Origin of the sequence: Mesorhizobium sp. B2-4-13, assembly GCF_006658535.1 — a bacterium.
Taxonomy (GTDB): Bacteria; Pseudomonadota; Alphaproteobacteria; order Rhizobiales; family Rhizobiaceae; genus Mesorhizobium; species Mesorhizobium australicum.
This window is the reverse complement of sequence record NZ_VFVB01000012.1, coordinates 1-202057: the sequence shown is the minus strand read 5'-3', so window position 1 is coordinate 202057 and position 202057 is coordinate 1. Positions and strand designations below refer to the sequence as shown.

General features: G+C 61.8%; 211 protein-coding genes, 2 tRNA genes and 4 pseudogenes. 69 read left to right on the top strand and 148 right to left on the bottom strand.

Features of this window, described 5'->3' with window-relative positions; translation table 11 throughout:
• Positions 1–772 precede the first annotated feature (772 nt).
• Complete coding sequence (locus tag FJ936_RS27090; protein WP_140793947.1) at positions 773–1492, top strand: Crp/Fnr family transcriptional regulator; 720 nt, start codon at positions 773–775, stop codon at positions 1490–1492.
• A gap of 26 nt (positions 1493–1518) precedes the next feature.
• On the opposite strand, the gene FJ936_RS27085 is transcribed toward FJ936_RS27090, so the two are convergent.
• A complete protein-coding gene (locus FJ936_RS27085; protein ID WP_141907179.1) occupies positions 1519–1887 on the bottom strand; it encodes a hypothetical protein in 369 nt (122 codons plus the stop codon).
• 512 nt (positions 1888–2399) lie between these two features.
• On the opposite strand from FJ936_RS27085, the gene FJ936_RS31210 reads away from it, so the two are divergent.
• The 3 genes from FJ936_RS31210 to FJ936_RS27070 all read left to right on the top strand — a co-directional run bounded on the left by FJ936_RS31210 (position 2400) and on the right by FJ936_RS27070 (position 3507).
• Positions 2400–2534, top strand: a complete 135-nt coding sequence (locus tag FJ936_RS31210) for a hypothetical protein (protein ID WP_281405758.1) — start codon at positions 2400–2402, stop codon at positions 2532–2534.
• 191 nt (positions 2535–2725) lie between these two features.
• The gene (locus FJ936_RS27075) at positions 2726–3142 is read left to right on the top strand and encodes a hypothetical protein (protein ID WP_140793941.1); all 417 of its coding nucleotides are present in this window, start codon (positions 2726–2728) and stop codon (positions 3140–3142) included.
• A complete protein-coding gene (locus FJ936_RS27070) occupies positions 3133–3507 on the top strand; it encodes a hypothetical protein (RefSeq protein WP_141907178.1) in 375 nt (124 codons plus the stop codon). The genes FJ936_RS27075 and FJ936_RS27070 overlap by 10 nt, the downstream gene beginning before the upstream one ends.
• A 218-nt stretch (positions 3508–3725) precedes the next feature.
• On the opposite strand, the gene FJ936_RS27065 is transcribed toward FJ936_RS27070, so the two are convergent.
• The 7 genes from FJ936_RS27065 to FJ936_RS27035 form a co-directional block, all read right to left on the bottom strand.
• Entirely contained in the window at positions 3726–5042 is a 1317-nt protein-coding gene (locus FJ936_RS27065; protein ID WP_141907177.1) for an ArgE/DapE family deacylase, read from the bottom strand.
• Positions 5042–6001, bottom strand: coding sequence for an ABC transporter permease (locus FJ936_RS27060; RefSeq protein ID WP_140793935.1), 960 nt, complete (start codon positions 5999–6001; stop codon positions 5042–5044). The genes FJ936_RS27065 and FJ936_RS27060 overlap by 1 nt, the downstream gene beginning before the upstream one ends.
• Positions 5998–6945: an ABC transporter permease gene (locus FJ936_RS27055; RefSeq protein WP_141907176.1), complete on the bottom strand. Its 948-nt coding sequence runs from the start codon at positions 6943–6945 to the stop codon at positions 5998–6000. Before FJ936_RS27055 ends, FJ936_RS27060 begins: the two co-directional genes overlap by 4 nt.
• Positions 6946–6990: 45 nt before the next feature.
• Entirely contained in the window at positions 6991–7977 is a 987-nt protein-coding gene (locus FJ936_RS27050) for an autoinducer 2 ABC transporter substrate-binding protein (RefSeq protein ID WP_140793931.1), read from the bottom strand.
• Between the two features lie 31 nt (positions 7978–8008).
• Complete coding sequence (locus FJ936_RS27045) at positions 8009–8779, bottom strand: ATP-binding cassette domain-containing protein (protein WP_140793929.1); 771 nt, start codon at positions 8777–8779, stop codon at positions 8009–8011.
• A gap of 28 nt (positions 8780–8807) precedes the next feature.
• Positions 8808–9584 (bottom strand): glutamine amidotransferase, encoded by a 777-nt coding sequence (locus tag FJ936_RS27040; protein ID WP_140793927.1) that lies wholly within the window; start codon positions 9582–9584, stop codon positions 8808–8810.
• A 68-nt stretch (positions 9585–9652) separates the two neighbouring features.
• A complete protein-coding gene (locus FJ936_RS27035) occupies positions 9653–10831 on the bottom strand; it encodes a PfkB family carbohydrate kinase (RefSeq protein ID WP_141907175.1) in 1179 nt (392 codons plus the stop codon).
• 27 nt (positions 10832–10858) lie between these two features.
• Here FJ936_RS27035 and FJ936_RS30615 point away from each other — a divergent pair, with 27 nt between their 5' ends.
• The 9 genes and pseudogenes from FJ936_RS30615 (at position 10859) to FJ936_RS27000 (ending at position 19197) form a co-directional block, all read left to right on the top strand.
• Positions 10859–11155, top strand: coding sequence for a hypothetical protein (locus FJ936_RS30615; protein ID WP_181763172.1), 297 nt, complete (start codon positions 10859–10861; stop codon positions 11153–11155).
• Positions 11152–12039, top strand: coding sequence for an SDR family oxidoreductase (locus tag FJ936_RS27030; RefSeq protein WP_348643174.1), 888 nt, complete (start codon positions 11152–11154; stop codon positions 12037–12039). Before FJ936_RS30615 ends, FJ936_RS27030 begins: the two co-directional genes overlap by 4 nt.
• Positions 12039–12833, top strand: a complete 795-nt coding sequence (locus FJ936_RS27025; protein WP_141907173.1) for a FadR/GntR family transcriptional regulator — start codon at positions 12039–12041, stop codon at positions 12831–12833. Before FJ936_RS27030 ends, FJ936_RS27025 begins: the two co-directional genes overlap by 1 nt.
• 80 nt (positions 12834–12913) lie before the next feature.
• Complete coding sequence (locus tag FJ936_RS27020; protein WP_246680547.1) at positions 12914–13918, top strand: substrate-binding domain-containing protein; 1005 nt, start codon at positions 12914–12916, stop codon at positions 13916–13918.
• 207 nt (positions 13919–14125) lie between these two features.
• Complete coding sequence (locus FJ936_RS27015) at positions 14126–15556, top strand: sugar ABC transporter ATP-binding protein (protein ID WP_348643173.1); 1431 nt, start codon at positions 14126–14128, stop codon at positions 15554–15556.
• Positions 15549–16547 carry an ABC transporter permease gene (locus FJ936_RS27010; RefSeq protein ID WP_141907171.1) on the top strand — a complete coding sequence of 333 codons (999 nt, stop codon included), beginning with the start codon at positions 15549–15551 and terminating at the stop codon, positions 16545–16547. The genes FJ936_RS27015 and FJ936_RS27010 overlap by 8 nt, the downstream gene beginning before the upstream one ends.
• 24 nt (positions 16548–16571) lie before the next feature.
• Positions 16572–17576: an ABC transporter permease gene (locus FJ936_RS27005; RefSeq protein WP_141907170.1), complete on the top strand. Its 1005-nt coding sequence runs from the start codon at positions 16572–16574 to the stop codon at positions 17574–17576.
• A gap of 69 nt (positions 17577–17645) precedes the next feature.
• A pseudogene (locus tag FJ936_RS30610) lies at positions 17646–18303 on the top strand (ParB/RepB/Spo0J family partition protein); the annotation flags it as partial.
• A complete protein-coding gene (locus tag FJ936_RS27000) occupies positions 18292–19197 on the top strand; it encodes a LysR family transcriptional regulator (RefSeq protein WP_141907187.1) in 906 nt (301 codons plus the stop codon). The pseudogene FJ936_RS30610 and the gene FJ936_RS27000, both read left to right, overlap by 12 nt.
• Before the next feature lie 693 nt (positions 19198–19890).
• Here FJ936_RS27000 and FJ936_RS26995 read toward each other — a convergent pair.
• From FJ936_RS26995 to FJ936_RS26985, 3 genes are all read right to left on the bottom strand, one after another.
• Complete coding sequence (locus tag FJ936_RS26995; protein WP_141907169.1) at positions 19891–20838, bottom strand: ATP-binding cassette domain-containing protein; 948 nt, start codon at positions 20836–20838, stop codon at positions 19891–19893.
• Positions 20835–21761: an ABC transporter ATP-binding protein gene (locus FJ936_RS26990; protein ID WP_246680546.1), complete on the bottom strand. Its 927-nt coding sequence runs from the start codon at positions 21759–21761 to the stop codon at positions 20835–20837. The genes FJ936_RS26995 and FJ936_RS26990 overlap by 4 nt, the downstream gene beginning before the upstream one ends.
• A gap of 238 nt (positions 21762–21999) precedes the next feature.
• Positions 22000–22965 (bottom strand): LysR family transcriptional regulator, encoded by a 966-nt coding sequence (locus FJ936_RS26985; protein WP_246680545.1) that lies wholly within the window; start codon positions 22963–22965, stop codon positions 22000–22002.
• A 130-nt stretch (positions 22966–23095) separates the two neighbouring features.
• Between FJ936_RS26985 and FJ936_RS26980 the strand changes: the two genes are divergently transcribed.
• From FJ936_RS26980 to FJ936_RS26960, 5 genes are all read left to right on the top strand, one after another.
• Positions 23096–25030 (top strand): ABC transporter substrate-binding protein, encoded by a 1935-nt coding sequence (locus tag FJ936_RS26980; protein ID WP_246680544.1) that lies wholly within the window; start codon positions 23096–23098, stop codon positions 25028–25030.
• A gap of 68 nt (positions 25031–25098) precedes the next feature.
• Positions 25099–26136 (top strand): ABC transporter permease, encoded by a 1038-nt coding sequence (locus tag FJ936_RS26975; protein WP_246680543.1) that lies wholly within the window; start codon positions 25099–25101, stop codon positions 26134–26136.
• A complete protein-coding gene (locus FJ936_RS26970) occupies positions 26133–27005 on the top strand; it encodes an ABC transporter permease (protein WP_141907167.1) in 873 nt (290 codons plus the stop codon). The genes FJ936_RS26975 and FJ936_RS26970 overlap by 4 nt, the downstream gene beginning before the upstream one ends.
• 20 nt (positions 27006–27025) lie before the next feature.
• Positions 27026–28696 carry a serine hydrolase domain-containing protein gene (locus tag FJ936_RS26965; protein ID WP_141907166.1) on the top strand — a complete coding sequence of 557 codons (1671 nt, stop codon included), beginning with the start codon at positions 27026–27028 and terminating at the stop codon, positions 28694–28696.
• Between the two features lie 144 nt (positions 28697–28840).
• The gene (locus tag FJ936_RS26960; protein ID WP_141907183.1) at positions 28841–29638 is read left to right on the top strand and encodes a M55 family metallopeptidase; all 798 of its coding nucleotides are present in this window, start codon (positions 28841–28843) and stop codon (positions 29636–29638) included.
• 29 nt (positions 29639–29667) lie between these two features.
• Here FJ936_RS26960 and FJ936_RS26955 read toward each other — a convergent pair whose 3' ends face one another.
• Positions 29668–30927 (bottom strand): amino acid deaminase, encoded by a 1260-nt coding sequence (locus FJ936_RS26955; protein WP_181763170.1) that lies wholly within the window; start codon positions 30925–30927, stop codon positions 29668–29670.
• Between the two features lie 161 nt (positions 30928–31088).
• Here FJ936_RS26955 and FJ936_RS26950 point away from each other — a divergent pair, with 161 nt between their 5' ends.
• The gene (locus FJ936_RS26950) at positions 31089–32558 is read left to right on the top strand and encodes a M81 family metallopeptidase (RefSeq protein ID WP_141907164.1); all 1470 of its coding nucleotides are present in this window, start codon (positions 31089–31091) and stop codon (positions 32556–32558) included.
• Here FJ936_RS26950 and FJ936_RS26945 read toward each other — a convergent pair.
• The 6 genes from FJ936_RS26945 to FJ936_RS26920 form a co-directional block, all read right to left on the bottom strand.
• A complete protein-coding gene (locus FJ936_RS26945) occupies positions 32555–33559 on the bottom strand; it encodes an ABC transporter ATP-binding protein (protein ID WP_141907163.1) in 1005 nt (334 codons plus the stop codon). The two genes, FJ936_RS26950 and FJ936_RS26945, sit on opposite strands and share 4 nt — an antisense overlap.
• Positions 33556–34551, bottom strand: a complete 996-nt coding sequence (locus tag FJ936_RS26940; RefSeq protein WP_141907162.1) for an ABC transporter ATP-binding protein — start codon at positions 34549–34551, stop codon at positions 33556–33558. Before FJ936_RS26940 ends, FJ936_RS26945 begins: the two co-directional genes overlap by 4 nt.
• The gene (ddpC, locus tag FJ936_RS26935; RefSeq protein WP_141907161.1) at positions 34548–35432 is read right to left on the bottom strand and encodes a D,D-dipeptide ABC transporter permease; all 885 of its coding nucleotides are present in this window, start codon (positions 35430–35432) and stop codon (positions 34548–34550) included. Before ddpC ends, FJ936_RS26940 begins: the two co-directional genes overlap by 4 nt.
• Complete coding sequence (locus tag FJ936_RS26930; protein ID WP_141907160.1) at positions 35432–36448, bottom strand: ABC transporter permease; 1017 nt, start codon at positions 36446–36448, stop codon at positions 35432–35434. Before FJ936_RS26930 ends, ddpC begins: the two co-directional genes overlap by 1 nt.
• 17 nt (positions 36449–36465) lie before the next feature.
• On the bottom strand, positions 36466–38013 hold the full coding sequence (locus tag FJ936_RS26925; protein WP_246680542.1) for an ABC transporter substrate-binding protein: 1548 nt from the start codon (positions 38011–38013) through the stop codon (positions 36466–36468).
• 127 nt (positions 38014–38140) lie between these two features.
• Positions 38141–38809 (bottom strand): XRE family transcriptional regulator, encoded by a 669-nt coding sequence (locus FJ936_RS26920; RefSeq protein ID WP_141907159.1) that lies wholly within the window; start codon positions 38807–38809, stop codon positions 38141–38143.
• A 145-nt stretch (positions 38810–38954) separates the two neighbouring features.
• Between FJ936_RS26920 and FJ936_RS26915 the strand changes: the two genes are divergently transcribed.
• Together FJ936_RS26915 and FJ936_RS26910 are read left to right on the top strand one after the other, a co-directional pair.
• Positions 38955–40091: an FAD-binding oxidoreductase gene (locus FJ936_RS26915; protein ID WP_141907158.1), complete on the top strand. Its 1137-nt coding sequence runs from the start codon at positions 38955–38957 to the stop codon at positions 40089–40091.
• 246 nt (positions 40092–40337) lie between these two features.
• Positions 40338–41096, top strand: a complete 759-nt coding sequence (locus FJ936_RS26910; protein WP_141907157.1) for an NUDIX domain-containing protein — start codon at positions 40338–40340, stop codon at positions 41094–41096.
• Positions 41097–41392: 296 nt separating this feature from the next.
• On the opposite strand, the gene FJ936_RS26905 is transcribed toward FJ936_RS26910, so the two are convergent.
• Positions 41393–42454 (bottom strand): site-specific integrase, encoded by a 1062-nt coding sequence (locus FJ936_RS26905; protein ID WP_141907156.1) that lies wholly within the window; start codon positions 42452–42454, stop codon positions 41393–41395.
• A 432-nt stretch (positions 42455–42886) separates the two neighbouring features.
• Here FJ936_RS26905 and FJ936_RS26900 point away from each other — a divergent pair, with 432 nt between their 5' ends.
• The gene (locus tag FJ936_RS26900) at positions 42887–43150 is read left to right on the top strand and encodes a hypothetical protein (RefSeq protein ID WP_246680541.1); all 264 of its coding nucleotides are present in this window, start codon (positions 42887–42889) and stop codon (positions 43148–43150) included.
• Between the two features lie 184 nt (positions 43151–43334).
• On the opposite strand, the gene FJ936_RS26890 is transcribed toward FJ936_RS26900, so the two are convergent.
• From FJ936_RS26890 to FJ936_RS26845, 10 genes are read right to left on the bottom strand one after another with little or no spacing between them, the layout of a single operon-like run.
• Positions 43335–43751 (bottom strand): c-type cytochrome, encoded by a 417-nt coding sequence (locus tag FJ936_RS26890; RefSeq protein WP_140793819.1) that lies wholly within the window; start codon positions 43749–43751, stop codon positions 43335–43337.
• Positions 43732–44610 (bottom strand): cytochrome c oxidase assembly protein, encoded by an 879-nt coding sequence (locus FJ936_RS26885; RefSeq protein WP_140793821.1) that lies wholly within the window; start codon positions 44608–44610, stop codon positions 43732–43734. Before FJ936_RS26885 ends, FJ936_RS26890 begins: the two co-directional genes overlap by 20 nt.
• A complete protein-coding gene (locus tag FJ936_RS26880; RefSeq protein WP_140793823.1) occupies positions 44607–44948 on the bottom strand; it encodes a hypothetical protein in 342 nt (113 codons plus the stop codon). Before FJ936_RS26880 ends, FJ936_RS26885 begins: the two co-directional genes overlap by 4 nt.
• Entirely contained in the window at positions 44948–45553 is a 606-nt protein-coding gene (locus FJ936_RS26875; protein WP_140720411.1) for a cytochrome C oxidase subunit III, read from the bottom strand. Before FJ936_RS26875 ends, FJ936_RS26880 begins: the two co-directional genes overlap by 1 nt.
• Entirely contained in the window at positions 45550–47526 is a 1977-nt protein-coding gene (gene ctaD / locus FJ936_RS26870) for a cytochrome c oxidase subunit I (RefSeq protein WP_140793825.1), read from the bottom strand. Before ctaD ends, FJ936_RS26875 begins: the two co-directional genes overlap by 4 nt.
• The gene (gene coxB / locus FJ936_RS26865) at positions 47523–48536 is read right to left on the bottom strand and encodes a cytochrome c oxidase subunit II (protein ID WP_140793827.1); all 1014 of its coding nucleotides are present in this window, start codon (positions 48534–48536) and stop codon (positions 47523–47525) included. The genes ctaD and coxB overlap by 4 nt, the downstream gene beginning before the upstream one ends.
• A complete protein-coding gene (locus FJ936_RS26860; protein WP_140793829.1) occupies positions 48533–49066 on the bottom strand; it encodes a c-type cytochrome in 534 nt (177 codons plus the stop codon). Before FJ936_RS26860 ends, coxB begins: the two co-directional genes overlap by 4 nt.
• Positions 49063–49854: a substrate-binding domain-containing protein gene (locus FJ936_RS26855; RefSeq protein ID WP_246680540.1), complete on the bottom strand. Its 792-nt coding sequence runs from the start codon at positions 49852–49854 to the stop codon at positions 49063–49065. Before FJ936_RS26855 ends, FJ936_RS26860 begins: the two co-directional genes overlap by 4 nt.
• A gap of 58 nt (positions 49855–49912) precedes the next feature.
• Positions 49913–51790, bottom strand: coding sequence for a methanol/ethanol family PQQ-dependent dehydrogenase (locus FJ936_RS26850; RefSeq protein ID WP_140793833.1), 1878 nt, complete (start codon positions 51788–51790; stop codon positions 49913–49915).
• A complete protein-coding gene (locus tag FJ936_RS26845; protein WP_246680538.1) occupies positions 51787–52521 on the bottom strand; it encodes a heme-binding protein in 735 nt (244 codons plus the stop codon). The genes FJ936_RS26850 and FJ936_RS26845 overlap by 4 nt, the downstream gene beginning before the upstream one ends.
• Before the next feature lie 457 nt (positions 52522–52978).
• Here FJ936_RS26845 and dusA point away from each other — a divergent pair, with 457 nt between their 5' ends.
• Positions 52979–53977: a tRNA dihydrouridine(20/20a) synthase DusA gene (gene dusA / locus FJ936_RS26840; RefSeq protein WP_140720420.1), complete on the top strand. Its 999-nt coding sequence runs from the start codon at positions 52979–52981 to the stop codon at positions 53975–53977.
• 2 nt (positions 53978–53979) lie between these two features.
• Here the strand turns inward: dusA and FJ936_RS26835 are convergent, their stop codons facing one another.
• Entirely contained in the window at positions 53980–54657 is a 678-nt protein-coding gene (locus tag FJ936_RS26835) for a TIGR02281 family clan AA aspartic protease (protein ID WP_041163451.1), read from the bottom strand.
• Positions 54658–54694: 37 nt separating this feature from the next.
• Entirely contained in the window at positions 54695–54925 is a 231-nt protein-coding gene (locus FJ936_RS26830) for a DUF1289 domain-containing protein (RefSeq protein WP_140720422.1), read from the bottom strand.
• A gap of 197 nt (positions 54926–55122) precedes the next feature.
• Between FJ936_RS26830 and FJ936_RS26825 the strand changes: the two genes are divergently transcribed.
• On the top strand, positions 55123–56115 hold the full coding sequence (locus FJ936_RS26825) for a nicotinate-nucleotide--dimethylbenzimidazole phosphoribosyltransferase (protein ID WP_140790827.1): 993 nt from the start codon (positions 55123–55125) through the stop codon (positions 56113–56115).
• A gap of 28 nt (positions 56116–56143) precedes the next feature.
• On the opposite strand, the gene FJ936_RS26820 is transcribed toward FJ936_RS26825, so the two are convergent.
• The gene (locus tag FJ936_RS26820) at positions 56144–57664 is read right to left on the bottom strand and encodes a HAMP domain-containing sensor histidine kinase (protein WP_015317845.1); all 1521 of its coding nucleotides are present in this window, start codon (positions 57662–57664) and stop codon (positions 56144–56146) included.
• A gap of 76 nt (positions 57665–57740) precedes the next feature.
• Here FJ936_RS26820 and FJ936_RS26815 point away from each other — a divergent pair, with 76 nt between their 5' ends.
• From FJ936_RS26815 to FJ936_RS26800, 4 genes are all read left to right on the top strand, one after another.
• On the top strand, positions 57741–58364 hold the full coding sequence (locus tag FJ936_RS26815; RefSeq protein ID WP_015317846.1) for a thermonuclease family protein: 624 nt from the start codon (positions 57741–57743) through the stop codon (positions 58362–58364).
• 33 nt (positions 58365–58397) lie between these two features.
• Positions 58398–59009, top strand: coding sequence for a glutathione S-transferase (locus tag FJ936_RS26810; protein ID WP_140664545.1), 612 nt, complete (start codon positions 58398–58400; stop codon positions 59007–59009).
• On the top strand, positions 58949–59623 hold the full coding sequence (locus tag FJ936_RS26805; protein WP_140720426.1) for a uracil-DNA glycosylase family protein: 675 nt from the start codon (positions 58949–58951) through the stop codon (positions 59621–59623). Before FJ936_RS26810 ends, FJ936_RS26805 begins: the two co-directional genes overlap by 61 nt.
• Positions 59624–59731: 108 nt before the next feature.
• Positions 59732–60223 (top strand): Lrp/AsnC family transcriptional regulator, encoded by a 492-nt coding sequence (locus tag FJ936_RS26800; protein WP_015317849.1) that lies wholly within the window; start codon positions 59732–59734, stop codon positions 60221–60223.
• 9 nt (positions 60224–60232) lie between these two features.
• On the opposite strand, the gene FJ936_RS26795 is transcribed toward FJ936_RS26800, so the two are convergent.
• From FJ936_RS26795 to moaA, 12 genes and pseudogenes are all read right to left on the bottom strand, one after another.
• A complete protein-coding gene (locus FJ936_RS26795; RefSeq protein ID WP_140790825.1) occupies positions 60233–60796 on the bottom strand; it encodes a DUF3299 domain-containing protein in 564 nt (187 codons plus the stop codon).
• A gap of 103 nt (positions 60797–60899) precedes the next feature.
• Positions 60900–61602, bottom strand: a pseudogene (locus FJ936_RS26790) (DNA alkylation repair protein).
• Positions 61603–61607: 5 nt separating this feature from the next.
• On the bottom strand, positions 61608–62477 hold the full coding sequence (locus FJ936_RS26785; RefSeq protein ID WP_140664534.1) for an NAD(P)-dependent oxidoreductase: 870 nt from the start codon (positions 62475–62477) through the stop codon (positions 61608–61610).
• Between the two features lie 113 nt (positions 62478–62590).
• The gene (locus tag FJ936_RS26780) at positions 62591–63415 is read right to left on the bottom strand and encodes an ABC transporter permease (protein ID WP_140790823.1); all 825 of its coding nucleotides are present in this window, start codon (positions 63413–63415) and stop codon (positions 62591–62593) included.
• Positions 63412–64128 carry an ABC transporter permease gene (locus FJ936_RS26775; protein ID WP_015317854.1) on the bottom strand — a complete coding sequence of 239 codons (717 nt, stop codon included), beginning with the start codon at positions 64126–64128 and terminating at the stop codon, positions 63412–63414. Before FJ936_RS26775 ends, FJ936_RS26780 begins: the two co-directional genes overlap by 4 nt.
• Before the next feature lie 72 nt (positions 64129–64200).
• Positions 64201–64986 carry an ABC transporter substrate-binding protein gene (locus FJ936_RS26770; RefSeq protein ID WP_015317855.1) on the bottom strand — a complete coding sequence of 262 codons (786 nt, stop codon included), beginning with the start codon at positions 64984–64986 and terminating at the stop codon, positions 64201–64203.
• 159 nt (positions 64987–65145) lie between these two features.
• Positions 65146–65655: a molybdopterin-guanine dinucleotide biosynthesis protein B gene (gene mobB, locus FJ936_RS26765; protein WP_140619683.1), complete on the bottom strand. Its 510-nt coding sequence runs from the start codon at positions 65653–65655 to the stop codon at positions 65146–65148.
• Entirely contained in the window at positions 65652–66278 is a 627-nt protein-coding gene (mobA, locus tag FJ936_RS26760) for a molybdenum cofactor guanylyltransferase MobA (RefSeq protein ID WP_140790821.1), read from the bottom strand. Before mobA ends, mobB begins: the two co-directional genes overlap by 4 nt.
• A gap of 53 nt (positions 66279–66331) precedes the next feature.
• Positions 66332–67252: a DMT family transporter gene (locus FJ936_RS26755; RefSeq protein WP_140790900.1), complete on the bottom strand. Its 921-nt coding sequence runs from the start codon at positions 67250–67252 to the stop codon at positions 66332–66334.
• A 178-nt stretch (positions 67253–67430) separates the two neighbouring features.
• Positions 67431–67790: a hypothetical protein gene (locus FJ936_RS26750; protein WP_140790819.1), complete on the bottom strand. Its 360-nt coding sequence runs from the start codon at positions 67788–67790 to the stop codon at positions 67431–67433.
• Positions 67791–67926: 136 nt separating this feature from the next.
• The gene (locus FJ936_RS26745) at positions 67927–68439 is read right to left on the bottom strand and encodes a hypothetical protein (RefSeq protein ID WP_246680537.1); all 513 of its coding nucleotides are present in this window, start codon (positions 68437–68439) and stop codon (positions 67927–67929) included.
• A 28-nt stretch (positions 68440–68467) separates the two neighbouring features.
• The gene (moaA, locus tag FJ936_RS26740) at positions 68468–69463 is read right to left on the bottom strand and encodes a GTP 3',8-cyclase MoaA (RefSeq protein ID WP_140790817.1); all 996 of its coding nucleotides are present in this window, start codon (positions 69461–69463) and stop codon (positions 68468–68470) included.
• A gap of 193 nt (positions 69464–69656) precedes the next feature.
• On the opposite strand from moaA, the gene FJ936_RS26735 reads away from it, so the two are divergent.
• Entirely contained in the window at positions 69657–70010 is a 354-nt protein-coding gene (locus FJ936_RS26735; protein WP_140790815.1) for a DUF971 domain-containing protein, read from the top strand.
• Positions 70011–70075: 65 nt separating this feature from the next.
• A complete protein-coding gene (locus FJ936_RS26730) occupies positions 70076–70687 on the top strand; it encodes a pyridoxamine 5'-phosphate oxidase family protein (RefSeq protein WP_140790813.1) in 612 nt (203 codons plus the stop codon).
• 16 nt (positions 70688–70703) lie between these two features.
• On the opposite strand, the gene FJ936_RS26725 is transcribed toward FJ936_RS26730, so the two are convergent.
• Entirely contained in the window at positions 70704–71156 is a 453-nt protein-coding gene (locus FJ936_RS26725) for a MarR family transcriptional regulator (RefSeq protein ID WP_023773737.1), read from the bottom strand.
• A 47-nt stretch (positions 71157–71203) separates the two neighbouring features.
• Between FJ936_RS26725 and FJ936_RS26720 the strand changes: the two genes are divergently transcribed.
• The gene (locus FJ936_RS26720) at positions 71204–72115 is read left to right on the top strand and encodes an alpha/beta fold hydrolase (RefSeq protein WP_140664520.1); all 912 of its coding nucleotides are present in this window, start codon (positions 71204–71206) and stop codon (positions 72113–72115) included.
• Between the two features lie 12 nt (positions 72116–72127).
• Here the strand turns inward: FJ936_RS26720 and FJ936_RS26715 are convergent, their stop codons facing one another.
• Both FJ936_RS26715 and FJ936_RS26710 read right to left on the bottom strand, forming a co-directional pair.
• The gene (locus tag FJ936_RS26715) at positions 72128–72523 is read right to left on the bottom strand and encodes a rhodanese-like domain-containing protein (RefSeq protein ID WP_015317866.1); all 396 of its coding nucleotides are present in this window, start codon (positions 72521–72523) and stop codon (positions 72128–72130) included.
• 63 nt (positions 72524–72586) lie between these two features.
• Complete coding sequence (locus FJ936_RS26710) at positions 72587–73201, bottom strand: TetR/AcrR family transcriptional regulator (protein ID WP_140790811.1); 615 nt, start codon at positions 73199–73201, stop codon at positions 72587–72589.
• 100 nt (positions 73202–73301) lie between these two features.
• Between FJ936_RS26710 and FJ936_RS26705 the strand changes: the two genes are divergently transcribed.
• Together FJ936_RS26705 and FJ936_RS26700 are read left to right on the top strand one after the other, a co-directional pair.
• Positions 73302–74048 (top strand): 3-oxoacyl-ACP reductase family protein, encoded by a 747-nt coding sequence (locus FJ936_RS26705; protein WP_140619669.1) that lies wholly within the window; start codon positions 73302–73304, stop codon positions 74046–74048.
• A 209-nt stretch (positions 74049–74257) separates the two neighbouring features.
• The gene (locus tag FJ936_RS26700) at positions 74258–76141 is read left to right on the top strand and encodes a murein L,D-transpeptidase (protein ID WP_140790809.1); all 1884 of its coding nucleotides are present in this window, start codon (positions 74258–74260) and stop codon (positions 76139–76141) included.
• A 3-nt stretch (positions 76142–76144) separates the two neighbouring features.
• Here FJ936_RS26700 and FJ936_RS26695 read toward each other — a convergent pair whose 3' ends face one another.
• The 5 genes from FJ936_RS26695 to FJ936_RS26675 all read right to left on the bottom strand — a co-directional run bounded on the left by FJ936_RS26695 (position 76145) and on the right by FJ936_RS26675 (position 78912).
• Positions 76145–76621 carry a hypothetical protein gene (locus tag FJ936_RS26695; RefSeq protein ID WP_140664511.1) on the bottom strand — a complete coding sequence of 159 codons (477 nt, stop codon included), beginning with the start codon at positions 76619–76621 and terminating at the stop codon, positions 76145–76147.
• Positions 76622–76724: 103 nt separating this feature from the next.
• Complete coding sequence (locus tag FJ936_RS26690; RefSeq protein WP_224682624.1) at positions 76725–77465, bottom strand: lysozyme inhibitor LprI family protein; 741 nt, start codon at positions 77463–77465, stop codon at positions 76725–76727.
• Between the two features lie 141 nt (positions 77466–77606).
• Positions 77607–77864, bottom strand: coding sequence for a PepSY domain-containing protein (locus FJ936_RS26685; RefSeq protein WP_015317872.1), 258 nt, complete (start codon positions 77862–77864; stop codon positions 77607–77609).
• Positions 77865–78015: 151 nt separating this feature from the next.
• Positions 78016–78090: transfer RNA gene (locus FJ936_RS26680), tRNA-Val, on the bottom strand.
• A 138-nt stretch (positions 78091–78228) separates the two neighbouring features.
• Positions 78229–78912 carry a phosphoglycolate phosphatase gene (locus FJ936_RS26675; RefSeq protein WP_023773727.1) on the bottom strand — a complete coding sequence of 228 codons (684 nt, stop codon included), beginning with the start codon at positions 78910–78912 and terminating at the stop codon, positions 78229–78231.
• A gap of 252 nt (positions 78913–79164) precedes the next feature.
• On the opposite strand from FJ936_RS26675, the gene rpiA reads away from it, so the two are divergent.
• From rpiA to gor, 3 genes are all read left to right on the top strand, one after another.
• Positions 79165–79896, top strand: a complete 732-nt coding sequence (gene rpiA / locus FJ936_RS26670) for a ribose-5-phosphate isomerase RpiA (protein WP_015317874.1) — start codon at positions 79165–79167, stop codon at positions 79894–79896.
• Positions 79883–80497, top strand: coding sequence for a DUF2059 domain-containing protein (locus FJ936_RS26665; protein ID WP_015317875.1), 615 nt, complete (start codon positions 79883–79885; stop codon positions 80495–80497). Before rpiA ends, FJ936_RS26665 begins: the two co-directional genes overlap by 14 nt.
• 116 nt (positions 80498–80613) lie before the next feature.
• Positions 80614–82005 (top strand): glutathione-disulfide reductase, encoded by a 1392-nt coding sequence (gor, locus tag FJ936_RS26660; protein ID WP_140790807.1) that lies wholly within the window; start codon positions 80614–80616, stop codon positions 82003–82005.
• Positions 82006–82062: 57 nt separating this feature from the next.
• On the opposite strand, the gene mgtE is transcribed toward gor, so the two are convergent.
• The 4 genes from mgtE to FJ936_RS26640 all read right to left on the bottom strand — a co-directional run bounded on the left by mgtE (position 82063) and on the right by FJ936_RS26640 (position 88687).
• A complete protein-coding gene (gene mgtE / locus FJ936_RS26655; protein ID WP_141907154.1) occupies positions 82063–83427 on the bottom strand; it encodes a magnesium transporter in 1365 nt (454 codons plus the stop codon).
• Positions 83428–83697: 270 nt separating this feature from the next.
• On the bottom strand, positions 83698–85590 hold the full coding sequence (locus FJ936_RS26650) for an ABC transporter ATP-binding protein/permease (protein ID WP_181166502.1): 1893 nt from the start codon (positions 85588–85590) through the stop codon (positions 83698–83700).
• Between the two features lie 580 nt (positions 85591–86170).
• On the bottom strand, positions 86171–86851 hold the full coding sequence (locus tag FJ936_RS26645) for a DsbA family protein (RefSeq protein WP_141907153.1): 681 nt from the start codon (positions 86849–86851) through the stop codon (positions 86171–86173).
• 15 nt (positions 86852–86866) lie between these two features.
• Positions 86867–88687, bottom strand: coding sequence for an extracellular solute-binding protein (locus tag FJ936_RS26640; RefSeq protein ID WP_141907152.1), 1821 nt, complete (start codon positions 88685–88687; stop codon positions 86867–86869).
• A 232-nt stretch (positions 88688–88919) separates the two neighbouring features.
• Here FJ936_RS26640 and FJ936_RS26635 point away from each other — a divergent pair, with 232 nt between their 5' ends.
• The gene (locus FJ936_RS26635; RefSeq protein WP_015317881.1) at positions 88920–89549 is read left to right on the top strand and encodes an invasion associated locus B family protein; all 630 of its coding nucleotides are present in this window, start codon (positions 88920–88922) and stop codon (positions 89547–89549) included.
• 82 nt (positions 89550–89631) lie between these two features.
• Here the strand turns inward: FJ936_RS26635 and hspQ are convergent, their stop codons facing one another.
• Positions 89632–89955 carry a heat shock protein HspQ gene (gene hspQ / locus FJ936_RS26630; protein WP_027142695.1) on the bottom strand — a complete coding sequence of 108 codons (324 nt, stop codon included), beginning with the start codon at positions 89953–89955 and terminating at the stop codon, positions 89632–89634.
• Positions 89956–90100: 145 nt separating this feature from the next.
• A complete protein-coding gene (locus FJ936_RS26625) occupies positions 90101–91315 on the bottom strand; it encodes a UbiH/UbiF family hydroxylase (protein WP_141907151.1) in 1215 nt (404 codons plus the stop codon).
• A gap of 72 nt (positions 91316–91387) precedes the next feature.
• On the opposite strand from FJ936_RS26625, the gene FJ936_RS26620 reads away from it, so the two are divergent.
• The 8 genes from FJ936_RS26620 to FJ936_RS26585 all read left to right on the top strand — a co-directional run bounded on the left by FJ936_RS26620 (position 91388) and on the right by FJ936_RS26585 (position 99727).
• A complete protein-coding gene (locus FJ936_RS26620; RefSeq protein WP_141907150.1) occupies positions 91388–92317 on the top strand; it encodes a DUF2182 domain-containing protein in 930 nt (309 codons plus the stop codon).
• Between the two features lie 14 nt (positions 92318–92331).
• Complete coding sequence (locus tag FJ936_RS26615; RefSeq protein WP_023795157.1) at positions 92332–92946, top strand: DUF1326 domain-containing protein; 615 nt, start codon at positions 92332–92334, stop codon at positions 92944–92946.
• Positions 92943–93761, top strand: coding sequence for a phosphatidylcholine synthase (gene pcsA, locus FJ936_RS26610; RefSeq protein ID WP_015317886.1), 819 nt, complete (start codon positions 92943–92945; stop codon positions 93759–93761). Before FJ936_RS26615 ends, pcsA begins: the two co-directional genes overlap by 4 nt.
• 27 nt (positions 93762–93788) lie before the next feature.
• Positions 93789–94766 (top strand): quinone oxidoreductase, encoded by a 978-nt coding sequence (locus FJ936_RS26605; protein ID WP_141907149.1) that lies wholly within the window; start codon positions 93789–93791, stop codon positions 94764–94766.
• A gap of 229 nt (positions 94767–94995) precedes the next feature.
• On the top strand, positions 94996–96561 hold the full coding sequence (locus FJ936_RS26600) for an ABC transporter ATP-binding protein (RefSeq protein WP_140790793.1): 1566 nt from the start codon (positions 94996–94998) through the stop codon (positions 96559–96561).
• The gene (locus tag FJ936_RS26595; protein WP_141907148.1) at positions 96558–97688 is read left to right on the top strand and encodes an ABC transporter permease; all 1131 of its coding nucleotides are present in this window, start codon (positions 96558–96560) and stop codon (positions 97686–97688) included. The genes FJ936_RS26600 and FJ936_RS26595 overlap by 4 nt, the downstream gene beginning before the upstream one ends.
• On the top strand, positions 97688–98608 hold the full coding sequence (locus FJ936_RS26590) for an ABC transporter permease (RefSeq protein WP_015317890.1): 921 nt from the start codon (positions 97688–97690) through the stop codon (positions 98606–98608). The genes FJ936_RS26595 and FJ936_RS26590 overlap by 1 nt, the downstream gene beginning before the upstream one ends.
• 51 nt (positions 98609–98659) lie before the next feature.
• Entirely contained in the window at positions 98660–99727 is a 1068-nt protein-coding gene (locus FJ936_RS26585; RefSeq protein WP_015317891.1) for a BMP family ABC transporter substrate-binding protein, read from the top strand.
• Between the two features lie 76 nt (positions 99728–99803).
• On the opposite strand, the gene rimO is transcribed toward FJ936_RS26585, so the two are convergent.
• The 5 genes from rimO to FJ936_RS26560 all read right to left on the bottom strand — a co-directional run bounded on the left by rimO (position 99804) and on the right by FJ936_RS26560 (position 104201).
• Positions 99804–101117 (bottom strand): 30S ribosomal protein S12 methylthiotransferase RimO, encoded by a 1314-nt coding sequence (gene rimO, locus FJ936_RS26580; protein ID WP_015317892.1) that lies wholly within the window; start codon positions 101115–101117, stop codon positions 99804–99806.
• A 158-nt stretch (positions 101118–101275) separates the two neighbouring features.
• Positions 101276–101962, bottom strand: a complete 687-nt coding sequence (locus FJ936_RS26575) for a TerC family protein (protein WP_023773709.1) — start codon at positions 101960–101962, stop codon at positions 101276–101278.
• Positions 101963–102144: 182 nt separating this feature from the next.
• Entirely contained in the window at positions 102145–102552 is a 408-nt protein-coding gene (locus tag FJ936_RS26570) for a DUF930 domain-containing protein (protein ID WP_041163455.1), read from the bottom strand.
• A gap of 56 nt (positions 102553–102608) precedes the next feature.
• Entirely contained in the window at positions 102609–103307 is a 699-nt protein-coding gene (locus FJ936_RS26565) for a DUF2161 family putative PD-(D/E)XK-type phosphodiesterase (protein ID WP_015317895.1), read from the bottom strand.
• Between the two features lie 54 nt (positions 103308–103361).
• Positions 103362–104201, bottom strand: a complete 840-nt coding sequence (locus FJ936_RS26560; protein ID WP_015317896.1) for a sterol desaturase family protein — start codon at positions 104199–104201, stop codon at positions 103362–103364.
• Positions 104202–104582: 381 nt separating this feature from the next.
• Between FJ936_RS26560 and FJ936_RS26555 the strand changes: the two genes are divergently transcribed.
• On the top strand, positions 104583–104816 hold the full coding sequence (locus tag FJ936_RS26555) for a hypothetical protein (protein WP_141907147.1): 234 nt from the start codon (positions 104583–104585) through the stop codon (positions 104814–104816).
• A 2258-nt stretch (positions 104817–107074) separates the two neighbouring features.
• Here the strand turns inward: FJ936_RS26555 and FJ936_RS26545 are convergent.
• A tRNA-Ser gene (locus FJ936_RS26545) sits at positions 107075–107164 on the bottom strand.
• Between the two features lie 265 nt (positions 107165–107429).
• Between FJ936_RS26545 and FJ936_RS26540 the strand changes: the two genes are divergently transcribed.
• The 7 genes from FJ936_RS26540 to FJ936_RS26510 all read left to right on the top strand — a co-directional run bounded on the left by FJ936_RS26540 (position 107430) and on the right by FJ936_RS26510 (position 115021).
• A complete protein-coding gene (locus FJ936_RS26540; protein ID WP_140792872.1) occupies positions 107430–108650 on the top strand; it encodes a septal ring lytic transglycosylase RlpA family protein in 1221 nt (406 codons plus the stop codon).
• Positions 108651–108742: 92 nt separating this feature from the next.
• Entirely contained in the window at positions 108743–109906 is a 1164-nt protein-coding gene (locus FJ936_RS26535; RefSeq protein ID WP_015317899.1) for a D-alanyl-D-alanine carboxypeptidase family protein, read from the top strand.
• Between the two features lie 80 nt (positions 109907–109986).
• Positions 109987–110661, top strand: coding sequence for a dTMP kinase (gene tmk, locus FJ936_RS26530; RefSeq protein WP_140792874.1), 675 nt, complete (start codon positions 109987–109989; stop codon positions 110659–110661).
• A complete protein-coding gene (locus tag FJ936_RS26525; RefSeq protein ID WP_140792876.1) occupies positions 110658–111713 on the top strand; it encodes a DNA polymerase III subunit delta' in 1056 nt (351 codons plus the stop codon). The genes tmk and FJ936_RS26525 overlap by 4 nt, the downstream gene beginning before the upstream one ends.
• Positions 111714–111855: 142 nt before the next feature.
• Entirely contained in the window at positions 111856–113409 is a 1554-nt protein-coding gene (gene metG / locus FJ936_RS26520) for a methionine--tRNA ligase (protein ID WP_015317902.1), read from the top strand.
• A complete protein-coding gene (locus FJ936_RS26515; RefSeq protein ID WP_015317903.1) occupies positions 113409–114203 on the top strand; it encodes a TatD family hydrolase in 795 nt (264 codons plus the stop codon). The genes metG and FJ936_RS26515 overlap by 1 nt, the downstream gene beginning before the upstream one ends.
• Complete coding sequence (locus FJ936_RS26510) at positions 114200–115021, top strand: MBL fold metallo-hydrolase (RefSeq protein WP_140792878.1); 822 nt, start codon at positions 114200–114202, stop codon at positions 115019–115021. Before FJ936_RS26515 ends, FJ936_RS26510 begins: the two co-directional genes overlap by 4 nt.
• A 218-nt stretch (positions 115022–115239) precedes the next feature.
• Here FJ936_RS26510 and FJ936_RS26505 read toward each other — a convergent pair whose 3' ends face one another.
• The 4 genes and pseudogenes from FJ936_RS26505 to FJ936_RS26490 form a co-directional block, all read right to left on the bottom strand.
• Positions 115240–115899, bottom strand: coding sequence for a DUF1629 domain-containing protein (locus FJ936_RS26505; RefSeq protein ID WP_140792880.1), 660 nt, complete (start codon positions 115897–115899; stop codon positions 115240–115242).
• Between the two features lie 151 nt (positions 115900–116050).
• On the bottom strand, positions 116051–116377 hold the full coding sequence (locus FJ936_RS26500; protein WP_140717220.1) for a hypothetical protein: 327 nt from the start codon (positions 116375–116377) through the stop codon (positions 116051–116053).
• A pseudogene (locus tag FJ936_RS26495) lies at positions 116374–116574 on the bottom strand (hypothetical protein); the annotation flags it as partial. The pseudogene FJ936_RS26495 and the gene FJ936_RS26500, both read right to left, overlap by 4 nt.
• 76 nt (positions 116575–116650) lie before the next feature.
• On the bottom strand, positions 116651–116974 hold the full coding sequence (locus tag FJ936_RS26490) for a hypothetical protein (RefSeq protein WP_140720482.1): 324 nt from the start codon (positions 116972–116974) through the stop codon (positions 116651–116653).
• A 297-nt stretch (positions 116975–117271) separates the two neighbouring features.
• Here FJ936_RS26490 and FJ936_RS26485 point away from each other — a divergent pair, with 297 nt between their 5' ends.
• The gene (locus FJ936_RS26485; protein ID WP_140792882.1) at positions 117272–118183 is read left to right on the top strand and encodes an agmatinase; all 912 of its coding nucleotides are present in this window, start codon (positions 117272–117274) and stop codon (positions 118181–118183) included.
• A 69-nt stretch (positions 118184–118252) separates the two neighbouring features.
• Here FJ936_RS26485 and FJ936_RS26480 read toward each other — a convergent pair whose 3' ends face one another.
• The 5 genes from FJ936_RS26480 to FJ936_RS26460 form a co-directional block, all read right to left on the bottom strand.
• Entirely contained in the window at positions 118253–119137 is an 885-nt protein-coding gene (locus tag FJ936_RS26480; protein WP_141907146.1) for an aldose 1-epimerase family protein, read from the bottom strand.
• 198 nt (positions 119138–119335) lie between these two features.
• Positions 119336–120052 (bottom strand): Bax inhibitor-1/YccA family protein, encoded by a 717-nt coding sequence (locus FJ936_RS26475; RefSeq protein ID WP_015317911.1) that lies wholly within the window; start codon positions 120050–120052, stop codon positions 119336–119338.
• A 23-nt stretch (positions 120053–120075) separates the two neighbouring features.
• Positions 120076–120849, bottom strand: a complete 774-nt coding sequence (locus FJ936_RS26470) for an anti-sigma factor (RefSeq protein WP_141907145.1) — start codon at positions 120847–120849, stop codon at positions 120076–120078.
• Positions 120846–121364: a sigma-70 family RNA polymerase sigma factor gene (locus FJ936_RS26465; protein WP_246674008.1), complete on the bottom strand. Its 519-nt coding sequence runs from the start codon at positions 121362–121364 to the stop codon at positions 120846–120848. Before FJ936_RS26465 ends, FJ936_RS26470 begins: the two co-directional genes overlap by 4 nt.
• A 101-nt stretch (positions 121365–121465) precedes the next feature.
• A complete protein-coding gene (locus FJ936_RS26460) occupies positions 121466–122077 on the bottom strand; it encodes a histidine phosphatase family protein (RefSeq protein WP_140792901.1) in 612 nt (203 codons plus the stop codon).
• 130 nt (positions 122078–122207) lie between these two features.
• On the opposite strand from FJ936_RS26460, the gene FJ936_RS26455 reads away from it, so the two are divergent.
• Both FJ936_RS26455 and mazG read left to right on the top strand, forming a co-directional pair.
• Positions 122208–123392: an amino acid aminotransferase gene (locus tag FJ936_RS26455; protein WP_140619612.1), complete on the top strand. Its 1185-nt coding sequence runs from the start codon at positions 122208–122210 to the stop codon at positions 123390–123392.
• Positions 123393–123481: 89 nt separating this feature from the next.
• Positions 123482–124306 carry a nucleoside triphosphate pyrophosphohydrolase gene (gene mazG / locus FJ936_RS26450; RefSeq protein WP_015317916.1) on the top strand — a complete coding sequence of 275 codons (825 nt, stop codon included), beginning with the start codon at positions 123482–123484 and terminating at the stop codon, positions 124304–124306.
• 62 nt (positions 124307–124368) lie between these two features.
• Here the strand turns inward: mazG and hflX are convergent, their stop codons facing one another.
• The 8 genes from hflX to dusB all read right to left on the bottom strand — a co-directional run bounded on the left by hflX (position 124369) and on the right by dusB (position 134491).
• Entirely contained in the window at positions 124369–125760 is a 1392-nt protein-coding gene (hflX, locus tag FJ936_RS26445; RefSeq protein WP_015317917.1) for a GTPase HflX, read from the bottom strand.
• Entirely contained in the window at positions 125761–126006 is a 246-nt protein-coding gene (gene hfq / locus FJ936_RS26440) for an RNA chaperone Hfq (protein WP_006202172.1), read from the bottom strand.
• Positions 126007–126150: 144 nt separating this feature from the next.
• Positions 126151–127014, bottom strand: coding sequence for a D-amino-acid transaminase (locus tag FJ936_RS26435; protein WP_140664418.1), 864 nt, complete (start codon positions 127012–127014; stop codon positions 126151–126153).
• Between the two features lie 86 nt (positions 127015–127100).
• Positions 127101–128462: a sigma-54 dependent transcriptional regulator gene (locus tag FJ936_RS26430; RefSeq protein WP_140792888.1), complete on the bottom strand. Its 1362-nt coding sequence runs from the start codon at positions 128460–128462 to the stop codon at positions 127101–127103.
• A complete protein-coding gene (locus tag FJ936_RS26425; protein ID WP_181763169.1) occupies positions 128452–130737 on the bottom strand; it encodes a PAS domain-containing sensor histidine kinase in 2286 nt (761 codons plus the stop codon). Before FJ936_RS26425 ends, FJ936_RS26430 begins: the two co-directional genes overlap by 11 nt.
• Before the next feature lie 129 nt (positions 130738–130866).
• Positions 130867–132327, bottom strand: a complete 1461-nt coding sequence (gene ntrC / locus FJ936_RS26420) for a nitrogen regulation protein NR(I) (protein ID WP_023783973.1) — start codon at positions 132325–132327, stop codon at positions 130867–130869.
• Positions 132324–133466, bottom strand: coding sequence for a nitrogen regulation protein NR(II) (locus FJ936_RS26415; protein ID WP_140619608.1), 1143 nt, complete (start codon positions 133464–133466; stop codon positions 132324–132326). Before FJ936_RS26415 ends, ntrC begins: the two co-directional genes overlap by 4 nt.
• A complete protein-coding gene (gene dusB / locus FJ936_RS26410; protein WP_140792890.1) occupies positions 133463–134491 on the bottom strand; it encodes a tRNA dihydrouridine synthase DusB in 1029 nt (342 codons plus the stop codon). Before dusB ends, FJ936_RS26415 begins: the two co-directional genes overlap by 4 nt.
• 140 nt (positions 134492–134631) lie before the next feature.
• Here dusB and FJ936_RS26405 point away from each other — a divergent pair, with 140 nt between their 5' ends.
• Together FJ936_RS26405 and FJ936_RS26400 are read left to right on the top strand one after the other, a co-directional pair.
• Positions 134632–135861: a bifunctional 2-C-methyl-D-erythritol 4-phosphate cytidylyltransferase/2-C-methyl-D-erythritol 2,4-cyclodiphosphate synthase gene (locus tag FJ936_RS26405; protein WP_140792891.1), complete on the top strand. Its 1230-nt coding sequence runs from the start codon at positions 134632–134634 to the stop codon at positions 135859–135861.
• On the top strand, positions 135858–136367 hold the full coding sequence (locus FJ936_RS26400) for a CinA family protein (protein ID WP_140792893.1): 510 nt from the start codon (positions 135858–135860) through the stop codon (positions 136365–136367). The genes FJ936_RS26405 and FJ936_RS26400 overlap by 4 nt, the downstream gene beginning before the upstream one ends.
• Here the strand turns inward: FJ936_RS26400 and FJ936_RS26395 are convergent.
• The 11 genes from FJ936_RS26395 to eno form a co-directional block, all read right to left on the bottom strand.
• Complete coding sequence (locus FJ936_RS26395; RefSeq protein WP_015317926.1) at positions 136343–136801, bottom strand: type II toxin-antitoxin system RatA family toxin; 459 nt, start codon at positions 136799–136801, stop codon at positions 136343–136345. The genes FJ936_RS26400 and FJ936_RS26395 overlap by 25 nt on opposite strands.
• Before the next feature lie 10 nt (positions 136802–136811).
• Entirely contained in the window at positions 136812–137777 is a 966-nt protein-coding gene (gene lipA / locus FJ936_RS26390; protein WP_140792895.1) for a lipoyl synthase, read from the bottom strand.
• Between the two features lie 137 nt (positions 137778–137914).
• Positions 137915–138172, bottom strand: a complete 258-nt coding sequence (locus FJ936_RS26385) for a GlsB/YeaQ/YmgE family stress response membrane protein (protein ID WP_140619600.1) — start codon at positions 138170–138172, stop codon at positions 137915–137917.
• Positions 138173–138271: 99 nt separating this feature from the next.
• Positions 138272–139720: a dihydrolipoyl dehydrogenase gene (lpdA, locus tag FJ936_RS26380; RefSeq protein ID WP_140792897.1), complete on the bottom strand. Its 1449-nt coding sequence runs from the start codon at positions 139718–139720 to the stop codon at positions 138272–138274.
• Between the two features lie 16 nt (positions 139721–139736).
• Positions 139737–140372, bottom strand: a complete 636-nt coding sequence (locus FJ936_RS26375) for an SGNH/GDSL hydrolase family protein (RefSeq protein WP_140619598.1) — start codon at positions 140370–140372, stop codon at positions 139737–139739.
• A 4-nt stretch (positions 140373–140376) separates the two neighbouring features.
• Complete coding sequence (locus tag FJ936_RS26370) at positions 140377–140790, bottom strand: hypothetical protein (RefSeq protein WP_140792899.1); 414 nt, start codon at positions 140788–140790, stop codon at positions 140377–140379.
• A gap of 14 nt (positions 140791–140804) precedes the next feature.
• The gene (locus FJ936_RS26365) at positions 140805–142160 is read right to left on the bottom strand and encodes a pyruvate dehydrogenase complex dihydrolipoamide acetyltransferase (protein ID WP_141907144.1); all 1356 of its coding nucleotides are present in this window, start codon (positions 142158–142160) and stop codon (positions 140805–140807) included.
• Between the two features lie 18 nt (positions 142161–142178).
• Complete coding sequence (locus FJ936_RS26360) at positions 142179–143609, bottom strand: pyruvate dehydrogenase complex E1 component subunit beta (RefSeq protein ID WP_015317933.1); 1431 nt, start codon at positions 143607–143609, stop codon at positions 142179–142181.
• Between the two features lie 14 nt (positions 143610–143623).
• A complete protein-coding gene (gene pdhA / locus FJ936_RS26355) occupies positions 143624–144661 on the bottom strand; it encodes a pyruvate dehydrogenase (acetyl-transferring) E1 component subunit alpha (protein WP_015317934.1) in 1038 nt (345 codons plus the stop codon).
• A 191-nt stretch (positions 144662–144852) separates the two neighbouring features.
• Positions 144853–145176: a septum formation initiator family protein gene (locus tag FJ936_RS26350; RefSeq protein ID WP_140619588.1), complete on the bottom strand. Its 324-nt coding sequence runs from the start codon at positions 145174–145176 to the stop codon at positions 144853–144855.
• Between the two features lie 150 nt (positions 145177–145326).
• Positions 145327–146601 carry a phosphopyruvate hydratase gene (gene eno / locus FJ936_RS26345; RefSeq protein WP_015317936.1) on the bottom strand — a complete coding sequence of 425 codons (1275 nt, stop codon included), beginning with the start codon at positions 146599–146601 and terminating at the stop codon, positions 145327–145329.
• Between the two features lie 197 nt (positions 146602–146798).
• Between eno and FJ936_RS31205 the strand changes: the two genes are divergently transcribed.
• On the top strand, positions 146799–146924 hold the full coding sequence (locus tag FJ936_RS31205; protein ID WP_140619584.1) for a hypothetical protein: 126 nt from the start codon (positions 146799–146801) through the stop codon (positions 146922–146924).
• 59 nt (positions 146925–146983) lie between these two features.
• Here the strand turns inward: FJ936_RS31205 and FJ936_RS26335 are convergent, their stop codons facing one another.
• The 6 genes from FJ936_RS26335 to FJ936_RS31200 all read right to left on the bottom strand — a co-directional run bounded on the left by FJ936_RS26335 (position 146984) and on the right by FJ936_RS31200 (position 150177).
• The gene (locus tag FJ936_RS26335) at positions 146984–147349 is read right to left on the bottom strand and encodes a PRC-barrel domain-containing protein (protein WP_015317938.1); all 366 of its coding nucleotides are present in this window, start codon (positions 147347–147349) and stop codon (positions 146984–146986) included.
• 84 nt (positions 147350–147433) lie between these two features.
• On the bottom strand, positions 147434–147637 hold the full coding sequence (locus tag FJ936_RS26330; RefSeq protein WP_015317939.1) for a dodecin family protein: 204 nt from the start codon (positions 147635–147637) through the stop codon (positions 147434–147436).
• A gap of 77 nt (positions 147638–147714) precedes the next feature.
• Positions 147715–148557: a 3-deoxy-8-phosphooctulonate synthase gene (gene kdsA, locus FJ936_RS26325; RefSeq protein WP_140793721.1), complete on the bottom strand. Its 843-nt coding sequence runs from the start codon at positions 148555–148557 to the stop codon at positions 147715–147717.
• A complete protein-coding gene (locus tag FJ936_RS26320; RefSeq protein ID WP_140793723.1) occupies positions 148554–149435 on the bottom strand; it encodes a VOC family protein in 882 nt (293 codons plus the stop codon). Before FJ936_RS26320 ends, kdsA begins: the two co-directional genes overlap by 4 nt.
• Before the next feature lie 147 nt (positions 149436–149582).
• Positions 149583–149873, bottom strand: coding sequence for a Dabb family protein (locus FJ936_RS26315; RefSeq protein WP_015317942.1), 291 nt, complete (start codon positions 149871–149873; stop codon positions 149583–149585).
• A 169-nt stretch (positions 149874–150042) separates the two neighbouring features.
• Positions 150043–150177: a hypothetical protein gene (locus FJ936_RS31200; RefSeq protein ID WP_023773660.1), complete on the bottom strand. Its 135-nt coding sequence runs from the start codon at positions 150175–150177 to the stop codon at positions 150043–150045.
• A 309-nt stretch (positions 150178–150486) separates the two neighbouring features.
• On the opposite strand from FJ936_RS31200, the gene FJ936_RS26310 reads away from it, so the two are divergent.
• Entirely contained in the window at positions 150487–151743 is a 1257-nt protein-coding gene (locus tag FJ936_RS26310) for a cyclopropane-fatty-acyl-phospholipid synthase family protein (RefSeq protein WP_140793725.1), read from the top strand.
• Positions 151744–151866: 123 nt separating this feature from the next.
• Here the strand turns inward: FJ936_RS26310 and FJ936_RS26305 are convergent, their stop codons facing one another.
• Both FJ936_RS26305 and FJ936_RS26300 read right to left on the bottom strand, forming a co-directional pair.
• Positions 151867–153846 (bottom strand): bifunctional 2',3'-cyclic-nucleotide 2'-phosphodiesterase/3'-nucleotidase, encoded by a 1980-nt coding sequence (locus FJ936_RS26305; RefSeq protein WP_140793727.1) that lies wholly within the window; start codon positions 153844–153846, stop codon positions 151867–151869.
• Between the two features lie 150 nt (positions 153847–153996).
• Entirely contained in the window at positions 153997–155262 is a 1266-nt protein-coding gene (locus tag FJ936_RS26300) for an NAD(P)/FAD-dependent oxidoreductase (protein ID WP_140793729.1), read from the bottom strand.
• A gap of 164 nt (positions 155263–155426) precedes the next feature.
• On the opposite strand from FJ936_RS26300, the gene FJ936_RS26295 reads away from it, so the two are divergent.
• Entirely contained in the window at positions 155427–156086 is a 660-nt protein-coding gene (locus FJ936_RS26295) for a 5-formyltetrahydrofolate cyclo-ligase (protein ID WP_140619572.1), read from the top strand.
• 4 nt (positions 156087–156090) lie between these two features.
• Here FJ936_RS26295 and FJ936_RS26290 read toward each other — a convergent pair whose 3' ends face one another.
• The gene (locus FJ936_RS26290) at positions 156091–156564 is read right to left on the bottom strand and encodes an Lrp/AsnC family transcriptional regulator (protein WP_015317948.1); all 474 of its coding nucleotides are present in this window, start codon (positions 156562–156564) and stop codon (positions 156091–156093) included.
• 157 nt (positions 156565–156721) lie between these two features.
• On the opposite strand from FJ936_RS26290, the gene ald reads away from it, so the two are divergent.
• Together ald and FJ936_RS26280 are read left to right on the top strand one after the other, a co-directional pair.
• The gene (ald, locus tag FJ936_RS26285) at positions 156722–157837 is read left to right on the top strand and encodes an alanine dehydrogenase (protein ID WP_140793731.1); all 1116 of its coding nucleotides are present in this window, start codon (positions 156722–156724) and stop codon (positions 157835–157837) included.
• 215 nt (positions 157838–158052) lie between these two features.
• Positions 158053–159342, top strand: a complete 1290-nt coding sequence (locus FJ936_RS26280) for an outer membrane beta-barrel protein (RefSeq protein WP_141907143.1) — start codon at positions 158053–158055, stop codon at positions 159340–159342.
• Between the two features lie 230 nt (positions 159343–159572).
• On the opposite strand, the gene FJ936_RS26275 is transcribed toward FJ936_RS26280, so the two are convergent.
• From FJ936_RS26275 to FJ936_RS26255, 5 genes are all read right to left on the bottom strand, one after another.
• Positions 159573–160040, bottom strand: a complete 468-nt coding sequence (locus tag FJ936_RS26275) for a DUF1203 domain-containing protein (protein ID WP_140664374.1) — start codon at positions 160038–160040, stop codon at positions 159573–159575.
• 201 nt (positions 160041–160241) lie between these two features.
• Entirely contained in the window at positions 160242–160805 is a 564-nt protein-coding gene (locus FJ936_RS26270; RefSeq protein ID WP_140720514.1) for a GNAT family N-acetyltransferase, read from the bottom strand.
• Positions 160806–160809: 4 nt separating this feature from the next.
• Positions 160810–161721 (bottom strand): 3-mercaptopyruvate sulfurtransferase, encoded by a 912-nt coding sequence (sseA, locus tag FJ936_RS26265; protein WP_141907142.1) that lies wholly within the window; start codon positions 161719–161721, stop codon positions 160810–160812.
• A gap of 37 nt (positions 161722–161758) precedes the next feature.
• Entirely contained in the window at positions 161759–162502 is a 744-nt protein-coding gene (locus FJ936_RS26260) for an alanyl-tRNA editing protein (protein ID WP_140792825.1), read from the bottom strand.
• Positions 162502–163536, bottom strand: a complete 1035-nt coding sequence (locus FJ936_RS26255; RefSeq protein ID WP_140792827.1) for a cysteine synthase A — start codon at positions 163534–163536, stop codon at positions 162502–162504. Before FJ936_RS26255 ends, FJ936_RS26260 begins: the two co-directional genes overlap by 1 nt.
• Before the next feature lie 224 nt (positions 163537–163760).
• On the opposite strand from FJ936_RS26255, the gene FJ936_RS26250 reads away from it, so the two are divergent.
• Positions 163761–164582 (top strand): SDR family oxidoreductase, encoded by an 822-nt coding sequence (locus FJ936_RS26250; protein ID WP_140792829.1) that lies wholly within the window; start codon positions 163761–163763, stop codon positions 164580–164582.
• A gap of 91 nt (positions 164583–164673) precedes the next feature.
• The gene (locus FJ936_RS26245) at positions 164674–165648 is read left to right on the top strand and encodes an alpha/beta fold hydrolase (protein WP_141907141.1); all 975 of its coding nucleotides are present in this window, start codon (positions 164674–164676) and stop codon (positions 165646–165648) included.
• Between the two features lie 103 nt (positions 165649–165751).
• Here the strand turns inward: FJ936_RS26245 and FJ936_RS26240 are convergent, their stop codons facing one another.
• Positions 165752–167173 (bottom strand): DEAD/DEAH box helicase, encoded by a 1422-nt coding sequence (locus FJ936_RS26240; protein ID WP_015317958.1) that lies wholly within the window; start codon positions 167171–167173, stop codon positions 165752–165754.
• Positions 167174–167581: 408 nt separating this feature from the next.
• Between FJ936_RS26240 and FJ936_RS26235 the strand changes: the two genes are divergently transcribed.
• Positions 167582–169114, top strand: a complete 1533-nt coding sequence (locus FJ936_RS26235) for an acyl-CoA carboxylase subunit beta (protein WP_015317959.1) — start codon at positions 167582–167584, stop codon at positions 169112–169114.
• Between the two features lie 11 nt (positions 169115–169125).
• Here FJ936_RS26235 and FJ936_RS26230 read toward each other — a convergent pair whose 3' ends face one another.
• Positions 169126–170676, bottom strand: a complete 1551-nt coding sequence (locus FJ936_RS26230) for an NAD(P)H-hydrate dehydratase (RefSeq protein WP_141907140.1) — start codon at positions 170674–170676, stop codon at positions 169126–169128.
• Positions 170677–171033: 357 nt separating this feature from the next.
• Here FJ936_RS26230 and FJ936_RS26225 point away from each other — a divergent pair, with 357 nt between their 5' ends.
• Positions 171034–171372, top strand: coding sequence for a P-II family nitrogen regulator (locus tag FJ936_RS26225; protein WP_006205430.1), 339 nt, complete (start codon positions 171034–171036; stop codon positions 171370–171372).
• A gap of 67 nt (positions 171373–171439) precedes the next feature.
• Entirely contained in the window at positions 171440–172849 is a 1410-nt protein-coding gene (gene glnA / locus FJ936_RS26220) for a type I glutamate--ammonia ligase (RefSeq protein ID WP_015317961.1), read from the top strand.
• Positions 172850–173514: 665 nt separating this feature from the next.
• On the opposite strand, the gene FJ936_RS26215 is transcribed toward glnA, so the two are convergent.
• Positions 173515–174555, bottom strand: coding sequence for a glutamine synthetase beta-grasp domain-containing protein (locus FJ936_RS26215; protein WP_015317962.1), 1041 nt, complete (start codon positions 174553–174555; stop codon positions 173515–173517).
• 313 nt (positions 174556–174868) lie between these two features.
• Between FJ936_RS26215 and FJ936_RS26210 the strand changes: the two genes are divergently transcribed.
• Entirely contained in the window at positions 174869–175063 is a 195-nt protein-coding gene (locus FJ936_RS26210) for a DUF2735 domain-containing protein (RefSeq protein WP_140619551.1), read from the top strand.
• Positions 175064–175138: 75 nt separating this feature from the next.
• Here the strand turns inward: FJ936_RS26210 and FJ936_RS26205 are convergent, their stop codons facing one another.
• The 39 genes and pseudogenes from FJ936_RS26205 to FJ936_RS26020 all read right to left on the bottom strand — a co-directional run.
• Entirely contained in the window at positions 175139–177028 is a 1890-nt protein-coding gene (locus FJ936_RS26205) for an MFS transporter (RefSeq protein WP_140619549.1), read from the bottom strand.
• Between the two features lie 177 nt (positions 177029–177205).
• Entirely contained in the window at positions 177206–177997 is a 792-nt protein-coding gene (locus tag FJ936_RS26200; protein WP_140717271.1) for an ATP12 family chaperone protein, read from the bottom strand.
• Between the two features lie 12 nt (positions 177998–178009).
• Positions 178010–178882 (bottom strand): DMT family transporter, encoded by an 873-nt coding sequence (locus FJ936_RS26195; protein ID WP_051041371.1) that lies wholly within the window; start codon positions 178880–178882, stop codon positions 178010–178012.
• Between the two features lie 47 nt (positions 178883–178929).
• On the bottom strand, positions 178930–179910 hold the full coding sequence (locus FJ936_RS26190; protein ID WP_015317967.1) for an RluA family pseudouridine synthase: 981 nt from the start codon (positions 179908–179910) through the stop codon (positions 178930–178932).
• Between the two features lie 63 nt (positions 179911–179973).
• The gene (crcB, locus tag FJ936_RS26185; protein ID WP_141907139.1) at positions 179974–180348 is read right to left on the bottom strand and encodes a fluoride efflux transporter CrcB; all 375 of its coding nucleotides are present in this window, start codon (positions 180346–180348) and stop codon (positions 179974–179976) included.
• A gap of 121 nt (positions 180349–180469) precedes the next feature.
• A complete protein-coding gene (locus FJ936_RS30995) occupies positions 180470–180850 on the bottom strand; it encodes a hypothetical protein (protein WP_246680535.1) in 381 nt (126 codons plus the stop codon).
• 58 nt (positions 180851–180908) lie between these two features.
• On the bottom strand, positions 180909–182141 hold the full coding sequence (locus tag FJ936_RS26180; protein WP_246680534.1) for a hypothetical protein: 1233 nt from the start codon (positions 182139–182141) through the stop codon (positions 180909–180911).
• A gap of 337 nt (positions 182142–182478) precedes the next feature.
• On the bottom strand, positions 182479–183309 hold the full coding sequence (locus tag FJ936_RS26175) for an aspartyl/asparaginyl beta-hydroxylase domain-containing protein (RefSeq protein ID WP_140619545.1): 831 nt from the start codon (positions 183307–183309) through the stop codon (positions 182479–182481).
• A gap of 156 nt (positions 183310–183465) precedes the next feature.
• Positions 183466–183993, bottom strand: a complete 528-nt coding sequence (locus FJ936_RS26170; protein WP_246680533.1) for a DUF930 domain-containing protein — start codon at positions 183991–183993, stop codon at positions 183466–183468.
• Between the two features lie 149 nt (positions 183994–184142).
• On the bottom strand, positions 184143–185450 hold the full coding sequence (locus FJ936_RS26165) for a replication-associated recombination protein A (RefSeq protein WP_140619543.1): 1308 nt from the start codon (positions 185448–185450) through the stop codon (positions 184143–184145).
• Between the two features lie 143 nt (positions 185451–185593).
• The gene (locus tag FJ936_RS26160) at positions 185594–187087 is read right to left on the bottom strand and encodes a DegQ family serine endoprotease (protein ID WP_140792842.1); all 1494 of its coding nucleotides are present in this window, start codon (positions 187085–187087) and stop codon (positions 185594–185596) included.
• 178 nt (positions 187088–187265) lie between these two features.
• Positions 187266–187694 carry a 50S ribosomal protein L17 gene (gene rplQ / locus FJ936_RS26155; protein ID WP_140792844.1) on the bottom strand — a complete coding sequence of 143 codons (429 nt, stop codon included), beginning with the start codon at positions 187692–187694 and terminating at the stop codon, positions 187266–187268.
• A 104-nt stretch (positions 187695–187798) separates the two neighbouring features.
• Entirely contained in the window at positions 187799–188809 is a 1011-nt protein-coding gene (locus FJ936_RS26150) for a DNA-directed RNA polymerase subunit alpha (RefSeq protein WP_006205443.1), read from the bottom strand.
• A 103-nt stretch (positions 188810–188912) separates the two neighbouring features.
• A complete protein-coding gene (rpsK, locus tag FJ936_RS26145) occupies positions 188913–189302 on the bottom strand; it encodes a 30S ribosomal protein S11 (RefSeq protein WP_006205444.1) in 390 nt (129 codons plus the stop codon).
• Positions 189303–189423: 121 nt separating this feature from the next.
• Positions 189424–189792, bottom strand: coding sequence for a 30S ribosomal protein S13 (rpsM, locus tag FJ936_RS26140; RefSeq protein WP_006205445.1), 369 nt, complete (start codon positions 189790–189792; stop codon positions 189424–189426).
• 199 nt (positions 189793–189991) lie between these two features.
• Complete coding sequence (locus FJ936_RS26135; protein WP_015317975.1) at positions 189992–190588, bottom strand: adenylate kinase; 597 nt, start codon at positions 190586–190588, stop codon at positions 189992–189994.
• The gene (secY, locus tag FJ936_RS26130; RefSeq protein ID WP_015317976.1) at positions 190585–191925 is read right to left on the bottom strand and encodes a preprotein translocase subunit SecY; all 1341 of its coding nucleotides are present in this window, start codon (positions 191923–191925) and stop codon (positions 190585–190587) included. The genes FJ936_RS26135 and secY overlap by 4 nt, the downstream gene beginning before the upstream one ends.
• A gap of 193 nt (positions 191926–192118) precedes the next feature.
• On the bottom strand, positions 192119–192592 hold the full coding sequence (gene rplO / locus FJ936_RS26125) for a 50S ribosomal protein L15 (protein WP_015317977.1): 474 nt from the start codon (positions 192590–192592) through the stop codon (positions 192119–192121).
• Between the two features lie 22 nt (positions 192593–192614).
• Entirely contained in the window at positions 192615–192812 is a 198-nt protein-coding gene (gene rpmD / locus FJ936_RS26120; protein ID WP_140792846.1) for a 50S ribosomal protein L30, read from the bottom strand.
• Between the two features lie 24 nt (positions 192813–192836).
• A complete protein-coding gene (gene rpsE, locus FJ936_RS26115; protein ID WP_006333394.1) occupies positions 192837–193400 on the bottom strand; it encodes a 30S ribosomal protein S5 in 564 nt (187 codons plus the stop codon).
• A gap of 132 nt (positions 193401–193532) precedes the next feature.
• Positions 193533–193892: a 50S ribosomal protein L18 gene (gene rplR, locus FJ936_RS26110; RefSeq protein ID WP_015317978.1), complete on the bottom strand. Its 360-nt coding sequence runs from the start codon at positions 193890–193892 to the stop codon at positions 193533–193535.
• A gap of 137 nt (positions 193893–194029) precedes the next feature.
• Positions 194030–194563: a 50S ribosomal protein L6 gene (gene rplF / locus FJ936_RS26105; RefSeq protein WP_013895694.1), complete on the bottom strand. Its 534-nt coding sequence runs from the start codon at positions 194561–194563 to the stop codon at positions 194030–194032.
• Between the two features lie 88 nt (positions 194564–194651).
• On the bottom strand, positions 194652–195050 hold the full coding sequence (gene rpsH / locus FJ936_RS26100) for a 30S ribosomal protein S8 (RefSeq protein ID WP_006205453.1): 399 nt from the start codon (positions 195048–195050) through the stop codon (positions 194652–194654).
• Between the two features lie 12 nt (positions 195051–195062).
• Complete coding sequence (rpsN, locus tag FJ936_RS26095; protein ID WP_013895695.1) at positions 195063–195368, bottom strand: 30S ribosomal protein S14; 306 nt, start codon at positions 195366–195368, stop codon at positions 195063–195065.
• A 27-nt stretch (positions 195369–195395) separates the two neighbouring features.
• Positions 195396–195974, bottom strand: a complete 579-nt coding sequence (gene rplE, locus FJ936_RS26090; RefSeq protein ID WP_023773630.1) for a 50S ribosomal protein L5 — start codon at positions 195972–195974, stop codon at positions 195396–195398.
• Positions 195967–196281, bottom strand: coding sequence for a 50S ribosomal protein L24 (rplX, locus tag FJ936_RS26085; protein ID WP_015317981.1), 315 nt, complete (start codon positions 196279–196281; stop codon positions 195967–195969). The genes rplE and rplX overlap by 8 nt, the downstream gene beginning before the upstream one ends.
• Positions 196282–196293: 12 nt before the next feature.
• Positions 196294–196662 carry a 50S ribosomal protein L14 gene (rplN, locus tag FJ936_RS26080; protein WP_006205457.1) on the bottom strand — a complete coding sequence of 123 codons (369 nt, stop codon included), beginning with the start codon at positions 196660–196662 and terminating at the stop codon, positions 196294–196296.
• Between the two features lie 72 nt (positions 196663–196734).
• Positions 196735–196974, bottom strand: coding sequence for a 30S ribosomal protein S17 (gene rpsQ / locus FJ936_RS26075; RefSeq protein ID WP_010909280.1), 240 nt, complete (start codon positions 196972–196974; stop codon positions 196735–196737).
• Between the two features lie 11 nt (positions 196975–196985).
• Positions 196986–197186, bottom strand: a complete 201-nt coding sequence (gene rpmC / locus FJ936_RS26070; protein ID WP_006205459.1) for a 50S ribosomal protein L29 — start codon at positions 197184–197186, stop codon at positions 196986–196988.
• Positions 197187–197199: 13 nt separating this feature from the next.
• A complete protein-coding gene (rplP, locus tag FJ936_RS26065) occupies positions 197200–197613 on the bottom strand; it encodes a 50S ribosomal protein L16 (RefSeq protein WP_006205460.1) in 414 nt (137 codons plus the stop codon).
• A gap of 27 nt (positions 197614–197640) precedes the next feature.
• Positions 197641–198366: a 30S ribosomal protein S3 gene (rpsC, locus tag FJ936_RS26060; protein ID WP_013895697.1), complete on the bottom strand. Its 726-nt coding sequence runs from the start codon at positions 198364–198366 to the stop codon at positions 197641–197643.
• Positions 198366–198755 (bottom strand): 50S ribosomal protein L22, encoded by a 390-nt coding sequence (gene rplV / locus FJ936_RS26055; RefSeq protein WP_010909277.1) that lies wholly within the window; start codon positions 198753–198755, stop codon positions 198366–198368. The genes rpsC and rplV overlap by 1 nt, the downstream gene beginning before the upstream one ends.
• A gap of 2 nt (positions 198756–198757) precedes the next feature.
• Positions 198758–199036, bottom strand: coding sequence for a 30S ribosomal protein S19 (gene rpsS / locus FJ936_RS26050; protein WP_015317982.1), 279 nt, complete (start codon positions 199034–199036; stop codon positions 198758–198760).
• 16 nt (positions 199037–199052) lie between these two features.
• Positions 199053–199886, bottom strand: a complete 834-nt coding sequence (gene rplB / locus FJ936_RS26045; protein WP_015317983.1) for a 50S ribosomal protein L2 — start codon at positions 199884–199886, stop codon at positions 199053–199055.
• Positions 199887–199909: 23 nt separating this feature from the next.
• Positions 199910–200203, bottom strand: a complete 294-nt coding sequence (locus FJ936_RS26040) for a 50S ribosomal protein L23 (protein WP_010909275.1) — start codon at positions 200201–200203, stop codon at positions 199910–199912.
• Positions 200200–200820 (bottom strand): 50S ribosomal protein L4, encoded by a 621-nt coding sequence (gene rplD, locus FJ936_RS26035; protein ID WP_015317984.1) that lies wholly within the window; start codon positions 200818–200820, stop codon positions 200200–200202. Before rplD ends, FJ936_RS26040 begins: the two co-directional genes overlap by 4 nt.
• On the bottom strand, positions 200820–201542 hold the full coding sequence (rplC, locus tag FJ936_RS26030) for a 50S ribosomal protein L3 (protein ID WP_015317985.1): 723 nt from the start codon (positions 201540–201542) through the stop codon (positions 200820–200822). Before rplC ends, rplD begins: the two co-directional genes overlap by 1 nt.
• Before the next feature lie 61 nt (positions 201543–201603).
• A complete protein-coding gene (gene rpsJ, locus FJ936_RS26025; protein ID WP_010909272.1) occupies positions 201604–201912 on the bottom strand; it encodes a 30S ribosomal protein S10 in 309 nt (102 codons plus the stop codon).
• A 69-nt stretch (positions 201913–201981) separates the two neighbouring features.
• Positions 201982–202057, bottom strand: a pseudogene (locus FJ936_RS26020) (elongation factor Tu); the annotation flags it as partial.

The window sequence follows — 202057 nt, the reverse complement described above, 5'->3', positions numbered from 1 at the left end:
AAACGGTCCAGAAGTTCCTTCTCAATAGCCATGCGATGATTCTCCTTTCCATCATCATGGCCTCACGCACAAGATTCTTGACAGTCCCGTGTCCCGCCGATCAAAGAGACCAGCTCCGATACCGATCTCTCACCATCCATCAGATGAACCAGGATCAGCAACCGCTTGCGGAAGCCCAGCGTTGCGAGTAGCCGCGAGGCAGCGGAGAGCTGCCTTAGGGAAGGCCGGCCCTTAGCTCGCGGGCGCCTGCGAAGGTTGGAATCATCTTTGATTTCAGCCATACGCTGTCTCACGTAGGTACTCAAATCCACCTCGCCGCGGCTAAACACGCTAAAGCCCGCCACTGAGGGAACGGTGGCGGGCTTCGTTTGAAAGCTGTCCGAACAACTCTCGGGCGCCTCTGTCCGGGGGGCGCTGGGAAGTCAACTAGAGCCGCTACAATCGGTTCCCGCCGCAAGGAAAAATCAGTAGCGGGGCAAGTGCAGGAGTGCGCTGGAATCAACCAGCATGGGTCAACGGGTGAACGCCTGGGTGGGTTGCGCGCAGGCCTGGTCAGCGAACTTAGGGGGCGGCGCTGTAACGCTGCGCCAGGCTCGATAACGCCACAGCTATATGACTCCAACCGTAAGTTCCGCACACGACGGGCTGGAATGTCTCAATCGTACACGAGCGGATTTCTGATTTCGTAGCGCGTATACAGCAGTATCGTTTGATACGTTTTGGGCGCGGACGACTGGGAGAACGCGTGCTCTTGCCCCCTTGGAGCAGAGCGATGCACGAGCAGGTCGAGCGAAGCAGAAGTTGGCTTCTGCAACGGATAAATCAGGCTGACTTCGAGCTAATAGAGCCGCATCTCGAAAGCGTTCGCCTGGATCTGCGCGCGTCTTTGGAAAAAGCCGGCGAAAAGATCCAATTTGTCTACTTTGTTGAAAGTGGGCTAGCCTCGGTCGTCGCGAGCACCGGGGAAGGCTACGACGCCGAAGTTGGAGTGATCGGCTTCGAAGGCATGACCGGGTCGGCTTTGATCATGGGTGATCATCAGGCCACGCACGACTGCTTTGTGCAAATGACGTGCGAGGGGCTGAGGATGGATGCGGCGGCGTTCGTGACCGTATTGAGCCAAAGCAACACGCTTCGGACATTCCTCCTGCGATATGTTCTCGCCCTTCATGTCCAGACGACTTACACCGCCCTAATCAATGTGCGCTGCACGATTGACGAAAGACTGGCAAGATGGCTGCTGATGTGTGCGGACCGCGTCATTGGCAACCGGCTGGCGATCACGCATGCTTTCCTTTCGATCATGCTTGGGGTGAGGCGCCCGGGCGTGACGCTGGCGCTCCAGGTGCTAGAGGGGCAGGGGCTGATTCAAGCCCGACGAGGAGAGGTCACAATACGGGATCGAGCGGGGCTAGTGGCTTTGGCGGGCCGCAGCTACGGTCTGCCAGAGGCCGAGTACCGCCGACTGGTCACAGAGTTAGCTCCCGCCTGAGATTTCCGGTGCGGACCAACAGCGCCTTACTTCCTGACGATCCAGTCCAACAAGCCGGCATCAACACGCTCGCACCAGGTAAACTCGTAAACGATGCTCCTGGCTACGTTGCGCCATTCACGCTCCGGTGTCTTCGTCTCCATAACGAAATCCTGAAAGACCTTGCGGAGAATGTCTGCATCGAACGCGGACACGCGATGCTCCTCGACCTCTCTGGTCCCCTCGTCAATCTTCCGCTGGCGCAACCGCTTTAGAAGATCGCGTGACGCAGCAACTGCCCGCCGGGACTGGTCCAGATCACGACGAAGCGAAGCGATGTCACTTATAGAGCGGTGGCGCGAGACAAAGGTGGCGTCGATCATCGCCCGCGCAATGTCTGTATGACTTTCAATCATAGCTACCTCCCAATAGCTAAGACTTTAAGTACCTCTATTTGAAGCGGGTCCCCAAGCAATTCAATGTCGATTTCATACCAAGGAAGCGCCTGGCGTTCAGCCTGATCGGGCTGAAATTGGCGCCAAAGGCTCTATATCCGGGTGATTGTACGCAATCCTAGCCGTATCCGCTGGCCTTCCGCAAAGGACAGCGCGAATGATTCCAGTTCAAATGATCGGGTAAGCTCTTGGGCGTTTTCGGTGACGCGAACGAGCCATTCGCCAGAGACTTCCGCCAACTCTACACGAGCCGACACATTGCGGAACGGAACCACGTTATCCATCGCATGCCTCGCTAGAAAGCAATGGGGAACGTTGATTTTTATAAGACCACCTAAATAGTTAGATCAAGTGCTATTTTGCGTTCGATTCCTACCAAGGAAGCGCGCCATGACCCGGTAGTTCTAAGCCGCCTGGCTTTGCCCAACCACCGGACGCGGCTCGCCAGTATCCCCAGCGTGAAACGTGCCGGTATGATGGCATCGGCGATCAGCCTGATCGGGCTGAAATTGCCGGCAAAGACCAAGCGCACCCGGCGGCCGGTCTTATCCTCCATCTTGATCCCCCAGGCCGCCGATCTGCACCGCCTGGCCGATCCGAACCGATAACGTCAGCATCGAAACCCCCGTTCGTGCCTATTGCGCCAAATAGCGTTCCTGATCGTCGGCCGACAGCTTGCCCGAAGCTGTCTGGAACGCCAGCGATGGCGGGATCTTGCGCTCGCGGCAGGTTTGGGCGTCGGCTTTGGCGTTGGCTCCTTCACGCCGAGCGCCTCACGCATCGTCTTGCTGAGCGCTGCATGGGCGCTGCCACCGTCGAGGCGGCAAACGCCGCCGCCGCTGCAGCGGCCGCGCCGAAACCAGGTGACGCCCCGGCGCCGAAGTCAGCGCCCGCAGCTGCTCAGCCGGCGGCCGCTGCTGCGCCGGCGTTCCCGGTCTACAAGGCTCCGGCGGACGCGCAGGCCAAGATCGCCGATTTCGACACCAAGCTCGATGATCTGGCGAAGAAGTTCGACGACGGCGAGCTCCCAGCCTCGGAATATCGTGCGCAGTCCAAGCCCCTCGAGACCGGCAAACAGCATCTGCGCGAGCAGGTGATGAAGGCCTCGATGTCGGCCGACTCCGTGGTGACGAGGATGAGGACGAGCCCTTGTACTCGCGCTACGAAAGCTGGCGCAACCTTCTGTGGGATAGCTCTGCCACGGAAATGGATCTGAAGGACGCGCGTTACGTGTTCCGCTCGAAGTGGGTCGATCTCGACATCGCCTGCTCCATCTTCAAGAACCGGAAGGCCATCCTCGAGCGGTCCGCGTCCGAATCCGTCGACTACCAGTCGATTGACCAATATGGCGACCAGGCCATGGATCAGCAGGAGCTCTCGCTCGAGCTCAACGGTGCGTCAACCACGAGCGATCGATTGACGGTTATCATCGCCGGCGCGTTCGGATCACCAAGGCATGGATCACCATCCCGACGAATTGCGACAAGACGTCGGGCGGCACCTTCACCGGCGAGATCTACGACGGGGTCGCCGACTTCTTCGGTCTACTTCCACGCGCCCTCGAGCGAGAGTCGCTTATAGATAGAGTAAAGATTTTCTTAGGTAATGTCTTCGAAGGCAGACGCTCAGCTGAGGCTTCGTGTTACCGAATGACATGGGGATTAACGCTGCGCATTTCACTTTGAGTTGCGCCGGCAGTATCAAGAAACAAACGCTTCAAGACAATCCACCCGAGATGGCGGGCCAAAAAGGTGAGCCTTAATCTTAGGTGACCATAGCCACAGGTCCGCATAGTTTCGCTAGCGGCACCATTCCTCAACAGCGATAGCGATCGCCTTTGTGCAGTCGATGAGGTCGCGCACCGCTACGCGCTCATTTGGTTGATGCGCTTGCGCGGGATCGCCGGGACCGAAGTTGACGGTCGGCGTATTACCGAGGCTGGTGGGCAGCCCAATATCGCTGTGTGCGCCAAAGCCACTGAGCGCTGGCGACAGATTGGCGACCTTCACGGCCTGCTGGAATACGCCGACGAACAGACTGTCCGAAGGGACTTCGGCGCAGTCGGCGTCAAGGATCCATTCGACGCGGGCAGGGTGTAGACGCAAGTATGGGTCCGCCTGGCAGACATTGGCAATATGCTCTTCGATCTCGCGCTTGACCTTGCCGCCCAGCCTGAACTCGTCGTGCTCGCTCGGCAGATATTGCGCATCGATGATGATCTCGCCGCGACCAGCTATCGACGAAGGGTGCTCGCCGGCGTTGATCTGGGTGACGATGATCTGGTTGGGCAGGTCCATCAGTGGATGGTTCTTCTTCGGATCGAACATCCAGCGCCGGTTGAGGATGTCGATGCCGTCGAGGATCTGCCGGCAAAGCTGCACGGCATCGACCGGGCCGCTCGAATACCACGCGTTGGGCGTGAGTTCCGCATGGCCGCCTATACCGTCGATGATGATCTTGCCCCACAAAATGCCGTGGCAGAGCGGCGCGATCCTGTTCGCCGTCGGTTCGGTCATAATGCCGGCATCGGCGCGAAAGCCGCGATCGACCATCGCGAGCGATCCCATACCGCCGATTTCTTCATCGACGACAGTGGTGAAGACGATATCCCCGGAAAGGCCGACATTCAGCTCCTTGAGGATCTCGAGCGCCATCAGCATGCAGGCGACGCCGCCCTTCATGTCGACCGTGCCGCGGCCGTGCAGGAAGCCGTCCTGCAGCACAGGCTGGAACGGGTCGGTCGTCCAGTGTCCAGCCGCACCAGGCGGGACGACGTCGATATGGCCGGTAAGCATGATGGAGCGCCCCCCGCCTGTGCCCTTCAGCACGCCGCCGAGATTGGGCCGGCCATCAAAGGTTCTGCCCTTGTTGGCGCCGGCGCGTCCCTCGTATTTTTCGTAGAGCGCCGGGCCATCCGGTTCCCAAAGATCGGTCGTAAAGCCGAGCGCCTCGATGCGCTTTTGCAGGTAGAGCTGGCAATCCCGTTCGCCCGGGCCGGCCTCCTTCGGTTCCGACTTAACGATCGAGGGGAAGGCGACGAGATTACTCAGCGTCTCGACGATGCGATCGGCCGCTGCCTCGACACGCGCGGCGATGGTCTCTTGCATGGAAGGCATTATGATCTCCAACGTTGGGAAAGCCGGTCGGCTAGCAGGACCAGCACCAGAAGGGCGCCGACAATTCCCACCTGCCAAACCGTGTTGATGTTCAATTGCAGAAGGCCAGTCTTCAGCGTGACCAGCAACAGCACGGCCGCGAACACGCCGCCAACGCCGCCCCGTCCGCCGGTGATGGCGATGCCTCCCAGCATGGCGGCCGTGAGCGATTCGAGTTCCAGGTTCTGACCGATATTGGGTCTACCGCTGCCGAGCCAGGCGAGTGAAACAAGACCGGCGGCACCAGCCAGCGCGCCGCTCAACACATAGAGGATGAAGCGCACGCGCTCTACAGGAATGCCGACCAGCCTGGCCGAGCGTTCATTGAAGCCCATCGCGTAGATCCAGCGCCCCCAGGCCGTCACCATCAGTACGAGGCCCGCCAGCGCGAAGCATGGAATGGCAAGGGTGAGGAAGGGCACGGGAATGCCCGCCACGACACCGCGCCCCCACAGGAGCAGCCAGGCGGGCACGCCAGACTGGGCTGCGCCGCCGCTGACGGCAAGCGCCACGCCAGAATACACGAAGAATGTTCCGAGCGTGCCGATGAAGGGCAACAGCGCCAAGCTGTTCACCAGCAATCCGTTGAGGGCGCCGAGTAGCGCACCGGCCAGGATGCAGACGGCTGGCAGCAAGACCGGTGGCAACCCCAGTTTGAGCGACAGCATGGCGATGATGGCTGACAGCGAAACTGCGCCGCCGACCGACAGGTCTATGCCGGTTCCGCCAGCGAGGATGACCAGACCCTGGCCGAGGCCGACCAGGGCCAGGATGGTCGAGAACTGGAGGACGTTGGTAACTGTACTGAGATTGAAGACGGAAGGCTTCAGCGCCAGCAGGCCGACAATCACGATCAGCCAGAGCGTGCACAGAAGCGCGAGGGTAAGGGCCGGGCCTTGCAGGTTCCGGAGCGTTTTCATGTGCGGGCCCGCTGGAACCGGGCCAGAGGAAGTTGGTTGGACACAGCTTCGAAGCCAAGCACGCCAATGATGAGAGCGCCGGTGACGACGGGCTGCCAGAGCGAAGGAACCCCGACCAGGAGTAGGCCGTTCTGGAGGATTCTGAGCAACAGCACGCCAAGCACGGTGCCGATGAGGCTGCACCGGCCGCCTAATATGCTCGTGCCGCCGAGAATGACCGCGGCAATAGAATCCAGCGCCAATGTGCTGCCGATCGACATTTCCACGTTGCGGTAGGTCGCGACATAGAACGTCGCTGCGATGCCGGTCAGCACGCCGCTGATGACAAAGGTCACGAAGCAGACCTTGGTCACTGGGATTCCCGAAAGCCGTGCCTTTTCCTCCGAATTGCCGATCGCCAGCAGGTGCAACCCATAGGGCGTTCGCCGCAGCGCCAGCCAGACCACGAGATAGGCAACGGCGATCACCAGGGCAGGGACGGGAACCCCAAGCACTGTCGCCGCGAGCAGATCGGTGAGGCTGGAGGGCAGGCCGGAAAGCCATTGTCCGCCAAGCAGGGCGAACACGGCCGTGCGGTAGACGCCGAGCAGGCCAAGCGTTCCGACGATCGCCGGAACGCGGCCGACGACGACAACGGCAGCCGTCACACATCCCAGCAACGCGCCGACCGAGGGCCCGGCAATTAGCGCCAGGAATGGCGTGCCTCCAGCGCCGAGGATGCGGCCGATGGCGATGGCCGCGAGACCCATGACAATGCCGATGGACACATCGATGCCGCCCATCGCGAGCAGCAAAGTCATGCCGAGGCCGATCAGCAGAAGCTCAACGGCGTTGCGCAGGACAGTGACTGCGTTGCCTAAGGTGGCGTAGTGCGGCGATGCGACAGAGAAGATGACGATCGCCAGCAAACAGGCAACAAGCAGAGACCACTCCCGCCCGTTCATGGAGAAGACACCAATTCCATCTGCCGCACCGCGTTCACGTTGGGCTCAGAAGTTGAACTTGTCGACATTGTCCTTGGTGAAGATAGCCGGCGGCCCGAGTAGCAGGATGCCTTTCGTCGCGTCATAGGTGGCGGGCTTCTCCAGGCCGGCAATCTTGTTTTCGGCCTCGAAACTCTTGCCGTCGATCAGCTGCTTGCCGGCCCAGACGGTCAGATAGCCGAGCTGTTCGGGGTCCCACAGCACGGTGAAGCCGAAGGCGCCGCTCTTCAGATAGGAGCGGGCGGTGTTAGGGCTGCAGTAACCCGTGCCGATCACAGAGCCGATCTTGCCGGCGGTTTCAATGGCCTGGGCAACACCCGGGCAGGTCGAGGACGCAACGGCGATGATGGCCTTGATATCGGGGTTGGCGGCCATGAGATCGCCTGAGATCTGCGCGGCGCGCTCAGCCGTGCCTCCGGCATACTGCGGTTCGAGCAACTTCAGCTTCGGATATTTGGCGGTAGCTTCCTTCTGCATGAAGCCGATCCAGGCGTTGAGGTTGGACGCCGTTGCCTCGCCGGAGACGATGCCGATTGTGGCGTCCTCCCCGACGCGCTTGACGAGTTCGTCGATGATTGTGGTGCCAAGCCCCTCGTCGGTCGCCTGCGCCACATAGACTGCGCGCCCGCTGTCGGGCGCATCGCTGTCACTGGTGAATAGCTTGATGCCCTTCGCCTTGGCGCTCTCGACTACGGGCGCGATGCTCGAGGCATCAAGCACACTGACTGAGATCGCTTCGACGCCCTGGTCGATCATATTCTGCACGATCTGCAACTGGTCGACCGGATTGGTGTCGACCGGGCCTGAGTAGACGAAATCAACGCCCAGATCTTTGGCGGCGCGATTGCCGCCGGCTTCCATGGCGTTGAAATAGGGAATGCCGATTAGTTGCGGGACGAAGGCGATCCTTTTCTTGTCCGCCGCATGCGCTCCCGTGACAACGGCGAGTGACAGCACGGAGACAGCTAGCGCCTTTTTGAATGGTGAAAGCATTGTCTTGATCCTCTCTGGAATGACGTGCGTTTCAGTTTGTTTTTTCGAGCGCCCGCACGTCGGGATGGGCGCCTGTTATGAGCGAAACGACTTCTTCGTGGTTGGTTTCGGTGGCCATCCGTTCGGCCACTTTTCGGCCGCGCCGGAACACCACGATCCGGTCGGCAACCTCGAAGACTTCGGAAATGTTGTGGCTTATGAGGACAACGGCGCAGCCGCGCGCGGCAAGCCGCCGTGTCAGCGCCAGCACCTTGCGGGTCTCTGCGACGGCAAGGGCGGCCGTCGGCTCATCCATTATGACCAGTTTGGCGTTGAGATTAAGAGCCCGGCAGATGGCAACGGCCTGGCGCTGACCGCCTGACAGGCTGCCGACAGGGGCTTCAGGGTCCGTGATATGGGCGTCGAGTTCCTGCAGAAGACCGTCGACGCGCTGGCGCATTTCCCTTCGCCTCAGAAAGGGAATGCCCAAAATGGAGCGTTTCAATTCTCGTCCGAGAAAGACGTTTTCTGCGATCGACAGGTTCTCCGAAAGCGCAAGTTCCTGGAAGATCGTTGCGATGCCGGATGAGGCTGCATCCTTGGGCGAAAAGAACGCGACGGCGTTGCCCTCGATGAGAAGCTCGCCGTCGCTCGGCGGATGGGCGCCCGCCAGAATCTTGATGAAGGTCGATTTGCCCGCGCCATTGTCGCCAAGCAGCGCAAGCACCTCGCCGGGCCGAATTTCCAGGTCGACATTGGCAAGCGCTGTCAGAGCGCCGAATCGCTTGGCGATGTTCCGGGCGACAAGAAAGGGTGGTGTCATGGCGGTTCCTCCCGCGGTTGCGGATTGGCTACACGGCCTTGCTGATCCAGCGCAGCACGTTGGTCCAAAGGCTGGTGTAGCCGGGCCACTCTACGAAGCTGTTCGGCAGCCAGTGCGGCCCGATGTCTGATGTCCAGACCAGCGTGCGGCCTTGGCCATGACGCCCGGTGACAAGCAGTGGATGGCCGCCTTGGTCCTGCGGAAGCCGCGCCAGGACCTCGACATCCGCGCGATCACGAGCGACAACTTCGTTGGCGCCGAGCAGGATCGGCCACTCGCCCTCAATGCCGGCAAAGATTGGATGATCCCTGGGGCCGGTAATCTCAGGCCGGAAGCCCTCCGGGATTTCGAGCCGGTCGTCATTGGGGAGGCAGGTCACCGGCAGTGCATGTTCAACAGCGGTGCGATGCCAGCGGGCCTTGCCGTCGATGCCCTGGAAGCTAAAATAGCCGCCGATCATGATTAGACCGCCGCCGCCTTGCGTCCAGTCGCGCAAGAGCTTGAGCCGATTGGGTACTGTCTTGCCGTGCAGCCAGACATCGGGATGCAGCAGCAGCGAGTTGGCGCCGATATCGGAGAGCACGATCGCCTTGTAGTGCGACAGGCCGTCCATGGTGAAAGGCAATTGTTCTACGGCTTCGTGCGCCGGCATGTATTCAAGATCGAACTCAGTTTCCTTCAGGGCGTTGACCAGCGGCGTCGCGCCGAGATGGAAGGTAACGCTGCCGAATTGGTCGAAGCCCTTGTAGTGGGTGGCCGAACTCATCCAGCTCTCGCCGACCAAAAGGACTTTCGTTTTCGCCATGACCATGTTCTCCCGATATTGCCTTGTTGGTCGCCTGCCGGATGCTTTGGACCCGGTAAGGCATTGAGCTAACTTGCCATCACGACATTTGCCGAAGCGGTGGCCTTCAATGTCGCGAAGTCGGCGATGTAGCCTTGCGCACCCTCGACGGTTGTCGTCAGGCTCGCGCCGATCGCTGCGTAGCGGGCTGCTGTTTCCAGCGATGCGCCATGCAGCCACAGACTGAGGAAGATGCCTGCGAAGCTGTCGCCTGCACCGGTCGCATCCACCCGGTTGACGGTTAGTGCCGGCACTTCGATTTGCGGCCCGCCGGTTGCCGGGAAGACGACCGCGCCGAATTCGCCGAGGGTAAGCACGACCGTGCCACGCGGCTTGATGCGTGACAGCATCTGCCGCACTTCGTCGATCATGGTCGCCATGCGCGTGCCAAATGCGTAGATCTCGCGGATCATCACATCGTTGATGAAGGTCAGGTCGATCTGTTTGACCATCTGGGCAAAGACTTCCGGTTTGCGCGCGCTTCTCGGCAGGCCGGCCGAATGCAGGCTCACCTTCCAGCCGGCCTGATGAAAACGGGCGATGGAGGCAGTCATCGTCTCATAATGGAAGCCTTCGATATGCAGGCAGGCCGGGCGCTGCTCGGGTTGGACATCGAGGTTGGCTGTCAGGTCGACCTCGCCGAGTTCGAATGGTTCGCTGATAATGGTCCGGCTGCCGTTGCGCTCGATGATGACGATCGCCTGCGAGAGACGGTTGTTGGGCGTGCTGCGGATTGGCAGGGCGTGGACACCCAGTTTGGAAAGCTCGACCATCGCCCAGTCGCTCTCCGCGTCCTGGCCGACCGCTGTCGCCAGTTCCACGTCAAGTTCATAGGGTGAGCCGACGCCGGCTGCGGCAACCGCAAGATTGGCCGCGGGACCGCCCAATGCTTTTTCGATGTGGCTTGCCGTGATCCGGTCGTCGCGATGCGGGAGCACCTCGATTCGGCATAGGAAGTCGATGCTCACTCGTCCCGCAACCAGAAGCCTGGGCAAATGGTCGACATTCTTCACTCGTTGCGCCGCTCGGCCGGGCAGGGAACGCGCAAAGGAACTAGGCCTGTACATCAAGGCGGCAACAGCCTTTTCGATACGATCTCGTGTGCCGTCCTTGAGGGCTGCGGTCCCGTTGATGAAATTCGAAACCGTGCCGATGGAAACGCCGGCGGTTCGTGCGACATCCGCTATGGTGGGGCGCTTGCGTAGCATAGCCTAGCTCCTATTGAAGCGTTTCAAATGCTAGCAACGGAATCGCGCCACCTCAACGAAATCATTTTCCAAAGAATCAAGGCATGCCGTCGCAGATTGGAATCCATATTCGAAAACGGTGCGAATCCTGATGGCGCCATTCCAACATTGAATGATTTTCAATTCAGGAAGAAGAAGCGAGCCATGCTGGTCGGAATGGTCCAGAAGAACCAACGCAACCCTTCGATGATTTGCATTCGAACGGTCGATTGTTTACCGCAGCATCGCAACTTCCGCCCACCAGACCGAACTCGTTTTGCCGGAGGAGCAAGGAATGCGAAATGAAAAAGTGGACAGACCACTTCGATCTCGCTATTTCTTACCTGGCGATAGCTGGAGGAAATATGGAAGGCTTGGCGGGTAGAGTCGCGTTGATCACCGGCGCCGGCAGGGGTATCGGCAAATTGGCTGCAATGCGGCTTGCCGGAGGCGGCGCAAGGGTTGCGTTGGTCTCGCGAAGCATGGACCAGCTCAACGATACACTGGAGCACATTGAAGCTAGGGGCGGATCCGGCATTGCCATCCCCGGCGATGTGGCATCCGCCGAGTCCGTCGCCTCGATCAAAAGTGAGGTCGAAGGCCGCCTCGGACCGCCATCGATCCTGATCAACGCGGCCGGCATCTTTGGCCCTATCCAGTTGGTCTGGAAAACCGATCCGGCGGCCTGGATCAACACGGTGATGATCAACACGGTCGGCCCTTACCTGACCAGCCGCGCCTTCGTCGAAGCAATGGTTCGCCAGCGCTGGGGGCGCATCGTCAATATCACCTCCGCCGCAGCGCTGCATGAGCCGGGGCCGATCAACAGCGCCTATGGCACCAGCAAGGCCGCGCTCAATCAGTTCACCCGCCATCTCGCCGCCGAGCTCGAAGGCACTGGGGTAACGGCGAATGTGATCCATCCGGGCGACGTCAAGACGGAGATGTGGGCCGATATCCGCGACGGCGTATCGGATCTCGGACCTGTCGCCGAACGCTATCGCGAGTGGGCGGCGTGGGTTGAGCGGACCGGTGGCGACGATCCCGAAAAGGCGAGCGAGCTCATCGAAAGACTGATGGGTGAAAACGCCGCCCACATAAACGGGCGATTTCTCTGGATCAAAAACGGGCTACAACTGCCCATACCGAGCTGGGGCGAATTCAAGCCCGCAGAGGCGTGGGAAAGCTGATGACACAAGGTCCCAACAGGCCGTCGAAGCGGGGAGAAGCGAAGCTCCATCCGATTGCCGAGACCTTTCAGTCGGGCAATACGGGCGTTGCCCAATCTGTCGTCAACCGCATCCTTGACCTGGTCCGGACCGGAATGTTGCGCTCCGGAGACCGGCTGCCGTCGGAGCGCGAGTTGATCGAAATCCTTCGCATCAGCAGGCCAAGCCTGCGTGAGGCGATCCGGGCGCTGTCGACGCTAGGCGTGGTGGACACCCGGCATGGCGGCGGCGCCTATATCACCAGCCTCGATGCGCGAACCCTGCTTGCGCCGCTCGATTTCTTCCTGTCGTTGACGCCGTCGAACCTGGCGGATGTCTTCGAAAGCCGCCGCATCATCGAAATCGAGATCGCGCGCAAGGCGGCAGTCAATCCTAGCGATACCGATGTCGAGGCGCTCAACGGCATGCTGGTCGCGCATGAGAACGTATTGGCTGACCCTGTTGGTTTCAGAATTCTCGACGCGCAGTTTCATGGCAGGCTTTGGCAGATGTCCGGCAACACGGTTCTCGATCGCATAGCCTACGGGCTCTACAACATGGGGCTCGATGTGCGCCGCCGCGCCACCGAGGACATTGCCCTCATCCGCCGCAGCCTTGGCGAACATAGAAGGATCGTTCGCGCCATTGCCGATCACGACGCCATAGGCGCGGCTGAGGCCATGTCGGCGCATCTCGACCATATCGAGGAAAGCACTCGCGCGATGATCGAGTCCGACGTCGCCGCACTCTCACGAATATCTGCGCTGCGACGCTGACTCGAACACGCGGCGCTTGCGTTTGAAGGTGACTCAAGTTAAAAGTGGTCTGTCCACTTTGGAATGGGAGGAAACTTTCCATGCGCGACATTTCCCGCCGCACGTTCATGAAGAGCGCGACGGCTTTAGGCGTGATAACAGCTCTGGCACCTGCCGCGGCCCGGGCAGCCAGCGAACCAGCCAAGATAGGCATCGTAGGCAAGGTAAAGATCCCGTGGTTCGACAACGTCGAAAAAGGCGTGCTCAAGGCTGGCAAGGATCTTGGCGTCGACGCGTCGATCATCAATCCGACGACTGATGATCCCGCCGAGCAGGTGCGGGCCATTGAGGATCTGATCGCCAAGAAGGTAGACGTGATCGGCGTTGTGCCGAATGACGGAAAGGCGCTCGAGCCCGTCCTCAAGCGGGCGCAGGATGCTGGCATCAAGGTCATCATGAATGAATCGCCCGGCCAGAAGCACGCCGACTGGGATATTGAACTCATCCAGGACAAGGCTTTTGGCGAGGCGCACCTCGAAGCCTTTGCCGAGGCGATCGGCGGCGAGGGCAAGTATGTCGTCTTCGTCGGCGGTCTGACTGTGGTGCAGCACAATCTGTGGGCTGATTTCGCGCTCAAGCTTCAGAAGCAGAAATATCCCAAGATGCAGCAGGTAGGCGACCGCTTCGGTGTCTCGAACAGCGTCGACGACAGTTACAAGACCGCCATGGACCAGATGCAGGCAAATCCCGATTTGAAGGGGTTCCTGATCTTCGGTGCAAACGGGCCGATCGGCGCGGGCAATGCCGTCAGCGACCGCGACCAGATAGGCAAGGTCATCGTCGTCGGGCCATTCATCCCGAGCCAGGGCCAGAAGCTGATGAAGTCCGGCGCCATCACCCGCGGCTTCCTTTGGAACCCAGTCGATTCAGGCTATGCAATGGTCGCGCTCGGCAACACGGTCGCGGCCGGCACGGAGATCAAGAACGGCGTCGACATCCCGGGCATGGGCCCCTGTGAGGTCGACGCCTTGAGCCATGTCATCCGGGCCAACAAGCAGATCGACCTTAACCCGAAGACCATCGATGAATGGGCCAAGGTGATCTGACCAGACAGATGTCGGAGCGGACCCACGGTATCCGATGGGCAGTCGGCAAGATCCCAGTCCAGTCGGGGATGGGACGTTGTGTTCGCTTGCCTTTCGAGAATCCGGCGGCGGATAAAAGCAGGTCAGCTGATGAATAGCCCTTCCGCCGGCGACGCAAGCCTCCTCACATTGTCCAGGATCAGCAAGCAATTTGGCGGGACGCGGGCATTGGACGCGATCGATTGGTCGATCGCGGCCGGCGAAGTGCACTGCCTGGTCGGCGAGAATGGCTCCGGCAAGTCCACCTTGATCAAGATCCTCTCTGGCGTCCACGCGCCTGATGCCGGCGGCTCGATCACCGTCGACGGGACAGCCCATGCCCGGCTGACGCCGCAGCAAGCGAGAGCGCTCGGCATCCAGGTGATCTTCCAGGACCTGTCACTGTTTCCGAACCTCACGGTCGAGGAGAACATCGGCATCGGGTTGGAATTGTCAGCCCCCCTGAAGCTGCCGCCCCGGGCCGAAATGCACAAAGTCGCCAAGGCAGCGCTGGAGCGCCTGGATACTCAACTTCCCCTCGATCTGCGGGTCGGCAGGCTGTCGGTCGCGCAGCGGCAGATCGTGGCGATATGCCGGGGCATCGCTTCCAACGCGCGCGTCTTGTTCATGGATGAGCCGACCGCCTCGCTGACGCGCCACGAGGTCGACCTGCTGCTGGCCACCGTCCGCAGGCTGAAGGCGCAGGGCATCAGCATCGTTTTCGTCAGCCACCGGCTGGAAGAGGTCACCGAAATCGCCGAGCGTGTCACCGTGCTGCGCGATGGGAAGAAGGTCGGCACCTTTCCCGCCCGCGAGATCGACGACAACCGCATCGCCGAGCTGATGACCGGCGAAAGCCTGGAGAACAAGGTTTCGGCGCGCCCCGTCAACGAAAGAAAGCCGGTGCTCGAAGTAAGGGGCGCGACCCGTGTCGGGGAATTTGAGGACGTGTCCTTCACTATCCGCGAAGGTGAGATCCTCGGCCTGATCGGCCTTCTTGGCGCCGGCCGGACCGAACTGGCGCTCTCGCTTTTCGGCATGACCAAACTCGATCGCGGCGAGATCCTGGTCGGTGGACATCCCGTTCGCGTGCGCTCCAATAAGGCGGCGATATCGGCAGGCATTGCTTATGCCTCGGAAGACCGGCTCGCACTGGGGGTGAACCTGCGCCAATCGATAGCCGACAACATCGCGATCACCGTGCTGAAATCGCTCAGTGACCGGTTCGGCATGGTGCCGTTCGGTCGCCGGGCAGCCTTGGCGAAGTCATGGGTCGAGCAATTGAAGATTCGCGCCGCAAGCGTGGAGGCCGCCAGCCAGACGCTGTCGGGTGGCAACCAGCAGCGCGTCGTTCTTGCCAAATGGCTGGCAACCAACCCGAAGGTGCTCATTCTCGACGGCCCGACAATCGGCGTGGACATTCGCAACAAGGCCGGCATCCACTCGCTGATCAGGTCGCTTGCGCGGGAAGGAATGAGCATCCTGCTGATCTCGGACGAGGTGCCGGAAGTGTATTTCAATAGTGACCGCGTACTTCACATGCGACAGGGCCGCATCGTCGGCGAGTTCTTGCCCGGCTCGGTCGCCGAAGCCCGGCTCTCGGAGGCGGTGCATGCCTAGACTGCTTTCGACCATTTTCGGGCAGCCCGAATGCGCCCTTGGCTCAGCCATCATCGTGACGGCCATTATTCTCACAGCGTCGTCTTCCCACTTCCTGACGGCGTCGAACCTTGTGAACCTCGTCGAGGCTTATTCGGTGATAGCGATCCTGGCCGCCGGCGTGTTCGTCGTCCTGGTCTGCGGCGGCATTGACATTTCGTTCACGGCCACGGCGGCGGCCGCCCAATATCTGGCAGCGACGCTCGCCACCGCCTACGAAATGCCGGTCATTCCGACGCTGGTGATCGCGGCAGCCTTTGGTACCGCACTTGGCGCGCTGAACGCGGTTCTCGCGCATTTTCTGCGCGTCGGCTCGATCATCATCACTATCGCGACATCGAGCATCTACTACGCGCTCCTGATCTACATCACCGATGCGCATGAGATCTACAATCTGCCCGACTGGTGGGCCGAACCCATCGTTGTCTTCCGGACAGTCCTTGCCTCGGGCGACGTGGTCAAGATCGGCCTACCCACCCTCGTCATGCTGGCGGTGGTGCTGCTCACGCACTTTCTGATGAAGCACACACGGCTCGGCCGGCAGGTTTACGCCTTTGGCGGCAACCCGGAAGCGGCAAGCCGCATTGGAATCAACGTGCTCGGCGTCCAGCTCTTTGCCTATGGCTACCTTGGCTTTCTCGCGGCGGTCGGCGGGTTCATCCAGGCCTATCGCGTTCACCAGGCTGTTCCGACCGCAATGGCCGGGCAGGAGCTCAATGTGCTTGCCGTAGCCATCCTCGGCGGCGCCAGCCTCGTCGGCGGAAAGGGATCGATGGCCGGTGTCCTGCTTGGCGTGCTCTTCCTGGCCATGTTGCAGAACGGGCTCAATCTTCTCGGTATTTCCTCTTATTTCTTCGGCGTCGTCACCGGCCTGGCGATCCTGGTCTCAATCGTGATGACCGGATACGCTGAAAAGCGTTCCACTCGACGGCAACGTGTCCAGGTAGGTTGAGGGAATCCGGTGTCGGAGCAAAGGGTGCGCCAGCTCAACAGCCAGTTCGACAGTGTGATGGCGCTCTTGCGCCAGCCGGTCATGGGCAAGAGCGGCCTGCTTGCACTCCTCGTGGCATTGATGGCTGTCTTTTCGATCCTGGAACCGGGCACCTTCCTGCGCGGCGCGACGCTGCAGGCGATGATGTTCCAACTGCCCGAACTCGGCCTTCTGTCGCTGGCGATGGCAATTCCGCTGATTTCGGGCGGCATCAATCTTGCAATCATCGCCACCGCCAATCTGGCGGGCCTGCTGATGGCCTGGATCTTAACCTCGCTGATGCCGCCGGACGCCGCGGGCCTTGACCTCGCTCTATGGATGACGGCTGCCTTGCTGGCAGGGCTGGCGCTTTGCGCACTGATCGGGCTGATCACCGGCTTCCTCGTCGCGTACGCCGGCGTTCATCCCATCCTGGTCACGCTTGGCACGATGACGCTCCTTCATGGAATCAGCATTTACTGCACGCGCGGACGCACGGTGTCAGGCTTTCCCGAGGCTTTGATCGCGGTGTCCAACGAAACCGTGCTGGGCGTACCCACCTCGTTCCTGCTGTTCACGGTCGTGGCGATAATCATTCATGTGCTGCTTACCCGCACGGCGCTTGGCATCCGCATGCACATGATCGGATCCAACCCCGAGGCGACCAGGTATTCGGGTGTTGACACGGGCCGAGTGCTAATTTGGGTCTATGTCCTGTCTTCCCTGCTGTGCTGGCTTGCGGCTATTGTCATGATGGCCCGGTTCAATTCAGCCGGGGCCGAGATCGCACAATCCTATCTTTTGATAACGGTTCTCGCTGCCATCTTGGGCGGGATCGATCCGTATGGTGGTTTTGGAAAGATCGCAGGCCTGTTCGTCGCGCTCATCATTCTTCAAGTCATCGCCAGCGGCTTCAACATCATCGGGCTAAGCCCTCACCTGGCGCTCACAGCCTGGGGGCTTATCCTACTTTTCGTGGTCGCCGCCAAACGTTTAGCAGTGCGAATTTGATGCACGCGATGCTGCATCGCGAGCAGCAGGTCGAGAGAGTCCCGGCCGCCCGTCTCGGAGATAATTCCCATGGCTACGCCCAAGCAGAAGATTACTCTCAATGCCTCGCGCGACATCCCCTTCAACAAGCTGAAGTTGAGCCAGTCCAATGTCCGGCGTATCAAGCGCGGGGAAACAATCGCGGACCTCGCCGCCTCAATCGGGCGGCGCGGCCTGCTCCAGAGCCTCAACGTCCGGCCGATGCTGGATGGAAAGGGCAACGAGACGGGCATGTTCGAAGTGCCTGCCGGTGGGCGCCCGCTATCGCGCCTTGGAACTGCTGGTCAGGCAGAAGCGCATGGCCAAGACCGAGCCGGTGCCCTGCGTCGTCACCGACGCCCACAGCGTGGTGGCGATCGAGGAGGATTCGCTGGCCGAGAATTTCGAGCGCGAGGATCTCCATCCCGTCGACATGTTCCGCGCCTTCCAGACCCTGCACGACCAGGGCGCCAGCCACGAAGAGATCGCCGCGCGCTTCTTCGTGTCTGCCGCGTTCGTCCAGCAGCGTTTGCGGCTTGCCAAGGTCTCGCCGAAGCTGCTCGATGTTTACGAGCAGGACGGCATGAAGCTCGAGCAACTCATGGCCTTCACCGTGAACGACGATCACGCCCGCCAGGAACAGATCTGGGAAGCCCTTGAGCATTCCTGGTCGAAGGAGCCGCATCAGATTCGGCGCATGCTGAGTCAACTGAAGGTTTTCCGAGAAGTGTTGCGGGCCGGTTCGACAAGGCGAGCGGCGGCAGCACTTGGGATAAGCCAGCCGGCCGTCAGTCAACATGTGAAGCAACTCGAGACCACCCTTGGCATCACTCTCTTCAAGAGATCAGCCAACCGCATCGTCCCCTTGCAGGAAGCCTGGGAACTCCTGCGAAACGTAGAACTTGCCCTGACGTCCCTGGATCGCCTGGAAGCGTCGATCTTCGCAATGAAGAATGAGGAAAAGCAGAGGATTGCAATTGCTGCACCCTCCGTTTTCGGTTTCGTGACCTTGCCCAAGGTCGTGGCGACTATCCACTCAAAGACCGCTTCGAATGTCCGGTCGATTTCTGGAAGCTACGAGCAGATCGGCGAGCACATCCTGGCTGGGCGAGCAGATCTTGGAATATCGAGATTGCCCCTGGACCCAAGTCTGTTTGAATGGGCGCCCCTTGGGTCAGCGCGCAACGTATGCATTTTCCATCCCGACCATCGCTTCTCAAAACAGACCTGTATCGAGGCTCACGACCTGGCAGGCGAAACGATCGTCGATATCGATCCGCAATTCGCCGCCCACCAAATGAATTTCAATGCCTTGCGCTTCGCCGGCGTTGAGCCGGACATCCTGGTGGAATTCGATTGCAACGGTCACGAAGCCGGATACGTTTCGGCTGGCCTAGGCATTTCAATAACCAATGAGATCATTGCGCGTGAGTACGCGGCGTTTAGCCTCGAAGCAAAACCGGTGGAACCGTCCGCACTCTACCACTACGTGGCGATTTGGCAGAAGGGCAGGACCTTTTCCAACGCACTGAATGTCTCGCTCGAGGCGATCATCGCAGCGTTTTCGCGAGATGCCGTCTGCGAGAGGGCGATCCTCCCTTGAGGGGTGGTGTCCTCGACAGCCGCTGCCCTCCAACAAGGGGCAGGGGTACATTCCATCGAACAACAATCAGCCCGTGCCCCTCAGCACCAGAACGCGGGCCTCACCTCAGGCGACGCCGAGCGACAAAAAGAAGACGCTGCCATGAAGGCCAAGAGCTTTGTTGGACCTGGCCTTGGACTCCTACATTTCGCTGTTGTTGATGATGCCAGCTTCGCCTTGGCGAATGATCGGGCGCAGACCCCTGGGCTTTCGGAGCCGAACCCAAGCCCTCCCTCGGCTACCGTTTGTGACTTATCACTGGTAAACGAGAATTCGCTTATATTGCAGTGTTCTGGCGGGGGAGCCCTAGCTCCCTTTACCCAAAATGGGGTTCGTCAATAGACAGCTGGCCTTCCGTAATGCCGTAGGGAGCGCGTCATGGCTTCACCCCAAGGTCTGCGTTCGCTTCTCTCATACGGCACGTCCTTTGCCCTCGCGAAAACGGCCGCCAAGTTTGCGGCGATGGCGTTCAACCACACCCTGAACAACTCCTTCACCTACGGAAACCAGCGTTGGCGCGGCTGGCGGTTTCTGAGCGGCTTCGGCATGTTTGCAGGGCTGTGCAGTGTCGGCGTCGTGGGAGGGGTCGGGGTATCGACGCCTCTCTACACCAGGCCCGTCACGCTGGTGGGCCGCTGGTCTTGCCGCAGTGGATCACGCCGTCTCCCGCACGAAATGCGTAGGTGAAACAGCGTTCATTGCCCGGCGGACCGGAACGAAATCGACCCCGCGTAGCGCGCTTGGAATCTCGTCTGACATCGGCTCTCGTCCAACCGATCGTTGTGCCGGATCAGCAACCGGAACCGTTGACAGCAGCTTGCGGGTATAGGGGTGCTGCGGGTTGCCGAAGACCGAACGACGGTCGCCGATTTCCACGATCTCGCCCAGATACATGACGGCAACGCGGTGCGCGATGCGTTCCACCACGGCCATATCATGGCTGATAAAGAGGATGGCAATGCTCATGTCGCGCTGCAGGTCCATCAGAAGGTTGATGACCTGCGCTTGGATCGTCACGTCGAGCGACGCGACCGCTTCATCTGCAATGAGCAGGCGAGGATCAAGCGCCAGCGCCCTGGCGATGCAGATGCGCTGCCGCTGCCCGCCGGAAAAGGCATGTGGATAGCGGTCGAGATACTCAGGGGGCAGATGCACTTTGGCAAGCAATTCCGCTGCTCGTTTCTGCAGCGCACCGCGCGGTGCAATGCGGTGGACGCGCATGGGATCGGTCAGCGCCTGCCCGATCGTCATGCGTGGGTTGAGAGACGAGAACGGGTCCTGAAAGACCATTTGTACTTCGCGCCGAAACCGCGCGAGCGCCGCTCGCCGCGCACCGACCATCTCATTGCCATCATAGCGAATGGAGCCCGCCAGGGGCTTGTCCAATTGCATTATGCTGCGCGCCACCGTCGACTTGCCGCATCCGGATTCTCCCACCAGCGCCAGCGTCTCACCGGGCAAAATATCGAAGGAAACGCCCTCCACGGCATGAACCCGCCCGGTGACGCGGCCAAAGACCCCACCTTTTAAGTCGAACCGGGTTACAAGGTCGCGGACTTCGACCAGGGGCTTGCGGTCCGTCGCTTGCGATCCGGCGCTCATGCTGCAGCCTCAGGCTCGGAGGCCTCCGCCTCGTATAAGACGAGCGGGAATTTTTCGGGCGCATCCTTGTCTGCCATGCTGCCCAGTCGCGGCACCGCGGAGATCAACGCGCGCGTGTAACGATGGCGGGGAGCCGCAAAGATTTGGCCCACGGAGTCCGACTCGACGATTTCACCTTTCAACATGACGCAGACACGGTCGGCGATTTCGGCGACCACGCCCATGTCGTGGGTGATGAAAAGAACCGACATGCCGATCTCACGCTGCAGTGCGCGCACGAGATCCAGTATCTGAGCCTGGATAGTCACATCAAGCGCGGTTGTCGGTTCGTCGAGGATCATCAGCGAGGGCCGGCACGCCATGGCAATGGCGATCATGACGCGCTGGCGCATGCCGCCAGACAGCTGGTGCGGATACTGATCGAGCCGTCGGGCAGCGTCGGGAACGCGTACCAGCTTGAGCATATTCAACGCGATGTCGCGCGCTTCGCGCGGTGGCTTGCCCTGGTGGCGAATGACCACCTCAGCGATCTGGTCGCCGATGGGAAACACAGGATTAAGGCTCGACATCGGGTCCTGAAAAACAATCGAGAACTCGAAGCCGCGAAGCCGCTCCATGCGCTTTTCCGAAAGCTGCGTCAGATCGGCTACCTGGCCATCCTTCAACCGCATCAGGACCCGCCCTGCCGTGATCCTGGCGCCGTCATATTCGGTGAGTCGCATGACGGTCATGGCGGTTACGGATTTGCCCGAGCCCGACTCACCAACTAGTGCCAGCGTCTCACCGCGCCGGATCTGAAAGGAAACACCTTGAACTGCCCGAACAGCCTTTGTCGCGCCCGCCCCAAAGCAGACTTCGAGGTTTTCGACCGACAGGACAATATTGTCGGGAAGGTTCGCTGTGGCGGCGGACTTGGCTGTCAAAAAGGGGCTCCACGTGCAAACGCTGATCCACATCGAACGCGGTGAGCTCGCCGGCTGTCAATAGGGCCACTCGCTTGCGAGCCTTGTGAGCTACCCCACCGGAAGGCCTCCGGGCATCTTCGAGCACGGCGCCAGCCTTACAATGTCCGGCCTACAGCTGTGCTGCGCAGCGTTATGCAATTTCTGCATGGGCCCATCGGATTTCGCATTATGTGCGAGATCGGTTCGTTCAACCGTCTCAGCGCATGGTGAGTGTTGGATCAAGTGTGTTGCGCCCGTGCGTTTGCTCGGCGGTCCGCAGGAGATATTTCCAAAGCGCGTCGCCTTCTCTATTGCGCGCGCCGACGCGACGAAAGATCCTGATCTCGATCTCCAGCGACATCTGCTGACCGCCGATCTGCACCAGTTCGCCCTGGGCGGTCGATTTCTGGACGCAGATCTGCGGCAGCCACACGACGCCTTGTCCCGCGATCGCCATCTGTTTGAGGCCTTCGGCAAGTGACGACTGATAGACGATGCTGAGATTGAGAGGACGGCGCCAGCGGGACTGGATGAGCGAGATCAGCTTTCCCAGATAGCCGTCGCTCCAGGAATAGGCGAGATATGGGATGATGGTCCCTTCGGGCACATCGATGTCGAAGAGCGGCGCTCCGTCCTGGTCTACACCAGAGACCAGAACCAGGCGATCCTTGCCGATCTGCAAGGATTCGAACGGGCCTCCCTCAAGCACAGGCGGACCGTCTGGGTGATCGTAAGTGATGGCAAAGTCGCACTTGTCCGATGACAGATGTTCGACGCATTCCAGAAAGTCGCCAGTGTGCATGCTGCTGCGGACCGGCGCATTGGGCATGTCCGGCTGGCTGATCCACTTGGGGAAAAAATAGATAGCCAGCGTATGAAGTGCTGCGAAGGTCAGGAGTCTTGAGCTGGCGCCCGCAGCGTTGCGACAATCGGTGCGCAGCCGATACATGTCACGAACCATTTCCTGGCAGCGCGGATAAAAAACGTTGCCCGCGCTGGTGAGACGCACCGGGTAAGTGCTGCGGTCGACCAGTTCAATGCCGACCCATGCTTCCAGCGACTTGATGCGCCGGCTGAAGGCTGGCTGCGAGATGTTGCGGGATGCGGCCGCGGTCGAAAAATTCCGCGTTGCGGCGATCTCGAGGAAATCTTCAAACCACGCCAGCTCCATGATCAGCCTCATGCATTATTCGCATAACTGATCCTATCTACGCATTGGACACCAGCGCAAGGCTCCTCCTAGCTTTCCCTCGCAACGATAAAAAAACGACCTCGGGTCGAAAAGGCCCTAGGCCAATTGTGGGAACAACACCATGAAAATGAAATGTGCCCTGGCCATAGCCTTCTGCATGGGTATTGGCGCTGTTGCGGCGCCTGCCGCGGCAGAAACCAAAAACCCCGGAACCTTCGTTTTCCTTTGGACCGATGACGTTCAGTCCTTCGATCCGGCCTATATCGCCAATACTCCGAGTTCGTACGGCGTATTGAACGTCTACAGCCGCCTGCTGAACTACAACGGCTCCCAGATTTCCGAGTTCGTACCTTCACTGTCGTCGCAAGTGCCCAGCCTCGAAAACGGCCTGATCAAACAGAATGCAGACGGCTCGGTCAGCTATACATTCCCGATCCGCAAGGGCGTCCACACCCACAAGGTTGGCATCAAGGGAGACGACGGCAAAATCACCTGGCAGTATTTTGACGGGCTGACCGCCGAGCAGAAGGCCAAGGTCGAACCCGGCTATGGCGAGATCACGCCCGAAGACGTGCGCTACTCGCTGCTGCGTGCCATTCTCATGGGCCAGTCCTGGATGTCCAACGCCATCACCGAAGTGGTGACGGCCAGCAAATACACAGACGTCGCCAAATGGGTCGAAGCTGAAGGCAAGGTCTCGGATATCAAGGCTGCCAGCCCTGAAGCGCTTCGAAAGGTCTATGACGAACTCGCTTCGCAGATCACAGTCGAGGGCGACAATGTCACACTGAGGCTGCCGAAATCCTTCCCTGCCACGCTCGGCGTCCTGGCCTTGCCGTTCGGCGCCTCGATCGTCGACAAGGAATGGGTCGCCTCCGTCGGAGGCTGGGACGGCAATGGTGACACCTGGAAGAAATACTACCGTCCTGAACTCGGCGACGATCCGCTGTTTGCCGAGGAAAACGGCTCCGGTCCGTTCATGCTCGATGAGTGGGACAGGACGGACCGCCGCATCACACTGAAGCGTTTCGACAATTATTTCATGGGGCCGGCTTCGCTCGAGCGCGTGGTCATGCGCACCGTTCCGGAATGGACGACGCGTCGCTTGCAATTGCTTTCGGGCGATGCCGATTTCGTCGCTACACCGGTGGAATTCCTGGACGAGCTCAGCAAGACCGACGGGGTCAAGGTCATCGATGGCCTACCCAAGGTTTTCAGTCGCGGCCTCTATTTCGCCTGGCCGATCGACGATGCCGACAACGCCGCCATCGGCAGCGGCCAGCTGGACGGCAACGGCATTCCCCCTGACTTCTTCTCCGACATCGATGTCAGGCAGGGTTTCAACTATGCTCAGAACTACGATGCGCTGATAAAGCAGGCGTTGCTTGGCAAGACCGTGCAGGCACGCGGCCCGACCGTGCGCGGCATCATGGGCTACCGTGCAGACTCGCCGATCTACACCTACGACCCGGCCAAGGCCGCGGAGCACTTTAAGAAGGCTTTCGGCGGCAAGCTGTGGGATACCGGCTTCACCTTCACGGCCTTCGTGCAGGAAGGCACGCCGCAAGGCACGGCAGCGCTTTCCGCACTCCAGCAGGGATTGCAGCGCATCAATCCGAAGTTCAAGATGAAGATTCAGTCGCTGCCCTGGTCATCGATCTCCGACAAGCTCAACAATCGTGAGAAACCCGCCGCGCCGCTCACCTATATGGGCTGGGGACCGGACTATTCCGATCCAGGTGGTCCGCTGGGCGCTGCAACCTACTATCTGTCGCCGACCGGTCTCGTTGGCGGCATGCTGGGCCAGGGCTACCGCGACCTGATGGCGGAAAAGTTCAAGCCGCTTCTCGACCAGGCCTGGGCCTCGAGCGATCCGGCCGTGCGCGAGCCGATCTACGCCAAGTTGCAGGAAATGTCCTACGACTACGCCACCACACAATTCCTCTGGGAGGACTTTGGTTACATCGTCACCCGCAGCAACATCGACGGCTACGTCCACAACATGATCCTGTACGGCGCCTGGGACTTCTATCCCGTCAAGAAAAAGGCTGACTGAGTTTCGCGTCTGCCGGGCGGCATCGTCCGCCCGGCAGGCGATCCATTCCTCATGGCTCGGATGCTGATGTGCTGAACTACGCCTTGCGGCGGCTGCTGGTGTTGCCCGTCGTTCTGTTTGCCCTGTCGCTGATGCTTTTTGCGCTGCAGATGTCGCTGTCGCCAACGCAGCGGCTGGCCGCCTACGCGCCGTCGCCGGACTTCCTGAAGGGCGGTCAGGAGAGCATTCGCAAGATGATCGAACAATACGGGCTCAACGACCCCTTCTACCTCCAATACGGACGCTGGATCGGCAATATCCTAACAGGCAATATGGGCTGGTCCGAGACTGCGCGCCAGCCCGTCGCCCATGCCCTGGCGTCGCTCCTGCCGGCGACGCTGGAGCTGGTCCTGCTGGCATTCATCCCGGGGTTCCTGCTTGCCATTTATCTGGGATCGCGGGCCGGCATCCATCTCAACCGCTGGCCGGACCATTTGATCCGCATCTTCACCATATTGGGCTGGTCGTTCCCGGTGTATGTCTTCGGGCTCCTGATGCTGCTGATTTTCTATTCGGCGCTCGACTGGTTCCCGCCCGGCCGCCTCAGCCAATGGGCGCAGGCTGCCGTCACTTCACCGGGCTTCACCCGCTACACCGGCGCGAACACGATTGACGCGCTGCTCAACGGCAATCTGGCAATCTTCGGGGATTCCTTGAGGCATCTTGCTGCCCCCGTGATCACGCTGACTTATGTCAACCTTGCCAACATGACGCGGGTGATGCGCACCTCGATGCTGGAGACCCTGCGCCAGGACTATGTCCGGACCGCACGTGCAAAGGGCATGCCCCGGCGGGTGGTGGAGCTGCATCACGCCCGGCGCAACGCGCTCCTTCCTGTCACGACCATCGCAGGCATGGAGCTCGCAGCCATGATGGGCGGCGTCGTCATCACCGAGACCATTTTCGACTATGCGGGCCTGGGCCAGTTCGCGGCCAAGACGGCGGCCAATCTGGATTTTCCCGCAGTGCTTGGCTTTGGCCTCTATTTTGCGGTCGTACTCGTGGTGCTGAACCTTGCAGTCGACCTGATCTATCCATTGCTTGATCCAAGGGTGAAGACGCGATGAGGGCGCTTGGCTATCTGAAGCGCAATCCGATGTCGCTGGTCGGCGTGCTCCTGCTTACAGCCTTCGTGCTGGTAGCGATTTTCGCACCTGTGCTTGCACCGCCCCAGGAATTCCAGATGTCGGTCTACGACACCCCGCGCGCGGGCTTCCTGGCAACCCCGCAGCCGCCATCGCCAGAAGCGATTTTTGGGACGACCGAAGGACAGTATGACATCTATTACGCCGTCATTTGGGGCACCCGCACGGCCTTCAAGATCGGCCTCGGCGTCGTTGCCATCTCCGTCCTGATTGGAACGGTCGTAGGGTCGATCGCCGCCTTCTACGGCGGTGTCGTCGACGAGGTGTTGATGCGCATCGTCGACGTCTTCATGGCGGTGCCATTCCTCATCGCCGCAATGGTGCTCACTGCTCTGCTGGGCAAGGGCCTTGGCCCGATAACGGTCGCGCTGACGACCTTCGGATGGATGGGCTATGCGCGTGTTGTGCGCAGCGAAATCCTGCGCATCCGCGAGATGGATTTCGTCAGTGCGGCCAGATGCTATGGCGCTGGCGACTTCAGGCTGATCGTGTTCCACATCCTGCCCAACGCATTCTTTCCCGTGCTCGTCCTGGCAACCATGGCCACCGGTTCAATGGTGCTCACTGCCTCAGCGCTCAGCTTCCTCGGCGTCGGCACAGAAGAGGGCTACGCCGATTGGGGGCAGTTCATCGCCTACGCCCGCAACTGGATCGTTGGACAACCCGGCAATCCGTTCCAGTACTGGTATACGCTGGCTTTTCCAGGCGCCGCGATCTTCCTGTTCGTGCTGGCATGGAACCTCGTCGGCGATGCGTTGCGCGACATTCTCGATCCCCGCCAAACAGATTGAAAATCAGGGAGTATCTTTCCGTGTCTTCGCTTTCCCCCAGCGCTATCGAGCTTCTCGAAGACCTTATCCGCCATGAGGTGGAGGACAAGGCGATCCCGTCCATCTCCTATTCCCTTGTCGACAGGGAAGGTCTGATATCGCAGGGCCACATACAGCGGCATGATCGTCACTTCGATATGAAGAGCGATACGTGTTTCCGCATCGGCTCGATCACCAAGACCTTTACATCGGTTGCCATCATGCAGCTTGTCGAGAAGGGCCTAGTCGACCTTGATGTCGATGTCTCGGAATACCTGCCAGGATTCCACCCGGTCAATCCGTTCGCCGGTCGCGAGAGCGGACCGCACGGTTCCCAGATCAGCCTGTCCAAGCTGATGAGCCACACTGCCGGTATCGTGCGCGAGCCCAAGAGCGGCCATTACCTGGATTCGCACAAGCCGCCGCTCGCCGACACAGTCGCCGAACTTGCGACGTCGACGTTGAAGCAGGACCCAAGCACCGGCATCATGCACTATTCCAATGCCGGCATTGCAGTTGTCGGCATGGTGATCGAGCGTGTGACGCGAAAGAGCTATTCCGACTACATCACCGAAAACATCCTCAAACCGCTGGGCATGAAGGACACATCGTCCGGGATGGCTCCGGGCATCCGCGAAAGGCTGGCGCCCGCCGATATGTGGACGCTGGACGGGGATAGTCCAGCGCCGGTGTTCAACCTCGGCGGTTCGCCTGCCGGCAATATTTTCTCCACCACTTCGGACATGGCCAGCTACACGCAGTGCCTGCTGCGCGGCGGCTTTGCCCCCAATGGCGATCCCATCGTCAGTCCCGCATCGCTGCGCAAGATGTGGACCCCGATCGGCAAGCGCCCTGAAGGTCACAACAAGGACCTGAACGGTTATGGCCTCTGCTTCGGCGTCGGCGATATGGACGGATGGACGTCCGTCGGTCATGGCGGCGCCGTTTATGGCTACGCATCGCAAATGATGCTTTTGCCCAGCGCCGGTTTCGGTATCCTGATCTTCGCGACGCTTGATTTCGCCAATCAGATCGCCTCGCGACTGGCCGGCGACGGCCTGCGGATCGCACTTGCCGATCGGGGCATTGGACGCATGCCGTCTCGCAACCAGAACCCGCCATCCATTACGCAAGATCAGTTCGCGGCGCTGCCTGGCCTCTATCGCCAAGAGGCGAGCGGCGAGGTGGTTGAGGTCAAGAACAAGGACGGTAAGCTCTATCTGATGGGCGAGGGCGTGCCGCTTCAGATCCGCCCGGTCTCGGGCAATGACTTTGTCATCGACGGACGCATCTATGGGCGCGGCGCCGACTACGCGCATATGAACCTGTCCTTCTCCAAGGCGAACGAGCTGACCTGGAAAGGAGCCAATTGGTCGCGTGTCTACACGCTTCCTGTCGAAAAGGTGCCGCCCGAGATCGCGCCGCATCTGGGCGAATACGGACCGGATTTCAACATCACTTATCTCAGCTACAGCCACGGTCAGTTGAAATGCCTGATCGAATATTTCTGCACCCATACATGCGAGCCGGTTGATGCTGGCCGCTTCCGCATGCACGGCCTTCTCTACGAGGAAGAGATCCTCGAACTGGACGCCGTCGACGACAATGGCCGCCGGGGCATTCGGGTCGGGCCGATGTTCCTGGTGCGCCGGCAGGCTGAAATGGCGGCCTGAGTAACAGGCACTGAGCCATGTGAGGTCGGGCCGTCTGAGGTCGGACCTTGCGAGGCGCGTATCATGGGTCGCACGGCCGGCAAGAAATACAGACGCCGCGTGAGCGGCGACACGACGACAGCTGCGAAATCGAAAGGCAAGAACATGAAGGTCTTCATCAGCGCCGACATCGAAGGCACGGCAGGCATCACCAACTGGGACGAGGCGCGCAAGGGCAATCCCGACTATGCGGAATTCCGCGAGTTGATGACCGACGAACTGGTCGCAGCCTGCGAAGGCGCCAAAGCGGCAGGCGCTACCGAAGTCGTCGTCAAGGACGCCCACTCGACGGCGCGCAACCTCATCTTGTCCAGGCTTCCCGAATATGTGCGCATCGTGCGCGGCTGGAGTGGACACCCCGATGCGATGATGTTCGGCATTGACGAAAGCTTCGATGCCGCTCTCTACACGGGCTATCACAACAAGGCCGGAACCGACACGAACCCGCTGGCACATACGTTGACCGGCACCGTGTCCAGAATGCTGATCAACGGGGAGGTGGCATCCGAATACACCCTGAACGCGCACTGCGCTGCCCGCTACGGTGTGCCCTCGGTCTTCCTGTCGGGCGATGCCGGCATGTGCGGTGAGGCAAGGGCACTGGTGCCCGAGATCTCAACGGTTGCGACCAGCGAAGGCTTCGGACCGGCCACGTCCTCCCTGTCGCCGCAAGGCGCCGTCAAGGCCATCCGCGAGACCGTGGAAGCCTCGCTGTCGCGCGATCTGTCGAAATGCCTGCCGAAACTGGCCGACAGGTTCGAACTCATCGTCGAGTATACCACGCCGATCGAAGCTTACAGGGGAAGCTGGTATCCCGGCATCGAGCACCCTGCGGCGCGCACGCTTCGCTTCGAGGCAGACAATTTCTTCGACATCCTTCGCGCGATACGGTTTGTCGTGTGAACCAACAGGCGCCGTGACAAGGATTTTGATCAGAAATAGGTCTTAACAGCACCGATGATGTCGTAGTCGTCATTGACGAGGAACAGCACATCCCATTTGTCGAACGTCGTGCAGGGATGCGAGATGCCGAGGCTGATGCGGTCGCCAATCCGCACAGCCGCCGCGGCGGGGTAATGCATATAGGCGTGCTGGTCGTTGCTGGCAAAAATCTCGCATCCGATCAATGGTTCGGGCAACTCGCCGCCGCGCGAAATCAGAAGCGGGGCGGGCAGGCCGGAATCGGTACCGAAATCGCGCTTGCCGGCGGTCAGTATGGCGAGGCCAGGCTCGGGACATGACTGCACATGGGTCCACACTTCCAGTGCATTGACCAGTCCGACAGGTTCTCCGGTCGCGGCAAGAATGCGCTGCTGCTCGGCTTGGTAGACACCTGAATCATGGCTGACATAGCAGCCACTGCGTGTGACGATCTGCGCGTTGCTGCCGGCCAGGCCCTTGACCACGACATCATAGAAGGAGGAGCCGCCGGCGGTGACGATTGGCGGGGTGCGTTCGAAAAGACCTTCGCGAACGCAGCTGTCGAAAAGAGTGACGATCTCGTCGATGAAGGTGCTGACCGTATCGGCGGGGCCGCCATTCCCAGGCCTCAACAACCCTTCGAAGGCCTCGATGCCGCAGAACTTCAGTTCCGGCGCTGCAAGGGTCGCCCGCGCTATTTGGAGTGCGGTCTCATTGTCGCGGCATCCCGTCCTGCCGCCCGCATATCCGCGCTCGACCAGAACCTGGATAGGAGGAGCCTTCGCCCCGCCCCGCCTGACGGCCTCGGAGGCTGCCCTGACGCCGTCCAGGCTGTCGACCAGCATGAAGAAATCGAAGCCGGGCGACGCGGTCAATTCGGCAACCAGGACGTCGAGCTCGAGCCTCCCGATAAGCTGGTTGGCCAGCACAATGCGATCGATGCCGAAGCGGCGGCAGACTTTCAGTTGATGGAGCGTGGCGACCGTGACACCCCAGGCGCCGTCGCGCATCTGGCGCTGCATGATCTGCGGCGCCATGGTCGTCTTAACATGCGGTGCGATGACCGCATTGCGCTTGCCGACAAAGGTCTGCATCCAGCGCGAATTGTGATCGAGTGCCGACTCCCGGAGGATGGCCGCAGGCAAGGGGACATCTCCACGTATGAGATTCCAACCCATAGATCCTATGTCCAGCAGACGCGCCGAGACGCCGGGTGGAATGCCTTTGGTAGTCTCGTCGAGGATCAGATCGTCCAGTGGGTCTAAGTTCATTGGCGTTGCGCTCCCTACTGCGCTCCTGGCGGGTAAAATTTCCGGCGCCATCGGCCGGCTCGCGACTTGTTTTCCGCCTTCAAGGTGCTTGCATGAATCATATAATGGTTTGATGATGAGAAAAGAATTTTCTTAAACGAAAGAATGGAAAAGAGGGCACGATGCGGATTTTCATAGCCGGGATGGATACGGAGACCAACACCTTCGCGCCCATTCCCACGGGCTACAATAGCTTCGAGGAAATGGGGATCGCGCGCGGCGACGCAACCAGCAAGGCGCTCAACGAGCCTTCATGCCAGCTATTCGTCTGGCGCCAGCGCGGCGAGGAAGATGGGCATGAGATCATCGAAAGCCTTTGCGTGTGCGCCGAGCCTGGCGGCATCACCATCCGCAACGTCTACGAGCAGTTCCGCGACGAGATTCTGGCCGAGTTGAAGGCAGCCATGCCCGTCGATTGCGTCCTGCTTGCCTTGCACGGAGCCTTTGTTGCGGAAGGTTATGACGATACGGAAGGCGACTTTCTGGCCCATGTGCGCGCTGTTGTTGGCCCCGACATCCCCGTTGGCGCCGAACTCGATCTGCATTGCCACACAACTCGGCAGATGGTCGACAGCGCCACCGCGATAGTCGCCTACAAGGAGTATCCTCACACCGACATTATGGACCGCGCCGGCGAGCTCTACCGCATCATCGTCGACACGGTGGAAGGCAAGGTTCGGCCGGTCATGGCGCTCTACGACTGCCGCATGATAAGCACCTTTCGGGTGCAGGAGGAGCCGATGCGCGGGTTTGTCGATGCCATGACCGCAGCCGAGAAGGAGGACGGCATCCTGTCTGTCTCTCTCGGGCACGGCTTCCCCCACGGCGATGTCGAGGATGTCGGCGCCAGGATGCTGGTGGTGACTGACGGCGACACGGCGCTGGCCGAGAGGACAGCGGAGAAATTCGGCAGAGAACTCTTTGCACTTCGCCACGAACTCAGCCCTAAATTCCTCGGCATCGACGAGGCGCTCGATCTCGCACTCGCCGAGCCGGAAGGGCCGGTGGTGATTGCCGATGTGTCCGACAATGCCGGAGGCGGCGCGCCTGGCGATTCAACCTACATCCTGCACCGACTGGTCGAGCGCGGCATCACGAATATCGCCAGCGCCATGTACTGGGACCCGATCGCCTACCGCTTCTGCGTCGAGGCAGGGGTCGGCGGAACCATAGACCTTCGCGTCGGTGGCAAATGCGGCGTCTTTTCCGGCATGCCAATGGACCTGCGCGTTACCGTCAAAGGCCTTGGCCGCGAACTGACTCAGCGCTTCGGCACCATGCCCTGGCCACTCGGCGACGCTGTCTGGGTAACGACGGACAGTGGCATCGACCTGATCATCAACACCGTGCGGACACAGGTCTTCCATCCCGAGTGCATGACCGCACTTGGCCTCGATCCCACGGCCAAACGCATCATCATCGTCAAATCCAACTATCACTTTCAGGCTGGCTTCGCGCCGATCGCCAAGCGCATCCTGTTTTGCGCGCCGCTTGGTGCGACCCAGCCGAACTTCGCATCCATCCCCTATACGAAGCTCAAGACGCCCTACTGGCCCAAGGTGGAAGACCCGTTCGCCACAGAGGCGGCTTAAGCCGTCGCATCGCTGGGGAAGGCCGGCCGCGGCGCTGAGCGCGGACGGCCCATCCCGTGGACGTTTGTGACGAGGTGACAGCGCACCTTTCGCAAACCGTCGGCATCGACCAGAAGCTGCGGCTGCTCGCAGCCGACCGTCGCAGACAGGCATCGCTCCCGAAAGAAGCACCCGGTCGGCAGCGTGCGGTTGCTCGGCAACTCGCCGGCGCGCGGTGCAATCGAGGCCAATGGACGGTCAAAGCGCGGAACGGCATCAAGCAGCGTCTTGGTGTAGGGGTGCCTTGGCGCATCAAGCACGTCGAGCGTCGGACCTTCCTCAACGATCTGGCCGAGATACATGACGGCGACATGATCGGCGACATGACGCACCAGCGATACGTCATGCGAGATGAGCACATAGGAGAGCTTGCGCTGTGCCTGCAACGACAGCAGCAGATTGACGATCTGCGCCTGCACCGACACGTCGAGTGCCGAGGTCGGCTCATCGAGGACCAGCAGCGCCGGTTCGACCGCGAGCGCCCTGGCAATCGCGATGCGCTGGCGTTGGCCGCCAGAGAACTCATGCGGGTAGCGATCGACGTGTTCCGGCCGCAAGCCGACCGAGACGGCGAGCTCGCTCGCGCGTTCGATCAATTGTTTGCTTGTGTAGCCGCCGCGAATGTGGAGGGGCTCGGTTATCAGGCGCCACACGGGGAGACGCGGATCAAGCGAGGATTGCGGATCCTGGAAGATGATCTGGATCTGGCTGCGCCGTGCACGGTCGCGCCCCGTCCCCCTGAGCTTGATCGCGCCCGCGGAGATATCGGTCAGGCCAAGGATCGCCTGACCAAGCGTGGTTTTCCCACAGCCCGATTCGCCGACAATGCCGATCGTCTCACCTTCAGCCACGCTGAACGACACGCCGTTGACGGCATGAACGTCGGCGCCGCCGAACCAGCCCGAGGTCACGCGATAGCGGACTTCCAGGTCTTCAACGGAGAGGAGAGGCGGCTCGGTCACGCGGCTTGCGTCTCCTCGATACGGCGCCAGCAGGCGGCCCGCCGGGCAGGGTCTATGGCGGCAAGCGGCGGGACCGCCTCGCAGCGTTCATCGGCTTCGCGGCAGCGGGCTTTGAAAAGGCAGCCGGCAGGCGGGTCAAGCAGGTCGGGCAAGGTGCCGGGAATCTGTTCCAGCGGCTGTTTGGGTGCGGCAAGCCCGGGCAGGCAGCGGATCAGGGCACGCGTATAGGGATGCGCTGGCGCTGCTAATACCGAGGCGGTCGTGCCTGCTTCCGCGACGCGTCCGGCGTAAAGCACGTAAAGGCGGTCGCAAAGCTGCGACACCACGGCCATGTCGTGCGAGATGAAAACAACCGCCGTACCGGTGCTCGCCGCCTTGTGCTTGATGAGGCTCAAGATCAGCGCCTGCACGGTGACATCGAGTGCCGTCGTCGGTTCGTCGGCGATGATGAGCTTTGGTTCGCACGAGAAGGCCATGGCAATAAGGACACGCTGCCGCATGCCCCCGGAAAGCTCGAACGGATAGGCTTGCATGATGCGTTCCGGCTCGCTGATCAGCATGTCGCGCAGCAGGCCTATGGCTTTGCTGGTTGCCGCCTTGGGACCGAGCGACTGGTGACGGCGGATGACCTCGACGATCTGCTCGCCGATCCGCCGGGTCGGGTTCAGCGCATTCATCGGTTCCTGGAAGATCGTCGATACAAGCTTTCCACGCACATGCTGAAGTTCGCGCTCGCTGAGCTTCATGGGATCGCTGCCAAACAGCCGGATACCGCCGCCGGTAATGTGCGCGCTGCCTTTGGGCAGCAGCCGTGTCGCCGCCATCGTCGTCACCGACTTACCGCAGCCGGATTCGCCGACAATGCCTACAATCTCGCCGGCGCGGACGTTGAGGCTGACGCCGTTCAGCGCCTTGGTCGGCCCGCGAGAGGTGCGGAACTCAAGCGACAGATCGGAGATTTCGAGCAGGACATCGGCAGACGGTTCGCTCATCGGCCACCCAGCCTCGGATCGAGCATGTCGCGCAAACCGTCGCCAAGCAGGTTAAAGCCCATGGCGCTGATCAGGATGGCGAGGCCCGGAAAGGTGATATACCACCACTGGTCGAGGAAATAATTGCGCCCGCTCGACACCATGGACCCCCATTCAGATGTTGGCGGTTGGGCGCCAAGCCCGATGAAACTGAGGGCTGCTGCCGTCAAGATGGTGCCGCCAAGGTCAAGCGTTGCCTGCACGATAATGGGCGACAAGGCATTGGGCAGTATGTGCCAGCGCAAGAGATAGCCAGGCGAGGCGCCAAAGCTGCGCGATGCCTTCACATAGGTGCGGTTGCGCAAGGACAGCGTCTGCCCGCGCGCCAGTCTGACATAGGCGGGCACCCGCACCACGGCAACGGCCAGCATGGCGTTGAAGAGGCTTGGCCCCAATGCCGCCGACAATGCCATGGCGAGGATCAGTGCCGGCAGCGCCAGGAAGACATCCATCAACCGCATGATTGCGGTGTCGACTATGCCGCCGATGACGCCGGAGAGGCAGCCGATGATCGAGCCGATGGCGGTCGAAAGGATGACGATGGCAAAGGCGATGCCGCAGGATGCACGCGCGCCGAAAAGCACCCGCGAGAACAGGTCGCGCCCGACCTCATCGGTGCCGAAGAGATGCTGCAGGCTTGGCGCGGCAAGCCTCGCCGACAGCGAGATCTTGTCTGGCGGATAAGGCGCCAGGAGAGGTGCCGCGATGATGACGAACAACACCACCAACGCGATCGCCGCACCCACCAGGGTGAGGGGACTTCCCTTGACGCGGTACCACAGGGGGCCCGCACGAAGCCGCGATACAGCCTGGCGCGGTGCGCCGATGCCAACCACCGCCATCAGCCGAGTTCCCTGATCTGCGGATCGAGCACCATATAGGTCAGGTCGACCGCCAGGTTGATCAGCACGTAGCCCAGCGAGGCAACGATGGTGAAGCCCATGATGGCTGGAAAATCGAGCGTCTGGATCGAAGACACGACGTAGCTGCCCATGCCGGGCCAGGCAAAGATCGTCTCGGTCAGCACGGCGCCATAGAGCAGGTCGCCGAATGCCAGCCCAAGCAGCGTCACCGAAGGGATCAGGGCGTTGGGGAGTGCATGCCGCAGGATGACAGCCGTGCGCGACAGCCCGTTGGCACGCGCGGTCCTGACATAGTCCTCCTGCAGGACGTCCAGCATCGAGGCCCGGATCTGACGCGTGATGATGCCCAGATTGGCGAAGGCAAGAACGAAGGCCGGCAGGACGAGATGATAGAGCGAAGACCAGAAGGCCTTCATATTGCCGGCTACGAGAGAGTCGACCAGGAAGAAGCCGGTGATGCGCACTGGGGCCGCGATGCCAAGCGTGATGCGGCCGCTGCCGGGCAGGATGGGTATCTTCACATAAAACAGCAATATGAGAGCCAGACCAAACCAGAACACCGGCATCGAAATACCGGCAACCGAAACGACGCGTGCCGCTTGGTCGATCGGACCGTCCTTGTAGATCGCCGACAGCACGCCGAGCGGCACGCCGATCATGATCGCTATCAGCAGCGCGGTGATGCCGAGCTCAAGCGTGGCGGGCAAAAACAGTGCGATGTCACCGGCCACCGCGCGCCGCGTGCGCAAGGACTGGCCGAGATCACCAGACAGGAGCTGCTTGACGTAAATGACAAACTGCTGGGTCACAGGTTTGTCGAGGCCAAGCTCCTGGCGCACATGGGCGAGCGTTTGCGCTGACGCTTTATCGCCGGCGATCAGCTGTGCCGGATCACCGGGGATCAGATGCGAGATCGTGAACGTGATGACAGCCACACCGGCCACGACGAAGACCAGCAGGACGAGGCGCCGAAGGATCGTTGAGATAAGCGACATACCTTCGGCGCCGATGTCTATTCGGACTTGGACATGTCGGCGATGTTGTAGACCTGGATCAGCATGGGATTGTAGACATATCCCTTGACCGACGAGCGCATGGCGAAGATGTCGTTCTTCTGGAAGAGGAGAACGTATGGCGCATCCTCATTGGTGATTTTCTGCGCGTCGATATAGAGCTGCTCACGCTTCTTCTGATCGACGGTGCCTAGCGCTTGGGTAATCAGATCCGTGACCTTCGGGTTTTCATAAAAAGCGCGGTTGCCGGGCGCGCCCATCTTGGTCGGGTCGAACCAGATGTTCATGAACATGAACGGATCAGCGAAATCAGGCGTCCAGGCGCCAGTCGCAATGTCGTAGTCGCCCTTGGCGACCAGTTCGCGCTTGGTCGTGTCGGCGACGTTCTTCATGTCCAGCGTGACGCCGATTTCGGCGAGCGAAGCCTGCAGCGCAAGCCCCACCGGTTCCCAGGCGGAGTCTGCCTGCGAATAGGTGTAGCTGATGTGCAGATTGGAAACGCCCGCCTCGCCAAGCAGCTGCTTGGCCTTCTCCAGATCGTAAGTGTACTGTATGCCCTGCGGGTCATGGCCCCACATGCCATCCGGCACGGCCCCGCGCATCTGTTCGGCCTGACCCTGCATGATGCCATCGACCAACCCCTTGTAGTCGGCGGCATAGGAAATGGCCTGGCGGACCTTGGGATTGTCGAAGGGCGCTTTCTTGTTGTTCAGATAGAGGTAAATCACATAGAGGCTGGGATTGCTCTCGATGGCCACCTCCGCGCTCGCCTTCATCGACTCAGCCTGATCGACCGGAACCTGGTCTATGAGGTCGGCGTCGCCGTTCTCCAACTGCAACCGGCGCGAGGACATCTCGCGCACGATCTTGAAGATGACCTGCTTGAATGCCGGCGCCTTGCCAGAATAATGCGGATTGGGATCGAGCGTGATCTGCTGGTTGCGCTCCCAAGACGAGATCTTGAAGGCGCCGCTGCCGGCGGTGTGCTCGGCAAGCCAAGCTTTGGCGTCGTCGCTGTTGACCGCGTGCTCTTGCGCCTTCGGATTGACGATCGAGCCGGCCGACGTGGCGAGCGCCGACAGGAACGGCGCAAATGGCGCCGACAGTTCGAATTTAACTGTTTGCGGGTCGACGACGACAACATCCTTGACGGTCGGGAACATGTCGCCAGGGCCAGCTGCCAGCTTCCTGACGCGATCGAATGAATATTTGACGGCCGCGCCATCGACCGGCGAGCCATCGTCGAACATGTGTCCCGACGCCAGTTTGAACGTCCAGCTGAGATTGTCGGGCGCAGTGGTCCAGCTCTCGGCAAGCTCGGGAATGACGTCGGTCTTGGCGCCGTTGTACTTCACCAGACGCTCGTACGCCGGAAAGATCAGCGTATAGCCATTGTTAGAGACCTCCACACCTGGGTCGGCGGTGGGCGGATCCTCGGCCTTATCGATGACCAGAACATCCTTGTCGGTGGCCCAGCCCGGTGCGGTGTGGGTGAAGACGGCCAGCGCGACGAATGCCGCAACGGTCGGCAGGCGACGTAACATCATGATGCGCTCCCCTCGAGCTTGTGTTTTGCACCTCGACGGGATGGCCCGAAGGATGTCTTTCGCACAGGCTAACATTCGCCTGCCAGATGGCAAGCCGATTTTTCGGATAGGAAAGCGATTTTTCTAATTAGCCAAGACTGATTTCTGTTTCGCGGGCGTCCTGGCCGTCATCAGGCCGCATGCCTTTGACACCTTGGATCAATGTCTGCTCCGATTGGCCCGACGTCGATGTGCACACGCAAAGAATCCGGGCAGGCTTGTCGCCGACGCTGACATAGGCATGTCCCATGGTGCTTTCAAAATAGACCGATTCACCGGTCTTCAGCCGCAGCGTTTCGTAGACGTCGGTATGCAGTTCGACCTCGCCTTCGAGAACATATGTGAACTCCTGACCGGGGTGGCGGATGAGTTCGCCGAACGTGTCGATGCTCTGCTGAGTGATTGCCCCAAGCATCGGGATCATCTCCTTGCGCGACAGCTCCGTACATAGAAAACGATAGACATAGTTGGGAGTTTCGACGATCCGCCCGTCCTCGAGCCGGCTTACCGCACGCGCGCCGTGGGCTATGGGAGATGCGCTCGCTTTGCGGACGCCGAACAGCTCCGTGATGTCAACCTTCAGACCTTGGGCAAGCTGGAGCAGCTTGTCGTAAGTCAGCGACATCTGATTGTTCTCGACTTTTGACAAGGTCGAGATGGCGAGCCCCGACATCTGGCTGACCTGCGTGAGCGTCAGGCCCCGTTCCCGCCGCAGCTCCTTGAGGCATTCCCCCAGACCTGGCTTCGAATCGCTCATGGCGTACCCTTTTTGACGTTGGCCGCACTCTAGGGTTCAGACCGGCCAAAGTCGACTCACCGGCGGGAGGGCCTTTATCATAGGAAAGACGTTTGACCGATCGGAAATATTTTGCTTGGTTGCCGGCGCTTACACGAGAGAGGCTATGCAGGACGTTTTGATCATCGGCGGCGGCATGGCTGGCGCCTCGGCTGCTTTCTTTATGGCGTCCGGTCGTCGAGTGACCGCGCTTGAAGCAGAAGCCCATTGCGGCATGCATACGACGGGACGGTCCGCCGCCCTTTTCATCGAGGGGTATGGGAACGCCGCCATCCGAGCCTTCACCCGCGCCAGCCGCCAGTTCTTCCTGGATCCGCCCTCCGGCTTTTGCGAAATACCTTTGCTGACACCTCGCGGCGTGATGGTCATTGGAACGGAGGCGCAGAGGTCAAGACTGGAGGCGCTGTATGCCGAGACAGCCGCGGAATCATCTGCTCCCTTGGAATGGCTTGACGCCGGCGCTTCCCGGTCGGAGATTCCAGTCCTACGACCCGATTACATCGACGCCGCATTCCTCGATCGCTCGGCGATGGACATCGATGTCGACGCTCTTCACCTAGGTTTTCTGCGGGGCGCGCGCCGTCAGGGCGCGCAAATCGTCACCAACGCACGGGTCGACGCGATCGAGCGCGTTGGCGGCACGTGGATTGTAAGGACGCCGGTCGGCGTCTTTGAGGCGCCTATCCTGGTCAACGCCGCAGGCGCCTGGGCGGACCAGGTGGCTGCCATGGGCGGCGCAACGCCGCTTGGGCTGGTGCCGAAACGGCGAACCGCGATGCTTGTCGATGCGCCGCCCAGCATCAACGCCAAGGATTGGCCGGGCGTGATCGATGTCGAGGAGATGTTCTACTTCAAACCGTCCTCGGGAAAGCTGTTGTTGTCTCCGGCCGACGAGACGCCAAGCGAACCTGGCGATGCCCAGCCCGAAGAGATCGACATCGCCATTGCGGTCGATCGCGTTCAACAGGCGGCGGACCTTCCGGTCACGCATATTTCACGGAGCTGGGCGGGACTGCGATCGTTCTTTTCCGACAAGACGCCGGCTGTCGGCTGGGATCCCCAGGTGGACGGTTTCCTGTGGCTGGCTGGACAAGGCGGCTACGGCATCCAGACCGGTCCAGCGCTCGGTCGACTGGCGGCGGTGCTGGTAACGGGAGGCAACATACCTGACGAGTTTGTTGTCGAAGGCGCCGACCCCGACTTTTTATCACCCGCCCGCTTTCAACAACCACGATCTGAATGACCGTTCCACAACCATGTCATCGGCCACGGCATCCCGATGGCGGGTGGGATCGCAAAAGCTTGAACTGGACGGGACCCGGCTCAAATACTGTCATAGGCCGTGTCCGCCAAACAGGCAATCCGACCAGCTCAATCCGGCATCGCCAAGCCTTCCTGGTGGTGGTCGCTCGCGATAGGCTTTGTCCAATGGTTCAGGCCAGACCTGGAGAAACATATCGGGAATTATTCTCGGGGATCGGCAGTGACTATGGCTTTGCTCAGTAATTTCCTCGCGGTTGGGCCCTACCGGCCGGATCAGGCGCGGGCTACGATTGTCGGAGATTTTGTGTTCCCTGAAAGGGTTGAAAAGCATCGGCAGGAAGTCTGGAAGGAATTTCGGGAGCAAAATCCTAAGGCCTTTGACGGTTCTCTTTTGCGGCTCCTCTCGCTTGACGCGCGCGACGGACGCATCAAGCTGATGCTTCAGCGCACCACCTTCTCTTCCTATGTTGCAAGCAGGGAACCTGCGTTTGCAGACAGGTTCCCAAGTGCGAGCCGATCCGACCCGATAGGAATCACTGTCATGGCGATGGGGAGTGACAAGCATTTACTCATCACCAGGCGCTCGTTCGAAGCTGAACAAAACCCCGGAGGCGTTTATTTCATCGGGGGCTATGCGGACGCGCGTGACGACGGACCCCTGGATTTGTTCGCGGAAGCTCAACGGGAACTGAGGGAGGAGATAGGTTTCGACGCAGTCGATAAATCAGATTCACTCCTGCTTGGAATTGCCTATGATCCCGTGCACTGCCACCCAGAGGCAACCATCTTGCTTCGTGCGAAAGTCCCAGCACATGAAATGTTGAAGCATCTGGACAGAGCGATGGACGCCGCGGAGGCCGATGCGCATTATGTTGTTTCTCTCGAATCCGTTTTGGGCGGCTCGGCTGCAAGAAAGATCGGCGGCCCGGCGACTTGGAGCGTCCTCACCAGCAGCGAACTACTTAGAAAGGCTGGCTTGGCGTAATCATCTGCATGCAGGCGATGGCACCTCCGGTCGACGCCTTAATCACGCCGGCGGCAACTGCATCGGACCAGACCGTAGAACAGGAACACAGGCCGGTATTTCAATCGCTGGAATCAAGACAAACGTCTTGTGGTCGTGGTCAATGACATCCGATCGTGACCTGAGACCCTATTCTGCTCCGGTTTGAGGTTTGAGGAGAGTCCTGGGTTTTATTTCTGGCCTCATGCGGCTGCCATGATTGGGCGATCATAACGCTCGGGGCGGCCCCACTAATGCTGCCGCCCCTCGCACCTCAACTATGCAGCCTTCGCAGCGTGGATAGTATGAAGCATCTCGGGCTTTAGATGTGTGTAGCGTCGCAGCATCTTCCAATCTTTGTGTCCTGTAACCAGCGCTACCTGTTCGATTGTGAACCCAGCTTCGAATAGGCGGCTCGTGCCTTCGTGCCGCAAATCATGAAAGTGAAGGTCTTGGATGCCAAGGTCAGCGCACCCTCGACGGAATGCGGTGCCGACCGACCTATGATTAAACGGGAAAATGCGATCATCATCATTGCTTCGCTTTGCGCGCTGCTCCTCAACAATGGCCCATGCATCGTATCCAGTTGCCGCGAATAGTGGAATGCGCTGATTGTTGCCTTTCTTATTGCGTGGGTCTTTGCGGTCGCGGATGAGAAGCATCCGCGTGCGAGAATCCAGGTCGGACCAGCGTGCCTTGCAAATTTCCTCCTGACGCATCGCGGTTGCAACGGCGAAACGTATAATGCGGCCAACCGGCGCTATCTGAAGAGGGTTTGAATCGAAGTGAGCGCCTAGCCTGTCGAGTTCATCCTGAGTGGGTCGCCTGTCGCGCTCACATCCCTTGCCGACAAGGCCGAGGCGCTTAAGCGCGATGCGCGCGAGATCGACGGGTTCGACCTTCACCGGTAGACCATGGACGGCCGCAGCATGAGACAGGACAAGTTTTATAAAGCCGATGTCAATGCCTAGCGTCATCGGTCCAGCACCTTGGGCAGCCCGGTCACGGCCGAAACGAATGAGCCGTTCGCGATCGAGAGCCGCGATGCTGCACTTGCCGAGATGCCTTTGGAGCATAGCGAGGGCCGCGACCTTAGAGCGGCGAGGGGACTTGCCTACATCGCACATGTCGTCGATATGGAGGTCGATGAGTTCGCCGAAGGTCTTAAGTCGCGCTATGCGGGACTTGGTTGGCGTCTCTCCGCGATCGACTTGACGCTCGGTTTCGGTCGCCCAGCGGCGCGCGTCGTCTCGGCGCAGGAAGGTCTCGCTGACGTAGCGACCCTTGCGACGGACTTGGACACGCCAGGAGCCGGACGAGAGCTTTGTGTAGGTGGCCATTTTTTCGTGTGCGCTCCGTGTGCACTGGGGGATCGAAACGTGGCGAAAAGGGTCGTATTCTGGCGTAAGTTCGTGTGCACTCGGCAGGGTCTAACGATTTGATGTTAAAGAAAAAATGGTGAAAAATCAAGATCATAGAGTGGCCGTGGCCCCGATGATGGATTGGACGGATCGGTATTGCCGGTTCTTCCGTCGCCAGTTGACGGCCCGCGGGCGAAGAGGCGAAGTCGACGTGGCCGACCCTCAGGTCGTCAATGAACTCCTATTCTCGCCCAACCTCTCCATCAATGAAACTGGCGCTCTCGATCCTGCTGCTTCTGTTGGTCGCGGGACGGTGACCGTCTCGACACCACGTCTCGTGCAGAGACCGGCAAGGTCGAGTTCGAGGTCCCCGGCATCCGCAGCGAGGGCGTCCAGGCGGTCGACATCGAAATGGCACGCGACGGCGCCACTGCCTATGTCGCGCTCGGTTCGGTCAACCGGGTGGCCGAAGTGGATGCCAAGACGCTGGCGGTGCGCCGCCTCTATCTCGTCGGCCAGCGGCCGTGGCACGTGGCGCTGTCCGATGACCAGAAGCGCCTAGTCAGCGCTAATGGCAATTCCGGCGACATCTCGTTCATCGATCTGGAGAATGAGGAGGTGGTGAAGTCGGTGCCGGTGGGACGCGGCCCCTGGGGAGTGGTGATCGGTCCATGAAGGCGCTGTCGCTCGAGGGCCGTTCAGTTCGGCGGTCGAACTGATACGCTTCACGCTCTATCTGCGCTTCGATCCCGTTTCCGCCCTTGTCGTTCTCGCCTGCCTCGTCGTGTTTTTCCTGGCGGCAGTGGTTGGCTGCGACCCCGGCCGCGGCCTGTGGTCCCGGCGCGGCGGCGAGGACTGATCATTTCAGGGCGTAGAGGTAGGCAGCGATATCACGCGCCTGCTGCTCTGTGATCCCCGTCGATGGCATGGCCGTGTGCGGATTGATCTCCCTGGCCGCTCGTATCCAGCGGATCAGGTTCTCCGGATTGTTCGCCAGCACGCCGGCGATAAAGACCCGGTCGGCAAGGCTGGAATCGAGGCGCGGACCAACCTGGCCTTGTGCCCCCGGCACGCCGGGGATCGTATGGCATCCGGAGCAGCCGTTCGCGATCATGATCGGAATGGCGCGCGCTTCCAAGCCGCCGGTCGCCATGTCCGATTCGTGGCGAACACGATCGCGCCGGTCGGACCACAAGGTCGCTGCGGCGACTGCCGCGGTCAGCAGCAGGATCGCGGTGAGCGCGCCGCCCACCATCCTAGCCAGGCCGGAGCGCATGGCTTGCCTCCCTGATTCCGCTCTTACTTATCCAAAGGCCGGCAAGCAGCAAGGCGGCTCCGCCATAGATCAGGCCAGCCGGAACCCACATCACCAGTCCGGCGAGCTGCTGGTCCTCGATCGGGGTTAGACCCCAGAGCGCCGCGCCGGCGGCATTCTGCGGGTACCAGAGTCTGGGCGACAACAGCAGCAGCACGCCGAGCAGACCAGTGTGCAGTGACGTGAAGAAGAGATGCATGACCGCGCTGCCATAGGCCTGCTGGCGGCCGAAACGCGGCAGAATCCCCCACCAGAACAGCAGGGCTGTGCCGAGGAAGCTCGCATGCTGGGCGTAGTGCAGCACGCCCTGCTGAAGCGCTGCCTCGAACAGGACGGGAACGTGCCAGATCCAGATCGCGATACCGTGGATGACGGTTGCGTTGAGGGGGCGGCTGGCCACGGTCCAGATCGCCTGGAGAATCCTGCCGTGCGTGAGCCTTCCCGTCCCTCGGCGAAGTGCGGCCGGCAATGCCCATATCAGGACCGCGCCGGGGCAGGCGGCGACAAGGAGCGGCGCCGCTACCGCCATCAGCAGTTCATGCTCGATCATGTGGGCGGCAAACACCCGTTCGCCAAGCGCATGGATTGGGCTGACCAGCGCTCCGGTCAGCACGCCCCAGCCGGCGGTGAACAACAGAACTTGCCGCGTCCGCTCGGAGCGGCCCCGGCTGCTGCGGAGCCATAGCCGGCTCGCTCCGAGCGCATAGATGAGCGCGATTGCGGCCAAAGGGAGCGTGATGGGAAACGCAAGCGTCCATCCCGCTTCGGGCGCGCCGGCGCCATAGCAGATCGAGGTTGAGAAGAAGGCCTCGAAGCTCATCGCAGGCACTCGTCGAGAATGAGTGCGGCGCTGCCCTGCATGACGATGACGAGGGCAAAAAGCAAAGCCGCAAGAATGCCGAGATCGGCGACGAATTTCTCGGTGCCGCGCGTGCGCTCCGGCTTGAAAGCCGCGCCCCCCTGCCGCCGTGCCCGCCAAGAAAGCATGCCGCCGAGAAGTGAAAGCAAGGCCAGCAGCAATGCGATCGGAAGCACGACCGGAAACTGGCGATTGCACTGCCACGGAACAAGCGCGTAGTTCAGCTGCGTCGAGATTGCCCAAGCCAAAGGCCCCGACAGAAGACCACCCCAGGACATTCCCAACCGCAGCGCGCGCATCAGCCTAGCCTCGGTACCCAGTAGATGAGCAGGTAGATCGGGATCCAGGTGAGCACCACGAAATCCCAGTAGAAGACGTTGTCGCCCACATCGCCGAAGCGCCGGCCGCTATAGCCATGGCGTGTGAACATCAGCACCGTCAGCACGATCGTGTCGCCCACGTCGGTGATCAGATGCGTGGTGTGCAGTCCAAGCAACACCCAAAGCATCGAGCCGTAGGCGTTTGTGTCCCAATAGATATTCAATGCCGGGAACTCGAACCAGCGCACCACGAGCGGGGCGACACCGAACAGCGACATCACGACCATGCCGATCCGCACCGGTACCATTGCGCAATGCTCGGCGTAGCGATTGAGGATGTGGTTTGGCACCAGGCTGGCGATCAGCAACAGGGTGACGATCGTTCCCGGCCAATGGTTAGGTTCCGGGGCGCTCAGACGCCAGTTGGGCCATGACATCGCCAGATAGAGATAGGCGCCGGCCGCCAGCGCGAAGCCCGTCCCTTCCAATGCCATGAAGCCGAGCGTGCCCCACCAGGTTGGGCTGCGCGGACCATGGCCAAACGTAGGGAGGGCGGAAAGGTCGGTGACGGGCCGCTGGTTCATTCCTCGTCCTCCGGATCGCCCTTGGGCCAGAACCAGCCGAGCAGCGTGAGCGCGATCGGCATGGCGCCCCAGACGATCGCCCACGGCGTGAAGATCGAGTAGAGGAACGTGCCGCCCACGGCGATCGCCGCCAGCAGCGGCCAGATCGACGGCGTCGCCGATTTCTCGCGGATGTCGGGGTAGGCCTCCGCCACCGTCGAGATGAGCAACTCGCGGACATCGACGCGGAGTCCAGTTGCGACGGGAAGTGCCTCTCGTTCGGCCCACAGCGGCTCGACATTCGTCACGATCGGAATGCGCGAGAAATTGTAACTTGGAGGCGGGGACGACGTGGCCCATTCCAGGGTGCCGGCATCCCAGGGGTTATCGCCGGCCGGAGCCCCTTTCAATGCGCCATGTATCAGGTTGAAGGTGAACAGCACGAAACTCAGGAAGAACAGCACCGCGCCGGCGCTGATGAACAGGTTGATGTTGCCCCAGCCAAGCTCCGCCGGATAGGTATAGACCCTGCGCGGCATGCCCCACAGGCCCACGAGATGCATCGGGAAGAAGGCCGCGTTGAAGCCGATGAAGGCCAGCCCGAAATGCCAGCGTCCGAGACGTTCGCTCATCATGCGCCCGGTGATCTTGGGGAACCAAAAATAGGCCGCGCCCAGCAGCGGGAATACCGATCCGCCGATCAGGACATAGTGGAAGTGGGCGACGACGAAGTAGGTGTCGTGCACCTGAAGGTCGAGCGGCACCGAGGCGAGCATGACGCCGGTTAGCCCGCCGATGACGAAGATGAAGAAGAAGCCGAAGACGAACAGCAGCGGCGTGCGGATCACCGGTCTGCCATCCCACAAGGTCGCCAGCCAACAGAAGATCTGCACGCCATTGGGGATGGCGATCAGCATGCTGGACGCCGTGAAGAAGCTCGCCCCGAGCTTCGGCAATCCGGTTGCAAACATATGATGCACCCAGAGGCCGAACGACAGGAAACCCACCGCGATCAGCGACAGGACCAGCCCTAAATGGCCGAACGTCGGTCGCCGGGCAAAAGCGGGAATGATGGAGGAGACCATGCCCGTCGCCGGCAGGAAGATGATGTAGACCTCGGGATGACCGAAGAACCAGAACAGATGCTGAAACAGCAGGGCGTCGCCGCCCTCCGCGGGGTTGAAAATGTGGGTTCCGACAAGCCGGTCGAGAATGAGGAAGGTCGAGGTGATCATGACCGCCGGCATCGCGAAGACGACGACGAAGGAAGTGACCAGCAGTGCCCACACATAAAGCGGTATCTTGTCCAGCGACATGCCGGGCGCGCGTTGCTTGAACACGGTGACGATGGTGGCGACGGCGACCGCAAGCGACGACACTTCGGTATAGGTGATCATTTGCGCCCAGACGTCAGCGCGCTTGCCAGGAGAGAATTCCGGTCCGGATAAGGGCACATAGGCGAACCAGCCGACGTCCGGCGCCATGTTGAGGAGGAATGAGATCCAGGCAAAGGCCCCGCCCGAGACGTAGATCCAGTAGCCGAATGCATTGAGCCGCGGGAAGGCGATGTTACGGGTGCCGACCATCAGCGGCACCAGATAGATTCCCGTTGCCTGAACGATGGGCACAGCGAACAGGAACATCATGGTGACGCCATGCATCGTGAACAGCTGGTTGTAGAGGTCCGGCCCGATCAGCCCGCGCTCCGGCCCGGAGAGTTGGATTCGCATGGCGACCGCGTTCAGCCCGCCAAGGCACAGGAAGATGAAGGCCGTGATCAGATAGCGCCTTGCGATGACCTTGTGGTCGACGCTCGATAATGCTCCGATGATGCCGGGCGGCGTGCGCCATGCCCGCGTGAGCCAGTGGTGCAGGCTGGCATCGTCCATGCCAGTATCGCGCGGTCCGTCATGCTCGGGAGCCAGGTCGCCCTTGGTGGCGGTCTCGCGTTTCGGCGGCAGGTCGCGTTCGCTGATCAGATCCGCGCTGCTCATTTCAGACCCTCAAGGTAGGCGACGATGGCGTTGAGTTCGTCGCCGTTGAGCTCCACCACAGGCATGTGGGAACCGGGCTTCACGCCTTGGGGGTCCGCTATCCAGGCAGCGATATTGCCTCGGCTCATCGTCAACGTGCCGGCGGCGAGCGTGCGCCGGCTGGCAATATGCGTCAGATCCGGCGCGACGGTTCCTCCCGCTGGAGTGCCCCCGATCCTGTGGCACATCACGCAGGGACGCTTGAGGAACAGGTCCTCGCCAGCCTTGGCCTCGTCGCTCGCCGGAGGGCCAGACGGCTGCAACTGGTCGTTCCACCAAGCGTCGAACTTTTCCTTCGGCTCAGCGATGATGAAGGTACCCATGTTCGCATGCTGCGCACCGCAGAACTCGGCGCACTGGCCGCGATATACGCCAGGCTTGTCGGCCTTGATGTCGAGCACATTGATATGGCCGGGGATGAGGTCGAGCTTGCCGGAAAGGCTCGGCACCCAGAAGGAATGGATCACGTCCGTCGATGTCAGCAGAAGCCGTACGGGCTCCCCGGCGGGGATGTGGATCTCGTTCGCTGTGGTCAGGATGCGGCTCGGCGTGGCGTCTTCGTAGCGCACTTCCCACCACCATTGGTGGCCCGTGACGCGAATGGTGAGCGCGGCGTCGGAGCCGATCGCCGCAAGTGTCCTGTTGGCGAAGAAGCTCAGCAAGGTCAGTCCGACCACGATCACTGCGGTCAGCCCGACGGCGATCACGACAACGCGCAACTTTCGATGGTCGGCGCCGGCGTCGAGCACGAGCGGCTCGGCGCCGTCCCGCGACCGCATCATCAACGGTGTGGCAAGAGCGATCATCACCAGGACCCAGATCACCACGCAAAGCGCGGTGAAGAACCAGATGAGCCATGCCAGCTCACTGGCAGCTGGCCCTTTCGGGTCGAGCGCTGATTGCCATCCTGCGCATCCCTGCAGAAACAAGACGCAGGCCGTGCCGAACCCGGTCGACGCAAGGCGCTTCACGGTGATTTCCCCAGCGTGGCTGCATCCGGCATGCGGTTTTCCGACGGATGCGGCATCATGTCGTCATTGCGTTGCGGCGCGGCGGACGAGGGCGCGTTGCCACTCAGCGAGCGAACGAAGGCGGCAAGCTCCCAAATCTGGTCATCGGGAATCTTGTCGCGGAAGCTCGGCATGCCTTTTGGCCGCCCATCGCGGATGGTAGCGTGGATGCTCTCGATCGAACTGCCGTAAAGCCATTTCTGGTCCATCAAGGCCGGCCCCATGCCGCCGCCACCATTGGCATGACAGCCCGAACAATTGAACCAGTTGAACAGGCGCTTGCCCTCGCTGAGGTGAAAGGCATTGGCCTCGAAGCTGGCTGCCTTGTTGTCGCTGGCGGAAGGCCGCTGTCCACCGGGTTCCAATGTCGTCACAGGCGCCGGCTGCTCGCCCGATCCGAGCGAGGATTGCGGGCGCGTGTCGCGCTCCTCGCGCTGGCATGCCGTAAGCGCTAGGGCCGTAAACAAGAGCATGGCGGCACCGTGCTTCATCGCACTGGGCTCCCCGGACCATCGAGGCGCGGCACGCCATACTGCGACAGCAATGCGTCGATCTCGGCCTTGTGCCTGGCCAGCGCGCTATTCACATCGCCACGCAGCGCATCGTCCTCGCGCCGAACGCCCATCGAGATGTCGTAGATCATGGGCAATTGCGGTCCGTCGATGCGAGGCATGACGGGCGTGACGCGGAGGGGCACTTTCTGCTTGGCGGCGAAGTAGCCGGCGAGCGGGCCCCAGACGACGGCAAGATCGATGTCTCCGGTCGCCACTGCTTCGACGATGCGCGCCGGAGGGTTGGGTGCGGAGTAGTCGCCATAGACGGGATAGCCGACGAGATGCCCGACGATGCCGCGGCGGCCGAGCGCCTGGACGGGAGGCGAATTGGCCCCGTCGTCGCCGATGAGTTGCACGCCGATCCGCATGGCGCGCAGCCGCGGATCGTTGAAGGATGCCACATCCGGACCGTCCTGGCGGGTGACGAAAACATAGGACGACCGATAATAGGGGGTGGTGGTGCGCAGCATTTCGAGATTGGCCGGCGTGCCGGGCACGAGATCGCAAAGGCCGGCCTTCAGCGTGTTGCGCACGAAGCCCCGGCGCTGTGCCCACCAAGTGTAGGTCAGTTTGGCGCCGAGATCGGCGGCCACGATCTCAGCGATCCTGTTCTCGAAGCCCTGACCGGCGGCGTTGGAGAAGGGCATGTTGTTCGGGTCGGCGCAGACCCTCAGTTCACGCACATTCGCTGTCGCCGGCAAGAGCAGCAAGGCGAGGGCGGCCATGCCGGTTGCCATCCGCTGGAGCGCCTTTCGCACCTGGCGCGAGGGCCGCTCGAGTGCCTCAGGGGAGCCGGAACACATAGAGCGTGCCTCCCGCCGTTGTCGCGTCCTTGAGATCCTTCATCGCGTTGACGAAACCGAGGGCAGCGGTGGCGTCGCGCGGATCGAGATCGCCGGACACGATGGCGCCGGCCCAGCCGCCTACACCCGACAGGATCGCCACATATTGGTGTCCGTCGGGGCCGCGATATGTGATGGGCTGGCCGATGATGCCGGACGACGTCTTGAATTGCCAAAGCAGCTCGCCGGTCTTGGCGCTGACCGCCTTGAACCAACCCTCCATGGTTCCGTAGAAGACGATATCGCCGGCGGTCACGACCGCGCCGCTCCACACCGGGAAGTTCTCCTTAAGGCTCCAGGCGGGCTTCTCCGCGGCGATGTCCCAAGCGGTGAAGGCGCCCCGGTTCCCACCAGGCCCGGGGATCATGCGCACGTTCATGCCGACATAGGGCGTGCCGGCGATGTAGTTCACCTCGACGCCTTCTTCGTCCATGCACAGATTGTTATGCGGTATATAGAGCAGCCCTGTCTTCGGCGAGAAGGCGGAAGGCTGCCAATCCTTGAGCCCCGACGCGGTCGGGCAGATGTCGCGGACGACCTTGCCGGTACCGGTCTTCTTGTCCGGATTTTCGACCAGACGGCCGCTGTCGAGGTCGACACCCTTGCTGGAATTGACGGGGCCGTAGGGCTTCGCGGACAGCACTTCGCCGGTGGTCCGGTCGAGAATGTAGAGATAGCCGTTGCGCTCGGGCCGGACCAGCACCTTGCGCGGCTTGCCCTGCCAGTTCATGTCGAGCAGGACCTGCTCATTGATCCCGTCATAGTCATGGAGGTCATGCGGGCTCCACTGGTAGAACCATTTCGCCGCTCCGGTATCAGGGTCGCGGGCGAAAATCCCTGACGTCCATTTGTTGTCGCCGGGCCGCAGATCCGGGTTCCACGGTCCGGGGTTGCCGGTGCCGTGGAAGATCAGGTTGAGATCCGGGTCGTAGGAAATCCAGCCCCACATGTTGCCGCCGCCGATTTTCCAGGCTTCCGGCGGCCATGTCGTGACGCCAAGGTCCTTGCCCTTGTCCATGTCGTAATGCGGCTTGAAATCGGGGCCGATCAGCACGTCCTTGTCCGGTCCGGTGCCGTAGGCCGTCCAGACGACATGACCGTCGCCGGCGTCAAGCGCCTTGACCCAGCCGCGGACGCCCATCTCGCCGCCTGAATTGCCGACCAGCACTTTGCCTTTCACCACCAACGGCGCCATGGTGATGGTCTCGCCTATGTTGATGTTGCCGATATGGGAGTTCCAGATCGGCTGACCGGTGTTCGCATCGAGTGCGATGGTGTGACCGTCCAGTGTGTTGAAGAAGATGCGCCCGTCCGCGAAAGCCGCGCCGCGATTCACGACGTCGCAACAGGCAACCCCTTGCGCCGCGGGTTCGGGATTGGGTTCGAACTTCCATTTCATCGGCGCGCCTGGCTTGGTGAGGTCGAGCGCGTAGACCATGTTGGGGAAGGGGGTCACGATGTACATAGTGCCGCCGACGACCAGCGGCGCCGCTTCCTGGCCTTTGTTGACGCCGGTGGAGAAGGTGAAGGCCACCTGCAGGTTCTTGACGTTGCCTTCGTTGATTTCCGTGAGCTCACTGTAGCGGGTCGACGCGTAGTTCTTGGCCGGCATCGTCCATTGCCCATCGTCGCGCGGTGCGGCGGAAGCCGGCGGCGAGATCGCCGACGGTGGCGGAGCTTCGGAAGCGCCCGTCAGCAGAGGAGTGCAAGCCAGCAGCAACCCCGCAAGGAAGCTCTGGAGACGTTTTCTAGCTGCCGCCGGGCGGTTCGTGCGTACCGCGTCAACGCAGGGTGTTGCACACCGCGCTGCTTGCTTCATTTCGGTGTCGCGCCTCCGACGCCTGAACCGATTTCCGCTGCGATGTCGGCCTCGGTGCCCGAGCATAGCGGGTGACCCCAGCCGGAGGCGCTTTTTCCGCCGGGATCGAGATCATAGATGATGGCATCCTTGCGGTTGGGATTGACGCCTGCCGGGACCTTGTCGAGGCCGAGAGCCGCGCGAACGCGCCAGGCGACATTGTGGTCGGCGCAAGAGGAATCGCCACTGACGCCAAGCGCGCCGATGATCGTTTTGCCGTCGTAAAGGGCCAGGCCGCCGCCGAACACGACGACACCGCCGATAGGCTTGCCGACCAACGGATCGTTGGCGCTGCCGAAGGTTTTGGGATCGCCCGCATAAGCCGCGGCTTGGTTGACGGGGTTGGTCGCCTGCAGCCCGAACAGCGGCCCACCCGGTTGCACGCCAGCGTAGAGATTGGCCGTCGACAGGGCCATTTGAGCCAGGCTGAGACCGTTGGCGGTGTTGGCTTTCTCCGCTGCGACGAGCCGACTGCCCGGCCATTGCGAATCGACTGCGGGGCCGCTGAACGCAATCGCGCAGACAGTGCCATCGCGGGCAACGATCGCGCCCCATTCGTTGGTTTCAAAGCCGCCATTGGCTGGTCCGCCGCTTGCCTTCACATTGGCTTTGAGGACTGTAAGCAGCCTATCGTGATCGGCCGGACAAGCCTGCTGCGCCATGGCCCTGTCATCGTGGAGCAGGTCGCCCATCAGCAACAACAAACCAAAGGCAGATACGAAAAGCTGACAGCGATACATTGTCTTGGGCATTCGTTCGAACATCAAAGAGAACCCTGGCAGATCGTGGAACGCGAGCAGGCGTCCGTGCCTAACTCGCACAATGCTTCTATGTTCCTGCTTTGGAAAAATTCGTGCAGTTGGATTTGAAGGCTGGTGTTCAGCCATGCTGTCCGTGTCATCCCAAGCCTCCTTTGGCGGGCGATAAACCCGGACAACTCATCTGCTCCTAATCCGGACAACTCACGTGCTTACGACACAGATCGGAGAGGGACTTGCCTACATCGCACATGTCGTCGATATGAAGGTCGATGAATTCGCCGAAGGGCTTCAGGCGCGCATACGGGACTTTGTCAGCGTCTCACCATGATCGACTTGGCGTAAATTCGTGTGCACCCGGCAGGGTCTAGCGTTTTGAATGTTAAAGAAAATGCTGAAAAATCAACAATATAGACTGGCTATTGCACCCATGATGGACTGGACGGACCGCCATTGCCGGTTCTTCCATCGCCAGATGACGACACATGCGCTGCTTTATACCGAAATGGTTGTGGCCGACGCGGTTATCCACGGCGCGCGCGAGCGGCTGCTTGGCTTCGATGAGGTGGAACATCCCGTCGCCCTGCAACTTGGCGGCTCCGATCCGGCAAAACTTGCCGAAGCGGCGCGCGTTGGCGAAGCCTTTGGTTATGACGAGATCAATCTCAATGTCGGCTGCCCGTCCGACCGCGTCCAGTCGGGCACGTTCGGCGCTTGCCTGATGAAAGTACCCGACCTCGTCGCAACCTGCATCGCGGCGATGAAGGCGGCGGTGACGGTGCCAGTCACGGTCAAGTGCCGCATCGGCGTCGACGAACAGGATCCGGAGCCGGCGCTCGATGCGCTGGCGAATGGGGTTTTCGATGCCGGCGCCGATGCCTTGTGGGTGCATGCTCGCAAGGCCTGGCTGGAAGGGCTGAGCCCCAGGGAAAATCGCGACATCCCGCCGCTAGACTATAACAGGGTTTATCGGTTGAAGGCTGGAAAACAAAGCAAATTCATAGGTATCAATGGCGGTATTCAGTCTCTTGGCGAGGTGCGGCTGCATCTCGATCATGTCGACGGAGCCATGCTCGGCCGCGCCGCGTACCACACACCAGGCATTCTGGCCGGCGTTGACGCCGCCTTCTACGGTGCACGGTCGGAAGCGTTCGATTTCGCGGCACTGATCGATGCTATGGCGGAGTATGCGGCGCGCCATATCGAACAGGGCGGCCGGCTCGGCCATGTCACCCGCCATATGGTCGGGCTGTTTCATGGGCTGCCCGGCGCGCGCCGCTATCGTCAGATCCTGTCCACCGACGCAACCCGACCCGGGGCCGGGGCTGACGTGCTGAAGACTGCTTTCGCGGCTGTCGAACTCGGTGGAGCGACCGCCGAAGCGGCCTGAGCTCAGTCCCTGAGGATCATCCGGTCGCCGCGCACGTCGAAGCCCGACAGCGAACCGATGAAGTTCATGCCGAGCAGGCTTTGGCTCAGCATGCCGGGGGCGGCGATCATCACCGGCATATCCTTGCGCACGATGCCGCCGATCGCCAGTTCGTCGGTTTTGACCGCCGCGGCGCGCGCCATGCCATTGGCGGTCGAAACCGGTATCGTGTAGTTGAGCGCCGCGGGATTGAAGCCTGCGGCCTGGGCGTCCTCCGAAGTCAGAACCGTGCTGGTGGCGCCGGTGTCGACAACGGCGCGAACCGGGTTGCCGTTGACCAGGATGCGCGCTTCGAAATGGCCATTGTCGGCCTTGTCCAAGGTCACGGTGGCGTGGCCGTCTTCGACACCGAGCGCCAGCGGGCTGCCGGGAACAAGGCCGGCGGTCACCCGGCTGGCGACGTCCTGCAGCTCGTAGCGATATTGATAGCCGGCGATCAGCGCGAGCACGATAGCCGCCCAGGCGCCGAGATTGCGGGCCATTACTCCCAGCGGAGCGGACCGCAGCAAGCCGGCGCCGATAAGGGCGCCGAAAGCCCCAAGCCAGATCAGCCGGCCAAAATCGTAATTCTCGACGCCGAACGTGCTGCCGGCGGAATCGTTGAGCATGAGCAGGGCTGCCCCTACACCGATCACCGCCATCACAACCCAGAACAGCCGGCTGCTCACTCGTCCCTCGCTAGGGTGCGTCGCGTTCGCGTGCCATGCGGGTGCGGCGCGTTTCCCGGCGCGGCCGGCGCTCGACGGTTTCGAGCCGGGCTGGCAGTTCGGCCATCACGCTGCGGCGCGTCTCGGGCGTCATCCCTATCCAGGCGCCGATCTCCTCGCGCGTGCGGCCGCAACCGAAGCAGAAGCCGGTTTTCATATCGATCGAACAGACCAGGATGCAGGGAGATTCGATGGCCGTCATGACTTTCTCTCGAGGGACCCGTTCGGAATCCGCTCTTTCATCTCCACATGGTGCAACGGCAAAGCCAATGCAAGCCCTCCCGATCGCGCCTTCCGTGGCTGCCTTTGCGGCAAATCAGGAAGGACGATCGAGGAGGTTGTGCCGGTCACGCAAGACAGCTATTCCGCTCCTCTGCTCCAGCAACGATTGTTCGCGACATGACCAGTGCACTGCCTTTCGACGATTTCCGCGACCTGCTCGGCAATCTGCCATTGGCCGACCTCAAAGCTGAAGCGCGCGTGCGCACACTGTTTGCCAAGGCCGACAAGCCTGAGAATTCGCTTGGTCGCGTCGAGGACATCGCCGCATGGCTCGCAGCCTGGAGCGGTCGCGCTCCGCCTGCCGTGACCAGGCCCCTGATGGCTGTCTTTGCCGGCAACCATGGCGTTGCCAGGCAAGGCATTTCGCCGAGGCCCGTGGCGGCGACCGCTAACGCGGTCGAGCTTTGCGCGGCCGGCGGTGCGGCGATCAACCAGATCTGCATTGCCAACGACCTCGGTCTGAAAGTGTTCGATCTTGCCCTGCACATCCCGACCGGCGACATCACCGAGGACGCGGCGCTCGATGAGCGCGGTTGCGCCGCCACCATGGCCTTCGGCATGGAGGCGATTGCCGGCGGCACCGACCTGCTTTGCCTCGGCGATCTCGGTGTCGGCAATTCCACCGTCGCCGCCGCCCTGCTCGCCGCGCTTTTGGGGGGCAGGGGTGCCGACTGGGTTGGCCCGGGATCCGGTGCCGACGCGGCGATGCGGGCTCGCAAGGCAGAGGTGGTCGATGCGGCGCTGGCCTTTCACGGCCGCCATCTAGAAGATCCGCTTGAGGCGCTGCGCCGGGTGGGCGGCCGCGAGTTCGCGGCGATAGCCGGCGCAATCCTTGCCGCGCGGACGCAGCGAATACCGGTACTGCTCGATGGATTCGCGGCAACGGCAGCCGCGGCGGTGCTGCATGCAGCGAACCCCGCAGCCCTTGATCATTGTCTTCTCGCCAGCCTGTCGCCGGAGTTCGCGCATGCAAGGGCGGCCGAGCACCTCGGGCTGCGTCCGCTGCTCGATCTGGGGATCGGCGAAGGGGCGGGAGCCGCTCTGGCGGCTGGGCTGGTCAAGGCGGCGGCACTGACCAGTTCGGGCATGGCGGCGGCTGTGCGGGGTTGACCACGCAGCACCAGCGTTTACGGGGTCCTTACCGCCGTCGCGCGGCCACCGCCGCGGTCGGCAGCGCCGGCAGTTCTTCCATCACCCGGCTCAGCGGGAAAATAGCGATCGCCTCGGTGCCTTCGCGCAGCTTGGAATGAAGCTCGAACTCGCCGCCATGCATGGCGAGCAGCCCTTGGACGATCGGCAGGCCAAGCCCGGTGCCTTGCTCGGCGCTCTTGATGGCGATCGAACCCTGGCCGAAGGCTGAAAGCACGACCGGAATCTCGTCCTCGGGAATGCCCGGACCGTTGTCCTTGATCGAAATGTATTGTCCGCCGCCCGCCGTCCAGCCGACCCGGACGCGGATTTCGCCGCCGGTGGCGGTGAACTTGATGGCATTGGACAGAAGGTTGAGCGTGATCTGGCGCACGGCGCGCTCGTCGGCGAACAGCCGCGGCAATGTCTGTTCGAAATCCTGGATGACGCGGATGTCCTTGTTGCGCGCCTTCAACTCCATCATGTGGCAGCAATCCTCGACGATGTTGAGCAACATGACCGGCTCCTCGTTGAGCTGGTAGCGGCCGGCCTCGATGCGCGATAGGTCGAGGATCTCGTTGATCAGGTCGAGCAGATGCTGGCCTGAGTCATGCACGTCGTGGGCGTAGTCACGATAGGTGGGATTGCTCATCGGCCCGAGGACTTCGTTCGCCATCACCTCGGAAAAGCCGAGAATGGCGTTGAGCGGCGTGCGCAATTCGTGGCTCATCGAAGCGAGGAAACGCGATTTTGCCAGGTTGGCGTCCTCAGCCCGCCGCCGCGCCTCGTCCGACATCGACTTCGCCGTCTCCACTTCGGCGATCAGCGCGTCCTTTTCGGAGCGGAACGACAACAGCAGCAGGGAGAAGCGATTGAGGTGACTGGCAATATAGGCGAAGAAAGGCAGCGACAGGACAAGCAACGCGGCCATGATGGCCTCGACCGGCATCCACGACTTGGTCGCGGCATAGGCGTAGAGCGCCACTGGAACCGCGAAGGTCGCCAGCAGTGCTCCGCCCAGGGACGAGGCCATGAGCGCCGTCCCTGCCATGGCAAACAGCAGCACCACCGCCTTGACCGCCTGGAACTGGTCGACCTCGCAGGCCCCGCAGCCCAGCCAGACGAACCAGGCCCAGCCCAGACCACAAAGGAAATGGCCGACCAGGAATTCCCTTCGCGTTTGCAAGGCGTTAAGTTCGGAAGCTTCCGTGCGCTCGATGCGCCGCGCCATGAAAACGACGATCGTATAAGAGGTCAGCGTAAACAACGCCCAGAGCCCGATCTCATTGCCGACACCGGCCAGACGACCGGCCGCGGCGATCGCCAGGACGAGCATCGGGATGACGACGGCACCGCTGGTCATCGCCTGGGCATGGAGCTTCAGCAGCTCGCGGTCGAAATCGAGATTGCCGGCCTGCTGCGAAAGACGGTCGCGCGTCTTGCGCACCGCGCGCGCGACATCGCTGTTGCGATGCCGTTTCCTGCGGTCCACAATGAACTTGTCCGCCGTGTTCGAGCGTTGCAAGGGCATCAAAAGCTTCAATTTATGCGCGCAGCGATTTCAAGGTGTTAAGCTACGTTCGAATGATTAACCAACCGTTTGCCATATGAGCCGTTCGTGGTCGCCAAGGTCGCGCCCGAGGTACGCGGCGGCGCGCCCGAGAAGTCCGTGGCGAAAGCTGCTGGATTACGGGCTGACCGTCATCATTCTGGGGCTGCTGATCCTGCTTGCGGCGCGTCTCGATCGAGTGGAGACACGCAAGACGCAAGGTATAGCCATCATCAATGACGGCGATTCGATCACGCTCGGCACCGAGCGCATCCGCATGCGCGGCATCGACGCCCCGGAATACACCCAGACTTGCCACAAGAACGGCGCCGATTATGCCTGTGGCACGCTGGCGCGCCAGTCGCTGGTGCGGCTGATCGCAGGCAGGCCGGTCACCTGCAGCGGCTGGCAGCGCGACCGCTATGGCCGGTTGCTCGGCGACTGCAAGGCCGGCGGCACCGACCTAAACCGCGCCCAAGTCGAGGCCGGCTGGGCCGTTGCCTACGGCGCTTTCGAAGGCGAGGAAGCGACGGCCCGCGCGGCCAGGGTTGGCATCTGGGCGGGCACGTTCGACCTGCCACAGGACTGGCGCGACAGTCATCACGGCGAGGTCGTCGAGCGAAAACATGGCACACTGGCGTCGATCGGCGACGCGGCGCGCGAGATCTTTCGCTTCTGGTGAAGCGTGTCTGGCGGAAGGAAGAGGAGGATCGAAATGAAGCTGTTCGACGGCGGCCGGGCACCCAACCCTCGGCGGGTTCGGGTTTTTCTCGCCGAGAAGGGGATCGCGGTTCCGTTGGTGCCCGTTGACATGGGCGCGCTGGAACACAAGCAGCAGCCAATAAGCTCGCGCAACCCGCTGCGGCGCCTGCCGGTGCTGGAACTCGATGATGGCACCATCCTCACCGAATCCGTCGCCATCTGCCGCTATTTCGAGGAACTCCATCCCGAGCCGGCATTGTTCGGAAACGGCGCGCTTGGCAAGGCGCAGGTCGAGATGTGGCAGAGGCGAATGGAATTCAACCTGCTCAGCAGCGTCACGCAGGCTTTCCGCCATGTCCATCCCGCCATGAAGGAATGGGAAATTCCGCAGGTCCCCGAATGGGGTGAGGCCAACAAGCCGAAGGCGGTGGAGTTTCTCATGCTGCTCGATGCTGAACTCGGCAGCCGTGAATTCGTCGCCGGCGACAGCTATTCCATTGCCGACATCACAGGGCTGATCGCAATCGACTTCATGAAGCCGGCACGCATCAAGGTGCCAGAGGAATGCACCAATGTGTCGCGTTGGCATCAGGCAATCTCCAGCCGGCCGAGTGCCGCTGCTTGAGCGTGGAACTGGACAGCTTCGCCACGACGGTCCGCGCTTGCCGCATCTGCGCGGACAATCCCATCGGCAAGCCGCTGCCGCATGAGCCGCGTCCGGTGCTACGACCCTCTTCCAGCGCCCGCATCCTGATCGCCAGCCAAGCACCCGGAACCAAGGTGCATCTGTCGGGCATGCCCTTCACCGATGCTTCGGGCGACCGTTTGCGGACTTGGCTTGATGTGACAAGCGACGAATTCTACGACATCGAGAAATTTGCCATCGTGCCGATGGGCTTCTGCTTTCCGGGACAGGACGCCAAGGGCGGCGACCTGCCGCCGAGGCGCGAATGCGCCCCGGCCTGGCGGGCGCCCTTGATGGCGCTGATGCCGAGGATCGACCTGGTGCTGACGATCGGCATCTACGCGCAGACCTGGCATATGGGCGCGGCGCGGCGCGCCTCGCTGACGGAAACGGTGATGGACTGGCGCGCCATCTGGGAGAATTCCGTCGGCCCCAAAGTGCTGCCGCTGCCACATCCATCCTGGCGCAACACAGGCTGGTTGAAGCAGAATCCGTGGTTTGAAATGGATTTGCTGCCTTTCCTGCGCTCGGAAATCCGCTATCGCCTCGGTTAGGCATTGAGCAAGAAAACACTCGCTTTCGACGCAAGCGGCAGAATTTTTTTCTTGTGAATGGCCCAAATAAAAGGGAATATAGCGAAACTATTCCACCAGGAGCCTCCGATGGATCGCCTCGACCGAAAAATTCTCCGCCTGCTGCAGGAGGACGCGACGCTCGCGGTCGCCGACGTCGCCAAGAAAGTCGGCCTCTCGACCACGCCGTGCTGGCGACGCATCCAGAAGCTGGAGGAGGAGGGCGTCATCAAACGGCGCGTCGCCATTCTCGACCACGAGAAGGTCAATGTGCGGGTCACCGTCTTCGTGTCGATCCGCACCAATTCGCATAGTCATGAATGGCTGCGCCGGTTTTCCGAGGTTATCCAGGAATTTCCCGAGGTGGTCGAATTCTATCGCATGAGTGGCGACGTCGATTACCTATTGCGCGTCGTGGTGCCCGACATCGCCGCCTACGACGCCTTCTACAAACGGCTGATCGCCAAGATCGAGATCCGGGACGTGTCGTCGTCCTTCGCCATGGAGCAGATCAAGTACACGACGGAAATCCCGCTCGACTATATGCTGCTGGACAAGGAGTCGGGCGCGAACGCGGCCTGAGCCCGCCGTTCAATTCTTCTTCTTGTTGAGGAAGCTCCAGGGCGAGTTCACCGGCAACACAACGGAGTCCGGAACCGTGTCGACGCCCACGACATCTGCCTTGCGCACGGTGTAGCCGGACTGGATGACGCTGACGCCGTCGAGAATGAACAGTTGGCTCTTCTCCATGTCCGGCTTCAGGGTGCCGGTGACGGCAACCGGTTGGTAGGCCTCGGACATCTTGTAGGGACGGGCTGGTGTGACCAGCACGATCTGGTTGGGCGGAGGCGTCGGCATGTGGCTGCACGCGCCCGTCCATGGCACCAGCAGGAACTGATAAACGAGATCTCCGTCACGATCGACCGGCAATGCATAGCCGGCTAATTGTATGGTCTTGTCGTGCAGGGCGACTGAGAGTGTCTCGCCATGATCCGGCAGTTTCGCCGCGATCATCGGCAAGCCGGCGTCTTCGGCGATGGCCTGCGTCGCCGGGCGCAGATCCTTCCAGAAGATGTGCGTGGTCTCGGCCGAAGCGCCCGCGGTGGAGAGTGCAAGCGCGGCCGCAAGCGCCAGGATCGCTTTGAAATGGTTCATGGTCGCATCCTTTGCGGGCGAGTAAAGACGCCGCTGTCGGTGGCGTCAATGCCCGAGCCGCGTCACATGTCGGCGAGAACCGGCTGCGGCAATCCCCGCCTTGTCAGGTCTTTCTGGTGGCGAGACGTTCGTGGGTTTTGGCATGCGAGAGTTCTTTCACCGCATCCTTGCCGATCCAGCGCGCCGTCCTGTTCGCGGAGTTGGCAAGTTCCTGCGCCAGGGTAAGGGCAGGGCCATGCAAACCCACCGACCGTTTGCCGATTTGCCGCAGCGCCCAGTTGACCGCTTTCCTGACGAAATTGCGCTCGTCGCGGGAATGAGCCTCGACTAGCGGCAGGTAGGACAGAAACGTCGCGTCCGGCTCCTTTTTCAAATGCACTGACGCCCATGCCAGCATCGCGAAGGCCGTGCGGCGAACGAATTCGCGCTCGTCGGCGGCAAACTCCTCGACCAGCTGGCGCCAGAACAGCGTATCCACGAACAGATCCGAGACGGTGTCGACGATCTCCCAGGAATCGAAATCGCCGGCCCAGCGGCGGCACTCTCCGATGGTGATCTTTTTCGGCTCGCCGGTGAAGGCCGCCATCAGCCGTGCTTCGCGAACGCCGCTGTCCCACAGCGCCAGGGATCGCTCATGGTTGCGTTTCAGCTTGCGCGCCAAAGGCCGCAAATCCGCATTGGCGACAGAGCGCGGTCGCGGTGTTGATACCGAACCGCCCCATGCCGGCGCGGACTTCCTCGGTTCCGATCGAATGCAGATGAGCGACGATGTCCTGCGCGGTCCAGCCTGGAACGGGCAGGGACACTGCGCCTACTTCTCCAGCCGCGCCAGCAGCGAGGACGTGTCCCAGCGCTTGCCGCCCATCGCCTGCACGTCCTTGTAGAACTGGTCGACCAGCGCGGTCACCGGCAGCCTGGCGCCATTGCGATCGGCCTCTTCAAGGCAGATGCCGAGATCCTTGCGCATCCAGTCGACGGCGAAACCGAAGTCATATTTGCCGGCATTCATGGTCTTGTGCCGGTTTTCCATCTGCCAGGAACCGGCCGCGCCCTTGGAAATCACCTCGATGACCTTCTCAATGTCGAGACCTGCCTTCTTGCCGAAATGGATGCCTTCCGAAAGCCCCTGCACCAGCCCGGCGATACAGATCTGGTTGATCATCTTGGTGAGCTGCCCGGCGCCCGCCGATCCCATCAGTCCAACCATGCGGGCAAAAGCGTCGATAACTGGCCTGGCCCTGTCGAAGGCGGCCTCATCGCCGCCGACCATCACGGTCAGCACGCCGTTCTCGGCGCCGGCCTGGCCACCGGAGACGGGCGCGTCGAGAAATGAGAAGCCGCCCGATTGCGCGGCTTCGGCCAGTTCGCGCGCGACTTCAGCCGAAGCCGTGGTGTTGTCGATGAAGACCGAGCCTTTCTTCATCGCCTTGAAGGCGCCCGCGGGGCCTGTAGTCACCGAGCGCAAGTCGTCATCGTTGCCGACGCAGGAAAAAACGAAATCCTTGCCCTCGGCGGCCTGGGCCGGCGTCGCGGCAAAGCCGCCGCCATGTTGGGCGACCCACTGCTCAGCTTTGGCTTGGGTGCGGTTGTAGACGGTCACGTCGTGGCCACCCTTGTTCTTCAGGTGTCCGGCCATGGGATAGCCCATGACGCCAAGACCGAGAAATGCCACCGATGCCATGCCTTGTCCTTCCGACGGAAAAGAGATTTCAGCTGCGGAAGCTCTAGGCCATGCGACGAATTCGTCAAGGCGCGCGCTGCGGCATCGACTGGCACAGGCCGATCCGGAGCGGCTCAGCGATTGAGGTGGATCGTAATCCTGCGCTCGATCCATTCGACGCCATGGCGCAGGATTTCGACCATCACCAGATAGACGATGGCGACCCAGACATAGGCCTGGAAATCGAAGGATTTGGCGTAGGCAAGCTTCGCATTGCCCATCAGGTCATAGACCGTGATGATGGCGACGATGGCCGAGGCCTTGATCATCAGAACCAGTTCATTGCCGTAGGGCCGCAAGGCCACGATGAACGCCTGCGGCAGGATGACCTTGCGCAGCGTCTGCAGCTTGTGCAGGCCGAGCGAGGCAGCACCTTCCCATTGGCCCCTGGGAACACTCTCGATGGCGCCGCGGAGGATTTCGGCCTGGTAGGCCGCGGTGTTGAGCGCAAAGGCGAACACCCCGCAGTTGAAGGCCTCGCGGAAGAACCACCACAGCCCGATGGACTCGAGCTGCAGCCGGAAAGAACCCAAGCCATAGTAAACGAGGTAGACTTGGACGAGCAGCGGTGTGCCTCGAAAGAAATAGACATAGCAATAGGCAAGGCCAGACAAGAACCGGTTCTTCGACATGCGGCCATAGGTGACGGGCAGCGAAAAGATCGCGCCGGCCACCATCGAGATCGCCACGAGCGACAGCGTGGTCCACAGTCCCTGCAGATAGGCGGGTGCATATCTGGCAAAGAACTCGCCATTCCAGGCGTAGGCGAGATAGGCGAGGATACCGAGGCCGAAGAGGATCCAGAGGCCGACGAGTGCGTAACCGACGATGCGGGTGCGCGGCCAGCCGCGTGCCCGCGGCGGCGGGCGGTCGACCGAGATCGCTTCCGTGACGCTCATCGTGCCTCCCTCCGCCCCAGCGAGCGCAAGATGAACCCGGTTGCGATCGAGGACAGGATCGCCAGGACGAGGAAAACCAGTGCGGCGACGCTGTAGAACAGGAAGGAATGCTTGGTGACACGTGCCGCCACGCCGGCATTGCGCAGGGTTTCAGCGAGGTTGACGACCGAGACGAGGGCGGTGTCCTTGAGCAGGCTCAGCCAGCAATTCTCAAGGCCGGGAAAGGCGATGCGCAGCAGCTGCGGCAGGATCACCTTGCGCATGGTAAGCCATTTCGACAGGCCGATTGCATAGCCGCCTTCATACTGGCCCTTCGGAATGGCGCGAAAGGCGGAGAGGAATACCTCGCTGGCGTAGGAAGAAAAGATCAGCGACAGCACGATCATGCCGGCGATGAAGCTGTCGACATCGATCGTTGCCTCGGGCTTGAAGAGGCGGATGACGTATTGCAGCAAGATGGGCATGCCGAAGAAGAACAGGAACAGCGTCACCAATTCCGGCAGGCCGCGAAACATGGTGGTGTAGATGTTGGCGGCCAGCCGCAGCGACGGTTCTTCGGACTGCTTGGCCCAGGCTACGAAAAAGCCGATCGTCAGGCCGATCGGCAGCGTTGCAAGCGCGAGCGCGATGGTGACCAACGCACCATAGGCAATATCGTCACTCCAGCCCTCCGGTCCCCAACTGAGCAGTGTCCATATGCTTTGGACTGGCATTGACTGGCCTTACCCCACGGCTCCCGAGATGAACAAGGCGGCAGGGAAACCCCGCCGCCTTGGCAATGATGATCAGGACTCGGCGCCGTAGACGTCGAACTTGAAGTACTTGTCGTTGATCTCCTTATATTTTCCGTTGGCGCGGATGGCGTCGATGGCGGAATTCAGCTTGTTGACCAGGTCGGTATCGCCCTTTCGAACGGCGATGCCGGCGCCAGGTCCGAAAATTTCGACAGGTTGCGGCGAGGGCTGGCCGAGAATCTTGCAGCAGGCGCCTTCAGGCGAATCCAGAAACTGCTGCAGCACGACAATATCGTCCTCGATGGCGTCGAGACGGCCATTGGCGAGGTCAGCCTGTTCCTCGGGGCTGCTCGGATAGCCCTTAATGGTGCTGTCCGTGTAGGTCTTCGAGGCATAGTTGAAATGGGTGGTGGTGGTGGCGACGCCGATATTCTTTCCGGCGAGGTCTTCCTTGGTCACTCCCTTGAGCGGCGAATCTTTCGGCACGGCGATCGCCGACGGGGTGTTGTAGTATTTGTGCGAGAAGTCGACCTTCTGCTGCCTCTCCGGCGTGATCGACATCGAGGCCACGATGGCGTCGAACTTGCCGGCCTGAAGTGCGGGGATGATGCCGTCCCAATCCTGGGCGACGAAGGTGCACTTGACCTTCATCTCATCGCAAAGTGCCTTGGCGATGTCGATGTCGAAGCCGACAAGCTGGCCATCGGCGGTGAGGTTGTTGAAGGGGGGGTAGGCGCCTTCGGTGCCGATCCGCAGGGTCTTCTCCTGGGCCTGGGCTACGCCGAGCGTCAGCAGCGCAGCCGATGCGGCGAGCGCGATACGCAGTGCAATACGCATGATAGTCCTCTCTTTATGGTCCCGGCCGTCGTTCCGAAACGGCTCTGTGGGGCGGTGCTTTTTGACCGCCCGCTAGGCCGATACTCCCACTCTTTCCAAGAAAAAAGCAACCGCAAAACCGCCGAAATCGGTAATGGGCTTCTACCGTTACGTTACTTCTCAAGCAACGAGGCCGGTCGTACGCTCGATGAAGTCGGCTATGGATTTTGCGTCATCGAGGTCGAACACCGGCAGGCTCTGGTCGGCGATGGCGAAATCCGCGGCGACGGCGACAATATTGGGATCATCCACCGCAAGCGGCGTCCGGTCCTTCGCTTCCAGCCGCCTCGTTTCGATCTTACGGTGGGATTCGCGCTTGTAGCCTTCGACCAGCACGATGTCGCAGGGGGCGAGCCGCGACAGGATGGCGTCCAGCGGCGGCTCCTGCTCGCCACGCAATTCGTGCATCAGCGCCCAGCGACTGCCCGATACGATCGCAACCTCGGTAGCGCCCGCCTGCCGGTGGCGGAAGCTGTCGGCGCCGGGCTTGTCGATGTCGAAATGATGATGAGCATGTTTGACCGTCGAGACTTTCCAGCCGCGCCGCACAAGCTCCGCGACCAGCCTTTCCGTCAGTGTGGTCTTGCCGGAGTTTTTCCAGCCGGTGATGCCGAAGATGCGTCTGTTCATGGCGACATGCTCTGCAACAGCTGTTCAGCCTGGGCAAGATCGTCCGGCACATTGATGTTGAAGAAAGGATCGATTCCGGCGGATTGCGGGACAGGGAATTCCACGTCGACATGGCCGTGTTGTTCGATAAAGGTCGAAACGCGCCTGTTGTCCTCATCGACCAGGAAATGCCGCAAGGCTTCGCGGCATCCGGTTGGCCACAGCGCGAAGGTCGGATGCCGCCGGCCCGCCGAAGAGGCGACGGCGATCGAACCGGGGTGTTGATGCGCCGCCGCCGCAAGACGATCAACGAGATCCGGCGGCAGGAAAGGCGTGTCGCCGGCCGCTGTGACGATCGCCCTGCAAGGCGTGCCGGCGGCGGCCCATTCCAGGCCGGTCAGGATTCCGGCAAGCGGCCCGGCAAAGCCTTCGATGGTATCGGCAAGCACCGGCAGCCCGAACCGGGCGAACCGCGCCGGATCGCCATTGGCGCTGAGCGCCAGGGTCTCGAGCTGCGGGCCAAATCGCGACAGCACCTGGTCGAGCACGCAGCCGCCGCCCAGCGGCAACAACGCCTTGTCGCCACCGCCCATCCGCCTCGACTGGCCACCTGCCAGGATGAGCCCAGCAATATCCCGCTTCATGCTATCCAGCCTGTACGCCAGCCGCGGAAATCGCAAGCGGCTTCAAGGGGGTGCTAGAGTCCTTCCGGCGCCATGGCCGGGCCGGTGCTTTCGGCGACGATCTTTCGCCGGCCGACCATCCGCTCGCGATAAAGCGTATAGAGACCCGAGCCAACAACTATTGCCGCGCCGCCAATCATCGGCACGTCCGGTATGTCACCGAAAATAATCAAGCCAAGCAGTATCGACCAGAGGAGCGCCGTGTAGCGGAACGGGGCGATGAAGGAGATCTCACCCGATCGCATCGCCATGATGATGAATTGGTAGCCGATGAGCACCAGCACCGCGGCCAGCGCCAGCAGCGCCGTGCTTTTGCCGGTCATCGGTGTCCAGCCACCCATCGGCGTCAACAAAAACGCACCGACTACGGTCATGGCCAGCGCGGTGGCGGTCGAGACCAGCATCGTCGGGATGGCCTGGGGGATGCGCTTGGTGGCAAGGTCCCGCACCGTGCAGCAGGCGACGGATGCCAGCGCCACCAGCGAGTAAATGCTGAAGCCCTCGAAACCCGGCCGCACGATGATGATGACCCCGGCAAACCCGATGGCGATCGCCAGCCAGCGCCGCCAGCCGACCGCTTCACCGAAAAACAGCGCCGCGCCCATCGTCACCGCCAGCGGCAGCGCTTGCAGAACGGCCGAAACGCTGCCGATCGGCAAATGGGCGAGCGCGACCAGGAAGGACACCGTAGCGCCCGCCTCGCCCAGGACACGGACCGCCACCAGCGGCTGCAGCATCAGGCGCGGCTGAAAAAGTGCGCCACGTTGCCAACCCAGCAGACCGACGAACAGCGAGGCGAACGCCCCTCTGATCAACATGACCTGCGCCATATTCATCGACTCCGAAGAGTATTTGGTGATGGCGTCGTTGAGCGTGAAGCCAACCATCGCTACCACCATGAACAACGCGCCGCGAAGATTTGGGGAAAGGGGCAAGACATCTACCGGTTGCTTTGGCAAGCAAGGCTGTAACAGCCCGCCACGAGACAGCAACGGCAAAGGGCTGGGCCAGGACCCGATATCCATCTTCGCCGGCGTGAAACCATCCCGGACGAGGTATGAATTCTGTCGGAAGGCGGCAACGCCTCCCGACACGGTGCGGACGAGGGATTGCCTACTTCTTGGGTGACAGCACCTCGGTGCCGTTCCCCTCCTTGCCGGCGATGGTCCACAGACCATGCAGCGACCCGTCATCCTCGACCTTGTAGACGACGAGGCCGATATCCTTGCCCATTTCGTAGCCAGCGGAGAATGCGTTGTCGTTGCGCATGCAGATGCCGTCGGAAGAAGAACCGCCGGTCTCCCAGTGGATCGTGCAGGTGGTGCCGCTGGTCAGCGTGATGGTGGCTTCGCCGCCATAGGACGAACCATCGAAATTGGTGCCGGCAACGGTGTAAGTGCCGCCGATCGACTGGGCAGCCGCCGGCAGGGCAGCCAAGCTGAGCAAGGCGAAAGCGAGAAGAAGTTTGCGCATGATGTAATCCCCCGAAAATGCGATGAATCGCTACGGAACGGAGGGTAGGCGGGAAACCATGACCAGTAAATCAGACCGACATTTGCCGACAGAGATTTGTTTGCGGTGTGGCTAAAATACTCTTGGCTCGAACGGTTCATGGCCCCTTGAGGCTGCCAGCGATGGCGCCGACCAGCGGGTCATATTTCGATTTCAGCGCCGGCGGATAGTCGATCCAGATCGTGCGGATGACGCCATCCCCGCCAAACAGCCGCCGCTCGTAAAAAATCTTTCCGTCCTTCACGCCCGACAGGACCGCCCGATCCTTGCCGGCCTTGCCGTAGGTGACCTTGTAGCCAGGCTCCTTGCTCGCCTTTTCGCCGACGACAAAGTCTTTCGGCGTCTCATGGTCAATGTTGAGTATGCCGGAGCATGTCAGGCTGGCGCCGTCCGCGCTCAGCCATACCTGACCGTCGCCATTCTCAGGGTCGGGCTGGCGATCGGTGAAGATATCGTTGGGGAAGGTGCAAACGGTGCCGAAGCGCTCGTTCACGTAGGTTGATTGCGCTGCAAATGCGGTATTCGCCGAGACCGCGGCAAGAGACGCGGGAAGAGATATGACGATTGAGTAGAGCCGTCGCATGCCTTGCCCCGAAGCCGATGATTGCATGGCATTCTCGCACGGACAGGCGACAAGGTCAGCCGCCCGTGACACTCATATGCCGAGACACCGACGGACGGCTGGTGCGGCGGTCGATGATGAAGTCATGGCCCTTCGGCTTGCGGCCGATGGCTTCATCTATAGCGTCGGCAACCAGTTCATTGCCTTCCGACGCGCGCAACGGAGCGCGCAGGTCGGCCGCGTCTTCCTGGCCAAGGCACATATAGAGCGTGCCCGTGCAAGTCAGCCTGACCCGGTTGCAGCTTTCGCAGAAATTATGCGTCATCGGCGTGATGAAGCCGAGTTTTCCGCCGGTCTCGGCGACTTGGACATAGCGGGCCGGGCCACCGGTCTTGAAGGGGATGTCGGTCAGCGTGAACTGGCGCTCGAGTGATGCGCGCAGCAGCGACAGCGGCAAGTACTGGTCGGTGCGATCGGCGTCGATTTCGCCCATCGGCATGGTTTCGATGACGGTCAGGTCCATGCCGCGGCTATGCGCCCAGCGCATCATTTCGGGCAGTTCGGCGTCGTTGAAATCCTTCAGCGCCACCGCGTTGAGCTTGACTTTCAATCCAGCCGCCTGGGCAGCGTCGATGCCGGCCATGACCTTGCCGAGATGACCCCAGCGGGTGATGGCGTGGAACTTGTCGGCATCAAGCGTGTCGAGCGAAACATTGATGCGCTTGACGCCGCAATCGGCGAGCTCGGCGGCGAAGCGCGAAAGCTGCGAACCGTTGGTGGTCAGCGTCAGTTCTTCCAGTGCGCCGCTGTCAAGGTGCCGGGAAAGCTGGCGCACCAGATGCATGATGTTCTTGCGCACCAGCGGCTCACCGCCGGTGAGGCGCAACCGTTTGACACCCTTTTCAATGAACACGGTGCAGAGCCGGTCGAGTTCTTCCAGCGACAGCAGGTCTTTCTTGGGCAGGAAGGCCATATCCTCGGCCATGCAATAGGTGCAGCGGAAATCGCAGCGGTCGGTGACCGACACTCTAAGATAGCTGATCGTGCGACCGAAGGGGTCGATCATGTTCATGTTCGAGCGTTTCCGTGGCCGTTAACGGCGCCGTTATATACAGCTATGTGATACGATCCAGCCAGCCATTCAAGATAGCCGACCTCGATCTTTGGTAACATTCCGCGACCGACATTGCGTGTCGGCACGATCCCATACCTTTTCGCTTGGCGCGAAGCAGCGTAGGGAAGGGCAAATTCAGGCAGGATCGATCATGACGGCTCCGAAAGAACTGAGGGTCTCCAAGGACCGCAAGCTGCTCACCGTGACCTTTCCCGGCCACCAGCCGTTCGAGTTGCCGGCCGAGCTGCTGCGCGTCGCCTCACCGTCGGCGGAAGTGCAGGGCCATTCGCCCGAACAGCGGGTGACGGTTCCCGGCAAACGCGATGTGGCCATCCTGAAGATCGAGCCGGTCGGCAACTATGCGGTGCGAATCACCTTCGACGACTTCCATGACACCGGCATCTTCACCTGGAATTACCTGCACACGCTCGGCCATGAGAAGGATGCGCGCTGGAATGCCTATCTCGCGGAACTCGCCGAGAAGGGCCAGAGCCGCGATCGTTAGCCGCCATTGCGTCGTCAAAACGTCACCGATCGGGAGTAGGGCGGCGGAACGGGAGACGGAAAAAAATGTCGGTCATCACCACAGTCGAACAACTCGAAGCCCTTTACGGATTGCCGGGCGAGGCCTCGGTGGTCAAGGAACTCGACCATGTCATTCCCGAATACGCCGCCTTTATCGAAGCCTCGCCCTTTGTCGCGCTAGCCACCAATGGCCCGGAGGGGCTGGATTGTTCGCCGCGCGGCGATCTCGCGGGCTTCGTGCGCATCGTCGATGTGAAAACGCTGATGATGCCGGACCGGCGCGGCAACAACCGTGCCGATTCGCTGAAGAACATCATCAGGGATCCGTGCGTCGGCCTTTTGTTCCTGGTGCCGGGCTCCGGCACGACGCTGCGCATCAACGGCCGGGCCCATATCACCACGGACCCAGCGTTGTGCGCGTCGTTCATGGTCGACGGCAAGCCTGCGCGTTCGGTCACCGTGATCGATGTCGATTCGGTCTATTTCCAGTGCGCTCGCGCCATCGTGCGGTCGGAACTGTGGAACCCTGCCAAGCATGTCGACCCGAAGTCGCTGCCGACACCCGGAAGGATTTTGGAAATCACCAGCCGCAAGAATATCGACGGCGAAACCTACGACAGGGAGTGGCCGGAGCGGGCGAAGAAGTCGATGTGGTGATCGCCTGAAAGGGCGATCACGCCTCGTTCAGCACGTCATAGATCTTGCGCATCTGCTCGCCGATCATGTCGCATTGTTCCGGCGTCGACTGGCTCATTGCCTTCTCGATCAGCGCCATATGCACTTTCAGCGCCCGCATCAGCAGCGCCTCGCCGGTTTCGGTCAGCGTAAGCCGCAAGATGCGCTTGTCCTTCTCATCGCCTTCGCGCCGCAGCAGGCCACGCGTCTCCAACTGCGGCAACAGCATGGTGATGTTGGAGCGGCCGACGAGCAGCTTGCGGGCGAGGTCGTGCTGCGACATGCCCGGATGGCGGTAGAGGTTCATCAGCACGTCGAGCTGCGCCGGCTTCAGGTCGAGCGGCGCAAGTTTCACCGCCAGCGTGCGCTCCAGCACATGGCAGGCGCGCGCCACCGCGACCCAGTTGCGAAAACGCGGGTTGTCCCAGGGTAGCTCTTGTTTATTGTTCATCTTTGAACTATTATGTTCATGCTTGAACGTATGGATGGATTTTGACTATGGCATCATTCGGGCTGAAGGTCATCCGAGGTGTGTTTGGTGCGGCCGAACATGTCGCGCCGCGCATCACCGGGCGCGCGGCTTTCGAATTGTTCTGCCGTACGCCAAGCACCAGGACACTGACCGACGGCGAGCGGCGCGCCATCGACCGCGCCGCGGAGTTCATGGCCGAGGCGCGGCATCACCGGCTGAAGACCGCGACCGGCTGCGTCATGGTTCATGAATTCCGCCCCGAGCCGGGCCGCGAGTCCGCCGGCACCGTCCTCGTCATCCATGGCTGGCGCTCGCGTACCGAATATATGCGCGTGCTGATCGAAGGTTTTCGCGCCGCCGGCTACAAGGTCGTCTCGCTCGATCTTCCCGGTCATGGCCATTCGCAGGGCAGGCACCTGAACATGGTCAATGCCGTCGAAGCCGCAAGAGTGGCCGGCGAATGGTTTGGGCCGTTCGTGGCTGCCGTCGGCCATTCCTTCGGAGGTGCCGTTGCCGCCAATGCCATCGCCGGCTCCGTCAAGGACATCCCGCCGCTGTCGGCCGCACGTCTTGTGCTGATCGCGGCACCAAGCTCGCTGCCGGCAATCTTCGCCGACTTCAGCCGCATGCTCAATGTCGGTCCCCGCTCGCAGGTCGCCATGGCTGACCGCGTCGAATATCTCTCCGGCCGGCCGTTGCACGAATTCACCGGTGACCGGCAGCTCGCCCAGGCGCCCGTGCCGACGTTGGTCATCCACGCGCCCGACGACCGGGAGGTGCCGGCTGCACATGCACGACGCTATGCCGGCGCCGGCGACCATGTACGGCTGCACTGGGCCGACGGGCTCGGCCATCGCCGCATTCTAGCCGACAAGGGCGTGGTTGAACGCGCCGTCGGCTTCGTGACCATGCAGCAGAACCCGTCGCTGCTCCACTGAGCGGCACTCAGGCTATTTCTTCTTGTCTCCGGGCTCTACAGGCAGTCCGGCAGCCTTCCAGGCCGTGTAGCCGCCGAGGATGTGTTTGACCGGGGAAAGACCCATGTCCTGCGCCGTCTTGGTGGCCAGCGCTGAACGCCAGCCGCCGGCGCAGAAGAAGACGAAGCTTTTTCCGGAAGCGAAGAAGGGCTTGTGGTAGGGGCTTTCGGGATCGATCCAGAACTCCAGCATGCCACGCGTGACGTGCTTGGCGCCGGGAATTCTGCCGTCGCGTTCGATTTCACGAGGATCGCGCAGATCGACGAAGATGGTGTCTTCGTCCTCAAGCAGCCCTGCCGCTTCCTCGGGCGAAACCACTTCGATCTCGGCGTTGGCCTCATCCAGCAGTTCGCGATACCCTTTTTTCACGTGGTTCCCTCCGGCCGCAGGTTTGCTGGCAAGTCGGATTTCGAGCACAACGGATGGTGTTTGTCACGCCTCGACGGTGCCGGCCATGGTCTTCCAAGCGGCCATTGCCCCGGCTACCGTCGCCATCAGGGCGGCGCGGGAAGCGCCGTCACGCGCCTGAATCGACATGCCATGCTGGACCGTTGCGAAAAAGGTCGCGGCTGCAAGGCAATCGAAGTCGGCAGGCAATTCACCCTCGGCCACGCCGCGCTGCAGACGCTTCTTCAGCGCGGCTAGATTCTCGGCGCGCCGGCGCCGCAAATCCGCGCAGATCGCGCCCCGGCTCGAGTCTTCGTGCAGCGCACCCAGCGTAATCAGGCAGCCCTGCGGACGATCGCTTTGCGAATAGGCCTTCGCGGTCCGGCGCAAGAACCGCTCGATCGCAAGCCGCGCCGTTGGCGCCTCTTCCAGCGCGAGCCAGATGTCGGCGCCCTCAACGCGGGAATAGAGATCGGTCGCCTCGAGGAACAGGGCCTCCTTGCTGCCATAGGCGGCGTAGAGGCTCGGCGAATTTATGCCCATTGCCACGGCGAGATCGCTGATCGATGCGCCTTCATAGCCCTTGGCCCAAAACACGTCCATCGCGCGCCGCAAGGCCGCGGTTCGATCGAAGGTTCGTGGACGGCCTCTTTCCGACATGATGCTCTTTTCTGTGTTGATCGATACATAAATGAGTTGACGCGGCCAGGCAAGGCTGGCAGGTATTTATGTATCAATCGCTACATAAATGGAGAAACCGATGTCATCAGGAAATTTGAACGGCAAGGCAGCACTCGTCACCGGAGGCAGCCGCGGTATCGGCGCGGCCATTGCACGAAGGTTGGCGGCGGAGGGGGCCGATGTGGCGCTGACCTATGTGCATGGCGAGGAGCAGGCTCGGTCCGTCGTCGCCGAGATAGAGACCAAGGGCGGTCGCGCCATCGCCATTAAAGCCGACAACCGTGACGCCGAGGCCATAGACCAGGCGGTGGCCGATGCTGTGACTGCCTTCGGCCGGCTCGACATCCTGGTCAACAGTGCCGGCATCTGGCGCGCCGCGCCGATCGATGCGCTGTCGCTTGCCGATTTCGACGAAACCATGTCGATCAATCTGAGAGCGCCGTTCATCGCCTCGAAAGCGGCGGCAAGGCACATGGGCGAGGGCGGCAGGATCATCTCGATCGGCAGCAATCTGGCCGAGCGGGTCACCGACACCAGCCTGGGCGCCTACTCGGCCAGCAAGGCGGCGCTGGTCGGCCTGACCAAGGCATTGGCCCGCGACCTCGGGTCACGCGGCATCACCGCCAATGTCGTCCATCCCGGTTCGACCGACACCGACATGAACCCGGCCGACGGCCCGCATGCCGAGCATCAGCGCCAGAAGATGGCCACCCCGCGATTCGGCGAAGCTGACGATATCGCCGGCATGGTTGCCTGGCTCGCCGGACCGGAGGGCAGGTTCGTCACCGGAGCCGCGCTGACCATCGATGGAGGCGCAAACGCGTAAGCCACAGGGATTCCCGGGCCGGCGCGACAGTTCGGTCGCGCCGGCCGTCACGATGTTGTGAAACCGTTCTGCAACAGCCCTGCCGAAATTTATGAAAGCTTAACGAAATCGGTATGAATCGGTATAGTCGCGCCTTACATCCGCCATGCGGTGAGCGGGACGGTCTAGCGTGCGGAACGGGAACCGGTTGCGACCGGAGCGGGTGATCCATGAAATTCCTCGGTAAAAAAGCAACCGTGATGCCGCTGGTGGCGGTTACGGCGACGCTGGCTTTCGGCATGCCTCAGGCAGGGGCCCAGGGATTTTTCGACATGCTGTTCGGCGGGGGCATCAGGCATGAGCCGAAAGGCGAGTTTCCGCCTCCTCCGCCGAAGCACAAACCCAAGCCGAACGCTCCGGCCGGCGGCGGCGTGAGGATCAGCAGTCCGTCCTACTATACTTACAAGGCCGACAAGCTGGTGCGTGTCGACTTCTCGACGCTGGCTACGGCGCCGCAGCCGGCTACACCGCAAGATGCCGCTTTCGTGCCTTCGGCCACGGGTGCTGCCTTCCATGAAGCCATTGCCGGGCTCGCCGACTATGAACTCTATGCCGAGCCCGACATCGCCAAGGCGCTGATCGCCTATTACTCGGCCAACCCGGATTTCATCTGGGTGACCGGAACCACCCCGAACAACCGCGCGCAGGATGCCGTGCGGGTGCTTGGCGAGGCTGCAAGCTACGGCCTCACGCCTGCCGACTACACGGTCGATGTGCCTGCCGCCAGTTCGTCCTCGGCGGACGACGAGGTCAAGCTGAAGGAGCTCGTGCGATTCGAGATGGCGCTGTCGGCACGTGTCCTGCGCTATGCCCATGACGCCCAGAATGGCCGTGTCGAGCCCAACCGCATGACCGGCTACTACGATTTCCCGGCCAAGCCGCTCGACATGATGGGCGTGCTGAAGACTCTGGCGCATACCCAGGAGGTTCGCACCTATCTGGAATCGCGCCATCCGCAGAATGCGGAATATCAGGCGCTGCGCGTCGAACTGGAAGCGCTGCAGGCGAGCGCCGAGAACGAAATCGTCGTCGATCCCAAGCTGCTGCTGAAGCCAGGCGAAACCAGCCCCGAATTGCCGAAGCTGCTGTCGCTGATCGCGCGCAATCTCGATGACGAGATGGGCGGCACCTATGGCGAGGTCCTGTCGCGGCTGGCAACCAGCGAAGTCTACGTTCCCGAGCTGGTGCCGCTGATCAAGGCGGTGCAGCAGAAGGAAGGCATGAAGGGCGATGGCGTCATCGGTCCACGCACGGTCGCCACGCTGGCCGGGACGTCGAAGGCCGACAGGCTGCTGAAGGTGGAGGTGGCGCTGGAAGAACTGCGCTGGCTGCCTTCCGATCTCGGCAGCCCGCGTGTTTTCATTAACCAGCCTGCCTTCACCGCAAGCTATATCGACGACGGCCAGGAAAAATTGAAGACGCGTGCCGTCGTCGGCCGCGTCACCAACCAGACCGCCTTCTTCTACGACCAGATCAAGCAGGTCGATTTCCACCCCTACTGGGGCGTGCCGCAGTCGATCATCGTCAACGAAATGCTGCCGAGGTTGCGCGGCGATCCCGGCTATCTTGACCGGGCCGGCTACGAGGTGACGGATTCACGCGGCAAGCGCATCCCTTCGTCGGCGGTGAACTGGGGCGCTTATGGCGCCAACATTCCCTATAATGTGCGCCAGCAGCCGAGCGAGGCCAATGCTCTGGGCGAACTGAAGATCCTGTTCCCCAACAAGCACGCGATCTACATGCACGACACGCCGCAGAAATCGTTTTTCAAGCAGGATATGCGCGCGCTCAGCCATGGCTGCGTGCGCCTGCAGGATCCGCGCGGCATGGCGGCGGCAGTGCTCGGCACCTCGGTCGATTATATCGCGGAGAAATTGAAGCACGGACACTCGACCGAGGATGTGACACGCAAGATCCCAGTCTATGTCGCTTATTTCACCGCCTGGCCCGACATGTCCGGCAAGGTCGAGTATTTCAGCGACGTCTACGATCGCGATTCCCGGCTGAAGCAGGCCCTGGACGCAACCGAGGCGGTGCGCTCACCCTCGAGCTAGTCGTTATCGCTCCGACAGCGAGCGCCTGAAACCGGCGTCGCGCCCGGCGATCAGCCAATAGACCAGCCCAGCAACCAGACCGGCGGCGGCTATGATGCCGATGTCGACCCAGCGCTCCAGATCCACGTCCTCCGCCGCGCCCGGCCAGATCAGGAAGAAACCTCCGGCCGCAGCCGCGGCGCCGAAGACCATGTGCAGCATAGCGTTGCGAAGAGAGAAGAATTCGGCGATCAGCGCAAAAATCAGCGTCTGAGGCGCGGTCACCACGATGGTCAGGAAATAGATGAACATGCCGAGCGGCGGTACCACAAAGGCCGCGATCGGCGAGACCCCCATGAGGTCGAAATAGGCTGGCGCGTTGGGCAGGGAACTCAGCGCGGCATAGATCGCCACGACGGCGATCAGACCAACCAGTATGGCGACGAGATAGCCGGCCAGCATCATGAGGACGCGCTTCATCAAGTGCTTCGCAGCCGACATACCCACCCCCTGAAGCGCGGTCCCTCCACAATCAGCCATCAATGGCGAATTGACGCAAGGGGAGACGGAGCACTCCTGGGCTCGCTGGTGAAAATCCCGCAGCTCAGGCGCCGCCGCACATATGCTGCGAATCCGGGAGAGCCCAGGAGCCTTTCGCGACGAGGTCGACGGAATAATAAACCCGGCCACGGTCGTCGTCCTTGGGGCAGTCCCTGGGAATGGAGATCAAGCACATGACGACGGGTTCGCCGACCTTGGCGGCGGCAAGGCCAGCCTCGCGATCATAGGATACGGCGCCGCCGCCATTGGTGAATGTGGCCGCGCTGCCCGCTTCGGGAGTAGCCGTTTCCAGCGGATCGTCGCCAAGCCGCGTGGTCAGCGTCTCGATATGCGTCGACGCGCATTGGCCGATCGCCGAGGGCAGGGGCTGGTCCTTATTGCCGGGATTCCGTGCAGCAGCGTCCAGCGCCTTCTTGCCGATCAGCGCGATGGTGTAGTCCTGCACCCAGGACGGCGCATTTCCATAGGTCTGCAAGGCGTTGTCGAGCGCGCTGGCGATACAGGGGGTATCGCTCTTGCAAGCATTGCGATCGGCGATCAGCCCGCGGGCAATCTTACGCCTGTCGCCGCCGAACGCCGGCTCGAATTCCTTGTAGGCCTTCGAAACCAGCAGATCGATGGCCGACAACTGCGGGTCGGCGCAGATCGCCTTTTCCGCCGGCAGGTTTGCCTTGCCGCAGTCGAAGGACGACCCGTCCGCCAATGCCGGAGAAACGGCAAGGAAGCCGCCGGCTGGGACGATGGCGAATACAGACAGAAGATAGGGTCTAACGAAACATCGCATGATGGCCCCCAAGCCAACAGGATTGCCGAAGGCGCGGCCCCGCGCCCAGCCTAACATACGCCAGGATGGACAATTTTGACGCTCGTTTTGTCGTTGAGAACACCCAGACGCAGCGCATTCGCGACGTGATGTCCGCGAACCTTATTTTGGTTCGGCCGTCACAGGATCGAAGACGATTTCGACCTTTGCCTTGTCCGAGGTATAGTAGGTGACGGTGTAGCCGTCCTTGTCCCAGTCGACCTCCTTCACGTAGCGAAACCCGTCACGCTGCTCGACCTTGGCGATGATCTCCGACAGCTTCTTGGCATTGGGTGGCGGCAGTGCAGTTTCATCCGCGGCAAAGGCGGGTCCGGCGGCGAAAAGAACGACGACGGAGGCCGCAAGCAGAAATCTGGACATGGTTTTCCCTCAAGTTTCGACGCAAGGAAACTCGCTGTCATGCAGGTTTGTTCCGCATGTGGGTGTTCCGGCGTTCAGCGCCTGTGCGGAAAGGCAGAGCGCCAAAGGGGAAGGCGGGCTGTAGCTGCCGATGTGATGTTCAGCAAACAGATGGTGGGCGATGCAGGGATTGAACCTGCGACCCCACCCGTGTGAAGGGTGTGCTCTCCCGCTGAGCTAATCGCCCGCTCGTTGCCCGAAGGCCAAGCGAGCCGCGATATAAGGGAGGCCGACCCATTAAGTCAAGGCAGCGTCTGGTGTTGTCACACAGATCGGATTTGCGGTCTCGCCAAGGCCCGTTCCGCAGAGATTTTCATCGTGGCGCTCAGTGTGCGGCGGCGCCGATCAACCTTTGCGCCAGATCGAGCGTCAACGCATCGAAATGCGAGATCACCGCCGAGGGCTCGAACTCGCGCACATGACGGTCGGTGTAGCCGAAATCAACGGCGACGACAGGAATGCCGGCCGCCTTGGCGGTGTCGATATCGGTTTGCGAATCGCCGACCATCAAGGCGCGGTGCGGATCACCGCCGGCGAGTTTGATGGTCTCGATCAGGTGGCGCGGATCGGGCTTGCGGAACGCGAACGTGTCCTGCCCGGCAATTGCCGCGAAATGCCTGGTCAAGCCGAGTGCTTCGATCAGCGCCAGCGAATTGGCCTGGTATTTGTTCGTGCAGATGGCCAGCAGATAGCCGGCCTTCTCAAAGCGGGCAATCGCCTCGATCACGCCGGGGTAGGGGCGGGATTTGCCCGGAATGTTGTCGGTGTAGTGATCGAGGAACAGTTTCAGCAGCCGGTCGTGCTCCTCGACCTTGAGGGATCGTTGCTGCGCGGCATGCGCCCGTTCGATCATCACCCGGCCGCCATGGCCGACGAAGCGTTTGAAGCCGGCTTCGTCGACGGCCGATAGTTCGCTGGCCGCCAGGCTGTGGTTGAGGCTGTCGAGCAGGTCCGGCGCCGTGTCAATCAGCGTTCCATCGAGGTCGAACACGATGATCGGGCGAGTCATGATCCATCCTGCGCAGGTTTGTGCATGGCAGGCGATAACGGCTGCGACGCGTTAAGGCAAGCAGACCGGCGGGGCGGCTGCCAAGGGCTTTGACCCGGCCTGCAAAAATGCTAGGAGCCGAAAACGCTAAAGCGCGTCGCGTCGAAACAGACTCATGCGGCGCGCTTCAGGTCTTTCTTTCATGCATGTCGTTTTCCCAAAGCCGAGGTCATTTTGGGCGACATGCATTCGGTTTCGGGGCAGCAAAGCAGCATGGATGCGAGGCAATTGAAGGTCGAGGCCGCGCGGGCGGCCCTTGCCCATGTCAGCGACGGCATGCGGCTCGGCATCGGCACCGGCACCACTGCCGAGGAGTTCGTGCGGCTGCTTGCCGACAAGGTCGCCACCGGCATGACCATAACAGGCGTGCCGACCTCTGAACGCACTGCTGCGCTGTGCCGCGAACTCGGCGTGCCGCTGTCGACGCTGGAGGAAACGCCTGAGCTCGATCTCACCGTCGACGGTGCCGACGAGGTCGACCCGGAGCTGACATTGATCAAGGGCGGCGGCGGGGCGCTGCTGCGCGAGAAGATCGTGGCCGCGGCCTCGCAGCGCATGATCGTCATCGCAGACCGATCGAAGATGGTCGAGACACTCGGCCGGTTTCCGCTTCCAATCGAAGTCAACCAGTTCGGCCTGCGCGCGACCGAGATCGCCGTGGTCATGGCGGCTGGAAATCTCGGCCTTTCGGGTCCGGTGACATTGAGGATGACGGGACGCCAGCCTTTTGTTACAGACGGCGGCCATTTTATCCTCGATGCATCTTTTGGCCGCATTCCGGATACAAGAGCGCTTTCGAATGCTCTCCACGCCATTCCTGGCGTGGTCGAGCATGGTCTTTTCATCGGGCTGGCGTCAGCGGCCATCATCGCCGGCGGCGACGGTATCCAAACTGTCCATGCCGCCCGAAAACCAGGGAGTTCTACCGATCATGATGTTGCATAACCGGGTTCGCCGTCTTTCCGTCCTTGTGGCGGCTTCGGCCGTCTTCGCGTTCTCCTCGCCTGTCTTCGCGCAGGACGTCACGGAATCGCATCTGAAGGCCGCACGCGCCGCGGTCGCCGCGATCCACGCGACCGACCCGTTCGACAACATCCTGCCGCAGGCCGCCGCGGCGCTCGAATCGCAGCTTATCCAGAAGAACCCGGACATGCAGGAACTGATCGGCAAGACGATCAACGAGAAGGCGCTGGCGATGGCCTCACGCCGTGCGGATCTCGAGAAGGAAGCGGCTCTTGCCTATGCGAAGGTGTTTTCCGAAAAGGAACTCTCCGACATCGCGGCTTTCTACAGCTCCGAGTCCGGCAAGAAGCTGCTCGACAGCGGCCCGACCGTGACGCGTGACCTCGTCAAGGCCGCCGACATCTGGCAGAACGGCGTCGCGCGCGATCTCGCCCAGCAAGTCGGCGAGACTCTGGCAGCGGCGGCAAAAGCCAAGGCGCCGGCCGCACCCGCCGATGCAACCGCGCCCGCGGACGGTGCTGCTCCTGCGGATGGCGCGGCCCCCGCCGACGGTTCTGCGCCGTCGGACGGCACGCAGAACTGATCGTGATCTTTCCGACGGCCTTGCGGCCATCTGTGAAGCCCGGCTTGTCCGGGCTTTTCTTTTGACGGTTTGCGGCCTACCTGTCAGTCGCATTTTGGCGTTCAAGGAGCCGCTTCATGGCCGGTTATGACTACGACCTCTTCGTCATCGGCGGCGGCTCCGGAGGGGTGAGGGCGGCGCGGGTCGCGGCAGCGCTCGGCAAACGCGTTGGCATTGCCGAAGAATACCGTTTCGGTGGCACCTGCGTCATCAGGGGCTGCGTGCCGAAGAAGCTCTATGTCTATGCCTCGCAATTTCCCGAGCATTTCGCCGACGCCGCCGGCTATGGCTGGACAGTGCCGGAAGCCAGTTTCGACTGGCAGACGCTGGTCGCCAACAAGGACCGCGAGATCAGCCGGCTGGAAGCGATCTACAAGAAGAATGTCGAGGGTTCGGGTGGCGAGACGTTTCACACGCGGGCGATGATCGTCGACCCGCACGTGATCCACCTCCTGAGCGAGGACCGCACCGTCACCGCCGATCAGATCCTGATCGCCACCGGCGGCCGTCCGGCAGCGCATCCGGCGCTGCCCGGCCACGAACACTGCATCTTTTCCAACGAGGCTTTCGACCTCAAGGAACTGCCAAAGGCGATCATGATCGAGGGCGGCGGCTATATCGCGGTCGAGTTCGCCAACATCTTCCATGGCCTCGGCGTAGACACCACGCTGGTCTATCGCGGCAAGGAAATCCTCGGCCGCTTCGACATGGACCTGCGGCGCACGCTGCATGAGACGATGGAGAAGAAGGGCATAAAGATCCTTTGCCATTCCGTCTCCGAATCGGTCAGCAAGCGGCCGGACGGACGGCTCGGCGCGCAGCTCATCGGAGGGCAGGTGCTGACGGTCGATCAGGTGATGCTGGCCATCGGCCGCCTCCCCAACACCGAGAATATGGGCCTGGAAGGCATAGGCATCGAGATGACCGCCGCGACCGGTGCGATCAAGGTCGACCCGTATTCCCGCACCAACATCGACAATATCTGGGCGATCGGCGATGTCACCAACCGCGTGCAGCTGACCCCGGTGGCGATTCACGAAGCCATGTGCTTCGTCGAGACGGCATTCAAGGACAACCCGACGGCGCCCGACCACGACACGATCGCGACGGCTGTCTTCTCGCAACCGGAAATCGGCACGGTCGGCCTGTCGGAAGACGAAGCCGTCAAGCGCTTCGCCGATATCGAAATCTACCGCGCCAGCTTCCGGCCGATGCGGCACACGCTGTCGGGCCGTGACGAAAAGATGCTGATAAAGCTGGTCGTCGATGGCGCTTCGCGCAGGGTTCTCGGCGCCCACATATTGGGGCCGGATGCCGGCGAAATGGCACAGCTGCTCGGCATCCCCCTGAAGGCCGGACTGACCAAGGACGACTTCGACCGCACAATGGCCGTGCACCCGACCGCCTCCGAAGAGCTCGTCACCATGTACAAGCCGACCTATCGAGTGAAGGACGGCGAGCGCGTCTGACGTCGCCTGACGCGGCGCTGCCGCCGCCAGCCACGGCCGGCGGCGGCAGTCGAACCGCTACAGCAAGGTGCCGCGCAGGATGACGAGCGCCACCGAGAAATAGATCACCAGTCCGGTGACATCGACCAGCGTGGCGACGAACGGTGCGGATGCACTGGCGGGGTCGAAACCGATCCGTTTCAGGGCGAAAGGCAGCATCGACCCCGACAGCGAACCGAAGGTGACGATGCCGACCAGTGCGGCACCAACGGTTGCGGCAATCAGCGGCCAGTGCGGGCCATAGTCATAGAAGCCCATATATTGCCAGAGCGCGATGCGGCAGACGCCGACCACGCCCAGCATGGCGCCGAGCACGAGACCGGTAGGCAGTTCGCGCAGCGCCACCCGCCACCAGTCACGAAGGCCGATTTCGCGCAGCGCCAGCGCGCGGATGACCAGCGAGGTCACCTGCGAGCCGGAATTGCCGCCGGAGCTCATGATCAGCGGGATGAACAGCGTCAGCACGATCGCCTTCTCCAGCTCGCCCTCATAGCTTTGCATGGCATTGGCCGTCAGCATCTCGCTGATGAACAGCGCACAGAGCCAACCACCGCGCTTCTTGATCATGGCGAGAAAGCTCATCTTCATATACGGCTCGTCCAAAGCCTCCATGCCGCCAAAGCGATGCACGTCTTCGGTCGTCTCCTCAATCATCGTGTCGATGATGTCGTCGATGGTGACGATGCCGAGGATCTTGCCGTTGTCGACGACCGGGACGGCGAGCAGATCGTATTTGGAGATCGTCTGCGCCAGGTGTTCACGATCCGTCAGCGGAGTGACTGTCACCGGCAGGCGGTCCGGCGCTACCGACAGGATCGGGTCGTCCGGTTCACCGGTGATGAGCCGACGCAAGCCCGTCGACCGCACCAGGAGATTTGTCCGCGGATCGACGATGTAGATTGCATAGACGGTCTCGCGCGTCCGTTCGACCTTGCGGATGTAGTCGAGCGTGCGTCCGACGGTCCAGTCGGAGGGTACGCTGACGAACTCCGTGGTCATGATCGAGGCGGCGCTGCCTTCGGGATAGCCCAGAATGGAAAGCAGGGTGGCGCGCAGCGGCGGCGCCAGCGCACCGAGCAGCTCGGAGCGTGCCGGCTCGTCGAGCTCGCGCAGGATGTCGGCCGCGCGGTCGACGGACATGGCGGTGAGCAGCTTGCTCGCCTTGGGACGGGGCAGGGCCTCCACCAGTTCGGGCGCGCCTTCGAGCTCAGGCTGGTCGAAAATCTCGACCAGCCGTTCGAAGGGTACGGCGCAAAGCAGCTCCGTCGCGGTTTCGCGCGATTCATGGTTGAGCGCCTCGACAAGGTCGGCGACGTGATCATTGGCAAGGATGCGGGCGATGGCGACGGCCTCGTCGTCCGCTACGGGGGAAAAATCGTTCATGGCTCACTCCTTGCCGTCCGGCAGGACATGAACCATTCAGGTCACGTCTAGGCGGACAGCGGTTGCGTTCGACTGTGACTGTCGCCAGGCATGGCGCGGTGACCTTTCTGCTTGCGGGTTCGCTTTTGACTGCTGCAAGCCGGCGCAACATAGGAGCGCGCCTTGCCGAGTCAATCGCGGTGAGGAAGGAAAACAGTGCCGAACGGCCCGGATCGCGAGACTGTGATCACCGTGGACCGTTCACCGTGGCAAGCCACGGGGACATCAGCGTTATTTCTGCTTCAGCCGGCGCGAGAAACGCGTCCATTTGTCCTCGACCGGCCTTGGCTGGGCCAGGATCGTGGTGAGTTCCAGCGGCAGGCTTGGGGCAAGCGGCTTCTTCGTGGCGACGCCGTCGGCAATCAGGACCATCGAGTGGTAGAACTCGGTCCCGGCAGCAGATCTCGGTGCCACGGCTTCGTGCATGACACTGATCACCGTCACATCAGGGCAGTTGTCCTTGATGGCTTGGTGGAAGGCAATCTTGCCATCAGGGTCGAGAGCCCCGGTCGCCTCGTCGAGGAACAGCAGGCCCGGTTGCTGCAGGATGATACGAGCCACCACCAGCTTCTGCTTCTGGCCGCCCGACAGGACCTGATCCCAGCTCTTGCCCTCGCGGCTTTCATTGGCCATGTGTTCGATGAAATCGCCAAGGCCAGCCTTGTGCAGTGCCGACGCGACCTGGGTATCGCCGTGGTCGCCTTCGGAGCCTGGTAGGCAGACCAGCTGTTTCAGCGACACCTGCGGCAGCTTGACCTCCTGGGCGGCATAGAAGCTCTTGACGCCCTCGGGGAAGACGATGGTGCCGCGGCCATAAGGCCACAGGCCGTTGATCGCCTTGATCAGCGAGGTCTTGCCGCACCCGGATTCGCCTTTCAGGAAGGTCCATTCGCCGCGCCGGAAGCGCAGGTTGGCGGAACTGAGGAATGGTGTCGCATCCTCACCCTGATGCGCCAGCTCCAGCTTCTGGATGGTCAGACCGAAGACCGGATTCTGGCTGGCGTAGTGGAAGTCGGAACGGCCGCTCTGGCTGTAGAATTCCTGCGGGTGCTGGACTTTCTCGATCGCGTTGGCGAGCTCCGTCACGCGCTGGCTGTTGGCGCGCAGCGTGGCGATGGCGGGCATGACATGGATGAACCAGGAACACTGGCTGATGAGCTGGGCGACCATTTCGGAGCCGGTGATGTAGCCTTTATAGTCCAGGCGGCTGTGGATGAACGGCACAAGGCCCGGAGCATAGGCGACGATACGGGCGCCGACGAAGTTGTAGATCAGCTCGAACGACATATAGCTGGAGTTGACGACATTCAGCCGCCCCCAGGTGCGATCGATGTCGACATAGAGCCGGTCGTGCATCCTCTTCTGCACGCCCTCGCCATGCGAGGCGGCGACATGGAAGCTGCGGCGCAGGAACGTCGTCAGTTCGCTACGATAACTTCCCTCGGCCTTCTGCATGCGAATATTGAGACGTTCCAGCAGGCTGCCGAGCTTGACGGCGATCCAGGTGTTGAGGGGGACGTACGTGGCAACAGCGAGAAGGGCGAGAACAGCGCTGCCATAGCTGCCAAGGAACTCCAGGCCTTTGACCTCCACTGACGACTGCAACAGGTTCTGGCCTATGAAGTAGAGCGAAGTCGCCAACCCCAGCACGCCCATGGCGAGGCCGATCGCACCGCCGGTCATGTCCTTGATCGATTCCTGGATGCGCTGGTCGACATTGTCGGGCGCAACGATGCCGCCGTCCGGGGAGCCATGTTGAGCGTGAAAATGGGTATGGTTGCCGTCGAGCAAGGCCTGGTTGAATTGGTCGTTCAGCCAGCCGCGCCATTTGCGATGCAAGGTTGCCGAGACGAGATTGCGCACGCCGGTGAAGCCGACGTCCTTGAGCATGACGAGCAGCACCAGTATGCCGGCGTTGGTCAGGATTGTTTCCAAGGGCCTGGTGTTGGCGGCATCGTGCAGGAAGGCGATCGAATTCACCAATTCGCCCGACGCCATGGCGAACCACACGCTAGCCTTGCTGGACAGCGCGGTGAGCAGGGCTATCACCAGCGTCAGCGCCCAGGCTTCCTTCCAGCGGTCCGAGATCCAGTAGGCTCGCACGAGCCCCCAGAAATTGCGCATCGAGGATACCGGCGTCAAATGCGACCGCCCTGCGGCGTCGCTGCGTAGTCCATCCGGTACTGACTCTTGCGATCGCCTGCCGATCCGAATCACGATCCCGCCCAAACCTTTTTTGTTTTGTTACGGATGGTAACACCAATTGATCATTTTCCATTAATTTTTAAACCAGGCCTATGAGATTGCTCTGGCGGCCGTTGCGCTGAGGCAACAGATTGAAGATCGAATCGCCAGCAAAACGGTGGGCAACGATCAGAAAATTTTGATTGGTTTCAGCAACTTGGACGCGGCGAACGGGGCTTCTGTCGATCTTCCCCTGGGGAAACCTGGCACACGGTTTCGTGACTCAAAAAATCATGAGGGCCGGGGTTCTCTTCCGGAGACCTGGCCAGAATGCCTGAGAACACGCTGTCCTCAACGTCTGATTCCTTGCCGTGGCGAAGTCGCCAATTCGGATTGGAACAGCGGGAGTGCAGGACGTTCTCTTGCCCATTCGTCAACCAAAGGGGTGATCCGCACCGGCCAATGGCAAGCGGCTCTTTCATCAGCACGCCAAATGAAGGCGAAGTAGCGTCCGCTGGCCTCAGCCGGTTTTCTCCAACTCGCCACGCGCCTTGGCCGCCGCGACCTGACGGATCGCATCGGCCAACGTGTCGGCATCCTGCGCACCCATCACGGCATATTTGTCCTCGAGCAGGAAGCACGGCACGCCTGTGATGCCCATGCGCGACGCGGTGGCGATTTCCGTGCGAACCGCCTCGACATCAGCGTCACTCGGCAAGAGCGTTTCAACAACAGCGGCGTCCATGCCGGCTTCGCGGGCAGCTTCGACCAATACGGTGTGGTCGCCGATATTGGCGCCTTCCTCGAAATTCAGCTGGAATAGGCGGCGCACCAGTCGGTTCTGGACGTCCTCGCCGGCGGCACCGGCCCAGCGGATCAGCCGATGCGCGTCGAGTGTGTTCGGCGCCACCTTGATGGCGTCGAAGGCAAAGGAAATGCCTTCAGCTTCGCCAAGCGGTTCGATGCGGGCATGAATTTCGCGAATGCGCTCGTCGCTGCCGAACTTGGCCAGCATGTAGTCGTGGCGGTCCTTGCCTTGCGGCGGAATGGTTGGATCGAGCTGGAACGGCCGCCAGCGTATATGCACTTCGACGTCGCCGGCCGCGGCGATCGCCTTGTCCAGCCGCTTCTGACCGATGAAGCACCACGGGCAGACGACGTCCGACACCACGTCGACGGTTATGGCGTTCGCTTCGCTCATCTCGATCTCCGGACTTCAGTTCGGTTTGCGCCACCATGTTGGCAGCTGATAACCGAATATGGGCGTCTTGCGCGGATGTTCCAGATAATTCCAGTAAGCAAGCCACTGCTGCGTATTGTACTGCATCGGCACCATGTAATTGCCGGAGATCAGCAGCCGATCGAGAACGCGAACCGCCGCGACGTAATCCTCTTTCGAACGGGCTCGCAGCATTGCGTCGATGGCCGCATCGATCGCCGGATCGGCGACGCCGGCGAGGTTGAACGATCCCTCGGTCCTGGCCGCGGCGGACGACCAGCGCCCGATCTGCTCGATGCCAGGGGACAACGAATTGTTGAAGCCGCTGGAGCCGATCAGGACCTCGAAGTCGAAACGCTGCTTGCGCGACTGGATCTGGTCGCCGTCCAGGCTGCGGATGCTGACATTGATGCCGATCTTCTCAAGCGTGCGCTGGTAGATGCCGGCCAGACGTTCTTCATCCTGCGAGGCGGTCAGAATCTCGAAGCCGAAAGGTTTACCGTCAGGATCGATCATCGTGCCGTCCTGCACATGGTAGCCGATGCTTTTCAGAAGATCGAAAGCTGTCTTCAGCACCTTGCGGTCCTGGCCCGAACCGTCCGTCACCGGCGGTTTCCAGGTGCCGTCCATGACGTCGGCCGGCACGCGGCCGGGGTAGGGCGCCAGCAGCGCCTTTTCCCTGTCATCAGCAGGATGGCCGAGCGCGGAAAGCTCCGAGTTCTGCCAGTAGCTCATCGTGCGGGTGTACTTGCCGCCGAACAGGTTCTTGTTGGCCCATTCGAAATCATAAAGCATGCCGAGCGCGCGCCGAACCACGGGGTTGGAAAACTTCGGCAGCCTCGTGTTGAACAGAAAACCCGTCACGACGGGTGGAATGCCGGTATCGAAGGTTTCTGAGACAACGTCTCCCCTGTGAAACGCCGGAAAGTCGAGATCGCGCTCGCGTTTCACCGGATCGCTGTCGTCGTCGATGGCGCAAAGACCCTTCTTGAAGGCTTCGAGCTTGGCGTTGGCGTTGAGAAAATACTCGATGGTGATCTGGTCGTAATTGTCGAAACCGCGCTTGGCGGGAACGTCCTTGCCCCAATAGTCGGGGTTGCGCTTGAAGACGATGCGCTGGCCGGGCGTCACCTGTGCGATCCTGTAGGGACCGCTGCCGATCAACGGCTTCAGCGTCGTCCTGTCGAAAGTGCCGATGTCGAAAGCGTGTTTGGGGATGATCGGCGTCAGCGCGATGATCAGGGGAAACTCACGATCGGCCTTGTCATTGAAGGTAAAGCGCACGCTGTGGTCGCCCGTCTTTTCGAGCTTGGCGATCCTGGCCATGCGGTCGCTGTAGGGCGGACGGCCTTTCTGCGTATAGGCATCGTAGGTGAACAGCACGTCTTCCGGCGTCACTGGCTGACCATCCGACCATTTGGCATTCGGGTTGAGATGGAATTCGATGGTCTTGCGCTCGGGATCCATGTCGGCGGTGTCGGCCAGAAGCCCATAAAGGGTAAAGGCCTCGTCGGCACTGCGCTGCATCAGCGGCTCGAAGACCAGATTGCCGTAAATCGTGTCCATCATGCCGCGCGCGGTCGTGCGCAGGCTTTTCAGGATGAAAGGGTTGAGATTGTCGAAGCTGCCGACGACGCAATAGGTAATGCTGCCACCCTTCGGCGCGTCGGGATTGACGTAGCTGAAATGGGTGTAGTCCGGCGGCAGGGCCGGTTCGCCCTGCATCGCAATCGCGTGTTTCGGCTCCGACAGCGCCGGTGGCGACGACAGGCTGAAAAACGATAATGCGGTGACCAGCCAAACAAGAACGCGGCCCATGACCGTCTCCTTAACAGGTCGGCTTGATGATTCGGTCCGCACCCTAGCATGGGGCACCTGCGTGGCGGCCAATGGCGTCGTCAAGAATTACCGGTCGGCGGGCTGGATTCGACGCCGCTTGCAGTGTAACACGCCGTCCGAAGTCATTCTGTTGCCTCATTTTGGCAACAGGTAGCTGGACCACACGGCACGAAGAAGCCGGTCCCGGGATCATTGAGAGGAAGTGCACGACATGACGAGCCTGAACAGCAACGCGTACCGCCTGTCGGTCATGGCCGCAGGCGTGGTTGGCTTTCTCGGCGCAGGACTTCCCTCTGCTTCCGCGCAGCAGCAGCCGCAGATTCCGCAGGGCTGGTTCAAGGCCTGCACCAAGCAGGAAGACGTCGACATCTGCAATGTCCAGAACATCGTCACTGCTGGCAATGGCCAACTCGTCACCGGCGTCAGCCTGATCGAGCTCAAGGGCAAGGTGAACCGCAAAGTGTTCCAGGTGACGGTCCCGACCGGCCGCCTCGTGCCTCCCGGCATCGGCCTGCAGATCGACACCGGCAAGGCGCAGAAGCTCGACTATGTCATCTGCTTCCCGGATCGTTGCGTGGCGGAAGTGCCGCTGACCGATCAGCTTGTCGCTTCGTTCAAGAAGGGTCAGGGGATCACGCTGACCTCGATCAATTTCCAGAACCAGGCCAACCCGATCAAGATCGCGCTGCAGGGCTTCAGCGGCGCCTATGACGGCCCGCCGCTGCAGCAGTCGGACATCGAGGACCGGCAGAAGAAGCTTCAGGACTTCGTCGCCAAGAACAACCAGGACTTCGCCAAGAAGCTCAAGGACGAGCAGGACAAGGCGAAGACCGCCAACTGATCCGGCGTCGGGCATAGCGAGTCAAAAAAGCGGGGTCATGCCCCGCTTTTTTCATTTCTGGCCATACTCAGCATGACGGATGTCAGTGCCTGGACTGCCGTTTCGGCGCATAGCGCCCATCCGGCTTCTTGTCGAACATTTCCTTGATTTGCGGATGGCGGACCGGTTCTCCCGACTGATCCTCGAGCAAATTCTGCTCGGACACATAGGCGATGTATTCGGTTTCCGAATTCTCGGCGAGCAGGTGGTAGAATGGTTGGTCCTTGCGCGGCCGTACGTCGGCGGGGATGGCCTCGTACCATTCGTCGGTGTTGGCGAATTGCGGATCGACGTCGAAAATGATGCCTCGGAACGGGAACAGCCGGTGGCGAACCACCTGTCCGATCGCGAATTTGGCCGTTTTCATCGCACTCACCACTGAATTCCTTGGCTTTATTTGGCGCAGACTCCGCATCAATTCAATCCCGAGCGTCTGAGCCTTCAAGATACGCGGTATGCGCAACAAAGGTTTTGATGAACGTCGCGATACCGCGGCAAAGTCCGCAAAATCGCTACCGCTGCCGAGCCGGCTTCCGAAGGCCGCCCGCAAGTGCCGCAAAGCCGCTGCCCGGACGAAGCCCTTCCCGCATGAAGAAGGCGCGCAGCGGCGTAAAGCCGCCAAGTACACCCAGGCCAACGCCACGCGCCATCTGCGCCGGCAACATGTCCGAAAGCAGCGACATGTTGAGCAGATTGACTGCGCTGCTGCGCGCCAGAATATCGGGCCGGCGCTTGAAATCGTATGCAGCAAGGGCCGCAACAGCCCCCGGATCCTCACGATTTTCACGCGCGATTCCAACCAGATCGTCAATATCCCTGATGCCTAGGTTGAGGCCTTGCGCGCCGATCGGCGGGAACACGTGCGCCGCCTCACCGACAAGCGCCACCCGTCGCGCCGCGAAACGCAGGGGGGTCACCGTCGACAATGGATAGATCTGGCGACCCGGCTCGACGGATACCCGGCCCAGCATCGATTGCATCTTTTGCTCGACGCGGAGCGAGAGCGTTGCATCGTCCAAAGCGGCAAGCTCCTTGGCGGTCTCTGGCTTGACCACCCAGACAAGGCTGGAGCGATTGCCCGGCAGTGGAACCTGCGTGAACGGGCCGGTCTCTGTATGGAATTCCGTCGAGGTGAAGCCATGTTCGCGGTTGTGGCGGAAATTGAGGACAAGCGCCGCCTGAGGATAGGCGCGCGCCGCCGTCGAGATGCCCGCGGCCTCGCGGGCCGGCGACAGGCGGCCGTCGGCGGCGACCGCAAGGGACGCATCGATCTCGCTGCCATCAGCCAGCGTGGCATGCGCTTTGCCGGCGCCGAGATGCCATGCCTTCACCATGGATCTGCGCCACTCGATGCCGGAATGCGCGGCCACCTTGCTGGCAAGCGCCGGGCCAAGGACGCCGTTGGGCAGGTTCAGGCCGAACTGTTCCTCGCCGATCTCGCTGGCGCGGAAGGTGACGACGGGGCTGCGGATCAGCCGGCCGGTCGCATCGGCAATGCGCATCACCTTCAAAGGCGCGCCCTTGGACCTGATGTCCTCGAGCACGCCCAGCCCTTCGAGCACCTTCAGGGCAGGCGTCATGAGCGCCGTGGTGCGACCGTCGGGAGCCGAGGTTTCCGGCCCGGCAATCGTCACCGGAAAGCCGGCATCGGCGAAGGCAAGCGCGGCGATCAACCCCGCCGGCCCCGTGCCCGCAATCAGTATCCGCGCTGTTTCCTGATGCTCCAAGATCGGCTTCCGGTCTGCAGTTGAGAGGCGGCCACCAGACCTGCCAGTCCAAACAGGCATATAGGGCAGATCATGCGGCTTGATCAACGCGGCGATTCGGCCCATTCGGATGTCATGACCGGCCAACAGGACGACTTCAGCCATCTCGACCGCGCCGGCCGCGCCACGGCAAATGTCGCGCGCGACCCGCGTTTGACGGTCAACGTCGTCGTCTGTGCAAGCATCGCGTTGGCCTGGCTGCTGCTTGCCGCGATGGCGATACGCGGCGCCGAGGCGCGGATCAGCGCGCCGGGTGACGCTCTCCTGCGCAACCTGCCACAGCTGCCGCTGCCCGATTTCCTGGACCATTTTTTCGTTCTTTGCCTTTCGCCAGCGCCGCTGGACGCAAGCATCGGCCCGCGTGCTTTGGCACTCATCCTCATGTGGTTCCTGATGGCGATCGCCGCGATGCTGCCGTCGGCGGCACCGATGATCCGCACCTATTGCGAGATCGCCGATACGGCGCGGATCAAGCGGGCGCCGGTCGTCCATCCGCTGGTGCTGGTTGCCGGCTACCTCTTCGCCTGGCTCGCCGCATCGCTGCTGTTTGCGGCACTGACACTTGCCGTCCACGCAGTCGCCGCGTCCGCGGGGGTATTCGATCCGGTGCTTGGCGTTGCTGGTGGGCTGGCCTTGCTGGTTGCCGGCCTCTACCAGTTCAGCGGCCTCAAGGAGGCCTGCCTGACGAAATGCCGGAACCCATTCTCGACCTTGTTTTCAAACTGGAGTGCCGAGACCTTCCGCATTTTTCGGCTAGGCATCGTGCAAGGTATCTGGTGCCTGGGATGCTGCTGGGCATTGATGCTGGTGATGTTCGCCGTCGGCGTCATGAACGTCTTCTGGATGGCGCTGATCGGCGTGTTCACCCTGATTGAAAAACAAACGACGGGCAGTCTTCCAACTCGGCTGGCCGGTGCGATACTGCTTGTCTGGGCAGCCGTGCTGCTAGTAGTCTCACTGTGATTGGGGGGAATTCGATGACTGACCCTGGCTGGGCAATGAAAGGAGAGCTCGTACTCTCCTGCAATTGCACGGTTTTTTGCCCTTGCGTCTTGTCGCTCGGCAGTCACCCACCAACAGAAGGCTATTGCCAGACATGGGCGGGGTTCCGTATCGATGCGGGTCACTTCGGCGAAGTCGACCTCTCCGGCCTCAACCTTGGGCTGATCATGGAAATCCCCGGTTACATGAGCCGCGGCAATTGGACCGCGGGCCTGTTCATCGACATCAGAGCCTCGGTTTACGCGGTCAAGGCGTTGACCAGGATCTTCACCGGCAAGGCCGGCGGGACCACGTCGCTGCTCTCGATCCTCGTCGGCAAATTCCTGGGCGTAGAACAGGTGCCGATCACCTACGAGACACGGGACAAGACGCGTATCTTCCAGATTCCGAAGATCATCGACGGGGCGGTCACGCCAATCGCGGGCAAGGACCGCGACAAGGATACGGTGATCACGAACTCGGAATACTGGATCGCGCCGGAGATCATCGTGGCAAGGTCCGACAAGAGCAAGATGCGCGCCTTTGGCCGCAACTGGAATTTCGCCGGCCGCTCGGCCGAGATCTGCAAGCTTGATTGGCGGGGCCCGTGAGCAAGAACACAAAAGCCCGCAAGATCGCCGGGAAGATCACCGACCGGATTCCGCGGCCGAAGAAGAAGGTCACCTGGCCGCAGGCGCGTGCGTTTTCGGTGCATCTGCTGACCGCCTCCGGTTCGTTCCTGGCTTTCCTGTCGCTGGTGGCGGCGAGCGAGGAGCGCTGGACGGCCATGTTCTGGTGGCTAGGCCTGGCGCTGTTCGTCGATGGCATCGACGGGCCGATCGCCCGAAAGCTGGAGGTCAAGGAAATCCTGCCGACCTGGTCCGGCGAACTCCTCGACAACATCATCGACTACGTGACCTACGTGCTGATCCCGGCCTTCGCGCTCTACCAACGGGGCTTCATGGGCGAAGGCCTGTCGTTCCTTTCGGCGGCGATCATCGTCGTCTCCAGCGCGATCTACTATGCCGACACCGGCATGAAGACGAAGGAGAATTTCTTCAAGGGATTCCCGGTGGTCTGGAACATGGTGGTGTTCACGCTGTTTGTCATCGAACCGGGACAATGGGTCTCGTTCGCGGTGGTGGTGGTGGCCGGCATTCTGACCTTTGTCCCGATAAACTTCATCCATCCGGTGCGGGTGAAGCGGCTGCGGCCGATCAATCTCGGCATGACGCTGTTGTGGTGTGCTTTCGGCGCGCTCGCGCTTGCGCAGGCCGCACTCGCCGCTTTCTACGACCAGATCGGCGTGCTGGGCGAGCAAGTCGGCACTTTCACCAAGATCGGAATCACCGTTACCGGGCTCTATCTCGCAACCATTGGTGGCCTCATGCAGTTCTTTCCGAACCTCGGCGCCAAAAAGGCCTGACCAGCCGCTCTTCAAGGAATCCTCTTCATGTCCAAAGCCATCCGCATCCACGCCAATGGCGGTCCGGAAGTCCTGATCCATGAGGACACCGATCCTGGCCAGCCGGGTTCGGGGCAGATCCTGATCAGGCATACCGCGATCGGTCTCAATTTCATCGATGTCTATCATCGCTCGGGTCTCTATCCGCCGCCCGGCGGATTTCCGCTCATTCCGGGCAGCGAAGCCGCCGGCGTGGTGCTGGAAGTCGGTGGGGGCATCGACTGGCTGAAGCCGGGCGACCGGATAGCCTATGCCGTGACGACAGGCGCTTACGCGCAAGAGCGCGTCATCGATGCCAGCAAGGTCGTCAAGATACCGGACGGCATCAGCGACGAGCAGGCCGCCGCCATGATGCTGAAAGGCATGACCGCGGAATACCTCCTGCGCCGCACCTTCAAGGTGAAGGCGGGCGACACGATCCTGTTTCATGCCGCGGCCGGCGGGGTCGGCCTGATCCTCGGCCAATGGGCGAAGCATCTCGGCGCGACGGTCATCGGCACCGCCAGTTCCACCGACAAGATCGAACTCGCCAAGGCGCACGGCTTCGACCATGTCATCAACTACAAGGAGCAGGATTTCGTCGCCGGCGTAGCCGCCATCACCGGCGGCAAGAAGTGCGATGTCGTCTACGATTCGGTGGGTAACGACACATTTCCGGCCTCGCTCGACTGCCTGAAGCCGCTCGGCATGTTCGTCAGCTTCGGCCAGTCCTCGGGACCCATCCCGCCGTTCTCGATGTCGCTGCTGGCGCAGAAGGGCTCGCTGTTCGCAACCAGGCCGACGCTGTTCGTCTACAATGCCAGGCGCGAGGACCTCGATGCCTCCGCCGCCGCACTGTTCGAGGTCGTGCTCAGCGGCGCCGTCGAGATCAAGATCAATCAGCGCTATGCACTGAAGGATGCCGGCAAGGCACATGCGGACCTTGAAGGCCGCAGAACGACAGGTACGACCATCCTGGTTCCCTGAAGGCAATCTGCCTGGGTTTTCAGCGCGCTGCCGCAGCCGCGAGCATGGTTTGCCCGAAAAGCCGGCCCGCCATATGCTTGTGCGAAGGAAGGCTGATCTTTGCCCTTGAGTTTCCGCTGAAATTCTTGAAGCTCTTTCAAGTTGGGTGCTGCTTTCGCACGAGAGCCGGCCGCGCATACGATGCTTGCGGGAACACAGAACATGTCCGGTAATCCGGACGGGAGGCACTGTGAGTGCAAATCATGATGGGGCGAACCTGCTCGAGGTTCGGGGCCTGACCAAGATATTCGGCACGCTGACAGCGTGCGATCATATCGATCTCAACATCGCCAAAGGTGAAATCCACGCTTTGCTCGGTGAGAACGGCGCCGGCAAATCGACACTGGTCAAGATGCTGTTCGGCTCGCTGGAACCCAATTCCGGCGAGATTTTCTGGAACGGCCAGGCAGTGCGGATCACCAGCCCAGGCGTTGCCAAAAAGCTCGGCATCGGCATGGTTTTCCAGCATTTTTCCCTGTTCGAAGCCCTGACGGCCGCCGAGAACATCGCGCTGTCGCTGGATGACGGCTCGCCGATCGGCAGCATCGCGGCCAAGGCGAGGGCGCTTTCCTACAGCTACGGCCTGCCGCTCGATCCGGAATCGCTGGTCGGCGATCTGTCCGTCGGCGAGCGCCAGCGCATCGAGATCATCCGGTGCCTGCTGCAGACGCCGCAGCTCATCATCCTGGACGAGCCGACATCGGTGCTGACGCCGCAGGAAGCGGACAAGCTGTTCGAGACGCTGGAACGCTTGCGCGCGGAAGGCAAATCGATCCTCTACATTTCGCACCGGCTTGAAGAGGTCAAACGCATCTGCGACCGCGCCACGGTGTTGCGGCACGGCAAGGTGGTCGGTCACTGCAACCCGCGCGAGGAGACAGCCTCATCGCTCGCCCGCATGATGGTCGGCAACGAAGTGCAGGCCGTGGTGCGGGCGCCGGTCGAGGGGATCGAAACCGCGCAGCCGCTGCTCGAAATCCTCAACCTCAACCGCAAGCCGGCAACGCCGTTTTCCATTCCGCTCAAGAACATCAGCCTCAATGTCCGCGCTGGCGAGGTGATCGGCATTGCCGGTGTCGCCGGCAACGGCCAAGGCGAGTTCTTCGAATCCGTCTCCGGCGAGGTTTTGCAGCAGGATGCCGCCTCAGTGCGCATCCGCGGCAAGAACGCCGGCAGCCTCACCATTACCGGGCGGCGCCTGTTGGGGGCCGCGTTCGTGCCGGAGGAGCGTCTCGGCCATGGCGCCGCGCCGCGCATGAAGCTCTCGGAAAACCTCCTGCTGTCGCGCCATGCCACGGACGGCAAGGCTTTTGTCGGCACCGGCGGCATGGTCAAAAGCGGCACCGTTTATGCCGCCTCGCAGCGCATCATCGAGGCGATGGATGTGCGCAAGAGCGCCCCGGATCCTGAAGCGGCAGCACTTTCGGGCGGCAATCTGCAGAAATTCATCGTCGGCCGCGAACTCGACCGCCGCCCAAGCGTGATGGTGGTGAACCAGCCGACATGGGGTGTCGACGCCGGAGCCGCAGCGCACATCCGTCAGGCCCTGATCGAGCTCTCTCGCAGCGGATCAGCAGTGCTGGTGATCAGCCAGGATCTCGACGAGCTGTTCGAAATATCGGACGCGATCGCCGTCATGCACAATGGCGAATTGTCCAGGCCGATGCCGATCGCCGAAGCGACTTTCGAGAAGGTCGGCTTGCTGATGGGCGGCGCCGAGCCCGGCCACGCCGAACATACGCTGGAGACGGCATGATGCGCCTCGAACTTGTCAAACGCCCGCAGCGCTCGGCGCTGTTTTCGATGCTGTCGCCGTTCATCGCCTTCGCGCTGACCATCATTGCCGGCGCGGTTCTGTTCGCGCTGCTCGGCGTCAACCCGCTGAATGCCTTCCATATCTATTTCATCGAGCCGATCAGCCAGGTCTGGCAGTTGCACGAGTTGGCGATCAAGGCAGCGCCGCTGATCCTGATCGCTGTCGGCCTGTCGGTCTGCTACAAGGCCAACATCTGGAACATCGGCGCCGAAGGCCAGTTCATCTTCGGCGCAATCTTCGGCTCGATCATTCCCGTGCTGTTCCCGCAATTCGAAGGCCCGCTGGTGCTGCCGCTGATGCTTCTGCTCGGCATGGTCGGCGGTGCGGCCTACGCGGCGATCCCGGCCTTGCTGAAGACCCGGTTCAATACCAACGAGATCCTGACCAGCCTCATGCTGGTCTATGTCGCGCAGCTCTTCCTCGACTGGCTGGTGCGGGGTCCCTGGCGCGATCCGCAGGGCCACGGCTTTCCGCAGACGATCCAGTTCGGCGACGCGGCCGTGCTGCCGGAACTGATGCCCGATGCCGGGCGCGCCAATTGGGGGTTTGTGTTCGCCCTGGTGGCCGCGGTGCTGATCTGGATCCTGATGGGCCGCATGCTCAAGGGCTTCGAGGTCCGCGTGCTGGGCTCCAGCCCAAGGGCAGGGCGCTTCGCCGGCTTCGGCCTCAACCGGATGGTGTTCTTTGCCTTCCTGCTATCGGGAGCGCTGGCCGGCCTTGCCGGCATCTCCGAAGTTTCCGGCGCCATCGGGCAACTTCAGCCCGTGATTTCGCCCGGGTATGGCTTCACGGCCATCATCGTTGCGTTCCTCGGCCGCCTCAATCCGCTCGGCATCGTCGCCGCGGGCCTGGTGCTGGCCCTGACCTATCTCGGCGGCGAGGCCGTGCAAAGCGCACTCGGCATTTCCGACAAGGTGGCGAGGGTGTTCCAGGGCATGCTGCTGTTCTTCGTGCTCGGCTGCGACACGCTCATTCATTACCGCATCCGCTTGATCGGTCTGGCGCTGACGAAACAGGAAACGCCCGCGAAGCTCGAGGCCGCACCAAAGTTGAAGGAAGCCCGCTGATGGACATCACCGTCAACATCCTCCTGACCATAGCCACGGCGGCGACGCCGCTTTTGATCGCGGCGATAGGCGAACTGGTGGTCGAACGTTCCGGCGTGCTCAACCTCGGTGTCGAAGGCATGATGGTCATGGGCGCCGTCGGCGGCTTCGGGGCCGGCTATCTGACGGGATCGCCCTGGATCGGCCTTCTGGCGGCGATCGTCGTGGGCGCGCTGTTCTCCTTGCTTTTTGCCGTGATGACGCTGTCGCTGGCCACCAACCAGGTGGCAACAGGCCTGTCACTGACGCTGCTTGGTCTCGGCCTTTCCGGCATGATGGGAACAAGCTTCGTCGGCCAGCCCGGTGTCAGGCTGCCCAATCTCGATATTCCCGGCCTCAGTTCCATACCGGTCGTGGGCAGGCTTCTTTTTGGCCAGGATCCGATCTTCTACATTTCGATCGCGCTGACGGCCGCGGTGATGTGGTTCCTGTTCAAGACGCGTACCGGCCTCACGCTGCGCTCGATTGGTGACAGCCATGCCTCGGCGCATGCGCTCGGCATCAAGGTCATCCGTTACCGCTATCTCTCGGTCATCTTCGGCGGTGCCTGCGCCGGTCTTGCCGGTGGGCATCTGTCGCTCGTCTATACGCCACAGTGGGTCGAGAACATGTCCGCGGGCCGAGGCTGGATCGCACTCGCACTGGTGGTGTTCGCGTCCTGGCGGCCATGGCGGGTACTGGCCGGCGCCTACATCTTCGGCGCGGTGTGGATCGGCCAGCTTCATGCACAGGCTTTTGGCATTCCAGTGCCCTCGCAGATGCTTTCTTCTCTGCCCTATCTGGCAACCGTCGTGGTTCTCGTTCTAATCTCGCGCAACAAGCGTCTGACGATGATGAACACGCCGGCATCCCTGGGGCAGCCATTCGTTCCGGATCGTTGACAACAAGAACAAGACGGGAAGCTCCAAGGCTTAACTCAGAGAGGTAACACAATGAAAAAACTGCTTATTGCCCTGATGACGACGACAGCGGCTTTGTCGCTGGCCGTGTCCGCGGAGGCCGCCGACAAGTTGAAGGCCTGCTGGGTCTACACCGGCCCGATCGGCGATTTCGGCTATTCCTACCAGCACGACCAGGGCCGCCTCGAGGTCGAGAAGGCGCTCGGCGACAAGGTCGAGACTGCTTACCTGGAAAACGTCTCCGAAGGCCCCGATGCCGATCGCGCTTTCGAGCGCCTGGCGCGCGAAGGCTGCAAGATCATCTTCGGCACCTCGTTCGGCTTCATGGACGCCGAAGTGAAGGTCGCCAAGAAGTTTCCCAAGGTGATGTTCGAGCACGCCACCGGCTACAAGACCGGGGACAATCTCGGCATCTACAATGCCCGCTTCTATGAAGGCCGCTACGTGCTCGGCCAGATCGCCGCCAAGGAATCGAAGTCCGGCGTCGCCGGCTACATCGTCTCCTTCCCGATCCCGGAAGTGGTGATGGGGATCAACTCCTTCATGCTCGGCGCGCAGTCGATCAATCCGAACTTCAAGGCCAAGATCGTCTGGGTGAATTCGTGGTTCGATCCGGGCAAGGAAGCCGACGCCGCCAAGGCGCTGTTCGACCAGGGCGCCGACATCATCGTCCAGCACACCGACTCGACCGCGGCCCTGCAGGTGGCCGAGGAGCGCAAGCTGCACGGCTTCGGCCAGTCGTCCGACATGATCAAGTTCGCGCCCAACGCGCAGCTGACCTCGCTGACGGACGAATGGGGTCCGTATTATATCAGCCGCGTGCAGGCGGCCATCGACGGCACCTGGAAGCCGGACAATGTCTGGCTCGGCATCAAGGACGGCGCGGTCAAGCTCGCGCCCTACACCAACATGCCCGACGACGTGAAGGCGATGGCCGAAGCGACCGAAAAGAAGATCGCCGGAGGCTGGAACCCCTTCACCGGGCCGATCGCCAAGCAGGACGGCTCGGCATGGCTGAAGGACGGCGAGGTCGCCGACGACGGCACGCTGCTCGGCATGAATTTCTACGTCAAGGGCGTCGACGACAAGTTGCCGCAATAGGCAGCACGCCACGTCTCTATGGGAAGGGCGCCGCGAGGCGCCCTTTTTCATTTGGATGGTGAACTTGACGGAAGGCTCAGACAGCCGAGCCGTAGAGATCGTAAGCGTCCGCGCGCTCGATTTTGACGGTGACGATGTCGCCGGCGCGCATCGGGCGGCGCGACTGGATGTGGACCGAACCATCGATCTCGGGCGCATCATATTTGGTGCGACCCTTTGCCGAAGTGCCGTGCGCCTCGTCGATCAGCACCGGCAGACGCTTGCCGACCTTCCTGGCCAGCTGCGCTGCCGAGATCTTCTGCTGGCGCTGCATGAAACGATGCCAGCGCGCTTCCTTGATCTCCTGCGGCACCTGCTCAAGCCCGAGCTCGTTGGAGCGGGCGCCTCTGACCGGCTCGTATTTGAAGCAGCCGGCGCGATCGATTTTCGCTTCATCCAGCCAATCGAGCAGCATCTCGAAGTCGTCATCCGTTTCGCCGGGGAAGCCGACGATGAAGGTCGAGCGGATGGCGAGATCCGGGCACACGTCGCGCCAGCCGCGAATGCGCTCCAGCGTCTTTTCGCCATGGGCGGGCCGGCGCATGTTCTTCAGCACCTGTGGCGAGGCATGCTGGAAGGGGATGTCCAGGTAGGGAAGGATTTTTCCTTCGGCCATCAGCGGGATGACGTCGGCGACGTGCGGATAGGGGTAGACATAATGCATGCGCACCCAGATGCCGAGCTTGCCCAATTCCTCCGAGAGATCGAGGAATTTCGCCCGCACTTCGCGGTCGCCGAACATGGACGTCTGGTACTTGATGTCGATGCCGTAGGCGCTGGTATCCTGCGAGATGACGAGCAGTTCCTTGACGCCGGCCTTGGCCAGTTTCTCGGCTTCGCGCAGCACATCGGCGGCCGGCCGCGAGACGAGATCGCCGCGCAGTGCCGGAATGATGCAGAAGGTGCAACGGTTGTTGCAGCCTTCCGAAATCTTCAAATAGGCATAATGGCGCGGCGTCAGCTTGACGCCTTGCGGCGGCAGCAGGTCGATGTAGGGATCGTGTGCGGGAGGGGCGGCCTCATGGACCGCGGCCATCACGCTCTCATAGGCCTGCGGGCCGGTGATCGCCAGCACGTTGGGGTGCTTCTCGCGGATCACGTCCGGCTCGGCGCCCAGACAGCCGGTGACGATGACCCTGCCGTTTTCCGACAGTGCCGAGCCGATGGCGTTGAGCGACTCGTCGCGGGCGGAGTCGAGAAAGCCACAGGTGTTGACGACAACGAGATCGGCGCCGTCATGCTTGCGGGCGATCTCGTAGCCCTCGGCCCGCAGACGCGTGATGATGCGCTCGGAATCGACAAGGGCTTTGGGACATCCGAGACTGACGAAGCTGACGCGTGGGGCGGACATGGGCAATTTTCCAATGGACGCGAACCGGAAACACCGATCCGGCCCGCAGTCTCAACATATGATGGCTTGCATGGCTCCTGGCAGGAGCTCAATTTGGGCGGCGCAATAGCACGGCTTGCTCAATCAGGCAAACGGAGCCCTGCGGCCCGACATTTGCGTCAGTGCCCGCTTGACCCGAACCAGGGTGACAGGAAGGCGAAATGATCGGGGAATTGCTGCACGGCTCCGTCCAGCAGCATCTTGACCGCGACATAGAGGATGATGACCAGGCCGATATAGGCAATCCAGCGGTATTTGTGCAGCAAGCGCGCGACGAACGACGCCGCAAAGCCCATCAACGCGATCGACAGCGCCAGTCCGACAATCAGCACCGTCGGATGGTTCATAGCCGCTCCCGCGACGGCCAGAACATTGTCGAGCGACATCGAGACGTCGGCAATGACGATCTGCCAAGCGGCCTGCGAGAAGGTTTTGCTCGGCCCCTTGCCGCCAATGACGCCGTCCTTGTCGAAGTCGCCGTTCGACAGCGCTTCGGTGGCGTCGCGCTCGTCGTCGTGGCTGACACGCAATTCGCGCCACATCTTCCAGCAAACCCACAGCAAAAGCAGGCCGCCGCCGATAAGCAGCATGGGACCAATGGTCAGCAGCCATTGCGTGATCAGGGCGAAGAAAATGCGAAGAACGGTGGCCGCCGCGATGCCGACAAGAATGGCTCGCTGGCGCTGGCTGGCCGGCAGGCCGGCAGCGGCAAGGCCGATAACGATGGCATTGTCGCCCGCGAGCGCAAGGTCGATGGCGATGACCTGAAGGAGAGCCGAAAAGCCCGCGGCGGTAAATATTTCCATCGACCTGGAAGCCCTTCGTCGAGTGTTCGTCGTCGATCGTCCGAACGGGCCTAAAGGCATGGTCCGCTGGCGTCAAGTGCGGCAACGGGCAACGCTGGAAAACCATTTTCGTGGCGGTGGAATTGCGGGAGGTTCTCGACAGCCGCCGGCACAAGCCGGAGGCGGCGCAAGCCCGCGAGAACCTAATCGTAGAGATTGTATTTCGCCCAGTCGGCTTCCGGAATCTCGTCCCCGATCCGATAGCGGAGCTGGAGAACTTCCATATGGTCCGGTCCCGTCTGGCATTTGAATTTCAGCCGGTACCATTGCCCCTTGCTGCGGAACGCCGCACCGGGACTCCGGATTGCGTCGGCGCTCATCTCCGGCGTCGCGAAGGCGTAAGCGACGACGCGGTCGGCCTTGAACTTGCGATCATCGTGGGTGATCCGGTCCAGGATTTCGGCATCGCAACGCTGTTCGAGGCGGGTTTGCGGATCAAGTTTCATCAGCCCGGCGCGCAAAGCGTTGTCCATCGCACTGGCCGGAAAGGCCAGCGTCAGGGACGCAATGGCCATCATGCAGAGTGTCTTCATGGGCGGGACAAGCAACATGTTTTGTCTGAAAAATCAACCAATAGCGGCGGTTCATGCTCGGCAAACCCTGGCATTCAGAGGTCCGGCGCAATCAAAATCTCGTGTCGGGCTTCATCGTGCGCGACCTGCGGCCAACGAACCAGCGAAGCTCGTCCGGCATCCGTGAGATCATAGAGACCACGCTCGACCCTTGCGAACCAGCCATAGACATTGTGCTGAAGAATCTTCGGCGCGATCGACGTCAAGGCTTTCAGATCGCGCGGCCGTTTGGGGCCGTCCGCAAGCGCGGCGGCGCAGGCGAGGGCGCTCTGCCGGTAGGCGGTCATGATCGGAGTGCGCGATCCGCCGCCAGCGACAGGATCGCCGCGGCGGCGCTGATGCTCATCGACAAGGCGAGAACGCCGTCGCGCATTTTTGCGCGGTGCCTGGGCGACCGGACTGAGAAGCACTTCGACCCTGTCATTGGCGGTCACCGCGAGCAGGCCGAAGCCAAGCCGACGGCAGAGATTGCGGAACCTGGCATCGCTTTCGCGCCCCTTGCCCCGCGCCGACATGCGCGCTGCCAGCCAAACTTCATCGCAAGCAGCCGCACGGTCGACGCCCTGCAGAACCAGTTCGAGATTGAACTGCAGCTTCAGCTCGCAGATGACGACGATCGGCGGCTCTCCCTCGCGCAGCGCGACGATGTCGCAACCGCCGATTTCCCCTTTCACGACGAAGTCGAGGTTTTCGAGGAAGCGCTTCACCGGCGCGTAGAGTGAGGTCTCGTTCATGCCTCGAGGCTTAGCCGATTCGCCATGAAAGGCCTCGGCACCGTGGCCCCGAACTCATCTGTCGACATGCTCGATGCCCGGCGTGTCCGGCAACCAGCCTGCTTCGACGCTCGGCGCTGCCCGTTTCGACGGCTTCCTGTGAGGTAAGAACGGATAGCCGAGCTGGCCGAAATAGCTGGAGGGGATGGGATCATCGACGCCGTATTTCTCGGGCAGCTTGTTGCCGGTGGCATTGTAGGTGCCGAATATCACGTCGAGGAACGGCAATTGGCCGGCGAAGTTCTTGTCGTAGGCTGTGCGCTGGTTGGCATGGTGCCAGCGATGGAACTGCGGGCTGGCGATCAACCACTTGAAGGGGCCGAACGCAATCCGCAGGTTTGAATGAACAAGCATCGTGTGGCCGAAGTAGATAAGCGAAAAGACGGCGAGTGAGGCGTCGGAGAAGCCAAGGAGGTAGATCGGCGTCAACGATATTGCCTTTGTGACGATCGCGTCGACCGGGTGGGAATGGAAAGCGCCGAGCCAGTCCAGCTCCTCAATGCCATGGTGTATCGCATGGAATTTCCAGAGAGCGGGGATTTTATGGAAGGCCCGATGCGCCCAATAGACGCCGATATCGGTGATCAGGATCATTTCCGCAACCTGCAGCCAGATGGGCTGGCCGCTGACGGCCCGCGTTACCGATTGCGGGACAAGGATCGCGGCGGCTTCGAGGGTGCCGAGCGCCATCATGGCCATGGCTGCCTTTATGACGAAGGTGTTGAACAGCACATAAATCAGATCGACATCCAAGCCTTTGCGGAGGACCTTCTGCGGCTGTTCGGCAAACAGATGTTCGAACGGAATGAAGATCAGCGCACAGATCAAAAGCGCCTTGATGCCAAAGATGTCCATCCGCCCCTATCGCCCAGGCTGTCGCCGGCCGCCGCCAGCGCTTCAACTCCTCAGCAGAACACATCTCTCTTTCCAAAGGCTGAAGGGAGCTCCGATAATGCTCATGGCCGGCACGTTATCGCCACCGATGTCGCTAGACCGCGAGATGCGTATCGATCGTCCTTGCGAAGGGCGTACGCAGCCATCTGTCCTTGTGTCACATCGGCGTCGCAACCGCGCGATATCTGGACAATGCGCGCTTGTCGAACGCAGCGCAACGCGCGTCCTTCCAGGAATAACCCCTCCGGTCCCTGCCGGCGGGGTTTCTCATTTTCAGAACCATATTGTCGGTCGCGAGTTGTCCTTGCTATTGTGGCATTGCGGTCAGCAGGGACGCCCATCATGGATGCAAGCGAAATGAGTGCGATCGGCGATACCCTCATCAGAATCGTCACGCCCGACATGTCTCCCAAGCAGCTCGTCAAGGCTGCCCGGAAAGCGCACCCCAAGGCCTCCAAGAAGGATATCGCCAGAGCAGCCTTCTTTTCGATCATCGCGAACGCCGACCGGGACATCGGCAAGGCCAGGAACCTGCAGGCGTTTGCCATCGCGGAGCGCACACAGCAGTCCGACTGAGCAAGGTGGCGACCTTCGCCTTTGTGCAACATGCGGGCGGCCCGGCGAGGAGGGGTGGGACGCCGCCGGGCCTGACCAGCGGTGTTGGGTTGGGATGATTACCCGCCAGCTTGACCGTTAATACGCCAGCTTCCAGAAACGGCATCATTCAAACGGCGGGAGACGGTCGGGTTGCACCAAGCGTCGGGGCCACCAGACGAACGCGCAGCGAAAAGCGACCGAGCCAAGAAATCTGGCTGACATGTCTCCGGCTAAAAGCCAAATAGCAAACGCCGATCGTTTGCCGGGGCGGAGCGGTTGCGGCGGCTGTTGGGCTAACACGCTATCTCACGGTCCCGTCATCAGGGAACCAATCCGCTGCCGATCTGTTGTTTTGGCAGCGTGGAGATGTCCCCTCAACTCCTAGCCGAATGGCCCGCTGCGCTCCTCCCGGAGGCGGCGGGCTTTGCTTTGTTGGAACCCGAGCCCCCCGACTTTGTTTTGGTAGAGAACAGGAGGCGCATGTGGAGCCGAAGTCATCACGCGAACTGCCAGGTCCAGAACCCCGCAAGGACCGAGGAAGGGACACCCGAAAAGCGGTTGCCAAAACACCTGACAAGACCAATGACTGGGACCGTGATGCCGTGCATGGAGATGGCGACACGATCGACATTCAGCCTGAGCCGGGCGTGGAGTCGAAATAGCCGTCTACGGTTGGGTCGCCCCCGCAACCAACTTCGCCGCCCATCGTTGACCTATGCTGGTTGATCCCAGCACTCCAGAACTTGCCCGCCGGTTCCCAGCTGGCGGGCCTTTTGCTGGGTGGGTTGGAAAATATGTGCCGGTCATGAAGGTTCGGGACTGGTCCGCTTGCCCTGTTGTCGGTTCCCCATTGAATCGCAGTTGGCCGTGACATCATCACAATGACGGACGACTTACCCCGCCACATGTGAAAGCTTCACAGGGCGTATGAGGGGAATGGCCGGTGAAGGATCAAATTGTCGGATCACTTCGGTACCATCCGAAGCCTAAATGCATCGCGTGGCTCCCAGCGTCAGCAACGCTGGAAACCGAGCGAACCGAGCGAGACGCCAAGACCGCTGGCCTCAGGCGACTGAGGGCTTACTCGGAATGGCTCGTTCGCGACGATCTAGCCTCGATGCGCGATCAGGTAGACTGCTCGGCTCTTCTGTAGAGTGTCAGCCGGCTGTGGCACGGCCCACGCCTTGCGAGAGGGAGCTAGAGCAGGACTCGCTGCTATAGCGCTTCCCATTGCGGTTTGCCGTTTGCGGGCTGTCAGGGCGCTGGTGATGTCATCGAAGGCGGCGCATTCCATGCTCAGAGCATAAATCGAAACGGATTCGCTATCAGTCTCCTGTTTGTCACGCTGAGCGGACTGGCTCCGCCCGGCGGGCTTTTTTGGCTCCTATGACGTCCTGGGGTTTTTTGAACCGTGAGCGCTAGGTGGAATGGTGCGGAACGGTGGATGTCGTTCGTTCTAGTTGCAACAACTGCAGTAACGGTTGATTCAACCATTGCTGGTATTTATTCCATTGTATGGTGGCGGCTCCGACAGTGCGGCGGGGGCTGGGTTGCCGGAGCCGCCTGCGCAGTCCGGTTGGGATTTGACCGCGCTGTCTCAGAATAGGACAGCGCGGTCAATGATTCGTTAATCGTGACAGTTTCGCCGGTCGGGCGTCAGCAGTAATCTGTAGCTTTTCGACGATGGCAATGATCGCCTTGGACGCAATGGAACAATTCCGTGTGTCGGAGGCGGCCCGCCGGCTTGCGTTTCTCCAGTTTTATTGCGCTCTCGCCTCAACCCTCTCAAGGCACTGAACGGGAATATTAGGCCATGTCGCCTTGGCGCATTCCGATGGCGTAACGGCCACCACGGGCTCGCCTTGCACACTGGCCGCTTGGGTAGGCGTGGATGCAAGGAGGAATGTTTGCGTCAGGAGGGCTGACAAGGCTGCAACTTGAACAAGCACGGCGGCAAAGGCGATTTTCTTGAGCATGCCGAGAGAACGCGGTGGATAGCTACCGGTTCCCTGTGCCACCATGCCCAAAATCATCGTGAATGGTAACTACGAGACGCTTTACGGCCCTTGCAGTCACCCCTTATCGGCTCTCAAATCGGCTCTCAAATCGGTCGCCCCAAATGCCCGTCTCGAACTCGACCATGGCACCCGCGGATGATTTGGTGAAGATGTTGCGGCACCACCGCAGCCAAGCGGGCAGGGATAGCGGTGGGGTCCCTATCTGATTCATAGAGGTTGTGGCGGAGGGAGTGGGATTCGAACCCACGGTGAACTTGCGCCCACGCCGGTTTTCAAGACCGGTGCCTTAAACCGCTCGGCCATCCCTCCAGCGACTGCCGGCCACTGCTCTAGTGTGCCCGGCAAAGGCCTGTCAACCGGCTTGCATGAGCAGCTCGCTCGCCTGAGCCTAGGGCAAGGACAGGCGGCGTCACAATCTTGCCCGGTTCCGGCCACAATCGGTTAATACCGTGATAAACAATTCCTGCGCAAAAAGGATCGGGGTTCGAGGCGTCGTTGGCATTGTCGAGTGAGTGCTTTGGCTCCTCTGATGGTCGGATGCGACGTCTTCATGAGATTTAGGGGGCAATCAAGAATGCAGGCTGTGACGCACCCGCGTCTTCGTCGCGTTGCCACGGTTGCGTTGCTTGCAGCGTCGGCTGCATTGCTCGCCGCTTGCGCGGCGCAGCCCGAGCCGAAAGGGATGGTCTACAAGAAGACCCGCTCCAAGGAATATTTCGCCGAGACCGAATATGGGGTGAAGGCCAGTCCGCGCGCTGCCTTCATGCGACGCGGCGGCGGTCGCGACCAGCTTGGCAAGCCCTATCAGGTGCGCGGCAAGTGGTATTATCCCAAGGAAGACAAGAAGTACGCCAAGGTGGGTCTGGCATCATGGTATGGCGACGCCTTCCATGGCCGGCTGACCGCCAATGGCGAAGTCTACGACATGGCGCATCTGACGGCGGCGCATCCGACCATGCCGCTGCCCAGCTATGCCCGCGTCACCAACCTCGAAACCGGCAGTTCGGTCATCGTGCGCGTCAATGACCGCGGCCCCTACCATGAGGGCCGCATCATCGACGTCTCGGAGCGAGCCGCGCAGATGCTGGACTACGACAAGGTCGGTACCGCGAAGGTGAAGGTCGAATATGTCGGCCGCGCGCCGCTCGACGGCAATGACGACCAGTACCTGATGGCCTCTTACCATCCAGGCAACCGCATACCGGACCCATCGGACGGCCTGCCGACCGGCGTCATGGTGGCCATGAACGGGCCTTCGCCGAGCCTTCCGGTCAGCGCGGCCGCCGTGCCGTTTCCAGGTCAGCTGACCGATGCCGCGGCACCGATGCAGGGACGGATGGCCGCGCAACCGGCCTTCGGCGATCCGGCGCTGCCCGATTTTGGACCGATCGTGCCGGAACGGCCGCAGATCAGCCTGCCGCCGCAATCGCCGTTCGCCATGGCGTCGCTGTCCTATGCGGATGAACGCGTCCATCGCGCGGATGTCTTTGCCGCTCTGGACGACAGCGGCATGTCGCCCGCAGACATCCTGCGGTCGTGGAAAAACACCGGCCGCCAAGCGGCGCCATCCAGTGCCGACTATGTCGCCGCCGGCACGTTCGACGACGCCACCGAAGCCACACGTGTGGCCTCGGCACTAAAGCCCTTCGGCAGAATAGAAATCCAGCGCTCCGATCTCGACGGCAATGACTGGTATGCGGTCAACCTCTATCCGGACGGCCATGGCGGTCTGGACGAGTTGCTGAAGGCGGCGTGGTCTCATGGCGCGCCCGACGCGCTGGTCGTGCGCGACTGATCCAGCGTCGGTTGCGCCCGGCAGTTGATCCCTCACCGAAAAAGCCCGATAGTTTCGGGACGCCGGAGGGGCCGGCCAACGGGTCGATTTTCATGCAGTTTCGCTTGCTACAGCCTTTCGCCGTTTTTTTTCTCCTCAGCCTCCTGCTTACGCTTTCGCCGGCCCAAGCGCAGCTTTTCGAGACCAAGGCCGCGCAAGCCTTCATGATCGATGCCGATACCGGCACGGTGCTGTTTTCGAAAGATGCCGATAAACCCATTCCGCCGGCTTCGATGGCCAAGCTGATGACGATGGAAGTGGTTTTCAACGCCCTCAAATCCGGGCGCCTCAAACTCGACGATACGTTCGTGGTCAGCGAAAACGCCTGGCGCAAAGGTGGCGCGCCGTCGGGAACCTCGACGATGTTCGCCAAGCTCAAATCGGCGATCCGGCTCGAGGACCTGATCCAGGGGGTGACCGTGCAGGCCGCCAATGACGGCTGTATCGTCATCGCCGAAGGCATGGCCGGATCCGAGGACAATTTTGCCGGAGAGATGACCGAACGTGCGCGCCAGATCGGCCTCAAGACGTCGACTTTCGTGAACTCCACTGGCCTGCCGGCCGACGGCCAGCAGACAAACGTGCGCGAATTGGCGCAGCTCGCCCTGCATCTATGGCGCGAATACCCCGATTTCTACCGGTATTACGGGTTGAAGGATTTCACCTGGAACAAGATCTCGCAGAGGAACCGCAACCCGTTGCTGGCGATGGACATCGGCGCCGACGGCCTGGCTGTCGGCGCAAGCGAGACATCCGGTTTCGGCATCGTGGCTTCGGCCAGCCACAACGGCACGCGGGTGATCGCGGCGATGAGCGGGCTGGCAAATGACAAGGAGCGCGCAGAAGAGGCACGCAAACTGCTCGATTGGGGCGTTCGCTCGTTCGAGAAGACCGAAATCTTCGCCAAGGACGAGGTGGTCGGAGAGGCCCAGGTTTTTGGCGGCATGAAATCCGGCGTGACGCTCAAGGCAAAAGGTCCGATCGACATCTTCCTGCCGATCACCAACCGCGACAAGCTGACGGCCAGGATCATCTACACCGGCCCGGTCGCGGCACCGGTGGAGGAGGGGCAGCCGGTGGGCGCACTGCGCGTCTGGATCGGCGACACGCTGAGCCAGGAGACACCGTTGTTCGCCGCCGAGTCGATCAGCGTCGGCACGTTGCCGCAACGCGCTCTCGATGCCGTCAAGGAACTGGCGATCGGCTGGCTTCGATAGCGCCGACGGCATGGACGTTTTCCCGAACGCGGACTATCTACAGCCCAACAATCCACTCGAACACGAACAAAGGCCCTCGGTTGGCGCGCGGTTTTTTCATCACCTTCGAAGGCGGCGAAGGCGCAGGCAAGTCGACACAGATCGAGCGGCTGGCCACCAAGATGCGCGCCAAGAAGTATGATGTCGTACGGACACGCGAGCCGGGCGGCTCGCCGGGCGCCGAAGCGGTCAGGCATGTGCTGCTTTCGGGTGCCGCCGAACCGTTCGGGCCCAAGATGGAAGCGCTGCTCTTCGCAGCCGCGCGTTCCGACCACGTCGAGCAGGTCATCCGTCCGGCGGTCGAACGCGGCTCCATCGTGCTTTGTGACCGCTTCCTGGATTCCTCGCGTGTCTATCAGGGCGTTACGGGTGGGATCGACCCGGCATTCATGGCCATGCTGGAACAGGTCGCCATCAACGGCATGATGCCCGACATGACGCTGATCTTCGATATCGACCCGGCCGAGGGTTTGAAGCGCGCGGCATTGCGGCGTGGCAGCGATGCCACAGCCGACCGCTTCGAAAAAGAGACGCTGGCCATCCACCAGGCCCGCCGCGAAGCGTTCCTGGCGATCGCCGCGGCAGAGCCGGAACGCTGCATCATCGTCGATGCGTCCGCCGATCCGGACACGGTGGAGGATGTCGTCACGGCGACCGTGTTCGCGGCACTGGAGGCAAGGGCGTCCGAGCGCAACAGGCAGGTCGCACCCGTATGATCTTCGAACGCATCGCGCCGGAACAGCATGATACGCTGGACGGCGTGCCGGAACCCTCCGAAACACCGCGTCTGGTCGGACACGGGCAGGCCGTCACCATGCTTGCCGCCGCCTATCGTGCGGGAAAGCTGCCGCATGCGCTTATCTTCGCCGGTCCGGTCGGGATCGGCAAGGCGACGCTCGCCTTCCATCTCGCCCACCACCTTTTGAAGCATCCGGCCTTCGACCAGGCGCCTGGCAACCTAGCGGTTCCCGATCCGGCCTCGCCGCTGTTTCGCCAGATCGCAACCGGCGCGCATCCCGGCGTACTGCATCTGACCCGCCCGTTGAACGACAAGACCAAGAGTTTCAAGACCGTCGTCACCGTCGACGAAATCCGCAAGGTCAGCCGCTTTCTGTCGCTGACTTCGCATGACGGCAGCTACCGGGTGGTGATCGTCGATCCGGCCGACGACATGAATGCCAATGCGGCCAATGCCTTGCTGAAGAATCTCGAGGAACCACCGGCACGGACCCTGTTCATTCTCATCGTCCATGCACCCGGCAGTCTGCTGCCGACGATCCGCTCGCGCTGCCAGGTGGTGCGGCTGACACCGCTCGACGCCAACGAACTGATGGCGGTGCTGGAGACAGCGGAGCCGCCGCCGCCGGACGATCCGGCCGCGAGGGCTGCATTGGTCGAGCGGGCAGGGGGCAGCGCCCGCAACGCGATCCTGTTGACGCAGTATGGCGGGCTGGAGATCGCGCGGACGCTGGATGGACTGGTGGCGACGGGAAAGAGCGATATTGGCGGCGCCTATCGCCTGGCCGAGGCGGTCGCGGGCAAGGACCAGGCGATACAGTTCGACATCTTCAATCGCCGGGCGCTGGACCTTCTGTCGGATGCGGCAAGCCAGGCGGCGCGGGCTGGCGATCTCAAGCGGGCCAAAACGCTGTCGGACAGTTGGCATGAGGCGCTGGACGCTATATCTGAGACGGACACCTACAATCTCGATAAAAAGCAGCACGCCCTGACCATGATCGACCGCCTGAATTCTGCAATGCGAATGTGACGGGCTTTTTTTGGTGCATGCCGTTGCCCCTTAAACCGGGGCCACTTTTGGGCGGCATGCACTGGTCTCGGGATGGCAATCGCCATTCCGATGCGATATCCACCGCCACGGCCTCCATTCAGACATTCATGACGGTTCATTCATGTCACGCGACACATTCTACATCACGACCGCGATTTCCTATCCGAACGGCAAGCCGCATATCGGCCATGCCTACGAGCTGATCGCCACCGATGCTCTTGCCCGCTTCCAGCGGCTCGACGGCAAGCAGGTCTTCTTCCTTACCGGCACCGACGAGCACGGCATCAAGATGCTGCAGACAGCCAAGCGCGAAGGCATTTCTGCGCGCGAACTGGCCGACCGCAATTCAGCCGAGTTCAAGCGCATGGCGACCGCGCTCAACGCCTCCAACGACGATTTCATCCGCACCACGGAGGAGCGCCATTACGCTGCTTCGCAGGCGATCTGGAAGGCGATGGCCGCCAATGGCGACGTCTATAAGGGCGGCTATGCCGGCTGGTACTCGGTGCGCGACGAAGCCTATTACGGCGAGGAGGAGACCGAGGTCCGTCCCGACAATGTCCGCTACGGGCCGCAGGGAACGCCGGTCGAATGGGTCGAGGAAGAGAGCTACTTCTTCCGCCTGTCGGCCTATCAGGACAAGCTCGTCGCGCTTTATGAAGGCCAGCCCGACTTCATAGGTCCGGCCGAGCGCCGCAACGAGGTGATGAGCTTCGTCAAGTCGGGACTGAAGGACCTGTCGATCTCGCGCACCACATTTGACTGGGGCGTGCCGGTACCCGGCGACGAAAAGCATGTCATGTATGTGTGGGTCGACGCGCTGACCAACTACATCACCGGCGTCGGCTATCCCGATGAAAAAGATGAGAAATGGAAGTTCTGGCCAGCCGATGCGCACATCATCGGCAAGGACATCGTGCGCTTCCACGCGGTTTATTGGCCGGCCTTCCTGATGTCGGCCGGCATCCCGCTGCCGAAGCGCGTCTTCGGCCACGGCTTTCTGTTCAACCGCGGCGAGAAGATGTCGAAATCGGTCGGCAACGTCATCGACCCGTTCACCATGATCGAGCATTACGGCCTCGACCAGGTACGCTACTTCTTCCTGCGCGAAGTGCCGTTCGGCCAGGACGGCAGCTACAGCCATGAAGCGATCGTCAACCGCACCAACGCCGATCTGGCCAACGGTCTCGGCAATCTGGCGCAGCGCTCGCTGTCGATGATCGCCAAGAATTGCGGCGGCGTGGTACCGAAGCGCGGCGACCTGGCGGAAGCCGACAAGGTGATCCTGGATCAAGCGATCGACGCTCTCGCCACCGCGCGCAAGGCAATGGCCGAACAGGGCATCCATCTGGCACTGGCGGCGATCTTCGGCGTGGTTGCGGAAGCCGACCGGTATTTCGCCGGACAGGAACCCTGGGCGCTCAAGAAAACCAATCCCGAGCGCATGGAAACGGTGCTGTGGACTACGGCCGAAGTGGTCCGGCGCGTGGCGGTTCTATGCCAGCCCTTCATTCCGGGCTCGGCCGGCAAGCTGCTCGACCTGCTGGCGGTGCCGGCGGATTATCGCGAGTTCGTGCATGTCCACGCCGACCACGCGCTTGTTTCCGGGACGGCGCTGCCTGCGCCGGAGGGCGTGTTTCCGCGCTATGTCGAACAGACGGACGCGAACGCCTGATGCTCGTCGACAGCCATTGTCATCTGGACTTTCCGGACTTCGCCGAGGAGCGGGCGGCCATTGTCGCCCGCGCCAAGGCGGCCGGAATCGGCCGCATGGTGACGATCTCCACGCGCGTGAAGCGGTTTCAGCAAGTTCTTGAGATCGCGGAGACTTTCGACGAAGTCTATTGCTCGGTCGGCACTCACCCGCACAATGCCGCCGAGGAGCTCGACGTCACCACCGCCGACCTTGTCCGCCTGTCCACTCACCCAAAGGTGGTGGCGATCGGCGAAGCAGGTCTCGATTATTTCTACGACAAGGCACCGCGCGATGCGCAGGCGCAGGGTTTTCGCGCTCATATCGCCGCCGCCCGCGAGACCGGGCTGCCTCTCGTCATCCATTCACGCGATGCCGACGACGACATGGCCGCCATTCTCGAGGACGAGACAGGGAAGGGCGCCTTCCCGTTCATCCTGCATTGTTTTTCGTCGGGACGGCGGCTCGCCGAGGTCGGCGTGTCGTTTGGCGGCTATGTGTCGTTCTCGGGCATCCTGACCTTCAAGAACTCGATCGAATTGCGTGCCATCGCCGCCGATTTGCCGCGTGACCGGCTGCTGGTCGAGACCGACGCGCCATATCTGGCGCCGGTGCCGTTCCGCGGCAAGCGCAACGAGCCGGCTTACGTCGCGCAAACCGCCAAGGTGCTGGCCGAGACAATCGGCGTCAGCGAGGCTGAGATCGCGGCGGTGACGACCGATAATTTCTTTCGGCTGTTTGGAAAAATGCCTCGCCAGCAGGCGCTCGAGACATGAGCGACCGGCTGCGCCTGACAATTCTCGGCTGCGGGTCGTCGCCAGGCACGCCGCGCATCACCGGCGACTGGGGCAATTGCGATCCCGCCAATCCCAGGAACCGGCGCATGCGCACGGCGGCACTTGTCGAGCGCATTGCCGTCAATGGCGGCCGCACCACGGTCGTCATCGACACCGGCCCGGATTTCCGCGAGCAGATGCTGATGGCTTCAGTCCGGCGCATCGACGGGGTGATCTACACCCATCCGCATGCCGACCACATCCACGGCATCGATGACCTGCGCGGCTATGTGCTGGAACAACGGCACCGCATCGGCATCCATGCCGACGAGCCGACCATGCTGCGGCTGCGCGAGGCGTTCGGCTATTGCTTCCAGACGCCGGTAGGCAGTTCCTATCCGCCGATCGTCGACGCCCACATCATCGATCATACCCGGCCGGTCGTGATCGAAGGAGAGGGGGGCGCCCTCACCTTCGAGCCGCTGCCCCAGATCCATGGCGACATCATTTCGCTGGGTTTCCGCATCGGTGGGCTCGCCTACTGTCCCGATGTCAGCGACTTTCCCAAGACCACCGCAGAACGGCTGCGAGGTCTCGACATGCTCGTCATCGACGCTTTGCAATACAACACGCATCCAAGCCATCTTTCGCTTGGCCAGGCGCTGGCCTGGATCGAGGCGCTTTCGCCTGGGAGCGCCGTGCTGACGCACATGCACGTGCCGCTCGATTACACCGCCGTGATGGCCGAGACGCCCGACAATGTCGAACCAGCCTATGATGGCATGGTGATCGAAATCCCATACGAGTCAAACCGGTAGAGGCTGCTGCTCAGTTGGCGTTTCAAGTCGTCGTTTGAACGCTCGACCATGGGTTCGAGGTCGTGAAGTGCCGGTGGCGCCCATTCATGATGTTTGCCGACAGCGGTCGGAACCGCAGCAATTCCCCGGCCGCGCTACGTGCGTAGGTTCCATAATCTATCTTATGCGACTTTTATCACAACGTGAAAAGCATCTCGAATCCATCTCACAGCCCTGCTTCACAGCCCGGGCTTCCGAATCAGACCGGACCAAAAGCGTCTCAAACTCGCGAATGAAACTAGCGCACGCCGCTCCATGCCGCGGTATTCGATCCTGTCGCGACCGACCGCTTCGTCATTCCAGACCAATTCAAAGGCGATGCCTTTGAATCCGAGCTCGCCGATCTGACGCACGATGGTCTCTTGCAGATAGATATCGGATAGTCGCACGCCATCGGGCCGCTCCGGCAACTTGAATATCTCGGCCCCGCCGATGGCCTCCGGCCGAAGGACGAGATTTTCGATCATCATGATACCGCCATCGTCAAACCGGACGGTTCTTGAACGTTCTTCGTCCATCGCATCGACCACATTGGTGACGTTGAACAGCGATATGGGTTCGTCAGCACGAAGCGACAGGAAGTCACCATACGGTTCTAGAATCGGCCTTAGCAACTTCAACGCCGTGCTCCTCAGAATGAGCACGTGCTCGCCGAGCCAAGGAAAATCCGAATATAGCCGGGGTGTTCCGTCTTCTTGCTCGCGCAGGAATTTCATCCGCGGCGGACGCCATCGCTTCTGGCCCAGGTCGCCGAGGCTCGCGAATAGCTGGTAGTCCTCGGCTTGTTGGGGAAGAACCCATTCCTGTCCCTCCACTACACGCGGACTATAGATTTTCACCCGACCTCCTGACCCGGCGCCGCCGACACCGGCACGTCGCTCGAGACATCGCGTCCGGTTTGGCGGACGCCCGTACCGAGCATATCATGCCAGATGACGCGGCGGCGGCGCGCGACGCTTTCCATGTGTTCCTACATCGCGACCGGTCGCATCAGGGCAGCCTCCGGTGGTCGAGCAGGATGCGGTGGATCTGGATTCGCTCCGGTAATTCGATCAGGAACTCCGGGTCGCGGTCGAGATGGTGGACCTTGGTTGGCTCACCCTTGGTGAAAGCCGTCATCGATTCGTGGTCGGGCCAGTACGAGATGGTGGTGAACCAGCTTTCCCCTTCGCGATCCTCGCGAAACAGCTGGACGCCCAGGGCGGTCTTCTCAAGCGGCGGAATACCTTCGGCTCTCAAATAGACTTCGTAAGCGTCGCCTACGTCAGCCCGGGTACGGCCGCGCCAGATGCGTGCGATGGTCGGCGTTGTCGTCATCGATCTTTCTCCTTTTGCACCTCTTCAAATCCTTGTGCTGAGCCATGGACGCGCGTCAGGAAGTCCCGCACCAGCGGAAGCGCGCTATCGAAATGGGTTTCCAGAAGCCAGTGGCCGGCGCCTTTCACTGCGGCCGGCATGTAGCCATCTTCCGGTCCCCAGGCGATGAGAGTCGGCGGCTGTCTTTCGCGCAAATAGGCATAGCTGCCAGCGCAGCGCTACCTGCTGGCTGATTCCGTTGCGCGTGGCGGCAGCGAGGCGTCGTAGGCGTTCCTAAAAATAGTCGAGCACCCCGCTGAAAGCAGTTGCTATTGCAATGACGTGGACGAGGCCAAGCGCCAACCAACCGGCGCGGCCGGCTTGAGCAACAAATGCCCCATAGGCAGGAAACTGTGCCACAGCCAACCCTAGGGAAAGGCTGGTAATCGTGTTGTCGGTCAAAAGAGTTGCCAACATGGGGATTGGATAGAGAATGCGGGCTAGCACATAGTCGCCATGCCCAGCTCCGGCCGAAAAGAGTGCCAGCAGGAACGCAACGGGAGTAGCGCATAGGCCGAAAAGGAGACCTGCCTGCCATGAGAACTTTGGCAATGTCATTCCCTTCCCCATCAACCACATCTATGCGGATGCGTTCAGCCATAAGAACCGTGGCACTCGACAACAAAGATAGATCATGCGGATTTTCCTCGGTCGGTCCATTCGCTTTATCGCAGTTCCAGTAATCTGCAACGTTTGCCCACTTTAGCAAGCTCAATGTCCCCGTCTCAGGGCCGCCTCCAGCTTGGAACCGACGGAACTTCTGGACGGCGATTTCGGCAATGGAATTCGACCATCCCAGCAACTACGCTAGCTTCAATCCATCACGCCTCGGCTTGACTCAAAGGCTTATCAAGAATGACCACACGATCTTCCTTTCTCGGCTTGCCCGATCGCCTCGCCGATGGCACGGCGCCCCGCGCGGTGATCTTCGGCGCCGGGCACGGCAGCACCTATCCCGGCAAGGACAGCAGCGGTCATGCCTTGGCCGCCGATGCCATCCGCGTTGCGAGCCAGGGTGATGCCGCGCTCGTCGAGCATTGGGATTTCGATCTCGGCGGCCCGCTGTTCGACGGCAAACCCGTCTGCTGCGTCGACGTCGGCGACATCCTGACCATCATGCATGACAATGCCGGCAACCGCGCCCGGATCGAGGCGAAGACGCGCGAGATCCTGTCCTTGCCGGCCGTGCCCATCCTGCTCGGCGGCGACGATTCCGTGGTCAGTCCCTTCCTCGCCGGCTTCGCGGATCACGGGCCTGTCTGGATCCTGCAGATCGACGCCCATATCGACTGGCGTGACGAGGTGCATGGCGAACGCCACGGCTACTCCAGCCCGATGCGCCGCGCGAGCGAGATGGCGCATGTCGCCGGCATGGTGCAGGTCGGACTGCGCAGCGTCGGCAGCGCACGCCTCACGGAAATCGAAGCGGCGCGGCGCTATGGCAGCCGTTTCGTCACCGCCCGCGAGGTCCACGCCCTGGGTGTCGAAGCGGCGCTCGGCCATATTCCGGAAGGCGCGCGAGTCGTCGTTACCCTCGACTGCGACAGTCTCGACCCCGGCATCATGCCGGGCGTGGCCGCGCGTACGCCCGGCGGCCTCACCTATACGCAGGTCATCGATCTCATCGCGGGCCTGGGCAAGCGAGCGAGGATCGCCGGATTCGATCTTGTGGAGCTCTATCCGCCATACGACATTGACGGCCTGTCGGCGCTCACCGCCGCGCGCCTTCTTGTCAATGTTATCGGCGCCCTGGTCAGGCAGGTTTGAGACCCGACCTGAGGTGGAATACGGCCCCGGTCCGCCTTTGCGCCCGCTTCATGGCTTGCAGGAAAACTTTTACCGAGGCCCCTGCTCCAGGCTGATCCGGTAACTCAGCGAACGCTTCGCGCCCGGCGCGATCAGCATCAGGCCGGGCTTGTCGGTGAACTCGCCATCGAAATCCAACGGACTGGCAATGCCGTGCCAGGGCTCGATGCACAGGAACGGTGCGCCACCGGGTTTGGACCAGATGCCCACTTCCTGAAATCCCTGCCATGAGACCTCGATCGCCGGACCGTCATCGGCGCCATAGCGAACGCTGTTGCTGGCCGGCCGGTCCAGGATCACAGCGTCGTCGTCAAACAGCCGTTCGGACAGCTCGAGCACAGTGCCTTTGACCGGCGTTGGCTGCGGCGTTGCGATGAGCAGGCCATCCTTCAGCCGGCGGATCGGCGCTGGCTCTGCCTGGGCAAACGTCAGGCGATAGGCGTCCTTGGCCATATCGGGCAGAACCGGCCAGTTGAACGCCGGATGCGCCCCGATCGACGCCGGCATCGGTTCGTCGCCCGGGTTGGTAATCTCGAATTCTATGTCGAGTTGCGCCTCGCCCAGCGTATAGGTCACGGCCAGTCGAAATGCGAACGGGTAGTGCGTTCGGGTTTCCGCGTCGTCGGTGAGCACCAGCGTGCAGGATCGAGGCCCCCTCTCCGCCCACATAAAAGGCTTGTCGCGGGCGAAGCCGTGCTGCGTCATCGGATAGGTCTGGCCGCGATGGTGCAGGTGATCGCCCTTCAGCCGGCCGACGATCGGAAACAGCACCGGCGAATGGCGCCGCCAGGCCGGTCCAGCCTGCCACAGGAACTCAAATCCTCGTGCATCCCGCAGGGAAACCAACTCTGCGCCGTGGGCGATGATGGTTGCCGATATGCCATCGCCATGAAGCGTCAGACTGTCCTGTTCCATATGTCCTCGCGGTTCGTCCGGCGTGGCCGGCAGGCTAGCAAATGGCCGGGCGTGAACTCAAGGTGGCGGACGGCATTTGCATTTCACGCGATCACGATGAACCTTGATGGTGGGCCAGGCGCCCCTTTCGAAAGAAGATGGCCGGAGGTTTCCCTCCGGCCAGCCAAGACTCAAAGCTGTTGCCTGCTACGGTCCGGACTATTCCCGCTCGCCGGTAAAATTCAGCAGCAGCTGGAAGATGTTGATGAAGTTCAGATAGAGCGAGAAGGCACCGAAGACGGCGAGCTTCTGGCGCGACTCCGCATCGAAATTCTCCGCGTATTGCTCCTTGATCGTCTGCGTGTCCCAGGCCGTCAGGCCAATGAACACGGCGATGCCGATGACCGAGATGGCGAACTGCAGCGCGGTCGAGCCGAGGAAGATGTTGACGATGCTGGCGATCACCACGCCGATCAGGCCCATGATCAGGAAGGACGAGAACTGCGTCAGGTCGCGCCTTGTCGTGTAGCCATAGAGGCTGGTGGCGCCGAACATGGTGGCGGCGATGAAGAAGGTGCGCGCGATGCTGGTGCCGGTGAAGACGAGGAACACCGAAGCCAGCGACAGGCCCATGACGGCACAGAAGGCCCAAAACATCGCCTGCGCGCTTGCCGCTGACATGGTCTGCATCTTGAACGAAAACAGGAGCACGAAGGCGAGCGGCGCCAGCATCACCACCCATTTCAGCGGGCTGGAAAAGATCGGCACATAAAGCGCCGGCGTCGACGACACCAGGAAGGCGACAAGGCCGGTAACCACCAGGCCAAGACCCATATAATTGTAGACGCGCAGCATGTGCTGGCGCAGGCCCTCGTCATAGACGGCTCCAGTCCGGGCGCCTGTGCCCACGCGGTATCCAAGATTGGGCGTATTCATTCGAGGTCTCCTTTGTGGATTGGTCAGTAAAGCGTTCTGGCGAGCGTTTCGGCGGCGCGGTCGAGATCATGAACCTCGCTCTTGGCGACGACAGCGTAGGCGACATCGCCGATCTGGAAATAGGCCGAGGAGATGTCGCCCGAGGGCGCCATGGTCGGCTTGACTACATCGAAAGTGCCCGGCCGGATCGCAAACAGCGAAACCAGGCCCATCTCCTTGGTGTCGACCGCAATCTCGACACTCGGGCCGAAGCGCGACGGATAGATCTGCACGTCGCGGACCTTCCAATCCTTCGGCAGCGCCGGCATGACGATGGCGGTGACGGCGCGGATCTCGCCGGCATTGTAATTAGGCGCCTCGGTCTGCGAGGGCATGTTTTCGCGCAGCAGCGTGGTCCTGTGTGCCTGTACCGCCTCGTCGACATAGGCGGGCGGCTGCGGTGAAGCGACGACCTTGGTCACCGACATCGGCCCGACGATGCCGTTGGCCAGCCAACCGGCGGCAACGAAAGCGGCGACCGCTGCCGCGCGTTGCAGCACACCGAAGATGCGGCCCCGGCCAAGCCCCCTCTCCAGCCGCCGCGCCGCATCGGCCGTCGCCGGCCGCGCCATGCCTTCGGAGCCGGCCAGCGCCACGCGCAATTCATCGCGGGTGCGCAGATCCGACATCACACGCGCGGCACTGTCCGGACGCGCCGACAGGAAGGCTTCGACCTCGATGCGGCGGCTAACGTCGAGCTGGTCGTCGACATAGGCGTCGAGATCGACGTCCGTAACCGGGTCGACAAGAGCGGTCATGAGTCACCTCCCACGATCCTGAGATGATTTTTTCCGCGTGCCGGCGCCTCTTCCATCTGGCGCAGGGCGGCGCGCGCCCTGCCGATACGCGACATGAGCGTGCCCAGCGGCACGCCGCTGGCGTTGGCGGCCTGCTGGTAAGAGAGCCCTTCGATGGCGACCAGATGCAGTGCCGAGCGCTGCTCTTCCGGCAGGCTGAAAAAGGCTTCGCGAACCTGCGCCAGGCGCACGGAATGGTCCTGCGGCGCCGGGGTGCTGCCGTCGGCCAGATATCGGGCCTGTTCGAGGCGAGCGGCTTCCGAGCGGCGCGAGCGCAGACGGTCGATGAAGGTGTTGTGGACGATCGACAGCAGCCAGGCGCGCAGGTTTCCGCCCGAGCGGAACGAGCCGCGCCGCTCATAGGCGCGCACCAGCGCGTCGTGGACGAGATCCTCGGCCTCGACGCCGTCGCGCGTCAGCGAACGGGCGTAGCGCCGCAGCGACCCGAGCTGTCCTAGGATGTCAAAGCGTGGCATCGACCGTTTCATGCCCTGTTTACGGAGCATGTGGGGATTTTAATCCCGGCCCTGCCGATTTTTCTTCGCGCGAAATATCGGTTGCAGGTATCTCGTCTCGCCTAGGTTCCGTGAACGCCCTTAGGTCCAAGTGGTTTTGCCGGTTTGGGAACCGTGACACCGCAGGCGCGCAACACCCACCGGCGGCCGTCGCTGCGAAAATCGGTGATGCTCAGTGGCTCGACGTCGATCTTTGAGCTGGCGGCAAGCGGCGCCCCGAGAACATGCAGGATCGCGGCGCGGATGACGCTGGCATGGGTCACGGCGATGGTATGGCCACGTTCGGCGATCAATCGATCCATCAATCCAGCGGTCCGTCGGGCAACATCGGCCAGCGACTCACCACCATGCGGGGCCACATTCGGATCCGTAAGCCATGCGGCGATTTCTTCAGGCTGTCGCGCCTGCACCTCTTCAAAGCTCTTGCCTGCCCATCGTCCGTTATTCTGGTCGGCCAGCATCGGATCGACGGACGCGTTCAGCGACAGCGCCTCGGCGGTCTGACAGGCGCGAAGCGCCGGCGCTGTCCACACACGGTCGGCGCGACGCAGCGTCCCGCGCATCGCCTTTGCCAATGTCAGCGATCGTGGCTCCAGCGGTTCATCCGAGGGAAACCGCCCTTTCCGGGTCGCCGCCGTGGCACCGGCGCAGATCATGGTCAGACGGACGAGCATGGCATGCCTTCTCTGAAGTGGTTGAAAAGCAGCACCGGCAGGTGCCGCCTTTCGCGCCGGCGCGATCAAAACCGCTGGTGAAACGTGGCCAATTTGCGTATCACTCCGCCGCGCCAACGGAACCATAATGATGTTCGAAGACCTGCAGCCAGCTGCCGCCGACAAGATTCTTGCGCTGATCGGCCTCTATCGCGCCGATCCACGCCCTGGCAAGGTCGATCTCGGTGTCGGCGTCTACAAGGATCGCGACGGCAAGACGCCGGTTATGCGGGCCGTGCGCGAGGCCGAGAAGCGGCTGCTGCAGAGCCAGGATACCAAGACCTATCTCGGCCTTGCCGGCGATACCGGGTTCAACACTATGATGGCCAAGCTCGCCTTCGGTCAGGGCGCGGACCTGTCGCGCATCCGGGCGGCACAGGCGCCCGGTGGCTCCGGCGCGCTGCGGCTGGTGGCAGAACTGCTCAAGCGGACGCGTTCGGATGCCACGGTCTGGGTCTCCGACCCGACCTGGCCGAACCATATGCCGGTGATGCGTTCCGCCGGCCTGCAGATTCGCGAATATCCCTATTTCGATGCGGCCTCGGGAGCGGTTCGTTTCGACGACATGCTGGCGACGCTGCGGTCGGCCAACAGCGGCGACGTGGTACTGCTGCATGGCTGCTGCCACAATCCGACCGGCGCCAATCTGGATGCGGCCCAGTGGGAGGCCATCGCCGATCTCGTCGTCGAGCGCGGCCTGCTGCCATTTGTCGACATCGCCTATCAAGGCTTTGGCGACGGCCTGGAGGCCGATGCCCTCGGCTTGCGGCTGCTGGCCGCGAAAGTTCCGGAAATGGTTGTCGCGTCGAGCTGCTCGAAGAATTTCGCGGTGTACCGCGACCGGGTCGGCGCGGCGATGGTCCTGGCCAGGGACGGCGCGCAGGCCGACGTCGCGATGAGCCAGATGCTGTCGGCGGCGCGCGCCATGTATTCGATGCCACCCGACCATGGTGCCGCGGCAGTGCGCATCGTCCTGGAAGACGCCGCGCTGCGTGCCGACTGGGAAGCAGAACTGGAAGAGATGCGTCTTCGTATGCTGAGGCTTAGGGTCGCATTCGCCGAGGCGCTGCGCCGGCAATCCAATTCCGACCGCTTCGACTTCGTTGCCAGCCATCGTGGCATGTTCTCGCGGCTCGGCCTCACGGAAGCGCAGGTCGAAAGGCTGCGCGCCGAGCACGCCGTCTACATGGTCGGCGACAGCCGCATCAACGTCGCCGGCCTGCCCGAGGACGGCATGGATGACCTCGCCAAGGCGATCGTTTCCGTGCTGGACTGACGAGGCGGGTACGGCGCGCCTGTGGACAAGGTCCCCTCGCCGGCTGACAGCGTTGGCCGAGTGGCGGTTCGCGCGATAGCATCCGCACCATGACGCCATCGAAAGACATTTCACGCCTGATCGAGATCATGGCGGCGTTGCGCGCGCCGAAGACCGGCTGCCCGTGGGACATCGAGCAGGACTTCTCCACCATCGCGCCCTACACGATCGAGGAGGCCTACGAGGTGGCGGATGCCATCGCGCGCGGCGATCTCGACGATTTGCGCGACGAACTCGGTGACCTCCTGCTGCAGGTCGTCTACCATGCCCAAATGGCGCAGGAAGCCGGCGAATTCGCCTTCCCTGACGTTGTCCAGGCCATCACCACCAAGATGATCCGCCGCCATCCGCACGTCTTTGGCGACGAGAAGGCCCGCAGCGCCGGCATGGCCAAGGGCATGTGGGAGAAGATCAAGGCGCAGGAGAAGGCCGAGAAGCGACAAGCCCGGCTCGCGCGCGGTCTTGACCCGGAGGACAACGGCAAGGGGTTCCTGGACAGCGTTCCGGTCGCCCTGCCCGCCTTGACGCGAGCGCTGAAGCTTCAGGAAAAAGCCGCCCGCGTCGGCTTCGACTGGAGCGAGGCTGCTCCCATCCTGGACAAGATCGAGGAAGAGATCGGGGAGTTGCGCGAGGCTTTGGCCAGGGGTGAGACGGCCTCGATCAAGGACGAGTTCGGCGACATGTTGTTTGCCGTCGTCAATCTCGGCCGTCACCTGAAGCTCGATTCGGAGGCGGCGCTCAGCGGCACCAACGAGAAATTCCGCTCACGCTTCCACTATGTCGAGCAGGCCCTGGAAAAATCAGGCGGCTCGCTGGAGGAAGCTAGCCTGGAGGAGATGGAAGCGCTCTGGCAGGAAGCAAAGACTGCAAGGTAAGCCTCTATAGCTCCGGCAATTCCGGACGGAAAGCGCGATACTTATCCTGGAATTTCTGCGCGTTAGCCGTTGTTTTTGCGACGCAATCGGCTTTCAATCTCTTCGCGGGCGCTTTGCGTGGCCTTCAGCGAAACGGTGGCGCTGCCATCGTCATTGTCGGTTCGCGAAACGACATCGCCATTGCGATAAAGCCAGTCGACCAGGCCGAATTGTGCCGGCTCGATCGTCACTGTCAGGTCTTGCAGTTCGCCGGCCATCCGCGTTTCGATAACCGCTTTCAGCGCATCGATGCCTTCGCCTGACACCGCCGATACGGCAATCGGCGGCTCCTTGGAACCGTCGGTGCTATCGGCGAGCAGCCGCTGCCTGTTGCCTTCGTCCAGCAGGTCGATCTTGTTCCAGACTTCGATCACGCGCCTGGTGTCGCTGGCGTCGACGCCGAGATCGGCGAGGATGCGCTCGACATCCTCGGCCTGCGCCGCCGTGTCGGGATCGGAAATGTCGCGCAGATGGATGACGAGATCGGCCTCGACCACCTCTTCCAAGGTCGCCCGGAACGCCGCGATCAGATGCGTCGGCAGGTCCGAAATGAAGCCCACCGTGTCGGAAAGAATGATCGGCGTGCCATGCGGCAGCCGCACGCGGCGCAGTGTCGGATCCAGCGTGGCGAACAGCATGTCCTGCGCCAGCACCCCTGCTCCGGTCAGCTTGTTGAACAGCGTCGACTTGCCAGCGTTGGTGTAGCCGACGATCGCCACCACTGGAAACGGCACCTTCTTGCGCTTGGCGCGGTGCAGGTCGCGGGTGCGGCGCACGGTTTCCAGCTCGTGCTTCAGCTTTATGATCTTTTCCTGCAACTGCCGCCGATCGGATTCGATCTGCGTTTCACCGGGGCCACCGAGGAAGCCTGCACCGCCACGCTGACGCTCCAGGTGGGTCCAGCTGCGCACCAGGCGGCCCTTCTGGTAGTTGAGATGGGCAAGCTCGACCTGCAGCGTGCCTTCCTTGGTGCGCGCGCGCTCGCCGAAAATCTCCAGGATCAGCCCGGTGCGATCCAGCACCTTGGCGTTGAATTGCTTCTCGAGATTGCGCTGCTGCACCGGCGTCAGCGGATGGTCGACGATGACCACTTCCGCGTGCCCTTCCCTGACGATCCCGGCGAACTCCTCGACCTTGCCGCTGCCCAGCAACGTCGCCGGGCGCGGGTCGTTGACGGTCACGACCGCCGTATGGATCAGATCAAGGTCGATGGCGCGGGCAAGGCCGACTGCTTCGTCGTGGCGCGCCTCGGCCGAGCGCGTCAGCCGCGGACGGTTCGTGTCATCGTCGTTACGCGGTTGGCGCGTAAGCACAGGCACAATGACAACAGCCCGGGTCGGACCCTTGGCTTCCGTCCCGGGATGATGCGCTGGTTTTCCGCGAACCGTGCCGTCCGCGTCCTTCTCACGTGCCAATCAGGCGCCCTGGCTTTCCTCGCCATCGAACATCTGAACCGGCTGGCTCGGCATGATCGTGGAAATGGCGTGCTTGTAGACGAGTTGGGAGTGACCGTCGCGGCGCAGCAGGACGCAGAAATTATCGAAAGAAGTGACCACGCCGGTCAGCTTCACGCCGTTGATAAGAAAGATGGTGAGTGGGTTCTTGCTCTTGCGAACTGAATTCAGGAACAGGTCCTGAAGGTTTTGCGATCGTTCCGCCATTGTTTTTGTCTTTCGCCGATCCCCTTCGGTTTGCAGCCAATGCGCCAAATTAGCGGGCACATGTCAAGCGCGCAAACACCCTCTTGCCGTCAGTAACGACAAGCAGAACGAGATATATTGATGTTCATTCCACCTGTGCGGTTATCAGGCTGGACTTTTTTCCGCAATGTCAAAAAAGGCATGCCGCAACGAAAGTGTTATTGAGCCGGGGTGGCCATTGGCTATGGGATCGCCGTCAATGGCCACGATCGGCATGGCAATAGTCGTCGCGGAACTGATGAATGCTTCGCGGGCCGCTTTGGCCTCGGCGACGGAAAATTCCCGTTCCTCGATCTTCAGGCCGAGCCTTGCCGCGACTTCGAACATGGTGGTGCGCGTGATGCCGCGCAGAATGCCATGTTCGGCCGGCCGGGTGACCAGTACGCCATCCCTGGTAACGATCCAGGCATTCGACGAACCGCCCTCCTTGACGTTGCCGTCGGCATCCACGAACCACGCCTCCTGTGCGCCCGCTTCCTTGGCCTTCTGCTTGGCCAATACATTGGGCAGCAGCCCGACGGTCTTGATGTCGACGCGGTCCCACCGGTTCTCCGGCACGGTGATGACGGCGATACCGGTCTCGGCTCGCTTGGCTCCCGCGGCAGGGTCGGCCTTCCTGGCTGTCACCACCAGCGCGGGCTTGACGTTCGCCGATGGGAAGACAAATTCCCGGCTGGCGACACCGCGCGTCACCTGAACATAGACCAGGCCGTTGACGACATGATTGCGGTTGACCACTTCGCGCAGGATCAGCGGCAACACATTGCGTGTCACCGGCCAGGCGATCGACAGTTCGGTCAGCGAGCGGTTCAGCCGGGCAAGGTGGCGCGGCATGTCGACGATGAAGCCGCGCGCCACCTCGCAGACCTCGTAGACGCCGTCGGCGAACTGGTAGCCGCGATCCTCGATATGCACGGCGGCATCGGCATGAGTGATGTAGCGCCCGTTCACATAGGCAATGCGCGGCATGGTCACCTCGGGAGATTTGGTTCGGCCTGTTTAGGCGATTCCGCCGTGCAGGTAACGGACAATCGCGTGGGCCACCGAGGATTGGGTCAGACGCCCAGCGACTTCAGCTTGCGGTGCAAGGCGGAACGCTCCATGCCGATGAACTCGGCTGTCTTCGAAATGTTGCCGCCGAACCGGTTGATCTGGGCGATCAGATAGTCCTTTTCGAACTGTTCGCGTGCCTCGCGCAGCGGCAGCGCCATTATATGCTGGTCCGACTGGTTGGGCGTGCGCGGCATGACATCGCCGATTTCGGACGGCAGCAGATCCGCGGTGATCGGCGCGTCCACGTCCTCGCCGCGCGCCAGGATCATCAGTCGCTCGACGTTGTTGCGCAACTGGCGCACGTTGCCCGGCCAGTTGTGCGCCTGCAGCACGGCCAGCGCGTCGTCGCCGATACGGCGTGGCTTGATGCCAGCCTGGCGGGCGATCTGCTTCATGAAGTTGTCGACGAGATAGGGAATGTCCTCGCGCCGCTCGGCCAGTCCCGGCACCATGACCGGAACCACGGCGAGCCGGTGATAGAGATCCTCGCGGAAACGCCCGTCTGCGATCATCGCCTCAAGGTTCTGCGAGGTCGAGGAAATGATGCGGACGTCGACCTTGACCCGCTTAGTACCGCCCACCCGCTCGAATTGCTGTTCGACCAGCACGCGCAAAATCTTGTTCTGCGTCTCGCGCGGCATGTCGGCCACTTCGTCGATGTATAGAATGCCGCGATGGGCCTCCTCCAGCGCCCCCACCTTACGTTCGACCCCGTTCGATTCGGTGCCGAACAGTTCGATCTCCATGCGTTCAGGCGTGATATTGGCGGCACTCAGCGTCACGAACGGCCCGCCCTTGCGCGCCGACAGCGTATGAATGGCGCGGGCGGCCAGTTCCTTGCCCGATCCGGAAGGGCCAACGATCATCACCCGGCTGTTGGTCGGCGCGACACGCTCGATGGTCTGGCGCAACTGGCTCATCGCCGAGGACATGCCGATCAAATCGAAAGTCTCGCCGCTGCGCAGCTTGAGGTCGGAAACTTCGCGGCGCAGTTTCGAGGTCTCGAGTGCGCGTTCGGCAATGAGGATCAGCCTGTCGGCCTTGAACGGCTTTTCGATGAAATCATAGGCGCCGCGACGGATGGCGGAAACCGCCGTTTCGATGTTGCCGTGGCCTGAAATCATCACTACCGGCAGGTTCGGGTGCATGGTCTTGATCTCGTCGAGCAGCGCCAAGCCGTCCAGACGCGAACCCTGCAGCCAGATATCAAGGAAGATCAGCCTCGGTGCTCGGTCGGCGATGGCCGCCAGTGCGCTGTCGGCATCGAATGCCGTGCGGGTTTCGTGACCCTCGTCACTCAGGATGCCCGCGACGAGTTCGCGGATGTCTTCCTCGTCATCGACGATGAGAATATCAGACGCCATTATCGACCTTTTCAGTTTCTCTTTCGTGGTCCGCCTTGGTTTCGCCGCGCGGCGGCGCGCTGGTTGCAGGCGGCAGGATGATGCTGATCATCGCGCCGCGCCCGCCGTGGAAATCCGCAGGCGCGTCATGGAGTTCCAGCCTGCCGCCATGGTCCTCCACGATCTTCTTGACGATAGCGAGACCAAGCCCGGTGCCCTTTTCACGCGTGGTCATATAGGGCTCCAGCAACCGTTGGCGATTCTCGCGCGGCAGGCCTTTGCCATTGTCGATGACATCGATGCGAATCGCGCCATTCTGACGGCCGGCTTGAATCCGGATTATGCCGTGCGAACCGTCCTTATGTTCCAGTCCGTCGATCGCCTCGGCGGCATTCTTGATCACATTGCCGAAAGCCTGGGCCATCAGCCGGCTGTCGAACGTGCCCTTGAGCGGCTCGTTCCCGAATATCCGCTCGAAGGTGATGTCGGCGCGGCTGACTTCGACCAGGAAGGAAGCCTCGCGCAGCGATTCGCGCAGGTCGATGGCCTTCATCTCGGGCTTTGGCATGCGCGCGAAAGCCGAGAACTCGTCGACCATGCGGCCGATATCCTCCACCTGGCGGATGATGGTGTCGGTGCATTGGTCGAAAACCTCGCGGTCTTCGGTGATGACCTTGCCGTAGCGACGCTTGATGCGTTCGGCGGAAAGCTGGATCGGCGTCAGCGGATTCTTGATCTCGTGGGCAATGCGCCGCGCCACGTCGGCCCAAGCGGATGAGCGCTGGGCCTGAACCAGATCGGTGATGTCATCGACGGTCACGACATAGGATTTTTCCTCCGAGCCGTCATCGCCTGCCTCGATGGTGACCTGCACATTGAAGGTCCGCTCGGCGCCGGCGCGATAGAAGGTCACCTGTTCGCGGTAGACCGGCTTGCCGGATTTACGACCGATCTCGAAGACGCGGCCGACATGCGGCAGGATTGCGGAAAGATTCTGCCCAAGTGCCGCGCTGGCGGAAACGGCCAGCATCGATTCGGCAGAACGATTGACGATGGTGATGATGCCGTAAGGGTCGACGCCGATGACGCCGGCGGTGACGCCGGCAAGCACGGCTTCGGAAAAACGCCGCCTCTCATCGATCAGGTCCTTCGCTGACAGGATCTCGTTGCGCTGCGATTTGAGCTCCAGCAGCATCTTGTTGAACGTGTCGCCGAGCGAGGCGACATCGCCATCGGATGGCCGCACCGGCACCGCGACGTCGAGATTGCCGGTCGCGACTTCGTCGGCAGCGCCGATCAGCTGACGGATCGGCCGCACGAGCCGGTCGGCAACAGCTATGCCGGTCCAGATTGCCGACAGGATGATGATCAGGGTCAGCGACAGATAGGGCAGCGCAAACGCCACTTGCGAGGTACGCCTGTTATCCTCGAGATTGCGATACTCGTCGGTGTTGGACCTGACGATCTGCCGCGCCTTGATCACCTCGGGGTCGACCAGACGGATGGTGTAGAGATAGAGGCCATCGATCTCGCGCAGCTTGACGATGGCGCCCATGATGTTGCGCGTGCGCGGCTCGATCAGCACCGGCTTGCCGTCGGTGGCGGTGGCCACCGCTCCTTCCGGGGGTTCCGGCATGGCGAAATCGGCATCGGTCTTGGCGCTCATGACGAAGGAGCCATCGGGCTTGATCAGCGCGGCATGCGCCAGCGAGCGGCCCACGGCTTCCTTGTTCATGAGATCGAGAAAGCCGGTGCGATCGAGGCCGTAGAGCGTTCGCGACGCATCGAGATCGTAGGCCATCGACAACGTCGTACCCTGCAGGTTGCGCGCGTTCTCCTGCACATAGGCGTCGGCGATCGACAGGGACGAATTGACGATCGTCTTGGTGCGAATTTCGAACCAGCGATCAAGGCCGATATCGAGCGTGATCGAGGCGATGATCGCCACCATGATGGCGGGAATGGCGGCAACGAGAGCGAACATGGCAACGATGCGCACATGCAGCCGAGAAGCCGCTTTGCCATGCCGGCGCGCCATGACGATGCGATGCACCTCGCGTCCAACCAGCGCGATGAGGAAGAGCACGAAGGCGGCGTTGAGAGCGATCAGCGCCCAGGTCGTTTTGGCGTCAGGCGCAATCGGTGTCGCACCGACCAGGATGGCGAACGAAATAGCCGCCATGACCAAGGCACCGACGACCGCCACCACGCCGGGGAGTGCCAGCAGCCGGCGCCCGTCGCGCGCGCCAGGTTCGCTGAAGAGCGGTTTGTTGAGTACAGGTGTCTGCGGAGCCATGTCGCCGTCTAGAGCCAGTGATTGCGTCCGATCTATGCAACGCATTGTGGCGATTATGCAACAAGTGTGACAACTACAGGACTCGTTCCCCGGTCGGTCCCCTGAAAAGATCCTGTATGCAGCGCGGGCTCAGGTCTGGCGGGAGGACTTGTAAACGTTGACGCCCAATTCGCGAATCTTCTTGCGCAGGGTGTTGCGGTTGAGTCCCAGGAGCTCCGCGGCCTTGATCTGGTTGCCGCGGGTTGCCGTCATCGAAGCCAGCACCAGCGGATATTCGACTTCGGACAGGATACGCTCGTACAGACCGGCAGGCGGCAATTCGCCCGCAAAGGAGGCGAAATAGCGCTGCAGGAAGTGCTCCACCGCCTGCCCGATGGAAAGATCGTCGGGAATGAGGTTGCCGCCGCCTGGTACCACGGGGCGTTCGCCTGTCTTGAGCTCCGTCTCGATGATCTCGGCGGAAATCTCGTCCTGCGAATAAAGCGCGGCGAGCCTGCGGACCAGGTTTTCCAGCTCGCGCACATTGCCTGGCCAGGGATAGCGCTTCATCAGTTCGATGCCGCCGGAAGAGATGCGCTTGGTCTGCAGCCCCTCCATTTCGCCGAGCTTGAAGAAATGGCGCACCAGATCGGGCACATCCTCGGAGCGTTCGCGCAGGGCCGGCAACCTGAGCGGCACGACATTGAGACGGTAGAAAAGATCCTCGCGGAAGAGGCCCTGGTTGATCAGCGTACGCAGGTCCTTGTTGGTGGCGGCGACAATGCGCACATCGGTCTTGATCGGCGTGCGGCCGCCGACAGTCGTGTACTCGCCCTGCTGCAGGACGCGCAGCAAGCGCGTCTGCGCCTCCATCGGCATGTCGCCGATCTCGTCGAGGAACAGCGTGCCGCCCTCCGCCTGCTCGAAGCGACCGGTCGAGCGGCTCTGCGCGCCGGTGAAGGCGCCCTTCTCGTGACCGAACAGTTCCGATTCGATGAGGTCGCGCGGGATAGCCGCCATGTTAATGGCAACGAACGGGCCGCCACGACGGCGCCCATATTCATGCAGCGCTCGTGCCACCAGTTCCTTGCCGGTGCCCGATTCGCCCGAAATCATCACCGTCAGGTCGGTCTGCATCATGCGCGCCAGCATGCGGTAGATGTCCTGCATGGCCGCCGAACGGCCGACCAGCGGCATCGTTTCGGGCGGCTCTTCTTGCCTGGCATCGATCTTCGGCCGCCGGGGCTCGGACAAAGCGCGGTTGACGATGTTGAGGAGTTCGGTCAGATCGAAAGGCTTCGGCAGATATTCATAGGCGCCCGTTTCGGAAGCGCGGATCGCCGTCATGAAGGTATTCTGGGCGCTCATGACGATGACAGGCAGTTCCGGCCGCGCCTTCTTGATGCGCGGCAGCATGTCGAAAGCGTTCTCGTCCGGCATCACGACGTCGGTGATGACGAGATCACCCTCGCCGGCCGCGACCCAGCGCCACAGGGTCGACGCGTTGGAGGTGACGCGCACCTCGTGACCGACACGCGACAGGGCCTGATTGAGAACGGTGCGGATCGCAGCATCGTCGTCGGCGACCAGAATATTGCCGCGAACGGTCATTTGCGGTCTCCTTCACCGTCTTGATCAGCGCCAAGCGCCGTTTCCTTCCAGGCCGGCATCAGGACCCGGAATGTTGTCGCGCGCGGCGTCGAATCGCATTCGATGATGCCGCCATGTTCACCGACGATCTTGGCGACCAGCGCCAGCCCGAGCCCCGAGCCGTTCGGCTTGGTGGTGATGAAGGGATCGAACAGGATCGGCAGGATATCCTCCGACACGCCGGAACCGTTGTCGCGCACGCAGAACTCCAGCGGCAGCGACACGCGGTCCTGCGTCCCCGGAACCGAAACGCGAATACCGGGCCGGAAGGCGGTGGACAGCACGATCTCGCCCTGGGGGTCGCTACCGATTGCCTCGGCGGCGTTCTTGATCAGATTAAGGAACACCTGGATCAGCTGATCACGATTGGCAAACACCGGAGGCAATGATGGATCATAGTCCTCCAGTATCTTGATTTTCCTAGCGAAACCGTTCTTTGCGATCGCTTTCACGTGATCGAGCACCACATGGATGTTGACGGGATAGCGGTCGATCGGCCGCTCGTCGGAAAACACCTCCATGCGGTCGACCAGCGACACGATACGGTCCGTCTCATCGGTGATCAGCCGCGTCAGCGCGCGATCCTCATCGGAAGCGGACAGCTCGAGCAGCTGAGCCGCCCCCCTGATACCGGAGAGCGGGTTCTTGATCTCATGCGCCAGCATCGCCGCCAGACCGGTCACCGAGCGCGCGGCGCCGCGATGCGTCATCTGCCGGTCGATCTTGTCGGCCATCGACCGCTCCTGGAACATGACCACGACGGAGCCCGGAAACTCCGGTACCGGCGCGACATAGAGATCGACGACCTTTTCGATGCCGAGGCGCGGCGACGAAACGTCGACCCGATATTCGTTGACGGGCGCGCGGCGCTCGCGCACCTGGTCGACCAGTGTCAGCAGCGGACTGCCGAAGGGTATGAGCTTGGACAGGGTGTTGCGCGCCAGCATGGTCGCGCTGGAGCGAAAGAAGTCCTCGGCATCGGCATTGGCGAAGGTGATGAAGCCTTCCTCGCTGATCATGATCACCGGGCGGCGGATCGTGTTTAGCACGATCTGGGCAGCATCCGCCATTTCAACGCCTTGGCCAGGGGTTGCGGTCATGCGGCGCTCCGCAGGTTCAAGGTTTGCGGATCGCGCGAAAACACGTCACGCAGCAAGGCAATGACGCGGGCCGGTTCGGACGCGGTCAATATCGCTTTCCTACTCTCGCCAGCGACACCCTCGGCAAGTCGGTCGAGATACCAGCCCAGATGCTTGCGCGCCTGGCGCAGGCCGCTCTCGATGCCGTAAAGCGCCAGCATGTCCTCGTAGTGGGCGACGACATAATCGGTAAGCGCTTGCGGGGTCTGGGGAATGCCGGGCGAAAATGTCCCGGCGGCAGCCGCAGCGATGCCGCCGGCGACCCACGGCGCGCCATAATGGGCGCGGCCGACCATCAACGCATCGGCGCCGGACTGTTCGAGAACGGCGGCTGCCTCGCTTGGGGAGCAGACATCGCCATTGGCGACGACCGGAATGGAAACAGCCTCCTTGACGCGAGCGATGGCGCGCCAGTCCGCCTTGCCCTGGTAGAACTGACAGCGTGTGCGGCCATGGACCGTGACCATCCTGACGCCCGCCTGCTCGGCCCGGCGCGCCAGGATAGGAGCGTTGAGCACGCCTTCGTCCCAACCCAGCCGCATCTTGACCGTCACCGGCACCTGGACCACGCCTACCACGGCCTCGATCAGCGAGAGCGCGTGGTCTAAATCCAGCATCAATGCCGAACCGGCATAGCCACCGGTGACCTTCTTGGCCGGGCAGCCCATGTTGATGTCGATGATGTCGGCGCCCTCGCCGGCGGCGATCCGCGCGCCTTCGGCCATATGCTTGGCCTCGCGCCCGGCAAGCTGCACCATATGGACGGGCAGTCCGGAATGGCGTATCCGCAGGCCACAACCCGCCCTGCCCTTGGCGAGCTCGCCGCTGGCCACCATTTCGGACACGACCAGGCCTGCGCCATGCCCATGGGCGCGCTGCCTGAACGCCTCGTCCGTGATCCCCGACATTGGCGCGAGGAAGACGCGGTTGCGTATTCTGACGCCGCCGACGTCGAGAGGCTGGGCCAATCCGGTCAAGTTAACCATGCACAAAAACCAAGCACGTCCATTCGTTGCACATTCTCTAGCCAGATCGAGAGAAATGTGCAACGCGGAATGACGCCACATTAAGGCGCAATTGGGAAAATGCTGGCCTTCGGCCTTGGCCGCGACTAGGACCGGACTGCATGACTGGCGCAACCGAAAATCAGGCTCCGGATCCGGGTGGCAAAGTCGCGGTGGTTATCGTCGCGGCCGGCCGCGGCGCGCGCGCCGGACAAGCCGATGGTCCTAAGCAATATCAACGAATTGGCGGACGCGCCGTCATCGCTCGTGTCATAGACATTTTTCTGGCGCACCCGCTCATCGGCCGGGTCGTCGTGGCCATCCATGCCGAAGACCGCGAGCTTTTTCAGCAAGCGGTCGGAACCGATGCGGATCGGGTAACGGCAATTGCCGGAGGCGCGACCAGGCAGGATTCGGTTCGGCTCGGGCTGCAGGCGCTGAGAAGCTACGCGCCGGACAAGGTCCTCATCCACGACGCCGCGCGCCCCTTTGTAGACATGGATCTGATCGACCGCACAATCGCGGCCATCGGCGAACGTGAAGGCGCGCTTCCCGCCCTGCCGGTCGCCGACACGCTGAAACGCGAATCGGCGACCGGCATGGTCGGCGAAACGGTGCCAAGGAGCGGGCTGCACGCGGCGCAAACGCCGCAAGGCTTTCCCTTCCTCGCGATCACGACGATGCATGAGCAAGCCTATGACAGCGGCAAATCCGACTTTACCGACGACGCGTCGATCGCCGAATGGATGCAAATGCCGGTGAAGCTCGTTCCTGGATCGCCCGACAATGTCAAACTCACATGGGCACGGGATATCGCCATGGCGCACCAGCGACTTTCTAGCGAGCGGACACACTTTCCCGACATCCGCACCGGCAATGGCTACGATGTCCACGCCTTCGAGCCCGGCGACCATGTTACGCTTTGTGGCGTCGCCATCCCGCATGACAGGAAACTGTCGGGCCATTCCGACGCGGATGTCGGCCTGCACGCCCTGACCGACGCGCTGCTGGCGACCTGCGGGGCCGGCGATATCGGCACGCACTTTCCTCCATCCGATCCGCAGTGGAAAGGCGCTGCATCGCGGATATTCGTCGAACATGCGGCAAGACTGGTGCGCGAGCGCGGCGGACGCATCGCCAATGCCGATATCACGCTGATCTGCGAGGCGCCGCGCGTCGGCCCGCACCGCGAGGCGATGACATCAGTCCTTTCGCAGATGCTGGGCATTTCCGCCGACCGCATCTCGGTCAAGGCGACAACCAACGAGAAGCTCGGCTTTGTCGGCCGCGAGGAAGGTATCGCGGCGATCGCCACCGCCAGTGTGGTGTTTCCAGGCGAGGTTCCGGAATGACCAACAGCGAACTGGCAATCGCCCTGTTTGAGGCGTGCCGGGAGCGCGGCATCATGCTGGCGACCGCGGAAAGCTGTACCGGCGGGATGATCATCGCCGCGCTGACCGACATTGCCGGTTCTTCCGCCGTGGTCGATCGCGGCTTCATCACCTATTCCAATGAAGCCAAGATGGACATGCTCGGTGTTCGCGCCGCCTCGCTCGACGTGCATGGTGCGGTCTCGGGCGAGACAGCCATCGAGATGGCCGCTGGAGCGCTCGCGCGGTCGCGTGCCGGGCTGGCGCTGGCCGTCACCGGCATTGCCGGTCCGGGTGGCGGTTCCAGGGAAAAGCCGGTCGGGCTGGTCTGGTTTGGCGTTGCGGTGAACGGCCGACCCGTGACGGCTGAACGCAAGCTGTTTGCCGACAATGGCCGTGACTTCATCCGCCGGGAAACCGTCCATCATGCACTTGAGATCGGCTTGCAGGCGCTTGTCGAGAGTCAGGCCGCCGGTTTCTTGCCGTAGATGATGTCGGCGCGCTTTTCAAAAGCTTCGGCGAACATGCGGAAGGCACGATCGAACATCGTGCCCATCAGCGCACCCAGGATGCGGCTCTTGAATTCATAGTCGATGAAGAAGCGCACGGCACAGCCGGCACCATCCGGCTCGAACCGCCAGACATTGCTCAGATATTTGAACGGGCCGTCAATATACTTCACGTCGATGGCGTGTTCGTCGGGCTTGAGCAGTACCTGCGTCGTGAAAGTCTCCCGGATCGCCTTATAGCCGATGCTCATGTCGGCCACGAGGATGGTGCGGCCGTCACGCTCCTTGCGCGAGCGGACCGCCAACGCTTCGCAAAGCGGCAGGAATTGCGGGTAAGTTTCGATGTCGGCGACCAGCGCGAACATCTGCTCAGGCGTGTGGGCGACGCGTCGGGTGGCTTCGAATTTCGGCATGAAACCGGCGTTAGATCAATTTCTGGAGCTGCGCTTCGCGCGCGGCGCGCAGCCGGGCGAAATCGTCGCCGGCATGGTGCGAAGAGCGTGTCAGCGGGCTCGATGCCACCAGCAGGAAACCCTTGGTCTTGCCGATCGTCTCGAAGGACTTGAATTCCTCCGGCGTGACGAAGCGGATCACCGGGTGGTGCTTCTTCGACGGCTGCAGGTATTGGCCGATGGTCATGAAGTCGACATTGGCCGAACGCAGATCGTCCATTAATTGCAGGATTTCGTTCCGCTCCTCGCCAAGGCCGACCATGATGCCGGACTTGGTGAAAATCGACGGATCGAGTTCCTTGACCCGCTGCAGCAGCCGGATCGAGTGGAAATAGCGGGCGCCCGGCCGGACCTTGAGATAATTCGACGGCACGGTTTCGAGGTTGTGGTTGAAGACATCGGGCCGGGCCGCCACGACGATCTCCAGCGCGCCTTCCTTGCGCAGGAAATCGGGCGTCAGGATTTCGATCGTCGTCAGAGGCGTTGCCGCCCGGATCGCACGGATGACATCGGCGAAGTGCTGCGCACCGCCATCGTCGAGATCGTCGCGGTCAACGGAGGTGATGACGACGTGGCTGAGGCCCATTTGCTTGACGGCATGCGCGACACGCGCGGGCTCGTCGGAGTCGAGCGCGGTCGGGATGCCAGTGGCGACATTGCAGAAGGCGCAGGCGCGCGTGCATATCTCGCCCATGATCATGAAGGTGGCGTGCTTCTTTTCCCAGCACTCACCGATGTTCGGGCAACCGGCCTCTTCGCATACTGTCACCAGCTTGTGCGATTTCACGATCTCCCGTGTCTCGGCATATCCCTTCGACACCGGGGCCTTGACGCGGATCCAGTCCGGCTTGCGCAATACCTCCTGGTCGGGCTTGTGGGCCTTCTCGGGATGCCGCAGCCGCGGCGCGCTGGCGATCGTGTCGAGGACAGTGACCATCTGAACCCTGGCCTTTCTTGCGACCGCCCGTCGGCGATCGTCACCTTAACGTCATCTAGGACTTTTCGGGACAAAGAAAAAGGCTGCAGCGGCGCATGCCGCTACAACCGTTTTCGCATAGCCGAAAACGATATCGACTAACGGCGCACCAGGCGACCTACCCAGATCAGCAGGCAGGCACCGATGAAGCCGGTGATCAGATAGGCGGTCCAGCCGACGCCGAACACGCCGATGTTGAGCGCCTGCAAGACTGCGTTCAGCACCACCGCGCCAACGATGCCCATGATAATGTTCATGAATATGCCGGTGTTGCTCTTCATGACCATTTCGGCCAACCAGCCTGCCAGGCCGCCGATAATGATTGCTGCGATCCAGCCCACGCCGTTCAAGTGCATATGCCTTCTCCTTGCGCCAGTAAAAATGCATTCGGAAACGAACTGCCTCGCCGTCGAGATCGCACGGCTTTGACAGCTGAGTCTCCCGCGGGGAATCTATCATGCGTTCAAGGCGCGGCCATAGGCGTCGAGCACGCTTTCCTTCATCATCTCGGACAGCGTCGGATGCGGGAAGATGGTGTGCATCAGCTCTTCCTCGGTGGTTTCGAGGTTCATCGCCACGACAAAACCCTGGATCAGTTCCGTAACTTCGGCGCCGACCATGTGTGCGCCGAGCAACTGACCGGTCTTCTTGTCGAAGATGGTCTTGATGAAGCCTTGGTCTTCGCCAAGCGCGATGGCCTTGCCGTTGGCCCCGAACTGGAAGCGGCCGACGCGGATATCCTTGCCCTCGGCCTTGGCTTTTGCTTCCGTCAGTCCAACCGAGGCGACCTGCGGATTGCAGTAGGTGCAACCAGGGATCTTGAGCTTGTCCGTGGCGTGAACACCGGGGAAGTTCGCGATCTTCTCGACGCACACGACGCCCTCGTGCTCGGCCTTGTGAGCAAGCATGGGCGGACCGGCGACATCGCCGATGGCGTAGATACCAAGCACATTGGTCTTGCCATAACCGTCGATGACCACGCAACCGCGCTCGGTCTTAACACCGAGTGCTTCAAGGCCGAGGTTCTCGATATTGCCCTGGACGCCAACGGCCGAGATCATGCGATCGGCGGTGATCTTCTCGACCTTGCCGTCTTTCATCTCGACATGCGCGGTAATCGAGTTCGTCCCCTTCTCGACCTTGGTTACCTTGGCCTCGAGGATGATCTTCATGCCTTGCTTCTCGAACTGCTTTTGCGCGAATTTCGAGACCTCGGCGTCCTCGACCGGCATCACCGCCGGCAGCAGCTCGACCACCGTGACCTCGGCGCCCATTGTGCGATAGAAGGAGGCGAATTCGATGCCGATAGCGCCTGAGCCCATCACCAGCAGCGACTTCGGCATCTCCTTCGGCACCATGGCTTCGAAATAAGTCCAGATCAGCTTGCCGTCCGGCTCTATGCCGGGCAGAGCGCGCGGCCGGGCGCCGGTCGCCAGGATGATGTGCTTGGCGGTGTAGGTGCCCTCGCCCTTGACGCCTTTCGGCACCGGCGGCTGCGGCTCCATCGGCTTCTTGGCCGTCTTGGAAACCACGATCTCACCGGGCTTGGATAGTTTGGCCTCGCCCCAGATGACGTCGACCTTGTTCTTCTTCATCAGGAAGGCGACGCCGCCATTGAGCCTGAGCGACACTTTTCGCGACCGATCGACGACGGCAGCGGTATCGGCACTGATCTTGCCGCCATCGAGCTTCAGGCCGTAATCCTTCAGATGATCGGAATAATGCATGATCTCGGCCGACCGCAGCAGCGCCTTGGTCGGAATACAGCCCCAATTCAGACAGATGCCGCCTAGATGCTCGCGCTCGACGATCGCCGTCTTGAAGCCGAGCTGGGCGGAGCGCACCGCGGTGACATAGCCGCCGGGACCGGAGCCGATGATGATGACGTCGTAGTTCTCAGCCACGGGTTTTCTCCTTCAATCACAATTCCAGCATGACGCGCACGACCGGCGTCAGCGCCTCGCCAATGTTTCGCGTATTCTCGGCATCGAGGTGGACGCCATCGAGAGGTGTTGTTTGCGCCACCGTGCCAGCGTCGAAGAAGCCGCAGCCGACCTCGTCGGCGAGTGCGGCGTATTGCGGCGCAAGCTGCTTCGAGGCCTCATCGCCGCCGGCGAACATCTCCCTGAAGTCGGCATTTTCGGTGCGGCTGACAAGAGGCGGCGAAACGATCAGTATCTGCGGTGCCGGCCAGTCGAACGGATAGTCGTGGCCACGCACGATATCGATCAGCCGCTGGATGCCTTGCTTGGCGGCAACCGGGTTGCCATGGATCCATGGCTTCATGTCATTGGCGCCGAGCATGATGACGATCAGGTCGATCGGCGCATGCGTCGTCAACACTGTCGGCAGCAGCCGCGCGCCGTTGCGATCGGCTCCGGCCAGATGATCGTCGAAGGCGGTGGTGCGGCCATTGAGCCCCTCGGCGACGACTTGAACGCCTCCGCCGAGGCCTGCTTGCAGGACGCTTGGCCAGCGATCCCCGAGCCCATGACGGCCGCCCTCGGCATTGTAGCCCCAGGTCAGCGAGTCGCCGTAACAAAGCACCGTCTTCATCCGTTCAACCTGCCTTTGTGTCGGCCACGCCGCGCTTCACGCGCCAGCGTACGAACAACCAATGGATGACGATCGTCACCAGGCCCGGCAGACCGAGACCGGCAACCATCGGTATGTCTTTCCTGACCACAGCGGCACTGCTGTCGCTGTAGAGGATCAGCGCGACCAGCAGGACGAGAAGCGCCACAAAGGCAATCAGCGTCCACTTGCCCGCCCTGGCAACGGCCGCGACCGGATCGTTCGTCAATTGCGCAACGAAGAAGATGAAGGTGGCGACAAAAGTCACCAGCACCGAGAACATGAAGACGATGATGTATTCTTCCTCGGCGCCGGTGGCGACAGCCAACCATTGCGCGATAAGGCCGCCGGTCAAGCCGGAAATCAAAAAGGCGAAAAGGCTGGTGAAGAATATCCGCACAGCCTTTCCCTTTCCTAGACCAGCATGCCCATCGGATTCTCGATCAGCTTCTTGAAGGCGACCAGCAGTTCGGCCCCCAGCGCGCCATCAACCGCACGATGGTCAGTCGACAGCGTCACCGACATCACGGTGGCGATCTTGATCTCGCCGTTCCTGACCACCGCCCGCTCCTCGCCGGCGCCGACCGCCAGGATCGTCGCATGCGGCGGGTTGATGACGGCGGCAAAGTCCTTGATGCCGAACATGCCGAGATTGGAAACGGCCGTCGTGCCGCCTTGATATTCTTCCGGCTTCAGCTTGCGGCTGCGGGCGCGGCTGGCCAGGTCCTTCATCTCGTTGGAGATGACCGACAGCGTCTTTTCGTCGGCATGCCGGATGATCGGCGTGATCAGGCCACCGGGGATCGAAACGGCGACGCCGACATCGGCATGCTTGTGCTTGACCATGGCGCTCTCGGTCCATGAGGCATTGGCATCCGGCACCGCCTTCAGCGCCATCGCCATCGCCTTGATCACCATGTCGTTGACCGACAGCTTGTAGGCGGGAGCCTCGCCCTTGTCGGTCTTCTTCACCGGTGCCGCGGCATTGAGCTGAGTGCGTAAAGCCAGCAGCGCGTCGAGTTCGCAGTCGAGCGTCAGATAGAAATGCGGGATGGTGGTTTTTGCTTCGACCAGGCGCCGCGCGATGGTCTTGCGCATATTGTCGTGCGGGACGAGTTCGTAGGAGCCTTCCTCGAACAGTTTCAGCACCTGCTCGTCCGACATCGCCTTTACCGCCGGGGCGGAGGCAGGCGCGCCGGCCGGAGCCTTGGCAGCCGGTGCCGCCTTGGCGCCACCACCTGCAATCGCGGCATCTACGTCAGCCTTGACCACGCGGCCGTGCGGGCCGGTGCCGGTGACCGCAGAGACGTCGACGCCGGCGTCCTTGGCGATACGGCGGGCAAGCGGCGATGCAAAGGTGCGTTCGCCAGCCGCGTTGCCGTCGGCGGCCGGAGCCGCCTGCGCCTTGGGGGCCTCGGCCTTTGGCGCTTCAGCCTTCGGCGCTTCGGCTTTGGGCGCATCCGCTTTCGGAGCTTCGGCTTTCGCCGGTGTGGCGCCGCCGCTTTTCGTCGCCGCGCCGGCATCTTCGCCTTCCGCCGCAAGCACCGCGATCAGCGCGTTGACCTTGACGCCCTCGGTGCCGGCCGGGACGACCAGCTTGGCAACCGTGCCCTCATCGACGGCCTCGACCTCCATCGTCGCCTTGTCGGTCTCGATCTCGGCGATCACGTCGCCCGGCGAAACCTTGTCGCCTTCCTTGACCAGCCACTTGGAAAGATTGCCCTCTTCCATCGTGGGCGAGAGCGCCGGCATGGTGATGTTGATTGGCATATTGTCCTCCCAGCCGGTTCAGCGATATGCGACGGCTTTGACGGCCTCGATGACTTCGCCGACATTCGGCAAAGCCAGTTTTTCGAGGTTCGCCGCATAAGGCATCGGCACGTCCTTGCCGGCAATGGTGATGACCGGTGCGTCGAGGAAATCGAAGGCGCGCTGCGAGACCTGGTTGGCGATGTGGTCGCCAACCGAATTCTGCGGGTAGCCTTCTTCGACCACGACCAGCCGGTTGGTCTTCTTGACCGAGGCGATGACGGTGTCGAGATCGAGCGGACGGATAGTCCTGAGGTCGATGATCTCGGCGTCGATCCCCATGCCGCGCAGCTCCGCTTCAGCCTTCACCGCATAGGTCATGCCAATGCCGAAGGAGACGATGGTGACATCCTTGCCTGCCTTGTGGATGCGCGCCTTGCCGATCGGCAGCACGAAGTCGTCCAGCTTCGGAACGTCGAAGGACTGGCCGTAGAGGATTTCATTCTCGAGGAAGATGACCGGGTTCGGATCGCGGATCGCTGCCTTGAGCAGGCCCTTGGCGTCGGCGGCCGTATACGGCATAACGACCTTCAGGCCTGGAATGTGGCTGTACCAGGCGGCATAGCACTGCGAGTGCTGCGCCGCGACGCGGGCCGCCGCGCCATTTGGCCCGCGGAACACGATCGGCGCGCCCATCTGGCCGCCCGACATATAAAGCGTCTTGGCGGCGGAGTTGATGATCTGGTCAATCGCCTGCATGGCGAAGTTGAAGGTCATGAACTCGACGATCGGCTTCAGCCCAGCCATCGCCGCGCCGACACCAACGCCGGCAAAACCATGCTCGGTAATCGGCGTGTCAACGACGCGCCGCGGCCCAAATTCCTGCAGCAAGCCCTGTGTGATCTTGTAGGCGCCCTGGTATTCGGCGACTTCCTCACCCATGACGAAGACATCGCCGTCGCGGCGCATTTCCTCGGCCATGGCATCACGCAGCGCCTCGCGCACCGTGGTCGAGACCATTTCGGTGCCGGCAGGAATGTCCGGATCGGCAGCGAGGTTGACCACCGGGGCGGCGGGGACGGAGGCTTTCGGCGCCTCTCCAGCATCCTGCGGCGCCCGTTGCGAGCCTTCCTCGGCCGCGTCGGCGCGCTGCCCACCAGTTGACACCGCGTCTTGCGTCGAGGCGGGAGCCGCCTTGGAGGCCTTGTCGATGTCGCCAGAACTTTCGCCATCCTGCAGCAGAACGGCGATCGGCGTGTTGACCTTGACGCCTTCGGTGCCGGCGGCGATCAGGATCTTGCCCAGCGTACCTTCGTCGACGGCTTCGACTTCCATCGTCGCCTTGTCGGTTTCGATCTCGGCAATGACGTCGCCGGCGACGACCTTGTCGCCCTCGTTCTTCAACCACTTGGAAAGATTGCCCTCTTCCATGGTCGGCGAGAGGGCGGGCATGAGAATTTCGATCGGCATGTCCTGGCCCTCCCTTACAATACGATATCGGTCCAGAGCTCGGACGGATCCGGCTCCGCGTCGTGCTGGGCAAATTCGGCGGCGTCGGCGACGATGTCGCGAACCTCCTTGTCGACGGTTTTGAGTTCGTCCTCGGTCGCCCACTTCTTCTCGATGAGCCGCGCCTTGACCTGCTCGATCGGATCATGATCGGAGCGCATCTTCTGGACTTCTTCCTTGGAGCGATATTTCGCCGGGTCGGACATCGAGTGGCCGCGATAGCGATAAGTCTGCATTTCGAGAATGATCGGCCCGTTGCCGGCACGGCACCACTCGGTAGCCAGATCGCCAGCCGCCTTCACCGCACGCACATCCATGCCGTCGACCTGGATGCCCGGAATCTTGAACGACGCGCCACGATGCGAAAAATTGGTTTCCGCCGAAGAGCGCGACACCGAGGTGCCCATGGCGTAGCGGTTGTTCTCGATGATGTAGATCACCGGCAGCTTCCACAGCGAGGCCATGTTGAAGCTTTCGTAGACCTGGCCCTGGTTGGCGGCGCCGTCGCCGAAATAGGTCAGCGAGACATTGTTGTTGTCGCGGTAGCGGTTGGCAAAGGCCAGACCTGTTCCAAGCGACACCTGCGCACCGACAATGCCGTGACCGCCATAGAAATGCTTCTCCTTGGAGAACATGTGCATGGAACCGCCCTTGCCTCTGGACAAGCCGCCGCGGCGTCCGGTCAGCTCGGCCATCACGCCACGCGGCGACAGCTCCATCGCCAGCATGTGGCCGTGATCGCGATAGGCCGTGATCATCTGATCGCCGTCGATCAGCGCCATCTTCATGCCGGTGACGACCGCTTCCTGGCCGATATAGAGGTGACAGAAACCGCCAATGAAGCCCATGCCGTAGAGCTGGCCGGCCTTCTCCTCGAAACGGCGGATGAGCAGCATGTGCCGGTAGGCGGCAAGCTCTTCGTCCTTGGTGAAGTCAACAGGCTTGGGTGCTGATAGACCGGGTTTGCCGTCGGATTTCGATTTGGCAGGCGCTTTTCTGGCTGCGGTGGCCATGCATCACTCCCTGTTGGCGTCTCTTTGCGGACACTGGAGCAAGATCAAACTGCTCCGGGGAGATCGCCCTCCCCTTCGATTTATGGGAGGCTAACACGTAGAAAGGCGTTCCGCCATGTCGAAATTGCATAGCTGGCATGCGCCTAAGCAATTAAAATCATTGAAAATATTGCTGATTAACCTGAAATTGGTTACTTCGCCGGAGCCGGCAGCATGATGGTGATCTCGTCGGCCTGCGACAGATTGAGTGCCTTGCGCGCCTGCTCGTCCAGCATGTCCTTCTCCAGCGTGCCGTCGTGCATGAGCTTGACGCGCCGCTCGAGTTCCATCCTGCGTGCCTTGATCGCATCGAGCTGACCCTGCAACGCAACCGTCTCGGCCTCAAGCTTGTATTTCGAATTGATGCCGAATTCACCGTGATAGGCATGGAAGCCGAAATAAGCCAGGAACAGCACGCACAGCGAGGGAATGATCAGCCGGCCGGTGTTTCTCTGCTTGTGCTGACGCGTCCACATAACCGATTCCCCGTGCCGCGAACTCAAACGGCTCGAAGTCTTTTTCGCCTGATTGTGCTTAACGGACGGTTACGGGAGACCGCCATGCCGGCCTGAAATGAAAAAGGGCGGGATGTCCCGCCCTCTCCGTATCAACGATGTGCGGCCGGATCAGCCCTTGATCACCGACTTGCCGGCGTAATGCGCCTGCTTGCCGAGTTCTTCCTCGATGCGGATCAGCTGGTTGTATTTGGCCATGCGGTCGGAGCGCGACAGCGAGCCGGTCTTGATCTGCCCGCAATTGGTGGCGACGGCGAGATCGGCAATGGTCGAATCCTCGGTTTCGCCCGAACGGTGCGACATGACGGCGGTGTAGGCAGCCTTGTGCGCGGTCTCGACCGCATCCAGCGTCTCGGTCAGCGAGCCGATCTGGTTGACCTTGACCAGGATCGAGTTGGCGACGCCCATGCGGATGCCGTCGCGCAGGCGCGCCGTGTTGGTGACGAAGAGATCGTCACCAACGAGCTGCGTCTTCTTGCCGATCAGGTCGGTCAGGTACTTCCAGCCTTCCCAATCGTCCTCGGCAAGGCCATCCTCGATCGAGATGATCGGATAGTCGGCCGCGAGCTTGGCGAGGTACTTGGCTTGCGCCTTGGGATCGCGCGTCTTCTTCTCGCCCTCATAGACATAGTTGCCGTCCTTGAAGAACTCGGTCGCGGCGCAATCGAGGCCGAGCGCGATCTCTTCACCTGGTTTGAATCCGGCCTTCTCGATCGATTCCATGATGAAGTCGAGCGCCACCGGCGCGCTCTTCAGGTTCGGGGCGAAGCCGCCCTCGTCGCCGACATTGGTGTTGTGGCCGGCATCCTTCAGCTTCTTGCGCAGCGTGTGGAAGATTTCCGAGCCCCAGCGCACGCCTTCGCGCAGCGTCGGCGCACCGACCGGCAGGATCATGAATTCCTGGAAGTCGATCGGATTGTCGGCATGCGCGCCACCATTGATGATGTTCATCATCGGCACAGGCAGGACATGCGCCTTGGTGCCGCCGACATAGCGGTAGAGCGGCAGCCCGGCTGCATCGGCCGCGGCCTTCGCGACCGCCAGCGAAACGCCCAAGATGGCGTTGGCGCCGAGCCGGCTCTTGTTGGGCGTGCCATCAAGCTCAATCATGGTCTGATCGATATGGATCTGGTTTTCGGCTTCCATGCCGCCGATCGCCTCGAACAATTCGCCATTGACCGCCTCGACGGCCCTGAGCACGCCCTTGCCAAGGTAGCGGGCGCCGCCGTCGCGAAGCTCGACGGCTTCGTGGGCGCCGGTGGAGGCACCCGACGGCACCGCGGCGCGGCCCATCGAACCGTCTTCGAGAACAACATCGACCTCGACGGTCGGGTTTCCACGGCTGTCCAGGATTTCACGCCCGACAATGTCGATGATGGCGGTCATTGCGATGTCCTCGATTGATCTGGAGAAAACGTCGCGCCCGTCTTAGCCAAAGCGACGCAAAAGGCAATCGGGGCCTGATCGAATAGTGCCGCCCGCCCGATTCACGAAGCGCAATTTCCTGTCATCATAAGTCATGCCACCGGACGCGCATTTCGGGTTAGGAATGTTATCGCGGGGCGAAACAGGAGGGGTTCGCCATGTCTGAGTTGAGCGGTATTGTCAGTCTGTTCCTGATCGCCGCGGCGTTCCTGACGTCATGCGACAACCAGCAGTCGCCGCCAAAGGCTATTGCGTCTTTGCCGGCTTTGCACATCAGCGAGTAGCGTTGCGTTTGAATCAAAAAGGGGGCCGTGGAAACGACCCCCTTTTTTCGATTGTGGCGTCAATGCCAGTAGGGCGCGACCTTGTAATATTCGTATGACTCGTCGCGCGCGCTCTCGCCATCCGCGCCGGCCAGTTCGTTGATCGAATGGGCAGGCGCTGCCTTCAGCTGTTCCTTGGAGAAGGGTATGACATAGCCGCCCCTTGCCTCATCATAGTCGAGGCTTGCCCAGGGGATGGCGTGGTACTTCTCGCCTATGCCGAGAAAGCCGCCAAATCCAATCACCGCGAACATGATGCCGTTCGACGTCTTGTCGAGCATGACGTCCTCGATGCTGCCGATGCTGTCGCCTTGGGTGTTGTAGACGGTCGTGCCGATGACTCGCGAAGCGGCAATGGCTTCGGTGTGGCCTGTTTGCGTCGTCATTGTTTGCTCCTCGTTGTCGTTAATCCGCACTTTGACAATGAGGGGCGCGGGCGAAAGTTCCCGACTTTTTTGGCGGCTGCCCAATCACTCCGCGAGGATGAAAGTCACCTTCATATTGACGCGATAGGCCGCGATCTTGCCATCCTCGACGACGATCTTCTGGTCCTGGATCCAGGCGCCTTCGACGTTCTTCAGGGTCTTCGCGGCGCGCGCAATTCCCTTCTCGATGGCATCTTGAAAGCTTTTCCTGGACGACGAGGTGATTTCGGTGACGCGGGCGACGGACATTGGCTTCCTCCTGCCAAAGCGCTCATTTGCCGGACGAGCCTACAACCGGGGCTTATCCGCTACAAGACATTGGCTTTTCAGCCCTTTGCAATCCTGTCGAAGGCCATCAGCCTTTCCAGCAGTGCCGGCATATCCTTTAGCGGCAGCATGTTGGGACCGTCGGAGGAAGTCGAATTGTCGGGGTCCTGGTGGGTCTCGATGAAGACGCCGGCAACGCCGACTGCAACGGCCGCGCGGGCCAGCGTCTCGACAAAGCGGCGCTCCCCGCCAGACGATCCGCCCTGCCCGCCCGGCTGCTGCACCGAATGGGTGGCGTCGAAGATCACCGGGGCGCCGATCTCGGCCATGACAGGCAGCGCCCGCATATCCGACACCAGCGTGTTGTAGCCGAAAGAAGCGCCGCGCTCGGTGGTCAGCACATTGGCATTGCCTGAGCCGGTGATCTTGGCGACGACGTTCTGCATGTCCCAGGGCGCGAGGAACTGCCCCTTCTTCACATTGATGACCTTGCCCGTCCTCGCGGCGGCGACCAGCATATCGGTCTGGCGCGACAGGAAGGCCGGAATCTGCAGCACGTCGACATGCGGCGCCACGATCGCGCACTGTTCCTCGGTGTGGACATCGGTCAACACGGGAAGCGAGAATTCCTTGCGCAACTCGTCGAAGACGGGAAGCGCGGCATCCATGCCGGCACCCCGCGTTGCCGATAACGAGGTGCGATTGGCCTTGTCGTAACTCGTCTTGTAGACGAGGCCGATGCCGAGCCTGCCGGTCAGCTCCTTCAGCGTGCCGGCCATGTCGAAGGCATGCTGGCGCGATTCGAACTGGCAAGGGCCGGCGATCAGCGCCAGGGGTCCCGCATTGTCGAAGACGACGTTGCCGACGGTTACCGACGAATTGGGGGCCAGGGGGTTGCTCATGGGATCTCCCGAAAGATGAAAGCCGCGCCCTGCCCGGATGCCGGCCGCACGATGATGTCATTGCCCGACATATCGTGCTGGACGGCATTGGTCGCAAGCAGGCCTGCGGTGGCGCCAATGTCGCGGATCGAAAAAACCACGGCGGCGAAGTGCAATTCTGATGGCGTACCGGCCGGTATGCCGAAGCGCGCCGTGAAAGCGGCGGCCTCCAGCACGGTCAAGGCCGCGTTCGGCAGATGAAAAACGCACTCGTGCGCATCGGCGGCCTGATCATTGACCGCCACTGAAATCAGCCGATGCTGCTCGGCGGAAGCGCTGCTGATTGCAACCACCTCGACAATTCCGTCGACCCCATTGAGGTGAGCCTGCAAGGCTCCTCGGTCTACTCTCGGCGCGTTGATGCGCTGACAGGCAAAAAGAAATGCGTCCGTTTGGCCGGGAGCCGCGGCAAAGGCGAGCTTGAATGACGCCGTATCGCTTTTGCCCGCCGTGTCGGTGAAGGCTCGGGAGAAGCTCAGCTTGTCTCCCGCCGACAGACCCGCTTCGACATAGCGTTCATGGTCGTCATCGGCATTGTCCGTGCCAAGCACCACCGCGGAAAATCCCTCGTTGCCACGACTTTCGCGATAGAGGCGATCGCGCGCAACGAAGACATTGCCCTCGGCAGCCGCCTCTGTCGCAGCCTGTTCACGGCCGATCGCAAGCGGCTCCAGATAGGTGCCGTCGGCGAGGAAAACGCAGCAGTTTTCCGTGCCAAACGGATGGATTCCGGCCGGAGCGACGACGAAGCCAAGGGCGTTGAGCCGGGCACGCGCCACATCGAGGCTCTGCGTCGGCAGAACCAGATGATCGAGCGGATGAATGCCTGACGAGGTCATGGAAGCGCGATGTGCATCATTCGGAAGATCGGTTCAAGACTTGATCGCAATGCCGCCGGCGGCGGCCCCGCAACAACCACCTGAAACAGTCGTGGACTTTCCCTTCCGCCGCAACTGGACTTGACATGAGGCTATCCCGGCACGGGATCAGCTTCCAGCGACGACATCAGCGGAATAGCGCAGCTCGCGCAATGGTTTGACCTTGCTGGTGGTCTGCGCATAGAGCGGATGCGACTTGTAGGCTGCCAGCGCCGCGTCATCGGCAAATTCCGCGTAGACGACGACATCGACTTCATCCGACAGCGGGTCGACCTTGGTGTTCAACGTGACCTCGAAGAGACTGGAATGAGGAATGTCCCCAAGCGCCAGCAGTCCGGTGCGAACTGCTTCCACATCTTCCTTGCGGCGCGCGCTGAAGAAAACGATATGCCGGATCAATCCCGCCTCCTCGATCTGAAATGTCGGGGTCTTTTGTGACGGCGGTCTCTTTGCGTCAACCGGTCATGGCGCCACGCGTCCTTGCGACGCGCCTCGATCGGGCTGGACCTCGTCTCACACCGGTGAGCACCTCAAATGAGGCGCCAGGCTGCTATCTCAAGAGGGGATATCAGGCTTTTCCGGTGACGTAGCGCACGACATGGGAGAGTTCCCTGACCGTGACGTCGAGATACCGGCCCTGATTGTAGAGACCGTCCCAGATCAGGAAGAACGCGATGGCGGCAATGACAATCACATAACGCATGGCTAAAGCTATCGCACTAGCGCCGCGGCTGCCATAGACGTTTTCGATTTCGGGCAGCAGCCTGCCGCAAGGCGGCGGATGCCAGCCGCCCGCGTGGCACAGTCCAGCTCTTGGTATGCCTCTTGAAGTTCCGCCTCATGGCGTGGAAGATTGGCGCAGGCATTCATCGGGAAGCGCTTCGTTCGAGCCCGCCTGTCGCCGGATCCGCAAGCTACCGGGACCAGGCAACGGCGTTCGAACCCGGCGAATGAACCAAGAGAACCGCGGCTCGGCGATTGCGCCGGCACCACGGAGATCCAGGGGCTTGGAATGGCACACGGGGAACATCATGGCATAGCGCCGGGCGACGCGGTCAGGCTCGACGAGTTCAATTTCGCCGAGATCGTCAAGGGCCTGCCGGCCAAGGCGCGCATGGTGCTGTCGGCGGCGATGAACCTGCCGCGCGGTTCGCTGAAAGTCTGGATGCCGGACGGCCGCGCCGTTCTCGTCGGCGGCAAGGCGCCGGGGCCCGATGCCGAACTGGTGCTCAAGAACTGGCGCCTGCCGGGCCGCGCCTTTTCCGGCGGCACAATTGGTGTTGCCGAATCCTACATGGATGGCGATTGGGAAAGCCCGGACGTCACCAGCTTCCTGGAATTATTCGTGGTCAACTCCGCCTTCGGTGAGAGGGTTGCCGGCGGCGCCAGCTGGCTCATCAACACAGTCCAGCGCATCCGTCACTGGTTCAACGAGAACACACGCGCGGGATCGAAGCGCAATATCTCCGCGCACTACGATCTCGGCAACGCCTTCTACAAGGAATGGCTTGACCCGAGCATGACCTATTCCTCGGCGCTTTACGCGAATGGCGTCAACGATCTCGAGAGCGCCCAGGCCGCCAAATACCGGGCGCTGGCCAGGGATACCGGCATAGGCGGGAAGGATCATGTGCTGGAGATAGGCTGCGGCTGGGGCGGCTTTGCCGAATTCGCGGCACGCGAAATCGGTTGCCGGGTTACTGGATTGACCATCAGCCGCGAGCAGCACGACTTCGCCAAGGCGCGCATCGCCAGGGCCGGCCTTGCCGAAAAGGTCGACATCAAGTTGCAGGATTACCGCGACGAAACGGGCACCTACGATCGCATCGCCTCGATCGAGATGTTCGAGGCGGTCGGCGAGAAATACTGGCCGGTGTTCTTCTCCAAGATGAAGGACTGCCTGAAGCCTGGCGGCCTCGCTGGGCTGCAGATCATCACCATCAACGAAGCCGCCTACGACACCTATCGCGCAAGGCCGGATTTCATCCAGCGCTACGTCTTCCCGGGCGGCATGCTGCCGACGCCGTCCATCTTGAAATCACTTGGCGCCGCGCACGGCCTTGCCCATCTGCGCGAACGCGTTTTCCCCGAGGACTATGCCCGTACGCTTGCCGAATGGCGCCAGCGTTTCCGAGGGTCGTGGGAGAAAATCGTGCCGCTCGGTTTCGACGATCGTTTCAAGAAACTCTGGGAGTTCTATCTGCACTATTGCGAAGCCGGCTTCCGAGCCAGCTACATCGATGTGCGCCAGGTGGTCTACAAGGCGTAGCTGGGTACGCACGTCGACTTCCTTTTGCGGCGGCATTTCCATCGATGCGCTGGATCTTGTCATGTCGGGCGATTCGTGCCGCCGGCCCCTCCAAGGCTGACCGCATCCAGCTTTGACGGCTGATCAGAGAAGGATGCGATATCGGGCAAAGCCAGCTTCGCCCTCGCCGGCAGGTTCGATCTTCAGCGACTTCACATCGGCGATGACGTCCTTTGCCTTGACGCCGGTGTCGAAGACGACGCTGGTTCCCGGCAACGGCGCGAACGACCAGTTGTCGTCGGCCGACGGGTTGATGGTGCCCTGGCTGACGATGTAGCGGACGATGACGTCGCGGTTGGTGTCCGGCGCCTCGTAAATGATCTTCGCGGCATTGATGTCGGGGAAATTGCCACCGCCGCCAGCCCGGTAATTGTTGGTCGCGACGACGAATTTCGCTGCCGGATCAATCGGTTTTCCGTCGAACATAAGCTCAACAATGCGATTGGAACCGGCATTGGCGACGCCGCCCTTGGCATCGTATTTCGGCGGCTGCGACAGATCTATCCTGTAGGTGACGCCGTCGATGACGTCGAAATTGTAGGACGGAAAATCAGTGTTGATCAGGACCTGGTCAGCCTTCCCCGCCTCGATCTTGTTGAAGATGCCGGCCGACATTTCCAGCCATTCCTTGACCTGAGCCCCGGTGATTTCCACGGCGCGCACCGTGTTGGGATAGAGGTAGAGGTCGGCGACGTTCTTGATGGCGATGTCGCCCGCCGGCACATCGGTATAGTAATCGGCGCCGTTGCGTCCACCGGCTTTGAACGGGGCCGCCGCCGACAGCAACGGCACGTCCTTCCACTGTGTGCTTTTCAAGATGTCCTTCAGGTACCAGGTTTGCGCCTGGCTGACGACCTGCACCGACGGGTCGTCAGCGACCAGCGCGAAATAGGAATAGAGCGGCGCGGACGTCTTGCCGACAGGGCGGCGCACATAGGCGAGCGTCGCCTGGTGGTCCTGCTCGAGAGCGGCGATGATGCGCTTGTCGTCCGGGACGGTCGGCTTGTTCTTGTTGTCGACACGCTCGAAGATCGGCCGTGCCTCCGATGTCGCCGAGACCACTTTCCACTTCGACCCGTCGCGCTCCAGCATCAGGTCGATCAGGCCCATATGTGAGCCCCAGAACCCGCCCATGACGGCGGGCTTGCCTTGCAGCGTCCCCTTCTGTGCGTCGACGCCCTCGAGCGCCTGGAAATCTTTCTTGCCGGGGAAGACCAGATGCTGGTGGCCGGTGAAGACCGCGTCGATGCCTTCGACGCCGGCGACAAAGAACGAGGCATTCTCCATCATGTCACCCTGCTTGACGTCGATGCCGGAATGCGAGAGCGCGATGACGATGTCGGCGCCCTCCTCCTTCATCCGCGGCACCCACGCCCTCGCCGCTTCGACAATGTCGCGTGTCTTGACGTTGCCTTCGAGGTTCTTGAGGTCCCAGACCATGATCTGCGGCGGCACGAAACCGATGATGCCGACCCTGATCGGCTGCTCCGAGCCTGACCCGTCCTTGATCTTCTTGTCCAGGATTACGTAAGGCTTGAGGTAGAGCTTGTCGTCGCGCGGGTTGGCGGCAAGCTCGGTACCCCGGATCAGGTTGGCGCAGACGAACGGGAAATTGGCGCCGGCCAGCACCTTGTCCAGAAAGGACAGGCCATAGTTGAATTCGTGATTGCCCAGTGTCGAACACTCGTAGCCGAGCAGGTTCATGCCTTTCATGATCGGATGGAGATCGCCCTCCTTCAGGCCCTTCTCATAGGCGATGTAGTCGCCCATCGGGTTGCCCTGCAAAAGGTCGCCATTGTCGATCAGCATCGAATTGGCGGCTTCCTTGCGCACCGCGTCGATGAGGGAGGCCGTGCGCGACAGGCCCATCGTGTCATTGGCTTTGTCGGCGTAGTAGTCATAAGGCAGCACGTTCACATGGATATCGGTGGTTTCCATGATCCTTAGATGCGCCTGGTTGGCCTGCGCCCGGGCGGAGAAGGGATGAAGCGCGATCAGCGCCCCTGTGGCGGCGGCCCCGGCTAGGAGACCACGGCGAGAGACGGGATGGAGCAGTTGCGACATGTTTTCTCCTTCTTCGACGACCTGACGAGTCCTGCCCCGAAGCGAACTTCGCGCTGAAATCAGCTCAAGTCCACTCAAGAAGTCGCGCGCATCGGCACGCCAATCCATCAGCAACAGATGACGGCCGGATGAAAGGCGCGGTGAAGAAAGTCAGGTCTTGTCGTCGTCGCCCTGGGTGATCAGCCGGGCGCTGCGCTGGCCTGTGACGTAGATCCATAGCCAGCTCAGCGAAACCGCAAGCCGGTTGCGAAAACCGATCAGGAAATAGATATGTGCAATGCCCCAAAGCCACCACGCAAGCCAACCGGTGAGCTTGATCCAGCCGAAATCAATGGCGGCGGCGCGCTTGCCGATCGTCGCCAGATCGCCGGCGTGCTTGTAGTGGAAAGGCCGCGGGCTGGTGTCGCCGGCAAGCCTGGCCTTGACGGTCGCGGCAACATGCCGTCCCTCCTGCTTGGCGGAAGGCGCGACGCCGGGCACGGGCCGCCCGTCGGGCCGGAGCACGTGGGCGGCGTCGCCGATGACAAAAATCTCCGGGCTGCCGGGCACGCTGAGATCAGGCTCGACCAACACCCTGCCCGCCCGATCCGCCTTCACTTCCAGCCATTCGGCGGCTGGCGAAGCGGCAACGCCGGCTGCCCACAGGATCGTGCGGGCCGGCAGAACCGTGCCGCCAAAAACCACGCCGTCGGCATCGCAGCGCGTAACGGCCTGGCCGAGCTCGACCGAAACGCCAAGCCGTTCCAGCGCACTCCCGGCGTAGTCGGAGAGCTTTGGCGCGAAATTGGCCAGAATGCGGTCGCCGGCCTCGATCAGCACCACCCGCGTCTGGCGCGTATCGATGTTGCGGAATTCGCCGCGCAGCGTGTCATGTGCCAGTTCGGCGATGGTTCCGGCGAGTTCGACCCCGGTCGGCCCGCCGCCGACGATGACAATGGTCAGCAGCGCTTGGCGCCTGGCAGGGTCAGATTCCCGCTCCGCCTGCTCGAAGGCCAGAAGAATGCGGCGCCGAATGGTGGTGGCATCCTCCAAAGTCTTCAGGCCCGGCGCGAAAGGCTCCCATTCGTCATGGCCGAAATAGGCATGCCGCGCGCCGGTGGCGAGCACCAGCGTGTCGTAGGCGACGGCGCTGCCGTCGTCGAGCAGAACGCGTTTGCCGGACCGGTCGACACCCGTGACATTGGCGAGCAGTGTCGTCACATCCTTGCGCTTGCGCAGGAGATGGCGGATCGGCCAGGCAACCTCCGAGGTTGCCAGCGCCGTGGTTGCCACCTGATAGAGCAGCGGCTGGAACAGATGATGGTTGCGCTTGTCGATCATCGTGATGCGCACCGGTGCCCCGGCCAGTGCGCGGGTGAATTCGAGACCGCCGAACCCGGCACCGACGACGACGACATGATGTCTGGCATCGCTCATTTGATTCACCCCTGATGGGCAAGATTGCCTGCCCTAGATGTAGGTATCTTGTGCAATGCAACAATGGCAGGATAGTGCGTGAGACTCGTCGTTCCATGTCGTGAATGCACATGTTCTATCGTATCGCGAGGTGTAGCGTCATCGAACATGAGATGAGGTGAGGCATGGCTAACGATCATGACAACCAGGGCCCGGCGCAATACTCTTCGCCGCCCTGCTTCATGCACGAGCTCGACCCTGCGTTCCAGGCACCACTCAGCGACTGGACCGACGTGCGGCGTTGGCGCAAAGCCGAGCGCGAAAGGCTAATCGCCGCCCGGCTTGAAGTTTCCGCCGACGCCCGAACAGCAATGTCGCAACGCATCGCCGGCGGGCTGGATGCACTTGTCGGCGAGATCGCGGGCCGCATGGTCAGCCTTTACTGGCCGTTTCGCGGCGAGCCGGATCTGCGGCCCTGGATGGCGTCCGTCAATGAGCGTGGCGGCCGCACCGCGCTGCCCATCGTTGTCGAGAAAGGGCAACCGCTGATCTTCCGCGCCTACAAACCGGGCGACCGGTTGGAAAAGGGCGTCTGGAACATCCCGATTCCGGCAGAGGGTGATCCGGTGCTGCCGGACATCGTCATCTCGCCCATTGTCGGCATTGATCCGGCAAGCTATCGCCTGGGCTATGGCGGCGGCTTCTTCGACCGTACGCTGGCCGCCATGCCGTTCAAGCCACTGGTCATCGGTGTCGGCTACGAGTTGCAGCGTATCGCCACCATCTATCCGCAGCCGCACGACATCCCGATGGATCGGATCGTGACGGAGACGGCCACAGTATAGGGCTCTAGGCCATCTCCGGCTTCAGACCCATTGCCGTCCGGTCGACGATTTCGCGCAGGGCGAAGGACGAATTGATCTTCGTCACATGCGGCATCGCCGACAGCCATTCCTTGTGGATGCGCTCGTAGTCGACGAGATCCTTGGCCGCGATCCTCAGGATATAGTCGTACTCGCCCGACATCAGGTGGCACGACAGCACGTTGGGGCAGCGTTTGATCGCCGCCTCGAAATCCGACAGCGTCTTTTCGAACTGGCCGGAGAGCGATATGTGGACGATCGCCGTCATCTGGTGGCCAAGGGCCGCGTTGGACAGCCGGGCGTGATAGCCGCGGATGGTTCCGGACTTCTCCAAATTGTCGAGCCGCCGCGAGCAGGCCGACTGCGACAGGCCAACCTTCTCGGCAAGGGCCGCGTTCGGCATCCGCCCGTCCTTCTGCAAAGTCTCAAGAATGGCGATATCAATCCTGTCGAGCGGCATTTCTCGTGATTCCTGCGAAAATCCGTCTATTTTTTGCAACGAATATCGAAACTGGCCCGTCCACGCAAGCGCATTCGCAAACACCTGCACGCCGATTCATGGTTCACTCCAGCACTACAGGGAGTGAGCCCAAAAGGGCCCGGATCAGGAGAAGAAAATGCGCATCGGCTGCCCCAAGGAAATCAAGAACCACGAATACCGTGTCGGCCTGACGCCGGGCTCGGTTCGCGAATATGTCGCCCATGGCCATGAAGTGCTGGTCGAGACCGGCGCGGGAGCCGGCATCGGCGCCGATGACAATGCCTACCGCGCTGCCGGCGCCGTCATCGCCAAGACGGCCGCCGACGTGTTCGCCAAGTCGGACATGATCGTCAAGGTCAAGGAGCCGCAGCCCAATGAATGGGCACAGCTGCGCGAAGGCCAGATCCTGTACACCTATCTCCATTTGGCTCCGGATCCGGAGCAGACCAAGGGCCTGCTCGCCTCGGGCGTGACGGCGATCGCCTACGAAACCGTGACCGACGATCGTGGCGGCCTGCCGCTGCTGGCCCCGATGTCGGAAGTCGCCGGCCGCTTGTCGATCCAGGCCGGCGCCACGGCGCTGCAGAAGGCCAATGGCGGCCGCGGCGTGCTGCTCGGCGGCGTACCCGGCGTGCTGCCGGGCAAGGTCACCGTGCTTGGCGGCGGCGTCGTTGGCCTGCACGCGGCCCGTATGGCCGCCGGCCTTGGCGCCGATGTCACCATCATCGACCGCTCGATCCCGCGCCTGCGCCAGCTTGACGACCTCTTCGCCGGCCGGGTCCACACCCGTTACTCGACCGTCGAGGCGCTGGAGGAAGAATGCTTCTCGGCCGACATCGTCGTCGGCGCCGTGCTCATCCCGGGCGCCGCCGCACCGAAGCTCGTCAGCCGCGAAATGCTGTCCGGCATGAAGAAGGGCTCGGTACTGGTCGATGTCGCCATCGACCAGGGCGGCTGCTTCGAGACCTCGCACGCCACCACCCATGCCGAGCCCACCTACGAGGTCGACGGCGTGATCCACTACTGCGTTGCCAACATGCCAGGTGCCGTGCCGGTCACCTCGGCCCACGCGCTCAACAACGCGACGCTGCACTATGGTCTGCAACTCGCGGACAAGGGCCTGAAGGCTCTGGTCGATGACCATCACCTGCGCAACGGCCTCAATGTCCACAAGGGCAAGATCACCAACCGCGCGGTCGCCGAAGCGCTCGGCTACGAACTGGTCGAGCCGAAAGCAGTGCTGGCGGCTTAATATACCCGGAAAAAGTCAACTCACACTCTTGCCCGCCGGTTCACTCCGGCGGGCTTTTTGCTTTGGGCAATGATGCGCCAAACCCGCTTCCCAGAGGACCGTCGAAGCGTGTGCCGTAAGGGCACTTTACCCCCTATTGTTGCATTTTTGCCATACCCTTCTTGGCCGACTCCCTGCTAGGAACATCTTGGGCTTATTGATTAGGGGTACGGGCTATGTTTCTTCGCGTTTCAGCGAAATCTATTCTTCTTGGTGCTGTTTCTGCTGTGGCCTTGATTTCGGCGGCCCATGCCGCCGACGTCGTGCAGCCGGTGGAAGCGTCCGGTTTTAACTGGAGCGGAGCTTATGTCGGCATCGGTGGCGGCTTCGGCGCCAGCGTGCACAAGTTCAGCGTGCCGGGCTTTGACTTGAACGGCGTCGGCGGTAATGGCGGATTCGGCGAACTGACCGCGGGCTACGACTATATGGTTTCAGAGCGCTTCCTATTGGGCGGCTTTATCGATGCCAATTTCGGGAATATCGGCCCGTCGATCAGCTTCCCAGGCGCCGACATCGACCTGACTGACTCCTACGGTTTCGACGTCGGTCTGCGTGCCGGCTATCTCCTCAACCCGAGCACACTCGGCTACGTGCTCGGCGGATACAGCTGGCAGCATTTCAAGCTTGATGGATCGGGCGGTGCTGAAGGATTGGAGTTCACTGAAAACCGCAGCGGCTATGTGCTGGGTGTCGGCATGGAAACCGTGCTGCGCGGCAACTGGACGCTGAAGACCGAATATCGTTACGCAAACTTTGGCGACAAATCGCTGATCGATTTTGGTGGCGTTTCGTTGAACGGGGAACCGTCCACCCACACCTTCCATATCGCAGCCAACTATCGCTTCGGCGCGCAGAACGGCGGCGGGGCTTCATTCGCTGCTCCGACGTACAGTTGGACCGGCTTCTATGTTGGTGGCGCGCTTGGCGCCGGAACGGCTGTTCACAAGCTGGGCGTCGACTTTGGTGGCGGCTCTGTCGATGCCAATGGCTTAGGCAGCGAAGGCGTGTTCGGCGAGTTGAGCGGCGGCTACGACTACGATTTCGGCACCTGGGTTGCTGGCGTGCAGATCGATGGCCGCTATTCCGGAATACGATCGAAACTCGACTTTTTCGGCGCATCCGTCAAACTCGACTCCGATTATGGCTTTGACGCATTGGGCCGTGTCGGTGCCAAGGTCAACGAATCGACCCTGGCCTATGTGATCGGTGGCTACAGCTACCAACATTTCGACCTGCACGGTTCGGATCCGATCGGCGACATCATCGATTGGAACAAGAGCGGTTTCACCGTGGGTGGCGGCCTCGAAACGGCAGTCTCCAGCAACATGACCGTCGGTCTCGAATATCGCTATTCGCAATTCGCCAAGAAGGATTTCTCGTCTGAATTTGGTGCACCGGATGGTACGCTGACCGACAAGGCTTCTTTCCAGACCGTCCGCATCGGCGCGAAGTACAAGTTCAACTAGGCCCTCCAGGCAAATAGTCTAAGCCCGTCGGCTTGGCCGGCGGGCTTTTTTGTTGCGGGAAGGATTTGCGCGAAGCGCGGACAACAAAAAAGCGGAGCCAAAGCCCCGCTTCCTCGATATCGAGATTGCCGCCGGTTCATCCGCGGTCGGCCAATCGATCGACACTGGCTTTCTAGCGCGTCTATGCGACAGCAGTGCGACAGAGACTTTCTGCCGCCAATCCCTTGATCTTATGCGCGCTCGATGCGGCACTGATAGCAATTGTTGCGCGCCGAGCGGACATGCACATAGGCGATGTCCTCACGCTCCAACAAAGTCTCGGCTCGTGCGGCAATTGCTCCGGTCGGGATGATGCCACCGCTGCCGTAGACGATGCGATCATCGCCGCCATAGCCGCGCACGATATAGTCCGGGCTGTCGAGGATCTCCGGCGGCTCCCTTGTCCCGACGGCACGCTCGCATTCCTGGGCATGCAGGAAGATCGGCCCGGTTTCTGCATAGGGCTGAGGGTCTGGAAATGGCCGGTAGGCGAGGATGAGATAGACATCGCCGGCGGCGATATTCCTGAGACAATGACGGCAAGGCATCCCGTCGCCGTCAGAGATTTTCCGCTCGGGCGTACGGCCATAGGCATCGGGGCCGCCGCGCTGCAGCGCCCTGACATTTTCGGTCGGCAGAGCTGTGAATTGGATGGTCATCGTAAGATCTCCGGTACTGGCGACCGGAAACTATGCGCTCGCCGCCGTGCTTCCCACCCGATTCCTGCCAAGCGTGCATGAGCCGATCCGATGTCGGATCCTCCCTTCGAGCTCCGGGAGGGCTACCGAAATCGTTAATCGGCTAATCAGTTCGACAATCCGTTGACGAATCGTCGAAGCGGCGGCGGATTCCGGCTGAACTTACGGCCGCATGACGCTGGCCGAGCGCTCGGCGAAAGGCAGGGGATGCACGACTTCCTTCTTCTGCGCCACCGGCGTGAAACCGAGCTTCTGGTAGAGCGGTAGCGCGGCCGGGTGGTCGAGCGTGCAGGTCTGCACCGTCACCCTTTTCGGCCCATACGACCATGCCGCGGCAATCGCCGAACCAAGGAACCAGCGACCGATGCCTTGACCGGTGGCATGTTCCATCATGCCGAAATAGGCGAGTTCGACTTCCTCGGGCAGATGCGGCTTGAGATCGAAGAAGCCGGCCGGCGCACCGTCGAGATAGAGCACCCTGATGTCGCGATCCTCGCGGTGGATTCCGGCTGACAGCTCATCGTCATTCAGCCTCAGAACATTCACCCAGTGCCATTTGCGTCCCACCCGGTCCATCAGGTAGCGATAGAAATGCAAGGGAATGTCCCTGGTTTTCAGCAGCGCGACCTGGCGGTTGTAGGGTACCGGTGGCGAGACGGGCGGTGGGGCATGCATTTCGAGAAAAGTCACCGTGACCTCAATGTCCTGCAGCACGCCGTTTTCCATCAATTCATTCCTTGCCGGTCGTTGCTGGGCCAGTCGTTGCTGGGCCGGTCGTTGTAGGGCCGGTGGTCGCTGGGCCGGTCACGACTGGTGTATCGGACAATCCGCCCCACTCGGTCCATGAGCCGTCATAAAGCCTGTTGTCGGTATGGCCAAGCGTCTCCAGCGCCAGCGTGACCACCGCGGCGGTGACGCCGGAGCCGCAGGATGTGACCACGGGCTTGGATAGGTCGATACCGGCGTCCTCTATCACCTTGCGCAAACGGTCCTTCGGCAGCAGCCTGCCGTTTTCCGACAATGCGGAGTACGGCACATTGCGCGCGCCCGGCATGTGGCCGGAGCGGATGCCAGCGCGGGGCTCGGGTTCGCTGCCGGTGAAGCGGCCCGGCCCACGGGCATCGGCAATCTGGCCTGCCTTTGTATCGACAATCCGGCGCATATCGGCCAGACCGACGACGCGACCGGCGTCGAAATCGGCATGAAAGACGCTTGGCGCGATCTTCGTCGGCTCGGTCGTTACCGGCCGGCCGGTCGCCTTCCAGCCATCAAAGCCGCCGTCCAGAATATAGGTCTGGAAGACACCCATGATCCGGAACATCCACCATGCCCGCGGTGTGGAGAAAAAGCCCGGGCCATCATAGACGACGATGGTGTCATCGGCCGAAACGCCCATCGCGCCGACATATTGGGCGAAATGCTGCGGGGATGGCAGTGTATGCGGCAAGGCAGCGTCAGGATCCGAAACCGCGTCCTGGTCCAGGAAACGGGCGCCAGGAATGTGAGCCGCATCATACTCGGCGCGCGCGTCGCGCCTTTGTGCAGGCAGATACCAGGAGGCGTCAATGATCGTCAGGCCCGGCTGGCCGAGGCGTTCCTGCAGCCAGTCCGCATCGACGGTAAAAGGACTGTCTTCGGCCATTCTTTTCTCCTGCCGCCTTTTGATGGTGTCTGTCTGTTCAGTTCGCCGCCATCGGGCCGAAGCGGATGCGGAAGCGCCTGTTCTCCCGGCCCTTCTTTTCGATCTTGCCGATGTGGATTTCGCCGATTTCGCCGGTGCTCCTCACATGGGTGCCGCCGCAGGGCTGGCTGTCCACCGAGGCATTGTCACCGATGCAGACCAGACGGATCTTGCCGGTGCCAACAGGCGGTCGGACGTTCTTGGACTTCACCAAGCCAGGATTCGCGGCCAATTCCTCGTCGCTGATCAGCCTGGTGAAGATGGGATGATCGGCCCGCACCAGATCCATCATGCCGGCGGTCACCTCTTCCTTGGTGAAGCTGGCGTCTGGAATGTCAAAATCGACACGGCTGTCGTCCTCGGAAACCGCCGCCCCGGTGATCGGGAACGGGCAGACAACGGTGAGCAGGTGGCAAGCCGCGTGCATGCGCATCAGCAGATGCCGGCGCTCCCAGTCGATGGCGAGCTTCACCGTCTCGCCCACCTCCGGCAAGGCCTGCTCCGGTGACGGCACATGGATGATCTCGTCCTTGGTCTCGCCAGTGATCGTGGCGGCAATTGCGACGCGGCTGCCGTCGGCACGCTCCAACGTGCCGCTATCGCCCGGCTGGCCGCCGGAAGTGGCATAGAAGATCGTCCGGTCGAGGATGATGCCGCCGCGCTCATTGATGGCGACGACCGTGGCATCCGCCGTGCGGAGATAGGCGTCGTCGCGAAACAGCGCTTCGGTCCGGTGCGCCATCAGGTGACCTTCTCGAAGGGCACTGAAATCTTGCTCTGCAATTCCATCCAGCCTGGTACCGGCAGTTGCTTTTCGCGCAGGAATTCGGGGTTGAATAGCTTCGACTGGTAGCGCGTCCCGTAGTCGCAAAGGATCGTCACGATGGTGTGGCCCGGACCCAATTCCGCAGCCAGCCGCATCGCGCCGGCGATGTTGATGCCGGTCGAGCCGCCGACGCACAGGCCTTCCTCCTGGATCAGGTCAAAGACGATCGGCAGCGCGTCCTCATCCCTGATCTGGTAGGAGAAGTCAGGCGTGAAGCCTTCGAGGTTGGCGGTGATGCGCCCCTGCCCGATGCCCTCGGTAATCGAACTGCCTTCTGACTTCAGCTCGCCGCTGGTGTAGAAACTGTAGAGCGCGGCGCCGAGAGGGTCGGCGAGCGCGATCTTGACGTTCTTGCTCTTGGCCTTCAATCCGAGCCCGACACCGGCCAGCGTTCCGCCCGACCCCACCGCCGAGACAAAACCGTCGACCTTGCCGCCGGTCTGGGCCCAGATTTCCTCGGCCGTGGTGCGGATATGGCCATCGCGGTTGGCGACATTGTCGAACTGGTTGGCCCAGATCGCGCCGTTCGGTTCGCTCCTGGCCATCTGCTCCGCCAGCCGTCCCGACAGTTTTACGTAGTTGTTGGGATTCCTGTAAGGCACGGCCGGCACTTCGATCAGCTCGGCGCCGAGCAGCCTGATCGTGTCCTTCTTTTCCTGGCTCTGCGTATCCGGAATGACGATGACAGTGCGATAGCCCAGCGCCTTGGCGACGAGCGTCAGCCCGATGCCGGTGTTGCCGGCGGTTCCCTCGACGATGACACCGCCCGGCAGCAACAGGCCGCGTTGTTCGGCATCACGGATGATGAACAGGCCGGCGCGATCCTTAACCGACTGCCCCGGATTCATGAACTCGGCCTTGCCCAGGATCTCGCAGCCGGTTTCGTCGGAAGCCTTGTTGAGGCGGATCAGGGGCGTGTTGCCGATCGCGTCGATCACTGAACGGGGCATTCGGGATTCCTTGTATGCGTGCGCCGAAACCCTAGAAACCCAACGCTTCGGTTTCAAGGCAAGAATTCGTCTGGTCCAGTCGCATTTCCGGCGCTGCGGTGTATGGATGTCGCCGGGGACCGGTGGACACCGGACAGTTCATTTGCACCCGGCGTCGAGAAGCACTCTTTTCATTCGATTTCTCCACCGCTAGAGCAAGACATAACAACTCGGCAGGGCGCAGCATGACACTCTATCGGGCCGATCCGAAACACGGCGTAGCCTGGGTCACCGGCGGCAGCAGCGGCATTGGCCGCTCGCTGGCCAGGGATCTGGCGTCACAAGGCTATGCGGTGGCTGTGACAGCGCTGGACGACGATCCGATCGACACGCTCATCGTCGAGACCGCGCAGATGCCGGGCAAGGTCGTGTCCTTTCCCTGCGACGTCACTGACGAGCCGCGCATGGCAAGAACGGTGGCGGCGATCGAGAACGACCTCGGGCCGATCGTGCTCGCTATCTTCAATGCCGGAAATTACATCTCGACACCCGGAGAGTCCCTCGTCGTCAAGGATTTCCGCCGCTCCTTCGATGTCAACTATTTCGGCATCATCAATGGGCTGGTGCCTGTCGTCGAGCATATGCGGGTGCGCGCGCGTGGGCATGTCGTTCTGGTCGGCTCGGTGACTGCCTATTTCGGCTGGCCGACCACGGCGGCCTATGGCGGTACCAAGGCGGCTATCAACATCCTGGCCGAGTCGCTGAAATATGATTTCGACAAGATGAACATCCGCGTCCAGGTGATTAACCCCGGTTTTGTCGACACGCCATTGACCGAAAAGAACATGCTGCCGATGCCTGGCCTGATGCCGGTCGGCCGCGCGACGCGCCGCATGGTGCGGGGAATCAAATCCGGCGGCTTCGAAGTGACGTTCCCGTACAGAACGAGCTGGCCGTTGAAAATTCTCGGCATGCTGCCAAGGCCGCTATGCCGATGGGTGATCAGCCTGACGACCAGCTGGAAAGCGCGCCCGCTGCATTATGAGCGCAAACCGCCCAACAAATAATGCCCACAGGATTGGTGGCTTGGCCGCCTGAACGGCCGTTGCCTGTTCATGGCCACCACCATAGTTTGAATGTTGTTGCGTGGAGTCTGCGATGGGGCGACGGATCGTGCTTGCTGTGCTGGGCCTGATCGCCGTCCTTGCACTGACCTTCCTACTGGGTCCACGCTTACCCGTCGACACCACGATCCATTTCGATCCTTCCGCCATCGGCGACGACCCACAGGCCTATGTGGCAAAAGTGGAGGCTGCCGTACCCGGTATCCGCGACGGGCTGGAGAAGGAGATCGTCTGGGCCAACCCAATGGTGCACGCAAAGACACCGCTGTCGATCGTCTACATCCACGGCTTTTCCGCATCGAAGGGCGAGATCCGACCCTTGCCCGACGACGTGGCCGACCAGCTCGACGCCAACCTGTTCTACACCCGCCTCACCGGCCACGGGCAGGACGGCGCGGCGATGACGCAAGGCAGCGTCAACGCCTGGATCAACGACTATGAGGAGGCGCTCGCCATCGGCCGGGCAATCGGCGACAAGGTGATCGTCATCTCGACGTCGACCGGCGGCGCGCTGGCGGCCTGGGCAGCGACGCAGCCCGGGGCATCCGAGGGTGTGGCGGCCATTGCATTCATCTCGCCCAATTTCGGCGTGAAAGCATCCGGCGCCGAGATCCTGACCATGCCCTGGGGCAAGCAGATCGCCGAACTCGTCGCAGGCAAGGAACGCAGCTTCGCGCCGCGCAACGCGCTGCATGAGAAATTCTGGACCACCAGATATCCAATCGCCGCGACGATGCCGATGCAGGCGCTGACCGACCTTGCCTATGGCGCGCCGGTGGAGAAGGCGACCATTCCCGCCCTGTTCATCTTCTCGGATATAGACAAGGTCGTGCGACCCGACCGCACGCGTGAGATCGCCGCGCGCTGGGGTGCCGCGCATGAGCTGGTGCCCATCGAAAGCACTGGCGATCCAGACAACCATGTCATTGCCGGCGACGCGCTATCGCCATCCACCACCGCATTCCTGGCGCAACGGATTGCCGTCTGGATCGAAGCGGTGGCGAAGTGAGGTTCGAAGACAAAACGGCGGCTGAAGCAATGTTCAGCCGCCGTTTCATTCGTAGTCGGCACCAGGCAACCGTTAAGAACTGGCCGGTTGCCGCGAGGTTTCGTTAGGCAGCCCGTGCGGCCGGACGCTTGCCGCCGAAGCGGCGCTTGTTGTTGCCCTTGAAGGGTTTTGCACCTTCCGGCTTGCGCTCACCGGCAAAGGCCGGCTTGTCGCCGAAACGCTTCTTGCCGAAGCCGTTGTTCGGCTTCTTCTCGCCGCCCGGCCGCCTGCCGTCGCGACGGCCATTGCGGTCGCGATCGTTGGCAGGTTCGAAGCGCTCGTTCTTTTCCGCAGGATTGCGTGCGGGATCGGGGCTGCCGAGATGGTCGGCAACGATTGGCAGCTTCGTGCGGATGATGCGCTCGACCTGACGCAGCTTGCTGTTCTCCGAAGGATCGCAGAGCGTGATCGCGATGCCATCCATACCGTTGCGGCCGGTGCGGCCGATACGGTGGACATAGCTTTCGGCTTCGTCCGGCAGGTCGAAATTCACAACATGGCTGATGCCGGGCACGTCGATGCCGCGCGCGGCGATGTCGGTCGCGACCAGAATGCGCACCGATCCATCACGGAAATCATTCAGTGCCTTCTGACGGGCATTCTGCGACTTGTTGCCATGAATGACGGCGGCCTTGAAGCCGTCGCGTTCCAGGTCCTTGGTCACCCGGTCCGCGCCATGCTTGGTGCGCGAGAAGATGATGACGGACTTCATCGCTTCGTCGGCGAGCATCGTCGACAGCACCTGGCGCTTCTGCTTGGTGCGGGCGAAGACGACGCCCTGGACGATCTCTGCCGCCGCGGTGCTTTGCGGCGAGACCTCGATGCGGACCGGGTTCTTCAGGAGGCCCTTGGCGAGTTCGGCGATCTCGTCCGGCATGGTGGCCGAGAACAGCGCCGTCTGACGATCGGGCGCGGTCGCCTTGGCGATGCGCTTGACGTCGTTGATGAAGCCCATGTCGAGCATGCGGTCGCCCTCGTCCAGCACCAGCCATTTGGTGTCGGAGAGGATGAGGTCGCCCTCGCGCACCAGGTCGGTCAACCGGCCGGGCGTGGCGATGAGGATATCGACGCCGGGAGCAACCTTCTTCACCTGGCTGAAGCGCGAGACACCGCCCAGCACGAGTGCCGTCGAGACATGCGCGCCCTTGGCGAGGATCTTGATGGTGTCCTCGATCTGCACCGCGAGTTCGCGGGTCGGCGCCAGGATGAGCGCGCGGGTCGTCTTGGCGCGCCGCTTGGTGCCGAGTGCGATGATCTTCGACAGGATCGGCAGCGCGAAGGCAGCGGTCTTGCCGGAGCCGGTCTGGGCGATGCCGAAAATATCACGGCCTTCCAGCTGCGGCGGGATAGCCTGCATCTGGATCGGCTTCGGTTCGGCGAAGCCGGCATTGTGGGTGGCCTTGAGCAGCGCACCGGTAATTCCCAGCGCCGCGAAACCGGAGAGTTCCGCGGTGTCGTTGCCGGGCAATGTGTTTTCGTTGGTCAAAATAATCTTCTTTCACGCGGCCTCTGGCCGCAAACGTCAATGGCGGCAGGGCGCAACCTGCCGTCGAAAATTTGAATGAAACGACAAGGCGGGCGGACGCGTGCGTCCACTCGGCTGCGCTGTCGTGCCCGCAGGCATCATGCCACGGGGCTTTTTCGCCACTTTGTGATGTATCGGAAGAGGGCCGATATACCGGAAAGAGGGAAAACAGACGCAACCAGTCTCATTTGTCGAGAAGGCCGGAATCTCCCGGCCCAAGCGCCTATGGGCTGCATATGGCTGAGTTCGGCCTGGAATGCAAGGGGCGCAATGTTGCGGTGCAGCAAAAACCAGCCAAAAAGCCGACGCTTGCACTCCCCGACCGGCATCATTACCACAAACGCAGCTTCCGATTTTGGGGATCGAACGATGAAGGACGTGCTGAAGGAACTCGAGCGGCGGCGCGACATCGCCCGCATGGGTGGTGGCCAGGCCCGTATCGATGCGCAGCACAAGAAGGGCAAGCTCACCGCGCGCGAACGCATCGAAGTGTTTCTCGACGAAGGCTCGTTCGAGGAATTCGACATGTATGTCGAGCACCGCTCGACCGATTTCGGCATGGAGAAGACAAAGATCGCCGGCGATGGCGTCGTCACCGGCTGGGGCACGGTCAATGGCCGTCCCGTTTACCTCTTCGCCAAGGATTTCACCGTGTTCGGCGGTTCGCTGTCGGAAGCCCATGCCGAGAAGGTCATCAAGGTGCAGGAGATGGCGTTGCGCAACCGTGCGCCAATCATCGGCCTCTACGATGCCGGCGGGGCGCGTATCCAGGAGGGCGTGGCAGCCCTCGGCGGCTATGCCGAGATCTTTCAGCGCAACGTGCTTGCGTCCGGCGTCATTCCGCAGATTTCGGTCATCATGGGCCCATGCGCCGGCGGTGACGTCTATTCGCCCGCCATGACCGACTTCATCTTCATGGTGCGCGACACCTCCTACATGTTCGTCACCGGACCGGACGTGGTGAAGACCGTAACCAATGAGACGGTGACCGCCGAGAGCCTCGGCGGCGCGTCGGTGCACACGACGAAGTCCTCGATCGCCGACGGCGCCTATGACAATGACGTCGAGGCGCTCTTGCAGATGCGGCGGCTGATCGACCTGTTGCCAGCTTCCAACACGTCGGAGATCCCCGAGATCGAATGCTATCAGTCGGTCACCGACCATGACATGTCGCTCGACCGGCTGATCCCCGACAACGCCAACAAGCCTTACGACATCAAGGAATTGATCCTGAAAGTCGCCGACGAAGGTGACTTCTTCGAGATCCAGCAGAGTTTTGCCAAGAACATCGTCACCGGTTTCGGCCGGGTCGAAGGCCGTACCGTTGGCTTTGTCGCCAACCAGCCGATGGTGCTGGCCGGCGTGCTCGATTCCGACGCCAGCCGCAAGGCGGCGCGCTTCGTGCGCTTCTGCGACTGTTTTTCTATTCCCATCGTCACCTTTGTCGATGTTCCAGGCTTTTTGCCGGGCACGGCGCAGGAATATGGCGGGCTGATCAAGCACGGCGCCAAGCTGCTTTTCGCCTATGCCGAGGCGACCGTGCCGAAGATCACCGTCATCACCCGCAAGGCCTATGGCGGCGCCTATGATGTGATGGCGTCAAAACATCTGCGCGGCGACATGAACTATGCCTGGCCGACGGCGCAGATCGCCGTCATGGGGGCGAGAGGCGCGGTCGAGATCATCTACCGCAAGGACATCGGCGATGCCGAAAAGATCGCGGCCCATACAAAGGCTTACGAGGACCGCTTCCTGTCGCCTTTCGTGGCCGCCGAGCGCGGCTATGTCGACGAGGTGATCATGCCGCATTCGACCCGCCGCCGCATGGCCCGGGCGCTTCGCATGCTGCGCAACAAGGATATCCAGAACCCCTGGAAGAAGCACGACAACATCCCGCTGTGAACGCATCGAGGTCATCGCTCAAGTGCGGTTGAACAGCGCCCTCCTCCGGCAGCCACCAATTCGCGCAGCACCGGCACCGTCGCCAACGGCAAATCCTCGGCGATCAATCCTGGTCCGAACCTGCTGCCGGCCTCGGCATGGATCCAGACCGCCGCGCAGGCCGCTTCGAAAGCCGGCATGCCTTGGGCAAGCAATCCGGCCGTGACGCCGGACAACACATCGCCCGATCCTGCGGTGGCAAGCCAGGCCGCGCCGTTGGCATTGATCGCTGCCCGGCCGTCGGGAGCGGCGATCACCGTGTCGGCGCCCTTGTAGACGATGACGGCATTGGCGCGCGCTGCCGCCGCGCGTGCCTTGTCCAGCTTGGACGAGACGTCGTCATCGGCGATGTCCGCGAACAGCCTGGCGAATTCGCCTTCGTGCGGTGTCATCACCAGCGCGGGCGCGTCCGGCCTGCGGGCGGCTTCGAACAAGACATCCGGCGCCTCACGAAACGAGGTGATCGCGTCGGCGTCGAAGACAAGGCCGTCAATTCCGGCGGACGCGGCCGCCGGCTTGCCCGACGCGAGTAGCGCAAGTGCGAACGCCCGGGTTTTCTCACCGATGCCAAAGCCGGGTCCGAGCACAAACGCCGATAGCCGGCGCTCCCTGACGAATGCTTCAATGTCGGCAGCTTCGTCGGCCTTGCGCAGCATGATCGAGGTCAGGTGCGCGGCATTGACCTGCATGGCGTTGCCCGGCGACAGCACCGTCACCGCCCCTGCCCCGCTTCGGGCAGCGGCAAGGGCTGAGAGCCGCGCGGCGCCTGTGGCGCTCGGCCCGCCGGAAAAGACGCCGACATGACCGCGCTTGTATTTGTGGGCATCGATGGCCGGCACCGGCAACTCGCGCTGCCAAAGCGCTGGTCCGTTCTCGAACGTGCGGGGCTGCAGCCTTGCGATGATCTCCGCCACTATGCCGATATCGGCAAGCACGATCTCGCCGCATCTTTCCCGGCCCGGCAGCAGCAGATGGCCGGGTTTCTTGCGCGCGAAGGTCACTGTGAGGTCTGCTGAAAACGACGTTCCGAGCACTTTGCCGCTGTCACCGGAAATGCCGGAAGGCAGGTCGACGGCGACAACCCGCAAATGCAGCTTGGCGGCCAGATTGACCGCCCTGGCGGCTTCGCCGGACAGCGGCTTGGACAGCCCTGCCCCATAAAGCGCATCGACCACGATCGAGCGGGGACCGGGATCAAAGTCCGATAGCGGTCGGGGCTTGATGGGGCATTCCGCGGCGGCGACTGCCGCGTCGCTACCCGGCCTCGGCGGGCCAGACGTCCAGACCGTGGTGGCGACACCGCTGCCGGCCAGAATGCGAGCGACGACATAACCGTCGCCGCCATTGTTGCCCGGGCCGCATAACACATGGACATGCGCTGCCGAGGGATAGCGGCTGAGCACTTCGGTCGCGACGGCCTGCCCGGCACGGCGCATCAATCCAACGCCGTCGGTTGGACCTGCTGCAATTGTCAGCCGATCCGCCTCGCCCATCTCGGCGGAGGTAAGAAGTTCGTGGCTCATGGATTGCCGATCCGCATTCGATCAAGCATTGTCCAGTTTTCGGCTCGACGCAAACGGGGAGGAGTTGGCGCTGTCATGAGCACGTCGATCGGCGCGAGGATTGCAGGCACCGATCTGCCCGCAAGATGAGCAATTTGCCCGAATATTGGGCAGACATGCACAGTCGTGCCGGGTAGGCTGCAGCCATCTATGCCGCTTCCGATGCAGCGAATGACGCGAATTTGCATATGGGGGTGACATGACTTTGAAATCGTATGACACCGCTTCTGTTCCCTTCGACTGGCACAGTTCGTGCTTGATTGAGGCGCAAGCGGGGGCTCACAACCCGTTTTTTTGGCAGTGGAGGCCACTTTTTACATGAAAAAGATCGAAGCGATCATCAAGCCATTCAAGCTGGACGAAGTGAAGGAAGCGCTTCAGGAGGCCGGACTGCAAGGCATTACCGTGACCGAGGCCAAAGGCTTCGGCCGCCAGAAGGGTCATACCGAACTCTACCGCGGCGCCGAATATGTCGTCGACTTCCTGCCCAAGGTGAAAATCGAGGTCGTGCTCGGCGACGATGCCGTGGAAGGCGCGATCGAGGCTATCCGCAAGGCGGCCCAGACCGGCCGCATCGGCGACGGCAAGATCTTCGTCTCCAACATCGAGGAAGTGGTGCGCATCCGCACCGGCGAAACCGGAATGGACGCGGTTTGATCCGAGCCGGCCATCCTCTAAGAAACGTCATCCATCAAAAAACGTCAGCACACAGGGATTACATGACATGACGACAGCCAAAGACATCATGAAGCAGATCAAGGACAACGACGTGAAATTCGTCGACCTGCGCTTCACCGACCCGAAGGGCAAGCTGCAGCACGTCACCATGGATGTCGTCGAGGTCGAGGAAGACATGTTCGCCGACGGTGTCATGTTCGACGGCTCCTCGATCGCCGGCTGGAAGGCCATCAACGAGTCCGACATGGTGCTGATGCCCGATCCGGACACCGTCCACATGGATCCGTTCTTCGCGCAGTCGACCATGGTCATCCTGTGCGACATTCTCGATCCGGTCTCGGGCGAATCCTACAACCGCGACCCGCGCGGCACCGCCAAGAAGGCCGAGGCCTACATGAAGTCGGAAGGCATCGGCGACACCATCTATGTCGGCCCGGAAGCCGAGTTCTTCGTGTTCGACGACGTGAAATACAAGGCCGATCCGTATAACACCGGCTTCAAGCTCGATTCGACGGAACTGCCGTCGAACGACGACACCGATTACGAGACCGGCAACCTCGGCCACCGCCCGCGCATCAAGGGCGGCTATTTCCCGGTGCCGCCGATCGATTCGGCGCAGGACATGCGCTCCGAAATGCTGACCGTACTCGCCGAAATGGGCGTGCGCGTCGAAAAGCACCACCACGAGGTGGCAGCCGCCCAGCACGAGCTCGGCATCAAGTTCGACACGCTTGTCCGCAACGCCGACAAGATGCTGATCTACAAGTACGTCGTGCACCAGGTCGCCAATGCCTATGGCAAGACGGCCACCTTCATGCCGAAGCCGATCTTCGGCGATAACGGCTCGGGCATGCACGTTCACCAGTCGATCTGGAAAGGCGGCAAGCCGACTTTCGCCGGCAATGAATATGCCGGTCTTTCGGAGAGCTGCCTGTTCTACATCGGCGGCATCATCAAGCATGCCAAGGCGATCAACGCCTTCACCAACCCGCTGACCAACTCCTACAAGCGCCTGGTGCCGGGCTACGAGGCGCCGGTGCTGCTTGCCTATTCGGCGCGCAACCGTTCGGCTTCCTGCCGCATCCCGTTCGGCAGCTCACCAAAGGCCAAGCGCGTCGAAGTCCGCTTCCCCGATCCGGGCGCGAACCCCTACCTCGCTTTCGCCGCCATGCTGATGGCAGGTCTCGACGGCATCAAGAACAAGATCCATCCGGGACAGCCGATGGACAAGGATCTCTACGACCTGCCGCCGAAGGAACTGAAGAAGATCCCGACCGTCTGCGGTTCGCTGCGCGAAGCGCTCCAGAGCCTCGACAAGGACCGCGGCTTCCTGAAGGCCGGCGGCGTCTTCGACGACGACCAGATCGACAGCTATATCGAGCTCAAGATGGCCGAAGTGATGCGCTTCGAAATGACCCCGCATCCGGTCGAGTACGACATGTACTATTCGGTCTAGGATTCCGCTCGAATAATGTTTTAAGGCCCTTGAAGGTTTTCCCCCTTCAAGGGCTTTTTGCTGATCCAAAGGCTCATCGATGGATTGCGTGCGGCCAGCCACACAACGATGGTCAACTTGCTTTTTTGGGGGACGCAATCAATCGCCAGGAGCGAGCGGCACACTGCCTCAGGCTGCAATGCCCGCTCGTCCGGCGCCCCCGCCAATGCCGTCGTTCACGAAACCCCCGCCCCGTTCGAACAGCATCGCTTGGCGTAACCCCAAGGCCACGAATACGCATGCCGCGGCGTAGCCTGTCAACGCCGCCACACGGAGGCATAAATCGCCGATTTCAATGTATGAACAGTGGCTTATATAAAGGACCGCCGCGTACGAACCGAGCTGAAACAGGCTGTTTTCCGGGCTTTTTCAATGAAAACTTGGAACCGCACGAGACGAGTAGCGGCAAGGAGCGTCAGCCAAAGCCGCTCGTTTCGGTGAAACCGCTCGTTGTTTTTCAACCTGACTTTTTTTGGGGGAATTCGCCGCTCCGGGGCAGTCGGTGACGACGCTGACCGCGCGTGGCGTCATGTCGGGTCGGTAAAAAGAAAGGCCCGGGCGCTTCCGCCCGGGCCTTTATTGCAAGAACATCCATCTGCCGCGCATTGAAGCGCCCGCAAAACGGATCAGGCGGCGGCCGAAATCTCTGCGCTCGCCGGCACCGAAGCGATCGTCTTCAGGATCTGCGAGGCGATCTGGTAGGGGTCGCCCTGCGAGTTCGGACGGCGGTCTTCCAGATAGCCCTTGTAATCGTTCTTGACGAACGAATGCGGGACGCGGATCGAGGCGCCGCGATCGGCGATGCCGTAGCTGAACCTGTTCCACGGCGCGGTCTCGTGCTTGCCGGTCAGACGTTTGTCGTTGTCCGGGCCGTAGACGGCGATGTGGTCCATCAGGTTCTTGTCGAAAGCCGCCATCAGCGCTTCGAAATAGGCCTTGCCGCCGACTTCACGCATATAGGTGGTCGAGAAATTGGCATGCATGCCCGAGCCGTTCCAGTCGGTGTCGCCGAGGGGCTTGCAGTGGTATTCGATGTCGATGCCGTACTTTTCGGTCAAGCGCTGCATCAGATAGCGGGCCATCCACATCTGGTCGGCGGCCTTTTTGGAACCCTTGCCGAATATCTGGAATTCCCACTGCCCCTTCGCCACTTCGGCGTTGATGCCTTCATGGTTGATGCCGGCCGCGAGGCAGAGATCAAGATGTTCCTCGACGATCTGGCGCGCAACGGAGCCGACATTCGAGTAGCCGACGCCGGTATAGTACGGCCCCTGTGGTGCGGGATAGCCGCTCTCGGGGAAGCCGAGCGGACGGCCGTCCTTGTAGAAGAAATATTCCTGCTCGAAGCCGAACCAGGCGCCTTCGTCGTCGAGGATGGTGGCGCGCTTGTTGGATGCATGCGGCGTAACACCGTCGGGCATCATGACTTCGCACATGACGAGCACGCCGTTGGTGCGGGCCGGATCGGGATAGACCGCGACCGGCTTCAGCACGCAATCGGAGCTGTGGCCCTCGGCCTGCTGCGTCGAGGATCCGTCGAAACCCCACAGCGGCAGTTGCTCGAGCGTCGGGAACTCAGCGAATTCCTTGATCTGCGTCTTGCCGCGAAGATTCGGGACCGGGGTGTATCCATCGAGCCAGATATACTCGAGCTTGTATTTGGTCATTCTAGAGCCTCTCGTTGCTTGGACACCGCAAGCAGGCGGATGTCGATGCATGGCCGAAACAGGCCGGCCTGCCGATGGATAAAAAGCAATTCGTGTGCCACTCGGCTCTCGCAGGGTGCGGCAAAATGATCGTGCCCAGGCGATTATTTTAATGAGCCGCCTCAGCAATGCTTGCGGATGATCCAGGCAGCAATATTGCTTAAATCATAGGCAAATCATGATCTTTTCGTAGGCATATTGCCTAAATGAATCGCAGGACCTATTTTGGTGCAAGCTGAATCAACGAGCGCCTGAAAAAGCGGGGACACCGGCAATGCAAGTCACGCAATCGCGTCCGTCGGCGAAAATCCTGATGTTCCCGCTGGCAGCGCGCAGGACTGCCTTAAATTTAGGCGCCAAGGCCAAATTCGCGGCAGAGCTTGCCGCGCTTCGCGGCGAGCACGCCGATTTCGATGGCTGGTATCACGAGGCCGCCGTCGAGGAAGAAGACCCGCGGCGGAAGGGCTGAACCCTTCCACGTCGATCTTGAATAAAAAAGCCCGGCGCGATCGCTCGCGCCGGGCTTTTCGTTCTGGCCTACCGACTATTCCTTGGCGTGCAGGTCGGTGCCGAGCGTGTCCTTGACGAAGATCATGCCGATGATCAGGGTCATCGCCGCGATGACCACCGGATACCAAAGGCCGTAGTAGATGTCGCCCTTGTAGGCGCTGAGCGCGAACACCGTCGCCGGCAGCAGGCCGCCGAACCAGCCATTGCCGATGTGGTAGGGCAATGACATGCCCGTGTACCGAATGCGAGTCGGGAACATCTCGACAAGGATCGCCGCGATCGGCCCATAGACCATGGTCACGAACAGGACCAGGATGAACAGGATGCCGATCGTCATCGGCCAGTTAACCGCCGCCGGATCGGCGAACATGGCAAAGGCACCGCCGCCCGGTATGTTGTAGACGGTGACCTCGGGGGCGCCCGCTGCCTCATCGGCGGTCAAGAGCTTGTCCTTAACCGCCTGGTCGGTCGGCACCGCTGCCTTTTCACCGCCGCGGATGGCGGCCGCGTCGAGCTTAAGTTCAGGATTGGCTGCGATGAAGGCATCGAGTTTCTGGTCCGCGACCTTGATCGGCGCTCGCTTCAGCGGATAGCCGCCGTCCTGCAAGGACATGTTGACTGCCTTGACGAAGGCGGCGTCCTTAGCCTTGGCCTGATCGCCGGCGGCGACCGCATCGTAGGACGCCACTGTCTCTGTACCGATCTTGACTGACGCAGGCGTCCCGGCCGCAGCCGTCGACACCACTTCATAGGGAACCGAGTTCTTGGTCAGGAACGAAGTCGCGATGTCGCAGGACGTCGTGAACTTCGCCGTGCCGACCGGATTGAACTGGAACTTGCAGTCGCCGGGAGCTGCCGTCACCGTTGCCCGAGTGCTCTGCTGAGCCTTGGCGAGCGCCGGATTAGCGGCCCAGGTCAACGCCTTGAACAGCGGGAATGTACAGACGATGGCCAGCGCAAGGCCAGCCATGATGATCGGCTTGCGGCCGATCCTGTCGGAGAGCCAGCCGAAGACGACGAAGAAGATCGAGCCGATAGCCAGCGCGATGGCGATCATGATGTTGACCGACTGCGCGTCGACCTTCAGCACGTTCTGCAGGAAGAACAGCGCGTAGAACTGGCCATTGTACCAAACCACGGCCTGACCGGCGGTGAGGCCGAGCAGCGCCAGGAGCGCGATCTTGGCGTTCTTCCACTGACCAAAGGCTTCCGAGAGCGGCGCCTTTGAGCCCTTGCCTTCGTCCTTCATCTTCTGGAAGGTCGGAGACTCCGAGAGTGACAACCGGATCCAGATCGAAACGGCGAGCAGCAGGAAAGAGACGATGAACGGAATGCGCCAGCCCCAGGCGGCGTAGGTCTCCTTGCTCAGCGATCCCTGTACGATCAGGATGACGATCAGCGACAGGAACAGGCCGAGCGTCGCTGTTGTCTGGATCCATGAGGTGTAGAAGCCACGGCGGTCATCGGGTGCATGTTCGGCGACATAGGTCGCAGCGCCGCCATATTCGCCGCCCAGCGCCAAACCCTGCAGCATGCGCAGGACGATAAGGATCACCGGAGCCGCGATGCCCAAGGTTGCATAGCCGGGCAGCAGACCGACCAGGAAGGTCGACAGGCCCATGATCGTCATTGTGACCAGGAACGTGTATTTGCGGCCGACGAGGTCGCCGATGCGACCGAACAGCAGCGCGCCGAACGGGCGAACCAGGAAGCCTGCGGCAAAGGCCAGCAGCGCGAAGATGTTGCGCGTTGCCTCGGGAATGGTCGGACTGAAAAAGGTCGAGCCGATGAAAGCCGCCAGTGAGCCGTAGAGATAGAAATCGTACCATTCGAAAACAGTGCCGAGCGAGGAAGCGAAGATGACTTTCTTCTCCTCCCGCGTCATGCCGCGGCTCGTTCCGCCGGCGGTCGATGCCATTGCCATAGAGCTATCCTCCCGTGAGACCTCGATGCTGCGCGCCGACGTCCGCGTTCTCCTCCGAACGCGGACTCAAAGACGCAGCCAACACAGGAAAAATGGCAGAAAGGGCGGGGAAAGGGCACCGCGACGATGGGATTATGACTTTCGTATTAGGTGCAGTGCGAAGGCGGAGCGAAGCCCTCAGGCCCGCAGCGCTTCGAGCAAGCTGACGGCGGCCATCATGTCCCGTTTGCGAGCGGCGCGGCGCGCGACGGCTTCGGCGTCCTGTCCCCACTGTGCGATCTGCCAGTCCTCATCGACATGGCCGGCGGCCCAGGCCTCCTCGCCGTCGAGCTCGCCGAAATCGACCGCCAACGCCAGCAATGCCGAGCCGGTCAACGATGTCATGACATGGATGGCGGCAAGGCGCAGCGGTTCGGCGCGTTGCGCCAGATGGCTGCCCAGCACGGCAATGGTTTCGCGTGGCTGCTCGACATGGATGATGCCCTCGGCAAGGTTGAAACGGGCCCCAAGTGCTGCGCGAGCCCAGTCGATGACGGGATCCCACCGCTCGTTCTGCCGCTCGACCAGCCCTTGCGGGGCATCGGCGCGATAACAGAGCAGATCCGACGAGGCAAAACGCAGAATGTCTTCCAGCACCGCCTGCGGATCGCTGGCCACGCCATCGATTGCGGTGTTGACCAGCCGCATCACCGGCATCGTCATCGGATTGATCGTCTCGCCCTGTTCCGCGAACTCGCCGGCAACCAGCGTCGCGGCCGCCTCGGTCGGCAGCGCCAGCATTGCCTTGCCCGGCGTGCGCACCGGCTTGCCGTCGAGATGGACGGCAAAGCCACCTTCCGCCGACGCGACCGAGACCTCCTTATAGAAGCGCTTGGGCAGCGGCATCTTCATCTGGATCTGGGCGCGACGCACCGGATCCGGATCGGAAAGATACTTGCCCGCTTCAAGGTCGTTGAGGATATCACGCATGAAGTGCCTTTCTTACACCGGTATCAGCTTGCGTGCCGGCCGGTTGACGATGATCAGGCCGGCCGCAATCAAGCCAAGTGCAAGAAAAATGCGAATGGTCAGCGGCTCGTTCAAGATGATCGCACCGCACAGGACACCGAAGACCGGCGACAGGAAGGTGAAGCTGGACAAGCCTGAAGCCGGATAGCGGCGCAGCAGCCAGAACCAGAGCACATAGGTGAAAGCGACGATATAGACCGCCTGGAAAAGCAGCGCCAATGTCGGCAACAGGGAGGGATCGCGCACCGGTGGGCCGGCAAGAGGCAGCACCATCATGCCAACGATCGCCGCGCCGGCGAGTTGATAGAGCAGCAGTTTTTCCGCACTCGCCTCGACCAGTTTTGATCGTTTGATAAGGATATTGGTCAGGGCCCAGAAAAACCCCGAACCGAGGCTCAGGAGATCACCGAACAGCATGTCTCCGCTACCGCCGAGCTTGTCGGAAAAGACCGTGGCAAGACCGGCGAAGGCCAACAGCAGGCCGAGGAACTTGCGCATGGTGATCTGTTCGCCGAGCAGGAAGTGGCCGCCGATCAGCATCCAGAACGGCATTGAGTTGACCAGCAGCGTATTGCGCGCCACGGTCGTATGCTCCAGGCCAACGTAGAGACAAAGGAACTCAACGCCGAAAAGCACGCCGACCGCAATGCCCGCCGGCAATGTCCCATCCCTGCTGAACAGCGCAATGCCGCGCCAGCGGCACCAGAGAAAGACGCAGAAACCACCGATGACCGAACGCGCGATCGATAGGAAGACGGGATCATAGCCTGCATAGGAGATCTTGGCGGCGACGTAGTTCAGCCCCCAGGAAAAGGTCAGGCCGACCATGATGGCGGCTGCGGCCATGTCGACCGCGTCGCGCCGATCGAGCGCATCGGTGGCGCCGCTCACGGTTAGTCCTCCGCGCTGGCGTCGTCGAAGCCGATCAGGTTCCAGCTCTGGCGCATATGCGGCGGCATCGGAGCGGTGACGTCGATGACGCCCTTGTCCGGGTGCGGGATAATGATGCGCCGCGCGTGCAGATGCAGGCGGTTTTGAATGCCGCCAGGAAAATCCCAGTTGGTGTCGGCCTCGAAGTATTTCGGGTCGCCGATGATCGGGCAGCCGATATGGGCGGCATGGACGCGAAGCTGGTGTGTGCGGCCGGTATAAGGTTCCATCTCCAGCCAGGTCATGGTCTGCGCCGCCTGCTCGATAATGCGATAATAGGACACGGCATGGTCGGCGCCTTTTTCGCCGTGCGCGGCAATGCGCACCCGGTCGCCGTCCGGCGTAGCCTCCTTGATCAGCCAGGTCGAGATCTTGTCCTCGCGCTTGGGCGGCACGCCCTTGACCAGCGCCCAGTAGGTCTTCTTGGTTTCCCGCGCCCGGAACGCCTCTGAAAGCTTCATCGCGGCCAGCCTGGTGCGGGCCACCACCAGCACGCCCGACGTGTCGCGGTCGAGCCGGTGCACCAGCCGCGGCTTCTCGCCTTTCTGGCTGCGCCAGGCTTCCAGCATGTCGTCGACATTGCGGGTAACGCCGGAGCCGCCCTGAACGGCGAGGCCCGCCGGCTTGTTGAAGACGAAGACCTTGGGATCCTCGTGGATCAGCATCTTGGCGAGCACATCGGCGTCGCCCTGGTTCCGGATCGAGTGGCCGGTGAGCGCGCTCTCGCCCTTCTTGTCCACCTCGAGCGGCGGAACGCGGACCATCTGCCCCGGCTCGACGCGGGTGTCGGCCTTGACCCGGCCGCCATCGACGCGGATCTGGCCGGAGCGCAGCAGCTTCTGTAGATGGCCGAAGCCAAGGCCCGGGAAATGCGTCTTGAACCAGCGATCGAGCCGCATGCCCGCCTCGCCGGCCTCCACAGTGATCTGTTCAACGCCTGCCATGTCTTCTTCGCTTATCCGTTTCCCGAGCAGGGCTCTTGGCCTGCGCTTGGCGCGGCAATAACATTATGAAACGGTTCTTGCGAGCCAAAGTCCCAGAAACAGGGCAATGATCGCGCCAACGACGCTGGCAAGCGCATATCCGAATGCCGGCAGTGTCGAGCCTCGTTCCCACAGGGCGGCGAAGTCGAGCGAAAAGGCGGAGAAGGTGGTGAAGCCTCCGAGAATGCCGGTGGCAACGAACAGCCTGACCTCATTGGACCCGCCGCGACGCGCAAGGATGGCGATGAACAGCCCCATCGCAAACGAGCCGAAGATGTTGATCGCCATCGTGCCCCAGGGATAGTTGGGACCGACGAGGCGCAGCGCGCCCATGCTGGTCAGATGGCGGATGCCGGCGCCGATGCCGCCGCCGACGGCTACGAGAAGCAGATTGAACATAGAACTTTACTGCCCCCGCGAGGACGCCGGCGTCAATCCCTTGAGCGGGGTGACGCAGCTTCGGGGAATGGCAGAGATAGTCGACCGATAAAGAACCGCGCTTCCAACTCACGAAGCGCAATCACCGGCCGTCGCCATTCCAGGCAGGCGCTGTCCAGTCCGGATATTTCTTCCTGAATTCGCCGTAGAGCGCATCGACTTCCTGCTGCGTGAGCGGACGCGTCCGCTCATAGAGATAGCCGGTAACGCCGCCCGACAACTGGTATTGCGCAACGCGTTTGTACGCGGCACCGATGCCTTGCCCGTTAAAAATCTCCTGGTTCGGAATAGTGACGCAAATCTGCGCACCGGCTTGCAGATGAGTAACCGGCGGGTCGGTGACAACGACAAATCTGGACTTCAATGCGTCAAGCCGAAACCGATCGCGACTGTCCACCTGGCAAATCCAGCCGACATAAGGAACGAGGCCGCTGTCCATGCCGAATAGCAGCGCATCACTCATGACAGGCCCCGAAGCAAGAACCGAAAAGCGGTCCTCTGGTCCCAGTCTGTCGATCAGATCATCGATCAAACGTCTGTATTCGGGAAGATTGTCGAGATGGAGGGGGAGCGTGGCCTCCCTGGCAAAAAACGAAATCGATCGGAGACAGGAGCTGCCGAGCAGTTGGAAAAAATGTGCCTGCAAAAGCAAGTCCAGCGGCAACCGCGATGCCGGCGGTCGACCATCGAAATTTCAGCGCCGGCAGGGAAACGATCGCGACGATGGCCTGAGCGTATGCGGGAAAAAGCCACAGGAACATTGGCAGCGAATGATGGCGATCAGGATCCTGCGTCCGGGTGAAAATCAAGAATGTGAGCACCGAGGCGATGCCGCAGAACAGGGAGAACCTGTTGCGGCGGACAATGGAAATGTAAAGCCCGGCAATGATCAGCAGCCAATTCACATAGCCCAGCCGGCCCGCCATCTCACCGAGTTGGGTGGCAAAGGTTGTCCTGTATCCGCTGTAAAGATCGTCGTAGCTCGTTCCCAGAATTCTGGCGATCAGCGGCAGCTGGAAGTTCAATGCGGTGGCGGCGACAACGAAGATCGCACACAGGCCACCTCCTACCGCCGCGCGGAATGCCGGAAGGTCTCGGTCCCCTGCGATCCGCAGCAAACCAAGGGATGCCGCTGACATGGCAATCCCAATACCGGCATAGGCGTACCAGCGACGCAGCATGAACGCCAACCACAAGCTCGCGCCGACGGATATTCCGCTCGCCACTGGTTCGCGGGTCAGGAATTTTGACTTCCACAGGAACCAGGTTGCCGCGGCGAGAGCGAGACAACCCGCAACGTCGGGCAATCCGCGAAGTGTCGGCGCCCAGAACGGGGTGTAGAGAAAGGCCGCGATCCAGACGGCTGGCCAGCTTCGCGAAGATGTCTCGGAGACCGCCTCGACATGACTTATCCTGGCTATGAAAAGAACCGCTGGAACCAGGTAGACCGAGACTATTCCAGCGACGAAGGAAAGCCTAGAACCACCAAAGACGATGTGAAAGGGCATCAACGGCACAAGGATCGCCACACCATAGTCTTCCGTGGCGATGGACTTCCCCAATTGGCTCAGCCAGTCAAATGGGCTCGCGACAAGGAGCGCTCCCTGCTGGTTGAACATATTGAAATAAGCAGCGAAATCCCAATAGTAGACGGACTCTTCAAGACTTATGTAGGCGGCGCTGATGGCAATGCCCAGCATAACGGTCCACAGGTACGTTCCCGTCCAGAATCCGAGGATTTTGTTTTTTGACACTTGGGTCCGCCGACGAAAGAAGAAACAGAACTGCCGAGGGCAGAATCTGACGCAGCCAGAAGCGTTCAGGCAAATGCGAATCCTGCGACACAGTTCATATAATGAATTGGTGAGAGCCCAAAGAGGCCGAAGTTCTGAACCGTTGTGGCGCTAAGGCTGCCTGTCTTGGAGGAGCATAGCTTGGCGGTCCTAGAACCAATCCACGAGCGCCGGCAGCGGCTCTTGTTTTGACGCAATTCCCGGCGGAAAGTCGTCTGCATTTCCTGGAATTGCCCCAAATTCCATGACACATTCAGGATACTGCCGGCTCCGCCGGCAGTATCGACAGATCTTCAACTTAGGTGGTTTCGACCTTCTTTGGCTTTGTGGAGCCGATCATCTTCCAGTTCTTGTAGAACATCGAGTTGATGCGCTCGACGCTCACCGAGACGACCGCAAGCATGCCAGCGATCAGGCGGGGCACCGGGGATGGCCTGATAATATCCATGAACACGCAGTAGCGGCGGCCATCATACTCGTTGACCGAGCGATGCAGCAGCGTGTCGTCGAAAATGAACTGCGGATTGTCGTACCAGTAGTTCTTGACGTTGCCGCATTCGACGAAAATCTCCGCTTTCACCGGGATCAGATTGTAGAGGATACGCAGGCTGAGCCGCAGCGGTCCGAAATGCCAGGAGGTCGATTCGCGCTTGCTGAAGACGGAAACGGCAATCGTTTTGATGTATTTGAAGTCCTTGTTGAATTCCTCGACGTTGTCGATCCTGTGCTTGCCGTACCACTGGTAGACATACATGCCGCGCCGGCCGGCGCCGAAATTGGCGTCGATGTCGGCGATGATCTCATCTTTGCGCGCCTTGAAGATATCAAGGACCTCATTGACCTCACGCTGGTAGTCGGCGGGAAACTGCTCCAGCTTCCACACGCCCGGATTTCTGTAGCACAGGAGATCGACCAGCAGGTTGAAGGGCGACAGCAACCAGGTGAAGAGCCCGTTGCCAAGGAAGTAGCCACTGAACAGCGCCAAATCCTTCCTGTCGTTGCGCAACACGTCGATCAGACCACAGACGATGAAGATCGTCGTCAGGATGGGGATGAAATAGAAGCCAAGGGCGAGAAGCGGGATGGCAATGGCGAATTTGCGAAGGGATTTGCGAAGGGTTTTTGTCATTTTTCCACGCGCGAAGCGCGATCCTGTTGCGAATGAGGTGCCCAATCATGGCAACGGCCACCGCCCGACCGTGCGCCTTGATAAGGTTTTTTGGGTCACCGCACAACGGCCATGGTGTCTGGCCGGGCTGGTTGCCTGGTGGAGTTTGCCGGGCCGTCAATGCACTGCCGGCAAGCCAAGCTCGTCCCATTTGTCCCTGGCCACGGGATCGCCGACCAGAAATTCAAAGCCAATGACGCTTTCGCCGTCCTTGGCGAGCTGGCATTTGAACTTCAGACTGTACCAGTTTTTACGACTGCGAAAGGCCGCACCATTAGCGGCGATCGTCGTGCCGGTGATCTTCTCCTCCGCGGTCGCGTAGGGCACCACCCGCTCCGGCTGGAAATCCGCATGCCATTGGCGGATTTGGTCCATGGCCTCCAGATTGCAAAGCTGCACCATGCGCTCATCGGATGCGAAGGTCCTGAGATCGGCGCGGGCCTGCTTGCTGCGCGGATCGGCGAGGGTCTTGGCCGACAGCATCCGCGTTGGGCGGATCATGGCGGGCGTGGCGGGAAATCGAGGAGCGCTTGGAGCAGGCGCCGGTGCCTCGGGCATGGGTGCGCGGGGTGCCTCCTCGATGGGAGGTGCGGGCGGCCTTGTCGAAACCTCGAATTGCTGTGGCGTCAGGATGGCGACCGACACGCGCTCCTCCTCTGGCCGGCTCGGGCGTTTCGGCGATGGTATCAACATGACGCTGGCGGCGAGCAGCCCATGCAGGAGAACCGAAGTGGAAATCCCCCAGGGCGAGGCCTCGTTTCGCGCCGACAAGACCACCGCGCTCCGCAAGTCGGCTATTCCCGCTCTTTGCGCAGCTTTGCCCAGTAGTCGAGCCGCTTCCTGATGTCGCGCTCGAAACCACGCTCGGGCGGATCGTAGAAGGTCTGGCGGCCCATCTTTTCCGGAAAATAATCCTGGCCTGAAAAGGCATCTGGCTCATCATGGTCGTAGCGGTAGCCGGCGCCGTAATCCTCTTCCTTCATCAGCTTGGTCGGCGCGTTGAGAATGTGCTTCGGCGGCAGCAGCGAGCCATGTTCCTTGGCGGCCCGCGTGGCAGCCTTGAAGGCAGTGTAAACGGCATTGGATTTGGGCGCGGTGGCGAGATAGACGGTGGCCTCGGCAAAGGCGAGTTCGCCCTCCGGAGAGCCGAGATAGTCATAGGCATCCTTGGCCGCGTTGGCGACGACCAGGGCCTGCGGATCGGCCAGACCAATGTCCTCCATCGCCATGCGAACCAGCCGGCGGCCGAGATAGAGCGGATCCTCCCCGGCATCGAACATGCGCGCGAGATAGTAGAGGGCGGCATCGGGATCCGAGCCGCGCACCGACTTGTGCAGGGCCGAGATCAGGTTGTAATGGCCGTCCTGGCCCTTGTCGTAGATCGGCGCACGGCGCTGGACGATGCGCTGAAGCCCTTCGGGATCGAATATCTCGCCCGGCTTGGCCGCGCGCCAGACCTCTTCTGCCAGGGTCAGCGATGCGCGTCCGTCGCCATCGCTCATACGAATGAGCATCGTGCGTGCTTCATCATCAAGCGGCAGCGCCCTGCCCTCCGCCTCCTCCGCCCGCGTCATCAGCTTGGCGATGCTGTCCTCACCCAGCGAATGAAAGACCATGACCCGCGCGCGCGACAACAAGGCCGCGTTGAGTTCGAAGGACGGGTTTTCGGTGGTGGCGCCCACCAGCACGACCGTCCCATCCTCCATGACGGGGAGGAATGAATCCTGCTGGGCGCGGTTGAAACGATGAATCTCGTCGACGAAGAGCAAAGTCTGGCGGCCGTTGGCACGGCGCAGCTTGGCCGCCTCGAACACTTTCTTCAGGTCGGCGACGCCGGAAAAGACCGCCGATATCTGCTCGAATGCAAGGCTGGTCTCGCCGGCAAGCAGCCTCGCCACCGTGGTCTTGCCGGTGCCTGGCGGCCCCCAGAAGATCATCGATCCCAGCGAACCGGAGCCGATCAGCCGAGTCAGCGCGCCATCGGGTCCCGTCAGATGTTCCTGGCCAACGACCTCCCCAAGATTCCTCGGACGCAGCCTGTCGGCCAGCGGCCGTCCGGGCGGCACCTTTTCCGGTTCGTCAACGCTGAACAGATCGGCCATGCACTCCCTCAGAGCAATTCCAGGAAAAATGTGAAGCATTTTCCGTCCGGGATTGCGTCAAAACAAGGATATAGGGCAGGTCGGCGTTTTGGTGAAACGCCGACCTGCTCCAAGTTTGGAGCGCGATCCCTTCAGGGTCGAACTCAGTAACGCAAAACCTGGCGCAGTATCTGCCCGCCGCGCTCGACGGTAAAGCGCCACCAGCGCGTATCCTGCTGGGCTACCTGCGCCAGCACTGCGGCGGTGTCGATGGTGGTGCCGTTGACCTCGCGCACGATGTCGCCTGGCTGAAAGCCGAAATCGGCGGCCGGCGAATCGCGATTGATATCGATCACCGTCACACCCTTGAGGTCGGTACGCAAGCCAAGCTTCTGGGCAAGCCGCGGCGACAGTTCCGAGACCTTCGCGCCCGAGAACGGGCTGCGGCCATGCAGCGTCACTTCCGAGGCTTTTGCCCCCTCCGGCGCGCGCTCCAGCGCAATGTCCATCGCCGCTTGCTGGCCCTTGGTCAGGATCGCGAAATTCGCCTTGGTGCCGATCGACAGCGTCGCCATGCGGTAGTCGAGCGCCTCAATGCTCTCGACCGGCTTGCCATTGATCTGCAGCACGACATCGCCCGGCTTCAGCCCTGCCTTGCCGGCGGGACCCGTCGCGTCGACCGAGGAGACCAGCGCCCCGGTCGGCTTTTCCATGCCCAGCGATTCGGCGATCTGCGGCGTCACCGCTTCGAATTCGGCGCCGATATAGGGCCGCTCGAAGAAATCGAGACCGGCCTTGGCGGCATCGGCGAAAGCCCGCACCATATTGGCGGGGATGGCGAACCCGATGCCGATCGAGCCGCCGCTGCGGCTGTAGATGGCGGTGTTGATGCCGACCAGCTGGCCGCCCATGTTGATCAGCGCGCCGCCGGAATTGCCGGGGTTGATGGCGGCGTCTGTCTGGATGAAATAACCCGAATCCGAAACGCCGATATGGCTGCGGGCAAGCGCGGAAACGATGCCGCTGGTGGTGGTCTGGCCAACACCGAACGGGTTGCCGATGGCCAGCACCAGGTCGCCGACCTCGAGCGCGTCGGAATCCCCGATGGCGATGACCGGGAACGGCTTGTCGGACTCGATCTTGAGCACGGCAAGATCGAGCGTTTCGTCCTTCAGCATCACCTTGCTGGTGAATTCGCGGCCGTCGGCGGTCGCTACCTTGACCTCGTCGGCATCCTTGATGACGTGGAAATTGGTGACGATGACACCGCTCGGATCGACGAGCACGCCCGAGCCGAGCGAAGACTGCGCACGCGGCTGGGCACGGCCGAAGAATTCCTCGAAGAACGGATCGCCTTCGAAAGGCGATGTCACCTTGGCGGTCTGCGAGGCATAGACGTTGACCACCGCGGGTGCCGTTTGCTTGACCAGCGGCGCGAATGAAAGCTGGACCTCCTCGCGGCCGAAAGGCACGCGCTTGTCCGGACCTGAAGTGGCATTCTCGCCTTCGACGCCATGCAGCAAGTCCGTCAACACATCGGAGAGGCCTGGATCGGCGGGCTTGGCGGCGTCTTCGGCCAGCGCCTGCCGAACTGCCGGTGCAGCTGCGAACACCATGAAGGCGCAGAGCAGAACAAGGGACAGTCTTTTGGCGCGCATTACGAATCCTCCAAGCAAGTTCGGGCGCATTGTCCCCACGAATGTGCAAAATGAAAGGCTAAGCCGCTGAAATCCGATTATTTTCGCGGCAGTCAATCGTTTTTGGCACGCCTTGGCGCACGCAGTTATGAAAAAGGGGCCCGCAGGCCCCTCTAATTCACTCCGAAAAGGCGAAGCCTTATGCGGCCGCGGCTTCGTCCGCGCCTTCGGCTTCGATGCGGGCGCGATCGCCGGCGCCCTTGGCCGAGGTGTCGCGATCGACGAACTCGATGACCGCCATCGCGGCATTGTCGCCGTGACGGAAGCCGGCCTTCATGATGCGCAGATAGCCGCCGTTGCGGGTGGCATAGCGCGGGGCGATGGTGTCGAACAGGCGCTTGACGACGCCCTCATTGCCGATCTGCGCGATCACCTGGCGGCGCGCGTGCAGGTCGCCGCGCTTGCCGAGCGTCACCAGCTTCTCGACGATCGGACGCAGGTCCTTCGCCTTCGGCAAGGTGGTGACGATCTGCTCGTGCTCGAGCAGCGACACCGCCAGATTGGCGAACATCGACTTGCGGTGGCTTATGCTGCGGGCGAAGCGGCGGCCTTTGAAACCGTGGCGCATGGCTCTTTTCCTTCTTCAGTTGTTCAAGAGGCCACGGCCTCCGAGGGTTTTCCGCATGACCGTCGGATCGAGCGGCTCACGCCGCCGATCCTTGGAATTCATGCTCAATATTGGTCTTCGTAACGCTTGGCGAGGTCTTCGATGTTTTCCGGCGGCCAGTCCGGCACTTCCATGCCGAGGTGCAGGCCCATCGCCGCCAACACTTCCTTGATCTCGTTGAGCGACTTGCGGCCGAAGTTCGGGGTGCGCAGCATCTCGGCTTCGGTCTTCTGGATGAGATCGCCGATATAGACGATGTTGTCGTTCTTCAGGCAGTTGGCCGATCGCACCGAAAGCTCGAGTTCGTCGACCTTCTTGAGCAGCGCCGGGTTGAAGGCGAGCTCGGTAACGGCTTCGGCGGCGACTTCCTTCTGCGGCTCGTCGAAGTTGACGAACAGGCCAAGCTGGTCCTGCAGGATGCGGGCGGCGAAAGCCACCGCGTCCTCGCCCGAGATCGAACCGTCGGTCTCGATGGTCATGGTCAGCTTGTCATAGTCGAGAACCTGGCCCTCGCGGGTGTTCTCGACCTTGTAGGAGACCTTCTTCACCGGCGAATAGAGGCTGTCGACCGGGATCAGGCCGATCGGCGCGTCCTCGGCGCGGTTGCGCTCGGCAGGCACGTAGCCCTTGCCGGTGTCGACGGTGAATTCCATGCGGATTTCAGCGCCTTCGTCCAGCGTGCAGATGACGTGGTCGGGGTTGAGGATCTCGACGTCGCCAACCGTCTGGATGTCGCCGGCGAGAACCGCACCCGGACCCTGCTTGCGAACGACCATACGCTTGGGGCCGTCGCCTTCCATACGGATGGCGATTTCCTTGATGTTCAGGACGATGTCGGTCACGTCCTCGCGCACGCCGGCGATGGACGAGAATTCATGCAGAACACCGTCGATCTGCACGGCGGTGACGGCCGCCCCGCGCAGCGAAGACAGAAGCACGCGGCGGAGCGCGTTGCCAAGCGTCAGGCCAAAGCCACGCTCGAGCGGCTCGGCGACCAGCGTGGTCAGCGTCTTCTTCTTCGACGAGAACTCGATCTTGTTCGGCTTGATCAGTTCCTGCCAATTTTTCTGGATCATGATGCTTTCCTTCCGTTGACCCGCCACCATCCAATCGTGGCGGGCGACCTGGAATACCGTGGAGGAACGCCCTTGGGCGCTCACGCGGCGTTCGATAAATTGCTTAGACGCGGCGCTTCTTGCGCGGGCGGCAGCCATTGTGCGGGATTGGCGTCACATCACGGATCGAGGTGATGGTGAAGCCGGCCGCCTGCAGGGCGCGCAGCGCCGATTCACGACCGGAGCCCGGTCCGCAGACCTCGACTTCGAGCATGCGCATGCCGTGTTCCTGGGCCTTCTTGGCAACGTCCTCGGCAGCCATCTGGGCGGCGAACGGGGTCGACTTGCGCGAACCCTTGAAGCCCTGGGCACCGGCCGACGACCAGGCAATCGAATTGCCCTGCGCGTCGGTGATGGTGATCATCGTGTTGTTGAAGGTCGAATTGACGTGGGCAACGCCCGACGAAATGTTCTTGCGTTCGCGACGGCGAACACGAGCGGCTTCCTTGGCCATGACAGTCCTTTCAGTTGATCTCTACACCGCCGTAACGCCAGCGGCTCCACCTGGAAAAGTGAATAGTGAATTAGTGAGTAGCGATGACGTCCTTACCACCCACTACCAACACTCACTCTTATTACTTCTTCTTGCCGGCGATCGACTTGGCCGGGCCCTTGCGGGTACGTGCATTGGTGTGCGTGCGCTGGCCGCGAACCGGCAGCGAGCGGCGGTGACGCAGGCCGCGGTAGCAGCCAAGGTCCATGAGCCGCTTGATGTTCATCGACACTTCGCGGCGCAGGTCGCCTTCGACCTGATAGTCGCGGTCGATGGTCTCGCGGATCTGCAGCACCTCCGCATCGGTCAGCTGGTTGACGCGGCGCTCGGCCGGGATGCCGACCTTGTCGACGATCTCCTGGGCGAACTTCTTGCCAATGCCGTGAATGTACTGAAGCGCGATGACGACGCGCTTGTTGGTCGGAATGTTGACGCCGGCTATACGAGCCATATCTTCTCTTCTCCATGTGGGCCGGACAAGCCGGCATTATTCAGATTGCCCCGCGTCCGGTGGAGGCCGGCCCTTGCGGGAGTTTCCAGTTCAAAGCGACTGCCCTGCCCTTGCGGACAGGCAAAGCGCGCATCTGATAGGAAGACGGGCCGCCATACCGCAGCAAGTCGTCTCCGTCAAGCTTAATCTTTAAATTCCCTTACCGCGCCTTCTCGGCCGCGGCGAGCACGGCTTCAATCTCGGCCGTTACCGCGTCGATACTGGCCATGCCGTCCACAGTCTTGAGCTTGCCCTTGGCGTAATAGTAGCCGGTCAGCGGAGCGGTCTTCTTGTAGTACTCCCGCAGCCGCTCTTCGAACACGGCGGGATTGTCGTCCTTGCGCACCGGCTGGCCGGCGGCCTTTGCATCATCGGCGCGCTTGACGATTCGACCAACCAGGGCCCTGTCGTCGACAACCAGTTCGATGACGGTGTCGAGACCAATGCCACGCTCTGAAAGCATCGATTCAACCGCATCCGCCTGCACCAGCGTGCGCGGATAGCCGTCGAGGATAAAACCCTTGGCGCAGTCAGCCTGATCGATACGCTCGGCGACGATGGCGTTGACGATGGCGTCGGACACCAGCTCGCCGGCATCCATCACCGCCTTGGCACGCTTGCCGACCTCGGTACCGGCCTGAACGGCGGCACGCAGCATATCACCCGTCGAGAGCTGGGGTATGCCGTGTTTTTCTACCAGTCTTTGTGCTTGTGTCCCCTTGCCCGCTCCTGGCGGCCCAAGCAAAATCAACCTCATCTGGCTTTCTTCCCCCCGCGCAGCTTCGACTTCTTGATCAGGCCTTCATACTGGTGCGCGATCAGGTGACCCTGAATCTGCGCAACCGTATCGAGCGTGACACTGACCACGATCAGAAGCGATGTGCCACCGAGGTAGAATGGTACGCCAGTCGCCGAGATCAGGAACTCCGGCAGCAGGCACACCAGCACCAGGTAGATGGCGCCGACGACGGTGATGCGGGTGAGAACGTAGTCGATGTAATCGGCGGTGCGCTCGCCCGGACGATAGCCAGGGATGAACCCCGAATGCTTCTTGAGCTGGTCGGCGGTATCCTTCGGGTTGAACACGATCGCTGTGTAGAAGAAGGCGAAGAACACGATCATCGCCGCATAGAATGCCATGTAGAGCGGCTGGCCGTGGCCAAGCGAGGCCAGGATGGTGCTGGCCCAGGCCGGCATGTTGGTGGTCTGCGAGAAGCCGGCGACGGTGGCCGGCAGTAGAAGCAGCGACGACGCGAAGATCGGCGGGATGACCCCCGAGGTGTTGAGCTTAAGCGGCAGATGCGAGGTATCGCCCTGGAACATGCGGTTGCCGACCTGGCGCTTCGGATACTGGATCAGCAGGCGGCGCTGGGCGCGCTCGAAGAACACGATAAGCGCTATGACGACGATGGCCAGCACGATGATCGCCAGGATCAGGCCGGTCGACAGGGCGCCGGTACGGCCGAGTTCCAGTGTGCCGGAAATGGCATGCGGCAAGCCGGCGACGATGCCGGAGAAGATGATCAGCGAAATGCCGTTGCCGATGCCGCGCGCGGTGATCTGCTCGCCCAGCCACATCAGGAACATGGTGCCGCCGACCAGCGTGACGACGGTGGAGATGCGGAAGAACATGCCGGGATCGCTGACGATGCCGTTGCCGTTCTCCAGTCCCACCGAAATGCCATAGGCCTGCACCAGCGCCAGGAGCACGGTGCCGTAGCGCGTGTACTGGTTGATGACCTTGCGGCCCTGCTCGCCTTCCTTCTTCAGCGCTTCCAGCGAGGGAATGACCGAGGTCATCAGCTGCATGATGATGGAAGCGGAGATGTAGGGCATGATGCCGAGTGCAAAGATCGCCATGCGCTGCACGGCACCGCCGGCGAACATGTTGAACATGCCGAGCACGCCCTTGCTCTGCGAGGAGAAGGCCTGGGCGAAAGCGTCGGGATTGATGCCGGGAAGCGGGATGTAGGTGCCGAGGCGATAGACGAGCAACGCGCCGATGGTGAACCAGATGCGTTTCTTAAGGTCCTCCGCCTTGGCGAAGGCCGAGAAATTCAGATTCGAGGCTAGTTGTTCAGCAGCCGAAGCCATGCCTGATTCTCCGCTTGGTAACGCTTGATGGCCCGTGAGGTCAGGCGGTGCGTTTCACCGAAGCTCACGAGATAAGCTCCGGGCTGTAAACATGCAAGCGGCCGCGTCGACGCGGCCGCTAAATTGAGTAGGTCAAAGCGCGATCGGAAGCAAAAACGGATACCACTCTTGCCGACCGCTCTTCAAATTGCCGTTACTCGGCGGCTGCCTTTTCCGGCAGCTTGACCGAACCGCCGGCCTTTTCGATCTTCTCGATCGCGGCCTTGGAGGCGCCGGCGACGTCGAAGGCGAGCTTGGCCTTGAGTTCGCCATCGGACAGCACGCGCACGCCATCCTTGACGCGACGGATGACGCCGGCGGCGACAAGCGCCTCGGCCGTCACGGTCGCCTTGACGTCAAGCTTCTTGGCATCGACGGCTTCCTGGATACGGGCCAGCGAGACGACGGTGAAGCTCTTGGCGAAGATGTTGTTGAAGCCACGCTTCGGCAGACGCCTGTAGAGCGGCATCTGGCCACCCTCGAAGCCGTTGACGGCGACGCCGGAGCGCGCCTTCTGGCCCTTGACGCCGCGACCGGCGGTTTTGCCCGAGCCGGAGCCGATGCCGCGGCCGAGGCGCTTCTTGGAGTGCGTCGCGCCGTCCTTGTCACGCAGATCATTGAGTTTCATCTGGGTTCTCCTGCGCTCTTGCTCAGCCCTCGTCCACGACGCGGACGAGATGCTGGACGGCAGCGATCATGCCGCGCACGGAAGGCGTATCTTCCAGCGTGCGCTGCTTGTGCATCTTGTTGAGGCCGAGGCCGACCAGCGTTGCGCGCTGTTCCTTCGGGCGGCGGATCGGCGAACCGATCTGCTCAACGATGATGGTCTTGGTTGCTTTCTTGGCCATGGTCAAAATCCCTGGTCAGATCGACTATTCTTCAGCCGCCACGGCGGTGCCGCGGCGGGCCTGAAGGGTCGAATACTTGATGCCACGCGCGGCAGCCACATCCTTGGGATGCATCTGGCTCTTCAGCGCGTCGAAGGTGGCGCGAACCATGTTGTACGGGTTCGACGAACCCATCGACTTGGCAACCACGTCGTGCATGCCGAGCGTCTCGAAGACGGCGCGCATCGGGCCGCCGGCGATGATGCCGGTACCCTGCTTGGCAGCGCGCAGCAGAACACGGCCAGCGCCCCAACGTCCCTCGACGTCATGGTGCAGCGTGCGGCCCGAGCGCAACGGCACGAAGATCATGTCGCGCTTTGCGGATTCAGTTGCCTTGCGGATAGCTTCCGGCACTTCGCGCGCCTTGCCGTGACCAAAGCCAACGCGGCCCTTCTGGTCCCCGACGACGACGAGCGCGGCAAAACCAAAGCGACGGCCGCCCTTGACGACCTTGGCGACGCGGTTGATGTGGACAAGCTTGTCCACCATGCCGTCATCGCGTTCTTCACGATCGCGGCCGCGGCCGCCATCCCTACGTTCCTGTGCCATATCCTGTTCCTTGTTCTTTTCCGGAAGCACGGGTTGCTGATTGCCGGCGCCGCTTTGGGTCGCCGACGGTGAAAATCATTTCTTCCTTTGCATGATCTTATCCGAAAAGTCTGCAACTTTTCGGGGTCATGCTTAGAAGCTGAGACCGCCTTCGCGGGCCGCTTCAGCCAGCGCCTTGACGCGGCCGTGATAGATATAGGCGCCGCGATCGAAGACGACTTCCTTGACGCCAGCCTTGGTGGCGCGCTCGGCGATCAGCTTGCCGATCGCAGCGGCGGCAGCGGTGTCGGCGCCGGTCTTGAGCGAACCCTTGAGATCCTTCTCGAGCGTCGAGGCGGCGGCAATGGTGTGGCCCTTGGCGTCGTCGATGACCTGAACGTAGATGTTCTTAGACGTGCGATGAACCGACAGACGCGGACGCTCGCCGGCGACTTTCTTGATCTGACGGCGCACGCGCTGCGCGCGGCGCTGGATGGATTCCTTGATAGCCATGATAGTTCCTTGCCTTCAAAAAACGGGGGCCGCCATATGCGGTAGGCGAAGCGCCTCCCGCGACCGCTCCCCGCGGCGTTAACTTCCGTGGCTTGGTCCCTGTCCGAAAAGTCTGCAACTTTTCAGGACCAAGCCGATTACTTCTTCTTGCCTTCCTTGCGGACGATCTTCTCGCCAGCGTAGCGGACGCCCTTGCCCTTGTAGGGCTCGGGACCGCGGTATTCGCGGATCTCCGCTGCGACCTGGCCGACCTGCTGCTTGTCGATGCCGGCCACGGTGATTTCGGTCGGCTTCGGCACGGTGATCGTGATGCCGGCCGGCGTCTCGTAGACGACATCATGGCTGAAGCCAAGGGCCAGTTGCAGGTTCTTGCCCTGCAAGGCGGCGCGATAGCCGACGCCGGTGATCTCGAGCTTCTTCTCGAAACCGTCCTTCACGCCCTGCAGGATGTTGACGATCTGCGTGCGCGACATGCCCCACTTGGAGCGGGCGGTCTTGGTCTGGTCGCGCGGCTGGACAGCGATTTCGCTGCCCTCCATCTTGACCAGGACTTCGTCGTTCACCACGAACTTCAGCTCGCCCTTGGGGCCCTTCGCCGTCACGGTCTGGCCATTGACGGTCGCGGTCACGCCCTGCGGCAGCGAAACGGGTTTCTTTCCAATACGAGACATCAGGTTGTCCTCGTCACTTCTCTTGTTTCAGGTCTCTGTCTTCGGGAACGATCCGAAGACCGAATTCCACGTGCGGTAAGCTGCCGGATCAGAAGATCTGGCAGAGGATCTCGCCGCCGACGTTCTGTTCGCGTGCTTCATGGTCGGCCATCACGCCCTTCGGTGTCGAAAGGATGGCAATGCCGAGGCCATTGGCAACGTGCGGGATCGACTTGGCCGAGACGTAAACGCGGCGGCCGGGCTTCGAAACGCGGGCGATTTCGCGCACGACCGGGGCACCGTCGAAATACTTCAGCTCGATTTCGATCTCGGACTTGCCGTTGTCGAAATCGGTCTGGCTGTAATCGCGGATATAGCCTTCAGCCTTCAGCACGTCGAGGACGCGGGTGCGCAGACGCGAGGCCGGCGTCGAGACGCTCGACTTCTTGCGGCCATAGGCGTTGCGGATGCGGGTCAGCATATCGCCGAGAGGATCGCTCAATGACATGTTATGTCCTCCTTACCAGCTCGACTTGACCAGGCCCGGGATCTGGCCGTTATTGCCGAGGTCCCGAAGCGCGATGCGCGATACTTTGAGCTTGCGATAGTAGGCGCGCGGGCGGCCGGTGACTTCGCAGCGGTTGCGGATGCGGATTTTGGCCGAGTTGCGCGGCATGGCGGCAAGCTTGAGCTGAGCGCGGAAGCGCTCTTCCATCGGCTTGGATTGATCCATGATGATCGCCTTGAGCGCAGCGCGCTTGGGACCGTACTGGTCGGCAAGCTTGCGGCGCCTGTTGTTCTTCTCGACTGAGCTGGTCTTTGCCATTTCAGATTTTTCCTTTTCTCGCTGCCGTTACTGGCGGAAGGGGAAGTTGAAAGCCTTGAGCAAAGCCCTGGCTTCGTCGTCCGTCTTCGCAGTCGTACAAACGATGACGTCCATGCCCCAGATCTGATCAACCTTGTCGTAGTTGATCTCCGGGAACACGATGTGCTCCTTGATGCCCATGGCATAGTTGCCACGGCCATCGAAGCTCTTGGGGTTCAGTCCGCGGAAGTCGCGGACGCGCGGCAGCGCGATGTTCACGAGGCGGTCGAGGAACTCGTACATGCGTTCCTTGCGCAGCGTGACCTTGGCGCCGATCGGCATCTTCTCGCGAACCTTGAAGCCCGCGATCGAATTGCGGGCGCGGGTGACGACGGCCTTCTGGCCGGCGATCATCGCCAGGTCCTCGGCCGCGACCGAAGGCTTCTTCGAATCGGCGGTCGCTTCGCCCACACCCATGTTCAGCACGATCTTGTCGAGGCGCGGAACCTGCATCTCGTTGTCGTAGCCGAACTGCTCCTGCAGCGCCTTGCGGATGGTCTCGTTGTAGACCTGCTTGAGACGCGGCGTGTTGTTGGCAGTCGCCTGCTTGGTTTGAGCCTTAGCCATTGATGACTTCTCCCGAGCGCTTGGCGACGCGCACCTTCTTGCCGTCCTTCTGGAAGACGAAACCGACGCGGGTCGGCTTGCCATCCTTCGGGTCGGCCAGCGCGATGTTCGACAGCTGGATCGGCGCTTCCTTGGTGATGATCCCGCCCTCTTGGGACTGGGACTGCTTCTGGTGACGACGGATCATGTTGACGCCGCGCACCAGCGCGGTGTCATCCTTCGGCTGAACCGAGAGGACTTCGCCCGAACGGCCCTTGTCCTTGCCGGCCAGCACGACGACCTTGTCGCCTTTTCTAATCTTTTGCATTGGTCCGGCTCCTTACAGCACTTCAGGCGCGAGCGAGATGATCTTCATGTGGTTCTTGGCGCGAAGTTCGCGCGGAACCGGTCCGAAGATACGCGTGCCGATCGGCTCTTTCTTGTTGTCGACAAGAACGGCCGCGTTCTTGTCGAAACGGATCACGCTGCCGTCCGGGCGGCGGATGTCCTTGGCCGTGCGAACCACGACCGCCTTCATCACATCGCCCTTCTTAACGCGGCCGCGCGGAATGGCTTCCTTGATCGACACCACGATGATGTCGCCCACGGAAGCGTATTTCCGCTTCGAGCCGCCCAGCACCTTGATGCACATGACACGACGCGCGCCGGAATTATCCGCCACGTCGAGGTTTGTTTGCATCTGAATCATGACTGGCCGCCTTCTTCTTTTCTAACGGGATGGGCTCGAAGCCCCTCCCCGGTCTGTCCAAAATTCGTTTGTTTACGCCTGATCCGAGGATACGACGATCCAGCGCTTATCCTTGGAAATCGGCTTCGATTCCTGGATGAACACCTGATCGCCGACCTTGTGGGCGTTGTTCTCGTCGTGCGCCTTGTACTTCTTGGTCATGCGCACGGTCTTCTTCATCACGGGATGCGTGAAGCGCCGTTCGACCTTGACGACAACCGTCTTCTCGTTCTTGTCGCTGACGACGGTGCCCTGCAGAATGCGCTTTGGCATGGTTTTCGTCCTTAAGCCTTCTTGGCCGCGGACTTTTCCGCAGCGATGGTCTTGATACGCGCAATGTCCTTGCGGACCTGCCTCACGCGCGCGGTCTTCTCGAGCTGGCCGGTGGCCTTCTGGAAGCGCAGGTTGAACTGCTCCTTCTTCAGGCTGGCCAGGTCGTCGGTCAGCTGGTCCTGGGTCTTGGTCCGGATGTCTTCGGCTTTCATGATCAGCCCGTCCTTATTCTGCGATGCGCTGTACGAAGCGCGTCCTGACCGAGAGCTTGGCCGCGCCGAGACGCAGCGCCTCACGGGCGGTTTCTTCATTGACGCCGTCGATCTCGAACATGATGCGGCCCGGCTTGACGCGCGCCGCCCAGTAATCGACCGCGCCCTTGCCCTTGCCCATGCGGACTTCGGTCGGCTTCGACGTGACCGGCACGTCCGGGAAAATGCGGATCCAGACGCGGCCGGCACGCTTCATTTCGCGAGTGATCGCGCGGCGGGCCGCCTCGATCTCACGCGCGGTGACGCGGTTCGGCTCAAGCGCCTTCAGCCCGAAACCACCGAAATCCAGGTTGGTGCCGCCCTTTGCGGTACCATGGATACGGCCCTTGAACTGCTTGCGGAACTTTGTGCGCTTTGGCTGCAGCATCGTTCTAACTCCAAATTCCTAAATGTCTCAGGCGTTTTCGCGACGACGACCGCGTTCGCGATCACCACCACCGCCATGCGCGGCATCACCCTCGGTCGCGCGGCGTTCCGAAGCCATCGGATCGTGCTCGAGGATCTCGCCCTTGAATACCCAGACCTTGACGCCGCAGATGCCATACGCCGTATTCGCCTCGGCCGTGCCGTAGTCGACATCGGCGCGCAGCGTATGCAGCGGCACGCGACCTTCACGGTACCATTCCATGCGCGCGATCTCGGCGCCGCCAAGACGGCCGGCGCAGTTGATGCGGATGCCTTCGGCACCGAGGCGCATGGCCGACTGCACGGCACGCTTCATGGCGCGGCGGAACGCGATACGGCGCTCGAGCTGCTGGGCGATCGACTGGGCGACCAGGGTCGCGTCGATTTCCGGCTTGCGCACTTCAACGATGTTGAGGTGCGTCTCGGACTTCGTCATCTCCATCAGCTTCTTGCGAAGCTTCTCGATGTCGGCGCCCTTCTTGCCGATGATCAGACCCGGGCGCGCGGCATGGATAGTGACGCGGCACTTCTTGTGCGGCCGCTCGATCACGACCTTCGAGATCGCGGCCTGCTTGAGTTCCTTCTCAAGATACTTGCGGATCTTGATGTCCTCATGCAGCAGCTTGCCGTACTCGCCGGTGTTCGCGAACCAGCGCGAATCCCAGGTGCGGTTGATGCCGAGGCGAAGACCGATCGGATTGACTTTCTGGCCCATTATGCGGCCTCCCCTTTTTCTTCGACTTCACGAACGACGATCGTGAGGTGCGAGAACGGCTTCTCGATACGGCTGGCGCGACCACGGCCACGAGCGTGGAACCGCTTCATGACGATCGACTTGCCGACATAGGCTTCCGCCACCACCAGCGCATCGACATCGAGGTCGTGGTTGTTTTCCGCGTTGGCGATTGCCGATTCCAGCGTCTTCTTGACCGTGCCGGAAATCCGCTTGGCCGAGAATTCGAGATCGGAAAGCGCTGTCGCGACCTTCTTGCCGCGGATCAGCGCGGCAACCAGGTTCAGCTTCTGCGGGCTGATACGGATCGTGCGCAACACGGCGCGCGCTTCGTTGTCAGCAAGCCTGCGCGGAGCTTTGGCCTTGCCCATGATTATTTCCTCTTCGCCTTCTTATCCGCGCCGTGACCGTAATAGGTCCGGGTCGGAGCGAATTCACCGAACTTGTGACCGACCATGTCCTCGTTCACCGAAACGGGAACATGCTTCTGGCCGTTGTAGACACCGAAGGTGAGGCCGACGAACTGCGGCAGGATGGTGGAGCGACGGCTCCACATCTTGATCACCTCATTGCGACCGCCTTCACGAACCTTGTCCACCTTCTTGAGAAGGTAGCCGTCGATGAAGGGGCCTTTCCAAATAGAACGAGTCACTTGGCGTTACCTCTTCTTAGCTCTTGCGCTGATGGCGCGAGCGCAGGATGAACTTGTCGGTCGCCTTGTTGGACCGCGTCTTCTTGCCCTTGGTCGGCTTGCCCCACGGGCTGACCGGATGACGGCCACCGGAGGTGCGGCCTTCACCACCGCCATGCGGGTGGTCGACCGGGTTCATGGTCACGCCGCGATTGTGCGGACGCTTGCCACGCCAAACCGTGCGGCCGGCCTTGCCGTCGTTGATGTTGCCGTGGTCCGGATTGGACACGGCACCGACGGTGGCCATGCAGGAGCCGTGAACGACACGCTGCTCGCCCGAGTTGAGGCGCAGGATCGCCATGCCCTGGTCACGGCCGACCAACTGGCCGTAACCACCTGCCGACCGGGCGACCTGGGCGCCCTTGCCCGGCTTCAGCTCGATGTTGTGGACGATGGTGCCGACCGGCATCGAGGCCAGCGGCATCGCATTGCCCGGCTTAACGTCGACCGCTTCGCCAGCCACGATCTTGTCGCCGGGAGCCAGACGCTGCGGAGCGATGATGTAGGACAGCTCACCATCATCATACTTGATCAGTGCGATGAAGGCCGTGCGGTTCGGATCGTATTCAATGCGCTCGACCGTGCCGACAACGTCGAACTTGCGACGCTTGAAGTCGATGATGCGGTACGAACGCTTGTGGCCACCACCGATGAAGCGGGCGGTGATACGGCCGTGGTTGTTGCGGCCGCCCGACTTGGTCAGACCCTCGGTCAGGCCCTTCACGGGCTTGCCCTTGTAGAGGCCCGAGCGGTCGACGATGACCAGCTGGCGGGTGCTCGGCGTTACCGGGTTGAATTTTTTCAGTGCCATTGTTGTTGTCCTCGCGGCCTTGCTCAGAGACCCGTCGCGACGTCGATCGACTGGCCGTCGGCCAGCGTCACGATCGCCTTCTTGACGTCGCTCTGGCGGCCGATCGTGCCGCGGAAGCGCTTGATCTTGCCCTTGCGGACAAGCGTGTTCACGGCCATCACCTTGACGCCGAACAGCGCTTCGACGGCGGCCTTGATTTCGGGCTTCGACGCCTTCTTGGCGACGTTGAAGACGACCTGGTTCTGCTCGGAGGCCATGGTCGACTTTTCAGTGATCGCCGGCGAGACGATCACGTCGTAGTGACGAAGGTCGGTCATTTAAAGCGCTCCTCGAGAGCCTCGACGGCGGCCTTCGAAAGGACCAGCGTGCCGCGGCGCAGAATGTCGTAGACGTTGATGCCCTGGATGGGCAGCACGTCGATGTTGGGGATGTTGGTGGCTGCCAGCTTGAAGTTCTTGTCAAGCTCGGCGCCGCCAATCACCAGGGCGTTGGTCAGGCCCAGCGTCGCGAAATTCGCGATCAGCGCCTTGGTCTTGGCCTCGGTCAGCTTCAGCTCGTCGATGATGATGATCGACGCGCTCTTGGCCTTGGCCGAAAGGGCATGCTTGAGGCCGAGCGCACGAACCTTCTTGGGCAGTTCATGCTCATGGCTGCGAACGACCGGGCCGTGGGCCTTGCCGCCGCCGCGGAACTGCGGAGCGCGTGCGGAGTGGTGACGGGCGCGGCCCGTACCCTTCTGCTTGTACATCTTGGCACCGGTGCGCGCGATTTCGGCGCGGCCCTTGGCCTTGTGCGTGCCCTGCTGCTTCTTGGCAAGCTGCCAGCGCACGACGCGCTGCAGGATGTCCTCGCGCGGATCAAGGCCGAAAATTCCGTCGGAAAGTTCCACCTTGCCGGCGTCTTTGCCGCCGAGCGTTGTGATCTTGAGATCCATTATTCCGCTCCCTCTGTGGCCGGAGCCTCGTTCTTAGCAGCTGCCGCAACGGCGCGGATCGCGGCGGGCTTCGGCGCATTGGCCGGCAGTGCCACCTTGGCCGCGTCGCGGACCAAGATCCAGGCGCCCTTCGATCCGGGAACCGCACCGCGGATCAGGATCAGGCCGCGGTCGGCATCGGTCGAAACGACCTCGACATTCTGTGTCGTCACGCGGGTGTCGCCCATGTGACCAGCCATATGCTTGCCCTTGAACACCTTGCCCGGGTCCTGGCGCTGACCGGTCGAGCCGTGTGTACGGTGCGAGACCGAGTTACCGTGGGTCGCGCGGCCACCACCCATGTGGTGGCGCTTGATGACGCCCTGGAAACCCTTGCCGATCGTCGTGCCCGTCACATCGACCTTCTGGCCGGCGACAAAATGGTCGACGGTGATCTCGGCGCCGACGTCGATCATATTGTCGGCGGAGACGCGGAACTCGGCGACCTTCGCCTTCGGCTCGACGGAGGCGGTCGCGAAATGGCCGCGCATCGCCTTCGACGTGTTCTTCACCTTGGCGAGGCCAACGCCGAGCTGAACGGCGGTGTAGCCATTCTTCTCCTGCGTGCGCTGTGCCACGACCTGGCAGTTCTCCATCTGGAGAACGGTGACGGGAACATGTTCCCCGGCATCATTATAGATGCGGGTCATTCCCACCTTCTTTGCAATCACACCTGAACGCATCGGTTCAATTCCTTTAGAGTTCCGGGCCAGGGGCACCGCCCCTTACCGCGCTCTCATTCCCTTAGAGCTTGATCTCGACGTCGACGCCGGCGGCCAGATCGAGCTTCATCAAAGCATCGACCGTCTGCGGGGTCGGATCGACGATGTCGAGCAGACGCTTGTGCGTGCGCATCTCGAACTGCTCGCGGCTCTTCTTGTCGACGTGGGGCGACCGGTTGACCGTGAACTTTTCGATCCGCGTCGGCAGCGGAATGGGGCCGCGGACGTTTGCCCCGGTGCGCTTGGCCGTCGACACGATTTCCTTCGTCGAGGCGTCAAGCACGCGGTGATCAAACGCCTTCAGGCGGATGCGGATATTCTGTCCGTTCATGCGTCACTTCCTTGTTCTGGCGCGGCGCGGGCAACTCCGGCGCCCGCGACAGATCGGTTTAAGTCCAAATTACTCTTTGATGGTGACGACGATGCCGGCACCGACGGTGCGGCCGCCTTCACGGATGGCGAAGCGCAGCTTCTCT

Coding starts and splice junctions, on each gene's coding strand:
- FJ936_RS27090 (WP_140793947.1), top strand. CDS start 773: ATGCACGAGCAGGTCGAGCGAAGCAGAAGTTGGCTTCTGCAACGGATA.
- FJ936_RS27085 (WP_141907179.1), bottom strand. CDS start 1,887: ATGATTGAAAGTCATACAGACATTGCGCGGGCGATGATCGACGCCACC.
- FJ936_RS31210 (WP_281405758.1), top strand. CDS start 2,400: ATGATGGCATCGGCGATCAGCCTGATCGGGCTGAAATTGCCGGCAAAG.
- FJ936_RS27075 (WP_140793941.1), top strand. CDS start 2,726: ATGGGCGCTGCCACCGTCGAGGCGGCAAACGCCGCCGCCGCTGCAGCG.
- FJ936_RS27070 (WP_141907178.1), top strand. CDS start 3,133: ATGGATCTGAAGGACGCGCGTTACGTGTTCCGCTCGAAGTGGGTCGAT.
- FJ936_RS27065 (WP_141907177.1), bottom strand. CDS start 5,042: ATGCCTTCCATGCAAGAGACCATCGCCGCGCGTGTCGAGGCAGCGGCC.
- FJ936_RS27060 (WP_140793935.1), bottom strand. CDS start 6,001: ATGAAAACGCTCCGGAACCTGCAAGGCCCGGCCCTTACCCTCGCGCTT.
- FJ936_RS27055 (WP_141907176.1), bottom strand. CDS start 6,945: ATGAACGGGCGGGAGTGGTCTCTGCTTGTTGCCTGTTTGCTGGCGATC.
- FJ936_RS27050 (WP_140793931.1), bottom strand. CDS start 7,977: ATGCTTTCACCATTCAAAAAGGCGCTAGCTGTCTCCGTGCTGTCACTC.
- FJ936_RS27045 (WP_140793929.1), bottom strand. CDS start 8,779: ATGACACCACCCTTTCTTGTCGCCCGGAACATCGCCAAGCGATTCGGC.
- FJ936_RS27040 (WP_140793927.1), bottom strand. CDS start 9,584: ATGGCGAAAACGAAAGTCCTTTTGGTCGGCGAGAGCTGGATGAGTTCG.
- FJ936_RS27035 (WP_141907175.1), bottom strand. CDS start 10,831: ATGCTACGCAAGCGCCCCACCATAGCGGATGTCGCACGAACCGCCGGC.
- FJ936_RS30615 (WP_181763172.1), top strand. CDS start 10,859: ATGCTAGCAACGGAATCGCGCCACCTCAACGAAATCATTTTCCAAAGA.
- FJ936_RS27030 (WP_348643174.1), top strand. CDS start 11,152: ATGAAAAAGTGGACAGACCACTTCGATCTCGCTATTTCTTACCTGGCG.
- FJ936_RS27025 (WP_141907173.1), top strand. CDS start 12,039: ATGACACAAGGTCCCAACAGGCCGTCGAAGCGGGGAGAAGCGAAGCTC.
- FJ936_RS27020 (WP_246680547.1), top strand. CDS start 12,914: ATGCGCGACATTTCCCGCCGCACGTTCATGAAGAGCGCGACGGCTTTA.
- FJ936_RS27010 (WP_141907171.1), top strand. CDS start 15,549: ATGCCTAGACTGCTTTCGACCATTTTCGGGCAGCCCGAATGCGCCCTT.
- FJ936_RS27000 (WP_141907187.1), top strand. CDS start 18,292: ATGCTGAGTCAACTGAAGGTTTTCCGAGAAGTGTTGCGGGCCGGTTCG.
- FJ936_RS26995 (WP_141907169.1), bottom strand. CDS start 20,838: ATGAGCGCCGGATCGCAAGCGACGGACCGCAAGCCCCTGGTCGAAGTC.
- FJ936_RS26985 (WP_246680545.1), bottom strand. CDS start 22,965: ATGAGGCTGATCATGGAGCTGGCGTGGTTTGAAGATTTCCTCGAGATC.
- FJ936_RS26980 (WP_246680544.1), top strand. CDS start 23,096: ATGAAAATGAAATGTGCCCTGGCCATAGCCTTCTGCATGGGTATTGGC.
- FJ936_RS26970 (WP_141907167.1), top strand. CDS start 26,133: ATGAGGGCGCTTGGCTATCTGAAGCGCAATCCGATGTCGCTGGTCGGC.
- FJ936_RS26960 (WP_141907183.1), top strand. CDS start 28,841: ATGAAGGTCTTCATCAGCGCCGACATCGAAGGCACGGCAGGCATCACC.
- FJ936_RS26955 (WP_181763170.1), bottom strand. CDS start 30,927: ATGAACTTAGACCCACTGGACGATCTGATCCTCGACGAGACTACCAAA.
- FJ936_RS26950 (WP_141907164.1), top strand. CDS start 31,089: ATGCGGATTTTCATAGCCGGGATGGATACGGAGACCAACACCTTCGCG.
- FJ936_RS26940 (WP_141907162.1), bottom strand. CDS start 34,551: ATGAGCGAACCGTCTGCCGATGTCCTGCTCGAAATCTCCGATCTGTCG.
- ddpC (WP_141907161.1), bottom strand. CDS start 35,432: ATGGCGGTGGTTGGCATCGGCGCACCGCGCCAGGCTGTATCGCGGCTT.
- FJ936_RS26930 (WP_141907160.1), bottom strand. CDS start 36,448: ATGTCGCTTATCTCAACGATCCTTCGGCGCCTCGTCCTGCTGGTCTTC.
- FJ936_RS26925 (WP_246680542.1), bottom strand. CDS start 38,013: ATGATGTTACGTCGCCTGCCGACCGTTGCGGCATTCGTCGCGCTGGCC.
- FJ936_RS26920 (WP_141907159.1), bottom strand. CDS start 38,809: ATGAGCGATTCGAAGCCAGGTCTGGGGGAATGCCTCAAGGAGCTGCGG.
- FJ936_RS26915 (WP_141907158.1), top strand. CDS start 38,955: ATGCAGGACGTTTTGATCATCGGCGGCGGCATGGCTGGCGCCTCGGCT.
- FJ936_RS26910 (WP_141907157.1), top strand. CDS start 40,338: ATGGCTTTGCTCAGTAATTTCCTCGCGGTTGGGCCCTACCGGCCGGAT.
- FJ936_RS26905 (WP_141907156.1), bottom strand. CDS start 42,454: ATGGCCACCTACACAAAGCTCTCGTCCGGCTCCTGGCGTGTCCAAGTC.
- FJ936_RS26900 (WP_246680541.1), top strand. CDS start 42,887: ATGGCACGCGACGGCGCCACTGCCTATGTCGCGCTCGGTTCGGTCAAC.
- FJ936_RS26890 (WP_140793819.1), bottom strand. CDS start 43,751: ATGCGCTCCGGCCTGGCTAGGATGGTGGGCGGCGCGCTCACCGCGATC.
- FJ936_RS26885 (WP_140793821.1), bottom strand. CDS start 44,610: ATGAGCTTCGAGGCCTTCTTCTCAACCTCGATCTGCTATGGCGCCGGC.
- FJ936_RS26880 (WP_140793823.1), bottom strand. CDS start 44,948: ATGCGCGCGCTGCGGTTGGGAATGTCCTGGGGTGGTCTTCTGTCGGGG.
- FJ936_RS26875 (WP_140720411.1), bottom strand. CDS start 45,553: ATGAACCAGCGGCCCGTCACCGACCTTTCCGCCCTCCCTACGTTTGGC.
- ctaD (WP_140793825.1), bottom strand. CDS start 47,526: ATGAGCAGCGCGGATCTGATCAGCGAACGCGACCTGCCGCCGAAACGC.
- FJ936_RS26860 (WP_140793829.1), bottom strand. CDS start 49,066: ATGAAGCACGGTGCCGCCATGCTCTTGTTTACGGCCCTAGCGCTTACG.
- FJ936_RS26855 (WP_246680540.1), bottom strand. CDS start 49,854: ATGGCCGCCCTCGCCTTGCTGCTCTTGCCGGCGACAGCGAATGTGCGT.
- FJ936_RS26850 (WP_140793833.1), bottom strand. CDS start 51,790: ATGAAGCAAGCAGCGCGGTGTGCAACACCCTGCGTTGACGCGGTACGC.
- FJ936_RS26845 (WP_246680538.1), bottom strand. CDS start 52,521: ATGGGCGACCTGCTCCACGATGACAGGGCCATGGCGCAGCAGGCTTGT.
- dusA (WP_140720420.1), top strand. CDS start 52,979: ATGCTGAAAAATCAACAATATAGACTGGCTATTGCACCCATGATGGAC.
- FJ936_RS26835 (WP_041163451.1), bottom strand. CDS start 54,657: ATGGCGGTGATCGGTGTAGGGGCAGCCCTGCTCATGCTCAACGATTCC.
- FJ936_RS26830 (WP_140720422.1), bottom strand. CDS start 54,925: ATGACGGCCATCGAATCTCCCTGCATCCTGGTCTGTTCGATCGATATG.
- FJ936_RS26825 (WP_140790827.1), top strand. CDS start 55,123: ATGACCAGTGCACTGCCTTTCGACGATTTCCGCGACCTGCTCGGCAAT.
- FJ936_RS26820 (WP_015317845.1), bottom strand. CDS start 57,664: ATGCCCTTGCAACGCTCGAACACGGCGGACAAGTTCATTGTGGACCGC.
- FJ936_RS26815 (WP_015317846.1), top strand. CDS start 57,741: ATGAGCCGTTCGTGGTCGCCAAGGTCGCGCCCGAGGTACGCGGCGGCG.
- FJ936_RS26810 (WP_140664545.1), top strand. CDS start 58,398: ATGAAGCTGTTCGACGGCGGCCGGGCACCCAACCCTCGGCGGGTTCGG.
- FJ936_RS26805 (WP_140720426.1), top strand. CDS start 58,949: ATGCACCAATGTGTCGCGTTGGCATCAGGCAATCTCCAGCCGGCCGAG.
- FJ936_RS26800 (WP_015317849.1), top strand. CDS start 59,732: ATGGATCGCCTCGACCGAAAAATTCTCCGCCTGCTGCAGGAGGACGCG.
- FJ936_RS26795 (WP_140790825.1), bottom strand. CDS start 60,796: ATGAACCATTTCAAAGCGATCCTGGCGCTTGCGGCCGCGCTTGCACTC.
- FJ936_RS26785 (WP_140664534.1), bottom strand. CDS start 62,477: ATGGCATCGGTGGCATTTCTCGGTCTTGGCGTCATGGGCTATCCCATG.
- FJ936_RS26780 (WP_140790823.1), bottom strand. CDS start 63,415: ATGAGCGTCACGGAAGCGATCTCGGTCGACCGCCCGCCGCCGCGGGCA.
- FJ936_RS26775 (WP_015317854.1), bottom strand. CDS start 64,128: ATGCCAGTCCAAAGCATATGGACACTGCTCAGTTGGGGACCGGAGGGC.
- FJ936_RS26770 (WP_015317855.1), bottom strand. CDS start 64,986: ATGCGTATTGCACTGCGTATCGCGCTCGCCGCATCGGCTGCGCTGCTG.
- mobB (WP_140619683.1), bottom strand. CDS start 65,655: ATGAACAGACGCATCTTCGGCATCACCGGCTGGAAAAACTCCGGCAAG.
- mobA (WP_140790821.1), bottom strand. CDS start 66,278: ATGAAGCGGGATATTGCTGGGCTCATCCTGGCAGGTGGCCAGTCGAGG.
- FJ936_RS26750 (WP_140790819.1), bottom strand. CDS start 67,790: ATGCGCAAACTTCTTCTCGCTTTCGCCTTGCTCAGCTTGGCTGCCCTG.
- FJ936_RS26745 (WP_246680537.1), bottom strand. CDS start 68,439: ATGCAATCATCGGCTTCGGGGCAAGGCATGCGACGGCTCTACTCAATC.
- moaA (WP_140790817.1), bottom strand. CDS start 69,463: ATGAACATGATCGACCCCTTCGGTCGCACGATCAGCTATCTTAGAGTG.
- FJ936_RS26735 (WP_140790815.1), top strand. CDS start 69,657: ATGACGGCTCCGAAAGAACTGAGGGTCTCCAAGGACCGCAAGCTGCTC.
- FJ936_RS26730 (WP_140790813.1), top strand. CDS start 70,076: ATGTCGGTCATCACCACAGTCGAACAACTCGAAGCCCTTTACGGATTG.
- FJ936_RS26725 (WP_023773737.1), bottom strand. CDS start 71,156: ATGAACAATAAACAAGAGCTACCCTGGGACAACCCGCGTTTTCGCAAC.
- FJ936_RS26720 (WP_140664520.1), top strand. CDS start 71,204: ATGGCATCATTCGGGCTGAAGGTCATCCGAGGTGTGTTTGGTGCGGCC.
- FJ936_RS26710 (WP_140790811.1), bottom strand. CDS start 73,201: ATGTCGGAAAGAGGCCGTCCACGAACCTTCGATCGAACCGCGGCCTTG.
- FJ936_RS26705 (WP_140619669.1), top strand. CDS start 73,302: ATGTCATCAGGAAATTTGAACGGCAAGGCAGCACTCGTCACCGGAGGC.
- FJ936_RS26700 (WP_140790809.1), top strand. CDS start 74,258: ATGAAATTCCTCGGTAAAAAAGCAACCGTGATGCCGCTGGTGGCGGTT.
- FJ936_RS26695 (WP_140664511.1), bottom strand. CDS start 76,621: ATGTCGGCTGCGAAGCACTTGATGAAGCGCGTCCTCATGATGCTGGCC.
- FJ936_RS26690 (WP_224682624.1), bottom strand. CDS start 77,465: ATGCGATGTTTCGTTAGACCCTATCTTCTGTCTGTATTCGCCATCGTC.
- FJ936_RS26685 (WP_015317872.1), bottom strand. CDS start 77,864: ATGTCCAGATTTCTGCTTGCGGCCTCCGTCGTCGTTCTTTTCGCCGCC.
- FJ936_RS26675 (WP_023773727.1), bottom strand. CDS start 78,912: ATGACTCGCCCGATCATCGTGTTCGACCTCGATGGAACGCTGATTGAC.
- rpiA (WP_015317874.1), top strand. CDS start 79,165: ATGGATGCGAGGCAATTGAAGGTCGAGGCCGCGCGGGCGGCCCTTGCC.
- FJ936_RS26665 (WP_015317875.1), top strand. CDS start 79,883: ATGATGTTGCATAACCGGGTTCGCCGTCTTTCCGTCCTTGTGGCGGCT.
- gor (WP_140790807.1), top strand. CDS start 80,614: ATGGCCGGTTATGACTACGACCTCTTCGTCATCGGCGGCGGCTCCGGA.
- mgtE (WP_141907154.1), bottom strand. CDS start 83,427: ATGAACGATTTTTCCCCCGTAGCGGACGACGAGGCCGTCGCCATCGCC.
- FJ936_RS26650 (WP_181166502.1), bottom strand. CDS start 85,590: ATGCGCAATTTCTGGGGGCTCGTGCGAGCCTACTGGATCTCGGACCGC.
- FJ936_RS26645 (WP_141907153.1), bottom strand. CDS start 86,851: ATGAGCGAAGCGAACGCCATAACCGTCGACGTGGTGTCGGACGTCGTC.
- FJ936_RS26640 (WP_141907152.1), bottom strand. CDS start 88,687: ATGGGCCGCGTTCTTGTTTGGCTGGTCACCGCATTATCGTTTTTCAGC.
- FJ936_RS26635 (WP_015317881.1), top strand. CDS start 88,920: ATGACGAGCCTGAACAGCAACGCGTACCGCCTGTCGGTCATGGCCGCA.
- hspQ (WP_027142695.1), bottom strand. CDS start 89,955: ATGAAAACGGCCAAATTCGCGATCGGACAGGTGGTTCGCCACCGGCTG.
- FJ936_RS26620 (WP_141907150.1), top strand. CDS start 91,388: ATGCGGCTTGATCAACGCGGCGATTCGGCCCATTCGGATGTCATGACC.
- FJ936_RS26615 (WP_023795157.1), top strand. CDS start 92,332: ATGACTGACCCTGGCTGGGCAATGAAAGGAGAGCTCGTACTCTCCTGC.
- FJ936_RS26605 (WP_141907149.1), top strand. CDS start 93,789: ATGTCCAAAGCCATCCGCATCCACGCCAATGGCGGTCCGGAAGTCCTG.
- FJ936_RS26595 (WP_141907148.1), top strand. CDS start 96,558: ATGATGCGCCTCGAACTTGTCAAACGCCCGCAGCGCTCGGCGCTGTTT.
- FJ936_RS26590 (WP_015317890.1), top strand. CDS start 97,688: ATGGACATCACCGTCAACATCCTCCTGACCATAGCCACGGCGGCGACG.
- FJ936_RS26585 (WP_015317891.1), top strand. CDS start 98,660: ATGAAAAAACTGCTTATTGCCCTGATGACGACGACAGCGGCTTTGTCG.
- rimO (WP_015317892.1), bottom strand. CDS start 101,117: ATGTCCGCCCCACGCGTCAGCTTCGTCAGTCTCGGATGTCCCAAAGCC.
- FJ936_RS26575 (WP_023773709.1), bottom strand. CDS start 101,962: ATGGAAATATTTACCGCCGCGGGCTTTTCGGCTCTCCTTCAGGTCATC.
- FJ936_RS26570 (WP_041163455.1), bottom strand. CDS start 102,552: ATGTTGCTTGTCCCGCCCATGAAGACACTCTGCATGATGGCCATTGCG.
- FJ936_RS26565 (WP_015317895.1), bottom strand. CDS start 103,307: ATGAACGAGACCTCACTCTACGCGCCGGTGAAGCGCTTCCTCGAAAAC.
- FJ936_RS26560 (WP_015317896.1), bottom strand. CDS start 104,201: ATGGACATCTTTGGCATCAAGGCGCTTTTGATCTGTGCGCTGATCTTC.
- FJ936_RS26555 (WP_141907147.1), top strand. CDS start 104,583: ATGGATGCAAGCGAAATGAGTGCGATCGGCGATACCCTCATCAGAATC.
- FJ936_RS26540 (WP_140792872.1), top strand. CDS start 107,430: ATGCAGGCTGTGACGCACCCGCGTCTTCGTCGCGTTGCCACGGTTGCG.
- FJ936_RS26535 (WP_015317899.1), top strand. CDS start 108,743: ATGCAGTTTCGCTTGCTACAGCCTTTCGCCGTTTTTTTTCTCCTCAGC.
- FJ936_RS26525 (WP_140792876.1), top strand. CDS start 110,658: ATGATCTTCGAACGCATCGCGCCGGAACAGCATGATACGCTGGACGGC.
- metG (WP_015317902.1), top strand. CDS start 111,856: ATGTCACGCGACACATTCTACATCACGACCGCGATTTCCTATCCGAAC.
- FJ936_RS26515 (WP_015317903.1), top strand. CDS start 113,409: ATGCTCGTCGACAGCCATTGTCATCTGGACTTTCCGGACTTCGCCGAG.
- FJ936_RS26510 (WP_140792878.1), top strand. CDS start 114,200: ATGAGCGACCGGCTGCGCCTGACAATTCTCGGCTGCGGGTCGTCGCCA.
- FJ936_RS26500 (WP_140717220.1), bottom strand. CDS start 116,377: ATGACGACAACGCCGACCATCGCACGCATCTGGCGCGGCCGTACCCGG.
- FJ936_RS26490 (WP_140720482.1), bottom strand. CDS start 116,974: ATGACATTGCCAAAGTTCTCATGGCAGGCAGGTCTCCTTTTCGGCCTA.
- FJ936_RS26485 (WP_140792882.1), top strand. CDS start 117,272: ATGACCACACGATCTTCCTTTCTCGGCTTGCCCGATCGCCTCGCCGAT.
- FJ936_RS26480 (WP_141907146.1), bottom strand. CDS start 119,137: ATGGAACAGGACAGTCTGACGCTTCATGGCGATGGCATATCGGCAACC.
- FJ936_RS26475 (WP_015317911.1), bottom strand. CDS start 120,052: ATGAATACGCCCAATCTTGGATACCGCGTGGGCACAGGCGCCCGGACT.
- FJ936_RS26470 (WP_141907145.1), bottom strand. CDS start 120,849: ATGACCGCTCTTGTCGACCCGGTTACGGACGTCGATCTCGACGCCTAT.
- FJ936_RS26465 (WP_246674008.1), bottom strand. CDS start 121,364: ATGCCACGCTTTGACATCCTAGGACAGCTCGGGTCGCTGCGGCGCTAC.
- FJ936_RS26460 (WP_140792901.1), bottom strand. CDS start 122,077: ATGCTCGTCCGTCTGACCATGATCTGCGCCGGTGCCACGGCGGCGACC.
- FJ936_RS26455 (WP_140619612.1), top strand. CDS start 122,208: ATGTTCGAAGACCTGCAGCCAGCTGCCGCCGACAAGATTCTTGCGCTG.
- mazG (WP_015317916.1), top strand. CDS start 123,482: ATGACGCCATCGAAAGACATTTCACGCCTGATCGAGATCATGGCGGCG.
- hfq (WP_006202172.1), bottom strand. CDS start 126,006: ATGGCGGAACGATCGCAAAACCTTCAGGACCTGTTCCTGAATTCAGTT.
- FJ936_RS26435 (WP_140664418.1), bottom strand. CDS start 127,014: ATGCCGCGCATTGCCTATGTGAACGGGCGCTACATCACTCATGCCGAT.
- FJ936_RS26430 (WP_140792888.1), bottom strand. CDS start 128,462: ATGGCGTCTGATATTCTCATCGTCGATGACGAGGAAGACATCCGCGAA.
- FJ936_RS26425 (WP_181763169.1), bottom strand. CDS start 130,737: ATGGCTCCGCAGACACCTGTACTCAACAAACCGCTCTTCAGCGAACCT.
- ntrC (WP_023783973.1), bottom strand. CDS start 132,327: ATGACCGTTCGCGGCAATATTCTGGTCGCCGACGACGATGCTGCGATC.
- FJ936_RS26415 (WP_140619608.1), bottom strand. CDS start 133,466: ATGACCGCAACCCCTGGCCAAGGCGTTGAAATGGCGGATGCTGCCCAG.
- dusB (WP_140792890.1), bottom strand. CDS start 134,491: ATGGTTAACTTGACCGGATTGGCCCAGCCTCTCGACGTCGGCGGCGTC.
- FJ936_RS26405 (WP_140792891.1), top strand. CDS start 134,632: ATGACTGGCGCAACCGAAAATCAGGCTCCGGATCCGGGTGGCAAAGTC.
- FJ936_RS26400 (WP_140792893.1), top strand. CDS start 135,858: ATGACCAACAGCGAACTGGCAATCGCCCTGTTTGAGGCGTGCCGGGAG.
- FJ936_RS26395 (WP_015317926.1), bottom strand. CDS start 136,801: ATGCCGAAATTCGAAGCCACCCGACGCGTCGCCCACACGCCTGAGCAG.
- lipA (WP_140792895.1), bottom strand. CDS start 137,777: ATGGTCACTGTCCTCGACACGATCGCCAGCGCGCCGCGGCTGCGGCAT.
- FJ936_RS26385 (WP_140619600.1), bottom strand. CDS start 138,172: ATGCACTTGAACGGCGTGGGCTGGATCGCAGCAATCATTATCGGCGGC.
- FJ936_RS26375 (WP_140619598.1), bottom strand. CDS start 140,372: ATGAAGACGGTGCTTTGTTACGGCGACTCGCTGACCTGGGGCTACAAT.
- FJ936_RS26365 (WP_141907144.1), bottom strand. CDS start 142,160: ATGCCAATCAACATCACCATGCCGGCGCTCTCGCCCACGATGGAAGAG.
- FJ936_RS26360 (WP_015317933.1), bottom strand. CDS start 143,609: ATGCCGATCGAAATTCTCATGCCCGCCCTCTCGCCGACCATGGAAGAG.
- pdhA (WP_015317934.1), bottom strand. CDS start 144,661: ATGGCCACCGCAGCCAGAAAAGCGCCTGCCAAATCGAAATCCGACGGC.
- FJ936_RS26350 (WP_140619588.1), bottom strand. CDS start 145,176: ATGTGGACGCGTCAGCACAAGCAGAGAAACACCGGCCGGCTGATCATT.
- eno (WP_015317936.1), bottom strand. CDS start 146,601: ATGACCGCCATCATCGACATTGTCGGGCGTGAAATCCTGGACAGCCGT.
- FJ936_RS31205 (WP_140619584.1), top strand. CDS start 146,799: ATGTCTGAGTTGAGCGGTATTGTCAGTCTGTTCCTGATCGCCGCGGCG.
- FJ936_RS26335 (WP_015317938.1), bottom strand. CDS start 147,349: ATGACGACGCAAACAGGCCACACCGAAGCCATTGCCGCTTCGCGAGTC.
- FJ936_RS26330 (WP_015317939.1), bottom strand. CDS start 147,637: ATGTCCGTCGCCCGCGTCACCGAAATCACCTCGTCGTCCAGGAAAAGC.
- kdsA (WP_140793721.1), bottom strand. CDS start 148,557: ATGAGCAACCCCCTGGCCCCCAATTCGTCGGTAACCGTCGGCAACGTC.
- FJ936_RS26320 (WP_140793723.1), bottom strand. CDS start 149,435: ATGACCTCGTCAGGCATTCATCCGCTCGATCATCTGGTTCTGCCGACG.
- FJ936_RS31200 (WP_023773660.1), bottom strand. CDS start 150,177: ATGCGTTATGTGATTGTCATTGCCGCCATCGCGTTCTTCCTGATCTGG.
- FJ936_RS26310 (WP_140793725.1), top strand. CDS start 150,487: ATGGCACACGGGGAACATCATGGCATAGCGCCGGGCGACGCGGTCAGG.
- FJ936_RS26305 (WP_140793727.1), bottom strand. CDS start 153,846: ATGTCGCAACTGCTCCATCCCGTCTCTCGCCGTGGTCTCCTAGCCGGG.
- FJ936_RS26300 (WP_140793729.1), bottom strand. CDS start 155,262: ATGAGCGATGCCAGACATCATGTCGTCGTCGTCGGTGCCGGGTTCGGC.
- FJ936_RS26295 (WP_140619572.1), top strand. CDS start 155,427: ATGGCTAACGATCATGACAACCAGGGCCCGGCGCAATACTCTTCGCCG.
- FJ936_RS26290 (WP_015317948.1), bottom strand. CDS start 156,564: ATGCCGCTCGACAGGATTGATATCGCCATTCTTGAGACTTTGCAGAAG.
- ald (WP_140793731.1), top strand. CDS start 156,722: ATGCGCATCGGCTGCCCCAAGGAAATCAAGAACCACGAATACCGTGTC.
- FJ936_RS26280 (WP_141907143.1), top strand. CDS start 158,053: ATGTTTCTTCGCGTTTCAGCGAAATCTATTCTTCTTGGTGCTGTTTCT.
- FJ936_RS26275 (WP_140664374.1), bottom strand. CDS start 160,040: ATGACCATCCAATTCACAGCTCTGCCGACCGAAAATGTCAGGGCGCTG.
- FJ936_RS26270 (WP_140720514.1), bottom strand. CDS start 160,805: ATGGAAAACGGCGTGCTGCAGGACATTGAGGTCACGGTGACTTTTCTC.
- sseA (WP_141907142.1), bottom strand. CDS start 161,721: ATGGCCGAAGACAGTCCTTTTACCGTCGATGCGGACTGGCTGCAGGAA.
- FJ936_RS26260 (WP_140792825.1), bottom strand. CDS start 162,502: ATGGCGCACCGGACCGAAGCGCTGTTTCGCGACGACGCCTATCTCCGC.
- FJ936_RS26255 (WP_140792827.1), bottom strand. CDS start 163,536: ATGCCCCGTTCAGTGATCGACGCGATCGGCAACACGCCCCTGATCCGC.
- FJ936_RS26250 (WP_140792829.1), top strand. CDS start 163,761: ATGACACTCTATCGGGCCGATCCGAAACACGGCGTAGCCTGGGTCACC.
- FJ936_RS26245 (WP_141907141.1), top strand. CDS start 164,674: ATGGGGCGACGGATCGTGCTTGCTGTGCTGGGCCTGATCGCCGTCCTT.
- FJ936_RS26235 (WP_015317959.1), top strand. CDS start 167,582: ATGAAGGACGTGCTGAAGGAACTCGAGCGGCGGCGCGACATCGCCCGC.
- FJ936_RS26230 (WP_141907140.1), bottom strand. CDS start 170,676: ATGAGCCACGAACTTCTTACCTCCGCCGAGATGGGCGAGGCGGATCGG.
- FJ936_RS26225 (WP_006205430.1), top strand. CDS start 171,034: ATGAAAAAGATCGAAGCGATCATCAAGCCATTCAAGCTGGACGAAGTG.
- glnA (WP_015317961.1), top strand. CDS start 171,440: ATGACGACAGCCAAAGACATCATGAAGCAGATCAAGGACAACGACGTG.
- FJ936_RS26215 (WP_015317962.1), bottom strand. CDS start 174,555: ATGACCAAATACAAGCTCGAGTATATCTGGCTCGATGGATACACCCCG.
- FJ936_RS26210 (WP_140619551.1), top strand. CDS start 174,869: ATGCAAGTCACGCAATCGCGTCCGTCGGCGAAAATCCTGATGTTCCCG.
- FJ936_RS26205 (WP_140619549.1), bottom strand. CDS start 177,028: ATGGCAATGGCATCGACCGCCGGCGGAACGAGCCGCGGCATGACGCGG.
- FJ936_RS26200 (WP_140717271.1), bottom strand. CDS start 177,997: ATGCGTGATATCCTCAACGACCTTGAAGCGGGCAAGTATCTTTCCGAT.
- FJ936_RS26195 (WP_051041371.1), bottom strand. CDS start 178,882: ATGGCCGCAGCCGCCATCATGGTCGGCCTGACCTTTTCCTGGGGGCTG.
- FJ936_RS26190 (WP_015317967.1), bottom strand. CDS start 179,910: ATGGCAGGCGTTGAACAGATCACTGTGGAGGCCGGCGAGGCGGGCATG.
- crcB (WP_141907139.1), bottom strand. CDS start 180,348: ATGTTCAATCTGCTTCTCGTAGCCGTCGGCGGCGGCATCGGCGCCGGC.
- FJ936_RS30995 (WP_246680535.1), bottom strand. CDS start 180,850: ATGAGTGATGCGCTGCTATTCGGCATGGACAGCGGCCTCGTTCCTTAT.
- FJ936_RS26175 (WP_140619545.1), bottom strand. CDS start 183,309: ATGACAAAAACCCTTCGCAAATCCCTTCGCAAATTCGCCATTGCCATC.
- FJ936_RS26165 (WP_140619543.1), bottom strand. CDS start 185,450: ATGGCCGATCTGTTCAGCGTTGACGAACCGGAAAAGGTGCCGCCCGGA.
- FJ936_RS26160 (WP_140792842.1), bottom strand. CDS start 187,087: ATGCGCGCCAAAAGACTGTCCCTTGTTCTGCTCTGCGCCTTCATGGTG.
- rplQ (WP_140792844.1), bottom strand. CDS start 187,694: ATGCGCCACGGTTTCAAAGGCCGCCGCTTCGCCCGCAGCATAAGCCAC.
- FJ936_RS26150 (WP_006205443.1), bottom strand. CDS start 188,809: ATGATCCAGAAAAATTGGCAGGAACTGATCAAGCCGAACAAGATCGAG.
- rpsK (WP_006205444.1), bottom strand. CDS start 189,302: ATGGCCAAGGAAGCCGCTCGTGTTCGCCGTCGCGAACGCAAGAACATT.
- rpsM (WP_006205445.1), bottom strand. CDS start 189,792: ATGGCTCGTATAGCCGGCGTCAACATTCCGACCAACAAGCGCGTCGTC.
- FJ936_RS26135 (WP_015317975.1), bottom strand. CDS start 190,588: ATGAGGTTGATTTTGCTTGGGCCGCCAGGAGCGGGCAAGGGGACACAA.
- secY (WP_015317976.1), bottom strand. CDS start 191,925: ATGGCTTCGGCTGCTGAACAACTAGCCTCGAATCTGAATTTCTCGGCC.
- rplO (WP_015317977.1), bottom strand. CDS start 192,592: ATGAAACTCAATGATCTGCGTGACAAGGACGGCGCGACGCACTCCAAG.
- rpmD (WP_140792846.1), bottom strand. CDS start 192,812: ATGGCCAAGAAAGCAACCAAGACCATCATCGTTGAGCAGATCGGTTCG.
- rpsE (WP_006333394.1), bottom strand. CDS start 193,400: ATGGCACAGGAACGTAGGGATGGCGGCCGCGGCCGCGATCGTGAAGAA.
- rplR (WP_015317978.1), bottom strand. CDS start 193,892: ATGGCTATCAAGGAATCCATCCAGCGCCGCGCGCAGCGCGTGCGCCGT.
- rplF (WP_013895694.1), bottom strand. CDS start 194,563: ATGTCTCGTATTGGAAAGAAACCCGTTTCGCTGCCGCAGGGCGTGACC.
- rpsH (WP_006205453.1), bottom strand. CDS start 195,050: ATGTCATTGAGCGATCCTCTCGGCGATATGCTGACCCGCATCCGCAAC.
- rpsN (WP_013895695.1), bottom strand. CDS start 195,368: ATGGCAAAGACCAGCTCAGTCGAGAAGAACAACAGGCGCCGCAAGCTT.
- rplE (WP_023773630.1), bottom strand. CDS start 195,974: ATGGCTAAGGCTCAAACCAAGCAGGCGACTGCCAACAACACGCCGCGT.
- rplX (WP_015317981.1), bottom strand. CDS start 196,281: ATGCAAAAGATTAGAAAAGGCGACAAGGTCGTCGTGCTGGCCGGCAAG.
- rplN (WP_006205457.1), bottom strand. CDS start 196,662: ATGATTCAGATGCAAACAAACCTCGACGTGGCGGATAATTCCGGCGCG.
- rpsQ (WP_010909280.1), bottom strand. CDS start 196,974: ATGCCAAAGCGCATTCTGCAGGGCACCGTCGTCAGCGACAAGAACGAG.
- rpmC (WP_006205459.1), bottom strand. CDS start 197,186: ATGAAAGCCGAAGACATCCGGACCAAGACCCAGGACCAGCTGACCGAC.
- rplP (WP_006205460.1), bottom strand. CDS start 197,613: ATGCTGCAGCCAAAGCGCACAAAGTTCCGCAAGCAGTTCAAGGGCCGT.
- rpsC (WP_013895697.1), bottom strand. CDS start 198,366: ATGGGCCAGAAAGTCAATCCGATCGGTCTTCGCCTCGGCATCAACCGC.
- rplV (WP_010909277.1), bottom strand. CDS start 198,755: ATGGGCAAGGCCAAAGCTCCGCGCAGGCTTGCTGACAACGAAGCGCGC.
- rplB (WP_015317983.1), bottom strand. CDS start 199,886: ATGGCACTGAAAAAATTCAACCCGGTAACGCCGAGCACCCGCCAGCTG.
- FJ936_RS26040 (WP_010909275.1), bottom strand. CDS start 200,203: ATGACCGACCTTCGTCACTACGACGTGATCGTCTCGCCGGCGATCACT.
- rplD (WP_015317984.1), bottom strand. CDS start 200,820: ATGGATCTCAAGATCACAACGCTCGGCGGCAAAGACGCCGGCAAGGTG.
- rplC (WP_015317985.1), bottom strand. CDS start 201,542: ATGCGTTCAGGTGTGATTGCAAAGAAGGTGGGAATGACCCGCATCTAT.
- rpsJ (WP_010909272.1), bottom strand. CDS start 201,912: ATGAACGGACAGAATATCCGCATCCGCCTGAAGGCGTTTGATCACCGC.